We start from the raw sequence: 225368 nt of genomic DNA, 5'->3' as shown, positions 1-225368 counted from the left end.
CACCGGCCTCGGAGGTGTCGAAGTGCGCGCCGGTGGCGATCAGCCGGCGTACGGCGTCGGGACCCTCGGTGACCAGGGTGCGGACCGCGTCCTCGTCGCACAGGCCCGCGCCCGCGACCAGGGTGTCGTCCAGATGCTGCTCCGGGGTGTCGCCGTCGCCCAGCGCGGCGGCGATGCCGCCCTGCGCCCAGCGCGTGGAGCCGTCGTCCAGGCGGGCCTTGGTGACCACGACCGTGCTCAGCCCGGCGGCCGTGCAGCGCAGCGCGGCGGTCAGACCCGCGACTCCGGAGCCGACCACGACGACGTCGGCCTCGATGGCCCAGCCGGGGGCGGGGGCGCTCAGCCGTATTCCGGTCATGCTGGGGCTCCGAAGGTCAGGGGGATGTTGTCGATCAGGCGCGTCGCACCGACCCGCGCGGCGACCGCGAGGATCGCCTCGCCGGTGTGGTCGTCCGGGACCTCGGTGAAGGTCGCCGGGTCGACGAGGGCCAGATAGTCGAGGACGAGAGGCGGTTGGGCGCGCGCGGCCTCGTCGAGGACGGCGCGGGCCGCGGCGCGGACGGCGGGGACGCCGCCCGGTCCTGCCTGGGCCACCGCGTGCGCGTCGGCCGCCGCTCGGGCCTCACCTATCGCGGAGAGCGCGGCGGCACGTGCGACGGTGCCGTGGGTGGCCTCGGCGCGCGCGTGCAGGGCGTGTTCGGCGGCGAGGCGGTCGTGCGCCGCGAAGAGGGACCTGGACAGGGCGAGGGCGGTACGGCGCCCGTCGGCCGACAGGTAGCGGTTGCGGCTGGAGAGCGCGAGGCCGTCGGCCTCACGGACGGTCGGTACGCCGGCGATCTCGACCGGGAAGTTCAGATCGAGGACCATCCGGCGGATCAGCGCGAGCTGTTGCGCGTCCTTCTGGCCGAAGAAGGCCGCATCGGGGCGGGTGAGGTGCAGGAGCTTGGCGACGACGGTGAGCATGCCGTCGAAGTGACCGGGACGACAGGCCCCTTCGAGCCGCTCGCCCATCGGGCCCGCGGTGATGCGGACCTGTGGTTGGCCCCCCGGGTAGACCTCGTCGGCCGAGGGCGCGAACACGACGTCTGCGCCTGCCTGTTCGGCCGTCTTGAGGTCGGCGTCGAGAGTACGGGGGTAACGGTCGAGGTCCTCGCCCGCACCGAACTGGAGCGGGTTGACGAAGACGGTGACGACGACGAAGCCCGTGCTGCCGACGTGCTCGCGGGCGGCGCGGATCAGGGTGGCGTGGCCCTCGTGGAGAGCGCCCATGGTCATGACGACGGCGGTGCGGCCGGGGACGGCGCGGTGGCCGAGGACGTCGTCCAAGTCCTGAAGAGTCGGCACGAGTTCGAAATCGCGGCTCATCGGGTGTCCCCCTCGGCGAGAACGCCCAGCAGGTCCTCGGCGAGCTCCGGTTTGAGCAGACCATGAGCGAGCGCCCGGTCGGCGGTGGTACGGGCCATCGCCAGGTACCCGGCGACCGTCGCGGGCGCGTGCTTGCGCAGCTCCGCGACATGCGCCGCGACGGTGCCCGCGTCGCCGCGCGCGACCGGTCCGGTGAGCGCGGCGTCGCCGGAGCGCAGGGCGTTGTCGAGGGCGGCGCCGAGCAGCGGGCCGAGCATCCGGTCAGGGGCGGTGACCCCCGCCGTACGCAACAGCTCCATCGACTGGGCGACCAGGGTGACGAGGTGGTTCGCGCCGAGGGCGAGGGCCGCGTGGTAGAGCGGGCGGGCCTCCTCCTCGATCCACTCGGGCTCGCCGCCCATCTCGATGACGAGCGCCTCGGCGGCCAGCCGCAGCTCCTCGGGGGCGGTCACTCCGAAGGAGCAGCCGGCCAGCCGCTGGACGTCGACGCCGGTCCCGGTGAACGTCATCGCGGGGTGCAGCGCCAGCGGCAGCGCGCCGGCCCTGGTGGCGGGGTCGAGCACCTTCGCGCCGTACCGCCCGGAGGTGTGCACAAGCAGCTGTCCGGGTCGTACGGCGCCGGTCCCGACGAGCCCGTCGACCAGCGCGGGCAGCGCGTCGTCCGGGACGGTCAGCAGCACCAGCTCGGCGCGGGCGAGGACCTCCGCGGGGGTCACCAGCGGTACGTCGGGGAGCAGTGCGGCAGCGCGTCGTACGGAGGCGTCGGAAACGCCGGAGACGGCGACCGGGCGGTGGCCGGCGAGCTGGAGCGATGCGGCGAGGGCCGGGCCGACGCGGCCTGCTCCGACGACGCCGACAGTGAGTCGGGCGGGGCGGTCCCGCGGGTCGAGCGGTTCCTGTGGTGCTGTGGCATTCACGCGGCGGGGCCTTCCGTTCCAGTCCGCGGGGGGTACCGGACGATTTCACGTCATGCTACGCCAGCGTTTCCCGAGGCCTTCGAGTTGTCCACAGGCTGTGGGCGGCGATCGGCCGCCGGTGGATGATCGGTGCATGACTGAGGAGATCGAGAAGGACGAGCGGCACCGCAGGCTCGCCGCCTGGCGGGCGTCGGACCGGGTGCTGTGGCGGGCCTCCGCGGACTACCGGGTCGGCGACCGGCTCGCGGCGCTGGCGGCGGACGCGGGCGAGGTGTACGACCTGGACGAGTGGACGGATGTATACGGCAACGGGGTCGTCGCCGAGCTGGAGGAGCGGGCGGCGCGGCTGCTCGGGTTCCCGGCCGGGGCGTTCTTTCCGACCGGGACGATGGCGCAGCAGGTGGCGCTGCGGTGCTGGGCGGGGCGTACCGGGAATCCGACGGTCGCGCTGCATCCGACGGCGCATCCGGAGAGGCACGAGCGGGGCGCGTTCGGTGCGGTGAGCGGGTTGCGGACGGTGCACCCGACGCACGAGCCGCGGCTGCCGACAGCGGCGGAGGTACGCGACTTGGACGAGCCCTTCGGCTCGCTGATGCTGGAACTGCCGCTGCGGGACGCGGGTTTCGTACTGCCGTCGTGGGACGGACTGGTCGAGGTCGTGGAGGCGGCGCGGGAACGCGATGCAGTGGTGCACTTCGACGGCGCGCGCCTGTGGGAGTGCGCCCCGCACTTCGGCCGCCCGCTGGATGAGATCGCGTCCCTCGCGGACAGCGTCTACGTGTCCTTCTACAAGTCCCTGGATGCGCTCTCCGGCGCGTTGCTGGCGGGCCCGGAGGACATGGTGGCCGAGGCCAGGACCTGGCGGCACCGGTACGGCGGCCAGGTCTTCCAGCAGTACCCGGCGGCCCTGTCCGCGCTGCTGGGCCTGGAGCGGGAGCTGCCTCGGCTCCCGTCGTACGTGTCCCACGCGAAGGTGGTCGCGGCGGCGCTGCGCGAGGCTTTCACGGAGGCGGACGTCCCGTGGTTCCGGGTCCACCCTCAGGAGCCGCACACGCACCAGTTCCAGGTCTGGCTCGGGTACGAGGCGGACGCCCTGAACGAGGCGGCGGTGCGCCAGGCGGAGGAGACGGGCGTGACGCTCTTCAGGAGGTGGTTCACCGAGGGCTGCCCGCCTGGGGTGTCGGTGACGGAGCTGACGGTGGCGGCGGAGGGGCTGGAGTGGACGGGTGAGGACGTGAGAGCGGCGGTGGCGGAGTTCCTGCGGAGGGTCGGGTAGTCGGCCGCTCCCGACCGGGGCTCGGCCGGACGCCCTCGGCCGGGTCCGGGCCGGGCCCCTCTGCCGGGGCTCGGCCAGGGCTCGGCCGGGGCTCAGCCGCAGTTCGCCGCGCGCGGGTGCAGCAGGCGGGTCAGCGCCGCCCGGATGCGGCCGTGGGAGCGGTGACCGGCGAGCACCGCGTGGAAGCGGCGGTAGTCGCGGAACTCCCGGACCATCTGCCAGTCGTTCAGGCCCGGCTGCGGCGGAGCCTGCTCGCCCCGCTGCGCCGCGCGGTAATTGTCGATCATGTACTGATGCATGGCGTTCATGCATGTACGCTGCGCCCGCCCCGCGTATTCCGTCGCGTCGATTGACGAGCCCCGTCAAATGGCGCGAGAGGCGCCCCGTGCACCCGCACCATGGAGGCGTGAGCGTGTCCATAGATATCGCGGGGCTGCCCCCCGAGCGCATCGTCTTCGAGATTTCCCCCCTCGCCGAGCTGGGTGTGGCGCTGCACGCGCTCGCCGAACCCGGGCACCATCCAGGGCTGCACGGCTGGGCCACGGCGACCGCCGCCGGGCTCAAGCCGGACCTTGCGGACCGGCTGCACGAGGCCGACTTCCTCTGGCGGTCCACCTTCTCGGACGTCTTCATGCCGTTCGCCGGGCTGCCCGCGGCCCTCAGCACAGCCTGCGGCCCGACCGGCGCCTGCTTCGCCGAGGAGCTGGACATGCTCGACCGGCTCGACGACGAGCGCTTCGTCGCCGCGGCCCTGGAGTTCACCTGCGCCAGTACGTACGGGACCCCCAGCCCGTCCGCCCTCACCGACCCCGCCCGGCGCGAGCGCGCACTCGAACTCGCCGCCACCCGCGGCCCCAAGCAGCTCGACTTCACCCGTCGGCTGCTGGACGACCCCGCCTCCGTACGCACCTGGGTGCGGCGCCTCTTCGAAGACTGCAACCAGTCCTTCTTCGCCGACACCTGGCGACGCGTCCGCCCCCAGCTCGCCGCCGACGCCCGCCACAAGACCGAGCTGCTGCGCCGCAAGGGCCTCGCCGAGGCGCTGCACGCGGTCTCCCCCGCGCTCGCGGTGGACGAGGACCGGACACGTATCAGTGCCGACAAACTCGCGGACGGGCGGACGACCGCCGTCGACCCCGCCGTCGGCGCCGGACTCTCCCTCATACCGTCCAGCTTCGGCTGGCCGCATCTCATGGTGCTGCACGCGCCCGGCTGGCGGCCGGTGATCCACTACCCCGTCGGCTCACCCGAACTCCCGGGCCCCGCCCCCGTGGAGCTGTTGAAGCTGCGGATGGAAGCGCTGGCGCACCCCATGCGCATGCGGCTGTGCCGCAACCTCGCCCGTGCCCCGTACACGACCGGCGAACTGGCGGACGAGTACGCGATCACCGCGCCCGAGGTCTCCCGCCATCTGGCCGTGCTGAAGAAGGCCGGGCTGATCTCCACGCGGCGGCGCGGTCGCTACGTCCTGCACCAGCTGGACGTCTCCGCCGTCGCCCGGCTCGGCAGCGACTTCCTGGAAACGGTGCTGCGTTAGGAGCCGCTCCGTGCGGACGGGCGCCGTGCCCCGCGTCAGGAAGAACTCGCTCCGCCGCCCGCACGCACCAGCCCGGTCTCGTACGCGAGCACCACCACCTGCACCCGGTCCCGCAGGCCCAGCTTGGTGAGGATGCGGCCCACATGGGTCTTGACCGTGGCCTCGGAGAGGACGAGGCGCGCGGCGATCTCTCCGTTCGACAGGCCCTGCGCGACCAGGAGCATCACTTCGCGCTCCCGCCCGGTGAGTCGCTGAAGCTCCTTGCGCTGCGGCTCGGGGGAGCTGCTCGGCAGCATCGGCGAGAAGCGGTCCAGCAGCCGACGCGTCGTGGACGGCGCGACAACCGCGTCGCCGCTGTGCACCGACCGGATCGCGCCGAGCAGCTCGGCGGGCGGCACATCCTTGAGCATGAAGCCGCTGGCGCCTGCCTTCAGGCCGGAGAACGCGTACTCGTCCAGGTCGAACGTCGTCAGTATCAGCACCTTCGGGGCGTCCGGCTCGGCACAGATCCGCCGCGTCGCCTCCACGCCGTCCAGCCTCGGCATGCGTACATCCATCAGCACCACGTCCACGGCGGTGGAGCGGAGGTTCTCGATCGCCTCCGCCCCGTCGCCCGCCTCCGCGACGACCTCCATGTCCGGCTGGGCGGCGAGCACCATCCGGAACCCGGTCCGGAGCAGCACCTGATCGTCGACGAGCATCACGCGGATGGACATGTCAGTGAGGCCTCGATCTCTGCTGGGATCCGGTGGGATCGCTAGTGGGCGGGCTTGAGGGGGAGCAGTGCGCTGATCCGGAAGCCGCCGCCGGGCCGCGGCCCCGCGTCGAGCGTGCCGCCGACCATACCGACGCGCTCCCGCATGCCGATGAGCCCGTGGCCCCGGCCGTCGGCACCGCCGTCCTCGTACAGCTCGTGCGACGAACCGCGGCCGTCGTCCTCCACCAGCAGTCCGAGGCCGTCGTCGAAGTAGACGAGCCGCACGCTGGCGCCGGCCTCGGGCCCGCCGTGCTTGCGGGTGTTGGTCAGCGCCTCCTGGACGATGCGGTAGGCGGTGAGCTCGACGCCGCTCGGCAGCGGCCGCGACGTTCCCTCGATCTTGAAGTCCACGGTCAGGCCCGCGACGCGCACCTGCTCGACCAGGTCCTCGATCTGCTGGACATCGGGCTGCGGGACATACTCACCGCTCTCCGGGGCGTCTCCCGTACGCAGTACGCCGAGCAGCCTGCGCATCTCCGCGAGCGCCTGGCGGCCGGTGCTCGAGATGGTCTCCAGCGCCTGCTTGGCCTGGTCGGGGGCGGCGTCCAGGACATACGCGGCACCGTCGGCCTGCACCACCATCACCGAGACGTTGTGCGCGACGACGTCATGCAGCTCGCGGGCGATCCGCGCGCGTTCGGCCGCGACCGCGACCTTCGCCTGTGCCTCGCGCTCCCGCTCCAGCCGGGTTGCCCGCTCCTCGAGCTGCGCGAAGTACGCCCGCCGGGTGCGTATCGAGTCGCCGAGCACCCAGGCCAGGGCGAACGGCACACTCATGACGATGGTGAAGAAGATCTTGCCGCCGGCGCCGGTGTTCTCCACCGGCCAGCGCAGCTGCGCCAGCGTGGCCGCGGACAGCCCGCCGGCGAGCGCCAGCCGGGAGGCCCAGCGCGCCCCGTCGTGCGCGGTGACGGTGTAGATGATCACCAGCATCGCGAAGTCGGCCGGGTTGACCTCGACGTCCAGCGCGAGCTGGGCGACTCCCAGCGCCGCGGCGAGTACCAGCATCTGCTCCGGCATCCGGCGGCGCAGCGCCACGACCAGACTCAGCAGCAGAACGATCAGAGCCGCGGAGATACGGGGCTCGATACCGACGGGTACCTGTATCACCCACAGCATGGAGAACCCGAAGAGCATGACAGCCCAGAAGCTGTCGACGCCCGTCGGGTGTCTGCGGATGAAGTCGTAGAGGCGCTGCACGTAACCCAGCGTAGGGAAAGGAGATAGGTGCAAGTGTCAACCGGAGGGGCGATCCGGTCGGCGGAAGCGTACTCCGCAAGGTGGAGACTTGTGCGCGTGACGGATGAGACGTGTCAGTGGCGGGGATGGCGGGAAGCGACGGAGGCAGCGCTGTACGGGCCCGGCGGCTTCTATCTGCGGCCCGAGGGACCGGGCGGACACTTCCGTACGTCGGTGCACGCGTCGCCGCTGTTCGCCTCGGCGGTCGCCCGGCTGCTGGTCACCACGGCGGAGCCGCTCGATCTCGACGAGGTGGCACTGGTCGACGTCGGCGCGGGCCGCGGCGAGCTTCTCACCGGGGTGCTGGCCGCGTTGCCGTCCGGTTTCCCGGTACGGGCGTACGCCGTGGAGCGTGCGGCCCGTCCCGCGGGCCTGGACCCCCGCATCGAATGGACCGCCGAGCCCCCGGCCGGTGTGAGCGGGCTGCTCTTCGCCAACGAATGGCTGGACAACGTCCCGGTGGATGTCGCCGAGACCGACCCGGACGGCGTCGCACGGTATGTCCTCGTCCGCGCGGACGGCACCGAACGGCTCGGCTCCCCGGTCTCCGGAGCGGACGCCGAGTGGCTGGCCCGCTGGTGGCCGCTGCCCGAGCCGGGGATGCGGGCGGAGATCGGCCGTCCGCGGGACGAGGCATGGGCGCGGGTGGTGGGCACGCTCAAGGCGGGCCTCGCGGTCGCCGTCGACTACACACACGCCCTGGAGACGCGGCCGCCGTTCGGCACCCTGACGGGTTTCCGGGCGGGCCGCGAGGTACGTCCCTTCCCGGACGGCAGTTGCGACATCACCGCACATGTGGCCCTGGACGCGTGCGCGCTGCCCGGCGCCCGGCTGCGCACCCAGCGCGAGGTGCTGCGGGACCTGGGCATCACCGGCGAACGCCCCCCGCTGTCGCTGGCCACCTCCGACCCCGCGGCGTACGTCCGCGCACTCGCCGGTGCCGGGGAGGCGGCCGAACTGACGGCGCGGGGCGGCCTCGGCGACTTCGGCTGGCTGGTGCAGCGACAACCCGGCCCGTCCGGCGTCCGGGGAGCGGGGTCCGGGGCGGCGCCCCAGGAGTGACACGTACGGGGGATACTGTCGCCATGACGGAGACGACGGTCGGCATCGGCGGCGCGGCGGAGAGCACCGACATGGTGCTCAACATCGGTCCCCAGCATCCCTCCACGCACGGCGTGCTCCGCCTCCGGCTCGTACTGGACGGGGAGCGCATCCGGCACGCCGAGCCGGTCATCGGCTATATGCACCGCGGCGCCGAGAAGCTCTTCGAGGCGCGCGACTACCGGCAGATCGTGATGCTGGCCAACCGCCACGACTGGCTCTCCGCGTTCTCCAACGAGCTCGGCGTCGTCATGGCCGTCGAGCGGATGCTCGGTATGGAGGTCCCGGAGCGCGCGGTCTGGACCCGTACGCTCCTCGCCGAGCTCAACCGGGTCCTCAACCACCTCATGTTCCTCGGGTCGTACCCGCTCGAACTGGGCGGCATCACGCCGATCTTCCACGCGTTCCGCGAGCGCGAGGATCTCCAGCACGTGATGGAGGAGGTCTCCGGCGGCCGGATGCACTACATGTTCAACAGGGTCGGCGGGCTCAAGGAGGACCTTCCGGCGGGCTGGCTCGGCCGCGCCCGCGAGGCCGTCGACGCCCTCCGCTCCCGGATGGACATCTACGACCGGCTGGTACTCGGCAACGAGATCTTCCGCGGCCGTACCCGCGATGTGGGTGTGCTCACGGCCGGGACGGTCCACGCGTACGGAGTGAGCGGCCCGATCGCCCGCGCCTCGGGTGTCGACTTCGATCTCCGGCGCGACGAGCCGTATCTGGCGTACGGGGAGCTGCAGGACACGCTGAAGGTCGTGACCCGCACGGAGGGCGACTGTCTGGCCCGCTTCGAGGTTCTCCTCGACCAGACGCACAACGCGCTGGACCTGGCGCAGGCGTGCCTGGACCGGATCTCCGAGCTGCCGCCGGGCCCGATCAACCAGCGTCTGCCGAAGGTCCTCAAGGCACCCGAGGGCCATACGTACGCCTGGACCGAGAACCCGCTCGGCATCAACGGCTACTACCTGGTCTCCAAGGGAGAGAAGACGCCCTACCGGCTGAAGCTGCGCTCGGCGTCGTACAACAACATCCAGGCGCTGACGGAGCTGCTGCCGGGCACACTGGTGGCCGACATGGTGGCGATCCTGGGCTCGCTGTTCTTCGTCGTCGGCGACATCGACAAGTAATCGACTGATCGACAAGTAGCGGACGGGACGACAGGCCGGCAAGCAGCGTCCGCGACGTCGTCGGTCAGGAAATCGCGGTGCGCAGCTCGGCGACGTCCAACTGCTCCGTCTCGTCGTGCGCCGTCAGGTCGATCACCTTGCCGACCGCGCGGTCGTCCGTCGTGTCCTGTGCGGCCAGGGCCTCCTCGCCCACCACATCGGCGAGGTCCTCGTTCTGCGCGGCCTCGATCGCCTTCTGCGCACCCGCGCCCTCGGCCGTGCCGAAGAAGTCGAAGCCGCCCTCGGGGCGTGCGGGGCGGCGCTTGGGACCGTACGGAACGATCGCTGTCGCGGCGGGGACGCGACGACGGGCGGGGACGGCGGACGTCGGGCGGGTGTGCTGCTCTCCCCCGGCGGCCGCCGCGTGCTTCCCCTGCGGTTCGTCCGCCTCCCGGGCCCGCTCGGCCAGATCGCGTTGACGGGCTTCTTCGACGGTGCGCTTCGCCTCCTGCGCGGCGGCGTTGCGCGACAGATCGTCCAGCGCCTTGGAAGCGCGGAGGAACGTGGACAGGGTGGGCGTGGACCCGGCCGGGGGCAGCGCCCTGACCGGTGCGGCCGCTTCGAGCGCGAGCTGCCTGCGGCCCTCGAGCGCGCTGGCCCGCTCGGTCTCCGCCGTCGCGTACCGCCGCAGCAGCGCGGCGTGCTCGTTGCGCAGCGCGGCGAGCTCGACCCGCTTGGCGCGCAGCCTCGCGTCGAGCTTGGTACGCAGCTCGCGCGATTCCTCGATATCCGTCTCGAGTTCGGCTATGCGCTCCTCGGTCTTCCACTCGTCGCTCGCGCGGGCGCGCGTGAGTTCCGCGACGCGGCGGCCGGCGTTCCGGTCCCAACTCCGCATGAGGACCGCGCCGGTGACAGCCGCCGCTGCGGCGGCTCCGACCAGGGAGCGGAGCATGATTGGCTCCGCCAGAAACCACGCGCCGGCGGCACACAAAACCGACGCTCCGGCTACCGCCGAAGGCGGCAGCATCCTGTGCAGGGGCGGGGAATGGCGATGGCGTCCACGTGGCATGGCCTGAAATTTACCGTGCGCAGTCGCCGAATGGGGTGTCGGCCCGGCAAATCTCTGGATGAAGAACGCCGGGCCGACCCGTCTCTACTTCTTGAGCAAGCCCTTGGACTCCAGATAGGCCTTCGCCGCGTCCTCGGGCTTCGCGCGCTCGGCGTCGACCTTGCGGTTCAACTCGGCAAGATCCTCGGTCGTCAGCGCCTTGGTGAGCTTGTCGAGCGCGTCGGCTATCTCCTTGGCGCCCGCGTCCTTGGCATTGACCACCGGAAGGACGTTGTCGGCGTTCTGGAGCTTCTTGTCGTCCTCCAGGAAGACCAGGCCGTCGAGCACCGCGTCCGTGGTGGTGGTCAGCACAAGCTGGTCGTCACCGTCCTTGACCGCCTGCTTCGACTGCGGGGTGCCGACTCCCTTGGGGTCGATACCCGAGACGTCGATGCCGTACGTCTTCTTCAGACCCGGTGCGCAGAACGGCCGCACCTCGCACTCGTCGCCTGCCGCGATCTTCACCTTCAGCTTCGACTTCCCAAGATCGGAAAGCGTCTTGAGCTTGTTCTTCCCGGCGAATTCCTTGCTCACCGCGAAGGCGTTCTGGTCGACGGCCGCACCGGCGGGAAGCACCTTCAGTCCGCGCGGCCCGGCGAGCTTCGTAAGCGCCGCCACGGTGGCGGTGACATCGCTGGATGCCACCGGCTTCTCGTCGGGCGCCTTCGGCCCGTTCACCTTCGCGTTGAGGAATTCGGCGGCCGTCGCGGCGTATTCCGGTACGACGTCGATCTCGCCCTTCTCCAGCGAGGGCTCGTACAACTCACGGTTCTTCACCGTGGTGACGGACGTCTTGTAGCCGGCGTCGGCCAGGATCTGCGCATACAGCTCGGCGAGCACCTTGGACTCGGTGAAGGACGCAGCGCCGACGACGAGCCTGCCTTTCGTGCCCGCCCCACCGGCCGATGCGGAGCCACCCTTGCCCTTCTCCAGGCTGTCGCCACCGCATGCGGCGAGAGAACCCGTCAGGGCCACCACACCGAGTACCGCGCCCGCGATGCGCGAGGTCTTGATCATCAGGTTCTCCGTCCACAGCAAAGGGTTGAGCGTCGTCACACGGACGACGCGGTCTTACGCAGGGGGTTCAGCAGCCGGTCGGCCGCCACCAGCACGCCTTCCACCAGCAGCGCGAGAAGCGCCGCGAGGAGCGCGCCCGCGACGACCTGCGGGGTGTTGTACGTGTTGAAGCCGGCGGTGATGATCCGGCCCAGGCCGCCCTGGCCCACCATCGAGGCGATGGTGGCCGTGGCCACCACCTGGACCGCGGCGGACCTCAGCCCGGTCATGAGCAGCGGGTAGGCGAGGGGAAGCTCGACCCGCAGGAAGAGCTGGCCGCCGGACATCCCCATCCCGCGAGCTGCCTCCACCACCGCCCGGTCGACTTCCCGCATACCGACATAGGCGTTGGTCAGCAGCGGAGGCACGGCGAAGAGCACCAGGGCGATGATCGTCGGCAGATAGCCGGCGCTGCGCAGCGGTGTGAGCATGAAGAGGGCGAGGACCGCGAAGACCGGGATCGCCCGGCCGGCGTTGGAGATGTTGACCGCGAGTGCGCCTCCCTTGCCGAGGTGCCCCAGCCACAGCGCGACAGGCAGGGCGATCGCGCAGGCCAGTAGGAGAGCCACCCCGCTGACGTACACATGCTCGCCCAGGCGGTGCCAGGCGCCGCTCTCCCCCGACCAGTTGGAGCCGGTGGTGAGCCAGGTCCACGCGTCGGCCACTACCCCCATCAGTTCGTGCCCTTCGCCGTGCGTATTCGGTTCGCCGGGCGTATGCGGGTCCAGGGCGTCAGCAACCGCTGCGCGCCGAGCAGCAGCACATCGGCTACGGCCGCCAGCAGCACGCAGAGCACGGATGCGGTCAGCACCTGCGCCTTGAAGGTGGTCTGCACGCCGTCGTCTATGAGATTGCCGAGACCGCCCTTGCCGACCAGCGCGCCGACCGTCGTCAGCGCGACCGTCGAGACGGTCGCGATGCGCAGGCCCGCCATCAACGCGGGCAACGCGAGGGGAAGTTCAACCTCCCAGAGCAGCCGGCCCGATCCGTACCCCATCCCGCGCGCGGCCTCCCGCGCCTCGTCGGGCACCGCGTCGAGTCCGGCCATGATGTTCCGTACGACGATGGTGAGCGAGTACAGCACCAGGCCGGTCACCACCAGCGCCGCCGAGAGCCCGAATACCGGCAGCAGCAGAGAGAACATCGCCAGCGACGGGATGGTGTAGAGCAGCGTCGTGAGTCCGAGGACCGGGCCCGCGAACCGCGGTGCGGCGCGGGCGAGCAGCGCCAGCGGAAACGCGACGGCAAGACCGATCAGAACCGACACCACGGTGATCCAGACATGCTGAATCGTGGCATCGGTCAATTCCTGGCTGCGGGTGCGGAGGTACTCCCCGCAGATCCAGTCATTGGCCGCCAGACAGCTCTGCGCAGCCTGCTGCGTACTCATGCCCCCCACCTCCCCGGCGGTGCCGAACGTATGTCTGGCGACCATATCCCCGACCACTGACAATCGCCGAGGGCCGCCACATTGCAGCAATATGGCTTTCACACAACACCCGTCACAATGGGGAACCATGATCCGTTTCGAGCAGGTCACCAAGCGGTACCCGGACGGGACGACGGCGGTCGACGACCTGTCGTTCGAGGTCGCCGAGGGCGAACTGGTCACGCTCGTCGGACCGTCCGGCTGCGGGAAGACCACGACCATGAAGATGGTCAATCGCCTTATCGAGCCGAGCAGCGGCCGGATATTCCTGGACGGGAACGACATATCCGCCATCGATCCGGTCCAACTGCGGCGCCGTATCGGCTATGTGATCCAGCAGGTCGGTCTTTTCCCGCACAAAACGGTCCTGGAGAACACCGCGACCGTCCCCCATCTCCTCGGCTGGAAGCGCGGCAAGGGCCGTGAGCGCGCCGCCGAACTCCTCGACCTGGTCGGCCTCGACCCGTCCGTCTACGGCGACCGCTACCCCGAGCAGCTCTCCGGCGGTCAGCGCCAGCGCGTCGGTGTGGCCCGGGCGCTGGCGGCCGACCCGCCCGTGCTGCTGATGGACGAGCCGTTCGGGGCGGTGGACCCGGTGGTGCGCGAGCATCTGCAGAACGAGTTCCTGAGACTTCAGTCCCAGGTCCGCAAGACCGTGCTCTTCGTCACCCACGACATCGAGGAGGCCGTCCGCCTCGGCGACCGTATCGCCGTCTACGGCCAGGGGCGGATCGAGCAGTTCGACGTACCGGCGGCGGTGCTCGGCACCCCCGCCACCCCGTACGTCGCGGACTTCGTCGGCGCCGACCGCGGTCTCAAGCGCCTCTCGGTCACCCCTATCGAGAAGGGTGATCTGGAGCAGCCGCCGGTCGTCCATCTCGACGACCCGCTGCCCCACAAGCTCGGCTCCCGCTGGGCCGTCGTCCTGGACGCCGAGGACAATCTGCACGGCTGGATCTCGGCCGAGCAGACCGGCGCGACGGGATCCGTACGCGAACACGCCCGCCGGATGGAGGCGTGGCTGCCGGTCGGCGCCTCGCTCAAGCAGGCGTTCTCCACCATGCTCCAGCACGACGCGGGCTGGATCGCGGTCATCGACGAGGAGGAGACCGGGCGCTTCCTCGGCGTCCTCACACCGGCGCGGCTGCACGAGGCCCTGCGCCGCTCCATCGACGCGGACGCGCAGGACATCCCGCGCACCGAAGTCGCGCTGGAGACGATCGAAACGGTCAAGACGACCTGAGACCGACGACGCTCCGAGCCTTGCGAAGCCCTGAGCCCAACGACGCTCCGGGCCTTGCGAAGCCCTGAGACCGACGACGCTCCGGGCCTTGCGAGGCGCTGAGGTCAACGACACTCCGAGCCTTGCGAGGCGCTGAGACCTGGCAGCTCTCAGCTCTGCGAAGCGCTCAGGCCTACGAAGCACTGAGCCTGCCGCTGATCCAGGTCAGCGCCGGCGGAATCTCGCGCCGCCAGGTGTTGAAGTTGTGCCCGCCGCTGTCGAGCGTGATCGACGAGACGCGCGCGGGCGACTTCACCTTCTTGATGAAGGCCAGCGTCGCCTTGAGGTTCGCCTCGCCCGCCTTCGAGGTCGTGACCAGGAAGGACGACTTCCCCTGCGGCAGGTGGTCCAGGCTCCACAGCAGATTGGCCCGGCTCTTCTCCTTCTTCCTGCCGTGGAAGAGATCACCGGTCGTCGGGTCGTCGGCGGCCTTGTAGTACGCGGAGAGGCCCGCGCTCGCCCCGAACTGCTCCGGGTGGTGCATCGCGATCTTCAGTGCGCAGTAACCACCGGTGGAATTCCCGATGAAGCCCCAGTTCCGCGGCTTGGTCCCGACCCGGTACGTCTCCGAGATCGCCTTCGGCAGATCCTTGGCGAAGAAGGTCTCCGTCTGCGGCCCGTCCGGTACGTCCACGCACTCGGTGTCCCGCGGCGGCGCGACGGTCGGCCGCAGCATCACCAGGATCATCGGCCGCATCTTGCCTTCCTTGGCCTGCATGAAGGCCGTCCTCGGGTACTTCAGGCCCTTGAGCAGGTTCTCCGCGGTTCCCGGGTATCCGGTCAGCACGACGGATGCCGGAAATGTGCTCTTCTCGTATTTCGCCTGGAAATACTCCGGCGGCAGATAGACGTACGCAGGGCTGTCGATCTTCGACTTTTCGCCCACCACGACGACCTTTTGTATCTGACCGCCCGTCGCGGGCCGCGAGCCGCCCGGAACATCCAGCTTCTGCGTGCCGACAACCTTGACGCGCTTGCCGTCGGCCGAGTGGTCCACCACCACACCCATGTCCTGTTCCTGACCGAAGAGGTCGGACCAAGAGCCGTAGAAGAGGAAGGAGTTGTTGGCCGCGAGGCCGACGGCACTGAAGAGCGCGAGCTGGGTCGCCAGCAGCAGCCCGACCCTGCCCGTCACGGCACGCCAGCTGCGGCGCGAGAGCCGCGGCCAGAGCCAGACGGTGGTCGCAAACAGCAGCACGGCCACGATGATCGCCAAGGCCAGGACTTTGTTACTGGTCAGACCCATGAGTCGCGTGAGCTTTCTTCCTTGAGAATTTCCTGTGAATGAGTGAACCCGCCCCCCGGAAGTCCCGTCCTAGAGAGAGCAAATCGTCCGCAGCCACTCACATGAGGCTCACGGACACAGGATCTCTCGCGGAATCACGGGAAGCGATGTCTGCAACGGTAGATGGGGACAAATCAGGATTGGTTCCGGATCGGGTACGTCGCGTGTTGCGCGGCCCCCGACCGGAGGCGGTCCCTGCGCTGGTCGGCACGGCCTGCACGCTCGTCGGCCTGATCGACGTTGCCGCCGGGGTCTTTCCCCGTTTCCGGCACAGTCGGATGCACACACTCGCCGAGGTGCTGCCGGGGTCCACCGGCCCGTTCGCCGCGGCGCTCTCACTCTGCGCCGGCGTACTTCTGCTCCTGCTCGCCCACGGGCTCAAGCGCCACAAGCGCCGCGCCTGGCGGGCCGCGGTGATTCTGCTGCCCGCCGGGGCCGTGGGGCAGTTCGTCTACCGCCACTCGGTGATCGGCGCGCTGGTCTCGCTGGTGCTGCTGACGCTGCTGCTGCGCCACCGGGGCGAATTCGCAGCGCTGCCCGACCCACGCAGCCGCTGGAAGGCGCTCGCCAACTTCATCCTCATGGGCGCCGGTTCGCTGGGCCTCGGCCTGGTCATCGTCAGCGTGCACCCCGGCAACGAGGTCGGCAGCCCCAGCCTCACCGACCGCCTCGAGCACGTCCTGTACGGACTCTTCGGCTTCGAGGGTCCCGTCGACTACGGCGACGGGGTGTCCTGGACGGTCGGCTACTCTCTCGGCGCGCTCGGTCTGCTGACCGCCGTCACCACCATCTATCTCGCCTTCCGCCCGGAGCACCCGGCCGCGCGCCTCACCGAGGACGACGAGAACCGTCTGCGTGACCTGCTCACCAGGCACGGTGGCCGGGACTCACTGGGCCACTTCGCGCTCCGCCGCGACAAGGCCGTCGTCTTCTCCCCGAGCGGCAAGGCCGCCGTCACCTACCGCGTGGTCTCCGGCGTGATGCTCGCCAGCGGCGACCCGATCGGCGACGTCGAGGCCTGGCCCGGCGCCATCGAGCGCTTCATGGACGAGGCCAAGGCGCACTCCTGGACCCCGGCGGTGATGGGCTGCTCGGAGACCGGCGGCGAGGTCTGGACCCGGGAGACCGGTCTGGACGCGCTGGAGCTGGGTGACGAGGCGGTGGTGGACGTCGCGGATTTCTCCCTCACCGGGCGCGCGATGCGAAACGTGCGTCAGATGGTGAAGCGCATCGAGCGCAATGGCTACGAAACCCGGGTACGGCGCGCTCGTGACCTCTCCGACCAGGAGCTCGAGCAGATCCGGCAGGCCGCGGCGGCCTGGCGCGGCACCGACACCGAGCGCGGCTTCTCGATGGCGCTGGGCCGGATAGGCGACCCGGCCGACGGCGACGCCGTGATCGCCACCGCGCACAAGGAAGACGCCGACTCTCCGTACGGCGACCTGAAGGCGATCATCCACTTCGTTCCGTGGGGCGCGGACGGTATGTCCCTGGAGCTGATGCGCCGCGACCGCTCCGCCGACCCCGGCATGAACGAACTGCTGATCGTCGCAGCGCTGCAGGCCTCTCCCGGGCTGAAGATCGAGCGGGTCTCACTAAACTTCGCGATGTTCCGGTCGGCGCTCGCCCGTGGCGAGAAGATCGGCGCGGGCCCGGTGCTGCGGATGTGGCGCGGCCTGCTCGTCTTCCTGTCCCGCTGGTTCCAGATCGAGTCGCTGTACAAGTTCAACGCGAAGTTCCAGCCACGCTGGGAGCCGCGCTTCGTGGTCTTCCGCAACACGCGTGACCTGCCCCGGATAGGTTTCGCCGCGATGCAGGCGGAGGGCTTCGTGAACGTCGCGCTCCCCCGCCTCTTCCCGCGCCACCGCCCGGCCCGCCAGCCGCGCCCCTGCGCGCACACCACCATCCACAAGGCAGAACACGAGGTCCGCGCGGCGTGAGACCCGAGCCGTTGGCTGTGGGCGTATCCCGTACCCCACAGCCGGGGGCCGGCGGATGCGGCCGACCCCTCCCCGGCCCACCGGCGTGACTTCCGCCCCGCCCGGCGGGCCTAGGCTGGGCGTATGAGTACGTTGCGTGAACGGGGCAGGGCAGACGGCCTGCCGGAGTGGGATCGCTGTGCGGTCATGGGAGTCGTCAATGTGACGCCCGATTCCTTCTCCGACGGCGGCCGCTGGTTCAACACCACCGCCGCGGTCAAGCGCGGCCTCGATCTCGTCACCGAGGGCGCCGACCTCGTCGACGTCGGCGGCGAGTCCACCAGGCCGGGTGCCAGCCGGGTGGACGAGGACGAGGAGCTGCGGCGGGTCCTACCCGTCGTACGCGGCCTGTCGGCCGAAGGCGTCACCGTCTCCGTGGACACCATGCGCGCCACCGTCGCCGAGCAGGCCGTCGCGGCCGGCGCGGTGCTCGTCAACGACGTGAGCGGCGGCCTCGCCGACCCCCGCATGGTCCCGGCGGTCGCCGCGGCCGGAGTCCCCTTCGTGGTCATGCACTGGCGCGGCTTCAGCCAGGACATGAACAGCCGCGCCGTGTACGCGGACGTGGTCACCGAGGTCGTCGCCGAACTGCGCGAGCGTATGGACGCCGTCATCGCCGGCGGCATCCCGCCCGAACGCCTCGTCATCGACCCGGGCCTCGGCTTCGCCAAGCAGGCCGAGCACGACCTCGCCCTCGTCGCCCACCTCCGCGAACTGCGCGCCCTGGGCCGCCCCGTACTGGTCGCCGCCTCCCGCAAACGGTTCCTCGGCCGCGTACTGGCGAGGGAGGGCGCACCGCCGCCGGCCCGGGAGCGCGACGCCGCCACGGCCGCGGTCTCCGCGATCGCGGCGCACGAGGGCGCGTGGGCGGTGCGGGTCCATGAAGTACGGGCGACGGCCGACGCCGTCCGCGTCGCGCGGGCCGTCGAGGCCGCCCGGTGAGCCGCACCGACGTAGAGCTGGTCGAAGAGGCCAACACCACGTTCTACGAGACGATGGAGCGCGGAGACTTCGAGGAACTCTCCGGTCTCTGGCTCGAGGACGACATCTCGTGCATCCACCCCGGCTGGCCGGTGCTCTCGGGCCGCGGCGAGGTGCTCCGCTCGTACGCGCTGATCATGGCGAACACCGAGTACATCCAGTTCTTCCTCACCGATGTGACGGTGAGCCTGGCCGGCGACACCGCGCTGGTGACCTGCACCGAGAACATCCTCAGCGGCGGCCCGGCCGAGGAGAGCGGCGCGCTCGGACCGCTCGTCGGGCAACTCGTCGTAGCCACCAATGTGTTTCGCCGCACATCGGACGGATGGAAGATCTGGTCACATCACGGTTCACCCGTCCTGACGGAAAGCGACGACGAAGAGGACGACGAGACCCCTTCTTGAGTAGGTGAGCGGACTCTTGGGGATTGGAAATCCGGGTCCCGGGTAGGGCGGCTACCAGCCTCGCGACATGCCTTTCCACAACCCCCGTGGGCTAGCACTGTCGGTGCCCGCAGGTAGATTCGAATGGGGACACCGAGCCACCCGCACGTGGCTGTGTGCCCGCAACCAACGACAGCAGGAGTGATTCGCGTGGATCGTGTCGCGCTGCGCGGCCTCAAAGCCCGCGGGCACCATGGCGTCTTCCCCCGGGAGCGCGAGGAAGGGCAGACCTTCATCGTGGACCTGGTGCTGGGCCTCGACACCCGCCCCGCCGCGGCCGGCGACGACCTGGCGAAGACCGTGCACTACGGCATTGTGGCCGAGGAGGTCGTCGCCGTCGTCGAGGGCGAGCCCGTCGACCTCATCGAGACCCTGGCCGAGCGGATCGCCCAGCAGTGCCTCAAGCACGACGGCGTGGAAGAGGTCGAGGTGGTCGTGCACAAGCCGGACGCCCCGATCACCGTGCCCTTTGACGACGTGACCATCACGATCACCCGGAGCCGAGTATGACCGTTTCTTCGTCGTTCCCCTCGGACTGGACGCAGAGCGACCCGACCGTGCAGCCGGTGCCCGCCTCCGTGGTGGAACAGGTCGACGCGGCCGACGTCACGCTGTCCAATCCGAAACGGGCCGTGATCTCTCTCGGCTCCAACCTGGGCAACCGCCTGGAGACGCTCCAGGGCGCGATCGACGCACTCGAGGACACGCCGGGCCTCCGGGTCAAGGCGGTCTCTCCGGTGTACGAGACGGAGCCGTGGGGCGTCGCTCCCGGCAGCCAGCCCTCGTACTTCAACGCGGTGGTCGTGATCAAGACCACACTGCCCCCGTCCTCCCTGCTGGAGCGCGGACAGGCCATCGAAGAAGCCTTCGAGCGGGTCCGGGAGGAGCGCTGGGGTCCGCGCACGATCGACGTCGACATCGTGGCGTACGCGGATGTCGTCTCGGACGACCCGCTGCTCACCCTTCCCCATCCGCGGGCACATCAGCGCGCCTTCGTACTCGCCCCGTGGTACGACGTGGAGCCGGAGGCACAGCTGCCGGGCCGCGGCCCGGTCGTCGAACTGCTGGCCGGCGTCGGCCAGGACGGTGTGCTTCCCCGAGCCGACCTGGAACTCCGTCTGCCCGACTAGTCGTTAGGCTCTTCGGGCCCTTATGGCACACGACACACGACACACAGAATGCGGGGCGCTGGGTGAAGCAACTGCGGCTCGGAGTACTGGCCGGTCTCTTCATCGTGGCGGGAGTACTGAGCTGGGGCGGCGCACGGCTCTGGGAATCGTTCGGCACACTGCCGAGCGTGCCGCTGGCCGCGCCGATCGTGCTGGCGGTGATCGCGGTGATCCTCACCGCGACCGCGCTCTCGCTCCGCGCCCGCCTGAAGGCACAGCGCGAGCGGCGCCCCGGTGCGAAGGGCGTGGAGCCGCTGATGGCGGCGCGCGCGGTGGTCTTCGGCCAGGCGAGCGCTCTCGTGGCGGCGCTGGTCTGCGGGTTGTACGGCGGGACGGGCGTGTTCCTGCTGGGCTCCCTGGACATCCCGGCGCGCCGGGACCAGGCGATCTACGCGGGCTTCTCGGTGGTCGCGGGCATCGCAGTGATCGCGGCGGCGTTCTTCCTGGAGCGGGTCTGCAAACTCCCTGAGGACGACGACGAAAACAGGGCACCGGCGTCGTGAGCGGCGCGCAACCGGCCCTGGGGGCCGGTCCGCGCCCGCCGGCCACGTTCACCCTCTGCTTGCCCGGAAGCCTGCACCCCGTCGCTATCCGCCTGGATCATCGATCAACTCACTGATCCAGGACGGTATCGGGCCACTGACCCACCGGCTATCGCGCCAGTATCAGGCTCATCGCCTCGGCGCGCGTGGTGGCGTCACGCAGCTGACCGCGCACCGCCGACGTGGTCGTCTTGGCGCCGGGCTTGCGGATGCCCCGGACCGACATGCACATGTGCTCCGCCTCGATGACCACGATCGCGCCGCGCGCCTCGAGGATGCGCATCAGCGAGTCCGCGATCTGCGTGGTGAGTCGTTCCTGCACCTGCGGCCGACGGGCAAACACATCGACGAGGCGGGCCAGCTTCGACAGGCCCGTGATCTTGCCCGTGTCGGCCGGGATGTAGCCGACGTGGGCAACTCCATGGAACGGCAGCAGATGGTGCTCGCACAGAGACACGATTTCGATGTCCTTCACCAGGACCATCTCGTCGTGCCCCAGATCGAACGTCGTCGTCAGGACGTCCTCGGGCTCCTGCCGCAGCCCGGCCAGGAGCTCCCTGTACGCGCGCGCCACACGGCCCGGCGTCTCGCGCAGACCCTCGCGGTCCGGGTCCTCCCCGACCGCGATGAGGAGCTCGCGTACGGCGTTCTCGGCCCGCTTCTCGTCGAACTCGCCGATCGTGCCTTCGCCGTCCAGCGTCACCGGGTCGGTCATCTGTGCCTCGTTCCTGTGCTTTCGCGTGCGTGCATACGAGAATGCCGCGCCCCCCAGGCTAAAACCTGGGGGGCGCGGCATTCATTCCGGGCCCCGTGTGACCGGAGCGCCGGCTGGGTCAGGCTTCCGGACGCTCCTCCGGGACCGCCTCCACAGCGGGAGCGGCATCCGTCGGCACCGCGCCGTTGGCGCCATTGGAGCCGGCGGCGCCGTTGGTCAGCGCCAGCTCCTTCGGCGAGAGCACCGGCGGCCGCGTGGACGGCGTACGCCTCGAGGAGCCGGTCCACGCGGGGCGGGCCGGGCGCCGTACGAGGGGCGCGAAGATCTCGGCGATCTGCTCCTTGCCGAGGGTCTCCTTCTCCAGCAGCTGGAGGACCAGGTTGTCGAGAACGTCGCGGTTCTCGACGAGGATCTCCCAGGCCTCGTTGTGCGCCGTCTCGATGAGCTTCTTGACCTCTTCGTCGACGAGCGCGGCAACCTCTTCCGAGTAGTCGCGCTGGTGACCCATCTCACGGCCCAGGAACGGCTCGGTGTTGTCGCCACCGAACTTGATCGCGCCGAGCCGCTCGGTCATGCCGTACTGCGTGACCATCGCGCGGGCCGTGGTCGTGGCCTTCTCGATGTCGTTGGCCGCACCGGTGGTCGGGTCGTGGAAGACGAGCTCCTCGGCCGCGCGCCCGCCCAGCATGTACGCCAGCTGGTCGAGCATTTCGTTGCGCGTGGTCGAGTACCTGTCCTCATCCGGCAGGACCATGGTGTAGCCGAGCGCACGGCCACGGGACAGGATCGTGATCTTGTGGACCGGGTCGGAGTTCGGCGAAGCCGCCGCGACCAGGGCGTGACCGCCCTCGTGGTACGCGGTGATCTTCTTTTCCTTGTCCGACATGATCCGGGTCCGCTTCTGCGGGCCCGCCACGACGCGGTCGATCGCCTCGTCCAGGGCGTGGTTGTCGACCAGCTTCTTGTCGCCGCGTGCGGTGAGCAGCGCGGCTTCGTTCAGCACGTTCGACAGGTCCGCGCCGGTGAAGCCAGGCGTACGACGGGCAACGGCGCCCAGGTCGACGTCCGGGGCGACCGGCTTGCCCTTCTGGTGGACCTTGAGGATCTCCAGACGGCCCTGCATATCGGGACGGTCGACGGCGATCTGCCGGTCGAACCGGCCCGGGCGCAGCAGCGCCGGGTCGAGGATGTCCGGCCGGTTGGTGGCGGCGATCAGGATGACGCCGCCCTTCACGTCGAAGCCGTCCATCTCGACGAGCAGCTGGTTCAGCGTCTGCTCGCGCTCGTCGTGGCCACCGCCGAGACCCGCACCGCGGTGCCGGCCGACGGCGTCGATCTCGTCGACGAAGACGATCGCCGGGGCGTTCGCCTTGGCCTGCTCGAAGAGGTCACGCACTCGGGAGGCACCGACGCCGACGAACATCTCGACGAAGTCGGAACCCGAGATCGAGTAGAAGGGGACGCCCGCCTCGCCCGCGACGGCGCGAGCGAGCAGCGTCTTGCCCGTACCGGGCGGGCCGTACAGCAGCACACCCTTCGGGATCTTGGCACCGACCGCCTGGAACTTGGCCGGCTCCTGCAGGAACTCCTTGATCTCGTGGAGTTCCTCGACGGCCTCGTCGGCCCCCGCCACATCGGAGAAGGTCGTCTTCGGAGTGTCCTTGGTGATCAGCTTGGCCTTGGACTTCCCGAAGTTCATGACTCGGGAGCCGCCGCCCTGCATCTGATTCATCAGGAACAGGAAGACCACGACGATGAGGACGAAGGGCAGCAGCGAGAGCAGCACCGAGACGAACGGGCTCTGCTTCGACGGCGAGACGGTGTAACCCTTCTCGATGTCACCCGCTTCGTACTTCTTTTGCAGAGTGGCCGCAAGATCAGCACCCTGGGTGCCGATATAGCTGGCCTGGATCTTGTCGCCGCCCTTGACCTTCTGGCCGTCCTTCAGATCGACCTTGATGATCTGTTCGTCGCCGGTGGTCAGCTTGACCTGGTCGACCTGGTTCTTGTCGATCGCCTGGACGACCTCGCCAGTGTCCACCGTCTTGTAGCCGCCGGACGAGCCGACGACCTGCATCAACACGACCACGGCGAGGACGGCCAGCACGATCCACATGACCGGCCCACGGAAGTATCGCTTCACGTCCATCCATACGGAGCGAAATCGCCCCGTCCCTCCTGCCCGTAGGTAAATGCTGCTGTGAGAAAAGACTGTTCTTCGGACGGTACCCCAGCATCGTCACCGCGACCGCACGGTACGGCTGACAAACCCGCCCTCCCATCCTCCAACGGCGAGAAGGGGGCTGAGGTTCCCGACGGCGTCAGCCGCCGTAGACGTGCGGCGCGAGTGTGCCGACAAATGGCAGATTGCGGTACTTCTCCGCATAGTCCAGCCCGTACCCGATGACGAACTCATTCGGGATGTCGAAGCCGATCCACTTCACGTCGATCGCCACCTTTGCGGCATCCGGCTTACGCAGCAGAGTGCAGACCTCGAGGGAGGCCGGCTCGCGCGAACCGAGGTTCGACAGCAGCCACGAGAGCGTGAGGCCGGAGTCGATGATGTCCTCGACGATCAGGACGTGCTTGCCCTTGATGTCGGTGTCCAGGTCCTTGAGGATCCGGACCACGCCCGAGGACTGGGTGCCCGCGCCGTAGGACGACACCGCCATCCAGTCCATCGTGACGGGGGTGGACAGCGCACGCGCCAGGTCCGCCATCACCATCACGGCGCCCTTGAGGACACCGACGATGAGCAGGTCCTTGTCCGCGTATTCCGCGTCGATCTTCGCAGCCAGTTCAGCCAGCTTCGCGTCGATCTCTTCCTTGGTGATAAGCACCGACTGGAGGTCGGTGCCCATGTCCTTCTCGTTCACCCGGGTCACTTTCGTTGTGCATTCGCTGCAGCTGCGTCAGCCTTGCCGGATGACCAGTCTGCCACCCTGCCGCCGTGCCTCGACGCGCCCAGGCAAATTGATGGCCCCCTGACCGCGCCAGCTCGTGATCAGCCGGTCGACTTCCTCGACGTGCCGCGCGAAGAGCGAGCCGGCGGGCGCACCGGCCTCGATGGCGGCCCGGCGCAGCACCCGGCGGCGGACGGCGGGCGGCAGCGCATAGAGCTTCGCGCACTCGAGCCGCCCGGCGTCGTCACGTACGGAGGAGTCCACGTCGGCGGCCCAGGTGTCCAGGGCGTCCGCGTCGTCGCGGGACAGCTGCGCGGTACGGGCGAGGGCCTCGACGACGCCCTTGCCGAGCGCCTTCTCCAGGGCGGGCAGGCCCTCATGGCGCAGCCGGGACCGGGTGTAGGCGGGGTCGGCGTTGTGCGGGTCGTCCCAGACGGGCAGCGACTGGACCATGCAGGCCTTGCGGGCGGTCTGCCGGTCGAGCTGGAGGAAGGGACGGCGGTAACGGCCGGCCGCCCCCGAGACGGCCGCCATTCCGGAGAGCGAGCGGATGCCGGAGCCGCGGGCGAGTCCCAGCAGGACGGTTTCAGCTTGATCATCGCGCGTGTGGCCGAGCAGCACGGCCGCGGCTCCATGGCGCTCTGCGGCGTCGTCGAGGGCGGCGTAGCGGGCATCGCGGGCCGCGGCCTCGGGGCCGCCCTCGCGGCCGACCCGTACGGCGATGGCATCGACGGGGTCGAGCTGCAGCGCGGTGAGCCGTGCGGCGACTTCGGCGGCGCGGAGGTCGGAACCGTCCTGGAGGCCGTGGTCGACAGTGATGCCCCCGGCCCGGACGGAGAGTTTGCGGGCCTCGAAGGCGAGGGCGGAGGCGAGGGCCATGGAGTCGGCGCCGCCGGAGCACGCCACGAGGACGAGCGGCTGCTCGCCTGAGGGCGCGTGGTGGAGGGGGGAGGTCGCGGAGGAGCGCGCGGGAGCCGCGTGGCCCACGGAGCGTGCGACACGTTCGCAGTGTTCGGTGAGTACGTCGTGGAGTACGCGGCGGACCGCCAGGCGTATCGCCGCGACCGCAGGATGGGGACCCATGTCCGGTGCCCTTCGTGAAAGTTGGGGGGTGCCTCGGTCGGAGTCGGGACGGAAGTTCAGTCACTCAGAGTGCGTCGATGGTGACAGAACCGGGCCGATACCCGAGCATTGCACGCCTACCCATTGCCTACGGTCCCTCGGATGGGTGATTAGGGGGGCGTCCTTCTGCCGTCGGACGCCGCCCGATCACGACTCTGCTTTACGGTGCACCCTCGCGACCCAGTCCGCCGGTTTGGCGATCTCCGCCTTGGTGGGGAGGGTGTTCGGAGACGTCCAGACCCGGTTGAATCCCTCCATACCGACCTCCTCGACCACGGAGCGCACGAAGCGCTCGCCGTCGCGGTACTGACGCAGCTTGGCGTCGAGCCCCAGGAGCTTGCGCAGCGCCTGGTCGAGACGGCTCGCGCCACGTGCCCTGCGCTGCTGGAACTTCTCCCGGATCTCGGCGACGGACGGCACGACATCGGGTCCGACACCGTCCATCACGAAGTCCGCATGGCCTTCCAGCAGCGACATCACGGCGGTCAGCCGACTGAGGATCTCGCGCTGGGCCGGGGTCTGCACCAGCTCGACGATGGAGCGGCCCTCGTCCTCCTCGCCCTCGGGACGGGCGCCGGAGAGGGACTGGGCGGCCTCCCGGAGCCGCTCCAGAACGGTCATGGGGTCGACCTCGGTCTCGCCGAGAAATGACTGGATCTCGCCTTCGAGATGGTCCCGAAGCCACGGCACACCGGTGAACTGGGTGCGGTGGGTCTCCTCGTGCAGGCAGACCCAGAGCCTGAAGTCGTGCGGGTCGACCTCGAGTTCACGCTCGACATGGACGATGTTCGGGGCGACGAGGAGCAGCCGTCCGCCGCCGTTCTGACCGGCGGGCAGCTCGCGGGTGGCGGGTGCGAAGGTCTCGTACTGTCCGAGGACCCTCGAGGCCAGGAACGACAGCAGCATGCCCAGCTCGACGCCGGTCACCTTGCCGCCGACCGCGCCGACCAGCGCACCGCCCGGGCTGCCGGAGCGGCGCTCCTGCATCTTGTCCAGCAGCGGCTTGAGCAGCTCGCGGAAGCCCGCGACATTCGCCTTGACCCAGCCCGCCCGGTCCACGACGAGGACAGGGGTGTCCTGCGGCTCATGGCCTTCGGGGATCATCCGGGTGAAGGACCGCACATGCTCTTCGGAGGATTTGGCATGCCTGCGCAGTTCGGCGACGACGGCACGCGCCTCGTCCCGGCTCACGTCGGGGCCCGGCCGCACGAAGCGGGTTGCGGTCGCCACGGCGAGGTTCCAGTCGACCATCTCGACACCACCGATGCTCGTCATGCGTCAACCGTACGTTGTCGGCTCCGGCGGCGGTGAGGTGTTGGGACCGGCCGATTCGCCGGGTACGTCACGAGGCCAGTGCGGCGGCCAGCCGGTCCAGGGCGGGCTGGGCGGCCTCCGCGGAGGGGGTGCTCCCCGCCAGGAAAGCGAAGGCGAGGAGGCGTCCGTCCGGGGCGACGACCGTGCCTGCCAGGGCGTTGACGCCGCTCAGGGTGCCGGTCTTGGCGCGCACTAGGCCGGTACCCGGCGAGGTGGCGCCGTAGCGGGTCTGCAGTGTGCCGCTGAAGCCTGCGACCGGGAGGCCGGTCAGGACCGGGCGCAGTTCGGGGTGGGCCGGGTCGGCGGCGCGGGTCAGCAGCGCGGTCAGCAGGCTCGCGGAGATTCTGTCGGCGCGGCTCAGACCGCTGCCGTCGGCGAAGTGCGCGCCGGTCAACGGCAGCTTCAGTTTGCCGAGTTGCCTGGTGACGGCACGCGCCGCGCCGTCGAAACTCGCCTCTTCGCCCGCCGCGATCGCGGTCTGCCGGGCAAGTGATTCGGCGATGTCGTTGTCGCTGGTGGTGAGCGCCCGCTCGACCAGTGCCGAGAGCGGTGGGGAGAGGACCTTGGCGAGAGGGACCGAACCGGCCGAGGGCCGGCCGGAGGCGGGTGCCGCGGAGCTGTCGATGCCGCGCTCGGACAGCAGGCGCCCGAAGGCGCGGGCCGCGTCGCCGGCCGGGTCCCCGGTGCGCGCGGCGTTGCCGGTGGTCCTGTCGTCGATCCGCCCCTGGCCGACCATCAGCGCGCTGACCCGGGCGATGTTGCCGTTGGGGCCGATGGGGTGCTGCCCCGGGCCCGCGTAGAGCGAAGTGTCGTACATGAGACGGACCGTGGTGGTCCCTCGGTCGCGCAAGGCGCGTGCCGTCCGGTCGGCGAGCCTGCCCAGACCTGCCTTGTCGAGGGTCGCGTCGCCGCCGCCGACCAGGGTGAGCGTCCTGCCGTCCTTGGACGCGACGACCGTGGTGGGCATGCGGTGGTCGGGGCCGAGCGCCGCCAGCGCCGCGACCGAGGTGGCGATCTTGATGGTGGAGGCCGGTGTCATCGGGTCCGCGGCCCCCTTCCCGTACAACTGCCTGCCGGTCGCGACATCGACGACCGAGGCCGTGCGGACAGCTCCGAGCCCCGGGTCGCCCAGGAGCGGCGCGAGCAGCTTCGCGAGCTCGGCGGGCGTGGTCGCCGGAGCGGTGGCGGGCGCGGTCGCGGGGGCGCCGAGCCCGGCGAGCACACCGGGGGCGCTGGGCGCAGGCACCGGCCGCTTCGCCCCGCCGACCTCGTGATGTGCGCCACCCACGTCGCTCTGGGCATCCACCCGCTCCCTCTCGGCCTTACGCTGGCCGGAGTCCCAAGGACCGGCCGCGGCCACCGCCCCGGCAGCGAGGGCGAGGCCGACCACGGCGGCGCCCGCAGCGAGCTGCCACGTCCTGACCTCTGGCACCTCGCACCAGCCCCTTTCGCGATCACACACCTGCGTGAGGGACACTTAACCACCAGACGTATGTGTTGATCATGGAGGAGCCACCCGTGGAGTTCGACGTCACCATCGAGATCCCGAAGGGTTCGCGGAACAAGTACGAGGTGGACCACGAGACCGGTCGGATCCGCCTGGACCGTCGACTCTTCACCTCGACCAGCTACCCGGCCGACTACGGCTTCGTCGAGAACACCCTCGGCGAGGACGGCGACCCGCTGGACGCGCTGGTCATCCTTGACGAGCCGACCTTCCCCGGCTGCCTGATCAAGTGCCGCGCCATCGGAATGTTCCGGATGACGGACGAGGCGGGCGGCGACGACAAGCTGCTGTGCGTGCCGGCCTCCGACCCGCGGGTGGAGCACCTGCGCGACATCCACCACGTGTCCGAGTTCGACCGGCTGGAGATCCAGCACTTCTTCGAGGTCTACAAGGACCTGGAGCCGGGCAAGTCCGTAGAGGGCGCGAACTGGGTCGGCCGCACCGAGGCCGAGGCGGAGATCGAGGCCTCCTACAAGCGCCTCGAGGCGCAGGGCGGGGCTCACTGAGCTGGCGCTGAGCGCGTACTGATACGCCGCTGAGCTGCTCGTACGGGCGGTGCACCCTCGGGGTGCACCGCCCGTCGTTCGTGTGCCCGGGTGTCCATGCCCATACTGAGCTGACACGGCGACACGAGAGGGAGCGAGGACAGCACGTGGTGGCGGAACCGGAGGGTCCGGAAGACCGGAAGCCTCAGTCCGACGAGGCGCACAGCGCCTTCACCCCGCCATCCGGTGTGGGCCAGCCGGAAGCGCCCGAGGAGGACCATCCATCCTCGGAGTTCGCCGTTCCGGCAGGGATCGGCACCGAGGCTCCGGCCGAGCCGGAGGGTTCCGCTTTCGCAGCGCCCCGCACCTACAGCGCCAAGAACTCACCGCCCGCCTTCACCCCGGCGCACGGCATCCCCGTGGTCCGGCTCACCAAGGACGCGCCCTGGCAGGACCGGATGCGGGCGATGCTGCGGATGCCGGTGGGCGAACGGCCGGTTCCCGAGGCGGTGCAGAAGCAGGACGAGGGCGGTCCCGCCGTTCCCCGCGTGCTTGACCTGACGCTCCGTATCGGCGAACTGCTGCTCGCGGGAGGCGAGGGAGCGGAGGACGTCGAGGCGGCCATGTTCGCCATCTCGCGTTCGTACGGACTCGACCGCTGCGAGCCGACCGTCACCTTCACCCTGCTGTCGATCACGTACCAGCCCTCGCTGGTCGACGATCCGGTCACGGCGAACCGGACGGTTCGGCGACGTGGCACCGACTACACCCGACTGGCGGCCGTCTACCGCCTCGTCCACGACATCAGCTCCGAGGAGGCGGAGATCTCGCTGGAGGAGGCCTACCGGCGACTCGCGGAGATACGCCGTAACCGGCACCCGTATCCGGGCTGGGCCCTCACCTCGGCCGGCGGTCTGCTGGCCGGCTCGGCGTCCGTGCTGGTCGGCGGCAATCTGCTGGTGTTCCTGGCGGCTGCGGTCGGCGCGATGCTCGGTGACCGGCTGGCCTGGCTGTGCGCGGGCCGCGGGCTGCCGGAGTTCTACCAGTTCGTGGCGGCGGCCATGCCGCCGGCCGCGATGGGTGTCGCCCTGACGCTGTCACCGCTGGAGGTGCGCGCCTCCGCAGTGATCACCGGTGGACTCTTCGCGCTGATCCCGGGACGGGCGCTGGTCGCCGGTGTGCAGGACGGCCTGACGGGCTTCTACATCACGGCGGCCGCCCGCCTGCTCGAGGTGGGCTATCTCGTCGTGGGCATCGTCGTCGGCGTGCTGATGGTGCTCTATCTGGGCGTCGCGCTGGACGCGGGCCTCAACCCGGAGACCGCCATCCACAGTGTGGAGCGGCCGGTGATCCAGACGCTGGCGGCGATGGCGCTGTCGCTCTGCTTCGCCGTACTGCTGCAGCAGGAGCGCAACACGGTGCCGCTGGCTGCGCTCAACGGCGGAGTGGCCTGGGTGGTGTACGCGGCGCTCGCGGACACCGCGAATGTGCCGCCGGTCGCCGCGACGGCCGTCGCGGCCGGTCTGGTGGGCATCTTCGGGCACATGTTCTCGCGCTACCGGTTCGCGTCCGCGCTGCCGTATGTCACCGCCGCGATCGGGCCGCTGCTGCCGGGTAGCGCGACGTACTTCGGACTGCTGGAGATCGCCAGGAACGATCTCAACGCGGGCCTCGCCTCACTGTCCAAGGCGGCGGCGCTGGCGCTGGCCATCGCGATCGGGGTGAACCTGGGCGGGGAGATCTCCCGGCTGTTCCTGCGGTTGCCGGTCACCGAGGGGCCGGCCGGGCGCCGCGCGGCCAAGCGGACGCGCGGCTTCTAGACCCCCGGCGGGAAGGGGTCAGCGCTTGGCGTGGCGGCCGCGCTGGGCCTGCGGCGCATCGGCCGCCGGTCCGGCAGCGGCGGCTTCCTTCTTGTTCTTGGAGCGGGCCCGCAGGAACTCGATTCCGATGGGGACGACCGAGATCAGCACGATCAGGATCAGGATCGCTTCGATGTTCTTGTTGACGAACTCGATCTTGCCGAGCGCGGCGCCGAGCAGCGTGACTCCCGCGCCCCAGAGCGTGCCGCCGATGACGTTGAAGGTGATGAACGAGCGGTAGTTCATCCGGCTCACACCGGCGATGATCGGCGTGAAGGTACGCACGATGGGCACGAAGCGGGCCAGGACAAGCGACTTGGGGCCGTACTTCTCGAAGAACTCGTGCGCCTTCTCCACGTTCTCCTGCTTGAAGAGCCTGGAGTCGGGGCGTTTGAAGAGCGAGGGTCCGACCTTTCGGCCGAAGAGATAGCCGACTTGGTCGCCGGCGATCGCGGCAAGCACCACCAGGGCGCACACCGCCCACAGCGGCAGGTCGTCCAGGCTCCCGGTCGTCACCAGCAGGCCGGTGGTGAACAGCAGCGAGTCACCCGGCAGGAAGAAGCCGATGAGCAGGCCGGACTCGGCGAAGACGATGACCAGGACACCGATGAGGCCGAACGTCCCGATCAGATAGTCCGGGTCCAGCCAGCTCGGTCCGAGCGCAAGGGTGGTCACGAGGTCCGGGCTCCTGAGTCGATAGTCGGTCGATCGGCGATCGACCTGGTCGGCCGCACAAAGGTACCAACGCCTTCGAGCACCTCCACGTTCCATCCGCCCGTTCAGGATGCACTGTGCGCGGACTGGGACAAAGCTGTGCGTCAGAAGCGTCAGAAGCATCGAACGGCAGCGGACGGCAGAGGTACGGAAGGTGGACGCACATGGGCATCGATGATTACGGCGGCGGACAGGGCAAGCAGTCCGACGTGCTGGTCGTCACCACGAACGACGTACCCGGATTCCAGGTGCAGGAAGTCATCGGCGAGGTCTTCGGTCTGACGGTGCGCTCGCGGCATCTGGGCAGCCAGATCGGGGCGGGCCTCAAGTCGATGATCGGCGGCGAGCTGAAGGGTCTGACCAAGACCCTGGTCGAGACCCGCAACCAGGCGATGGACCGGCTCGTCGAGCAGGCGCGGTCGCGCGGCGCGAACGCGGTGCTGATGTTCCGCTTCGATGTGACGGAAGCGGCGGATGTGGGCACGGAGGTCTGTGCCTACGGCACCGCGGTGGTCCTGGCCCGGACCTGAGCCCTGGACGAGCCCCGTATCCGGACCAGGAATCACTCAGCTGTTGAGCGCGGCGTTGGCGAGGATCGCGTCACGCAGATGGACGGCGAGCCCCGGCCGGGTGGAGTCGTAGAACGCGCGGAACCGTTCGTCCGACACATACATCTCGCCGAGCCCCGTGTGGATCTCGTAGGAGCACTCGTAGAACCACTGGGTGATGTGCCGCCGGTGCTCCTCGGCCAGGTCCATGGCCCGCTCACCGGTCGGCGGCTCACCGGCCGCCATCAGGGCGTCGTAGCGCGCGCTCCAGTCGGCGACCTCGGCCTGCATGCGCTTCCAGTCCTCCTTGGTGTAGGCCGCGGCCCTTCGCTGCGACTCGGCGTAGGTCTCGGTGCCGCCCCAGCGCCGCTCCGCCTCCTGTGCGTACTGCTCGGGGTCCTTGTCCCCGAAGACCTCGAACTTCTCCTCGGGCGTGAGGTTGATGCCCATCTTCTTCGCCTCCATGGCTTGTTCGACGGCGGCGGCCATCTCCTGCAGCTTGGTGATCCGGGCGGACAGCAGCGCGTGCTGCCGGCGCAGGTGTTCCCGCGGGTCCGCGTCCGGGTCGTCGAGCAGTGCCGCGACCTCGTCGAGCGGGAATCCGAGCTCCCGGTAGAACAGGATCTGCTGCAGCCGGTCGAGGTCGGCATCGTCGTAACGCCGGTGGCCCGCACGGCTGCGACCGCTCGGGGCGAGCAGTCCGATCTCGTCGTAGTGATGCAGTGTGCGCACCGTCACTCCGGCGAAACCGGCGACCTCTCCCACGGAGTAGCTCATCGCTTTCCGCTCCCTTCGTTTCCCGGTACGCACCTCAGCCTGAGTCCTCACCTCACGTGAGGTGCAAGCCCGAAGGTGAGGCGCAGCCCCGTCGCCGCCCGACGAGCCGATGTTCTGTTTTATCCGTATCGTCGCGCTTGGACTCATACGGACCGAGGAAGGCAGAGCGACGGATGCCACTCCACAAGGGCGCAAGTGACTCCCCCGGCGAGCAGGAGCGCCGGCTCTCCCTCAACCCCTTCATCGGGGAGGCCGACCCGGTCAGCGGAATGACCACCGCCCCGCCCAAGCACCGGCTTCCCGACGGTCCGATGCCGCCGTCGACCGCGTACCGGCTGGTCCATGACGAGCTGATGCTCGACGGCAACTCCCGGCTCAACCTCGCCACCTTCGTCACCACCTGGATGGAGGAGCAGGCCGGGGTGCTGATGGCGGAGTGCAGGGACAAGAACATGATCGACAAGGACGAGTACCCCCGCACGGCAGAACTGGAGCGGCGCTGCGTGGCCATGCTCGCCGACCTCTGGCGCGCCCCGGAGCCCGGCGCCGTGGTCGGCTGCTCGACCACCGGCTCCAGCGAGGCCTGCATGCTCGCCGGGATGGCCCTCAAGCGCCGCTGGATGCTGCGCAACAGCGACCGCTACCCCGCCACCGCCCGGCCGAATCTCGTCATGGGCATCAACGTCCAGGTCTGCTGGGACAAATTCTGCACCTTCTGGGAGGTCGAACCGCGGCTCGTGCCCATGGAGGGCGACCGCTTCCACCTCGACCCGCAGGCCGCCGCCGATCTCTGCGACGAGAACACCATCGGCGTCGTGACCGTGCTCGGCTCGACCTTCGACGGGTCGTACGAACCGGTCGCCGAGGTCTGCGCGGCCCTGGACGCCCTCCAGGAGCGCACCGGCCTGGACATCCCCGTCCATGTCGACGGCGCGTCCGGCGCGATGGTCGCGCCCTTCATCGACGAGGAGCTTGTCTGGGACTTCCGGCTGCCGCGCGTCTCCTCCATCAATACCTCCGGGCACAAATACGGCCTGGTCTATCCCGGCGTCGGCTGGGCGCTGTGGCGCTCGTCCGCCGAGCTGCCCGAGGAGCTGGTCTTCCGGGTCAACTATCTGGGCGGCGACATGCCCACCTTCGCCCTCAACTTCTCCCGGCCCGGCGCGCAGGTCGTGGCGCAGTACTACACGTTCCTGCGGCTGGGGCGGGACGGGTACCGGGCCGTCCAGCAGACGACCCGCGATGTCGCCGTCGGGCTCGCGGACAAGATCGCCGCCCTGGGTGATTTCCAACTCCTCACCCATGGCGACCAGTTGCCCGTGTTCGCCCTCACCACCGCACCGGGCGTGCAGAACTTCGACGTCTTCGACGTCTCGCGACGCCTGCGCGAGCAGGGCTGGACGGTGCCCGCGTACACCTTCCCGGCGAATCGCGAGGATCTCTCGGTGCTGCGTGTGGTCTGCCGCAACGGTTTCTCGGAGGACCTCGGCGAGCTACTGCTCGAAGACCTGCGGGCGCTGCTGCCGGAACTGCGCCGCCAGCCCCACCCCTTGAGCAAGGACACGGCCGCGGCGACAGCCTTCCACCACTGAGGGCCGCCCGTTCCGGCGCCGGCGGCCGATCCGGCCGGGCGCCGCGCCCAGATCCACGATCGGGCACATCAGCTCCGGTCCTCCTCATGTGGCTCGCCCCTCTCGTACGGGTTCTCCCCGGCCTCGGGGAGCACCCCCACAAACGGCTCACCCTCCCCCGCGAAGGTGTACGCCCCGCCCTCGATCCGCCGGATCAGGCCCTGCGTCCACTCCGCACCCGAATCCGCCGAGGAGACCCACATGTTCATGATCTCGCCGATGTGCCCGATCGACTCGGGCCCGCCCTCGGGCGTGTAGTAGTCCGTCACCGAAGACCGCCACTCCTGGAGTCCGCGCACCCGCTCCTTGAGCAGCGCCACGGCCTCCTCACGCTTCAGGTCGACGATGAAGCCGATCCCCGCCGAGAGCACGTCCGTCTTCTGGTCGTAGGACGTCAGCGACTCGCGCAGCAGCCCGAAGTACTCCTCGGTGCCCTTCCCGGTGATCTCGTACTCGGTACGGGGCGGCCCGCCGGCCGTGGACGGAGCGATCTCATGAGCGTGCAGGAGTCCTTGTTTCGCCATCTGCTTCAGCGCGTGATAGATCGAGCCGGGCTTGGCGTTGGACCACTCATGCGCGCCCCAGTACTCCAGGTCGTTGCGGACCTGGTAACCGTGCGCCCGCCCGTGCTGGCGTACGGCCCCGAGGACGAGCAGCCGGATCGCAGACATCCGCATACCTTTCTATTCAACTTTGACTAGAGTACCTGGCGCGGCCGGGAAGACGTTTTTCACGGACGTGGTGGACGCGCTGTACGAGTCCTTCCTGACCGGCCTGAAGGCAGCGTACGGAAGGATCCCGACGCGCGGTCTGCCGCGGATCGGGACGCTCACTGACACCGGCCACGGGGTTCGCCAGGTCCTGATGACCGACCCCGGCGGCAACCGCATCCGCGTCGGGAAGCGGATCAGCGAGGACCGGCACCACCGGCAGGCTCCACGACGACGACGCGGCGGCCCGTCCGCGTGCAACGGGCCGCCGCGATGGAAGCCGGGAACCCCTAGCCCCAGCTCTGGCCGCTCTCCAGGGCCACCAGCTCGAAGGCGGTCTTGCCGTCCAGCGACTCGCGGACGATGTCCGCGTGGCCCGCGTGCCGGCCGATCTCCTCCACCAGGTGCAGCAGCAGCCAGCGCATCGACACCGCACCGTCCTTGGGGTACCAGGGCTGCGGGGGCAGCGGGAAGGTGTCGTTCAGGCTGGGCACGGAGTGAATGAACTCGGCGGTCTCCTTGGCCACTTCGTCCCAGAAGGCCAGCACGCCGGGGATCGTCTCGTCCCCGGCGAGACGGAAGCTGTCGGTCCAGGTCTCCTCGGTGCGCTGCTTCTCGTTCGGCTTCTGCTGCGCCAGCCGCAGCCAGCCGAGCTCCGTCTCCGCGACATGCTTGAGCAGTCCGGAGAGGGAGAGCTCGCTGGCGCTCGGGCGGCTCGCGGCCTGCCCTTCGGTCAGTCCGAGTACGGAGCGGCGGAGCGCGCCGCGCTGCGCCTCGACGAAGGAGAGGAGCGCGCCGCGCTCGTCGCCCTGGGCCTCCGCGGGAACGTGAGTGACCATGATGTCCGCCCTTCCGGGTGCTTCACGGAGAGGCTGTCCGCCCTCCTTCTGACACCTCTCACGCTACGGACCCTTGCGGTCAGTTTCTGTCCGCAAGGGTCCGTGGGTGCAGAGTTTCCAGAAGGCCGGAACGGGAACTGCGAACGAGGTCAGAACGGGAACTGCGAACGGCCGTGCTGCACCGAGATCCACTTCTGAGTCGTGAAGGCCTCGATCATCGACTCACCGTTCAGGCGCCCGCTGCCGGAGTGCTTCTCGCCGCCGAAGGGGACGATCGGCTCGTCGTGGACCGTGCTGTCATTGATGTGGATCATGCCGGTGTTGATCCGGTGCGCGATCCGCACACCGCGCTCGATGTCACCGGTGTGCACGGCCCCGCTCAAGCCGTACGGAGTGTCGTTGGCGATCCTGACCGCCTCGTCCTCCCCGTCGAACGGCACGACGAGCGCCACCGGGCCGAAGATCTCCTGCGACAGGATCGGCGAGTCGTCCGCCAGGCCGGTCAGCACCGAAGGACCCACCAGATTGCCCTCGGCGCTCCCGCGCAGCAGGGCGGTCGCGCCGCCCTCCACCGTCTGCTCGACCAGCGATGTCACCGCGTCGGCCTGCGTGGAGTTGATGAGCGGGCCGATATGGGTCTGCGGGTCCGACGGGTCGCCGACCTTCAGGGTCCTGACCTTGGCGACGAACTTCTCGGTGAACTCCTTCTCCACCTTCCGGTCCACCAGGATGCGGTTGGCCGCCATGCAGACCTGGCCCTGGTGCACGAAGCGGCTGAAGACCGCCGCGTCCACCGCGTAGTCGACATCGGCGTCGTCGAGCACGATCAGCGCGCTGTTGCCGCCCAGTTCGAGGATGGCCCGCTTGAAGTTCGCCGCGCAGACAGTGGCGACATGCTGTCCCACCTTGTCGGAGCCGGTGAAGGAGATCGCCTTCGGCACCGGGTGCGCGATCAGCGCGTCGCCTATCTCCGCTATGTCGGTGATGACGACATTCAGCAGACCGGCCGACAGACCCGCCTCCTCGAACACCTTGGCCACCAGGGATCCGCCGCAGATCGGAGTGTTCTGGTGCGGCTTGAGCACCACGGCGTTGCCGAGCGCCAGCGCCGGCGCGACCGACTTGATCGACAGCAGGAAGGGGAAGTTGAAGGGGCTGATGACGCCCACGACGCCGACCGGCAGGCGGTAGACGCGGTTCTCCTTGCCGTCGGTCGGCGAAGGAAGGATCCGGCCCTCGGGCCGCAGTGCCAGCTGCACCGCCTCGCGCAGGAACTCCTTGGCGAGGTGCAGCTCGAAGGCCGCCTTCAGATGGGTGCCGCCGAGCTCCGCGATGATCGTCTCGGTGATCTCCTGCTCGCGGTCCTCTATGACCCGCAGAGCCCGCTCGAAGACCAGCCGGCGGGTATACGGATTGGTCGCGGCCCAGCCCTCCTGCGCGCGCTCGGCGGCGCGGTAGGCCTGGTCCACCTCCACAGCGGTGGCGACCGGGATCGAGGCCAGCTTCTCGCCGTCGTACGGGTTGAAATCGATGATGTCCCAGGAGCCGCTTCCCGGCCTCCACTCGCCATCGATGTACTGGTGGGCCAGCTCGGTGAACAAGGACATGTGATCCGATTCCTAACCTCGGAAGGCTGCAGAGGCAGATGCCTGATGTCGCGTCATCGTACTTGCGTTTCAGATGAGTTGAAGAAGACCGCGGAGAAGATCCCGGCTCTCGGCCGGATCCGGGCTGTCCTCCTGGAGCCGCCGCATGACCCGTTCGTACTGAGCGACCTCCTCGCGCTTGTCGAGGTACAGGGCGCTGGTGAGCTGCTCCAGATAGACGAGATCGGAGAGGTCCGACTCGGGGAAGCGCAGCATGGTGAAGGCGCCGCTCTCGCCGGCGTGCCCGCCGAAGCTGAAGGGCATCACCTGCAGTGTGATGTTCGGCTGCTCGGAGATCTCGATGAGATGCCTCAACTGGCCCTGCATCACGGCCCGGTCCCCGTACGGACGGCGCAGCGCGGCCTCGTCGAGCACGGCGTGGAAGCGTGGCGCGCGCTCGGAGACGAGGGCCTTCTGGCGCTCGAGGCGGAGCGCGACCCGGCGGTCGATCTCGGCCCGGGGAGCGTCCGGGATGCCGCGGGTGACCACGGCATGGGCGTATGCCTCGGTCTGCAACAGGCCGTGCACGAACTGCACTTCATAGATGCGGATGAGTGAGGCGGCACCTTCCAGCCCCACATATGTCTGAAACCAGCCGGGCAGCACATCGCCGTAGCTGTGCCACCACCCGGCGACATTGGCCTCCTTCGCGAGGCCGAGCAGGGATCCGCGTTCCGCTTCGTCGGCGACTCCATAGAGCGTCAGCAGATCCTCGACGTCCCTCGCCTTGAAGCTCACCCGTCCCAACTCCATGCGGCTGATCTTGGATTCGGACGCGCGGATGGAGTACCCGGCCGCCTCACGGGTGATGCCACGCGATTCGCGCAGCCGCCTCAACTGTGAGCCCAACAGGATGCGCCGTACCACGGAACCGCTCGACTCGCCTGCGGTCACGACTCCAACCCTCCCCATCGCCTCATAGGTATGCCTGGCGGAGCACCCCCGAACCCCGAGACCCGGGATTCTGCCACCAAAACGCTTCAGCCCGTACTCATTCGATTACGGAAATGAGAAGGCTTCGGGAAGGGGGCGAAAGAGATTGGCGGAAGAAATGAGCAAGAACCGGCACGGGGCCGGACAGGTCCGGCGCGTGCACGTGCATCTGCCCTTGCATCTGCCCTACGCATTCGGAACCATGGTCCTCGCGCACCTGCGTGCTCGTTCGTGTTGTAGCGTCACAGCCGCGATTCCCGGGAGTGCCTCGCATGGGGATGAATGGATCGACCATGCTCGAGCCGTTACGGCAGGGGCTTCCCCCCATCGATCCCGCAGCGGTTTCCAGCTCGGCCTCGTGCGCACTGCCCGCCCGCTATGAAGCGGTGCGCGGAGCACGGCAGTTCACCAAGGCAACGCTCGGCCAGTGGGATCTGAGCGACAGATTCGACGATGTCGCGCTGGTCGTCTCCGAACTCGTCACCAACGCCCTGCGGCACGCGCTGCCCAAGGATCCTCCGCGGGAGGTTCAGGAGCCGCCCGTACGGCTCCACTTGATGCGCTGGACGAGCCGTCTGGTGTGCGCGGTGCGCGACCCCAGCCAGGTCAGTCCCGGGGCCGGCGAGAGCGGCGACATCCCTTTTCCCGACCCCAGTGGTGCGGCCGAGTCGGGCCGTGGTCTGTTCCTGGTGGACTCCTTCAGCGACAGCTGGGGCTGGCACCCGCTCGCCGGGTCGCTGCACGGAAAGGTCGTCTGGGCACTGTTCCTGCTGGGCTAGCCGTACCCCCAGGGGCCGGGTCGGGCCCCTGGGCCGGGCAGGCCAGGCCTCCTGTGCCGAGCAGGACCTCGGGGTTGAGCAGCGCCTCGGGGTTGAGCAGGGTCCGCTTCCGTGCGGGCTACCTCCCCACGATCAGGTGATCGAATTCCCCGTCCTTGACGCCCAGAAGCAACGCTTCGATCTCCGCAGGCGTATATACGAGTGCGGGGCCGTCCGGGTGCCGTGAGTTGCGCATCGCCACGTCCCCGCCCGGCAGCTTGGCGAACTCCACGCACGAGCCCTGGGAGTTGCTGTGTCTGCTCTTCTGCCAGACGACCCCGTGGAGCTCCGTGGCCGCGATGCCGTTGTACGCGTGGTGCACGAGTCGCTCCCGGGGGACAAGGTGCATTAGGTCAACTGTCCCGGATCATAGCTCTGTTCATATGCCAATGCATGAGCAGATGCACGTGCACGCGGGGTGGTCCCTCGGTTACAGCTTCTCGGGCGTCTCCTCCACAAGGAAGCGCCTCCCACACAAGGAAGAGACGCGTGCCGCGCCTTTCCGGATCCCATGTCCGGGTGACCGTCCGGTCGGCGGCGGTCCGGACACCCGTGACACCGGCCCGGCGGACCCGGAGCGCGGGCCCGCCTGCCTGGCGCGTCAGCGGGCGGAGGCGTACGGCAGCAGCGCCATCTCCCGCGCGTTCTTGATCGCCAGCGCCAGCCGGCGCTGCTGCTGGGCGCTCACCCGCGTCACCCGGCGGCTGCGGATCTTGCCGCGGTCCGAGATGAACCTCCTGAGCAGATCGGTGTCCTTGTAGTCGATGTAGATGATCCCCGCCCTGTCCAGCGGATTGGGGCGGGACTTGACAGGCTTGCGCGGGTCGGTGCGGCGCGGGGACATCAGACCTCCAGGAGGGAATCGAAGGCGGGCGGCAGCCGCTTCCAGGCCTCGCGGCCCGCGGCGTACTCGGCATCGGTCAACAGACAGGATTCGAGGAACAACATCTCCCACTCGCACCGGCGCACGTCCCGTCGCTTCGACCCCAACATCCGGCGCAAGCGCTACTGGCTGCCGAGCGAGGGCCGCCGTGTCCGGCTGACGCTGAGCGCCCGCGCGATCAAGACCGTCGACACCATCGGCATCGAAGCGGCCGTGGCCCGGGTCCGTGCCCGCGGGGTGAAGGTCTGATGGCGAAGAAGAGCAAGATCGTCCGTAATGAGCGGCGCAAGGTGATCGTGGAGCGATATACCGCTCGGCGGGCGGAGTTGAAGGAGATCATCCGCCGCCCGGGCACGAGCGAGACCGAAAGGATCGCCGCGCAGGCGGAGTTGCGGCGACAGCCGCGCGACGCGAGCGCCACGCGGGTACGGAACCGGGACAGCGTGGACGGCCGGCCCCGCGGGCATCTGCGGAAGTTCGGGCTTTCCCGGGTGGGGCTTCGTGAACAGGCGCACGCCGGGTTCCTGCCGGGGGTGCGGAAGTCCTCCTGGTAGCTTGGCGCGGTCTTGGATCCAACAAGGCGGTCTTGGAACCAACAAGGGGGACAGAGAAGTGCACAAGCGCGTACGTACGTCAGTCGCCGCGGCGGGTCTTGTCGCGGCCGCCGCTCTCGTACTGTCCGGCTGCGGCAGCGACGGCGGTGACGACGCGGGCAAGGAGAAGGCGTCCACGGCACCGACGGAAGCGGGCGGCGACGCCGGCGCGGGCAGCGGGAACATCGAGGGCGCCTGGGCAGGCGTGACCGAGGGCAAGGCCGTGTCCCTGGCAGTCACCGGCACCAAGGCGGTACTGCTGGCCGACGGGCACGCGTGCACCGGCGAGGTGTCCGACATGGGCAAGCAGATGCTGTCGCTGAAGTGCGCGGACGGGAACACCGACCGCACGATGGGTTCGATCGAGTCCAACGACGGCAAGACGCTGGTCATCTCGTGGGACGCCGGCGCGAAGGACACGCTCATCAAGTCGGCGGCGGGCAAGCTGCCGACGGGGCTGCCGACCGGCATTCCGACTCCCTGACGTAAGGGGCCGGTTACGGGCCACGGACCCTCCCCGGGTCCGTGGCCCGTCGTCGTTCGTGGCCCGTCGTCGTTGCGCCGCCCTGGCGTGTCGGGCTCGTTGTCAGGACAATCGCAGACGCACCAGGCGGTGATCGCCAACGGACACGGGGTGCATCAACTCACGCAGCCCGCAGGCGGATTCACCGACCCCCCAGCACATGCGAAAGGCATCAGGATGACGAACAACCGCGCCATGCGGTACGGCAGCCGTTTACTGGTCACGACCGTGGCCGCGTGCGGGATAGCGGCGGCGGCCGCCCCGAACGCGGCCGCCGATGAGCAGCCGACACTGCCGCAGCTCACGGCGGACTGCGCCTCGGGCGAGGGCAAGTGCACCTTCAACTCCCCCCAGCTGGGCGAGGCGTACCTGGGTGAGTTCCGCCAGGTCTCCGACTCGCTCTTCAACTGCAGTACGTCGGACGCCACTCAGTCCATGACCTGGAACGACACCGTGGGCTCGACCGACTCGGCCGGCGTCTCGGTCACCGCGGGCGGCAAGATCGCGGGCATCATCGACCTGAGTGTGACGGCGACGTACAGCCACACCTGGTCGAGCACGCACTCGGAGAGCAGTTCCCTCGGCATGACGGTCAAGCCCGGTGAAGTGGGCTGGATCTCCCGCGCCCAGGTGATGCAGAAGGTCTCCGGCACCTGGCAGACCCACTACGACAGCCCCAAGTGGGGTCACTACTACTGGTTCTGGCAGGACACCATCACCGGCCCGGCCCCGAACGGCACGGACGGCACGAGCAACGCGGTGGTCGTCAAGAGCCGCAAGATGACCGCTGCGGAGAAGAAGTCCTGCTCCGCCGATGCCCGTGCGGGCAGGGCGCTCGTCCAGCAGCGCTGACCCACGGGCCCCTGCCCCGCCCCAGGGCGGGGCAGGGGATCCGCCGTCGAAGTACGCGTCCCTCGACCCCGCCCTCATCCGGGCGGTTCGCATTGCGGTCCTCAGGGGAGCGGAGGGTGCGCCTTCGGCATACGCGCGGTGTCCGCCGCAGTCGTGCCGTGCTCCCAGCCCGCCAGGTCCGTCACCCCGCGCACCCGGGTGCTCGTCGTACGCGGGAACATCCGGTCCGCGTGATCCGTGACCGCCACGTCCCGGGACGCCAGCACTGGCAGCAGGCCCTCGTCGGCGGTCACACTCTCGGTCGCCGCCGCCAGCCGCTCCCCCAGCCGGCTCGCGTACGCCATCAGGAAGGACTGCCGGAAAGTCTTCGTCCTCTTGCGGCCACCGGCGCGCTGGCCCGCCTCAGCGCGTGTCATCGCCGAGGTCCCCTGCACCAGCAGCGAGGTGTACAGCAGCTCGACCCCTTCCAGATCTGCCTCGAAGCCGACGACCGTCGAGAAGCCGAATCCGCTGTTCCACACCGCGCGGCAGCGGTTCGCAGAGGCGACCGCGTCGAGCAGGATCGCCTTGGCCGTCTCGTACGGCGCGTCCACGCCGATCCGGCAGGCCGCGGGCACATCGGGCCGATGGGTCTGCGCCGCGAGCGCCGCCTCGTCGATACTGTGCCGTGCCATCAGCTCCTGCGCCTTGGCGGTGAGCGCCTCCGCCTCCTGCGGAAAGCCGGTCGCCTCCGCCTTGGCGAGCAACGCGCGGACGCGAGTGAGCATGCGCGGCTCCCCGGCCGACGGAGCCATGTGCAGGGCGGAAGCGCCCGGCACCGGGCCGACGGGCTCGATCGACGGGAGGCGGACCAGCAGCCGGTACAGCTCGAGCACCGCCGTCGCGTACGAGAAGCGGTCGGCGCGCCACTCCCCTGCCTCGAGATCGGCGAGCTGCCCGGACCAGCGGGGTGGCAGCCGCTCCCCGTAGCGCTTCGTCTCCGCGGCGATCAGGCCGCAGACGAGCCGCGCATGGTGTTCGTCCAGGTCGCGCCGGACGATCCGTACGACATCGGCCGGCTGCCAGCCCCGCTCCCACGCCCGGCGCACGAACTCCTCGCCGCGCGTCCGCAGTTCAGCGTCGGCGGCCCGGTCAGCCGCGAGCCTCGAGGCCGCGGTGTCAAGCGCCGAGTCGTCCTCCACATACAGCGCACCTGCCAGCGCCTTCTCGACCGTACTCACGTATCGATGATCCCAGGCGGTACGGCCGGCCCTGCCCCGAGGCCCGAGTCACCCGGCCCCCGGCTCCCGGCAGTCATCCGGCCGTGGTGCCCAGCGGCACGGCATGGGCCGCGAGCACGGCCCGGCACATTCGGCGGAGCGCTCATCTTCGGCAGGCGTTCATGCTGTGGCCGGGGGCCGGCGCATCGGTCACGTCCGCGTACGGGAGCGTCCCGCTCCGCCGTGCGGCGGAGCGGGACGCAGACCTAGCTGTCCCCGCCCTCGTCGATCAGCCGCCGGACCTCCCGGTCGATCAGCCCGAGGCGCGCCTCCGCCACCAGCGGCACGGCCCGCCGCTGGCGGCGCGCCTCGTGGATGTCGATGTCGACGGTGACCAGGCCGGGCTCCCACTTGGGGGCCTGGGCCACCACGGCTCCGCGCGGGTCCACGACACGGGACCCGCCCCAGAACGACGCGCCGTTCTCGCTCCCCACACGGTTCACGAAGACGACCCAGCACTGCAGCATCCGTGCCGTGTAGGACAGCAGGCTGTCCCAGTACAGGCCGGTGTCCATCGCCTCGGGGTCCAGGCTGGCCGCGCTGTTCGCCGGTACGATCACGACCTCCGCACCGTCCTGCACGGCGAGCCAGGGCAGCACAGGCTGCCAGGCGTCGTTGCAGACGAGGGTCGCGCCCCGGCCCTGGTTCCGCGGCAGGTCGTACGCGCGCACCGACTGGCCGGGGCTGACGTGCTTGCGCTCCTCCCACGCCAGATAGTTGGGGAGGTACAACTTCCGGTGCGCGTGCAACAGTTCACCGCCGCTGTAGTAGGCGCTGGTGTTGTGCGCCCGCAACCGGGTGTGCTCGTGGAACCCGACCAGCACATCCGTTCCGAGCGTCCCCAGCTCCAGCAGCCGCGGGTCGCGCGCCTCCACCGAGGTGTCCCGCTTCAGCGCGCCCAGGTGGTAGCCGTGCAGGCTCAGCTCGGGGAAGACGACGAGGTCCGCACCCTGAGCCACGGCCTGCTCGATCTGCTCGCGGGCCGTCCGGAGATTCTGGTCCACCTCGCCCAGCGCGCAGTCGGTCTGTGCCAGCGCCACTCGCATGGACCAAGCCTCGCAGCGCCGCGACGATCGGGCACCTCGGGCGGGCCCGTACGGATGCGGGGCCCGTCAGGCGCCGCGCACGCTCTTCTTCGCCAGCTCGTACGCCGGGAGCATCTCCTCGTGCTCCTGCGAGTCGAATCCGCCGAGGTGCAGGACAACCACACCGCGCGGGGTCGTGAAGGCGAGCGCCCGCTCCTTCTTGGGCGCGTCCAGGAACTCGCTGGTGTTCAGGTAGGTCACCTCGGCGGCGGCGTACTCGCCCGCCTTCGTCGCGCTGTACGCGACCTTGTCGCGGCTCTTCGCCTCCGCCGCGACAAACGCTTCGAGCGCCTTTCGCGCGTCGTCGCCGCTGCCGCCGCCGGTCCAGACGCGGAGAAAGCCGATGTTCCCGGCGGGCTTGGCGTCGATCTCGCAGACGAGAGTGACGAGGCCCTGCTTCGGCAGCCCGAACGCCGGGTCGTTCTTGACGGCCTCCGGCTTCCAGTCCGCCGCGAGGTCGAACGAGACGGGCAGTGCGCATGCCGAACCCGCGGCTCCGACCGTGCCGCCCTTCGTGACACTCTTCGCGGCACTCTTCGCGGCCTTCGCCCCGCCCGCCGGCCTGTCCGGCTCCGGCTCGGCCGAACAGCCGGTCAGCACCGCCATCGCCAGCACCGCCGGGACCAGTCCCGCACCTGCGCCGCGCAGCAGACCTCGTACCACGATTACCCCACCCCTGGGTCAGTTCGAACACACTTGATCGATCCCGTGGTCGATCCTAGAGACGTCGACCGCCGTGGAGGGACGTGGGATGGGCGAGAACAAGGACCGCATGCTGGCAGGCGAGTGGTACCTCCCGGACGATCCCGAGCTGGACGCGGACACCGAGCGGCGCTCCGCCCTCTGCGCCGCGTACAACGCGAACGGCGGCGCGGCCCCCGGCCGGCGCGCCGAGATCCTCGCCGGGCTGCTCGGCTCGGTGGGCGAGGACGTTCGCATCCGGCCGCCGTTCCAGTGCGACTACGGCCGCTACATCTTCATCGGCGACCGTACGTTCATCAATTTCAACGCGGTCTTTCTGGATGCCGCTCCGATCACGGTCGGCGCGGACGTACAGATCGGCCCGAACGTCCAACTCCTCACCCCTGCCCACGAGCTGGACACCGAACGCCGCCGGGCAGGCTGGGAGAGGGCCTCCCCGATCATCATCGGGGACAACGTCTGGCTGGGCGGAGGGGTGATCGTCTGCCCCGGCGTGACCATCGGCGAGAACACCGTGGTCGGCGCCGGCTCCGTGGTCACCAAGGACCTGCCGGCCGGGGTGCTCGCGGTGGGCAACCCGGCCCGCGTCGTCCGCGCGCTCACCACCACGCTCATCCCTGGAACGGAGTGATGACCAGCTTTCCGCGCACATGGCCCGTCTCGCTCAGCGCGTGCGCCCTGGCCGCGTCCGCCAACGGGAAGACCTCCACGACCGGAATCCGGATCCTGCCGTCGGCCGCCAGCCGGACGTGCTCCGCCAGGCCGATCTCCGGCCTCTCGGTGCCGCCCGCCGAGAAGCGGACCCCGTGCGCGGCCGCGGCCGGGTCCGCGATGGTGATGATCCGGTCCGTGGTGCCGCCGCGCAGTTCGACCGAGGCCGGCAGGGCGTCCTTGCCCGCCGCGTCGAAGACGGCGTCCACACCCCGGGGAGCGGCCGCGCGGACGCGCTCGACAAGGCCGTCGCCGTACGCGACCGGAGTCGCGCCCAGCTCGCGCAGATAGTCGTGGTTGGCCGTGGAGGCCGTGCCGATGACCGTGACCCCGGCCGCCACGGCGAGCTGGACGGCCGCAGCGCCGACCACTCCGGCGGCCCCGTGCAGCAGCAGCGTCTCGCCGCTGCGCACGCCGAGCAGATCGAGCACCCGCCGGGCGGTCTCGGTCGCGACCGGCAGGGCCGCCGCCTCGGTCCAGTCCAGTCCGGCCGGCTTGAGTACAAAGGACTCGGCCAGGGCGTACTGCGCGTACGCACCGGTAGTGGTCCAGCCCAGCACCTCGTCGCCGACCGATGCGGCGGTCACATCTTCGCCGACCTCGTCGACGATCCCGGCGAACTCCAGGCCCGGGACCGAGGGAAGCGTCGTCGGGGACGCCTGCTCCATCCAGCCGTAACGGATCTTGTAGTCGAGCGGGTTGACCCCCGCCGCCATGACCTTCACCCGCACCTGGCCGGGGCCGGCGTGCGGCTCCTCGGCCTGCGCCAGCCCCAGTACCCCGGGTCCGCCGAACTCTTCGAAGACGATCGCTTCCATGTCTGGCTCCTTCCGCCAGGAACAACCTTCGGTCTACGGCCGGCCAGGACCGGCCAGTCTTTCGGACGGTTCGACCTGGCCGAAGGGACAGCCTCCCGCGCCGCCCGCGGTCGTACGCTGGCCACCATGGAACTCACCGGATCCGTGCCCGCCGCGCCCGCCCTGGCCGCCGCCTACGAGGTGATCCGGCAGCCGCTGGGCGAGATCCTCCCGCGACTGTCCGCGACCCTGGGCACGCTCGTCCCGCATCTGGCCGCCGCCGAGCTGTCGACGAACTGCGCGCACTCGCCGTTCAAGACGTACGGCGACAGCGGTTCGCCGGCCGGACGGATCACCGCCGCCGAACTGCACCCGCTGGTCGCCTCGGTGCCCGCCGGCAGCCCTGGCAGGGCACGGCCGGCATCGCCGGGGCCGAGCACCCGGTGCTCGCGGTGGTCAGTGACGCGACGCCGCGAGGGGCGCTGCTGGTACTCGTGCGGAGCGCGGACAGCGTCATCGCCGCGCCCGACACCGCCGTCGTACAGGCCCTGTGGGACCTGGTGACCAGCCATCGCGACCGGCTCGCCACCGAGGCCGCACCGGGCACACTCGCCCAGTCGCGGGCCGCCGCCGGGGAGCGGGCGAGGGTGATCGCCGAGCTGACCGAGACACATGCGACGGCGCTGTCCGGCCTGCTCGGGGTGTTGCGCAGCCGGAATCTGGACGACGCGGCCGCCCGCACCACGGCCGTCGAGCTGGCCGTCACCGCGCTGGTCGAACTGCGCGCCGAGACAGAACGGGATCGGGCGGTCGCCGAGGAGCCCGCAGGTCAGGCCTTCGCCCGGCTCGCGGACTCACTGCGGCCGATGCTGCGCTACTGCCCGGTGCGGCTGGAGCTGGGCCCGCCCGACTCCGGCCGGCCGCTGGCCGCCGATGTGGCGCACGCGGCGCGCGCGGTCGTACGGGCAGTGCTGCTGACCGTCCTTGAGCAGGACGACGTGAGCCGGATCCATGTCGGTTGGTATCTCGCCGGGAACGAGCTGCGCGCGACGGTACGGGACGACGGCCCTGGCGAGCTCTCCATCTGCGCGCTCGGCCCGCACAGGGTCGGCGAGCGGCTCGAGGTGCTGGGCGGGCGGCTGGACGTGGACGCGGTGCCGGGGTGGGGCACCACGGTCACGGCGACGATCCCGCTCGGAGCGCCGGAGACGGCCCGCGTCCAACCGCTCGGCTCGCTGGGGGCCCGGGAGCTGGAGGTGCTGACACATCTGGCCCGCGGGCACCGCAATCGCCTGATCGCGCAGGAGCTGCACATCAGCGAGTCGACGGTGAAGTTCCACGTCGCGAACATCCTGACCAAGCTGGGGGTGGCGTCGCGCGGCGAGGCGTCGGCGCTCTTCCACGCGGTGGCCTGACACTCCTCGCTCCGACGCTCCGGCGGCTCCGTTGTCAGACCCGGCTGCCACACTCGCGTCCATGAGCGAACGATGGGCTCTGGCGGCGGCGGAGGGCAGCGGGGCGCGGCTCGTCCCCCTCGGCCCCGGCGGCCTGCCCACCGGGCCTGTCCAGGAGGAGCCCGACCTGGCCGAGGCGGTCCGCTCCCGGCCGGAGGTCGGCAGGTGGGTCTGGCGCTCCACCGCCGAGATCTATCCGCGGCTCCTGGCGGCCGGGGTCCGCGTCGAGCGGTGTTACGACATCGAGGACGCGGAGCTGCTGCTGCTCGGCCACGAAGGCCGGCTCGGGGAGCCCCGCTCGGCGGCGGCAGCCTGGGCGCGGCTGCGCAATGCTCCCGTACCGGCCGATCCGCCGCAGCGCGCGGCCGAACCGGGCTCGCAGTCCTCGCTCTTCGAGCCGCTGCCCATGTCCGTACCGCTGGAGGCTCTCCTCGAGGTCTACGCCGATCAGCAGCGAAGACACGACGCGGCCGAGCATCCGGGGCGGATGCGGCTGCTGACCGCGGCCGAGTCGGCCGGGATGCTGGTGGCCGCGGAGATGAACCGCTCGGGGCTGCCGTGGCGGGCGGATGTGCACCGGGCGCTGCTGCACGAGCTGCTGGGCGAGCGGTACGCGGGCGGCGGCGAGCCGCGCCGGCTGGCGGAGCTCGCGGACGAAGTGTCGGCCGCGTTCGGCCGCAGGGTGCGGCCCGATCTGCCGGCGGATGTGGTGAAGGCGTTCGCCGGGGCCGGGATCAGGCTGAAGTCCACCCGGCGCTGGGAGCTGGAGGAGCTCGACCATCCCGCCGTGAAGCCGCTGATCGAGTACAAGAAGCTGTACCGGATCTGGACGGCGCACGGCTGGGGCTGGCTCCAGGACTGGGTCCGCGACGGACGGTTCCGGCCCGAGTATCTGCCCGGTGGCACGGTCTCGGGGCGCTGGACGACCAATGGCGGCGGGGCACTTCAGATCCCGAAGGTCATCCGGCGGGCGGTGGTTGCCGACGAGGGCTGGCGGCTGGTGGTCGCCGACGCCGACCAGATGGAGCCGCGCGTGCTGGCCGCGATCTCCCGCGACCCGGGCCTGATGGATGTGGCGGGACACGAGGGCGATCTGTACTCGGCCCTGTCCGACCGGGCGTTCTCCGGCGACCGCGACCACGCCAAGGTCGCGCTGCTGGGCGCGATCTACGGCCAGACATCGGGCGACGGCCTGAAGAACCTGGCGATGCTGCGGCGCAGATTCCCCAAGGCCGTGGCATACGTCGACGAGGCGGCGCGGGCCGGCGAGGAGGGCCGGCTGGTACGGACCTGGCTGGGCCGGACAAGCCCGCGGGCGGCGGGCTCGGGGGACGACGACGAGGCGGGGATCCCGCAGGCGAGCGAGGAACACCCCTCCCCAGAGAGCGAGTTCACCCCCGGGTACGCCTCTTCGAACGCGCGGGCGCGGGGCCGCTTCACCCGGAACTTCGTGGTGCAGGGCAGCGCGGCGGACTGGGCGCTGCTGATGCTGGCGGCGCTGCGGCAGGCGACCGCGAGTATGCGGGCCGAGCTGGTGTTCTTCCAGCACGACGAGGTGATCGTGCACTGCCCGGCACAGGAGGCGGAGGACGTGGCGAAGGCGATCCGCGCGGCCGGTGAGCTGGCCGGGCGGATCGCCTTCGGGGAGACGCCGGTGCGGTTTCCGTTCACGACGGCGGTGGTGGAGTGTTATGCCGACGCGAAGTGAAGGTCTTGCGTTCGAGGGACCCTTGGCTTGAGGCACCTAGAGGCTACTGGGCCGTGAGCCACACCGGGTCCGTGGCGATGGCCTTCAGCTCCGCCATCGTGATCAGGGGTTTCTTGCCGCTCTTGAGCGAGTTGGGGGTCGGGGCGTTGTAGGCGGAGACCTGGATCGTCAGACCGTTCGGCCGGAAGGTGTCGACCTGCCGGTGCAGGACGCCCGGATGCGCGCCCGCCTTCTCCACGGCGGCCAGCTTCAAGCCGTCCGGGCGAGTCTCCGTCCAGACGGCCTCCCCGCCGGCCGTACGCACCGCCTCGATGTAGGTGCGGTCCCCGGTGTTCTCGTCGACCACGACGACGCGCCCGTCGGCGCCGGTGGCGCCCTCGGAGTACACCTTGAGGCGCTTGGGCAGCAGGGACTTGAGGATGGGCAGCATGTCGCCCGGTTCAGCCCGGGAACCCGGCTTCACGTCACCGAACGGGTTCGGCTCACCGGCTGTGGTGAACGAGCCTTCCACGAACAGCGCGAGATGGCGCAACTTGCCAGGGGCCATCCGTGGATTGCGGCCGCCGGGCGACTCCCCGTTCTCCCCCTTCACATTGTTGGTGGCGAGCTCGATGAGGTACCCGTTGGACGAGACCATCGTGACCGCCCACTTCTTGATGCCGCCCGCCTTGCCCGCATCGGTGTAGCCCTTCACCGCCCTGTTGCCGGGCTGCGTGGTGCACTCCTCGTAGGGGGATCCCTTCTGGGGCGGGCACGTGATCAGCTTCTTGAGCTTCGGGTCCCCCGGTTCGACACGGCGGACCGACAGCGCCACGGCCGCACCGCCCCAGCCGTCCTCGAAGACGATGGACGATGTCGCGGCCTTGGCCGGGTCGGAGCTTCCGTTGCCCTGCAGCTTCGGACGGACGACGCCGATCCCCGCCCTTTCCATACCGTTCTGCAGGATGTTCTTCATCTCGTCGGCCGTGACCTTGAAGTGCCCCGAGCCCGCCGGCGGCACCGGGTCAGCGGCCCGGTCCGCCGTGTCACCGCCGAACGATCCCCCCAGGTACAGCGCAGTCGAGGCCACAACAGCCACGGTCAGCGCGCTTCCGGCCACCGCTGAGACACGGCGGCGGGCGAGCCTGCGGCGGCCGCGGGCCAGGCCGCCGTCCACCAGAGCGCTGCCGCCCGCCGGCCGGAAGGCCTCTCCGGTACGGCGCAGCGCATCGCCCAGTTCGTCTTCAAAGGGCATGATGAACCACCACTTCTGGGTCGATAGAAGAACAGAGAGCCTTAGTGGGCGGCGAACTCGGCAAGACTTCCGCCCAGTTGCTCCCGGAGCTTCGCGAGCGCGCGCGTCGTTCTGGTGCGTACGGCGGCAGAGCTGACCTTCATGGCGTCGGCGGTCTCCTCGACGCTGCGGTCCTCCCAGTACCGCAGCACCACCACCGCCCGGTCCTTGGGCGCGAGGTGCCCGAGCGCACCGAGCAGCGCGAGGCGCAGCACCGGGTCGTCGCCGGATTGCAGAGCGCTGTCGGGGACTTCACCGATGGGGCGTTCTGTGGCGGAGCGCCGCCGCTGATGGGTAAGGAAGGTGCGTACAAGAACGGTCTGGGCGTAGCCGGCCGGATTGTCTATCCGCGACACACGACCCCACAGCGCGTACATCCGGCCCAGCGTCTCCTGCACAAGGTCCTCGGCGAGATGAGTGTCACCACTGGTGAGGAGGCACGCTGAGCGGAAGAGGTGACTGGCGCGCCCGGCCGCGAACTCCCTGAAGTCGTCCGTGCGGGACCGTCTCATGTCTCTCCGTTCTCGTGACCGACCTTCACCCCTTTGACGCGATGGCACGGAGACTATGTTTCATCCGCTCACAGATCCGCCCAGCAGCGCTCGCAGCTCCTCCAGGAGCTGCGCATGCTCCCCGTCCAGCGCCTGAAGTGCGGTGAAGGCGCGGCGCCACCGCTCTTGTGCCTCGCTCTCGCGGCCCTCCGCGCGCAGCAGCAGTCCACGCTGATGGTGGACGAGCGCCTGCATATGCGTGTCCGCCCGTGACTCGGCCCGCTCCAGCAGCAGCCCGCACTCCCGGTGGGCGTCCTCGGCGCGGCCCAGTTCGCGCAGGGCACGGACCCGGCCGATGCGGGACTGGGACTGGGCGTGCCAGTCGCCGTCGTCGCCGAGGATGGCCAGCGACTCGTCGAAGTGCCGCGCGGCTTCGGCCGGTTCGCCGAGGGTGAGATGGGCGAAGCCGATATTGCAGTGGGCGGTCTGCCGGAGGATCTCGCTGTCCAGCCGTACGCCGGCGGCGAGGCTTCGCTCGTGGTAGCCGATCGCCGCGCGGGCGTCGGTGTGCTCGTGCAGATTGCCCAGATGGCTGAGGACGACCGCTTCACCGTGCGCGTCGCCGAGCCTGCGGGCGTATCCGATGGCGGACTCCAGCGCACCGGCCGCCTCCTCGTACCTGCCGAGGCCCTCCAGCAGCATGCCGCGGTTGCCGAGGCCGCGCTGGATGCGGCGGTCGTCGCCGAGGGTGCGCCAGATCGTGACGGCCTGCTCGTTCAGGGAGAGGGCGCGCTCGGGTCTGCCGCTGAGGAAGTTCCGGCCGGCGAGGTCGGTGAGGGCGTGTGCCTCGGCCTCGTCGTCGCCTGCCGCGCGGGCGGCGGTCAGGGCCAGTTCGCCGAGGACGGCCAGTTCCTGGAGCCTGCCGCGGCGCTGGAGGTAGGTGAAGCAGGCCCGTACGAGCAGCAGCGCTGTCGGGGACACGGCCGCGTACCGCTCGGTCAGCGCCACCAGATTGGCCAGTTCGAGGTCGCCCCAGGCCAGGGCCTGTTCGGCGGTGTCGAACGGCGCGGCGTCGCCGATCGGCGGCGGCAGCCGCAGCTCGGCCTCCTGGCTGGACGGGAGCAGCGCGACACCGGTCTGACGGGCGGACTCGGCGTACCAGCGCAGCACGCGCTCGGCGGCCTGCGGCCGGCCGCAGTCCCGCTCGGCGAGTTCGCGGGCGAAGTCCCGTACCAGATCGTGCGGGACGAACCTGCCGTACGAGAGCTCCTCGAGGAACGCCACATCGACGAGCCTGTCGAGGGCGGCCGCCGCGCGCCGTTCATCGGTGTCCATCAGCCGGGCGACGGCGGGCGCGCCGTACTCCGGCAGGTCCACCGCCCCGAGGCGGCGCAGCGCGAGCGCCGCGTCCGGGTCGAGGCCGTCGTGCGCGACGGCGAGCGAGCCGCGCACGCTCAGGTCGTCGTACTCGAGATGGTCGAGCCGTCCGGCCTCGGCGTCCAGCAGCCCGGCGAGTACGTCGGCGGTGAGCGCGCGGCGGGCGGCGAGGCGGGCGGCGACGACGCGTAGTGCGAGCGGCAGCCGGCCGCACCGTTCGACGAGCCTCTCCAGTCCCTCGTCGAGGCCACGTCCCGAGACGGACCGCAGCAGCGTCCCGCTGTCCTCGGCCGACAGCGGCGCGAGCGAGAAGCGGGCAGCGCCGTCGAGCGCGGTCAGCGGGGAACGGCTGGTGACGACGACCGCGCAGCCCGGCCCCGCGGGCAGCAGCGGCCGCACCTGCGCGGCGGACGCCGCGTCGTCGAGCACGAGCAGGGTCCGGGTCGGCGCGAGGGAGGAGCGCAGCAGGGCCGATGCCGCGTCCATGTCGTCAAGAATCCGCCGCGGGTCGACGCCGAGATCGCGCAGCAGCGCGGCGAGTGCGTGACCGGGGTCGAGCGGGGTCACGCCCGGGGTGGCGCCGTGCAGATTGAGGTACAGCTGCCCGTCGGGGAATTCGTCGCGCAGCGCGTGGGCGACGTGCACGGCGAGGGCGGACTTGCCGACTCCGGCCATCCCGGAGACGACGACGGGGCTGCCGGCGCGCTGCGCGAGGACGGCGCACAGCTCGTCGACGAGCGCGTCGCGACCGGTGAAGTGGCCTGGCGCGGGCGGCAGTTGGGCGGGTCTCGGCGGCCGTGGTCCGGGCGCGGCCACTGGTGTGCGGAGCACCTCCTGGTGGGCCTCCTGCACAGTCGGCCCCGGTTCGACGCCCAGCTCCTCCACGAGCGTGCTGCGCAGCGACCGGTACGCGGCCAGCGCCTCCGCCTGGCGTCCCGTACGGTGCAGGACCAGCATCAGCTGCCGGTGGAAGGCCTCCCGCATCGGGAACTCCGCCACCAGTGCGGCCAGTTCGGGCACGAGCCCGTCGTAGCGGCGCAGCTCCAGCTCCGCGTCGTACCGCCACTCCAGCATCAGCAGCCGGGACTCCCGCAGCCGCTGGACGAGCGCCGGGGTGCCCTCATCCGGATCGTAGAGACCGGCCAGCGGGCTCCCGCGCCACAGCGCGAGCCCCGCGCCGGCGGCCTCGGTCACTGCGGTCCAGTCGCCCTCGGCGTACGCGGCGCGGGCGGTGCGCATCCGCATCGCGAAAACATCGGTGTCGAGCTCGCCCGGCTCGACCCGCAGCAGATAGCCGGGCGGTACGGCCCGCAGCCGGTCCGCCTCGGCGAGCAGCCGGCGCAGCCGCGTCACATGGTTGTGCAGGGAGGCATGGGCGGAGGCAGGCGGCTCGTCGCCCCACAGGGCCGCCTTCAACTCGTCCACCGGGACTACCCGGTTGGGCCGCAGCAGGAGTGCGGCGAGCAGGGCGCGGATCTTGGTGCTGCCGAGGGGGTGCGGCTCGCCCGCGGCATCGTGCACTGCCGGCGGACCGAGCAGGCCGAACCGCATCAGCGTCCTCCACTTTTCAGCCACCGGTATGAGTGTTGGCCATATGTTAGCGATCTGTTGGAGACGACTGTTTGGATCGGTGTATCGGATCCGGCCCGCCGGCGCTCGGCGTGGACAGCCACACTCGGGGGAGTGTCGCCGCCGTGGCCGGATCCGCTGATCCCCCGGTACTCCACGGACCTGGTACCACCTGGGACTCCTGCGGACGTACCGGTGGTTTCTCCGCCCGGACGACGCGGTCGCACCCCGTCCGGGCGGATGCTTCCCTCATGACCACCGCGGACCTCAGGCACCGGTTCCGGGATCAGCTCCCGCTCGAGCAGCGCCACGAGCCGCGCGGGGCCCCACCTCGATCCCGGCTGCACGACCACCATGAACGCCCGCCGGGCCATCCTCGAGGCGCTGACCGGGATCGCCATGCGTCGCAAGGGCCTGCCCGCCCTGCCTACCTCGACCCGGCGGTCTCCGGCCCGCCGCCCGGGCAGCGGACATGGCCCCGGCCTCCTGGACAACGCGAACGATGCACACCCGTGTTCATGTGCCCCGACGCCCGGCGAGCCACCGGCGGGCGAAAGAGTGCCCACGAAGGGCGCTCCCGCCAGGTTCGACCACGATCCGCAGCGCTTCGACGGCGGGCTCTCGGACAGAGCGGCACCCGGATCACGCGCGGCAGCACGCCGAGGCCTTGGGGTAGTTGCTCTGCTCGATCTCGGTTGGACCTGACGCTAGCCGGTTCCGAGGGCGTCGCGCAGGAGAGAGACGGCCTGGTCGACGGCTGCTCGTGTGGCTTTGGACTGGCTGAGCGAGTTGATCATCATGAAGTCGTGCACCGTGCCGTCGTAGCGCACCGTGGTGACCGGGACGCCAGCGGCGCGCAGCTTGGCGGCGTACGCCTCGCCCTCGTCGCGCAGCACGTCGGCCTCGTCGACGAGCAGCAGGGCGGGCGGCAGGTCGCTGAGCTGCTCGGTGGTGGCGTGGTTGGGAGAGGCGGTGATCTCCGCGCGCTGCTTCGGGTCGGTGATGTAGGCGTCCCAGAACCACTCCATCGCCTTGCGGCTGAGGTAGTAGCCGGTGCCGAACTGGTCGTAGGACTTGGTGTCCATGGCCGCGTCCGTGACCGGGTAGTACATCGACTGCTGCACGAACGTGACGTCACCGCGTTCCTTGGCCATCAGGGCGAGCGCGGCGGTCATGTTCCCGCCGACCGAGTCGCCGGCCACCGCCATGCGCCGGGCGTCCAGGCTCTTGGACGCTCCCTCGCGCGTGATCCACTGTGCGGTGGCGTAGCCCTGCTCGATGGCCACGGGGTATTGGGCCTCCGGTGAGCGGGTGTACTCCACGAAGGCCACCGCCGCGCGGGCGCCGACCGCCAACTCCCGCACCAGGCGATCATGGGTGGCGGCGTTGCCCAGCACCCAGCCGCCGCCGTGCATGTACAGCACGACGGGCAGCGTTCCGGTGGCGCCCTTCGGTTTGACGATGCGCACCCGCACGTCGCCCACGGAGGCCGGCACGGTGATCCACTCCTCGTCGACCGGCAACTTGTCGATCGGCGCGACTTGCAGGTCGTCGAGGACCTTGCGCGCTTCGGTCGGCTTCAGCTCGTACAGGAACGGATGGTTCGAGGTCGCGTCGGCCAGTTCCTGCGCCGGGCGCTCCAGGATGATCGAGGCAGATTGAGCAGCCATGACAATGCTCCCTGGCAGTGCTGAGATGCATGCTGAAGAGAGGTGGGCGAGTGTTGCACGCCCTGGGGCGTCGGCGCCACCGCAAACCCGGGCTCTGGGCCGAGCCCCTGGTCAAGCCCTCGATGGGGCGATACGCCCATCGTAGTCGCGCGCCTTGCGCCCCTCGACTGGGGACGCCGGCCGGCGAGGTTCGGAATACCGGCCGGCGACGCCGCCGTGGTGTGCAGCCGCTTTTCCGCGTGACGCGGACCTCGGGCTGCTGCCGGGCCGGCACGCTCACCCCCGGCAGCAGCACCCGGCGCCGGCGCAGCCGGCCCACCGAGTGACCGAACAACGCCTTCACCCCGTCGGCGTGCGCCGTCCACGCCCGGCCGTGCAGGAACGCCCGAACCCCCGCAACAGGCCGATCACCTGTGCTGAGCGAGGGCCGTCGGTTCGACCCCGACAGGCGGCTCGCGGATCAGGGTGTGGAGACGCGCCCCGGACCGATCACGGTCCGGGGCGTTCGTACGCGGGGGGCTGGTCACTGGCACTTTGTGCCGTTGACCGGGGTTTTTCCGTGCAGGAGGTAAGTGTTGACTGCCTTCTGGATGCAAGGGTTGCCGGTCGTGTAGGAGCCGTGGCCTTCGCCGTTCAGGGTCAGGAGGACGCCGGAGCCCAGTTGTTCGGCCAGGGCGGGGGCCCAGGCGTAGGGGGTGGCGGGGTCGCCCGTGTTGCCGATCACCACGATGGGCGGGGCGCCGGGGGCGTCGATGTGGTGGGTGGGAGTGCCCTTGACCGGCCAGCCGGTGCAGCCCATCTGGCGCCAGGCCAGGGTCGGGCCGAAGACCGGGGAGGCCTTGGTGAACGCGGGCAGTGCTTTCGCCACGTCCCGCTCGGTGTAGCGCTGGGGAGTGCTGGCGCAGTAGATGCTGCCCGCGGCGTCTTGGTAGTTGGTGTAGTGCCCGTCGGGACTGCGCTGGAAGAGGACGTCGGACAGGGCCAGCAGGATGGTGCCGTCACCGGACTCCGCCTGCTGGATGGCCTGCCAGAGCGCCGGCCACATGGCCTTGGAGTAGAGCCCTGTGAGGACCCCCGCTTCGCCGAGGCTCTGGGTGAGTTCGCGCCTGGTGTCGGTGGGGACGGGTTTGGTGTCCAGGCCGTGCAGCAAGGTGGCGACCCGGGTGACCACCGCGTCCTTGGCGGAGCCCTTGGCCTTCGCGTTCGCCTTCGCTTGCGGCTGCTGGGCCGCCCATCTGCCGAAGTGGCCGAGCGCCCGTTGGAAGCCCGCCGCCTGCTCGCGGAAGAACCGTATGGGGTTCAGTTCGGTGTTCACGGCGCCGTCAAGGACCGTGCGGCCGACCTTCTTGGGGAACCGGTGGGCGTATTCGGCGCCCAGCCAGGTGCCGTACGAGAAGCCGAAGTAGTTCAGCTTCCGGTCGCCCAGCGCGATCCGCATCACGTCCAGGTCCCGGGCGGCGGCGACCGTGCCGACGTGCGGCAGGGTCTCACCGGACCGGTTTGCGCAACCCTTGACGAAGGCCCTTCCTCTGGAGAGGAGGGCGGCCTTCTCACGGGCGTTGTCGGGGCTGGTGTCCATCGCCAGCCACTCGTCCTTGCGCTTGTCGCCCACGCAGTGCACCGGGCGGCTCCGGCCGACCCCGCGGGGATCGAAGCTGACCAGGTCGTAGCGGGTGCCCAGCTTCTTGAACTGGGCCGCGGAGCCCCCGGCGAGGGCGTCGATCCCGGATCCGCCGGGGCCGCCGAAGTTGAACACGAGTGAGCCGATGCGGTGGGCCCGGTCGGTCGCCCTGAGGCGGATCAGGGCCACCTCCATGGTCTTCCCGCGAGGCTTGAAGTAGTCGAGCGGCACCGTCAGCTCGGCGCACTCGAGGCTTCGCGGCGCCGGCCCGCCGGGCGGGGCGGGCGGGAGGTCGTGGCACGCGCCCCAGGCGAGCGGCGCCGGGCGATAGGGCTCGCCCGCCCGGGCGCCCGTCGCGGCCGCGGCTTCGTCGGCCGGTCCGTACTGCCCGATCACGCCGAGCGCGAGGAGGGCCGCTCCGGCCACGAGAAGGGGCTTGCCGCCCCTCCCGCCGAGTGCGGATCGTCCGCGAGCCCTGATCGATTTGCCGGTGAACAGCATGAGCTGTTCTCCTTTCCCATGGAGGCACGTACGCGTAAGGACACGCCCGTGGGCGTGGTTGTGCGTCTTCCGTCCGTGGGCTGCCGAGTGACCGCTCGGCAGCCCACTTCATGACGTCGGTGAAGTGTGCGAGGCCCTAGTCCTGGACGGGTTCCTGGATGGATTCCTCGGAGAAGTTCCTCAAGCGCTCCAACTGGTCCCAGTGATGGGCGATGCGCTCTCTCCCGACCGCCGTCAGCGTGACGCTCGTCTTCGGCTTCTTGTGCACGAAGGTCTTCTCGATCTCGACCAGGCCCGCCTCCTCCAGCTTCGACAGGTGGCTGGAGAGGTTCCCCTTGGTGAGCCGTGTCGCGCGCTGGAGGAAGACGAAGTCGGCGGCTTTCACGGAGGACAGCACCGTCAGGATCGCCAACCGGCCCGGTTCGTGGATCAGGCGATCGAGGATCAGCTCCTCGTTCCCAGACCCCGGCATGACAGACCTGGAGATTTCAGACCCTGACATTTCAGACCCCGGCATTGCTGTTCCCGGCGGTCAGCTCCTCGGAGGGCCCGAAGGCGCGATTGAGGGCGCGATGGTCGAAGATCCCCGTCGCGATGGTGGCCGCCCCCGTCAGGATCAGGCCCAGATTGACCTTGCTGTCCGCTCCCGCACCACCCCAGACGGGTACGAGGCCGGCTGCCAGGAGAGCGCCGCAGATGATCGTGTGGTGCGCCCTCAGCCCTACGCCGACGGCGTAGTAGACCACCATGATCAGGGCGAACGAGGCCGCGGTGAGGCTGAGCGGCAGATCGAGGGACCAGTCCGCCTGCACGCCTCCGGCGACCACCACCGCGCTGACGACGGTGGCGACGGCGCCCTTGGTCTGGGCCCTTGTGGGCAGGGCGACCCGCCCGTAGTTCTCGTTGTAGTAGCGGGTGATGAGCAGATACGCCGCCGCTGCCACCAGCAGGCAGCCCATGAAGACCCAGGCGTGGCGCAGCGGGCCCCAGGCCAGGTTGCCGAGCCCCGCGAAGATGATCATGGCGCCTACCGGGATCGAGAGAAGGCCTCTCAGGTAGTAGTAGATCGCCGCCGCTGACTCCAGACTCCTGCGCTCCATTGCCGCCCCTCCCAAACTAGTCTGTGTTGCAAACCATACGTTCGAGGCGGCGTCTGGTCAACTGGTTTGCGCGGCAAACCTCAGTAGCGGGCGGTCACAGTTCCGTCGGGAGTTCGTCGTGGCCCGCGACGCCCGGGCGGGCGGTGGCCAGGGCTGACACGACGGTGGGGTGCGGGGACGCGTGCACGGTCATCGGCATCGCGGTGAAGGTGCCGCACCAGCAGCCCAGCCGCCGTCACTTGAGCCTGGGCAGCTCGCGGGAGAGCAAAGCCTGGTGCGCGTCGAGCCACTTCCGGTGCCGGCTCCAGCGTCATCCCGCCGTACAGCGGCGCGGTGCGCGGGTCGGGGACCTGCTCGCCCGCGAGCACCAGATCACCGCCCCGTACATCACATCGCCAACGTCGGACTCGGCGAGCAGCTGCAGCATCTCGTCGTTGTACGGGCCGACGGTGCGCGGCGCCGGGTGCCGCATCTATATCGAGGTCCTGGCCGACATCACTGACGGCGTACGGAACCTGCTCGACACCCCGACTGAGGAGCCGATCCAGCTCGCGCGGCCTTCAGGCGCGCGGCCATCCGGGGCGCGGCCCACTCGGGGTGGTCGCCGTAGGCGTAAGCGGTCTCGGCCGGCGGAAGGCTCCGCTGGCGTACATCCGCACCCGGGACTCGTCCGGGCCTGGACCCTTCTTCGCGCGCGTACGCGTGGGTGCATAGAGGCCCGGCGGCGTGTGCTCATAGCGGTAGACCATGGCCCACAGGCCCCCAGAGAGACGGTCGACGAAGGCTTGGCGCACGATCTGACACGAATGTTCCTGCGCCAAGTCCATGATCAAGTCCTTAGCGCCAACGGCTGTAACGCTGGTCCCCATGGCCGGGGTGCGTGCACGCCACGACGCCCCTCACACAGGAGGCCGTGCGCCGGATGGGGAACGCTCTCTGGCCACAGACTGGGACCAGGACTGAGACTGCGAGCACCAAGAACGCTCGCGGACGTCGCCGTAGGCGCATCCGATAACGCAAAAGCCCCAGGTCACGGCGAGTGAGTCCTGAGGCTTTCACGGAGCCGCCTTCGGGATTCGAACCCGAGACCTACGCATTACGAGTTGTCCGATCTTGATCCGGGGGCGTCCACAGGCGTCCGTCGTGGGGCTCGCGTGCCTGGTCAGAGGGCACACCGGACCTCGACAAACGCCAGCGGACCACGCCGGAATCTGCGGCAAATGAGACCACAGTTGAGACCACGACCTCTTCGTCCCGAATAAGGCCCGACCAGCGGCGAGGCCAGACCCCCGAGCCACCTTTGCTGGTCAGAGCTTCAGTCTCGAAAAGGGCCAGGGCAAGATCGAGACCTGATGTGGTTCTACCTTGTCCCCCGGACGGAACCAGGCGGGCCCGGCCCTTCCCGGTATCGGCACGGGCAAATCCGGCTTCGCGTGCTGACACGCCCGCCCCAGCAGGCCGAGCTCGAACAGCCGCGCCCCCTGCCCGAGACCCGCGCGTCGGCCGAGCCGCTGAGCGGCCCGGCCCTTCAGCGGATCAGGCGTGGACCGGGGCCCAGGAGGTGCACTTGCGCTCGCTGCCCTTCACGATGCACCCACGCAGCTTGTACGGGTGCCCCTCGGGCAGGTTGCCGGAAGCGACCGCGATGTAGATCGCCTTGTGGCCGCGCGTGGAGGCGATGCGGCCGGTGCTCAGCTCGGCCTCGACCGCCCAGCCGTCGGGGCTGATGTCCTTGGCGACGAGGGAGTCGCCCGGGATGTCGGGCGCGGGCTGCGGGTCGGCGTTCCACCGGGCGAAGCCCATCTCGTGGCCGTCCCTGGGGCTGGTGATGTGGATCGTGAACGACCCGTCCGCCGACATCGCGGTGAGGCCCGAGACCCCGGTCGTGGACACAGAGACATCGATGTCGGGCGCGAGGTCGCCCGTCTCGTCGGCGCTGGCGGTTGCAGCCCCGGCCGTGAGCGCCACGCCGACGAACAGGGCGGCCGTACTGAGGACCGCGCCGACGCGCTTGTGTATCGAACCCATGCTTTCCCTCGTTCCCGCGTGCGACGGCATGCCGCCGCACGCACGTTCTCCCGCCGGCTTCGAACATCGCTGGCGGTTAGTCAAGACAACTGTAACCAGGCCCTGTTGGAAACCTACTGGCGGGTCCCGCCTCCACCGCTTCGAGCCGTGCCCGAAGGACTGCACGACACACAAGGGCTACAAGCGCGGCTGCCCCAAGCCGTGCACGAAGGGCTGCGTGAAGCACGCCAGCACGTGCCCGGAGCGCAAGGGCGGTGGTCTCGCCTTCACCCGCCCCAAGACGAAGAAGAGCCAGAACCCCGTGCCCATCCCGCCGCCGTTCATCCCCTACCTGCGCAACCACAAGGTGCAACAGGACGCCATGCGCGCCGCCGCAGGAGAGGAGTGGCAGGAGCACGACGCGGTGTTCACGCGGCCGGACGGCCGGCCGCTGGACACCCGGGCCGACTGGGAGGAATTCAAGGAGCTGCTCGAAGAGGCTGGTATCAGCGACCGCCGCCTGTACGACGGGAGCAGGCACACCGCGGGCACGATCCTGAACGAATTGGGCGTGGACATGCCGACCATCATGGAGATCCTTCGCCACACCCAGATCAGTCAGACCCGCCGGTACGTCTAGGGAAGATCTCACCTCTCCAAGGACGCCATGCGCCGCATGGGAGACCACTTCATGCCCCGCGCTGAACCTGCAATTGAGACCACAATTGAGACCATGGACAGCCAAGCGGCACGCGCGCGGCGACGCCGACGCATCCGATAAGGCAAAAGTCCCAGGCCACGGCGAGTGAGTCCTGGGGCTTTCACGGAGCCGCCTTCGGGATTCGAACCCGAGACCTACGCATTACGAGTCAGCACGTGATCATCCCGCTCTTGATCAACTTTGCTCGGATCTGGGGAAAGCGGCAGGTCAGAGCGGCTGCCGGTTGTAGATCCTACCCGGTCTTGCTACATCGTGCGTGATCCTTCCGTTCCCATGAGGTTCCCATCCGTTCCCGTGCTGCTGCCTCAGAGCGTGCCGAACGGCAGTGTCGCTGGTGGAAGTAGGGAGCCGAACCGGGGAGCTTCGCACCAGCATTGGGATGAGAAGGACGTTCTGCCCCCTTCACCCGGGGCGGAGTCCATGACCGTTATCGCAGGCCAGCCGCGCGACGAAAGCATAGCGCGACAGGCATGAGGGTTTGGGCGGTGAGCCCTTCTTGGCCTTTCCGTATCGGACAGAACTGCCGCACGGAGCCTTGGTAGTTGCGCAGGGTGGAGCGGACGCAGCCGTGCACGGCCCGCAGATCGGCCGACCATTCGTCGACGTGCTGCGGCGTCCACTGCCACGGCATCGCATCGGCATGCCGGGTGAAGGCCCGGACCGTGCGTTCCTGGTCATCGACGTACCCCAACGAGGGATTTCGGGCGAGCTGCTGGTGCGCCAGCCCTTGATCATCGCCTCGAAGACCTGCTCGTTCGGCCGCAGCAACGGCAGACCGTCAATCAGGTGCAGCCGAGCAGACCCTGGAACGAGACCATCCCCGCCCATCCGCCATCGCACAACGTGTGGGTTTCGAGAGGACTTTTGGGAATGGCGACCTGCGAAAACGTGATCACTCCGGGGCTTCTCGCAGAACTCTCACAGATGAACATTTATGAGAGTGACTCTCCGTGCGTAGGTCGCTCTCGGCCCCGGGGCCATAGAAGACGAAGTTGCCCGGAACGCTTTGCGTCCCGGGCAGCATGCGTGGGCGGCAGCCGCGAAGCTCCTGGGGAAGTTGCAGGTCTCCGCCGTCTCAGGCCGCGGCCGTTGGGTTCGCTGATTCGGCGGCGCGGCGGTATTCGGCGTTGATGCGCTGTGCTTCTTCGAGCTGGTCTTCGAGGATGACGATGCGGCAGGCGGCCTCGATGGGGGTGCCCTGGTCGACGAGTTCACGGGCGCGGGCGGCGATGCGCAGCTGGTAGCGGGAGTAGCGGCGGTGCCCGCCCTCGGAGCGCAGCGGGGTGATCAGGCGGGCTTCTCCGACGGCGCGGAGGAAGCCCTGGGTGGTGCCGAGCATCTCGGCAGCCCGGCCCATCGTGTAGGCGGGGTAGTCGTCGTCATCGAGACGGCCGAACGAGTCGTCTGCTGTCATTGCACCTCTCTGTGGAACGCGTGGAGGGGCCCTGGTGCCGTATGGCACCAGGGCCCCGAAGGAACTGCTACACCATCTGCCGGCCCTGGTACTGCGCCGGCCTTCTGTGTCCGCACGTCCACCCGGGAGAGGGCGGGGAATGCGGGGATCGCGGTTGCTTGACCGAAGACCACCTCACTATCGATGTCCTGCGGTACCCGGGCTCAAGACTTCCGCCCGGGCGATCCTGATGGCGCGGGGCTCCTCCGTTCTTCCCTCGGTGATCAACTACTTACCAAGCGGGGGACTGCGTACTGCTGGTACTGCTCTACTGCGAACTGCTGGTGATGCGAACTACCCAGTGGCCTGCGACAGCGCCACTCTTCGGCAGCCAGCCCCGTCGCCCGTCCTGCGTCTGCTCTGGCTTAGAACCCCACTGCCGAACTTCCCGGTACGCGCGCCCGCAGCCGACGCCTTTACCGAGGTGCTGCTCACTGACTTCACTGCTGGGTACTGCGAACTGCACTTACTGGACTGCTACTGCGTGAACTGCGGTACTGCTCACGGCGGCCCCTGATCACTGCGGGCCACCCGGTCCGGTCGTCAGTCCCGTCGCCGTCCTGCAACAACCCTGGCTTCGGAACTCCACCACCGCACCGTCCTGCGAACTACAACTGCGGGTACTGCTGCCCGGCAGTTCGTCTCTGCCAGGCCCTGCTGTCTCTCTGGGCTACGAGAGAAACCATAACCACACCACAACCCAATGTCTACTCCGGCCGACATAGATTTCCGCGTGTTCGACGGTGAGGTAATCGACCTCAAACAGCGACGAGGGCAGGCGCAAGGCCGTCACTGCCGACGGGTTAACGGGCCGCAGGCCGGGGCACAAGCCCGGGCAGACAGGACCGGGCATTGACGACAGAGACCAGGGTGACCTGATGGACACGATGAGCGTCAACGTCGCAACCGTCCGCTCCGCGACATCCGTCGCCGGCGCACGCGAGAGCGCCCGGGACTTCCTCGAAGGTCTCGTACATCCGATCGCAGCCGAGGCTGCCGACACCGTGGTCCTGGTCGTCTCGGAGCTCGTCACCAACGCCCTGCGCCATGGCGGCGGCACCTGCACCCTGGACCTGACCGCGCACCCGGACAGAATCGAGGTGGCCGTGCATGACCGCAGCCCGCAGGCGCCGCGCATGCGCACCCCCGACCTGAACGACGGCACCGGAGGCTTCGGCTGGCCCATGGTCAACCGCCTCGCCCGCGCCACCGCGGTGACCCGTCGGCCGTCCGGCGGCAAGACCGTAAGTGCCCTCCTCGCCCGATAGCGCCAAGGCGCCGGCGCCGACCGGGGTGATCTGTGGCCTCCCCAAGGTCAATCTCACCGATGACCGCTGTACCGACAGCCGTGACGGCTGCCTGTAGCGCCGGTTTTCGTTCCGATGTTCCCATCCACTCCGCAGGGGTGACGGCCACTGTTCCGGGACCGGGCGCGGTGGGAAACTGCGGCGGTGTCGGGATTCACGACGGATAGGAAGTACTACGGCGACCGTCTCGTGTACGAGCCGCTGGAGAGCAAGTGGGGCCGCTACCACGCGACCCACTGCGGGTGCGGGCAGGACTGGCTCACCGTCCACGCCGTGCCCGCGGGCTTCACCGTGATCCCCCGGGGCAAGACCGGCTACTACGGCCTGGTGGGCCCCGGGCTGACGGCCAACGCGCTGTGGGAGGCGGTCACCGGCAAGCCCGGCACCCAGACCTGGCACGAGGGCGTGCACATCACCTGCCGCAGTCCGGAATCGGAGGCGAAGCGCAAGGCGGCCAACGACGAGTACTACGGGCGGATTCGTGAGGAGAGCGCGAAGCGGAAGGCCGCGGCGAAGAAGGAGCCGATCACGCCCGCTCAGCTGAAGTACCTCACCAGCTCGCGGAGACGATGGGCAAGGAGCGGTTCGACGCCGAGTTCGTCAAGGCGGTCAAGGGCACCGACATCAAGCCGCGTACTCACAGGGAGAAGACCACCACGGCCGCGAAGCGGCTGACCAAGGCGGCGGCCCACAAGCTGATCGGCGCCCTGGTCGGTTCCTGACGCCGTCAGTTCGGGCAACCGACGGAATGCGCTGGCCTGCGCAAACACGATTCTCGCAACGTGGCGTCCCGTGTTGAGGGATGAGGATTCCCCGTGGATCTCCACGCCAGCGTTGCTGTCTGGGTCGTTCGAACCGGTTAGCGGACTGGGAACCGGCTGAGGGTGGCACGCCTCCGGGACCGCGACGAGGAGCACGGCCGACGACCTGGCCACCCGGCGTCCGTCTGCCCTCAATAGCCGGCTGGATCCGCATCGGGTAGCTGCTGGTCTTGGCTGTTGTGAGTGTCGGCGTCATGGGCCTGGGCCTGCTCTGTGGCCCTGCGCCGCAGTTCACCCTCTATGCGCTCTCGCCACAGACTCAGCGGCTCCGGTACGGAGACACCCTCGAGTGGCGTACCGAGAGGGGGCCAGACCCCCTCATGACCGCGCCCAGCCGCCTGGTTCTTCTCGTACAAGGTCACGAGGTGCGCGTGCTGAGGCATGTCCCGGCGAAGGTGTTCGGCCCATTCAGGTGTCAGGAACCCGCGGTTGGCGACGAACCGGCCGTCATCACGTGCCGTCGTGACGTACAACAGGTGGCCATCCTGGGACCAGAAGTACCTGATGTCGGGGTCCGGGCTCCAGTTCGCCGGCGACGGGTAACGGCACAAAGCCCTGTGCCTGGCTATTGCCTGCTCATGGGTCATCCACGACCGCAATCGCACCGCGGACTTGTATTCGTCCTCGGTGAGCTGGACCCCGAACTCCCAGAGCCTGGGCAGCATCTCCAGCTGGGCGGCCTCCTGGAGGTACTGAGCCTGGTCCCTCGCGTCCCCTCGGCGGCCGGCCGCACCCGCGTCGTGCCGACAGCCCTCGAGTCCCCTCTCCTGATCGAACTTCAGAAGGGCCCCGAAGTCGAGGTCTCTCTCGCTGGTCATGCCCGCCTCCCCCGGCCCGGTCGAACCGAGCCCCTCACCAACCTCGGTGCCGCCACCTTGCGGCCCTGATTTACGGATGATCCTCGCCCCGAAGGGCCAGCACCAGACGGGCTCTGGTGCTGCCACCACCGGCCACCGCCAATCCGGCTGACTGCTCCGCCTGGTGGAGAGAGCCCGGACCCACACAGAACAGGTCAGTCTTGCCGCGCAGGTCATTGATGCCGTTGCGGAGATCGACGAACTCTCTGCTCAACTCCATCGGCCGCCGGCCTCCACGGAGGCGGGGCTGCGAGTTCTGGATGCCGTCCGCCATTCCGTGATCGTAGGCGAGCATCGATCCCCGCCCCCAGGGGCGTCTGCAAGTTGCTGGGGCCCCAGCCTGAACAGCGGACTGGGAAACGATCACCACGAGCGTGGGAAGCGATCACTGCCAGGCACTCCCAGCCAGCACCGCAGCCGCGCCCCCAGCAGATACGCCAATCAGTACAACCCACGGCAGCAGTGATCGCCAGAACATAAAGCCCCCGGATGCCGCCACAGCACCACGTATGCGCCGCCAGTTGCTGCCGGGCACCTCCGGAGCCAACACGGTGCGCCGGATGATGAGGCCAGAACAAGGCGTCAAGTACCCCGCGACACACCACTCGGAGACCGAGGAAATGACATGCCTTGTGAGACAGAAGGCCCCTGACGGCTCGTGAGACTGCCAGAGAAGCTGCTGGGCACCGCGCTGCCCTCAGGACGCGAAGCTCGAGAACTACAAACGGCATGACTGGCCTCGCGGGCTACCCCGACGGCACCCGGGATTATCGGGCGGCGCAAACGTGCCACTTTAGGGAACGACACGTCGTCGACCACCCACACCTCAGGCGGGATCGCCTCGGCCAGAGGCTCGGCGATCCGCCGCCGCACTGGCATGGGATCCCACGGCGACTGGTTCACGACCTGCTGCAGGGCCTGCCTGTTCCCGTCCGGCAGCCGCTCGGCCATCGGCTGGATCGACTTGCGCCCGCCATCCAGCATCAGGCCCCGCAGACAGCACCTGCCCCACCGACGCTGATCCCGCCGCGGGAGCGAGGCAAACACATCCGCAACGAACTCCGATAACTCACCCCGGAGCCGTTCCACCTACCCGAGCTTCATACCGACCACCATGCCCCCGACCAGGCAAGATCGCCAGAGGAAACGAAGCACTAGGCCAGGTGCCCGCTGAACCAGTCCGTGGCCAGCTCGGTGACCGATTCCAGGGTGCCGGGTTCCTCGAAGAGATGAGTGGCACCGGGGACGATGGCCAGCTGATGCTCGCAGCTCAGGCGCGCCGCGGCCTGCCGGTTGAGGTCCAGCACCAGGTGGTCGCGGCCCCCGACGATGAGCAGCGTCGGAGCCTTCACCTCCGGCAGCCTGGGGCCGGCCAGGTCCGGCCTGCCTCCGCGGGAGACGACTGCCGTGACGTCCGCTGCGGGCTCCGCCGCGGCCCACAGCGCGGCGGCGGCGCCTGTGCTGGCACCGAAGTAGCCGAACTCCATGCCCTGGGTGTCGGGCTGCTCACGCAGCCATTCGGTCGCCTGGGTCAGGCGGCGGGCGAGCAGCGCCGTGTCGAACACGTTGTCCCGGTTCACCGCCTCGGCCTCGGTGAGCAGATCGAACAGAAGGGTGCCCAGACCGGCGCGGTTCAGCCCGGTGGCGACGAAGCGGTTGCGCGGGCTCTTCCTGCTGCTGCCGCTGCCGTGGGCGAAGAGGACGACCCCGGGAGCACCGCGGGGCACTGTGAGCCGCCCGTCGAGCGCAGCGCCTCCGGCCGGTATCCGGACCGACCTGTCATAGGGCACCGACCTGTCATAGGGCAGGGAATCGTGCTCCGAAGAGGCGCTTCCCGCGGCCGGCGGCGCGTCGGACGTGGCGTGCGCCACGCGGTTGTGCTCCAGGCAGGCGATGACCTCCTCGTCGCTCGTCTGCCCGAAGTCCGCGTAGAACTCACCGATCGCGTGGAACTGCCGGGGGGTGTGCAGACAGACGCCTTCGTCCGCCTCGCCTCCGAGGCGGGCCGACCAGTCGTGCGGCGCCACGGGAACCGCCAGCACGATCCGCGACGCGCCGCGGGCGCGCGCAATCCGGCAGGCCGCCAGTGCCGTGGAGCCGGTCGCCAGACCGTCGTCCACCACCAGAACCGTCCGTCCCTCGTACCGGGCCGGCTGCCGCTCGCCCCGATAGCGGCGGGCGCGCTGCTCCAGGACGCCGCGCTCGTGTTCCTCCACCGCCGCCAGATCACGGTCCGTCACACCCATGCCCCGCACCACCGGTTCATTGACGACGCGCACGCCTTCCTCGCCGATGGCGCCCATGGCCAGCTCCGGCTGGAAGGGCACCCCCAGCTTGCGTACGAGGCAGACGTCGAGCGGAGCGCCCAGGGCCTCTGCGATCTGCGCAGCGACCGGGACGCCGCCGCGGGGAAGTCCCACGACCACCAGGTCTTGGCCCTTGAGGTGGTTCAGCCGGGCGGCGAGTCGCCGGCCCGCGTCGGTTCGGTCTGTGAAGTACATGGTCGCCTCCCGGGTGAGGTGAGGTGAGGTGAGGTGAGGTGAGGCCCTCGAGTCCCGACTGCCCGTTGTGCGCGCCGGGCGGCCGTTGCTGACAGATCTCGCCGATGCCACCGGGCTTAACGGCGCCTTCACCGCTGCGCTGCGTCGGCTTCGGCCTCGCGAAACCCAGATCATCGGCCAGCGCAAACGTGCCACTCAGAGCGAAACGGCACATAAACGGATACACATCGCATCCAATGTTCCCAGAGTGTTCCCATCAGGCACACAAAAGGCCCTCCGCGATCTCTCACGAAGGGCCTTGGAGCCTCTGACCTGGGCTTTTATGAGCCGCCTTCGGGATTCGAACCCGAGACCTACGCATTACGAGTGCGTTGCTCTGGCCAACTGAGCTAAGGCGGCAAGCTACAGATAAACGTGTCTCCTTGCGAAGACACGTTCGCATCAGCAGCGGCGCCAAGTCTACAGGGTTGATTTGGGTGCCCCGAACCAGGTCCGGGGCACCCTCGGCCCCGCCGTCAGCGGCAGCGCTTGTTGTCCGGCGGGGCCGTGCCGTCCAGCAGGTACGTGTTGATCGCCGTGTCGATGCAGTCGCTGCCCCGCCCGTACGCCGTGTGGCCGTCGCCGTCGTACGTGAGCAGGCGCCCGGAGGAGAGCTGCCCGGCCAGCCCCTGCGCCCACCTGTAGGGCGTGGCGGGGTCCCGGGTGGTGCCGACGACCACGATCGGAGCGGCGCCCTTCGCCTCGATGCGGTGCGGCGCGCCGGTGGCGGGGGTGGGCCAGTACGCGCAGTTCAGGGAAGCCCAGGCAAAGTTCTTGCCGAAGACCGGGGAGGCCTTCTCGAACTCGGGCAGGGCCGACTGCACCGCCTTGGGGGCGGTGAAGGCCGGCGGCAGGTCCAGGCAGTTCACGGCCGCGTTGGCGTACATCAGGTTCGCGTACGAGCCGTCGCCCGCGCGCTCGTAGTAGCTGTCGGCCAGCGAGAGCAGCGGCGCGCCGTCGCCGTCCATGGCGCGGGTCAGGGCCTGGCGGAGCTGCGGCCAGGCGGCCTCGTCGTACATCGCGGCGATCACCGCGGTGGTGGCCAGGGACTCGCCGAGCTCGCGGCTCTCACCCGTCGGGACGGGCTTGGCGTCGAGCTCTGCGAAGAAGGCCTTGAGACGATTGGAGGCGTCGGCGACCGACTCTGTGCCGAGCGGGCAGTCCTTCTCCTTGATGCAGTCGGCCGCGAAGGACTGGAACGCGGTCTCGAAGCCCGCGGTCTGGTCGCGGTTCATCTGCCGGGACGCCAGCGACGGGTCCATCGCGCCGTCGAGGACGAGGCGGCCGACACGGTCGGGGAAGAGCTCGGCGTATGTCGCGCCGAGGAAGGTTCCGTACGAAGCCCCGACGTACGACAGCTTCTCGTCGCCCAGCGCAGCACGCAGAATGTCCATGTCACGGGCCGCCTCGACGGTGGAGACATGGGACAGGATCGTGCCGGAGCGCTTCTCGCAGCCTGCCGCGAAGCCCTTGAGCGACGTGGCGAGACGGGTCGTCTCGGCTGCGTCGTCCGGTGTCTGGTCGACCTGGGTGTACGCGTCCATCTCCTTGCCACTGAGGCATTCGACGGGCTCGCTGCGGGCGACGCCGCGCGGGTCGAAGGACACCATGTCGTAGCGGGCGCGGACGGGCGGGGGGTAGCCGATGCCCGCGTACCCCTGGAGATAGCTGACGCCCGAGCCGCCGGGGCCGCCAGGATTGACGAGCAGGGAGCCGAGGCGCTTGCCGGGGCCGGTGGCCTTCTTCCGGGCGACGGCGAGCTTGACCGAGTCGCCGTCGGGCTTGGCGTAGTCGAGCGGTGCCTTCATCGTGGCGCATTCGAAACCGGGGACGCCGCAGGGGCGCCACTTCAGCTGCTGTGCGTAGTACGGCTTGAGGGCGGCGGTCGGGGCGGCTCCGCCGCCACCGCCGGAGGAGGCGGACTCGGAGGCGCTCGGTGACGAACTCCCACCGGTGCAGCCGGAGATGAGCAGGCCGGCGGTGGCCAGCACGAGTGCGGAGGTACGGAGCAGGCGCCTGGTGTCCATCTATGGAGCCTAATAGCAGGTTGTCCGCTGCCGCCTTTCCGCGCTCTTACGGGTGAGCCGGTCAACCGGTCGGCGGCAGGCCGGTCGGCCTGGCGGAGGGTGCGGATCGCTCGGTCGTCGGGCGGTGCGGAGCGATGGTCACGAGGCAGCTGCGCCCCGGCCGGCGCGGGGAGCCGCAAGCCGGACGTCAGCCGGGCGAGGAGAGCCGCAGGCCGGACGTCAGCCGGCGCGGAGGGTGACCGCCATCGCCTCCACCGCCAGCAGCGGCGCGACATTACGGTCCAGCGCCTGACGGCACGCGACCACCGCCTCTATCCGGCGCAGGGTGCCTTCCGGGGTCGAACCACGGGCGATCCGGTCGAGGGAGTCTCGTACGTCGTGATTGGCGAGCGCGACCTCCGAGCCCATCTGGAGGGCCAGCACATCGCGGTAGAAGCCGGTCAGATCGGTGAGCGCGAGGTCGAGGCTGTCGCGCTGGCTACGGGTCTTGCGACGTTTCTGCTTGTCCTCCAGCTCCTTCATCGCCCCTGCCGTGCCACGCGGCATCCGGCCGCCGGCGGACGCGCCGAGCGCCGTCTTGAGGTCTTCGGTCTCCTTGACGTCGATCTCCTCGGCCACCTGCTTGGCGTCCTCGGCCGCGGCGTCAACCAGTTCCTGGGCGGCCTTGAGACAGCCGCCGATGTCCCCGACGCGCAGCGGCAGCTTGAGAACGGTGGCCCGGCGGGCGCGGGCCCGCTCGTCGGTGGCCAGCCGACGGGCACGGCCGATGTGCCCCTGAGTGGCGCGGGCGGCAAAGACGGCGGCCTCCGGCTCGATGCCGTCCCGCCGGATCAGGACGTCGGCGACGGCGGCGACCGGCGGCGTACGGAGGGTGAGGTGGCGGCATCGGGAGCGGATGGTGGGGAGCACGTCCTCGAGGGAGGGCGCGCAGAGCAGCCAGACGGTGCGGGAAGCGGGCTCTTCGACGGCCTTCAGCAGGACATTGCCCGCGCCTTCGGTCAGCCGGTCGGCGTCTTCCAGGATGATCACCTGCCAGCGGCCCCCGGCCGGGGAGAGCTGGGCGCGGCGGACGAGCTCGCGGGTCTCCTTGACGCCGATGGAGAGCAGGTCCGTACGGATCACATCGACGTCCGCGTGCGTACCGACGAGGGTGGTGTGACAGCCGTCGCAGAATCCGCAACCGGGCTCACCGCCCAGGGCGCGGTCGGGGCTGGTGCACTGCAGCGCGGCGGCGAAGGCCCGGGCGGCGGTGGACCGTCCGGAGCCGGGTGGGCCGGTGAACAGCCAGGCGTGCGTCATCTTGGACGCATCGGGTGCGGGGTCGCCGACGGCCTGGGCGGTGACGCGGGTGTCGGCGTCCCGGGCGGCGGCGGAGAGCTGCGCCTGGACGCGCTCCTGGCCGACCACGTCGTCCCATACGGTCATGGGCCGTCACCGCCTTTCGTGCTGGGGGTTCCATTGTGGGGCAGGGGTCTGACAGTGCGGACGCGGTGGCAAGGACGCGCCACCCGAACCAGCACCAGGACGAACCCCTGCGCCGCGAACGGCCCCGAAGCGCCGAACCCGTCAGCGCCCGCCCCGTCGGCCGTTCTCGTCCTCGTCGTGCGGGCCGAGCAGTTCGTCCGCCAAGGTCGGAAGGTCGTCCAACGGGGTCTCCTCCGCCCAGTCCGAACGGCGGCGGGGACGGCCCGAGTCCGGGTCGACCTGCGGGAGCTCGCGGGTGCGCTCGTTCGTACCCTCGCTTCTGGTCTCCTCGCGGAAGATGCCCGGCGGGACCCGGTCAGCCGGATCGCTGTCCCGTACCGGCCCGCGTGCGGAGTCCCGTACCGGCGGAAGCACCGTCGTCTCGTCCACGTCCCTCGACACCGGCGGAAGCACCGTCGTCTCATCCGCATCCCTCGACACCGGCGGAAGCACCGTCGTCTCGTCCGCATCCGGAACCGCGGGCACCTCCCGCGTCACCGCGTCCGGCGTGACCACCGGGGTCGGCACGGTCACATCATGAGCCGAAGCCGAAGCCGCAGAAGCGGCGGCCGCCGCCTCCGCCACCCGCCGCGCTTCCTCCGCCCGCAGCAGTGCCTCCTCCGCCTTGCGCTGCTTCTCCAGGCGACGCTCCTCCGCCTCGGCACGGAGCCGCGCCTCCTCCTCGGCCTGCTTGCGGCGCCGTTCCTGCTCCGCCGCGGCCGCCCTCTCCTCGGCGAGCCGCCGCGCCCGCTCCTCGTCCGCCCGTCGCCGCGCGTCCTCGGCCCGCAGCCGGGCCTCCTCCGCCTGCCGCTCCGCCTCGCGCTGCCGCGCTTCCTCCAGCTCGCGGAGCTTGCGCTCCTCCTCCTCGGCCCGGAGCTTGGCCAGCTGTTCCTGCCGCTCGCGCTCGACCCGCTCCTCCTCCGCCTTGCGCGCGGCTTCCGCCTCCGCGCGCCGACGGGCTTCCTCCTCGGCCGCCTTCCGCGCTTCCTCCTGCGCCTTCACCTCGGCTTCGGAAAGCGGAAGCAGCCGGTCGAGCCGGTGCCGTACGACGGTGGTGACCGACTCCGGCTCCTGGCCCGCGTCCACCACCAGATACCGGCCCGGGTCCGCCGCGGCAAGCGTCAGGAAACCGGAACGCACCCGCTGGTGGAACTCCGCCGGCTCCGACTCCAGCCGGTCCGGCGCCTCCGTGAAGCGTTCGCGCGCGGTCTCCGGCGAGACATCGAGCAGCACCGTCAGGTGCGGTACGAGGCCGTCCGTCGCCCACCGCGAGATACGGGCGATCTCAGTCGGCGACAGATCGCGCCCGGCACCCTGATAGGCGACCGAAGAGTCGATGTAGCGGTCGGAGATGACGATCGCGCCGCGCTCCAGTGCGGGCCGTACGACCGAATCGACGTGCTCGGCCCGGTCAGCGGCGTACAACAGCGCCTCCGCCCGGTTCGAGAGCCCGTCCGACGACACATCCAGCAGGATCGAACGCAGCCGCTTGCCAATCGGCGTCGCACCCGGCTCACGCGTCACCACAACCTCGTGGCCCTTCGCCCGGATCCACTCCGCGAGCGCCTCGACCTGCGTGGACTTCCCGGCCCCATCGCCGCCCTCAATGGCGATGAAGAAACCGTTCGTCGCCGACGCCTGTGCCGGATCGGCCCCGCCGCGCAGCGCGTCGCCAAGATCGCGACGCAGCGGTACGCCCGACCTGTCGTCCGTCTTGGCGAGGACGACGGCCGCGACAGGCAGGAGGAGCGCGCCGACCAGCATCAGCGTGAACGCCGCGCCGCCGTGCGCGAAGACGAAGTCGCCACTCGCGAGCCGGTGCGGCCCGATCGCGGCGGCGAGCAGCGGGGCCGCGACCGCGCCGAGGGCGATGGCGACCCGCACGACCGCCTGGAGGTGCTCGGTGATCCGGGCCCGCCGGAAGTCCTCGGCCTCCTGGTCGATGAGCGCGTGCCCGGTGCTCGCGGCGACACCGGCGGCGAGTCCGGCGAGCAGCGCGATGAACAGCACGGTCGCCGTGTCCGGCACCAGCCCCATGGCCAGCAGTGCGACACCGGTGACCGCGAGCGCGATCGCGAGCAGCCGCCGGCGGGAGAGCGTGGGCAGTACGGCGCCGGCACTGCGGATACCGATACCGGTACCGCCCGTCAGCGCCAGCACCAGCAGCGCGAAGGCCGCGGGCCCGCCGCCCAGGTCGAAGGCGTGCAGTACGGAGACGGCGACGGCGGACGAGATCGCGCCCGCAACCGCCGCGCAGCCGAGAACGAACAGCGGGATGGCGCCCGTACGCCCCTTGTCCAGCCCATTGCCGGTGGCCGGACGGCGCAGGCCCTCCAGCGGCGAGCGCGGCCGCGGGGTCAGCGAGCCGGGCAGCTCCAGAAAGTACAGCGTCGATACGGACGCGGCGAAGAGACCAGCTGCGATGTACGAACCGAGTGCCGCCTGGTGCAGCGAGAACCACTCGATGCCCGAGCCGAGCAGATTGCCGATCAGCGTGCCGAGGAGCAGCGCCGCGGCGCCGACGGGAATGGTGGCGAAGCCCGTACGCAGCCAGAGTCGGCGCAGTGCGTCGAGGTGGTCCGGCAGCGGACGGACCGCTGCCCCTTCCAGCGGCGGGGCGGGCAGCAGAGCGGGGGCGGCGCCGTCGCGGGCGACCGTCCAGAAGCGCTCGGCCACGCCGGTGACGAACACGGTGATCAGCAGGATCGCCGTCGCGTTGTCGGGGGTCCAGTCGATCCACAGTGGCGCCACGATCAGCAGCGCAAGACGCAGGACGTCCGCGCCGATCATGGTCCAGCGGCGGTCGAGCGGGCCGTTCGGCGAGGTGAGCGTCGTCAGCGGGCCCAGCAGTACGGCGCCGAAGAGCAACGTGGCAAGGACACGGGTGCCGAGCACCATGGCGACGGCGAAGGCCGCCCCGCGGTAGCCGGCCCCGAACGAGCCCTCGAGAACCGCCGCTTGCAGCGTCAGCAGCAGAAGCACGAAAACGGCGACGGCATCCCCGACGCCGCCGACGGCCTGAGCGCTCCACAGCCGCCTCAGCGGCGGGAAGCGCAGCAGGGCCCGCACCGCGCGCTCACGTGAGTCCTCGGCAAGTGCTCCGGATGCGTCGGCGTCTGAGGCAGTCTCTGAGACGGTGCTCATGACCGCCTGCTGCTCGGCTGGCTGCTCGGCTCGCGTCATCCGCCCAGCCTATCCGGAGCGCGCCACTCCCCGGAGGCCCGGCCGAACATACGGGCGCTTTGTACGGAGGGCGGGAAACCTCCCCGTACAAAACTCTCCGTACAGAACGCCCGTGATGATCTCGCTACTCGTCCGTCGACGCCTTCGCCGACGCGGCCGACTTCTTCGCCGCGGCCACAGTCGTCTTCTTCGCCACGGTCGTCTTCTTCGCGGCGGTCTTCTTCGCCGCTGTCTTCTTGGCCGCCGTCTTCTTGGCGGCTGTCTTCTTCGCCGGTGCCTTCTTGGCCGCGGCCTTCTTCGCCGTCTTCTTGGCGGGGCCCTTGGCGCGCTTCTCGGCGAGCAGCTCGTAACCGCGCTCCGGCGTGATGTCCTCGACGCTGTCGTCCGTGCGCAGGGTCGCGTTCGTCTCGCCGTCCGTGACGTACGGACCGAAGCGGCCGTCCTTGACGACCACCGGACGCTCGCTCACCGGGTCCGTGCCCAGCTCCTTCAGCGGCGGTTTGGCGGCTGCCCGGCCCCGCTGCTTCGGCTGCGCGTAGATCGCCAGGGCCTCTTCGAGCGTGATGTTGAAGAGCTGGTCCTCGGTCTCGAGCGAACGCGAGTCCGTGCCCTTCTTCAGATACGGGCCGTACCGGCCGTTCTGCGCGGTGATCTCGACGTCATCCGCGTCGACGCCGACCACCCGCGGCAGCGACATCAGTTTCATCGCGTCCTCGAGCGTGACCGTGTCGAGCGACATCGACTTGAAGAGCGAGGCGGTGCGCGGCTTGACCGCGTTCTTGCCGGTCTTCGGCGTGCCCTCGGGCAGCACCTCCGTGACGTACGGGCCGTAACGACCGTCCCGCGCGATGATCTGGTGCCCGGTGACCGGGTCGGTGCCCAGCTCGAAGTCGCCGCTCGGCTTGGCCAGCAGCTCCTCCGCGTACTCCACGGTCAGCTCGTCCGGCGGGAGGTCCTCGGGAACGTCGGCGCGCTGGTGGCCCTCCGCGTCCTTCTCACCACGCTCGATGTACGGGCCGTAGCGGCCGACGCGCAGCACGATGCCCTCGCCGACCGGGAAGCTGGAGATCTCCCGGGCGTCGATCGCGCCGAGGTCGGTCACCAGCTCCTTCAGACCGCCGAGGTGGTCGCCGTCGCCGTTGCCGACCGCGGCGGCCGCACCGGCGGCGGCGTCGCCCCCGCCGAAGTAGAACCGCTTCAGCCACGGCACGGCCTGCGCCTCGCCCCGCGCGATGCGGTCGAGGTCGTCCTCCATGCGTGCGGTGAAGTCATAGTCGACGAGCCGGCCGAAGTGCTTCTCCAGCAGGTTGACCACGGCGAAGGAGAGGAAGGACGGGACGAGTGCCGTCCCCTTCTTGAAGACATAGCCGCGGTCGAGGATGGTGCCGATGATCGAGGCGTAGGTCGACGGACGGCCGATCTCGCGCTCTTCCAGCTCCTTGACCAGCGAGGCCTCGGTGTAGCGGGCCGGCGGCTTGGTCGCGTGGCCGTCGACCGAGATCTCCTCGGAGGACAGCGCGTCGCCCTCGGCGACCTGCGGCAGGCGCCGCTCACGGTCGTCGAGCTCGGCGTTGGGGTCGTCAGCACCCTCCACGTAGGCCTTCATGAAGCCGTGGAAGGTGATCGTCTTGCCGGACGCGGTGAACTCCGCGTCCCGGCCGTCGCTCGCCCGGCCGCCGATCCTGACGGTGACGCTGTTGCCGACCGCGTCCTTCATCTGGGAGGCGACGGTCCGCTTCCAGATCAGCTCGTAGAGGCGGAACTGGTCACCGCTCAGACCCGTCTCGGCCGGAGTGCGGAAACGATCACCCGAAGGGCGAATCGCCTCGTGCGCCTCCTGCGCGTTCTTGACCTTGCCGGCATAGACGCGCGGCTTCTCCGGCAGGTAGTTGGCGCCGTACAACTGCGTGACCTGCGCCCGCGCCGCCGAGATTGCGGTGTCGGAGAGCGTGGTGGAGTCGGTACGCATATAGGTGATGAAGCCGTTCTCGTACAGCTTCTGCGCGACCTGCATGGTGGCCTTGGCCCCGAAGCCCAGCTTGCGGGAGGCCTCCTGCTGCAGCGTCGTCGTACGGAAAGGTGCGTACGGAGAGCGACGGTACGGCTTCGACTCGACCCCGCGGACGGCGAACGAGGCGTCCTGGAGCGCGGCGGCGAGCGCGCGTGCGTTCGCCTCGTCCAGGTGGAGAACCTGGCCGGACTTGAGCTGCCCGTCCGAGCCGAAGTCACGGCCCTGCGCGACGCGCCGTCCATCGACGGTGTTCAGGCGGGCCGTGAGGGTCGAGGGGTCGGAGGCGTCCCCGGCCCGGCCGGTCGAGAAGGTGCCGGTCAGATCCCAGTACTCGGCGGAGCGGAAGGCGATTCGCTCGCGCTCACGCTCGACGACGAGGCGGGTCGCGACGGACTGGACACGGCCGGCGGACAGCCGCGGCATGACCTTCTTCCACAGGACCGGCGAGACCTCGTAGCCGTAGAGGCGGTCGAGGATTCGGCGGGTCTCCTGGGCGTCGACCATGCGCTGGTTGAGCTCGCGCGGGTTGGCGACGGCGTCGCGGATCGCGTCCTTGGTGATCTCGTGGAAGACCATCCGGTGGACGGGGACCTTGGGCTTGAGGACCTCGAGGAGGTGCCAGGCGATGGCCTCGCCCTCGCGGTCCTCATCGGTTGCGAGGTAGAGCTCGTCGGATTCGGCGAGCTGCTCCTTCAGCCTTCTGACCTGCGCCTTCTTGTCGGCATTGACGACATAGATGGGCTGGAAGTCATGTTCGACGTCGACTCCGAGGCGGCGCACCTCGCCGGTGTACTTCTCGGGCACCTCGGCGGCGCCGTTCGGGAGGTCGCGGATGTGCCCGACGCTCGCCTCGACGACGTATCCAGGGCCGAGATAGCCCTTGATCGTCTTAGCCTTGGCAGGAGACTCGACGATCACGAGTCGGCGGCCGCCCTTTGCGGTCTCGCTGGTCGGGGACAACTTCGCTCTTCTCTCCGGTCGACGCTCGATGGGCACAAACGGCACTGAGACCGCGTGGTCACGGTCCTGCCGCTGCTGTCGCTGCGGAGTGTGACGGTACAACCCGCCCTCATGTCAAACGGCAAAAGCCCGCAACGGCCACTCGAACGGTAACCCGAGTCCGGCCATTCCTGCCGCCCGGACCGGCACGTCTCCGCTCCTGCCCCAGATCAGACGCGGCCGAAGCACCACACCCCGAGGGCGAGGGACGCCGCGCCGAAGATGGCCGCGAGGGCGAGAGCCGTGGCGGGGCTCACTCCGTGGGCAACAGGGGAACGGTGCGCCACGCGTCCTCCTGTCCACAACAGCAGCCCGGCCCCGAACAGCGCGAATACCGTCCCCGCGAAGATCGCCGGCCCGCTCTCCATGCCCATACCCCGCTCTTCCCTGGTGTCCGGACGTCCCCGGCGGTCCGAGGCTGACAGCTCGGGGCGTCAGGGGCACGAATTCCTGGTGAACGCCGGGCTGGTTCACCCGCCCGGTCGCGGTGACGATCGAGAGACAGGTGGAGTGCCGGTTCCGGAGCGGGCGAGAGGCGGGCCGAGAAGGTCGAGGAGGGCGCAGCGGAGGCGGCAGCTCCCCTTCCTCTTGTTCTTCCTGCTCTCACCGATCTTCTTGTTTGCTCTTCTTGCCTGTTCTTCTTGTGGATGTTGGCCGGTTTCACCTCATGGACGGACCGGTTCCAGGAAGCCTTCCTCGACCAGCAGCCGTACGGCCTGCGGCGTGCGGTCGCGGAGCACCACCGGGTCCTCGTCGATGAGCTGGGCGATCGCGTCCAGGATCCGCCCGGCGCTCAGCGTCCCGTCGCACACCCCGGCGAAGCCCGCGCCGACCGTGTCCACCTTGGTGGCGCGCCGCATACCGCGGTTCTGACGGAGCACCACATGCTCGGGATCCTCCGCGCCCGGCAGCCCGACCTGCTCCTGCACGACCTCCGCCGCCAGCCTGAAGTGACCTGCGAGCAGGGCCGCGTCGTCGTGCGTACGCAGATAGTCCTGCCGCGCGAAATGCGCCTGCACGCTCTCGCCGAGCGGCTGCTCGACGGGGTGCGGCCACTCCTCGGCGACGATCGACGGACGCTCGGAACCGGACTTCCTCAGTGTGATCCAGCCAAAGCCGACTGCCTTGGTCTTACGCGCCTCGAACTCGTCCAGCCACGCGCCGTACCGCGCCGCGTACTCGGCCGGGTCGCTGCGGTGGTCGCCGCTGTCGCGCAGCCACAGCTCGGCGTACTGCGTCACGTCCTGCACCTCGCGCTGCACGATCCACGCGTCACAGCCGCGCGGCACCCAGGAACGCAGCCGCTCCTGCCACTCCTGCCCCTCCACGTGCTGCCAGTTGGCGAGGAACTGCGCGTATCCCCCGTCGTTCAGCCTGGCTCCCGCCTGCTGAACGAGCGTGCGGCACAGATCGTCCCCGCCCATCCCGCCGTCCCGGTAGGTCAGCCGGGCACCGGGCGAGATCACGAACGGCGGGTTCGACACGATCAGGTCGTATGTGTCCTGCCCGACCGGCTCGAAGAGCGAGCCCTCGCGCAGATCGGCCTCCGGCGCCCCGGAGAGAGCGAGGGTCAGCCGTGCGAAGTGCAGGGCGCGCGGGTTCAGATCGGTCGCCGTGACACGCGTCGCGTGCTGTGCGGCATGCAGCGCCTGGATACCGGAACCGGTGCCCAGGTCGAGTGCGGAGGAGACCGGCGTGCGGACGGTGATCCCCGCGAGCGTGGTGGACGCCCCACCGACGCCGAGCACCACGCCCTCGCCATGGCCGCTCGCGCCGCCCGCACCACCGACCGCGCACCCCAGGTCGGAGACGATGAACCAGTCCTGTCCCTCGGGTCCGCCGTACGGCCGCACATCCACCGTGGCCCGTACCTCTCCGCCGTCATGCAGCAGCCAGCCGTCGGCCAGGCACTCCTCGAGGGGCAGTGCGGCCCGCGCGCGCTCGTACGCGACGGGACGCTGCAGCAGGAACAGCTGTACGAGCGTGTCCAGGGCGCTGTCACCGCGGGTGGCCCGCAGGGCGGGCACGGTCTCGCTGCGGGCGAGCGCGGCATACGCGGGCGCGCCGAGCAGCTCGAGCAGCCCGTCGGCGGTGAAAGCGGCGGCGAGGAGAGCTTCACGCAGCCGGGTCGAGTGGTCGGGCGAAGGAAGGCCTGCGGTAAGGCTGGTCGTACTCACCCGCCCATTGTGGCCGCCGCCACTGACAAACGCCGCACGGCCCGGTCCCCCGTGGCGCGGGGGACCGGGCCGTGCGGCGTGCCGAGCCGTACAGCGGGGCTGACAGGCCGCGCGCGGGCGGAGGCAGGACGCCACCACCACGGGGGCAGGGGCACCGCCACCGTCGAGCAGGAGCACCGCCACCGCCGGCCGGGGGCCTCGGCGCGCGGACGGATGCGGGCAGCGGCGGGTTACGCCTTGCTGGATGCCTTGACCGAGGGGGTCGCTCCGGCCTTCGCGGGCGCGGAGGCCGACGAGTCGGCCGGTCCGGACGGGGCGTCGGGAGCGGACGCGGGGCTCGACTTCTTCGCCGCCTGGCAGCCGGGCTGTTTCCCCATCGCCTTGCCCAGCTCGCCGGACTGCAGCTTCTTCAGCGCGTCCTGATCCATCGTCTCGATCTTCTTCAGACCGTCGGCGACACCCTGCAGGCCGTCCGCGAACTTCTGCTGGTCCTTCGCGTCGAGACTGTCGACCTGCTCCTTCAGGGCGAGGTACGCCTTGGACGTGGCATTGAGTTCGTTGACCGCGTCCGTCTGAAGCTTCTCGCCGTTTTCGACGGGCGGCGTACCGGCCTCCTTCACGGCGGTGGCGAGCGCACTGTCCGCGGCGGCGATGTCCTGGAAGGCCTTCGAGTCCGCTGCCCGGATGTCGGCCGGCTTGCCGTCGGCCGCGGTCGAGATGATGGTCTGCTGGGCGTTGGCCCTCTTCTGGATCTGGGGCTGTGCCTGGTCGCAGACCTTCTTGGCCCAGGCATTCACCTTGCCGTCACCGTTGTCGTCGCTGCAGCCCGACAGTGCCAGTACCAGTACCGCACCGCCGGACAGCGCGGCCGCAAGCTTCTTGTTCACCGGATTGGTCCCTTCCAAGGCTCTCGGCCCCGGAACATACACGCCATGTGGGCGACAACCGCGTGTCGTGCGCCCCATTTATTGCCTATTGAAGCCATTTGCACCAAGGGAGACAAGGCTCACCCGCGGCACGCAAACGGGCGGACGACGCGTCAAAGTGCGCCGTCCGCCCGCCTTTTGAGCAGGTGCTACGAAACCACCGCAGGATCAGGTGACTTCGCGCTCCGCTCCGCGGAATTGCCGTCGTCGCCGACAGCGATGCCTCGCCGCTTGGAGATGTACACCGCGCCGGTGATGACGAGGATGGCGAGTACCGCCACCACCGCCCGGACTCCGGCGTTGGAGTCGTCTCCGTAGCTGAACTGCACCACCGCGGGCGCGATGAGCAGTGCCACCAGGTTCATCACCTTCAGCAGCGGGTTGATGGCGGGTCCGGCGGTGTCCTTGAAAGGGTCACCGACGGTGTCGCCGATGACGGTCGCGGCATGGGCCTCGCTGCCCTTGCCGCCGTGATGGCCGTCCTCGACGAGCTTCTTGGCGTTGTCCCACGCACCACCGGAGTTGGCCAGGAAGACGGCCATCAGGGTGCCGGTGCCGATGGCGCCCGCGAGGAAGGACCCGAGGGCTCCCACACCGAGCGAGAAGCCAACCGCGATCGGGGTCAGTACGGCGAGCAGACCCGGTGTGGCCAGCTCGCGCAGCGCGTCCTTGGTGCAGATGTCGACGACGCGCCCGTACTCCGGCGTCTCGGTGTAGTCCATGATCCCGGGGTGCTCGCGGAACTGCCGCCGCACCTCGTAGACCACCGCGCCCGCCGACCGGGACACGGCGTTGATCGCCAGCCCCGAGAAGAGGAAGACGACCGCGGCGCCGAGGATGAGACCCACCAGATTGTTGGGCTGCGAGATATCCATCACCAGGTTCATCGGGGCGCCGTCGCCGACCTTCTCACCGACGTCCCGTGCGGCATTCGCGATGGCTTCGCGGTACGAGCCGAAGAGCGCCGCCGCCGCCAGTACAGCCGTGGCGATGGCGATGCCCTTGGTGATGGCCTTGGTGGTGTTGCCGACGGCGTCGAGGTCGGTGAGGACCTGCGCGCCCGCGCCCGTGACGTCCCCGGACATCTCGGCGATGCCCTGAGCGTTGTCGGAGACGGGGCCGAAGGTGTCCATGGCGACGATGACGCCGACGGTGGTGAGCAGGCCGGTGCCGGCCAGCGCCACCGCGAAGAGCGCGAGCATGATCGACGTACCGCCGAGCAGGAACGCCCCGTACACGCCGAGGCCGATCAACAGCGCGGTGTAGACGGCGGATTCCAGTCCGATGGAGATACCGGCCAGTACGACCGTCGCGGGTCCGGTCAGCGAGGACTTGCCGATGTCCCTGACGGGACGCCGGGTGGTCTCGGTGAAGTAACCCGTCAACTGCTGGATCAGGGCCGCCAGCACAATGCCGATGGCCACGGCGACGACCGCCAGGATCCGCGGGTCCCCACCGTGCGTGGTGATGGTGGCCTCGGTGACGCCGTCCAACTTGGCGTACGAGGACGGCAGATAGATGTAGACCGCCAGAGTCACCAGGGCGAGCGAGATCAGTGCGGAGATGAAGAATCCGCGGTTGATGGCAGTCATCCCGCTGCGGTCGGCGCGCCGCGGGGCGACCGCGAAGATGCCGATCATCGCGGTGACCACGCCGATCGCCGGGACGATCAGCGGAAAGGCGAGTCCGGCGTCGCCGAATGCCGCCTTGCCGAGGATGAGCGCCGCCACGAGCGTGACGGCGTACGACTCGAAGAGGTCGGCAGCCATACCCGCGCAGTCACCGACGTTGTCGCCCACGTTGTCGGCGATGGTGGCGGCGTTGCGCGGGTCATCCTCCGGGATGCCCTGCTCGACCTTGCCGACAAGGTCGGCGCCGACGTCGGCCGCCTTGGTGAAGATGCCGCCGCCGACACGCATGAACATGGCGATCAGCGCGGCGCCGAGGCCGAAGCCCTCGAGCACCTTGGGGGCGTCGGCCGCGTAGACGAGAACCACGCAGGAGGCACCGAGCAGGCCGAGGCCCACCGTGAACATGCCGACCACGCCTCCCGTACGGAAAGCGATCTTCATGGCCTTGTGCGAAACGGCCGTCAGATCCTTTTCCGGCTCGCCCTCCGCCGGCGTGGCTTCACGCGCGGCCGCGGCCACGCGCACATTTGCTCGTACGGCAAGACGCATGCCGATGTATCCGGTGGTTGCCGAGAAGATCGCACCCACCAGGAAGAACACCGAGCGTCCGGCGCGCTGTGACCAGTCGTCGGCCGGCAACAGCAGCAGTAGGAAGAACACCACTACGGCGAAGACGCCGAGGGTGCGCAACTGCCGTGTCAGATAGGCATTCGCGCCTTCCTGAACGGCCGCCGCGATCTTCTTCATGGAATCGGTGCCCTCGCCGGCGGCCAGCACCTGGCGCACCAGCAGCTGGGCGACGACCAGTGCCGCCAGGGCGACTGCCGCGATGACGATCACGATCAGTCGGTTGTTGTCGGTGAGTACCGCAGCTGCGAGAGAAGTGGGTTGATCGGACAGTTCTGAGTTGACGAGCCCCGCCATTCGTCCTCCTTGACGCTCAGAGCTCAAGATGTGGACGGATTGTAGGGAGCGGAACCTGATCAAAACAGAGCGCGACAAGTGTAATTGACCTTCACTTGCTACTCAGCAAATGATCGCGTTCCCAAAAGACCCCCGAAAGAGGTAATGGGGCAAAGGCATTGACGCTTGATCGATGATCTAGGGAAAAGGAAAAAGGCCCTGCTCAAGCAGGGCCTCTTCACTTCCCGACACTAAAACACGATCAACGGACTGTCCGCGCGGTCGGGACCGCGCGATCAGGGCGCTATGGTGGCCGGCGTCGTGGGCCAGCTCATCCGGATCACGCCACCGTCCTCGGTGGAGGTGACCTCCACGTCGTCGACGAGACCGCTGATGACCGCAAGGCCCATCATCTCGTCCTCGGCGTCGGAGTCCAGGTCCGCGTCCCCGGCCTCACGGGCGCCCGGGGCCGCATGGGACCCACCGCCGCCCGCAGCCGGGATCTCGTCCCCGACCTCGATGGAGAAGGTCTTTTCCTCCTCGGACAACATCACCCGAACGGGGGCGGTGATGCCATGGCTGCGGTGCAGCCCGACGGCACGGCTGCATGCCTCGCCGACCGCGAGCCGGACCTCATCCAGCACGGCCTCGTCGACCCCGGCCCGGCGAGCCACGGCAGCGGCCACCAGACGGGCGGTCCTGACATGCTCGGGCTGGGCGCTGAAGCGGAGTTCAACGGTGGCCATGCATTCCCCCTCAGACGTACGGGCGTGCATCTCAGAGGCCCGGGCTGGATGCCCGGTGCCCCTCTTTCCTCCGGCAGTCTGCGCCGACCGTCAGTCGGTCGCCGCGACAGCTTCGTCGACCGTGGTGTGGATGGGAAACACCTTGGTCAGACCTGTGATCCGGAAGATTTTGAGAATGCGTTCCTGGTTGCAGACCAGGCGTAGCGAGCCCTCATGCGCACGCACACGCTTCAGGCCGCCCACGAGCACGCCGAGGCCGGTGGAGTCGAGGAAGTCCACGCCCTCCATGTCGACAACCAGGTGGTAGTTGCCGTCGTTCACCAACTCGACCAACTGCTCGCGCAGCTTTGGCGCGGTATACACATCAATCTCGCCACCGACCTCGACGACCGTACGGTCGCCACCAGGGCCGGACACATTGCGAGTCGACAGGGACAGGTCCACGGATCCTCCAGCACCTTGCTATCGAGCGGCCGCCCATCAGGTCTCCCCGGCGGAGCCGGAGGACGGTCGCCAGCCGCGATGGCATTCAATCACTTACCAGCAGCCATGCACGACGCCTTGGGACCATTGTCCGTCACTCCGGTGACACACTCGGTGCCGATGGCCAAGAATCACCGTCCCAGACGACCTCCCGAGAGCGGGGAAACCCGCCCCTCCCCCGGTACGGTCCTCGACCGGCTCACCGCAGGGGGGAACCGAGCTGCGCGCATCACTCATACGGAGCACTTGCCCCCCAGGCCCGGCCGCCATGCCGTCTGGCCCCACCGCATCCGCCCGGAAGTGATCAACGCCATTCAGCAGGCCGGCATCGAGCACCCCTGGATCCACCAGGCGGCCGCCGCTGAGTACGCCCTGGACGGCGAATCCGTCGTCATCGCCACCGGCACCGCCTCGGGCAAGTCGCTGGCCTACCTCGCGCCCGTGCTCACCGCCCTGCTCGACGGCTCCGAGGCCGCCAACGGTCGCGGTACGACCGCCCTCTACCTCGCCCCCACCAAGGCCCTGGCCGCCGACCAGCGCCGCGCGGTGAAGGAGCTCAGCGCGCCGCTGGGCAACCGCATCCGCCCCGCGGTCTACGACGGCGACACGCCGGTCGAGGAACGCGAGTGGGTCCGGCAGTACGCCAATTACGTCCTCACCAACCCCGACATGCTGCACCGCGGGATACTTCCCTCACATCCTCGCTGGTCGTCCTTCCTGCGCTCGCTGCGCTACGTGGTGATCGATGAGTGCCACACCTATCGGGGCGTCTTCGGCTCGCACGTCGCCCAGGTGCTGCGCCGTCTTCGCCGTGTATGCGCCCGCTACGGTGCGAACCCCGTCTTTCTCCTCGCCTCCGCCACCGCCGCGGAACCCGCCCTGGCCGCCGGCCGACTCACGGGCCTGCCCGTCCAGGAGGTAGCCGACGACGCCTCGCCGCGTGGCGAACTCGTGTTCGCCCTCTGGGAGCCCCCGCTCACCGAGCTCCACGGCGAGAAAGGCGCTCCGGTGCGTCGCACCGCCACCGCCGAGACCGCCGACCTCCTGACCGATCTGACCGTCCAGGGCATCCGTACGGTCGCCTTCGTACGCTCCCGTCGTGGGGCCGAGCTCATCTCCGTGATCGCCAAGGAACGCCTCGCGGAGATCGACCGCTCCCTGCCGCCGCGGGTCGCCGCCTACCGCGGCGGCTACCTCCCCGAGGAGCGCCGCGCCCTGGAGCGGGCCCTGCACTCCGGCGAGCTCCTCGGCCTCGCCGCCACCACGGCCCTGGAGCTGGGTGTCGACGTCTCGGGCCTCGATGCCGTCGTCATCGCCGGCTACCCCGGGACACGGGCGTCACTGTGGCAGCAGGCGGGCCGCGCGGGCCGCTCCGGCCAGGGCGCCCTGGCCATCCTCGTCGCCCGCGACGACCCGCTGGACACCTTCCTCGTCCACCACCCCGAGGCGCTGTTCCAGCAGCCTGTGGAGTCCACGGTCCTCGACCCGGACAATCCGTACGTCCTCGCCCCCCATCTGTGCGCCGCCGCCGCCGAGCTCCCGCTCACAGAAGAAGATCTTGAGCTGTTCGGCCCGGCGACGGCCGAACTCATGCCCCAGCTGGAAGCCGCCAAGCTGCTCCGCCGCCGGGCCACCGCCTGGCACTGGACGCGCCGCGAGCGGGCCGCCGACCTCACCGACATCCGGGGCGAGGGCGGCCGACCCGTCCAGATCGTCGAGGCGGCGACCGGCCGGCTGCTGGGCACGGTCGACGAGTCGGCCGCCCACACCGCCGTCCACGACGGGGCCGTCCACCTCCACCAGGGCCGTACGTATCTGGTGAAGCACCTGGACCTGGAGGACTCCGCCGCCCTGGTCGAGGAGGCCAGCCCGCCGTACTCCACCACCGCCCGCGACACCACCACCATCTCCGTACTCGAGACCGACACCGAGATCCAGTGGGGCGACGGACGACTCTGCTTCGGCTCCGTCGAGGTCACCAACCAGGTCGTCTCCTTCCTCCGCCGCAAACTCATCACCGGCGAGGTACTCGGCGAGACCAAGCTCGATCTGCCGCCCCGCACCCTGCGCACCCGGGCCGTGTGGTGGACGGTCACCGAGGACCAGCTGGACGCCGCCCGGGTCAATCCGGAGCAGCTCGGCGGGGCCCTGCACGCCGCGGAGCACGCCTCGATCGGGATGCTGCCGCTCTTCGCCACCTGCGACCGCTGGGACATCGGCGGGGTCTCCGTGCCGCTCCACCCGGACACGCTGCTGCCGACGGTCTTCGTGTACGACGGCCATCCGGGTGGCGCGGGCTTCGCCGAGCGGGCCTTCCACACCGCCCGCGAGTGGCTCACTGCCACCCGTGAGGCGATCGCCTCCTGCGAGTGCGAGGCGGGCTGCCCGTCCTGCATCCAGTCCCCCAAATGCGGCAACGGCAATGATCCGCTGCACAAGCGCGGCGCGGTCCGCCTCCTCACGGAACTGCTCCGGGTGGCCCCGTCGGGCCAGGAGGTCCCGGCGGTCCCGCCCGCGACCTGACCGTGGGGGCGTACGGGCCGAAGCGGGCCTGCGCCGTCACTTCGGCGATCTCGCCGCGCACCGCGCACCGGACTACCGTCGCACCCTGCGCCCGGGCCACATCGGCAGCCTTCGCACAGGCTGCGGCAGTGCCGCTCAGGGCGTGGTCCGCCGCGGCGAGTACCGCCAAGTCCGCGGCGGAGCCCGCCCTGTGGCGGGCGACCACCGCCTGGCCCATGGCCAGCACGGCCGCGAACACCGCACACAGCACGGTCGTCGCCATGGCGGCCCAGACGGTCGCCGACCCACGCTCGCGGTTCACTGGGCCACCTCCGCAGCGTCGTCCAGGCCTGCGACTGCTCGGCCGACGACTCCCGGGCCCCGGGTGGTGTCCTGGGCCGCAGGGTCTTGGCCCACCGTGTCCTCGGCGAGGGCAGCCGCCTCCGCGCTCAGCGTCAGGGCAAGCCCGCCCGGCCCCGGAGCCTTCGCCTCTACCCGCACCCGCCACAGGTCCCCGGAGCGCCCCAGCGTGACCCGGGCACCACCCGGGGCCGCCGAGCGGGCGGCGGCCAGCGCGGCCGCCGGCGGCTCCGACCTGGCCGCGGCCCGGGCACCGGCCCGGGCCGCGTCGACGCACTGGATCTGCTCGGAGGCCGCCATCAGCGCCCACACCAGAGCCATGGCGAAGACCACCAGGGCGGGCACCGCGACGGCCGCCTCCGCCGTCACGGAGCCCCTGTCGCGCACCTGGCCGCACATCTCAGAACCGGGCACTTCAGAACCGGGCACTTCAGAACCGCGCATCGCAGAGCTGAGCGCCTCGGAACCGGCCACCTCAGAACTGCGCATCGAGCGCCTTCCCGATCACCGACTGCAGCGCCGCCGAGACGGTTCCGCTGGTCACGACCTTGTACAGGACGGCCGCGAAGGCACACGCGGCAATCGTCCCCATCGCGTACTCGGACGTGGTCATTCCCGCGTCCCTGCGCGTCCCGCGCGACAGCCCGCGCACCCATCCCCGCAACGAATTCCACATATCAACCCCCAAGAAATTTCGTTCAGTTGCCGTTCAGCAATCCATCCGCCAGGCCGATCACCACGGGGGCCACCCCGACCGCCAGGAAGGCGGGCAGGAAGCACAGCCCCACCGGAGCGGTAATCAGCACCTGAGCCTTTTGGCCCCGCGCCGCGGCCGCCCGCGCCCGGTCCGCCCGGAAGCGCTCGGCCAGTCGGGACACGGGCTCCGCCGCCGGAGCCCCGGTTGAGTCGGCCCGCTCCAGACAGCGGGCCAGCGCCGCCGCGCCCGCTATCTGTCCGAACCAACCCCAGGCCTGTGCCGGTTCACAGCCGAGGCGTAGTTCGGCGGCCGTCCGCGCCAGTCCGTCGCCGACCGGCCCGCCGAGCGACTCCCCGACCGCCTCCGCCGCCTCGCGTGGACCGGCCCCGGCGGAGATGCAGGCCGCCAGCAGATCGGCGGCCAGAGGCAGTTGACGACCCGACGCGTGGTCCACAGCGTCCGCGGCGGGCTTGCGGCTCCGCTGCCAACGCCACACGCCGTACGCCCCGACGAGCCCGACGACGCCGCCGATCACTCCGCCGACCAGGACATGGCCTGTGATCACCGCGCCCAGCGGAGCCACCCAGCGCCTCGCCCACACGCCGTACTCGGGCCGCCACTGCCGCCGTTCGTACTGCACCGCCAGCAGCGCCTCGGTCCGCCTGCGCACTCTGCGCTCGCGCCGTCGTCCCGCGACCATCAAGCCCAGGCAGGCCGCCGCGGCCAGAACACAGACCACTGCCCCCAGCCTGTGGACGACGTCCCCGGTCATGTCTCCTCCCCGCCCCGTACGATCCGCACGGCCCAGCAGAGCCCGGCCGCCTCCAGCAGCCCGCCGACCACCAGGCACACCAGCCCCCCAGCGGTGTGCAGCAGCACCCCGAAGGGATCGGCGCCCAGTGCCCAGCCCATCGCCAGGCCGGCCAGCGGAAGCACCGACAGCAGGACGACGGTCGACCACGCACCCGCCAACCGGGCCCGCAGATCCTGACGTTGGTCCCACTCGGCTCGCAGGGCCGTCTCCAGCCGGTCGAGCCCCGCGGCCAGACCTGCCCCGCTGTCCACGGCCACCCGCCAGCAGACCGCGACCCCGGCGAGACCGTCCGCGCCCGGCTGCCCGGCCGCCGCCCGAAGCGCCTCAGGCACATCGCCTCCGAACCGCGCCGCCGCCAGCACCGCGGCCTCCGCTCCACCCAGCGCCTCTGTGGATCTGGCGGCCAACAGCAGCGCCTGTCCCGGCTGCAATCCCGCGCGCAGCTCCGCCGCGACCGCACCGCAGAACGCGATGACGCCCTCGGCCCGCCGCTCCTGCTCCCGCCTCCGCTCCCGGTCCCGCAACCGCCTCCTCACGAGCGGCACCGCCACCGCTCCCGCTGCCAACGGCAGCACCGACTTCCCCAGCACCGCGAGGACCAGCGCCGCCGGCAGGCACAACCACTCCTGCCGCAGCCGCACCACGGGCAGCAGCCGCTCCCAGGACCACCGCGGCGGCGAATCCACCGGAGCGCCACCCGCGAGGAGCAGCCGCGCCCGCCGCAGCCCCCGCTCCCTGCCGACCGTCAGCCACGCCGCCGCACCCGCACACACCGCTGCCGCGTACACCGGCTCACCCGCCGCCGTCACAGCGCGCCCCCGATCAGCGACCGGAGCCGCTCCCAGCCCCGCTCGTACACGAACGCCTCCTTGCCCCACCGCAGCGCGGGCACCGTCACCACCAGCCCCGCCGCGTCCCGCTCCAGCACATGCACCTCGGCGATCCGCCGCTGCCCGCCCCTGTCCCGTACGAGATGGACCACCACCGAGAGTGCCGCCGCCAACTGGCTGTGCAGCGCCGCCCGGTCGAGCCCCGCAGCCGTCCCCAGCGCCTCCAGCCGGGCCGGCACATCCGCCGCCGCATTGGCGTGCACGGTCCCGCAGCCGCCCTCGTGCCCGGTGTTCAAAGCGGCCAGGAGCTCAGTGACCTCGGCTCCTCGCACCTCCCCCACCACCAGCCGGTCGGGCCGCATCCGCAACGCCTGCCGCACCAGATCCCGCAGCGTCACCCGGCCGGCGCCCTCCTGGTTCGCCGTACGCGACTCCAGCCGCACCACATGCGGGTGGTCCGGTCTGAGCTCTGCCGAGTCCTCGGCCAGCACGATCCGCTCGCGCTCCCCCACCAGCCCCAGCAGGCTCGAGAGCAAGGTCGTCTTGCCTGATCCCGTGCCACCGCTGATGAGGAAAGACAGCCGGGCCTCGATCAGCGCCCGCAGCACCAGGTCCCCGCCCGGTGGCACCGTCCCCGCCGTGACCAGTTCCCCCACCGAAAACGCCCTGGGCCTCACCACCCGCAGCGAGAGACACGTCGAGCCGACGGCCACCGGCGGGATCACGGCATGCATCCGTGTGCCGTCCGGCAGCCTGGCGTCCACCCACGGCCTGGCGTCATCCAGCCGCCGCTCGGCCACCGCCGCGAGCCGCTGTGCCAGCCTGCGCACCGACGCCGCATCCGCGAACGTCACCTCGGTGAGCTCGAGCCCGCGGCCCCGGTCCACCCACACCCGGTCGGGCGCGGACACCAGCACATCCGTCACCGACGGATCGGTCAGCAGCGGCTCCAGCGGCCCCGTTCCCACCAACTCGCACCGCAACTTCTCGGTGCCTCCGAGCACTTCGGCATCGCCCAGCAACCGCCCCTGTGCCCGCAGGGCAGCCGCCACCCTGGCCGGCGTCGGCTCGGCCCCGCTCTCCGCGAGCCACTGTCGTACCGCGTCCAGCAGCCCGGCGCTCATGAGACCCCGTGCCCGGCCAGTGCCCGCTCCCAGAAGGCGGTACAGAACTTCGCCAGCGGCCCGCTCCCACTGCCTCCCGGCGGAGCGCCTCCGTCCTGCGCCGCCAACAGTCCAGCTTCCACCGGCAGTTCACCCGCCAGCGGCAGCCCGAGGGCGTCCGCCACCCACTGCTCGTCCAGCCCGGCGGCGTACGGCCCACGCACGACCGCCCGCAGGTCCTGGAGCACCATGCCCACCGTCGACGCCACCCGGTTCGCCGCGGCAACGGCTCGTAGCTCGCCCGGCACCACCAGCAGCCCGAGATCCAGCTGGGCCAGTGCCTCCGCCACGCCTTCGTCGACCCGCCGCGGCAGATCCACGACCACCACGCCGCCGCGCCTGCGCGCCGCGGCCAGCACCGACCGCATCGCCTCCGGCGGGATCACCACCGAATCGCCACGGTCCCAGCTGAGCACCCGCAGCGCGTGCAGCTCGGGCAGCGAATCCTCGAGCGCCCCGCCGGCGACCCGTCCCTTGGAAGAGGCGAAATCCGGCCATCGTCTGCCGTCCGCTTGCTCTCCGCCGAGCAGCACGTCGAGCCCTCCGCCCAGCGGGTCGCCGTCGACGAGCATCGTGCGAAGGCCGACCCGGCCCGCGGTCACCGCCAGCGCGCAGGCCAGCGTCGATGCACCGGCTCCGCCGCGTCCGCCGATCACTCCGACAGTCAGCGCCGGCCGCCCGACCCCTTCGACCACGTCGGCGATCCGGTCGACGAGCCAGCTCTCGGCATCGGGCAGCCGCAGCACGCAGTCCGCCCCGATCTCGACCGCCCGCCGCCAGACGTCCGGGTCGTCCTGGTCGTGCCCGACGAGCAGCACACCGCGTCTGCGGGTCGCTCCTCGGCAGCGCGCGGCCGCGTCGTCGCCAACCAGGACCAGTGGCGCGCCCTCCCAGCTCCCCCGTCGCTCCGGCATCGAATGGTGGACGTCGGGCTCGGCCCCGGCCGCGGCGCACAGCCGCAGCAGATCGTCGAGCAGTTCCACGTCTTCGGTGACGATCAGCGGCCCGTCCCGGCGCCCTTCGGCGACCGGCGGCCGTTGCGATGTGATAGATCCAGCCACGATCTCCACGCCCCTCTTACTTCGATCTCACTTCAAGGCGAGATCTGCGATTCCTTCGGTCCGCGAACTACGCGGGTGGAATCACCGTGCAGCGCACCGGAAAATCGTGTGGATCTTGCTGAAAAACTGTGGACAACTAGCCACTTGTGAATAACTCCGTAGCCCATACCGGTGACTCCCGGAGAGCAGCAAAATCGCTACGCACAGTAACGATTTGGGCTATGCGGAACCCGACGGCGGACACGGCACGCAGATGGGAAGGATGATCGGAGTCGATCGCAGAAGGCGGACGAAAGGCGTCCGGACATGCGACGACCCCCGCCGGGGGGGAGAGCGGGGGTCGTCTCTCCGGCCGACTCGGGGGGGGAGGAGCCGGACCGGGTTAGCACGGTCGCGAACGATCCGTGACTTCCATGGTGTACCCGAGAGCCTTCTCAGGCAAACCCACGCGCCCCAGCGTACGCCGAATGGCGGGCACATATGCTCAGGCTCGTGGAAAACCACTCCTTGCCTCGCGCAGCTGCCTTCTTTGACCTGGACAAGACGGTCATTGCGAAGTCATCGACTCTGACCTTCAGCAAGTCCTTCTACCAAGGGGGGCTGATCAACCGGCGCGCCGTACTACGCACCGCATATGCCCAGTTCGTTTTTCTCGCGGGCGGCGCCGACCACGACCAGATGGAGCGGATGCGCCAGTACCTCTCCGCGCTCTGCAAGGGCTGGAACGTCCAGCAGGTCAAGGAGATCGTCGCCGAGACCCTCCACGACCTGATCGACCCGATCATCTACGACGAGGCCGCGTCGCTCATCGAGGAGCATCACACGGCCGGCCGCGACGTCGTCATCGTCTCCACTTCCGGCGCGGAGGTCGTCGAGCCGATCGGCGAGCTCCTCGGCGCCGACCGGGTGGTCGCCACCCGCATGGTGGTCGGCGACGACGGCTGCTTCACGGGCGAAGTGGAGTATTACGCGTACGGGCCGACCAAAGCGGAAGCGATCAAGGAGCTGGCCGCGTCGGAGGGATACGACCTGGCCCGCTGCTATGCATACAGCGACTCGGCCACCGATGTCCCGATGCTGGCGTCTGTCGGCCATCCGTACGCCGTAAATCCGGATCGCGCACTGCGCCGCGAGGCGACCTCGCGCGGCTGGCCGATTCTCGTTTTCAATCGCCCGGTGCGGCTGAAGCAGCGGCTGCCCGCGTTCTCCATGCCGCCGCGACCCGCCCTGATCGCCATGGCCGCGGTGGGTGCGGCCGCCGCGACCGCCGGCCTGGCCTGGTACACGAGCCGTCGGCGCACGGCGGCCGCGCAGGCCACCTCCGTATATTAATTCGCCCGTATTTGAACCTAAAAGTAAAGATGTGCAGCCAGGGCTTCCGCTTCACCGTGAGCAGGAGTAGAAAGGACTCAACGGCCCGCGAGACCAAGGACATCCGAAAGGATCACCTGTAACGCATGAAGGCCCACGGACCGCGCATGAAAACTGAGCACCCACGCGACGTCGACCCGTCGATTACGGGCCAGCCGCACCAGGTTACGGGCAGAAGTTCCCGACCTGATGGGCAATATATCGAGGACGCTTGGTAACTCGGCGGACGTGCCAGCGGCGGTACCACCCATTGGTACCGCCGCAACCCTGTTCAGGGCGTTTTTCAGAGGCAGTTCAGGCAGCGCCGCGCTGCAACGCCTCACACACCGCCGTCGACTCCCGGACCCCCAGCTCCACCGCGCGCCCGCAGTGCGCGATCCAGCCGGCCATGCCTTCCGGCTTTCCGGAGAGATAGCCCTCAAAGGCCGCGACGTACGCCGCCCGGCCCTGCTCCGCGTGGCCGACCTCTGCCGGACAGATCGACTTGGGGTCGAGTCCGCTGCCGATCAGCACGATGCGCTCGGCCGCCCGCGCGACCAGACCGTTGTACGAACCGAAGGGGCGCAGCGCCAGCAGCTCGCCGTGCACCACGGCTGCCGTCACCAGCGCCGGCGCGGAACTTCCCACGATGATCAGCTCCGCCAGGCCGTCCAGCCGGCCGGCGACCTCGCCCGCGTCCGGCAGCGGCGCGTCGATCAGCGGCTCGTCGACCGCCTCGCCCGCCAGGCGCGGACGGCCCACCGTCTCGTCAACGCCGGCGCCGCCGGCCGCGACCAGATGCAGCCGGGCCAGCACCCGGAGCGGCGACTGCCGCCAGATGGAGAGCAGTTGACCGGCCTCGGCAGTCAGCCGCAGTGCCGCACCGACCGTACGCGCCTCGGCCTCGGTACCGAAATCTGTGCGCCTGCGTACTTCCTCCAGGGCCCAGTCCGCTCCGGACAGCGCGGCGGAACCGCGTGCTCCACGCAGTGCCGCTTCCGAGGTGACCTCATTGCTGCGGCGCCGCATGACCCGGTGTCCGTAGACACCGTCGACGGCTTTGCGTACGGAGTCCACGGAGTCGGCGACGCCCGGCAAGGATCCGAGAGTGGCGAGGGGGTCGACCGACGAGGCATTCGTACTCATAGGTAGCGAGGCTACGCGCCCGTGGCGCGCGCCCCACATTGGAGTGGTCTTGTTCACGCACTCCGACCACACTGCGCGTACATGCCGCTACCCTAGGTGAACATGAAGATCGCTTTCGTAGGGAAGGGCGGCAGCGGCAAGACCACGCTGTCCTCGCTCTTCATCCGCCACCTGGCCGCCAATGAGGCCCCCGTCGTCGCGGTGGACGCCGACATCAACCAGCACCTGGGGGCCGCACTGGGTCTCGACGAGTCCGAAGCCGCCGCGCTGCCCGCGATGGGCGCGCATCTGCCGCTCATCAAGGACTACCTGCGCGGCTCCAACCCCCGGATCGCCTCCACCGAGACAATGATCAAGACCACGCCGCCCGGCGAGGGCTCGCGGCTGCTGCGCGTCAATGAGGACAACCCGGTCTACGAGGTCTGCGCCCGCACCGTCCGCCTCGACGACGGGGACATCCGGCTGATGGCGACGGGCCCCTTCACCGATTCCGATCTGGGGGTGTCCTGCTACCACTCCAAGGTCGGCGCGGTCGAGCTCTGCCTCAACCATCTGGTCGACGGCCCGGACGACTATGTGGTCGTCGACATGACCGCGGGCTCGGACTCCTTCGCCTCCGGGATGTTCACGCGTTTCGACATGACGTTCATGGTGGCCGAGCCGACCCGCAAGGGCGTCTCCGTCTACCGCCAGTACAAGGAGTACGCACGGGACTTCGGCATTGCGCTGAAGGTCGTCGGCAACAAGGTGCAGGGCCAGGACGACGTGGACTTCCTGCGCGAGGAGGCGGGCGACGACCTGCTCGTCACGGTCGGCCACTCCGACTGGGTCAGGGCGATGGAGAAGGGCCGGCCGCCGCGCTTCGAGCTGTTGGAGGCGGAGAACCGCATGTCACTGCAGGCCCTGCAGAACGCCGCGGAGGACTCGTACGAGGACCGCGACTGGGAGCGCTACACGCGCCAGATGGTGCACTTCCACCTGAAGAACGCGGAGAGCTGGGGGAACGCGAAGACCGGCGCCGACCTGGCTGCGCAGGTCGACCCCGGCTTCGTGCTCGGCGAGCATTCGGCAGTACCCCAGCCCAGCTGAGGAAGTGACGCCCCGGGCCGACGGGGGGAGACCCGGCGCGACGACTCGAGGCCCGGGAGGCGCCGCGGCGCCTCTGGCGCCCGGGCCCACTGAGGAAACGACGCCCCCGGGCCGTCAGGCTCCGGGCGCGCATGGCGAATGTCAGTAGTCCTCAGCCTGCTCCGCCGTGGGCTCGGCGGCGAGGAAGGCCGTCCAGCCACCCGGCGGGGCCTCGCCGCCCCCCAGTCCGCGCATCTTCTCGAGGACCGTGGGGTCCTGCGCGTCCAGCCAGTCGGCGAGCTGCCGGAAGGACACGCACTTCACATCGCGCTCCACGCAGACCGTCGCGATCGTCTCCTCGATGGCGCGTCCCTCTTTCGGTGTCGGTATGCCTATACGCCTGTATGACGACCTACGTGCGGCGTCGACAAACTCGCATCGCGATGGCGGGAGGTGGGCACGACGGGCCGCATTCAGATGATTAGTCACTGGATCGGGTGAAAGCCTGCCCTATTTGCCCTGGAATTAATGCCAGACTCTTTACTCTGCATTACGATCCATTTACCGAGAGTTGAGTATCCCGCCGCTGCACGCCGTGACCCACGGCCGCGTCCCCCCATTCCGCGACCGCGCTGCCCCGGAGGAGACGGGAACCATGTCTTCCTGCGTCCCCACTCGCACAGACGACCCTTCACGCAAGACCAAGGACAACAAGCCCCGCACGTCTCTCATCTCGCGCTTCCAGCGCCCCCACGGTCCGCCGCCACCCGGCGGCGGCGGCAAAGGCGGTGGCCGTCGGTTCCCCATCGCGGGCGCCGACTTCTCCGCCTCGATCTCCGTCTTTCTGATCGCGCTGCCGCTCTCCCTCGGCATCGCACTCGCCACCGGCGCACCACTCCAGGCCGGGCTGGTGGCGGCAGCAGTCGGCGGTATCGTCGCCGGCCGACTCGGCGGGTCACCGCTGCAAGTCAGCGGCCCGGCGGCCGGACTGACCGTGGTCACCGCCGATCTGATCCACCGGTACGGATGGCGCACCACCTGCGCCATCACCGTTCTCGCCGGACTCACCCAACTCGTGCTGTCCGCCCTGCGGGTGGCCCGATCGGCTCTCGCCGTCAGCCCGGCGATCGTGCACGGCATGCTGGCCGGCATCGGCGTCACGATCGCCCTCGCCCAGCTCCATATCGTTCTCGGCGGCACCCCGCAGAGCTCGGCGGTCGACAACGTCCGTGCTCTGCCGGCCCAGTTGGCCGGTCTCCACCCGGCCGCAGTGTCGGCCAGCATCCTGACCGTCGCCGTACTGCTGCTGTGGCCGCGCATTCCGGGGCGCGCGGGCCGGATCGTACGGAAGCTCCCGGCCGCACTCGCCGCAGTGGCCGGTACGACCGCCTTCGCCACGGTCGCCGGGCTGAACCTGACGCGCGTCGACCTTCCGTCCTGGAGCAGTCACGCCCTGCCCGAGCCGCCAGAGGGCCCGGTGCTCGGCCTACTCGCCGCCGTGCTCACCATCACCTTGGTGGGCAGCGTGGAGTCGCTGCTGTCTGCGGTCGCCGTCGACAAGCTGGTGGCCGGCCGCAAGAAGCCGGCAGTCCGCATTCCGCGCGCTCATCTCGACCGGGAGCTGGCCGGCCAGGGAGCGGCGAATATCGTCTCCGGCGCGCTCGGCGGGCTCCCCGTCACCGGGGTCGCCGTACGCAGCGCCGCCAATGTGTCCGCGGGCGGTGTGAGCCGTAACTCCACGATGCTGCACGGCCTGTGGGTCGCGGTCGCCGCGCTGCTGCTGGTGCCCGTGCTTGATCTGATCCCGCTGGCGTCCCTCGCAGCGCTGGTGATGGTCGTGGGCGTCCAGATGGTCAACCTCACCCATCTGCGCAGCGTGAAGCGGAACCGCGAAATGATGGTGTACGCGGTGACACTGGCGTCGGTCGTCATCACCGGCGTGCTGGAAGGCGTGATGATCGGGATCGCGATGGCGGTCGCCGTCGCACTGCACAGGCTGACCAGGACCCGGATCACCTCCGATGAGCAGGCGGGGGTCCACCGGGTGCGGGCACGCGGCCAGTTGACGTTCCTCGCCGTGCCCCGGCTGAGCCGGACACTGGCCCAGATCCCCCCGGAGGCCGACTGCGTCGTCGAACTGGACGGTTCGTTCATGGACCATGCCGCGTACGAAGCGCTGCACGACTGGCAGACCTCGCATATCGCGCAGGGCGGGACGGTGGAGTTCACCGGCCGGGCAGGGGGCCGGATCAGCGAGCCCGCCTCGGAGACGCACGGCTGCTGTCGCCCCTGGACGCCCTGGCGCAACCACCACTGCGGCGAGCGCCCGCCACGTGCCAAGCCGCATCAACTGGCCAATGGGCTCAGCTCGTTCCAGCGCAATACCGCTCCGCTGGTGCGCGACGAGCTGGCGCGGCTGGCCCGCGAGGGACAGCAGCCCTCGCAGCTCTTCCTCACCTGCGCCGACTCCCGCCTGGTCACCAGCATGATCACGGCCAGCGGCCCCGGCGATCTGTTCACCGTGCGGAATGTGGGCAATCTGGTGCCCCTGCCCGGCGCGGAGAGTGGCGACGACTCGGTGGCGGCCGCGATCGAGTACGCCGTCGATGTGCTGGAGGTGGACTCGATCACCATCTGCGGGCACTCGGGGTGCGGGGCGATGCAGGCCCTGCTGAGCACTCCGCCCACGGGCGCACAGACCCCGCTGCGTCGCTGGCTGCGGCATGGGCTGCCGAGTCTGGAGCGGATGAAGAGCCGGCACCGCTCCTGGGCCAGGATCTCGGGGCGGCTGCCGACCGACGCGGTCGAGCAGCTGTGTCTGACCAATGTGGTCCAGCAGTTGGAGCATCTGCGCGCCCATGAGGCGGTAGCCCGGCGGCTCGCCGAGGGCACGCTGGAGCTGCACGGCATGTACTTCCATGTCGGCGAGGCCCAGGCGTATCTGCTCGCGAGCAGCGATGAGCACGAGATCGACGAAGTCTTCGACCGGGTCGCCCCCACGCCCTCGGCCCTCGAGAAGTCGCAGGCCTGAACCGCCCACCTGAAACCACGCCCCGGACACGCGCCTGAACCGCCCACCTGAAACCACGCCCTGGACACGCGCCTGAATCGCCCCCTGAAACACCGCGCCTGAACCGCTCACCCCTCCTGTCCGTGAGAACGTATGGCCCCTCTTTCCCGCCGCCCGGGGAGGAGGGGCCACCTACAGGTCTAAACCAATTTTCGGCAGGCCCTTGTGTCTGGGCCCGTCGGCTGATGAGCTATGGCCCGGGACACATAGGCATATAGGACGCCCTGGGAAAGGGAGATGTCGTGAGCAACGAAAGCCTGGCCAACCTGCTCAAGGAGGAGCGGCGGTTCGCGCCTCCGGCCGAGCTGGCCGCACACGCCAACGTGACGGCGGAGGCGTACGAGCAGGCCGAGGCGGACAGGCTTGGCTTCTGGGCCGAGCAGGCGCGCCGGCTCACCTGGGCCACCGAACCGACCGAGACCCTCGACTGGACCAACCCGCCGTTCGCGAAGTGGTTCGCCGACGGCAAGCTCAACGTTGCGTACAACTGCGTGGACCGCCATGTCGAAGCGGGCAACGGCGACCGGGTCGCCATCCACTTCGAGGGTGAGCCCGGCGACAGCCGGGCCGTCACCTACGCCGAACTCAAGGACGAGGTCTCGCGCGCCGCGAACGCCCTCACGGAGCTGGGAGTCGTCAAGGGCGACCGGGTCGCCGTCTACCTCCCGATGATCCCCGAGGCCGTGGTGGCGATGCTGGCCTGCGCCCGTATCGGCGCCGCCCACTCGGTGGTCTTCGGCGGCTTCTCGGCCGACGCCGTCGCCTCCCGTATCCAGGACGCCGACGCCAAGCTGGTCATCACCGCGGACGGCGGCTACCGCCGCGGCAAGCCGAGCGCGCTCAAGCCCGCGATCGACGAGGCCGTCGCCAAGTGCCCTCAGGTGGAGCATGTCCTGGTGATCCGGCGTACCGGCCAGGACACAGCGATCACCGAGGGCCGCGATGTGTGGTGGCACGAGATCGTCGCCCGCCAGTCCGCGGAGCACACCCCGGAGGCCTTCGAGGCGGAACACCCGCTCTTCATCCTCTACACCTCCGGCACAACGGGTAAGCCGAAGGGCATCCTGCACACTTCCGGCGGCTATCTCACCCAGGCGGCCTACACCCACAACGCCGTCTTCGACCTCAAGCCGGAGTCGGACGTCTTCTGGTGCACCGCCGACATCGGCTGGGTGACCGGCCACTCGTACATCGTGTACGGGCCGCTGGCCAACGGCGCGACACAGGTGATGTACGAGGGCACGCCCGACACCCCGCACCAGGGCCGCTTCTGGGAGATCATCCAGAAGTACGGCGTCACGATCCTCTACACGGCGCCGACCGCGATCCGCACGTTCATGAAGTGGGGTGACGACATCCCCGCCAAATTCGACCTGAGCAGTCTGCGCATCCTCGGATCGGTCGGTGAGCCGATCAACCCCGAGGCGTGGATCTGGTACCGGGAGAACATCGGCGCCGGCAAGACGCCGATCGTGGACACCTGGTGGCAGACCGAGACCGGCGCGATGATGATCTCGCCGCTGCCCGGTGTGACCGAGACCAAGCCCGGATCCGCGCAGCGCGCGCTGCCCGGCATCTCGGCGACCGTGGTGGACGACGAGGCGCACGAGGTGCCCAACGGTGGCGGCGGCTATCTCGTCCTCACCGAGCCGTGGCCGTCGATGCTGCGCACCATCTGGGGCGACGACCAGCGCTTCATCGACACGTACTGGTCGCGCTTCCAGGGCAAGTACTTTGCGGGCGACGGCGCCAAGAAGGACGACGACGGCGATATCTGGCTGCTGGGCCGGGTCGACGACGTGATGCTGGTGTCCGGCCACAACATCTCGACCACCGAGGTGGAGTCGGCCCTGGTCTCGCACCCGAAGGTCGCCGAGGCGGCGGTCGTGGGCGCGACGGACGAGACGACCGGTCAGGCGATCGTTGCCTTCGTGATCCTGCGCGGTACGGCGAGCGAGGACGAGAACCTCGTGAACGACCTGCGCAATCACGTGGGCGCGACGCTCGGCCCGATCGCGAAGCCGAAGCGGGTGCTGCCGGTGGCGGAGCTGCCGAAGACCCGCTCCGGCAAGATCATGCGCCGGTTGCTGCGTGACGTTGCCGAGAACCGTCAGCTGGGCGATGTCACCACGCTCACCGACTCGTCGGTGATGGACCTGATCCAGTCGAGGCTGCCGGGCGCGGCCAGCGAGGACTGAGACCCGGCGCAGAGGGAAGGGGCCCGGCTCGGCCGCGCGGACGGGCCCCTTCCCTCTGGGCGGGTTCGGGGCCATGTACATGCGGACCCGATGCGGCGGTTCGCGCCGCGGGCATACGCAGGGCGGTATCGCGCCATACACCCCTTATGCACCTAAAGTGAAGGTCACCGGATACGCCCTTGCGCTCTTGGGTAAAGTGACAACCGCGTCAATAGCGCGACAGCGAAACCAGGTGCGCCGGGAAGTCTGGTCGGCATGTGCTCTGCCCTGCCTACCCGACCGGAGGTCCCACGACGTGGCCGCGCCCACCCCCACCAACCGCAAGTTCCTCGGACGCCTTTCGCTGCCCGAGCGGACGTATGTGGCGGACGCGCTGCGCGCCGAGACCGTTGGCGGCGTACTCCTCCTGGTGGCCGCGATCGCCGCGCTGGTGTGGGTGAACAGCCCGCTGAGCGAGAGCTACGAAGCCGTAAGCGACTACCACATCGGCCCGGCCTCCCTCGGCCTCGACCTCTCCGTCCAGCACTGGGCCGCCGACGGGCTGCTCGCCATCTTCTTCTTCGTCGCGGGCATCGAGCTCAAGCGCGAGCTGGTCGCCGGTGAACTGCGCGACCCCAAGGCGGCCGCCCTCCCCGTGGTCGCCGCGATCTGCGGCATGGCGCTGCCCGCACTCGTCTACACCCTCACCGCCGCCATCGGCGGCGGATCCACCGCCGGCTGGGCCGTCCCGACCGCCACCGACATCGCCTTCGCGCTCGCCGTCCTCGCCGTCATCGGCACCTCGCTGCCGTCCGCGCTGCGCGCGTTCCTGCTGACGCTCGCCGTCGTCGACGACCTCTTCGCGATCCTGATCATCGCGGTCTTCTTCACCGACTCACTGAACTTCGCCGCGCTCGGCGGGGCCGTGATCGGGCTCGCCGTGTTCTGGCTACTGCTGCGCAGGGAAGTGCGCGGCTGGTACGTATACGTGCCGCTGGCCCTGGTCATCTGGGGGCTGATGTACAACAGCGGCGTCCACGCCACCATCGCCGGTGTCGCGATGGGCCTGATGCTGCGCTGCACCAAGCGGGACGGCGAGGAGTACTCCCCCGGCGAGCACATCGAGCACCTCGTACGGCCCCTCTCCGCGGGACTCGCCGTGCCGCTCTTCGCGCTCTTCGCGGCGGGCGTCACGGTTTCCGGCAGCGCGCTCACCGATGTCTTCACCAAGCCGGAGACCCTGGGTGTCGTCCTCGGTCTGGTGGTGGGCAAGGCCGTCGGAGTCTTCGGCGGCACCTGGCTGGCGGCACGCTTCACCAGGGCCGAGCTCAATGACGACCTCGCCTGGCCGGACGTCCTCGCCGTCGCCTCACTCGCCGGCATCGGCTTCACCGTCTCCCTGCTCATCGGCGAACTCGCCTTCGCCGGCGACGCGGCACTGACCGACGAGGTCAAGGCCGCGGTCCTGATGGGCTCGCTGATCGCCGCCGTGCTGTCCGGGATTCTGCTCAAGCTGCGGGTGCGCAAGTACCGGACGCTGTGTGAGGACGAGGAGCGCGACGAGGACCAGGACGGCATCCCCGACATCTACGAGCAGGACAATCCCGAGTACCACCTGCGGATGGCGGCGATCCACGAGGAGAAGGCCGCGGAACACCGTCGCAAGGCAGAAGTGGCGAGGACGGCGCGCGGCGGAGTCGACAGTCCGGCCCGATCCTAAGCATCCGGCCATGAGCCGGACCAGCACCGGCTCATCCAGCACCACGCCCGAATGTGTCCCGGCGTGCACCGCGTTCGGCGGACGAGCTGTCGCAGGTCCACCGACTGAGCGAGGACGGCCGACGTCCACTTCCCGGCGGCGCACGAGAAATCGACAGCCCCACAAGACCCCTGACGGGGCACAATGCTCGGCAGTCCGGCATGATCTGACATCGGATCCGTAGATGATGGAGAGGGAGTCAGCGATGAGCGACCCCGGCAACAGCACGGTGAACGCCGTCGGCGCCGACCGCAGTCTCGGCCAGTTGGTCGCCTCGGCGACCGCCGAGATGTCCGCGCTTGTGCACGACGAGATCGCCCTGGCCAAGGCGGAACTGCGACAGGACGTCAAGCGCGGCGCCATCGGCGGAACGGCCATCACGATCGCGGGAGTGTTCGCGCTCTTCTCGCTGCCGGTGCTGAGCTTCGCCGCGGCGTACGGGATCCACAATCTGGGTCTCGGCCTCGCCTGGTCGTTCCTGATCGTGGGCGGCGCGTTCCTGGTGCTGGCCGGGCTGGCGGCGCTGCTCGCCGTCACCAAGTTCAAGAAGGTCAAGCCGCCGGAGAGGTCCATCGCTTCGGCCAAGCAGACAGCGGCCGTACTGCAGAACGTCAAGCCGCACCCCCGGTCGGCGCAGGACAGGGTCTCCGTCTGAGCCCGGGCCCGGCGGGCCCGCGGGAGGCCGGTGAGCACCGGCGGCGCCGGCGGCCGCGGCCGGCTGTTGTCCGCATCCGGGCCGCCCTGGCAAACGCCGGGTGTCCAGTTGTGGCACGCTCGTCTGCATGACGGCCCCTGATACCAACCCCGGCGGCTTCGGCAGCCTTGGCAGCCCCGTACGCCTCGACGGTCCCTGGACCCACCGCGACGTGGCGGCCAATGGTGCGCGCTTCCACATCGCCGAGATGGGCGACGGACCGCTGGTGCTGCTGCTCCACGGCTTTCCGCAGTTCTGGTGGACGTGGCGGCACCAGCTGACCGCGCTTGCCGACGCGGGGTTCCGGGCGGTGGCGATGGACCTGCGGGGCATGGGCGGCAGCGACCGTACGCCGCGGGGCTACGACCCCGCGAACCTGGCGCTCGACATCACGGGCGTGGTGCGCTCGCTGGGCGAGCCGGACGCGGCGCTGGTCGGGCACGACCTGGGCGGGTATCTGGCGTGGACCGCGGCGGTGATGCGGCCGAAGCTGGTGCGCCGGCTCGCGGTCTCCTCGATGCCGCATCCGCGGCGTTGGCGCTCGGCGATGCTCTCCGACTTCTCGCAGAGCCGCGCGGGTTCATACATCTGGGGCTTCCAGCGACCGTGGCTTCCGGAGCGTCAGCTCGTCGCGGACGACGCGGCCTTGGTGGGCAAGCTGATCCAGGAGTGGTCCGGGCCACAGCTGCCGGACGAGAAGGCGGTCGAGGTCTACCGTCGGGCGATGAGCATCCCGTCGACGGCGCACTGCTCGATTGAGCCGTACCGGTGGATGGTGCGGTCGATGGCACGGCCGGACGGCATCCAGTTCAACCGCCGGATGAAGCGCCCGGTCCGGGTGCCGACGCTGCATCTGCACGGCTCCTTGGACCCGGCGATCCGTACGCGCAGCGCGGCGGGGTCGGGCGAGTACGTGGAAGCGCCGTACCGCTGGCGGCTGTTCGACGGCCTGGGTCACTTCCCCCATGAGGAGGATCCGGTGGCGTTCTCGACGGAGCTCATCAACTGGCTGAAGGACCCGGAGCCGGACCGGTAGACCCGAGCCCGAACGCTGGGCCCGGCCGGGGGGTTCGAACGCTGGTCTCGAACGATGGACCCCGCCGACGGGACCCCGACCGGGACATTCCATAAAGCCAATGGAACGCTTGTACTACACGCAGCCAAATGCCTGGCGCATAGGCCAATTGGCCGCCCCTGACGCGGTTACCGACCATGGGGCACGGGCAAACGTCGGTGTATGGGCTGGACGCACGACTACGGTGACGCAGCACGCAACCGCCGCTCGGCCGCTGGGCCGATCACCCACGAGAGGGGTGGCCCTCAAGCCGAGGGCCACGAGCATCCGGGGCAGGGAATCGGCATTCCCCGCATCCTGAGGCGCCGGGCCCGCTGGGTCTCGGCGCGATTGCGGCATACCCGCGGCTGACGCCCGGCTCCTCCTCCACCGCCGCTACAGCGCGCATCCCTGGCTGTCGACCTGCTGGTTGGCGCTCAGGCCACGTGTGATGTCGTCGCGGATCTCGTCGGCCGTCAGGGCGTAACCGGTGTTCGGGTCGTCCAGTGACCTGGCGAAGATGACGCCGTACACCTTGCCGTCCGGCGTGAGCAGCGGGCCGCCGGAGTTGCCCTGCCGGACCGTCGTGAAGAGCGAGTAGACATCGCGGCGCACGGTGCTGCGGCGGTAGATGTCGGGGCCGTTGGCGTTGATCCGGCCGCGGACACGGGCCGAGCGCACGTCGTACGAGCCGTTCTCCGGGAAGCCGGCGACGATCGCGCCGTTGCCGCTGCGCGCGTCCGCTTCGCTGAACATGAGCGGCCGTGCCTTGAGGTCGGGGACGTCCAGTACGGCGATGTCGCGCTGCCAGTCGTAGAGCACGACCTTCGCGTCGTACAGCCTGCCCTCGCCGCCGATCTGCACGGTCGGCTCGTCGACGCCGCCGACGACATGGGCATTGGTCATCACCCGGCGGTCGGAGAAGACGAACCCGGTGCCCTCGAGGACCTTGCCGCAGCTCGGGGCCGTACCGACGACCTTGACGATGGACCGCTGGGCGCGGGCGGCGACCGGGCTGCCCGCCAGCGCCGGGTCCGGGGCCTGGACCTCGGTGATGGGCTCGTTGGCGAACGGGCTGAAGACCTGCGGGAGGCCGTTCTGCGCGAGGACGGAGGAGAAGTCCGCGAACCAGGTGTTGGCCTGACTGGGCATCACCCTGGAGACGCCGAGCAGCACCTTGGAGTTACGGACCTCCTTGCCGAGCGTGGGCAGGGACGTGCCGGCCAGCGCGGAGCCGATCAGCCAGGCGACCAGCAGCATCGCGACCACGTTGACCACCGCGCCACCGGTCGCGTCCAGCGCGCGGGCGGGCGACCACGTGATGAACCGGCGCAGTCTGTTGCCGAGGTGGGTGGTGAAGGCCTGGCCCACCGAGGCACAGACGATCACGATCACCACGGCGACGACCGCGGCCGTCGTCGACACATCGGAGTCGTTGGTCAGCTGGCCCCAGATGACGGGGAGCAGATAGACCGCGACAAGGCCACCGCCGAGGAAACCGATCACCGACAGGATGCCCACGACGAAGCCCTGGCGATAGCCGACGATCGCGAACCACACGGCTGCGACCAGCAGCAGGATGTCCAGCACGTTCACCGTCAATAGCCTCGCAGTTCGTCGCCGTATGCTCCGTCCGGCTGGAGCGGCTGGGGGTCAGACTTTCATGAGCGCCAGTCCAAGGGGACCTGCTTGGCGCGGTCCCATGGTCTCTCCCATCCGGCGAAATGCAGGATCCGGTCGATGACACCGGCGGTGAAACCCCAGACCAGAGCCCCTTCGACCATAAATGCGGGCCCGCTGTGACCGCTCGGGTGCACGGCGGTCGCCCGGTTGGAAGGGTCCGTGAGATCCGCCACGGGCACCGTGAAGACCCTCGCGGTCTCCGCGGGATCGACAGCTCCGACGGGGCTCGGGATGCGCCACCAACCCAATACGGGTGTGACGACGAAACTGCTCACCGGGATGTAGAGCCTCGGCAGAACGCCGAAGATCTGGACACCGGCCGGGTCGAGGCCGGTCTCCTCCTCGGCCTCGCGGAGCGCGGCGCGCAGCGGGCCCGTGGTGGCCGGGTCGCCGTCCTCCGGGTCGAGGGCGCCGCCCGGGAAGGAGGGCTGCCCCGGGTGCGAGCGCAGGCTGCTCGCACGCTCCATGAGGAGCAGCTCGGGGCCCTTGGCGCCGTCGCCGAGGAGGATCAGGACAGCGGACTGCCTGCCCCGGCCGCTCTCGGGCGGCAGGAAGCGGCTGAGCTGCTCCGGCTCGACGGTGCGGGCGGCGCGCACGACGGGGTCGAGCCACTCGGGCAGGCCCTCGGTCGTGACGGCCACATCGCCGGCGTATCGCCCGTCGTAGCTCTTCTCGTACGTCTCGTCGTGCGTCTTGTTGTACGTCTCTTCTCCAGCGCGCATCATCGGCATCCCCTCGTGCACAACGCCTCGAGGCGCGTGGATCGTTCCGTGAATCGTCCGGCGTGCGGTTCGGGGCGTGGCGTCACCCGGCGGCCCCCAGGGGCGGCGCGGATGCGCCCGGGTAGTCCGGCGGCGGGCTCAGCCGCTGGCCCGGCTGACCGCCCAGCTCGTACTTGAGCAGCTTCTTCGCCTTCTCGGGGTCCGTCTCGCCCTCCCCGTACGACGGGCAGAGGTGCGAGATGGGGCAGGCGCCGCAGGCGGGCTTGCGGGCGTGGCAGATACGTCGGCCGTGGAAGATGATCCGGTGCGAGAGCATGGTCCACTCGGACTTCGGGAAGATCGCCGCGATCTCCGCCTCGACCTTCTCCGGGTCCTCCTGCTCGGTCCACTTCCAGCGGCGCACCAGGCGGCCGAAGTGCGTGTCGACAGTCAGCCCCGGGACGCCGAATGCATTTCCCAGGACCACGTTCGCCGTCTTGCGGCCGACTCCGGGCAGCGTCACCAGATCCTTCAGCCGGCCCGGAACCTCGCCGCCGAAGTTGTCCCTGAGGGCGGCGGACAGGCCGATGAGGGATTTCGCCTTGGCCCGGAAGAAGCCCGTCGGGCGGATGATCTCCTCCAGCTCCTCGGGCGCGGCGGCGGCCATGTCCTCGGGCGTGGGGTACTTGGCGAAGAGCGCAGGCGTGGTCTGATTCACCCTCAGGTCGGTCGTCTGGGCGGACAGGACCGTGGCGACGAGCAGCTGGAAGGGATTGACGAAGTCCAGCTCCGGGTGGGCGTACGGATAGAGCTCGGCGAGCTCCCGGTTGATCCGGCGCGCACGGCGGACCATCGCCAGCCTTGATTCCGTTTTGGGAATATTTGTCGGTTTCTTAAGGCTGGACGACGACTGTTCGCCCACAGCGGAATTTTGCTTTCCGGACACTCTTCCGGCCCCCTTGGCCTGCGCTCTCACCGGCGAATTGGACACCCGGCCAGCCTAAGGGGCCCCACTGACATCCGCCCCGGTCACCGGCAATCAGGACCCAATCGGGCCCCCGCCGCACGAACAGGCACTCCAGTGCGTCAAACTTGTTGTGATTGATCGCACGAATATTTACTTGCCTGGGGTCCGGGGGTTGCCTCCGGGCTAGCACTGCGCGGTCCGGCATCATGGGGCCACGGTCCCTGAGCAGGTCGACAAGGAGAGAACTCGTGGACGACGTTCTGCGGCGCGCCCCGCTCTTCGCGGCGCTCGATGATGAGCAGGCCGCGGAGCTCCGCGCCTCGATGAGTGAAGTGACGCTCGCCCGTAGCGATGCGCTCTTCCACGAGGGCGACCCTGGCGACCGCCTCTACGTGGTCACCGAAGGCAAGGTCAAGCTCCACCGCACGTCCCCCGACGGCCGCGAGAACATGCTCGCCGTCCTCGGCCCGGGCGAGCTGATCGGTGAGCTGTCCCTCTTCGACCCGGGCCCGCGTACCGCGACCGCCACCGCGCTGACCGAGGTCAAGCTCCTCGGCCTCGGCCACGGCGATCTGCAGCCCTGGCTGAACGTCCGGCCCGAGGTGGCCACGGCCCTGCTGCGCGCTGTCGCCCGCCGGCTGCGCAAGACCAACGACCAGATGTCCGACCTGGTCTTCTCCGATGTCCCGGGCCGCGTGGCCCGCGCGCTCCTCGACCTGTCGCGCCGCTTCGGTGTGCAGTCGGAAGAGGGCATCCACGTCGTGCACGACCTGACGCAGGAAGAGCTGGCCCAGCTGGTCGGCGCCTCCCGCGAGACCGTGAACAAGGCCCTCGCGGACTTCGCGCAGCGCGGCTGGCTGCGGCTGGAGGCGCGTGCGGTGATCCTCCTGGACGTGGAGCGCCTCGCGAAGCGCTCGCGCTAGTCACCGGACGGCGCCCAGTCATCAGACATACGGCAAGGGCCGCCCCGGTCGACTCCGGGGCAGCCCTTCTCGTAGGAGTTCCGGCCGGCCGTGGCGGCGGCGAGCGAGCGGATCGCGGCCGCCAAGGCCACGACTGACGCGGATACGAGCCGACACGGACTGAGCCGACACGGCATGGGCGGCCGTGGGCCGGGGCGGCTGCGCGCCGGGGCGTCCGTGGGCCGGAGCCGGGGTACGCGGCCCGTCCACGGCCGAAGCCCCCTCGCCCGTCCCTGCGCGGGGCGCGCCGCTCCTAGCCCTGTTCGATCAGGCCGTGCTCGCGGAGGTACTCCAGCTGCGCCCGCACCGACAGCTCTGCCGCCGGCCAGAGCGACCTGTCCACGTCCGCGTAGACGTCCGCGACCACCTCGGCCGCGGTGAGGTGACCACTCTCGACGGCCGTCTCCACCTGGGCGAGGCGATGCGCGCGGTGTGCCAGATAGAACTCCACCGCGCCCTGGGCGTCGTCGAGCACGGGACCGTGACCCGGCAGCACCGTATGCACCCCGTCGTCCACCGTGAGTGAACGCAGCCGGCGGAGGGAGTCGAGGTAGTCGCCGAGCCTCCCGTCCGGGTGCGCGACAAGAGTCGTGCCGCGCCCGAGGACCGTGTCACCGGTCAGTACGGCCCGGTCCGCGGGGAGGTAGAAGCAGAGCGAGTCGGAGGTGTGCCCGGGTGTGGGGACGACGCGCATCTCGAGCCCGCCGGTGGTGATCACGTCCCCGGCGGCAAGCCCCTCGTCACCGAGCCGCAGCGCGGGGTCGAGGGCGCGCACCTTCGTACGCGTCAGCTCGGCGAAGCGCGCGGCACCCTCGGCGTGGTCGGGATGGCCGTGGGTGAGCAGGGTCAGGGCGACCCGCTTGCCCGCCTTCTCGGCGGTGGCGATGACGGCCTGGAGATGTATGTCGTCCAGAGGTCCGGGGTCGATGACGAGGGCGAGCTCGGAGTCGGGCTCGGAGACGATCCAGGTGTTGGTGCCGTCGAGGGTCATCGCGGACGCATTGGGCGCGAGGACATTGACGGCACGGGCGGTGGCGGGCCCGGAGAGCGCACCACCACGGGGCTGCCCGGGCAGCGCGGCGGCGTCGGTCATCGCGCACCTCCGGGGTGGCCGACGATTACGGTGAGCGGCTTCGCCGCGTGGCGCTGCGACAGGAGCGACTGCCACGCCCGCCCGGCGCGGCCCGCGGCCGACGCACGCGGACGCGCGCCACCGCGCCGCGGGATCAGCGACACCGCCGCACACGCGGTGCGGCGAACAGCAGCCCCGGGCCCGGTCGGCGGCTGGATTCCCGCCAGGGCAGAGGTCGGTGTCAGCGGCGGCACAGCGCCACGCCGCGCCCCCGACGCGCACCCGGCACGGCCGCAGGCCACCACGGGCGGCCGCGGAACCGGCCGGACGCCCGCCGCGCACCCGGCGCGAGCCGCCTGCCTCTCGCGCACCGTCAGCCGTGCCGTATCGCGCCGTGTCACTGCGCGCCGCCCCCCGTCGGGATGTGCTTCGTGAATTCGTCGTGGCCCGGCCAGCTCAGCACCAGTTCGCCCTCCTCCAGCCGCGCCTGGGCCAGGACCGGGGTCAGCTCCTGCTCCCCCGCCGCTGCCAGCGCCGACGCCGCCGTGGCGTACTGCTGCAACGCCCGCAAGGTGGAGACCGTCGGCGGCATCATCAGCAGGTCGCCCTTGTCGTAGCCCGCCGTCGCCTCCTGGGGGCGGATCCAGACCGCGCGGTCCGCCTCCGTCGAGGCGTTCCGTGTCCGCTGGCCCTCGGGGAGTGCCGCCACGAAGAACCATGTGTCGTACCGGCGCGGCTCGAACTCCGGAGTGATCCACCGCGCCCACGCGCCCAGCAGGTCCGAGCGCAGCACCAGACCCCGGCGGTCCAGGAAGTCCGCGAAGGACAGGTCGCGGTCGACCAGCGCCTGGCGGTCCGCCTCCCAGTCGTCGCCCGTCGTGTCGCCGACGACGGTGTCGGGCGTCGGGCCCGCGAGCAGGACGCCCGCCTCCTCGTACGTCTCCCGCACCGCCGCGCACACGATGGCCTGGGCCTCGGCAGGGCCGGTGCCCAGACGGGTCGACCAGGCGGTCAGCGACGGGCCCGCCCACCGGACCAGGTGATCGTCGTCGCGTTCGTCCACGCCGCCGCCCGGATACACATACGCGCCCGAGGCGAAGGCCATGGAGGCGCGTCGGCGCAGCATGTGCACGGCGGGGCCGTCCGCCGTGTCGCGCAGCAGCATCACGGTTGCCGCCCGCTTCGGCGTCACCGCGGTGATCTCACCGCTCGCGAGCGCGCGAATACGGTCCGGCCACTCCGGCGGGTACCACTGACCATTGGACATGGGCGGATGCTATGCGCATCCGACGTGATGTTCGAGGGGCGGCCGGTGAAACGAGCCGCCCCCCGATCACTCACATACCGGCGTTCGACACTTACGTACCGGCGTTGGAGCTACCGCGCAGCTTCACATTCGCGGTGCTCGCGTTCTTGATCGCCGTCTCGATCTGGGCCATCGTCGAGCCGGAGGTCAGCCCCGGCACGGTCGCCGCGTTCACCGCGTACAGCGTGAAGGTGTACGGGTGCGTGGAGCCGCCCGGACACGGGCCGAAGAACTGCTGCGCGTTCGCCCCGCTGCCCATCGCCTTCTGCTTCGCGCCGTCCTGGCCAGGGACATTGAAACCGGACCCCAGCGCCTCCGGAAGCGAGAGCTTCGACGCCGGTACGTCCCAGATCGCCCAGTGCAGCTTGTTGCCGTTGTTGGCGATATCCGCGAAGACGATCGCGTAGCTCTTCGCCGCGGAATCTCCAGCGCCCCACGCCAGCGGCGGCGACGGATCCCGGCCCGCGGTGCCGTCCCCGGCGCAGGTGTACTTCGCCGGGATGCCGGCGTTGTCGCTGAAAGCGCCGCTGGTGAGTTTGAAATCGCCGGGCTGCGGATTGCCGCCCGAGTAGACGATGTCGATCAGCAGTACCCGGTCGTTGCCGTTGGTGCCGTCCTTGTCCGTCGATGTGGTGAGCCAGATGTCGCCGTCATGGTCGACCTCGACCGTACGAAGCCGGTCGTACGTCCCCTGGAAGTACGCCTTCTGCTCGACCAGGTTGCTGCTCGCGTCGATGCGCAGCCGGTAGACGCGCTGGCCGACGGTGGTGGCGACAAAGACGTAATCGTTGATGATCGTCAGGCCACTGGGTGAGGCCTGGCTGGTCGGCCAGGTCTTCTTGGGCGCAATGTAGCCGGAACAACTTCCGCTTGTGCCCTCGCAGTTGGGCCAGCCGTAGTTGCCGCCCTTCTGGATGAGATTGACCTCGTCCATATTGCTGTTGCCGAACTCCGCCTGCCAGAGCCGGCCCTGGGAGTCGAAGTCGAGGCCCTGCGGGTTGCGGTGGCCGAGGCTCCAGACGGCGTTGCCGAAGGGGTTGTCCGACGGAATGGTGCCGTCCGCGTTGATGCGCAGGATCTTGCCGTTGAGCGAGTTCTTGTCCTGCGCCCGGCTGCCGCTCTGCGCGTCGCCCATGGAGGCGTACAGCTTGCCGTCGGGGCCGAAGCGCAGCCGGCCGCCGTTGTGGAAGCGGCTCTTCTCCATGCCCTGGAGCAGGATCTTGTAGTCGCTCAGCGCGTTGTTCTCGTACTTCATCCGCCCGATGCGGTTGCCCTCGGAGGCGGTGTGGGTGAAGTAGAGGTAGTGGTCGGTGTTGAAACTGGGGCTGATCTCGATTCCCAGCAGACCGCCCTCGCCGCCCGTGGTCACGGCGTTGGGGACCTTGCCGATCAGCGTCTTCTGGCCGGACTTCGTCAGCCTGTAGACGTTGAAGGTGTTCCGCTCGGTGTAGACGCCGGAGCCGTCGGGCAGGAAGCCCAGGCCCCAGGCGACATCCACACCGCCGGCGAGGGTGGAGACGGTGCCCGGGTCGGGGACCCCGCCGGGCCGGCTGCCGCCGGTGGTGACGGTGATCTCCGGGCTGAACTCCGACTTGTTGCCCTTGAGATCGAAAGCCCTGACCTTGAACCTGTAGGCGGTGTCGGCCTTCAGGCCCGCGACGGTCGTCGAGGCGGAGTCGGAGGTTGCGGCGGGCGCGCCGTCGCGCTGGATCTCGTACCCGGTGACCTTCACGTTGTCCGTGGAGGCGTTCCAGGCGAGGTCGACACTGGTCGCGGTCCTGCCGGTGGAGCGCAGACTGCCCGGAATGCTCGGCGCCTCGTTGTCCGGTGGCGCGGGCAGCGTGGCGATGGTGACGGCGTTGCTCGCGGCCGAGACATTGGCGGCGGCGTCACGGGCGAAGACGGTCCAGTCGTACGAGGTCTCGGGGTTGAGGTTCTCCACCGTGGCGGCCAGGGTGCCGCCGTCGACCTGCTTCATCAGCTGGCCGTGCTGATAGATGTCGTAGCCGACGACCTTGACGTTGTCGGTGGACACGTCCCAGGCCAGCGAGACTGTGCTCGCCGTCGGCTCCTCGTCCTTGCGCAGGTTCGCGGGCGGTGTGGGCTTCTCGGTGTCGGCCGGGCCGCTCGCGGCGACGGTGAGCTTGTCCAGGTTGGGGCCGTCGCCCGCGACCGTGGTGGCGCGGATCCTGTTGCTGCCCGCCTTGAGCGCCGCGTTGACGGTGGCGGTCTTCCAGGTGGTCCAGGCGCCGGTGCCGGGGAAGGCGAGGTCGTCGGCGACGTTGGTGCCGTTCACGGTGATGTCCAGCGGACGGCTTGCCACGGTGCCGTTGGCGTAGCTGAAGTCCAGTTCGGCGTTGGCTGCCTGCGCGGAGTCGACGGTGAACTCCACGTACGCGCCTGTCACGGCGTTGTAGTTGACGAAGCCGGTGCCGGAGTGGCCGGCGTGGTTGGACTCGACAACGCCCTGCGAGATCGTCCCGGCTTCCGCCTCGTAGTCCGTGCCGGCCTGTCCGTCGGTGGGGGTGACGTCGATGAAGTCCAGGTTGGGGCCGCCCTCGGCGGCTGCGGCGGTGGCACGGATGGTGTTCGCGCCGGCCTTGAGTGCGACGGTGGTGGTCACCGTGGACCAGGTGGTCCAGGCGCCGGTGGGCTGGAAGGCCTGATCGGCGGCGGTGACGGCTCCGTTCACGGAGATGTCCAGCGGACGGTTGCCGTTGGTGCCGTTGGCGAAGCCGAGCGCCAGGGTGGCGCTGCCCGCCGCCGGGGCGTCCACGGTGAACTCCGCATAGCCACCGGCGACATTGGTGTAGTTGACGAAACCGGTGCCGGAGAAGCCGGCGTGGTTGGACTCGACAACGCCCTGCGAGATCGTCGCCGTTTCGGCTTCGTACCGGACCGGCGCGGCCTTGACGACCGCTGCCCCGGCGGCGGTTGGCCGGGCATTGCTCACGGTCGGCAGGGCCACGGTTAACGCTGCTGTGGCTGCGGCCACGAGAGCGCCGATCGCTCTGCGCGACCGGCGGGGGGTTGGTGCCACGGATCCCTCCCACTTTCGTTGGGGACGACGGGATGGAGGAGGTGCACGATGCGCGGTGCGTGTAGGTGACGTTCAGATGGTTAGGAAACATTCCTAACCATGGACAGACCACACCCGTCGACGCGTCCACGTCAAGAGAGTTGCAAGGGATTGCCGAAGACAAGTGGGGCCCCGTGCCCACCGGAAACCGGCGGGCACGGGGCCCCACACATCACTCGAGCAGGCACTTCAGCCGTGGACAAGCTCCACCGAAGGCCTGACCCGGCACCATCGAGACCTGAACGAGCAGTCAGCGCCTGACCGGGAGCGTCCTGAACGAGCAGTCAGTCCCGGGCGGGAAAGTCAGCCCTGAACGAGCTCCACCTGGATCTCGACCTCGACCGGAGCGTCCAGCGGCAGCACCGCGACACCCACCGCGCTGCGCGCGTGCACACCCTTGTCGCCGAACACCGCGCCCAGCAGCTCGCTCGCGCCGTTCAGCACACCGGGCTGGCCGGTGAAGTCCGATGCCGACGCGACAAAGCCGACAACCTTCACCACTCGCGCGACCCGGTCCAGATCACCGACAACCGACTTCACGGCGGCCAGGGCGTTCAGCGCACAGGTTCGCGCCAGCTCCTTGGCCTCCTCGGCGGTGACTTCGCCACCCACCTTGCCGGTAACCGGAAGCTTGCCCTCCACCATCGGGAGCTGTCCCGCGGTGTAGACGTACACACCGGACACCACAGCCGGCTGATACGCGGCCAGCGGCGGTACGACCTCCGGCAGCGTCAGCCCGAGCTCGGCGAGCTTCGCGTCGACAACGCCGCTCATGCCTTCTCCCGCTTCAGATAGGCCACCAGCTGCTCGGGGTTGTTCGGCCCGGGAACGACCTGGACGAGCTCCCAGCCGTCCTCGCCCCAGGTGTCCAGAATCTGCTTGGTCGCGTGCACGAGAAGGGGCACGGTCGCGTATTCCCACTTGGTCATGGAGCCGACTGTAGTCGCACCGACGGGCAGCCTCGTGCGTAGCCCGCCGCCCGACTGGTTAGGCTCGAATACGTGAGCAGGCTCCAGGTCGTCAGCGGCAAGGGTGGTACCGGTAAGACGACGGTCGCCGCCGCCCTCGCGCTCGCCCTCGCCACCGAGGGAAAGCGGACTCTCCTCGTCGAAGTGGAGGGGAGACAGGGCATCGCACAGCTCTTCGAGACAGAGGCGCTGCCGTACGAGGAGCGGAAAATCGCCGTCTCCTCCGGCGGTGGCGAGGTGTTCGCGCTGGCCATCGACGCCGAGCGGGCGCTCCTCGACTACCTCCACATGTTCTACAAACTGGGCTCGGCGGGCCGCGCGCTGCAGAAGCTCGGCGCGATCGACTTCGCGACGACCGTCGCGCCGGGCGTACGGGACGTACTGCTGACCGGCAAGGCATGCGAAGCCGTACGCCGCAAGACGAAGCAGGGCACCTACACGTACGACTACGTGGTGATGGACGCGCCGCCCACCGGCCGCATCACCCGCTTCCTGAACGTCAACGACGAAGTGGCGGGGCTGGCCAGGTTCGGCCCGATACACAATCAGGCCCAGGCCGTGATGCGTGTCCTCAAGTCACCGGAGACGGCCGTCCATCTGGTGACGCTGCTGGAGGAGATGCCGGTCCAGGAGACCGCGGACGGCGTCGCCGAACTCCGCGCCGCGGGCCTCCCGGTCGGCAAGGTGATCGTGAACATGGTCCGGCCGCACATCCTCGACGAGGAGGCGGTGCGCAGCGCCGCCGGGGACCGCCGTGCGGAGATCGCCAAGGCGCTCACGGCGGCCGGCGTCAGCGGCTCCGCGAAGCTCGTCACGCCGCTCCTGGAGCAGGCCAGGGACCACGCCCAGCGCGTCGAGCTGGAGCGCGAGCAGCGCGCCGCGCTGGACGGCCTGGGGCTGCCGTCGTACGAACTCCCCCTGCTGAGCGAGGGAGTCCACCTGGCCGGGCTCTACCAACTGGCGAAGGAACTCCGGAATCAAGAGGCTGCCTCATGACCCTGGACGTGTCGGCCCCGCTCGAGATCGACCCTCTCATCGACAACCCGGCCACCCGCATCATCGTGTGCTGCGGCGCCGGCGGTGTCGGCAAGACGACGACCGCTGCGGCTCTCGGCGTACGGGCGGCCGAGCGCGGCCGCAAGGTGGTCGTCCTGACCATCGACCCGGCCCGCAGGCTCGCCCAGTCCATGGGCATCGACTCCCTCGACAACATCCCGCGCCGGGTGAAGGGCATCGAGGGCGAGGGTGAACTGCACGCCATGATGCTGGACATGAAGCGGACCTTCGACGAGATCGTCGAGGCGCACGCGGACGGCGAGCGGTCCCGCGCGATCCTGGAGAACCCCTTCTACCAGTCCCTGTCGGCCGGTTTCGCGGGCACGCAGGAGTACATGGCGATGGAGAAACTGGGGCAGCTGCGCGCCCGCGACGAATGGGACCTGATCGTCGTCGACACCCCTCCGTCGCGCTCGGCGCTGGACTTCCTGGACGCGCCCAAGCGCCTCGGGTCGTTCCTGGACGGGAAGTTCATCAAGCTGCTGATGGCTCCGGCGAAGATGGGCGGCCGGGCCGGAATGAAGTTCCTGAATGTCGGCATGTCGATGATGACGGGGACGCTCGGCAAGCTGCTGGGCGGGCAACTCCTGCGTGACGTGCAGACCTTCGTGGCCGCGATGGACAGCATGTTCGGCGGCTTCCGCACCCGCGCGGACGCGACCTACCGGCTGCTGCAGGCTCCCGGCACGGCGTTCTTGGTGGTCGCGGCGCCCGAGCGGGACGCGCTGCGCGAGGCGGCGTACTTCGTGGAGCGGCTGGCGGCGGAGGAGATGCCGCTCGCCGGTCTGGTGCTGAACCGGGTCCACGGCAGCGGCGCCGCCCGGCTGTCGGCCGAGCGGGCACTTGCCGCCGCAGAAAATCTTGACGAGGGCCGCATTGTGGATCAGGAGCCCGGGAAGACTGGTGTTCGTGACGCCCCGGGCGCCTCTCCCGAATCCCCGCCCGTGCCGAAAATCACCGTGCAGCACACCCCCATGCAGAAAACCACCGTGCAGAAAACCACCGTGCAGAAAACCACCGTGCAGAAAACCACCGTGGAGCACAGTCCCGAGGACCATGAAGCTGCCCTTGACCATGACGGTCAAGGGGACCACACCACAGAGCTGCTGACCGCAGGGCTGCTGCGCCTGCACGCCGAACGGATGCAGGTGCTCGCGCGTGAACAGCGAACGCGCGACCGCTTCACCGCGCTCCACCCCGAGGTGGCGGTGGCCCAAGTGCCCGCTCTGCCCGGCGACGTACATGATCTCGCGGGGCTTCGGGCCATCGGCGACCGACTCGCGACCGACGGTCGTACCCCGGCCGGAGCTGCTTAACGCTTGTACGAGCTCTCCTACGAGCTAGCGCGGGTGGCTACCCAGCCGCCGCATATGTCTCGTATGTCTCGTCGTCATCGAGGCCCACGGGCAGAATGCCCGCGCTGCGCTCGTATTCCGTACGCGCGGTCTCCAGCAGTCTGCGCCAGGAGGTGACCGTGGGACGCCTGCGCAACAGTGCACGTCGTTCCCGCTCGGTCATTCCGCCCCACACGCCGAACTCGACGTGGTTGTCGAGCGCGTCGGCCAGGCATTCGGTCCGCACCGGGCATCCGGTGCACACCGCCTTGGCCCTGTTCTGCGCTGCCCCTTGTACGAACAGTTCATCCGGATCGGTAGTGCGGCAGGCTGCCTGCGCACTCCAGTCGGTTACCCAGCCCATGCCGGCGCCGTCCTCTCCCGAATCGAGGCTCCCCCACGGCGGTAGCGGCATATTCACCGCTACCAGTTGAGGACGTTACGGAAGGTGGGCACAGCGCAACACCCCCTTCGGGCCCAATCTTGAATGGCCCGAACGGACTATGCGTACGCGGCAGATCACCCAGGGGAGTGAGCCGAGGGCATACGTGACTATTCCGGCAATCCGGGACAGTTCAGTTGAGTCACAACGGACTTCGGATGACGCATGAGGCGGATTCGGACAGGGCTCTGCCGCGTTCGGATACAGCCGAAGTTCGGGGAGGCCTTGATACGAAACCGCACTGCTGTGACAGTTGAGAGCAGCTTAGGCCAAGGCCTATACGCGTGTCCGGCGAATGAGAACGTAGGCTGCCCCCATGCCAAAGAACCGCTCGGGCGGAGGTCTGACCGGGACCCAGCAGGCCGCCAAGTTCCTCGGTGTCAGCGTCCTCTCCGGAGCGGTGCTGGCAGGCATCGCCCTGCCCGCCGCCGGAGCGCTGGGACTCGCGGCCAAGGGAACGGTCCAGGGATTCGACGAAATCCCGGCCAACCTCAAGACTCCGCCGCTGAGTCAGCGCACCAGCATCCTTGACTCCAAGGGCGGCCAGATCGCCACGGTCTACTCGCGCGACCGCACGGTCGTCCCGCTCAAGGACATCTCGCCCTACATGCAGAAGGCGATCGTCGCGATCGAGGACTCGCGCTTCTACGAGCACGGGGCGATCGACCTCAAGGGTGTGCTGCGCGCGCTCAACCGCAACGCCCAGTCGGGTGGCGTATCGCAGGGCGCGTCCACCCTCACCCAGCAGTACGTGAAGAACGTCTTCGTCGAGGAGGCCGGCGACGACCCCGACAAGGTCGCCCAGGCCACCCAGCAGACGCTCGGCCGGAAGATCCAGGAACTCAAGTACGCGATCCAGGTCGAGGAAGAGCTCGGGAAGAAGAAGATCCTCGAGAACTACCTCAACATCACCTTCTTCGGCGAGCAGGCGTACGGCGTCGAGGCGGCGTCCCAGCGCTACTTCTCCAAGTCCGCCAAGAACCTGAAGGTGGAGGAGGCGGCGATGCTCGCCGGCATCGTCCAGTCCCCGAGCCGCTACGACCCGGTCAATGACAAGCAGGAGGCGACCAAGCGTCGCAACACCGTGCTGCAGCGCATGGCCGAGGTCCGCGATATCTCGCAGGCGGAGGCGGACCGGGCGAAAGCCACCCCGATCACCCTGAAGGTCAGCAAGCCCAAGAACGGCTGCATCACGGCCGTCAACGGCGCGGGCTTCTTCTGCGACTACGTACGCGAGGTGTTCCTCTCCAACCCGGTCTTCGGCAAGAACAAGGAGGACCGGGCCAAGGTCTGGAACCAGGGCGGTCTGACGATCAAGACGACGCTCGACCCGCAGGCGCAGAAGTCGGCACAGGAGTCGATCAAGAATCACGTCTACCAGACGGACAGCGTCGCCACCGCCGTAACGATGGTCCAGCCGGGCAGCGGCAAGATCATGGCCATGGGCCAGTCCCGGCCGTACGGCTTCGGCAAGACCGAGACCCAGATCAACTACTCGGTCAACAAGCAGCTGGGCGGCTCGAACTACGGCTTCCCGACGGGTTCGACATTCAAGCCGTTCGTGGCCGCGGCCGCCATAGAGCAGGGCAGGCCGCCGACACAGGTCTACCCGGCGCCGTACAAGATGCCCTATCCGGGGGTGCAGACCTGCAGCGGAAAGCCGTGGGTCAACACGGAGAACGCCGAAGTGCCGAACGAGAACAAGTCCGAGGTCGGCCCGTACGCGCTCAAGGAGGCGATGGCGAAGTCGGTCAACACCTACTTCGTGCAGATGATCGCCGACATCGGCATGTGCCCGGTCATGGAGATGACGAGCAAGATGGGCGTCGTGCAGGGCAACGGCGAGAAGCTGCCCGAGGTGCCCGCGATCTCCCTGGGATCCAAGGGCGTGTCGCCGCTGACCATGGCCAACGCGTACGCGACGTTCGCCAACCGCGGCACGTACTGCACCCCGACCGCCATCGAGTCCATCGCGACGGCCGACGGACAGAGCCTGCAGGTGCCGAAGAGCAGCTGCAACAAGGTCATGTCCGAGCGGACGGCCGACACGATAAACACGTTGCTGCGCGGAGTGATCGACTCCGGTACGGGTCAGCAGGCCGGTCTGCAGAGCCGCGACAACGCGGGCAAGACCGGCACCACGGACGCACGGAGGAACGCCTGGTTCGTCGGCTACACCCCGAACCTCTCCGGTGCGGTCTGGGTCGGCAGCCCCACGCAGCAGGTGAAGATGGAGAACATCACCATCGGCGGCGTGTGGCAGCAGAAGGTCTTCGGCGGTCAGGTCCCCGGACCGATCTGGCGGGACGCGATGCGAGGGGCTCTGGACGGGCAGTCCGCTCCGTCGTTCATCAGCGTGCCGATCCCGGACCAGCCGAAGGAGAACGGCAAGCCCGGCGGCAAGCCCGGCAACAAGCCCGGTGACAACCGCGGCCAGGGCAACGGCGGGCAGCAGCCGTGGCCCGGGATCTCGATCCCGCCGGACCTGCTCGGCGGGAACGACCGCGGCAAGGGGAACGGCGGCGCGAACGGCGGCTGGCCGAATCCCGGGTAGCCGGCGAATGTGAAGAGGGGCCCTGGTCGGATGCGACCGGGGCCCCTCCTTCGCGTAGGTGCGCGATCAGGCACTCGATCAGGCACTCGATCACTTACGCGATCATGAACTCCCTACGCACGCAATCAGTACGTGCGTGAGCGCGCTCAGCCCGCGAGGCGCTGCTTCACCGCTGCGGCCACCCGGCCGCCCTCGGCTCGGCCCGCCACCTTCGGGTTCACAATCTTCATGACGGCACCCATGGCACGCGGCCCCTCGGCGCCCGCGCCCTTCGCCTCCTCTACGGCTTGGGCGACGATCGCGCCCAGCTCGTCGTCGGTTAGCTGCTTCGGCAGGTACGCGTCGAGCAGCACGCCCTCCGCCTGCTCCCGCTCGGCCGACTCGGTCCGCCCGCCCTGGGCGAAGGCCTCGGCGGCCTCACGGCGCTTCTTCGCCTCCTTGGCGATCACCTTCTGCACCTCGTCGTCGGAGAGCTCGCGCGCCGTCTTGCCCGCGACCTCCTCCTTGGTGATCGCGGCGAGGGTCAGCCGGAGAGTGGAGGAGCGCAGTTCGTCGCGCGCCCTGATCGCCGCGGTGAGGTCTTCGTGCAGCTTGGACTTGAGCGTAGTCATAGCTTCTTCATAGCCTTTTCTCATGGAGGCGGTCAACGAAGATTCGCAGGTCAACAATGACTCGGAACGGCTCCGCGGGCTGGCCCGGACAGCCGGTTCACAGCGAGACAAGCGCAGTCGTACCGACTGGACAGGGAAACGGGCGGCGATCTACTGCCGGATTTCGCACATCAACGACGACGAATGATCACTCGCGCCAGAGCAGCTCCCGGCAAAAGTCGTTCCGCCGACCTTGAGTCCGGGGGCAAACGGGGGAACCGGATCAGCGATCAGATGATCCGATCGGAGCGGCCTACCATCACCTCTCATGGCCACAGTGATCTTGACCGTCGGGCTGGCGTTCATCGGCTACCTGGCGACCTGTCTCAACGGACTGCGACTGGCGCAGAGGCAGGCCCGACTGACGCGGGTCAGCTCATACCGTTCCCCGGCCGGGCGCTAAGGGAGTACACCCGCGACCGGTTCACCCAGCTGAAGAGCGAGCAGGCGAGGCTGCTGGGGCGCCGACGCGGGCGCTCAAACCGTCGACGCTGAAGCCGTCAGCTGCTTCGCGACCCGCGTCGAAGACGCTCATCAGCTTTGCGGCGACTCCGGGGCCGGCGGCTCAACCGGCGCCGGTGGTTAGTTCTGGTTGGGCTGGTCCTTGGGCTCGTTCTTCGTGTGGTCCTTGGGCTCGTTCTTGGGTTCGTTCTTGGGCTGGTCCTTGGGCTCGTTCTTCGGCTGCTCCTTCGGCTCGTCCTTGGGTTCGTCCTTGGGTTCGTTCTGCGGGTGGTCCTTCGGGTGGTCCTTGGGCTCGTCCTTCGGCTGCTCCTTGGGCTCGCTCTTCGATTGGTCCTTCGGCTGGTCCTTGGGCTCGTCCTTCGGCTGCTCCTTGGGCTCGCTCTTCGATTGGTCCTTCGGCTGGCCCTTGGGCTCGTCCTTCGGCTGCTCCTTGGGCTCGTTCTTGGGTTCGTTCTTCGGCTCGTCCTTGGGCTGCTCCTTCGGGTGGTCCTTGGGCTCGTCCTTCGGCTGCTCCTTGGGCTCGCTCTTCGATTGGTCCTTCGGCTGGCCCTTGGGCTCGTCCTTCGGCTCGTCCTTCGGGTGATCCTTCGGCTGGTCCTTCTTGCTGTCCTCGTCCTTCTTCTTGCCCTTCTCCGGGTACTCCTCTTCCTTCTTGTCCTGGTGCTCCTCTGTCGATTCAGGAGGAGGCAGGACAGGGAACGGCGTTCCGGCAGGCTGGCCCTTCGGGGCGGGAACCCTTGCGTCGCTCTTGCCCAGGAGGTCGCCGCTCGGACGCTGGAACCAGCCCTTGCGCTCCTCGTCGAACATCGTCACGGCCTTCATGGGCTTTTCGGCGGGTGTGACCGCAACGAGGTTGGAGGGCTGGAACGACGACCACTGCCTGCCGGTGTACTTCTGGTTGCTCTCGCCGGCAACGGGCGGAGTCAGGGGGTTGCCGCAGGCGCAGCGGACGCGCGGAACGCCGCGGTCGTCGACGAGGACGGCCGTGCCGGCCTGCAGGATGGCCTGATAGCTGGTCGCCGCGCCGCTCTTGTACCCGTGGTTCGTGACGCGTGTGTCCCAGACCAGCCGAGTCGGCGTCAGGGACCGCAGGTACTGGGGGATTTCGGACTGCCGGAGGTTGAGGGCTCCGGCGAAGGCCTGCCCTTCGTCGCCGTTCTCCGTGAGGAACTTGACCTGCTTCTCGACGTCACAGCTCGCGAGGTTCTGCGTACCGCCGTACAGCCCCGGGTGGGAACCATCGACGACGAGGGCGCCTGTGCCGCCGTCCGCGCCGGCCGATGACGTACCAGGGCTTGCGGACGAGGCTGCGGTGTCCTTGTCCTGGGTGACGGTCGACGGGGTGAACGGATCAGGGCCGGCCGCGGAGGGGGTCTGGAGGAAGACCTCCCCACCGCCCCTTTTCCCGCCGGGGATGGCGACCGTGAGGATCACCGCCATCGCGGCACCCACCACCATGGTGCCGACACCCATCAAGGTTCTCCGCGTCTGCCACCGGGCCGACAGTCCTCCACGGCGCCGACCTGGCTCATCCGGTCCGCCGGGCGGACCCGTGGACCCCGGTGGGGGCGGTGGCCCGGGTGGGGGCGATGGCCCGGGTGGGGGCGGAGGTACCGGCGTCTGCTCACCTGAGGGCAGGCCGGACAGCGGACCCGAGGGAGGGCCGGTGGGGCGCTCGGACGAAGGAGGCAGGGAACTCACGGCACTCTCCTCAACTGCATAGATGTCGCGGAAATAGAATTCTCATTCGCCTCCCTAAGGCACTGTCGCTCCATGTCCGGGAGGCGCTGATCATGCACCGGCTTTGTCAGAGCCCGCCTCTCGAGTAAGCCCCGGGCCCTGCCGTCGCGACACGTCACTACTTTTCGGGACTTGACAGAGAACAGCGTTCCCCATGGGTGGCCGTCACCGGACTGCGCGCATCGGCTGCGCATCACGAGCCAGGCCGATCAGCCGCGAGCAGGCACTCGCGGCCCTCGCCGCGCACGTCGAACCCTGCACGATCTGCCGCCCCGACCGAGACCTCGGCATGCTGTGACCCGCCACCCGCAGGTGCGGCGAAGTACACGCCCGCGCATTTCACGGCGGTGGGCCGCCGGACCCCGCATCCGTCATGCGGCCGACATACGGCTGCCGCTCGATGGCGATGACGGCGTCGCCTCCCGGCCATCGCCCGTTGACAGTCTGCCCACGTGCCGTCCATCCGCGTCCCCGTCGTCGACACCCGCCGCTGCCAATTGCTGGGGCTGGTGGGCTCGGCAGCCCTTGCCGCGGGCGGTGCGACCGCCGGAGCGCTGCCCGTACGGGAGGCTCTCGCGCCGGAGTCCGGCCGGGCGGCGGTCGGCCTGGCCGGCGCGTACTTCGGGCTCGTACTGCTGATCGCGGCCTGGGCCCTGCTGGGGCGTGCGGTCCGCGGTCCTGAACCACCGGACCGCCGCACGCTGCTGCTCACACTCGGACTGTGGGCGGCACCCCTGGTCGTGGCGCCACCGCTGTTCAGCAGGGATGTCTACAGCTATCTCGCCCAGGGCGCGATGGTCGACGCGCGGATCGATGTGTACGCGTACGGTCCCTCCCGGCTCGGCGGACCGCTGACCGACGAGGTGGCGCCGGTGTGGCGGCACACCCCGACCCCGTACGGCCCGGTCTTTCTCGCCTGCGCCAAGGCGATAGCCGACTTCTCCCGTACGGAGGTGTCCACCGGCGTGTTCGGCATGCGGCTGGTAGCGCTGCTCGGGGTCGCCGCGATGGTCGTCTGCCTGCCCGCGCTGGCCCGGCACTGCGGGGCGGAGCCGGCCGCCGCGCTCTGGCTCGGGGCGCTCAACCCGCTGGTGCTGCTGCATCTCGTCGGTGGCGCCCACAACGACGCGATCATGCTCGGCCTGCTGGGCGCCGGTCTGGTGGCCGCGCTGGGCCGCTGGCCGGTACTCGCCGTCGTACTGGTCACCCTCGCGGCCCTGGTAAAGGCGCCCGCCGCGCTGGGGCTGCTGGCCGTGGCCCTGCTCTGGGGCCGGCATCTCGGCGGCCGGGCGCGGAGGCTGAAAGCGGCGCTCGGGGTGCTCGGCGTGGCAGCGGTCACCACAGCCGCGGCGACGGCGCTGGCCGGCACGGGTTATGGGTGGATAGCCGCCCTGCACACCCCGGTATCGCCGCAGAACTGGTCACTCACCTCGTCACTGGGCCGGATGACCGGCGCCGTGCTGGAGAACGCCGGTAGCGGACTGGCCCAATTCGCCACTCCGGCGTGGCACTTGCTCGGCCTCGCCGCGACCGCAACCGCCGTACTGATCGCCTGGCGGCGCCATCTGCCGCGCCCGGTTTACGCACTCGGGCTGAGCCTGACGGCGGTGGCCGTTCTCGGGCCGGCGATCCGGCCCTGGTACGTGCTGTGGGGGCTGTTCCTGATAGCCGCCGGGCCCGACCGGCCGATGCGCCGGGCGGTCGCCGTTGCCAGCGCGGTATTGGCCCTCGCCGTACTGCCCAGTGGATTCGCGCCGGACCGGGCGCAGCTCGCGCTGGCGGCCGGCGGCGGGGTGCTGGCGGTGCTGATGCTGTGGTGCGCGTACCGGATCACGGAACGCACGGGGGCCGGGACCGGACCAGTGGGGAGTACGGCATGACGGGGGCGGGACCTGTGGGGAGTACGGCATGACGTGGCCGACGAGCACACGCGGACGGCTGCTGCTGGTGGTGGCGCTGGCGGCCGCGGCCGGACTCTTCCTCGCGACGGTCCCGCTGCACCGGGACTGGTTCGATCTCGGCGTCTACTACGGAGCCGTCGACAGCTGGCGCCATGGCGGGCGGATCTACGACTATCTGGTGCCGGGGACGCACTACGGCTTCACCTATCCGCCGTTCGCGGCGGTGTGCATGCTGCCGATGACGCTGGTCGACTGGCCGAGCGCGGTGGCGATCAGCGTGCTGCTCAATCTCGCCGCGGCGGCCGTCATCCTGTGCTGGTCGGCCGTGGCCGTCGTCCGCCGGCAGGGCTGGAGCCGCTGGTTCGCCTTCGCCGTCGCGGGCTGTCTGTTCGCGCTGCTGGAACCGGTCCGCGACACGTTCAGCTTCGGGCAGGTCAATCTTCTGCTGCTGGCGCTGGTGCTCTCGGACGCCTGGCTGCTGTCGGTGGCCGGAGAGCGGTTCACGGAACACGGTGACGGCGGGCGACTCACGGGCTACGGCAGAAGCGGGCGATTCACGGGCGTTGGCAGGCTCGCGGGCGTCGGTATCGGGCTCGCCGCCGCGATCAAGCTCACTCCGGCGGTCTTCATCGGCTATCTGCTGGTCACCCGGCGCTGGCGGGCCGCCGGCACCGCGGCAGCTGTCGCGACCGGCGCCACACTGCTCGCCGTGTGGGCGGCGCCCGGCGCGTCGCGGGTGTACTGGACCGAGGCGATGTGGGACACGGACCGTGTCGGTTCGCTGGCCTATGTCTCCAACCAGTCGTGGCAGGGAGTCCTGGCGCGGCTCTCGGAACCCGCGGCCCCCAGCCGTACGGTGTGGGCGCTCGGCGTGATCGTGCTCCTGTGCGTCTGGGCATGGCGGGCGCGCCAGGCTGTCGCGGCCGGCGACGAGCGGGCGGGCTTCGCGCTGACCGGCCTCGTAGCCTGTCTCATCAGCCCGGTCACCTGGGTCCACCATCTGGTCTGGCTGCTCCCGGCCCTCGCCGTGCTGATCGACTCCGGACTCCGCGCGGAGCCGGGCGATCCGAGACGCCGCCGGCTGCTGACATGGGCCGTCGCGATCTACGTCGTGCTGTGCAGCAGCGTCGTTTGGCTGTGGAGCTGGGACGCCACGGGTGTCGACGGCTTCCTGGGCAGCAACACGTACACCTGGATCTCGCTCGGCCTGCTGCTCGCCCTCCCCGTACGGGAAGCTGCGACGGAAGCGGCCGCCCGCCAACCGCTTCTCCTTGAAGGGTCTGCGACGATGGGCGCATGCGCGCACGCTTCGGAGTACCCCTGGGAATCACGGCAGTCGGCGCGGCCGGCCTCGCCTACGCCGCCGGCTTCGAGGCCCGCTCCTTCCGGCTCCGACGGCTGACGGTGCCGGTGCTGCCGCCGGGAATGCGGCCGCTGCGCGTACTCCAGCTCTCGGACATCCACATGGTGAGCGGTCAGCGCAAGAAACGTGCCTGGCTGCAGTCCCTCGCGGGCCTGCGCCCGGACTTCGTCGTCAACACCGGCGACAACCTCTCCGACCCTGACGGTGTGCCCGAGGTCGTGGACGCGCTCGGCCCGCTGATGGAATTCCCGGGCATCTATGTCTTCGGCTCCAACGACTACTACGGCCCCACGCTCCGCAATCCCGCCCGTTACCTTTTGGAGAAGGCCCAGGGCCGCCACGGCCTGAACGGCAACGCCCCGGCGGTCGGCGTGGTCCACAATCCGTGGGAGGACCTACGCGACGCGTTCGACGCGGCGGGCTGGGTGGGCCTGAGCAACACCCGCGGCCGGCTGAAGCTGGACGGCTACGAGCTGGCTTTCACCGGCCTCGACGACCCGCACATCAAGCGCGACCGCTACGAAGAGGTCGCGGGCGGCCCCGAGACCGGCGCCGATCTGTCGCTGGCCGTGGTCCACGCCCCGTATCTGCGCACGCTCGACGCTTTCGCAGCCGACGGCTACCCCCTGATCCTGGCGGGCCACACGCACGGCGGGCAGCTGTGCATCCCCTTCTACGGGGCGCTGGTCACCAACTGCGACCTCGACACGGACCGGGTGAAGGGCCTCTCCACGCACCGGGCCGACGGAAAGGTCTCGTACCTGCATGTCTCGGCGGGCTGCGGCACCAGTCGCTACACGCCGGTGCGGTTCGCGTGCCCACCGGAAGCGACGTTGCTGACGCTGACGGCGCGGGACTGAGGGTGCGCGGTTCGGGTGCGCGGTTCGGGTGCGCGGTTCGGGGGCGCCGGCAGGGGCACCGCCGGAGACGGCCGCAGAGCCTCGGCGGGACGTCGGCAGGGGCGTGAAAACCGGATTTCGCCTCCAGGCGCGGGTGGGCTAAAGTAATCGATGTCGCCGCGACAGCGGTGACATCGGGGTGTAGCGCAGCTTGGCAGCGCGCTTCGTTCGGGACGAAGAGGTCGTGGGTTCAAATCCCGCCACCCCGACAGAGAAACACCAGGTCAGGCCCAGTGCTTATACATCAGCACTGGGCCTGCCTCGTTCTCCAAGGGCTCTCTGGAGAAATCTTGGAGAAGATCTTGGAATCTGTCTCCAGATCAGCGTGCTGCTAGGGAGCTTTCAGCAACGCATCCAGAGCAGCCACGGGCGAGCCGAGACTCATCGCCCGGCGCGCGTCCAACGCCTCTTCCCACATCCCGGTGAGCGCGGTCATCAGCGCCTGCCGCATCCCCGGCGTGATGTGGTCATAGCGCGACTGGACGGAGCCGTCCTCATGGCCCATGCGTTCGTCCATGAGCTTTGGCGGGGTCCCCACTTCCCTCATCAGAGTCTTGTGCGTGTGGCGCAACCCATGCGGGGTCAGCCCCGGGGCGATCGGCACCCAGCACACCTCAGCCCGCTTGGAGGCTCCTCGCCCGCGTGCCGGGATGCCAGGCCACGGCTCAGCAACGACAGGCACCGGCCGCTCCTCCTGACTGCCCCGCCCGGGGTATCGCCCCGTCGCGGCCGGCCGAAAGAGCCATGTGGCGAAACCGGAGCGCCGCCAGTGAGCAGCCAACTCCCCCGATGCGGCGTTGCGGATGTACCCGAGATCGGCGATGGCCTCCAGCACCTTCAGGCGAGTCGGCTCCGCCACAGCGTCCGGGCGGTTGAGGACATTGGAGACGGTCCCGGTCGATACGCCGCAGCGGCGGGCCACGTCGACCAGCTTCGCCCCGGGCCGGCTCACGGACCCGTTGGCCGTTCCATGGCCCCGGAAGACGTATGCCAGTCCGTGGCACTCGCAAAACTTCGGTCTCGTCCGGGCGATGTGCCTGGCAAGCAGCGAGGCGAGGAAATCCGGAGTGTCGATGTCGCGGTAGGAGTCGTCCTTGGGCGGGCAGCGGTGCAGTTCGCCGGTGTCCAGTTCGTAGAGCTGCCACTCCACGCGGATGCTCTTCGGCCGGACGAACTCGGGCTCAAGGCCCACGATTTCGCCCCAGCGCATGCCGGTGTAGCCCTTGATGATGCCAGCAACGAACTCGTCGTCGCGGCCCGACAACAGCGCCATCCGCTCGACCAGCAGCAGGATGCCGAGTGCTGTCGTGACCGCCTTTTCCGGGCCACGGTTGCGTGAGCGACCAGCGCGCTTGCCTCGCCCACGGCGCTTGGTTGCCGGATTGGAGTCGCGCAACCCCTCGTCAACGGCGTCGGCGAGGATCAGGTGCAATGTCGCCCGCCATGTCTTGACGCTGGTTGCCGCGTAAGGGACAGCGCGTTCGTGCTTCTCCCAAGCAGCGATGTCGGTGCTCAGGATGTCGGCGACGGCGAAACCCTCGAACGCGGGGAGCAAGTGCTCTTCGATGTGCCGGCGGTAGTTCTGCATGGTGGACGCCGCCAAGTCCTGTGCGGCGTACCAACGGTTGACGTAGGCACCGAACGTGATCCGCTCAGGCGGCGCCTTCTTCGTTCCTGCCAGCAGCTTTGCTTCCTCGGCGTCTGCCGCCTTCTTCGCCGCTGCCTTGGTCCGGAAGCGGATGGCCTCGCCGTCGGCATCGCGGACAGTGGCGTACTTGCCGGGTGCGAGCTTGTACCGCCCGCGCCAGTAACTGCCGAGGTTCTCGGCGTAACCCACCTTGTTCTCCTATGAACGGACGTGCCGCCCGGCCGAAGGGCCGGGCGGCACACGGAATCAGGCTGCGCTGGACTGCGGTTGGCCGCCTCGCGCCCTGCGTGGGGTGCGTGCCTTCAGGGAGGTGACGGACGCCGCCGTTGTGGTCGCCCTGCGCCGTGGAGCTTGTTTTGCCGGCGCAGGAGCGACATGGCTTTCAGCGGGGCGGCTCTCGAAGATGCGCATGATCTCGGCGAAGTGCTCGGCCGTGAACCGGTAGCTCCCTGCGGGCTTGGTGAAGGGGATGCGTCCCCGGCGAGCTTGTTCCTTCACCCACCACTCCGAGCAGTGGAGGGCCTTGGCGATGTCGCTCGGGAGGTAGACAGGGGGGAGTGCCGGGGGTTCCAGTCGCGGAGCGGTGCTCATGTAGCGGTGACTCCTCACGAGGAAGCGGGATCCCGTGACAGAATTGACAGAACCTCGCCTGCAAGCCGTTGACCTGCGGTTTTTATGCTTTCTGGATCTTTGACAGAACTGAATTAATTGCTGACAGAACCTCGTCAGGGGAGGTTCTGTCACAGGACGCCCGGCGGTGCTGCCGGAGGTTCTGTCGAGTTTTAATTGAGTTCTGTCAAAACCGCGATCACGGTCGTTCGTGCAGGTCAACGGCTTGCGCGGGGGTTGTGTCAGTTCTGTCAGCGGTCTGGGGGTTCTGTCAGGCTCCGCGCGCGATGCGCGGGTGGGTCTCGTAGCGGGGCGACGGCGGCCGGCCGCCGCGACCGGTGCGCGGGGGCGGCGGCTGCTGGCGGATCCAGCCGTGCTCTTCGAGCAGGGCAAGGGCGGGGTCCAGGTCGCCGATGGCGGGGAAGTCGGCCCGGCGCAGCATCCGGAACAGCGCGCGCTTGGTGAACTGTGCGGGGTTGCTGGAGACGAGCTGTGCGAGGACGGTCACCGCGGATTCGTGGGCGGGGTCGGCGCTCATGACGCTGAACACGTCCAGCGCGTGCGCGGTGAAGTAGACGCCCAGTTCGGTAGCCGCGGCCATGGTGGACGCGTCGATGGGCTTGTGCCACCCGTCCTCTGGGTGAGCCGCGAGGTGCAGGAGTCCGGCGATGCGGGCCACGGCGCCGTCCCGCTTGGACGCCCATTTCACGATCGGCGCGAAACTCCCGTCCGGACCCAGCCGCGACTCGGTGACCTTCTGAAAGGCCAGAAGGACCGCGTCAGCTTCCGGGGTGAGCTGAATGAGGGCCGGGTCGGTCCAGTCCGCCAGGGCGAGCGTCAGGCCCGCCAGGTGCTTGGCGTAGGTGGCGGCCACAGGCTCGTCCAGCAGGGCGGGCGTCAGGCTGCGGGAGCCGACCAGGGACAGGGGCTTGGAGTAGAGGAACCGGGCGAGAAGCCCGCGCCCGTCAGCCCCGTCGATGCGGCTGAGAGCGTCCAGAACTTCCGGCTGCACCGCCATACCGATCGTGACCGCCGGCGAGTCGACGTGCTGAGCACTACGGCCCTGCCGGTTGACCCTGAGCATGTCCCCCGCGTGGCCCTTGAGGAACATGCCCATGTTGGGCTTGCCGGTGTAGCGGCCGGCGATGATGTCGAACAGCTCGCCCTCGGCGCTCAGGCAGGAGATGCGCCCGCCCTGCTCGTCCAGAAGCGTGCCGACGTTCTCCGGCGTCACGTCGTCCGCAACGAGCTGCGGTTCGGCGGGAACCGTCAACTTGTCCGCGTCCTGGGCCAGTTGGACGGCTTCAGCGGTCAGGGAGTCGCGGTGCTCGGGCTCCGCGTTTGACGCCTTCGCAGCGGCCTTCTCGGCTGCCGACTTGGCCAGCCTCGCCAAGGTCTCCGCCTCCGCCCTCACCGGCCCAGAGAGTTCAATCAGGGCCTTCTCCGCATCGAGCAGCGGCTTCACCATGAGATCGAACACGGCCGACTTACGGTTGCCAGGGGGCAGGGCGACGGCGGTGTAGATGTTCACGGGCTCACGCCAGTGACCGCGTACGCACACCTTGACCCGTCCGCCGGATGCCGTGGCGAGGACCGCCAGGGCCAGGCAACCGGCGAGGTCCGCCGGGGTCTGGGTCTCCTCGGCGACACCACGCACCATGCTGCCCAACCAGGCGGGCAAGACGTTCACGGGGAAGTCCGGGAGCGGCGGGCGGCTCCGGAGGGGTACAGGTTCATCCCAGGCGGGGCCGGTGATCTGCTCGGGTTCGATGTGCTCGAACCCTTCCCACAGATCCGCGTTCGTGTCGTTGCTCGTCATGCAGCGGCCCTGCCTTCCGACGTGGTGTTCAACAGCGGGCATGCGGTGCGGTGTTCGCCATGAGCGGCGACCAGTTGCAGGACAGCGGCACGGCCGATGGCCTGTCGCTCGTAGCCGCAGGTGCACCAAGAGCGGGCAGACGGGGTGACGCCCCAGGACGCCGGCGCGACGATGTGGAGCCAAGCCACGGGGCGACGCCCGTCGTCCCTGTGCGGGTCAGGGCCAACAGCAATGGGGACGCCTTCGGCGACGCCCTTCCGCTCGCCCACGGCCGGCCGTAGCGGGCCCTTTGCGGCGCCCTGAGGGAATTTCAGGATGGTTCGGGATGCTTTGTTCATGCCGTGCGCTCCACAGCCGTCTCAAAGCCGTTGGCGACCGCACGTCGGGCGTAGGCCTCCGGGACACCGACGGAGACGGCGGCGGCCACGATCCGCTCCCCCAGGTTCGCCAGTCCGCACGGCCCAGGGCATCCCGTGTGCTGTGCAGCCAGGAACCGGGCGACCCCGAACGCCTGCGAACTGGCGCCGGATTCGGTCCGTGCCTGCACGAGGGCGAGGCCGCGTTCAAGGCCGGTGAGGACGTAGCGCTCGTTGTGGCGGCAGCCGGTCGCAACCGTCCGGTCCCAGGTGGCCCGCTCGGGGGCAGAAGAGGCCACCTCCCCGCGGGCGGGGGTGGTGTCTTCCTTCACCGCGAGGGCGCGCACGGCCGACGGCAGGTCGACCATGCGACCGGCGCCGGATCCGAGCCAGCGGGCGTAGGCCATGGTGGACTTGATGTCGACGCCGGGGCGGACGGCGTTGGCGGACGACATGGCCCCGAGGTAGAGCCAGTGTTCGCCCCGGGTGGTGGGCACGGTCTGGGTGGCGGGCAGGTTCTCGCGGGCCCACGTGATCGCGTCGGCGTTGTCGAGGTCCACGACCGTCAGCCCGGCTCCGCCCGGGTAGTAGGCGACCGCGCTCGCGGCCGGCCATGCGCGGCGCCAGGGGGCGGAGTTGATGACTTCGGGGTCGGTGGTCGCGGCGGCCCACGCGTGGCAGGGCCCGGGGCAGGCGCACGGCCCCGGGGTCTTCATGTTGGGTCGGCCGCCACAGACGTTGTCGGCGCAGCGGCGGCAGTTGCCGAACGGCACCTTCCCTGCCCGCAGGGGCAGGACCGGGATGCCAGAGGCTGCGAGCCTCAGCGCGGTGCGGAGGTGCTCACTCATGCCGCCACCCGCGATGCGGCACGGGAGACGCGGAAGGCCCGGCCGATGTACTCGCTGTAGGCGGGCGGGATGGCCTCGGTCAGTTCCTCGCGCACGTTCGTCCACGTGATGCCCATCGCCTCTTGCAGCTCTGGGACGGTCGGTTTGCCGCCGCCGTTGCCGTACGGGGCGACGTAGGGGCCCTCGTGGAACTCGCCGTGGCGGTAGCCGCGCACCCGCCCCCGGTGGCGGAGGTGGTCAGGCTGATTGGCCGTGCAGCCGCCCAACTTAAAGTTGCGATGCCGAATGACGCCCAGGCCCCACATCTCGCCGCACAGCCAGAGGTCCTTGCGGATCTCAGCACGCCCGTTGGGCTGCTCGATGACGTACGGCAGACCGGTCTTGTCGAGCAGTTCGCGGGTGGGGGCCAGGAGGTCTTCGTGTGCGCCACCCCAACCCTTGGACTGGTTGGTGCCGATAGTCAGCGAGCACTTGGCCTGGCAGGGCGGGGACGCGTGCACGAACGCATACCGCTGGATCTCACCGGATGCGAGGCGCTCGAGGGCGTCGCCCTGGTGATAAGGGAAGGGGTAGTTGGGCCGGTGGGCGATGTCGATGCCGTCGACGTCGAATCCGGCCCGGTGGTAGCCCATGCCGGCGCCACCGGAGCACGAGTAGACATCGAGCAGTAACGGCCGCGGGCCGCCCGCTCGCCGGATGTCGGTGGGTTGGGTCATGCTGGATGTCTCCAGTTCTGTGATTGGTGCTGGATGCCGGGGTGACCGCGCTTCTTTGGCGAGATGGAGCGGTCACCCCGGGCGTCATTTCTTGGGGCGGGTGAGCTTGAACGTCAAGCCACCGACGCCGATGGGGCCTGCGGCGCTGGCGATGAGGGTCGCGGTGTGGATGGCGAACTCGAAGAGCGCGAGGATCGCGGCGACCGTGCCCGCAACCCCGATGGCGGTCGCGAGTCCGAGGCCGAGCGGCACCAGGTAGGTGTGCGCGTGCCGGGCAGCCGGGGCCGCGTGGACGACGATGACGATCGGCCTGCCTTCGCGTTCGGCCTGCCGGTAGATGTGGGCGGGTATGTGCGGGGCGATGGTTCCGGGCTCGGGTCCGGGCGGGTGATGGGTCACTGGTGGTGCCTCCGTTCATCTCGCGGTGTGGTGGTGCGGGAACGGGCAGGCCGGTCTCCACAGGTGTGGAAACCGGCCCGGAGTAGAGCCACTAGGGTCACGGGGCGTGACCGTAGTGGGGTGCGTCTAGTGGGTAGTGGGGCCCAATAGAGAAAACCGCTGCTGGCGCGTCTAGTGGGGTCTACTGGGGTGTTCTAGTGGGTAGTGGGGTGGTCTCCACTACCCACTAGCCAGTAGCTGTGCGTGAGCTCTCAGAAGTGGTCGGGGTGGACGTAGACGGAGTGGGGTCCGTTGTCCCGGTAGTTCAACTCACCGCGCTCCGCAGCCGCTTTGAGGGCATCGCGCACGGTCTTGCGATCACGGCCCACGAGCTCCGCGATGGCGGAGGGCTTCATGCCCATGGGGCCCGCGGACTTGATGGCGTCGATCGCTTCCGCGAGCCATGCCGGGCCCGCGTCGCTGTCCTTGTCTCCGCGCAGTGCGGACAGGTTCAGGCCCTGCGTGGGTGCCGTGGGCGTCTCGTCCGCGGCAGCTGGCGCGGTGGGTTCGGCGATGGTGCCGAACTGTTCGTCGATCTCTGCCATGAACTGTGCTGCCAGAGTGTCCGCGTCCGGCTGGTCGCCTTCGCTGCGGAGGGCCGACAGGTTCAGCCCGCCAGCCTTCACGGGCGTCGTCGTAATGTCAGCCCCGGTGTCGGTGCTGGGGGTGTCGTGCATCCAAGCGACGCGGTCGCTGTACCAGCGGTGGGCGTAGCCGGGTCCGGCCGCACTCGCGGACGGCTGGTCGAGTGCGGGGTGGCGCTCGGAGGTGGCGGCGACGATGTCGCGGATCTGGTTGGGCAGGATGCGCCAGTTCTTGAACAGCGCCACCGGTGACTCGGGGGTGCCCATGAACCCGGCGCCTTTGTAGGGGGCTTGGTCGGTCTTGAGTCCGCGGCTGCTGGGGAACATCTTGCCCAGGTCCATGCCCTCGGTCTCACCGCCGGTCAGTGCCACCCGTACCTTGGCCTCGCGCCGGATCATCAGGTTCCCGAGCACCGATCCTGTCGCCCCGAGCGCGGTCAGCACGGTGCGTACACCCATGGCGCGGGCGATGCGGATGACTTCCAGGATCTTCTTTGCCAGCTCCCGCATGTTCTTGTCGTTGCTGGTCAGGATCTCCGCGCCCTCGTCGATGACCAGCATGATCTGCGGAATCTTCGCGCTCACCGGCAACAGGTCAGTGTTCGCGCGGGACATCAGGTCCTGGTAGGCCATCTTCCGGTGCTTCGCGACCCTGACCGCCGTGTCGAGCATCAGGAGTGCCTCCTCGTAGGAGGCGGCCAGCCAGTCCACCCCGGGCCGCAACGGGGCCTGTCCTGCTTCCGGCTGGTGGTTGAGGGCGGGCAGGACCCACGGGAGTCCGGCCGATCCGGCGTTCAGGTCGATCACCCAGGTGAGCACGTCAGTAGCGCGGGCCAACCCGGCGAGGATGACGTGCACCATGTTGGTCTTGCCCGAGCCGGTCGGGCCGACCACCAGCGCGCACTGTTCGCGCAGGTAGGTCAGGATCTCTTCCGCGTTGGTGCGATACCCCCACGGGAGCCCGGTGTGGATGGACAGCGGCCCGTAGTCGCTCGGATAGGGCGTCTCGGTGACCAGGACGTTGACGGTGGTCACGTCGATCAGCACCCGGCCCTGGTCGATGCCGGGCCCGGCCGCGGCGGTGCAGCCGTGCGGCAGCCGCGCGTCCGACGAGAGCCGTCCGGACTCTTTCGCGATCCTGTCGTAGGTAGCTCCGCCTGCCGGGAGTTCGGCATCGATGCTGAAGCCGGTGCCGGTGGGCCACATCTCGACAGCCAGCACGCGCAGCGTGATGCCGCACACCCGCTGGATACGGTCCACCCACTCCGCAGCGATCGCCCGCCGCTCCGCGGAGAGTTCGGCGGCGACCTGGCGTTCGGCTGCGGCGATTGCCTCCTCCTCGCGCGCCTCCTCATACAGGCTCATGGAGTGTGCGGCGGCGCCGATGCCGATGCCGATGGTGGCGAGCGAGCCGAGGGCGGCCCAGGTCAGCGGCCCTGTGGCCATGGCCCAGGTGGTCCAGCTCGCGCCCACGAGCCAAGAGGCGGCGCGGGTGGCGATGGTGCGGCCGGCGTTGCGGGCGCGCAGGCCTGCGATGGCATGGCCCACGGCGCCGGCGGTTCCTGCGGCGAGGGCCCAGCCGGGGGGCATGGAGGTGGCTGCTCCGGTGGTGGCCAGGGCGAATGCTCCGGTGGTGGCGGACAGGGCGCCGGTCACGGGTCCGTGACCGGCGCTCCAGTCCCACACCGGACCGCTGGTGGCGGCCTTGGTGTTGGTGGCCATGATCAGACGTTCCAGCCCTTCTCTGCCTCGGGACCGTTGCGGGGGTCTTCGTGGCGTGCGATGTCCTGCTCGTGCACCTGCCTAAACAGCGGGCCCAGGTCCTCCGCGGCGGACACGGCGTACATCAGGGCGTTGTAGATGTCGGTCAGACCGCCCGCGACTTCCTTCTCCATCGGGAATTCGGAGTCGGAACGCTCCGCGAGGATCTGCATCGTGCGGGCGACGCTCAGCAGGGCTGCGGGCAGGCCTTCGACCATGGCCAGGATCTCCATGCAGCCGTCCGGCTCGTAGGAGTGGGCCGCGGACTCCATCTCGGCTGCGGTCTCTTCGAAGTTGAACCCAGACACGTGCGTCGCCTCCTCAGCGAACGTCGGGGATGGTGCGGTGGGTACCAGTTGAGCGGGCCGCTCCACCTGGTCCTTGATCTCGTTGGGGTCCTGCTCGGCTTCCGCATCCGCGGCAGCCTCTTCGACGTCCTGGGTCTGCCGGATCGCCGCGTCACGCTCGGCTCGCTCCAGCCGGGCCTGACCGAGCAACCTGCGGTACAGGCGACGCCCGGGGTACTGGAGCCAGCGAATGCCGAGCTTGCGCCCCAACGGCGTGGTGAACATTCCGACGATGCCCAGCGCCCCGCCCAGCAGCGCGGCAACCAGCCGTCGGCCCTGCATCCGTGCTGCCGAGCGCCACAGCGCCCGGCGGGCCCGCTTACGCGCGGGTGCCTTGCGCACCGCGGACCGCTTACCCGCGATCTCCTGCCCCGTGCGCTCATCCTTGGCCGCACGCGCCTTGTTGACCAGCGCATTGCGGCCCGACGCCACCTTGCCCACACCTCGAGCAAGGGCCCGGCCCACACGGCCCTTGGCGGGTGCGTGGGCGCTGCGGGCCGTGGCTTTCGCTGCGCGGCGGGCATCGGCGAAACCGCGGCGTGCCGCGGTGGTCTGTGCCCGGTTCGCGGCCCGCGTCGGGGCCGCATTCTGTTTGTCGGTGCGCAGTGCACGCACCTGCCCCACCCTGCCCGTGCCCCCGGGGCGGGCAGTCCCGTGCCGCCTCCCAGGGCGGGCACCGTGTGTGGCCTGCCGGTGTTTACTGCCGCTGGTAGCGGCACCGGCATGCACGCCCGTTGCGGTGCGGGGCTTGCTCCGGCCGCGGCCCGTACTTGTGCCGGCGTTCCGGTTGCGGGACTGCGACGGCACCCCGCCGCGGCGTGATCGCGTTCCGCCCGCGGTCGACGCAGAGCGCGCCCCTGTCCGTGCCGCGGCCTTGCGCGCTGAGCGCCTGTCGCCACGGCGCTTCGTGCGGGCTGCGGCTGCGGTGCCGAGGACGACCGCACCGGTCATGGCGATCGCCGCGGCGACCGGCCCACCGGCCAGGGCTACGGTGGCGACCATGCCGATGGTGCTGTTGGCTCCGGTCGTTGCCAGCGGCACGACGGGCCAACCGCCCGGCGTGTGGTCCAACTCGGCAGCCTCGGGGGCCTGGGAGCGGGGTGTGGGTGGCGGGGTGGCCGGTTCTACCGCTACCGGCTCGGTACTGACTTCGGTCATGCTGCGATCACTCCTCGGTGGAGTAGGGGTCCGGCCGGATCTGTGGAAGGTGAGGGCCGGACCCTGCCGACAGGGGCAGCAAACGGGCGCGCTGGCCTTCGGGAGTCGTGCGAGGTCAGAGCTGGTTGGGTGCGATCTCGAAGAACTGCACCGCGAGCTGGTCGATGCTCAGGCCCATGTCCCGCGCGACGACGGCACGGATCTCCTCGAACGCCTTGGCCCGGGTGCTGCCCTGCGGGCCGGTGGGTAGGTCGGCCGTGCCGCTAAAGGTGGCGAAGCGGCCTTCGCTCGCATGGACGGTCATGACGTAGTGGAAGGTCGTGCTCGTGGCGGCCGTACTCACAGCAGATCTCCTTGCGAGTAGTCGAGTTCAGACGGCTTGCTGCCCGGCGAGATAGGCGCAGGTCACGCACATTCCCAGCGAGGTGGGGATGCAGTAGCCCGCATCGATGCGGCAGTTGGGGCAGGTGCGGCGGGCAAGCATCGCCAGGGCGAGCGCGCCCCACTTGCGTGACGTCATCGGCCGTACCGGCTTGGCCCGGCAGATCTCGTAGAGGTAGGCGACCTGAACCCCGCCGCAACGGCGGCGGGCCCGGCGCATCACCTGCGCGGCAACGGGCTGCCCGCCGGGCCGCAGCCCGAGGGCCCGTAACTGCCGGCGCGTCGCGTATCCGTCCGGCGCGAACCGCCACGGAAACGTAGGGACCCCATACGTGTTGCCGGTGGGGTCGTAGCACTTGCCGAAAGCAGCGGACATCAGCCCTCACCGCCCACGGCCGTCAGGTGCGGACGGCCCGTGTCCTGCTCGCCCTCAAGTCGCTTGTAGACCTTGTGGACGTAGGTGGTGGACCGGGTGGACTTCACCGCGGCCTGAGCGATCGTGTCGCCCATGACCCAGCACGTCCGGATGACATTCAGCGCCTCGTCTGCGGGCAGCTTCTCCCCCGCAGTGGCCCCTTCCTCGTCCCGGGTGGACGACGGGGGGACAGCGAGGGGATACACCTGCTGTCCACCACAGATGACCAGCCGCTTTACCGCCGGATCCGACTCCTGCGGCGCGACCGGCTGCGCGTCTGGGACCGGGGTGAATGCCGGGGTGGCCGCGGAGTGAACGGGGACGCCGTCCCCCTCATTCACCAGGGGACGCAGTTCCGCGATCCTCGCGAGGATCGCCCGCCGGTAATGGGTGATCGCCTCGGCCAGAACGATCAACAGCACCGGGGGAATCGAGTGCAAAACCAGCCCCGCCGGGTCCACCTCCCGCGGCACCCCGAACGGGGAGCCGTCCGGCCACAGAGAGGCCCAGCAGTTCATCAACCACGTGCCCAGACCGGCGAACCAGCGCAGCCCCGACGCCCACCCGGACGGGTTGACCCCGTGCTCCGACAACCTGCCATCCACGATCAGCACCGCCCCGAGCGCGACGGCAACCATGGGATCGAGCAGCCACGCGATCCACGGGGAGATGTGATGCTCGATCCCGAACAGCGTCACATTCGTCGCGGTGAACGCGAGCGCCACCACCGCGACCGCCACCAGCACCTTGGTAAGCCCCGACTGGAGCGACTGCAACGCCGCGATCTGCTGGCGGGGCGAGGTTGGCCGCTTCATGGCGACACCCCGACCGGCACCGCTTCCGCGACGCCCGGACGTTCCGTCGCGGACGAGGGCAGCGTCACCGGTGCGTAGCCCACGAGATAGACCATGGCGCCCGCGTACTCGATCGCCGCTTCCAGGCACAAGGTCGTACCGTCGCCCTGCACGTGACCAGTCACTGCGTCCGGGCTGATCGCAAGCGCCGCACGCCAAGCCTCGAACCCGGCAATGTCGTGGTGGAGCGCGAGTTCCAGCCGGTCCGGGTAGATCGGCGACACATGCACGTGCACGGCCGGCAGATCCGGGAAGTCGACCGCCAGCATGCGCAGCACGCGCAGCGGGGCGGTCAGGTAGTTCAGGGTCAGGTCGTTCATGCCGCAGCCCTCTTGCCCGCACGCGGACGACGGCCCACGGGACGCGTCAGCGGGACGACGTTGAACAGCTCCGGGGCAAACGCCTCGATCGCCTCCGCGGCAACCGCGCTCACTCGGTCCGCAAGCTCCGGACTGTCCGCGAGGATGTCCCGAGCCGCATCTTCGCGAGCCGCCCGCTCCACCTCGCTCTCACCCTCGACGCCCAGCCACAAATCCAGCGGGGTACCCAGAGCAAGTTCTACGAACTCAGCCGCCGTAACAGCCACATGACCAGCAACGATGTACTTCATGGGTCGTACTCCTCTCACAGTGGAACGGCCCGAACAGCGGCCCCGGTGTTCGAGCACCGGGGCCGCACGCCGTTGTGAACCGGGGAAATTCCGGCTCCCCTCAACCCCGCCCGTACGAGACGGACGGAGGAGGCAACCGGCCACAGCGCGCGGAGCGCGGTGGAAGAGTTGAGAACGTGCAGAGCGCGCACCCTTGGGTCGCGCTTAGACCGCCTTTTCTGAGGAGACGGTGGCCTCATCACGCTGTTGAGTTTTCAAAAAGCAGCCGCTGTCTTCGGACCCTTCTCACGGGGTTCTCCGAGCGGTCTTCAGATTGACCCGTGTCAATCTGAAGGTCAAGCGGTTCGGTCGTCAGAGCTGAGATTGACCTAGGTCCGGTTACGCTCGGGGCTATGGATTCGAGCCCCGCCATCAAGGCGACTGCCAAGGAGATCGCCGCGCACTACCGCAAGGAGATCGCAGATGGGAAGCGTGCTCCTGGCTCCCAATTGCCCCCAGCGCGTGATCTGGCCAAGAAGCTGAGCGTTCAGCTCATGACCGTGCAGAACGCCTACGGCCAACTTCGCGATGAAGGCTTGGTTCTCACGCAGCAGGGGCGAGGGACCTTCATTCGAGACCCATCGGTCCCCCTTGGCTCCGAACCAGGCAGTAGCCCGGCCTTCGCCGCCCTGGCGCAAGAGCTCAGCTCGATTCATGAGGCCCTCCGTCAGGTCGGTGAGCGCCTGGACCGCCTTGAGCAGGCAGTTGGTGGCGACTCCCCAACCTCGCGTTGAGCTCAGTGAGATGCAGAGCTTCCCGTTTGGCCTTTTCTCATTGATCGCTGACATGCCAATGAGCATGCAGCTGCGAACGACTGAGGACCCGGACAGTTTGTCCGGGTCCTATTTCCTTGCAGGTCAATGGGGTTGAGGATGCGTCATTTCATGGCTTCATCCACAGCGTCCAGGACAGCATCCCAGGGCAGAACGCGTCCCGCCGACGCCTCGCGAGGCTCATAGAGCGGCCACACGTCTGGCCCGTACACGAGCCGCACGCCCCCATCCCGGAGGGTGTCGATGTGTCGTTGCCACGCAGGATGTCGGGCGTGCGCCGCATTCACCCGAGGGAAGACGACAACGGGAAGCCCGAGCGTCCCTATGGCTTCTCCTACCTGCGTCAGCGCCTGATTGTCGGCAATCCCTGTTGCAAGCTTGGCCACCATGTTGGCGCTGGTCGGTGCCACTACGTAACAGTCGACAGCCGGATGGGGTCGTGTGTCTGCGGGAAGCCGCGGCACATCCCTCACCGGTAGACCAGTCAGCTCTTCCAGTCGGTCCAGTTCGCCACTCGTCCGCAGCCAGTCCCCAGCCGTAGGGGTCAACGTCACGGCAACCCGCCAACCGCGGTCCATTGCGGGCTCAACCAGCCCGGTACGGAGCACTTCCACCCCGCCGGCCGCCGAACCTACGACACCCAGAACCCCACGCTTCCCCGTGCTCACTGCACCGCCCTGCATCGTTGAGCCATCACGAACACCTCGGATGAGCGCGAGCCCGCAGTTACAGGCGATTGCTTGGTCAGATCCCGGAGCGTCTCGCGCACGCGAGGATTGTTGCGTACGAGCTGAGGGGATGTGCGTTCCGCCTTGCGTAGCTCCGCAAAGGCCTGGTCGCCGTTCCCGGCCAACGACAGCGCACGGGCGAAGTCGATCCGGTGGGACACACTCCGCTCCTGCGGCATGTGGTCGACGTTGATGTCGCCGTTCTCGACTACGTACCCGACGTTGTCCAGGTCCAGCTCAATAGACAACCGATGCAGCTGGACATTCGTGGGGCCGAATCCCGTCTGCCAGTAGTTCTCATCGGAGCCGAGATCGTCCGCGAGTTCTTCAGCGCTGTCCAGGAGGCGTGTTGCAGTCGGCCGGTCCTGGTGCCGCGCAGCCGCGACTGCGGCTCGCAGGTGAATCATGCCGAGCAGGCTCAAGGCGTTCGGATCGCCCTCCGCTACCCGAGGAGCCAACCAGGTTGCCGTAGCGTCGCCCAGCTGCATCGCAGCTTCGTACCTACCGTTCGCGAGCAGTGCATGCGTGCCTGACCGCGCAGCTGAGGCCAGTACCAAGGGGTCATCGGACGCATCCGCCGCTTGCATTGCGCGTTCAGCCGCCAGCCAGGAGATGTCCGACTCCCCGATCTTCGCGAGAGTCGTGGCCGCGAGGTGGTGCGTCCGGGCCGATACTGCCCAGCAGTCGTGCTGGTCCTCTTCGCGACGTGCCGCGCGATCCTCCAGCTCTTGAGCGGTCTCGAGTAGCGCCGGTAGGGCAGCAATCACGCTGCCCACACGACCGCCCTGGTAGTCGTTCCATGCCTTCTCGACGCGTACGGCTGCTGGGGCGGGGGTCGGGAGTTGCGCGTCCACCTCCGGTCCGAAGAGGAGGCGTGAAAGCCGCCGCGGGCTCATGAGCGCGTCGCGCACGGCCGGCACGTCATCCTGCTGCTTCTCGTCCTCAACCAGCATGGTCTGGCCCACCAGATCCCCGAGGGGAACCCGGAGGATGCGCGCGAGCTCCGCGAGCATGTCGATGCGGGGCGGCTTGCGACGTCCAGTCTCGGCCTTCGCCAGCCAGTCTGTGCTCCTGCCGACCAGTCCGGCCAGCACCTCCTGCGTGTATCCGCGCCGCTTCCGGTAGAACGCGATTCGTTCGCCGATGCTGAGGTGATCTCCGAGACCACGCATGGGGTGTTGCCTCCCGTTGCTTCGTAGGGGCACGCATCCATCACGGTACCGAGCGGCGTTCGTGACAGGTCTGGGCGTGCGTTAGAAATCGAACACATGATTGAATCTTGCTCATGGCCCACACGCCACCGGTGCCGACCTGTTGTGGCGGGTGCAGGCCGGGCGTCTGCTGCCGGTCATGCAGCCGCTGCCGGACGGCACTCATCTGACCCTGATCGCCGACCGCCGCTCCGGGGACCGGCTGGCCAACTGGCTACACCGCGGGCGCAGCGCCCCACTGCCACAGCTGACCGCCATGACCATGCGCGTGATCAGCTACCAGATCAGCGTCACCGCCGCCGACGGCACCTCGCGCTGCAGCACCGTCCGCCTGGTCACCACCCTGCTGGACCCCGACCGGCACCCGGCGGCTGAGCCAGCCGCCCTCTACCACCAGCGCTGGGAGATCGAGACCGCCTACTACGGGCTGAAAGTCACCCTGCGCGGCGCGGACCGTGTCCTGCGTTCCCGCACCGTCGACGGCGTCGAGCAGGAGCTGTACGCACTGCTGGCCGTCTTCCAGATCTCCCGCATCGCCATGGCCCAGGCCGCCACCGCCACCGGCATCGACCCCGACCGGCTGTCGTTCACCATCGCATTGCGCACCGCACGGCACACAGTGATCACCGCGGACACCTCCGGCCCGGCCCGACTGGCAGCCGTCCTGCTCGACGCACGCAACCTCACCACCCCACGACGCCGGCAGCGCACCAGCCCCCGCTGTGTGAAACGGACCCTGTCGCCCTACGCCTACAACAAGACCAGCGGCAGCGTCGGACACAAGACAAACGTGACCATCACCGTCACCCTCTTGACTGGCCCCGCCAGACCCAAACTTCCCGGTCTTGGGCTTTAGGCAGCCACCATGGGGCGAGCCTCGAAGATCGGGGCCCACATCGGGCTATTGCGGGCAGATCCAGAGACTGCCCGAGTCGCGGGAAGCTTACGGGCCCCGATCTCTCGCCCCATGGCAGCTCCCGCCCAAAGCCGCTCCACCGACCTCTACCGCATTACTCCGCCCGGCGAGATCATCAGCCCTTACGCCTCTTACTGCGGTCGAATCCGTTCAACTCGCTGCTAACGTTATTTATCTCGACGTAGGCAGAATATAGGCGCGGGATCACGAAGATGAAAACGATCAACACATAGGAACTGAGCCCTGCCGCCAAGGCCGCCCAGAATCCCTGCAATTGACCGGCCTTGGTAGCTCCCACGTTCATCCCGATGACGAGCGCAGCAGCATCAAACGCGCACACAAGCGATCCCGTTAGGAGATGCGCGGCTGTTTCGTCCAGCATCCCCCTCTCGACTTCAAATCTGCTTGCGCCACCGGAACTATCCCATTCGGTGATCTTCAATCGCAGCGTCGATAGATGCGTAAACGCGCTGAGCATGCCTCCCGCCATCAATGCGACTCCTGTGAGTAGAGCGGCGGGGGCTGCGAGACGACCGCCCCTGCCCAGCATCAGAGCGAATACAGCTACGGGAAGGAGCAGTGATAGCCGGGCGACAATATCTGCACGCGGCCGCGTCGTGTCCCGGCCATCCGTGAGTCCCTTCCAGTGCCCACGAAGCACCGGCAGGACGTTGAACCTTTCGGACACGACACGCCTCCCCCAGAGTCAGGAGACGGGCCACTCGATGGCTACCTTTGCAGCAGGCTGCAGCGTGAGCGCCGTCTCTCTTACTGCAGCATAGAAGCTGGGTGTGACAACGGGCTGATGCTCCGACAGGCGGTAGGTGAAGACCTCTGCCATCTGATCAGGCTTGACTCGCTTGATCTGGCCGTCGGGATCTTCGATCTCGACCCATCCATCGTCAAGGTCCATGTTTTCGATCTGAGGTCCCACGATGGCCGCCAGCTGCTGGACGCCCTGGGCCGTGGTCACGGCATTTCCGTGCTCGCCGTTGGCCTTCTTGTTGCGCCGATACCAATCCCTGACTACTTGAAGAGTTTGGTCCATTCGTCCGGTTACGGCGAGGGATGCCGTAATCTCAACATCCCTGACGTCACGGGTTCTACCAGCGGTCACGGAATGCTTGACGAGAACCAGCTTCTGAGCTTGTCCCTCGCGGATCATCTCAGCGAGTCGATCTTCATCCGCTAGCGCATCTACGGTGATCCGCCACCAGGCACCTTCGCGAGCCCCCTCCGTGGCTTCATCCCGCGACTTCTTCTTCATCCAACCCGTGAGTGAAGAAACGGGACATGCGCGCCCGATTGTCTCGACGGCCATGATGCCTGTGTCGCCATCGTCAGGGAAAGCGAGAACTACGCGATGCAGATTACTCGCCGCTTTGTCTGAGATGTCAGAGTCACTCTCTGCGTCATCTCCGATTGCTTTCCCGTGGCTTCCAATCTTTCCAGCCCACACCGTGGCACGAATGGTGTTGTCGACGACACGTACTTCTTCAACTCGTATCGCGGGCTGACCGACGGAACCTGACTCCTCAAGTTTCGCCTGTCCCGGCTCCGTTGGGTCCCCGATAGCCGTGCCTATTGAAAGTGACTTGAGGAGACGCTCGGCTATCTCCGCGTAGGGATCACCGCCACAGTCCTTGAGGTTCACGGGAGTTCGCTTGCTCCCTCGAAACACCTGGAAGCCGAAGAGCCGATACCCGTAGGTTGCCATGGGCGGTCCTGACGTTCGTAGTTCCCTGACTGCATAGAGTAAGGAAGGGGTGACGCTCTCGTCCATCCCTGTCCGGAATTCTCTGACGGTACTGAGCGCCTCGACTCCAGGTTGTGCGTGAGCTCGCATCTTGGTGACTGGGGGCGGGCGCGAGTGCGGTCTACTTCCCTTGCGGCTTCCTCGGGTCAAGCAGCAGCACGTGCACGACTGTCGTGATGATGAAGGCCCAGACAACGACTGCGAACCATCCGTTCACCTGGGGTTGCACGATGGCGAAGCCGAGGACGGTCGCGCTCAGGACGGTGTACACGGCCGTGATCCGCCACCCGACAACGCGCCGGTACGAGGCGACGATGAACGGGAGGCAAGCGAGGACCGACATGCTGAGGAGGGGGACGACGGCCCAGGCGTACCGGTGCCATGGCCGGCTGAACATCCGCGGCCGAGTCGTCTGCGTCAGGTACGGGCTGGGATGGTCTCGTGGCGTTCCCATGCAGCACAGCATGGCCGCTCTTGGGTTGCTTGGTCAGGGGTTGACAAGCATTGATGTGAATTGGCCGCGCCCAGCAGTGACCTGGAGCGCCGGCCGCCGAGGACGTTCTCCGAAGCTGGGCGGCGACTGTCTTGTCTGCCAGTGCCGTTGCGGGGGCGCAGCTCGTAGCCGTCTGGCTCAGGCTCTACAACGGTCGCGCGCCGATGCGACCCGAACGCGCCCTTTCGACCCTAAACATCCGTGCTCACTCTCGAAACCATGGGGGCGACTGGGGGCAACCACGGGATCGTTTGCCAACGCTGTCATGACGACGGCCCGACGGTAGGTGAACGCGGCCGCATCAGTCTCATGGCCCTGCTCTGCGGACGCTGTTGGAACGCGCACGCCAACGAGATTGCCATCCACGAGGGCGCCACAGACACGCCCAGGCCCGACCCCGATCCTGATGACGTGTCTCCGTACGAGCCACCGTGCTGCCCTCAGTGCAAGGCTGAGGTTAGGCCCTACCCCACCAACTATGACCGGTGGGTCCATCTCGCTACCAGGGACTACCCGGCGAAGGACGTGCCTCCTCGCTATCGCTGGCGGCTTGTGTCCATCCGGGCTCGTTACTCCAGCGTCCCCATGGATGTTGTGGCCGTGCGGGTCCGCGGAATCGAACCGCTTCCCAGCGACCTCGTACGCCCTGCCCATCGGGCGGTGTGCCTCAGCCCGGATGCCATGGATGAAGTCGAGCAGGAGCAAGTCTCGGGCCCGTAGGGCAGCGGTAGGCGAGGTGGAAAACATCGGAGGCGCGGCCCAAAGTCGCGGACGGCTCCGAGCAGGGATCTCGCCAGACTCGGGTCCGGCACGTACCCTCAACCCTTCTTGTGGAATTGACGGAGCATATAAAGCACGGCACCTTCGGTGACATCTTCGGTGGTGCAGGCGCGCCGGAGTGACGTCGGCGAGGACACCGCGGCTGCCGGATGGAGGCACTTGCCCCGATGTGTGGGTCAGCGGTGCTTCTCTAGGGATTGAAACACCGTCTGGCCAGGGCGTTTAACCCTGTGTTCTTGACCCTCTCCAAGACCGGTCCGACCGCTCGATTGCCCCTAAGTAGAACCGCTGCCGGCTGGCCCGTTGGATGATGGCTGGGACAATGTCGATGCATCTTGGGGAGGGGGTCCGAAAGAGCCTCTAAGCGAGCCCATAAAGTCTCTGGGCCCCATACCCAGACGCCTACCACCCCAGAGGGTTGCTGGCCCCAAGAGAAATATCAATGCCGCAGGCACGGAGGCGGCAGGTGGCACACCCACAGCAGTGGCCAAACCAATAACAAGAGCCGCAACCGCAGCACCCAGAATGACAATCCAAGCGTCGCGACGGTCGCGCTGTGTATTCGTCGAATTAATGAAGGCGGAGTTTGCTTCGGTGGCGTCGGGAATGTCCAGTAGAGACATCCATCTCTCATCAATTAGCCGCTCTAGCACATCCCTATGGAGGCGAGCGAATTCCGGCAATTTGTCCGTGCCGTGTCTGAGAACCCCCTGTGTAGCTATCCTGAGTTCGTTTTGTACTGCGGTGATGTGCAGGGAGACTCGCTCATATTGCTCCGGGGTGGCCGAACTCCATCTCACCTTGGCAAAGCTTGACAATTCATCGCTAAATTTCTTCGCCAGATCATCGAGGGTCAGAATACTCCCCGACCCTTTGATGATCCAGTAAACCTCCTCCAGTACGAGGAAGCATCTTCGCACAGCGCCAAGGTCTGCCGCCAAGTAGGAAAGGTGGAGCATCATGCGATGAAAGGCGATGAGCGCCACAACGGAAATTACTATTCCTCCGCAGAAGGAGACGAACTCATTCAGGTCGCCCCACGAGTAGGTTCGATCCGTTAGGCCCGGAGATTTTCCGCCGCCGATGATTCTGTCGGAGAATGCAAGGAACGCCGCCACAGAGACGAAGAGTAGAAGTATGTTTCTCCGGAACCAGGTAAAGGCGGAGTCCGCCTTCGCATATTTCTCGGAGTATGACTTCATGCTTTTCGTTGGGGCGTTGCCGACAGCGCGAAGAGCCGTCACTGCGTGACGCACTAGAATTCTACCGTGGCGTTTCCTCTGAGGTATCGGTACGGGAATCAAGGGGAATAGGCTGGGACTCTTCCATGGCCTTAGATAAGACCCAAGGAATCTCAAGTACGCGAAAAAAGCGTACGTGAGTACGGGGATCACAATCCAGGTAAGTGCAAAACTCCCTACGGCTAGTTGCCAATCATGGAGTTTCAATTAGTCCCCCCGCTTAAGTCGATGCCGAGATATCCACGTTTGATGCGACTCCTGTGGCATCGGATAGGCTACCTTGTCGTCCAATTCTTGGTATGCAACTTTCAGGAACTCGATGGACTCATTGGTCGGTGCGGTTATCGACTCTGTGCGAGTCGGCCCCGCCGAGGGTTCCGAGAAGCGGACGCGTGATCGCCCCAGCGCGTTCGCTGTACCAGAACCGTGCCCTGCCAAGGCTCAAGGTTCGGGTGCGGCCGGAGTATCGGCCGCCCTGGTGGGAGATCTGCAATTGACGGCCAGGTAGCCGCTCCAGCCCGCTCGGGGCGAGCCAGAGCGTTTGCTGCACTGATGCATGCACCTACCGTGTCCCAGACAGCGGGCCCGTCCATCTCAGCCGGGTGAGGCAGGGGTGCGTGGGCCATGTGTGGGCCAACATGCTGGAAGAAATGGTCGGCTAGCGCATAGGCGCAGGTCACACTGCGGTGCGGCCGTGACATCACGACGCTCTTGAAAGCCGTCTCCCTCCCGTGGCACTCACGGGAGGGAGACGGTTGGGTGCTAGCGAAGCGCTTCGGTGTGCAGGCGTCGGGCGGTGGCAGCGAGGAGCCGGCGAAGCTTGTCCTTGTTGACGCCGTAGGTCTTGAGGGCGTGGCAGTTGGGACACAGGGCGATCATGTTTGAGGGGATGTCAGGTCCGCCCTTGGCCAGGTCTTGTACGTGGTCGACCTGCAAGATTGGCTCGCCCGCTGTAGTGCGTTCCTTGGGGTGGCCGGCGCACTCGGGGCTCTCGCAGTTGTCCTTGCTGCGTCGGATGACTGCCGCTCTTGCGCTGGGGTCGCGGACGAAGCGGTCAGCGAGTGAAGGCTTCTTCAGCTGCCCTCGCTGCTCGGCTTTGGCTTCCGCGTTCTGCGTCAATCGCCGGTAGGCGTCCTCGTCACTCTCCGAGGTGTCGCGCACTTCTGGGTCTAGGTCGCTTGGGCGGTAGGCGTTTGTGTCGTCGTGCAAGGCGCCCGTGTCAGCATCGAGCGCATCGAGGACATCCGCCGGCCACGTCTCGCGCTCCGGCGAGGGCACGGGGGCCAGTACCCATAGAAACTCCCGGCGCCACTGCTTGTCCTCTCCGACGCCCCATCGCAACCGGCGTTGCACGATGACGGTCCACGTTTCGAAGCTGAACTGCTTCTGGAAGGGCTTGTGCCAGTAGCGCAGAGGGCGGCCGGCAGACTGGTACTCGGCCATGAGCTCATTGCCGTCTGTGATCTTCTGGTCGCCCGAGAGCCCGTCTCCGACGTAGGCGATCCAGTCCGTATCCGGCATGCGGCCGTCGGCGTACGGCCCCTTGTCGTCCGAGAAGGCGCTCAGGATGCCGTCGGCGGTACAGCCGATGCCTGCCATCTTCTGGCCGCCATAGGTGCGCCAGATGGCGTCTCGGTCCTTGAAGCTTTCACCGAGCTGGGGGCGTAGAGCGTCGGCCCACCTGCCGGCGAGCAGGTCGTGCAGCCCGAAGTCCTTCAGTAGGTCGGGAGGCAGCGGGAAGAAGTAGCGCAGGATGAGTCCGGCCGCGGCTGACGCTGCGGCTTCAGGGTGCGATTGCAGCAGAACGTAGTCGTCCTCACGGAGCCCGCCGGCGGGGTCTACCTGGTTCAAGGACTCCGGGGTAGGGCGCCGCCCGCGGCTGGTGAGGACGAGATCCTCTGCACGGTCCAACACCCACAAGTCATCGCGCACGAGTGCCCAAAACGGGTATCGCACGCCGTCCATGCCGTCATCGACCTGGGCGTACTTCTCCAACAGCGGGGCCACAGCATCGCGCGTAGCCGACCACGATCGCATACGTGGGGCGCCGGCCACAGCCTGGCCGATGGCCCACAGGAGAAGCACGGGCCGGTGCAACGCCGGGCCGGCCGCGCGCCGTGCTGGCCGCACGTCTCCCACACGTCGGTGAAAGGTTTTGGGCGGCTCCACGACGGTGAAGCCCTCCCGCCTCAACCAAGCCACCGCATGCTTGAGACCACCACTGAGCCCGGGGGACGAGGGCTTGAGCGCTACGCCGAAGTCGTACAGGTGGGCAACGCCAGCTATGGCCTTCGAGTCGTACTGCCTCCCCTCGTGCACGATTAGGTAGGTTGCAGCCGCGCGGAAGCCGTACTCAGCACGGAAGGCCTCCGTCCCAAGTCGGTCGTGCTCAGCAATCGCTCGCAGGATCCCCGCGCGCGTGATCTCGGAAGGTGCCATGGGTGACACCGTAGATCAGAGCACTGACAACGGACTGGGGTCCTTCCCTACGAGGGCGTTAGGCGCGACGCATGGTCGTAGCTGTATCCGCAGAGGACACTCCGGTCTCAGTTGCAGTCTCAGTTGGTGCTGATTCCGGTTTGGTTCGCCACGGGCATCGCATCCTCGATTAGGCGTAGGCGAAGCAGAGCTGGGCCCTCTAGTCGCGACCCGGAGCTCTCAGTTCAGGTCATCGAGGCCCGTACAGGCGGCGTGGGTCGGCTGCGATGGCGGGTGTTCGCCTGATTAACGGCGTGAGCGCCTGCGACGATGTCGGCATGCCGACGCCTGGAACCCCTCTCCCCGCTGCACTCATCCCGGACTGCACCAAACCGGAAGCTCACCACGCGGCCTACAAAAGCGCCAAGACCGCCGACGCGATCTTTGTGTGCATCGCTCGCCAGGGATCGCGCTGGAAGGTGGAGCTTGACGCTTTTTCCAGCAGTGGGCCCACCATCCCGGACGAGGCAGTGGCTGTCCTGCGGTCTGCGGTTGAAGTATTGGTATCTGCTGGCACGGTGACGCAGGCCAACATTGCACCTGACTACATCTCCATATGGGCGATCGAGAGTGAGCAGAAGGCACGCGAAATCGCGGCCGCGTTCCATGCCGCCATGCACGGACTCCGGCAGCTGTATATCGCCGTTCCAATCCCGCGTAGAAGGGTCTAGCCTCCGAGGCTCGCGGTGCCTCACGCCGAGGCGGGCGGTACGGCCAGCGGACCACGGATCTGCGGACCACACGCCGGCTCCTGCGTCGCGCGCAGTGAGCTAAGCAAGCCTTGGAGAATTCCTGGAGATGATCTTGCGTCGGGATCCCTGATGCACCAACGGAGACCGATACTCTCCAACGCCCTGACCTGCACATTTGGCTTAGAGCACAGATAGGCGATCTTCCAGGGCCTAATTCGGGACGAAGAGGTCGTGGGTTCAAATCCCGCCACCCCGACGCTGCAGTACGAGGTCAGGGCCGGTTTCCTTCAGTGGAAACCGGCCCTGCTTCGTTGTGCGTGACCAACTGCGTGACTACCCCCGCAGAGCACCATGGCTTCGGCCACGCTTTGGGAACTCAGCCGTGACGACGCCGCCGCCTCCGCTGAAGCCAACTCGCGCTCAGGAACGTGACAGCGATGACGGATATAACGACGGCGCCCAGAATCGCCGTCGCCCCCGCTGAGATCACGACAATGGCCCACCAAGGCGGATCACCTTGCATGCTCACCCCTCCTGATCGTCTCCCAATGACGCCAGGGAGCAGGGGGCGGTTCCCGGAAGCGAAGCCAGGCGAAGTCGCGGTACAGCACGGAAGTACAGCAACCGCAGCAACGACCATGCCGTGAGCCGCGATGGGCGGGTGGGTAGCGGTTCACGAGCCCTCCTTCGGCCGAGCCGAAGCACTTCCGGCGACTCGGACGCGGCCGTCCCTGACCAGTGCGACACGCTTGCGGCACACCTAAAGGTCGTGCGCCCCTCCGGTCCGCTCGAACCGGCTGAGGGCCGCCGTGAGCTGGAAGGCACGTGGGTCAGTGTCGCCACCCACGCTCATAGCGTGAGCCCCTCTGCGTCGGAGCGCATTCCGGAGCCGGACTCTCAGGTGGAAGCGTGACGCCGGTCGTGACGACACTGGAAGCATGAGAGGCCGGACTTCATCGGAAGGTCCACCGCCGCGGACTGCAACCGCGAAACGGGTCGACTACACGGGAGCCGTGTACGGCTCACTGCTTGCCGCCTCGGTGGTGGTCGGCGCCGGATCGCTCGGTTCGTTCCCGCGCTTGGAACTTGTTCTGTTGCTGCTCTGCACTGGTGTGGTGTTTTGGGCGGCGCATGTCTTCGCCCGCCTCTTCGGGGAGAGGATCGCGTACGTGCCAATGAGCGGCCAGGAGATCCGGCGGGTGTGTGCAGCCGAGTGGCCGATCGTCAAGGCAGCGGTCCCACCGGCCGCCGCGGTCGCCGTCAGTCCGCTGCTGGGGCTCGGACCGGAAGGGACCGTGTGGCTAGGCCTCGGCGTCGCGATCGCCGGCCAGGTCGGCTGGGCGGCGATGGCGGCGCTCCGCGCGGGCGCGACCGGCCGTCTGGTACTGGCCGCCGGGGCGGTCAACCTGGCCCTCGGCCTCCTCATAGTGGTCCTCAAAGTCGCCCTGAAGCACTGAGTGCGCGTACCTAATTACCCATCGCGGGTGAGGGCTGGTTCCCGGCTCGCGCCGGGCATGGAAGGGCTCGGCCGACGTGCCGGATCCGTGCCGGATCGAGCGGTCACGCACGGTCAGCCGGGGCGTGTGGAGGTGCACGGCCGGCAAGCAGGCGCAGCGTCGCTGTAGATCCGCTGACCTGCGACGTTCGGTTGGAGGGTGGGACCAGGCTTATAAGGCAGTGGCCGGACTTCCCGCCTACCCGCAATCCAAAAGGGCGCTGTCAACGTAGTGTGAATGGAGAGCCGCAACCCGGGGAAACGCCCCGTTCAGCCGGTTCCCGTACAGCGGGGATCTTGGCTGCAAGGCATGCTCCTCGTCTGTGCGAGGCGACGCCTGCGACCACGCCGCTCCTCCCCTTCGGCTGCGGCTACGCATCTCGTGCCGCTGAGAGTTGCGCGAGACGATGGAGGAAAGGGTGCATCCATCATGCGAGCACAACGCGCGAGGCGTCTCGCCGCGGTGTCCACGGCCGGCATTCTGATGGCCGGCGGCGCTGCGATCGGCGCAGCAGGCACGGCCGAAGCAGCCCCTGCCGTGCACACTCATGTGACCACCAACTGGTGCGGCGACCTCGATAACTGGGGCGGAAACTGCTTCGACCACCGCTTCGACCACCGTTCCGATCACCGCTTCGACCACCAACGCTTCCTCATCACCCCCGGAGGTTTCGTGATCATCGTGCTCTAGTACGCCCTTGGACATATCGTCGAGTCGGTGCGCGCCGCAGTGTCGCGATCGGTTCGCCGGGGGTCCGTTTCACGGCTGGCGCGCGCCGGCACAATCGTGCGGGACAGAGACCTCCTCCGCGGCACGTGCAGTGTGAGTTCCGGCCGACGATGTCCTCTGCCCGGGCCCGGCGGGCGGCCGAGGACGCGGAAGGGCGGCGTACCCCGACGCGGTGTCGGAGTATGCCGCCCTCGGGCGGGACGAGCTGCGGGAGGCGGCCCGCGCGGTCGTCTCGGCTACTTCGGATCGCGGTTGAAAGCCGCTTTCGACCAGTAGTAGCCGAGCGCGGAGAGAGCCAGGCACCAGGCGATGGCGATCCATCCGTTGTTGCCGACCTCGCTGCCGAGCAGCAGCCCACGCAGGGTCTCGATGGCCGGGGTGAATGGCTGGTACTCGGCGATCGGCTGGAACCAGCCCGGCATCGCGTCGACCGGGACGAAGGCACTGGAGAGGAGCGGCAGCAGGATCATCGGCATCGCGTTGTTGCTGGCCGCCTCGGCGTTCGGGCTGACCATGCCCATCCCGACGGCGATCCAGGTGAGCGCCAGGGCGACGAGCGCGAGCAGCCCGAATGCCGCCAGCCACTCCGGGGCCGTGGCGTCCGTGGACCGGAAGCCGATGGCCACGGCGACGGCGCCCACGAGGACCACGCTCATGACCGACTGCAGCACGCTGCCGACGACGTGCCCGATGAGCACGGACTGGCGGTGGATCGCCATCGTGCGGAACCGGGCGATGATGCCCTCGGTCATGTCGTTGGAGACGGACACCGCGGTTCCGACCACGGTGCCGCCGATGGTCATCAGCAGGATGCCCGGCACGACGTAGGCGATGTACTCGGAGCGATCGGCGCCGCCGCCGCCAATGCCCGCGCTCATCACGTCGCCGAAGACGTAGACGAAGAGCAGCAGGAGGACGATCGGCGTGAGCAGGAGGTTCAGGGTGAGGGACGGGTAGCGCCGCGCGTGCAGCAGGTTGCGGCGCAGCATCGTGGTCGAGTCACGCACGGCGAGGGAGAGGGAGCTCATCGGAGAGCCTCCTTGCGCTGGTCGGTGTCGCCGGTCAGGGCGAAGAACACGTCGTCGAGGTCAGGGGTGTGCACGGTCAGCTCGTCGGCCTCGATGCCGGTGGAGTCCAGCCAGTCGAGGATGGAGCGGAGCTCGCGCTGGGTGCCGTCGCTGGGGATCTGCAGCGTGAGGGAGTCGTCGTCCCGGGTGACCTCGCGCAGCACGAGGGCGGCGCCCTGATAGGCGGTCGGGTCGGAGAAGCGGAGCCGGACATGCCCGCCGGGGATCAGCCGCTTCAGCTCTTCTGCGGTGCCCTCGGCTGCGATCTTGCCGTCGTTGAGCACGGCGATACGGTCGGCGAGCTGGTCGGCCTCCTCCAGGTACTGGGTGGTGAGGAAGACGGTGACGCCGTCGGAGACCAGCTCGCGGATGATCTGCCACATGTTGTGGCGGCTGCGCGGGTCGAGGCCGGTGGTGGGCTCGTCGAGGAAGATGATCCGCGGGTTGCCGACCAGGGTCATGGCGATGTCGAGGCGGCGCTTCATTCCGCCGGAGTAGGTGGAGGCGGGCTTCTTCGCGGCCTCGGTGAGGTCGAAGCGCTCCAGCAGCTCGGCGGCGGTGCGGCGGCCCTCGCGCTTGGACAGGTGGTGCAGGTCCGCCATGAGGAGCATGTTCTCCTCGCCGGTGATCAGGCCGTCGACGGCGGAGAACTGCCCGGTGACGCCGATCGCTGTGCGCACCCCGTCCGGTGACGTGGCGACGTCGTGGCCCGCTACCTGGGCCTGCCCGCCGTCGGCGGCGATGAGCGTGGAAAGGATCTGCACGGTGGTGGTCTTGCCGGCGCCGTTGGGCCCGAGCAGTGCGAACACGGACCCGGCCGGGATGTGCAGATCGATGCCGTTGAGGACGGTCTTGTCGCCGTACGACTTGCGCAGACCGTGGGTGGAGACGGCGGCGGGCGACTGCGGACCGCCGCCCCGCCTGGACGTGGGCATGACAGATGAAGGCATGGAGCCCTCCCGTTCGAAGGCTGAAGGAACTGGGGGAAGTGGGCGAGTTGGCGGGGCCGGTGCTCAGGCCCGGGCGCGGCGCACGTCGATGTTGCCGTAGCGGGTCCGGGCGCGGACCTCGACAGTGTCCTCGCTCTTCTCCGGGGTCTCGGAGGCGGTGAGCGTGTTGCTCACCTGCCCGCGGCCGGAGCTGACGTCGAGCCAGGCGGCGGTGCCCTCGCGGATGCCGATCTCGATGGCGCCGTAGGAGGTCTCCAACTGGACGGTGCCGCGGGCGACTTCGGCGACGCGCAGGGTGCCGTGGGCGGTGGTGGCGGCGACCGAGCCCTCGGCGCGCGCGATGTCGATGTCGCCGTTGGCGCCGTTCACCCGCAGGTCGCCGGTCGCGGCGCCGACGGTCGTGGTGCCGTGCGAGTTCTTCAGGACGGCAGGGCCGTCGACGGTGCCGACGCGCAGGCTGCCGGAGCTGGTGGTGATCTCGGCCATGCCCTCGATCCGGTCGACCGTGATCGAGCCGTGGGAGGCGGTCAGCTGGAGGGGTCCGGTCGTGTCGAGGCGGACGTCACCGGACGAGGTCTTCACCCGGACCTCGCCGAGCCGGCCCTCGCCGAGCACCTGGGCCCAGGCGCCGGTCATGTCGACGCGCGAGCCCGTGGGCAGTTCGACCGTCACGTCGACGGTGCCGGTGCGCCCGACGAGATTGCTGCGCTTGGGTGTCCTGACGGTCAGGACACCGCTCGCGTACGTGACCTCGGTCTGGTTGGCCGACCGCACGTCCTGGTCCCGCTTCGGGTCGCGGGGCCGTACCTCGACGACGGTGTCGAGGCGGTCGCCCGCGGTGAACCGGATGGAACCGGCGTACACGTGGGCGGTGGCGGAAATCGGTTCGGGAGTGTCGAAAGAAGGCATGGCTGTACCGTCCTTATGAGTCCTTGGGTCGTCCCCGCTGGTGGGACGTGGTGTGGGTGAAGTGGGGCTTGCGCGGGCGCGGCTAGCGCACCCAGCCCGTGAAGCTCTGTCCGATGGTGCGGGTCCTCTCCGTCGTACGCGGCGTGCCACCGCCGTCGACCGCGGCCGAAACGGCCCGCACCAGCCACGCGTTGACCGACAGGCCCTCGCGGCTCGCGGCCTCCTCGGCGCGCGCCTTGAGGTGGGCCGGCAGACGCAGATTGACGCGGGCGGTGCCGCCCTCGTCGCCCTCTGCGGGCGCCTGCGCCTTGAGCGGTTCGACGGGCGCGGCCGGCTCCGTGGGGCCGCCGTCGGCGGGCGGCAGCGTCACCACGAAGTCGGGGTCGAGCCCGCGCAGCCGTACGTCGACCGAGCCGGGGGCGAGCTCGCGGGTGATCTCGTCCATCGCTGCGGAGAGCACGTTGAGCATGGTCAGACGGGTCGCCGACTCCAGCGGAGCAGTGAGTCGCTCGGCCAGTTCGCGGGCATCTTCCCCGCCGGCTTCGGCGGCCACCGCGAGTTCGCGGCGGAGGGTGTCGACATACGGCGTGAGGTCCATGACGTCATCATGGCACCACTATGGCGCCACACGCAAGTCCGAGTGGCACCTTGCGAGGAGCAGGCTTGGGGGCGACTACTCTGACCTGGGGAAACGCGAAGACGGCAACCTGAGCCATTGTGGCACCATGCGTGCTCATGCGCTTTTTGGAGCGCGGAAAGGCACCGAGTGGCACCGGACGGCACGGAATGGCGCCACTCGGTGCCATGTGATGCCACGTGATGCCACGTGATGCCACAAGGGGTGGACAACGCGTCCATGCCGGCGCGTCTGATCACGACCTCACACATGCCCTGGCCGGGCGGGGCGAGCGCGATCGTGCCGCCTCGGGTGGGCTCGGCCCACTGCTTGGGACGCAGAGTGGAGAGGCCGCGGCGATCTGTCAGCACGTGGATTTGAGTGGCAGCAGGACGGTGCAGGCGGGCTGGACGAGCCCGGCGGAAGGGCGCCGACGGGCCTGGTGGCGGCCGTACGCCCTCCTGGGCGGACGGCCGCCGGGCGGCCTGCCGGGGCCGGAGCCCTGCCGGACCTACTTGGCCGGCCAGTCCGTGAGGGTCACGGGACGGTCGGTGAGCACGCGGAGGTTCCCTCCGTCGGCGGCGTCGACGACGTAGACGCCGCCTGTGCCGGTGGAGTCGTCGACGGCGGTGAAGGCGATCCGGGTTCCGTCGGGGGAGAAGACCGGGTTCTGGATGCCGGAGAGAGGCATCGGCCACTGCGGCTCGGTGGAGGCGCCGGTCGCTACGTCCGTGATGCGCAGACCGCGTCCGGTGGAGTGGACGACACGCTGCCCGTCGGGGGACCAATCGGCGGGCGTCGACCAGGCCTGGTGGTCGGTTGAGACGGCGCGGACCCCGCGGGTGGCCAGGTCCAGGATGTAGACGTCCGAGCCGTACTCCCAGCCGGTCGGCGTCTCGTACGAGGTGGCCTTCAGGAAGGAGACGCTGCGGCCGTCCGGGGAGAACGTGCCGCGGCTGCCGGAGGTGAGCACCTCGGCACCGGTGCCGTCCGTGGCGATCCACTCCAGCCCGCGTGGGCTGTCGTAGACGATCCGCTTGCCGCTCGGGGACCAGTCAGGGCGTCCGACGTACGGCGCAGTGGCGTCCTCGGGCTGGACCCCGTCGGCCAGGACGCGCCGGTCGCTGCCGTCGGCCTCGGCAATCACCAGGTCGCGGGCATACATACAGCCCTCGTCCTGCGGTACGCATGTGTCCCGCCGCTGGATGTACGCCACCTGGGAGCCCTTGGGCGACAGGACACCGTCCTCCGCCGCCTGGGCGAACGTGGCGGTGACGGATCCGGTCGCCGGGTCCAGCGCAACGCTCGCGGGGGATGCCGCCGAGTAGTCCGTGGCGGTGATCCGGCCGGCTTCCACCGTTCCGCCCGCCGTGGCGGTCCCTGCCAGTGGCAGGCTCGTCACAACAACGAGCCCGACGGTGAACGCGGCGTGTGTGAAGCGCATTTGCGCTCCTTCCTTGATTCCGTGGACCGCGTCGCGGTCCCGCTGAACCAAGCGCAAACCGATCAAGAAATGTCACGTCCGGGCCAGTCGGCACAGGGCAGTGCGGTGATGAGAGGACGCGCCGTGCCGACGGCCCGCGGCGGATCGATTCGCCGCTCGCGGCCCTCCTAGGGTCGGCCCCGCAGTGACCTCTTGATCATCTTCGGAAGGCCACACGGTCCCGGCCGGGCAGCGCCGGCGCGTCGCCCCGGACGGCACCGCCGTCAAGCTCGGGTCGGCCTCACCGACGGACACCTGCCGGATCAGCCACTTCTCCGTCTGCCCGGGACACGGCACCTGAGCCGGGCCCGAACCCCCTGACGATCAGCCACCCGGCCAGCCCAAGCTCCCAGGCGAACACCGGGAGCGCGGCGGCCGACCCCGCCACGGAGAGCTGCGCGTAGGCCCCGAACATCACGGCGACGGCCGAGGCGCAGATCAGCGGCCCGCCGACCAGCCCGAGCACGGCGATGAAACGCGGCACGAGGCGTGCGCGGTACACCAGGTACGCAAGCAGGACGGTGTTCAGGCCGAGGGCGATGTTGGGCCCGAGCAGGAACGTCCAGTCGTGCACGGCCGCCAGCGCGACGTCGGCGCCGGCCGCCGCCCCCGCGTCCCGCCGCAGGGTGACGAGCGCCAGGACGGCGACGATCCCGAGGGCGATGACGGCCGCCTCCAGCAGCCGCCCGAAGGCGTACCCGAGCGCGAGCCCCTCGCCGTGGCGCCGCAGGACGGGGAACAGCGCCGCCCCGGTACCGGCCACCGCCACCACCAGCACCACCTCGCAGAGCACCCCGAGCAGCGCCCGCGTGTCGGCGCCCTGCGCGAGCCGACCGTCCGCCGCGCCCAGCAGGGGGCTGTACAGAACCGCCCCGGCTATCGCGGCGGCCTCGGTCAGCAGGAACAGCGACCCGGCGGCCACCGCGGTTCTCCGGTCCGGACTCATCTTCTCGGTACCCCTCGCTCGGTGGTGGTGTACGCCGTACACCTGACAGCACCATAGGTGTACGGCGTACACTCGTCAAGGAGAGGGCGCCGTCGAGGAGGGAAGGGACCGAACCGGAATGACCCGGCAGGAAGCCACGCACACGCAACGGATCCCCCTGAACAGGGACCGCGTCCTGCGCGCCGCCGTCGCGCTCGCCGACGCCACCGGCATCGACGCGCTCAGCATGCGCAGGCTCGCGCAGGAGCTGGACGTCGTACCGATGGCCCTCTACAAGCACGTGGCCAACAAGGAGGAGCTGCTCGACGGCATGGCCGACGCCGTCGTCGGCGAGATCGACCCGCCGGCCGCGGGCCCCGACTGGCAGCGCGTGGTCCGCGGGCGGATCCTCTCGGCCCGGCGGGTCCTGCTGCGCCACCCCTGGGCGGACCGGGTCATCGAGTCGCGGACCGGCCCCACCCCGGCCGTGCTGGCGTACCTGGACTCGATGGCCGGGAGCTTCCGGGACGGCGGCCTCTCCGCCGACCTCACGCACCACGTCATGCACGCGATGGGCAGCCGCCTGCTCGGCTTCAGCCAGGAACTGTTCGACACCTCGGGCCCCTCCGGCCCGCCGGACCCCGGGCTGGCGGCGCGCTACCCGCACATCGCGGAACTGGCCGCGACGGCCGCACACGACGGGGGCTCCACGGTCGGTGGCGGCTGCGACGACCAGTTCGAGTTCGAATTCGCCCTGGACCTCCTCCTGGACGGCTTCGAAAGCCTCCGCCGCCAGGGCTGGACGTCCGCGCGGAAGGCGTAGCGGGTGCGGGGGGCGGGGGCTGATCCAGCGTCGAGGGGGGAGGGAAACCCAGCCGGGCCGGGGCCAGTGGTTGCGCGCGGGCCCGCGTGCGCTCGGCGCCGTTCCCACGCGGATCCGGCAACACTCAGCTGCCGGGCCGCGCGACGATCCCACTCCCGCAGCAACCGTTCCTACCTGCGCAGGCGCGGGATCAAGGCCACGATTCCGGTCCCCGCGGACCGTGTCCGCAACCGGCTGGGGCGCGGCTCGCGCGGCGGACGGCCGCCGAAGTTCGACAGAGACGACTACAAGCAGCGGCACGCTGTCGGGTGCGGGATCAACCGACTCAAACGACACCGGGCCGTCGCCATCAGGTACGACAAACCCGCCGTCCGCTACGAAGCGCCCGTGCTGATCGCAGCCATCAACGAATGGCTGTGACCAGCACTTTCCAACACGCCCTAGTCGATGGTCACCGGCCCGTCGGTCGGCTTGCCGTCCTTCTTCTCCGTGCCCTTCTCAGGAGCAGCCGGGCGGCCCGGAAGGCCCAGCGGACCGTTGTCCTTCTCGTGCCGGTGGTCGGCTCCGCTCAGGTTCTGCCTGACCGAGTCAAGGATCGTCAGTCCCTGGCCGACCAGGCCCGCCGCGATCTCGCCGAGGCCGTCGGCGCCGTTCAGCACATTGACATTGGCGCCGGCGAGGCCGCCCGCGGCCTCCTTCACGATCTGCGGGAGCTGGTCGATCAGCATCCTGTCCAGCGCCACCCGGTCGTGCGAGGCGGCGGCCGCGGCCTGGATCTTCATCCGCTCCGCCTCGGCAACGGCCAGCACCCTGATCCGTTCGGCCTCGGCCTCCGCCGGCTTCACGATCTCGGCGACCAGCTGCTGCTGGCGGAGCTGGGCCGCGCGCTGGGCCAGCTCGGTCTGCGCGGCAAGCACCTCCTGCTGGGCGTGCGCCTGGGCCAGCGGCCCGGCCTGCGCCGCGTGGGCCTGTGCCCGGTCCACCTCCGCCGAGTACTCCGCCTTCACCACCGCGGTCTGCCGCGCGTATTCCGCCTGGTTCCGCGCGGCCACCTGCTCCGCCTCGACCGACGCCTGGGTGGCCTGAGCCTGTGCGATCAGGGCCTGTCGCTGGATGGCCGCCTTGTGCGGGGCCGACATCGCGTCGATATAGCCGACATCACCGTCGTCGATCGACTGGATCTGCAGCGAGTCCACGATCAGCCCGATCTTGGCCATCTCGGTCTTCGAGGTCTCCAGCACCTCGGCGGCGAGCTTCTGCCGCTCGGTGACGATCTCCTCGACCGTCATCGAGCCGATGATGGAGCGCAGGTGGCCGGCGAAGATCCGGCCGGTCAGCACCGACATCTGGTCCTGGTCGGAGAGGAATCGCTGACCGGCGTTGACGATGCTCTCGGTGTCATTGCCGACCTTGAAGGCGATAACGGCGCGAACGTGAAGTGCGATGCCCTGCCTGGTGACACAGGTCTCGGTGACCTCGGACTCGCACATCGACAGGGTGAGGAAGCGGGTCTTGCGGAAGATCGGGAGCACGAACTTGCCGTGGCCCGTGACCACTCGGAACGGCGCACCGCCCAGTCCACGCCTGCCGCCCGAGATCAACATCGCCTCGTCGGGAGCGGGAACCCGGTAACCGAACATGCTTCGTCTCCTTAACCGGCGCCGGCGGCACTGCCGCCCAGCGCATCCAACGGATCGGCCCACTCGATGACGTCCACTTGGCGAGTGCCGCGGGATCCGATCACGAGCACGGTCGCCCCCCTCGGCAGGGGGTCTTCGGACCAGGCGAGGAAGGTCTCGGATCCGCCTCGGACCCGCACCAGGATCTCACCGGGACCGGCGGATCCACGTGTGCCGATGAGCAGCTCTCCGGAACAGCCGATCACGGCCTCGTCCTGTGACACTGTCCGCCGCCCTCCATCGTTCTGGTCCTGAATTCGACCTTAGACCCGGCGGAATCAGCGGCCTATCCTCGGGGTGCCTCTGTTGAACCGCGGTAGATGGCCCGGCCCGGCCGGGGGACCGGTGCGGGTGGCCAACTGCGGGTGGGGCAACGGCGCCGGCCGCAGTTGCTGCTGTCCTGACGAAGACAAACCGAATGCCCCCGACCAGGCGGTTGGGGGCACACGGGTCACGGTTTCATCGGGCCTGCGGTGCGGCTCTTACGTCAACTGCCGTGCCGGTACAGGTAGATGCACAGCAGAGGCATGAGCGGCGAGAGCGGCGAGAATATTCGGGGCCAAGCTGGAGGGAGTACGCCGGGTACGAGGGATGCCGCCATGCTCGTGGCACCCGCCCGGCGGCACGTATCCAGGCTGCCCGGTTGGGCCCGCGGCCTGCGGATACCGACCGGACGGCGCTGGGCACAAGCCCCGGCGGCGAAGACACCGCCCCCGGCCGCGTGCAGGGTCGGCTCAGGCGTTGGGACGCTTGCCGTGGTTGGCCTTCTTCTTCTTACGGGCGCGTCGCTTGTTGCCTCGTTTGGCCATGGCGCATATCTCCCTGATTCAGGACTTCACATGCCTTCGTCAGTCTAGATTCGGCCCCCGGTGTCCGCATCAGCGGTGACGCGGCCGCACGAGGGGTCGTCGCGTGGCCCGATCAGCCGTGTGAACAACGCCGCGGGGTCACTACGGCTAGCGCGTGCCCGCGTATACGCGGGCGGCGAACTCCGCGATCTGTTCGTCGTTCAGGTTCTTGGCGAGGTTGGCCTCAGTGATCATTCCGACCAGGCTGTGGCCCTTCCTGACATCGATCACCGGCAGCCGCTTGATCTGGTGCGTCTCCATGATTTCCAGCGCTTCGGTGGCGCCCGCATCGGCATCGATCCAGTGCAGGGTCCCAGCCAGGGATCCCGCCTGCACCTCGGCGGGGTCGACGCCTTCGGCACAGCACTTCACCACGATGTCCCGGTCGGTGATCAAGCCCGTGAGTCTGTTGTCGTCACCGCAGATGGGCAGGCATCCGACGTTCAAGTCGCGCATCATCTTCGCCGCGTCGAACAGCGACTGGTGTGCACCGACGCATTGCACCCCGCTGGACATGATGTCGCGGGCCGTGAGCTGCTTGTTGCTGGCCATGTTTCCTTCTGCCTTCGGCGCGTTGGTCCTCCTCCCACGATCACACGGCCGGGTCGATACCGCCCCCGCTGCGCGACCGGCGGCCGGGCGCAGTTCGTGTACCGGCCCTGCGGCAGTCTCGGGGTGCTGTGAGCCGCTGGTCGTCGCAGCCTGGATGTATGTCCCGACATCCGCCGATCGTCGTGCACCGGATCGCAGCGTCGGGCGGGCGGCGGGTCACGGTGCGGCATCGGATCATGGGCCTCGCAGACTCCGACCGGGACGTGCTGGAGTTCCTGCGCCTTGCGGGGCTGCCCGATACGGAGGAGCTCCTCGACGACCCGACGTGGGTGGAGTGGATCGCTGACCGGCCGCACGAGTACCGCCACCTGGAGATCATGCCGTGACGGCTCGCTGTCCGATCGCCCTCAGACGGACACCTTCGGCGTGAGCCTGAGCAGATCCAGGGCTTCCTCCCAGCGGAAGCAGCCGGAGCCGCCCGCCTCGGGCTGAGGTTCGGATCCGCTGATCACCACGCCCATCTCACGCAGCCGGCCCAGGCTCTGCCGGTACGCGGGATGAGCGGCCAGGTCCGCGTTCACGCTGGGCAGCACGGCGGTGGGGACGCCGGCACCGTAGGCCTCGCACAGCGTGGCCAGGGCCAGGGTGTCGGCAATGCCGACGGCCCATTTGTTGATGGTGTTGAAGGTGGCCGGGGCCACCGCGATGGCGTCCGGCGGGGGGAAGGGACGCGGGTCGCCGGGGCCGCGCCAGGCAGAGCGGATCGGATTGCCGGTCTGTTCCGCCACGGCCTCGGCGTCGATGAAGCCGAGGCCGTGCGGGGTCGCGATGACGCCGACGTCCCAGTGCTGCTCCTGTGCGGCGGTGATCAGTTCGCCGACATCGCCGGCTATTCCGGCCGCGCAGACGATGATGTACAGGAACGGCTTCTTCGGCCGCTCGCTCACGCAAGGGCTCCCGTGGACAACTGAGTTGGTGGCGTCCTGGCAGCCTAAGGTCGGCGACGGCCCGTGGGAGTCATCGGCCGAGCCTCCGTCCGGACGCGATTCGCGGCGGTACCGGCAGGAGCGTCGGCAAGGGTGTACGCCGGAGGAGGCCGCCGGCCGCGCTGTCGGGGCAGGCGGCGCTCCGGCGCCTTTCCTTCAGGCGGAGGCCGGCCTTGGTTCGGTACTGCGGTACACCGCCAGGGTCCAGATGATGAACAGGTCGATCGCGATCATGATCACCGACCAGACCGGCGCGTACGGAAGGAAGAGGAACTGGGCGACAAGGCTGATCGAGGCCAGGAAGATACCGGTGAACCGTGCCCAGGTGGCGGCCTTGAACAGACCTGCGCCGGTGATGGCGACACAGATGCCGAGGATCAGGTGGATCCAGCCCCAGCCGCTGAGGCTGATGCGGTACACGTAGTTGCCGAGTCGGCCGTACACATCGTCCTCGGCTATCGCGGCTATGCCCTGGAGCGCGGCGAGCACACCGCTGCACAGCATCAGTACGGCGGCGAAGACGACGCCGCCGGTCACCCAGCCGCTGTTCGGTTCATCGGGCGGCGGCCCCTTGTACATGGGTGTTCCCATGTCCATCGGGGGTTCCGTGTTCATCGGTGTTCCCACCGGCCGGTCCTGGCTCATGAGTGGTCCCTCTCTCGTCCCGCACGCCGGTCGCGTACCTGGCTTCGAGCGTCGGCCGGGCCACAGCCCACCGCCATACGGGTACACCCGTACGAGTGACGCGGACGCGCACCGGCGGAGGCGGTGCCCATCGGGCCGTGGCATTCGTGCGCACTTCCTCCGCGATGAGTGCGCCGTTCGGCCGTGCCGGGTGGCGACGGATCGCCGGGGCGGACGATCGTGGGTGCGACAGCGGCTTCGACGGGACGCGGCACCGGGCGCGGCCCTGGGCGGGAGGCTCACGTGGTGCACCGCACAACAAATGCTGTGCCGCTACGGCTCTGGGGTACAGCCCTCTGTCTTGTAGTCGCCATGACCGTCGCGTACTTCGTGCTTCCGCTCGACGGCTTCGGAGCGCGCCGGCCGGAGGTCAGCTGGACGGTCTTCATCGCGGTGCTCGCCGTCCTCGCGTGCCTGCTTCTGCTGCAGATCAGGAACATTCTCATCGACAAGCCGGGCACCCACCCCGTCGTCACCATTCTGCTGCTGATGTTCCTGTCGCTACTGATCTTCTCGGCCACGTACTACGCCCTCGCCCGGCATCAGGGCGCGTTCGTCGGGCTGCAGACGAGACTCGACGCCCTGTACTTCACCGTGGTCACGCTGGCGACCGTCGGCTACGGGGACGTCGTACCGCAGAGCCAGACCGCCCGACTGGTGACCATGGTCCAAATCCTCTACAGCTTCGTCTTCCTGACTGCCGCCGCGACCGCGGTGACACGTCGGCTGCGCACCCAAGTCGGTGATCGGCTGGGGCACAACGAACCGCGGTGACGAGCCGCCGCGACTGCCCCGGGGGCTGTGGGGGGCGCCGGGAGCGGCGAAGCGTGGTGACGACATTTGGATGTCAGGGGAACCACGGGCGGTGACCGCTCGTTGCCCCCGTGGGCAAAGGAATCGTCAAGAGGCGCGGCCCGCGCCGGATTGCGCAGGGGATTTCCATGGGTGTCAGCCTTTCCAAGGGCGGCAATGTCTCGCTCAGCAAGGAGGCCCCGGGCCTGACCGCGGTCGTCGTGGGCCTGGGCTGGGATGTACGCAGCACCACCGGGACCGACTTCGACCTCGACGCCAGCGCCCTGCTGGTGGATGCGAACGGCAAGGTCGTGTCCGACCAGCACTTCGTGTTCTTCAACAACCTCAAGAGCCCGGAAGGCTCCGTCGAGCACACCGGTGACAACCTCACGGGTGAGGGCGAGGGCGACGACGAGCAGATCAAGGTGAACCTGGCGGGCGTTCCCGCCGAGGTCGACAAGATCGTGTTCCCGGTCTCGATCCACGAGGGCGAGAGCCGTCAGCAGTCCTTCGGCCAGGTGCGCAACGCGTTCATCCGCGTCGTCAACCAGGCCGGCGGCGCCGAGCTCGCGCGTTACGACCTGAGCGAGGACGCCTCGACCGAGACCGCGATGGTCTTCGGTGAGCTGTACCGCAATGCCGCGGAGTGGAAGTTCCGCGCGGTCGGCCAGGGGTACGCCTCCGGGCTGCGCGGTATCGCGCAGGACTTCGGCGTCAACATCTGAGCCGTGTAAGCCTGTTCAAGGGCCTGATCCTCTGCGGGTCAGGCCCTTGTCTCCCTTGTCTCCCCTGCCGCCCTCGTCCCCTGCCGGCCTGCCGCGCTTCAGACGGTGTACGCGCCTGCCCGCGCCGCGGACTCGGCGGCCGCGGCCGCACGGTCCGCGGCCGCCTCGTCGAGCGGGTCGCCGCCGGTCAGGGCCCGCCAGTAGAGCGGGGCGGAGACCGCCCTGATCACTTCCCGGGCGTCGGTACCCGCGGGCAGCTCACCGCGGGCGACGGCTCCCTCGACACACGGCGCCCATTCCCCGATCCGGGTGGCATAGAAGCGGTGCAGCGCCTGCGCGGTGCGTTCGTCGCAGGTGGCGGCGGCGATCATGGCCTTGAGGAGCGGGCCCTGGCGGGGGTCGGTCAGGGTGGCCACGACGAGGCGGGCATGGGCCCCGAGGTCTTCGCCGAGGGAGCCGGAGTCGGTACGCGGTACGGACTGCTCGGACATGTCGGCCAGCAGATCGGCGATCACACCGGTGGTCGTGCCCCAGCGGCGGTAGACGGTCGTCTTGCCCACCTCGGCGCGGCGGGCCACATCGGCGAGGTCGAGGCTGTGGAAACCGTGCTCGACCAGGGCGTCGCCCGCCGCGCGCAGTACGGACGCCCGGACGCGGGCGGTCCGTCCGCCGGGCCGGACGGTGCCCGGGTCTGCCGCATGCGCGGATGCGGCCCGAGAATTCATCACGGGGACTCCGGATTCCTTCCATCGTCGGCGCCTACGGACCCCTATATTAACGGAACCACAGATCCGTTAAATGCGGACCGGTACATAATGCCGACCGGTACATATGGTCGGATCGGGGCAGGTACATGTGGAGGCAGAGGTGACCAGGAAGATGCAGGAAGACACGCCGATCGACGTATCCGCCGCCGGTACCGACCGCCCGGCGACGCCGCCGCTGACGGGCCTGGAGCTGCTGTGGTCCGGCCGGGTTTCCTCCCATGCCGAGGACGCCGCGGCCCACCGGCACCTCCTCGATGCCGACGAGTCGGCGCGCGTCGCGGCCTTCCGCCGATCGGTGGACCGTGACGCGTACACGGTCGCGCATGTGGCCCTGCGCCGGCTGCTCGGCGAACGGCTCGGCCGGCCCCCGGAAGCGATCACGCTCTCGCGCGAACCGTGCACCCACTGCGGCGGACCGCACGGCCGGCCCGTCGTCCCCGGCAATGACGTGCACTTCTCGCTCTCGCACAGCGGCGGCCTGGTGATGATCGCCCTGGCCGTACTGCCCGTCGGGGTCGACGTCGAGGGCGTCCCGGCCCTCGACACGGTCACCGAGGTCGCGGCCCAGCTGCACCCGGCAGAGCGCAAGGAACTGGCAGCGCTGCCCGCCGAGCAGCGCCCCGCCGCCTTCGCCGGCTGCTGGACCCGCAAGGAAGCCCTGCTGAAGGCAACCGGCGTCGGCCTGAACGAGGAACTGTCCCTCACCTATGTGGGAGCCGGGGCCCAACCGGCCACAAGCGCCGACTGGTTGCTCGCCGACCTGCCCACGGACCCCGGGTTCGCGGCCGCGATCGCCGTACATCTCACCGGGCCCGGCGCTCGGCCGCCGCATGCCACCAGCGTGGCGGTGAAGGCCCGCTGACCTTCGCCGTGGGCCGGTCGGAAGGCGGACCCGGCGGGCGTACGGCGTCGGCCCGAACGCGAACGTCGAACCACCCGTTCCGACCGCACGCGTTACGTACGGCCAGGCGGTCTCAGTAACGTTCGACCAGGTGCTCACGGCCGGGCGGGGGTTCGTACGCTTCGGGCCAGAAGTCGGTGACGGTTGCTATCCGGCCCTCCTCATCACCGGTGAAGAAGGTCACCGCGTACATCTCCTCGAGGCCGACGGTGCAGTGGATCCACGTCACCACCTGGCCGGATCCGGCCACTATCCGCTGTATGCGCAGGTGCCAGTCGCCCGGATACTCGCGGTTGAACCTGACATACGCCTCCTTGCCCCGGACCCGCTCACAGGTCTGCGGCAGGTCGTAGACCACGCCGTCGGCCAGGACGGCCGCGAAGCCGGTCCAGTCGCGGGCCTCGGCCGAGGCCCAGTACGTCTCAACTGCCTTGCTCAGCTCGGTCGGTGCCGTCATACGGCGAGTGTGCACCCCGCCACTGACAATCATCCGCGGGCAGCCTCCGGCGAGGGGTTATCCACAGGCTGCGGATGACGCGAACGGATTGTCGGGGGTCCGGCGCAGAATGGGGTCATGACTGAGATCACCGACTCCACGCCGGACCGGCCCGGCACGCCGGACCAGCCCAGCATCCCGGACCTGCCGTCGATGCCCGCCTGGGAGAAGCGCTTCCGGGCCCCGCGCGTCTCGCTGCCCGACTGGGCGGAGGACGCGCCGGACCGCTCGCTCTTCGTGTCGAACGCCACGGGGACGTACGAGCTGTACGCCTGGGACCGGTCGACCGGCGAGCAGCGGCAGGCGACGGACCGGCCGAACGGAACGACAGACGGTGTGCTGTCGCCCGACGGCGCGTCGATCTGGTGGTTCTCGGACAGCGACGGGGACGAGTTCGGGATCTGGATGCGGCAGCCCTTCGGCGGCGGCGACGACGAGCCCGCGGCACCCGGACTCGGGCCTTCGTACCCGGCGGGGCTGGCGATCGGCCGGGACGGTACCGCGGTGGTGGGCCGGTCGACCGACGAGGACGGCACCACGATCCATGTCGTACGGGCGGGTGCGGAGCCGACCGAGATCTACCGGCACCGGGAGTCGGCCGGGGTCGGCGATCTGTCGCACGACGGGACGCTGATCGCCATCGAGCACACCGAACACGGGGACGCGATGCACTCGGCGCTGCGGGTGGTGCGCATTGGGGGCACCTCCCACGCCGAAGGCTGTGGGGGAGCCACCACGGTCGCCGAGCTGGACGACACGAAGGGGGGCACGGAGGAACTGGGGCTCGAGGTCCTCGGTTTCGCTCCGGTGGACGGGGACACCCGGCTGCTCATCGGGCATCAGCGGCGCGGCCGCTGGGAGCCGATGATCTGGGACGTCGCGTCGGGCACGGAGACCGATCTCGCGATCGACCTGCCGGGTGATGTGAACGCCGAGTGGTATCCGGACGGCTCCGGGCTGCTGGTGGCGCACAGCTTCGAGGCGCGCGGCGAACTGTTCCGCTACGACCTGGCGGCGCGGGAGCTGGTGCGGATCGAGACTCCGACCGGTTCGGTCTCGGGCGCGACGGCCCGGCCCGACGGACAGGTGGAGTATCTGTGGTCGTCCGCGGCGCTGCCGCCGCAGGTGCGCTCGACGGCGGGCGGAGTCGTGCTCGATCCGCCGGGGATGAAGGCGCCGGAGTCGGTGCCGGTTGAGGACGCCTGGGTGGAGGGACCCGGGGGCCGTATCCATGCGCTGGTGCAGAAGCCAGCGGGGGCAACAGGACCGCTGCCGACCGTCTTCGAGATCCACGGCGGCCCGACCTGGCACGACAGCGACGCCTTCGCGGCGGGCCCGGCGGCCTGGATCGACCATGGCTACGCGGTCGTGCGGGTCAACTACCGGGGTTCGACGGGTTACGGCAGGGAGTGGACGGACGCACTCAAGCACCGGGTCGGGCTGATCGAGCTCGAGGACATCGCGGCGGTACGGGAGTGGGCGGTGACGTCGGGGCTCGCGGACCCGGCGAAGCTGGTCCTCGCGGGCGGCTCGTGGGGCGGGTATCTGACCCTGCTCGGCCTCGGCACCCAGCCCGAGGCGTGGACGCTGGGGCTGGCGGCGGTGCCGGTCGCGGACTACGTCACGGCGTACCACGACGAGATGGAGGCCCTGAAGGCGATGGACCGCACGCTGCTCGGCGGGACGCCGGAGGAGGTCCCGGAGCGGTTCGAGGCCTCGTCCCCGCTGACGTACGTCGACGCCGTCAAGGCTCCCGTCTACATCTCGGCGGGCGTGAACGACCCACGCTGCCCGATCCGCCAGGTCGAGAACTATGTGGACCGGCTGGCGGCGCGCGGCGCGGTCCACGAGGTGTATCGGTACGACGCGGGGCACGGCTCGCTGGTGGTGGAGGAGCGGATCAAGCAGGTGCGGCTGGAGATCGCCTTCGCCACCGGTCACCTGGGGCAGGCGGCGATCCTGGGATAGAGATCGTGTCCGGCAGGGGGGCGGGCCGAGAGATCGCGGGCCCGTTCCGTACCGTGGAGGGGTGTACCGGTTCCTGCTGACGCCCCGCTGGTGGGGGATCAATCTCTTCGTCGTGCTGGCGATCCCCTTCTGCGTCTTCATGGGCTCCTGGCAGCTCGGCAAGTTCGAGGACCGCGTCAACACGCACCAGGAGGCCCAGCAGAAGCCCGGCCCCGGTGAGCAGAAGGCCGCGCCCCTCGACGAGCTGCTGCCCGTCGACCAAGCGACGTCGGGGCGGCAGGCGACGGCCACCGGGCGGTACGGGAAGCAATTCATCGTGCCGGAGCGGGAGTTGGACGGCAGGCGCGGCTCGTATGTGCTGACGATGCTGAAGACCGACGGCGGCCGGATGCTGCCCGTGGTCCGCGGCTGGCTGGCCGAGGGCGGGCGGATCCCCCCGGCACCGGCCGGCGAGGTCACCGTGACCGGCGCGCTGCAGGCCTCCGAGTCCCCGAGCACCGACGGGGTGCACGCGGCTGGCGGGCTGCCCAGCGGTCAGCTCGGCATGATCAGCGCGGCCTCGCTGGTGAACCTGGTGCCCGACGATGTGTACGACGCATGGGTCACGCTCGCCGAGGCGGACAGCGGACTGAAGGCCGTGCCCGCTGTCGCCCCGGAGGGCAGTGGGCTCGATCTCAAGGCGTTCCAGAACCTCGGCTACACCGGCGAGTGGTTCGTCTTCGCCGGTTTTGTGCTCTTCATGTGGTTCCGGCTGCTGCGGCGCGAGGCAGAAACGGCCAGGGACCGGGAACTGGGCCTGGAGCCCGAGCCGGTGTGACGCATGCGAGGACCGTGACAGGACGCATGAGGGAGGGGCGGGAACGCCGCAGCGTTCCCGCCCCTCCCTCATGACCGCACTCGCGTTCCTGGCCGCACTCGCGGTAATCGCGGTACTCGCCGTACCGCGGTACTCGCCGTACCGCGGTACTCGCCGTACTCATTGCCGCACGTCTTATCGTTACTGTCGGCCGTTACTGCCGCCCGTCACTGCGGGTTCAGGACGCCCGTGCGGTAGATCGTGCCCGAGCATGCGTTGGGGATGGTCGTCTCCGCGCTCGGCGCGCCCGGCTCCGGAATGTGGGTCACCGCGACACTGCCGTCCGACGTCCCGCCGTCCTCGCTGACGAACTGGGGCTGGGTGTTGTCCGATGTCATGCCCGGCCCGTTGCTCGCGCCCGAAGGGCCGCCCGTCGAGGGCGAGGGCTCGGGTGAGCCGCCGGAGGTCGGGCAGCTGTCCGTCGGCACCCAGGCGAACTTCACCTCGTACGCCGTGTCCGGCTTCAGCAGCAGCGCTCCGGCCTCCTGCGAGGGGTCGGGCAGTCCGCTCGCCGGGTCGCCCGTGGTGTGCCCGACCACCGTGATCTTCGCGGGGTCCGCGGCACCCATCGCCTGGAAGGCGACCGTGCCGGCCCCGCTGACCGCGCAGTCGGCCTTGGAGACGTTGGCGATACGGAAGGTGCCGTACACCTTGCCGTCGGCGTCGGGCTTGGCCGCCTGGGCCGCACTGACGCCGAGCTGGCTCGCGTCGCAGGGCGGCGAGGTCGCGGCCACGGTGCCCGACGGGTTGGCGCTACCGCCGATGGTGCCGTTCGAGTTGCCGTTGCCGGGCTTCTCCCCCGGAGTCCGGCTGGCACCGCCTTCGTTCTGCTCGGTGCCCCGGCCGTCGGCGGAAGGATTGTCCCTGCCGTTCTCGCCGCTGCCGTCGCCCGCCTCGGACCCGGTGCCGCCCTGCGCCTGTTCGCCGTGTCCGGCGTTGACGGAGCGGGCGCCGTCGCTGTCACTGGAGTTCGCCACATGGACGAAGGCGGGGACGGCGGTGCCGATCAGCAGCGCCGCGGCCGCCACACCGACGAGCGCCTGCCTCTTCCGGGCGCGCCGCGCGGGAACCGCACTGCGCAGATGGTCGAGGGCGCCGTCCGAGGGCTCGAGGTCCTGTACCGCTCCCTGCAGCATCCGGCGCAGGGCCATTTCGTCCCCGCCAAGACCCTCAGCGGGTCCTTGACCGAGGCCGCCCAGCTCATTTTCCGGCCCGTTGTTCACAATTTCGTTTCCAGTCCGGTCGTCAAACGGCCCGTCCGGCCCGTACCGCTCAAACCTGTGCCTGTGCCCGCTCATGCCGTGGCCTCCATGGCGACGCGCAGCGCCGCGATGCCCCGCGAGCCGTACGCCTTCACGGAGCCGAGCGATATACCCAGCGTTTCGGCGACCTGAGCCTCGGTCATGTCGGCGAAGTACCGCAGCACCAGCACTTCGCGCTGGCGTCGTTGCAGTCCGCGCATCGCCTTGATCAGCGCGTCCCGCTCCAGCTGGTCGTAGGCCCCCTCCTCGGCGCTCGCCATGTCCGGCATCGGCTTGGAGAGCAGCTTCAGCCCGAGGATCCGGCGGCGCAGTGCGGAGCGGGAGAGGTTCACCACGGTCTGGCGCAGATACGCCAGAGTCTTCTCCGGCTCCCGCACCCGGTTGCGCGCCGAGTGGACGCGGATGAAGGCCTCCTGGACGACGTCCTCGCAGGAGGCCGTGTCGTCCAGCAGGAGAGCCGCGAGGCCGAGCAGCGACCGGTAGTGGGCGCGGTAGGTCTCGGTGAGGTGATCGACAGTGGTGCCCGCAGCCATGGTGTCTTCAGCCATGGTTCCTTCAGCGCCCTCGCGCTGGGACGGCATGCGGGTGGTACGGGGTGCGGGCATAGGAGCGATCACCGGCATGCCGCCGGACGGGCGGGGTCTGCGGAGCGGGCGCACTGCAGCGCCGCGGACCGGGACCACCCTTGTGATGTCGAGAACCTCTGCCACGCCTGTTGGACACACTTCCCCCCGTCAGGGTTGTACGCGTACGCCACCGTTTTTGGCGGTGCTCCAAATGCACTCATGCGTACCCGCTCTTCCCCAATGCCCCATATTTCGCGGCACCGTGAGGGGCAACCGCAAAGACGCTTCCCGCCCAACTGCCGGTTGCAGCAAGGGGGGAAGCGAATCGTCGAACATCCTTGCACCCCAGTTCAAGTGGTACAGACCTTCGACTTGCTCACAGGGCGTACACAGATCTTACAAAGGCCTCCGGTTCCATCGCCCCCCATTAGGCAGAGCGGGATCCAGAGCCGGTGCCGTCGCCGGAGCCGGCATCAGAGCGGGAGCCGGAGCCGGTGTCGGAGCCGGCTGCGAGCCGCGGCCCGATTTCGGCGGCGACCGCCTCAGCGATCTGCGCGGAATTCAGCGCCGCCCCCTTGCGGAGGTTGTCGCCGCAGACGAAGAGTTCCAGCGCACAGACGTCGTCCGGCGCCCGCCGCACCCGGCCCACCCAGGTCGGATCCGTTCCCACCACATCCGCAGGCGTGGGGAAGTCGCCCGCCGCCGGATCGTCGTAGAGCACCACACCGGGCGAGGTCGCCAGAATCTCGTGCGCCCGCTCCACCGTGACCTCGCTCTCGAAGCGCGCGTGCACCGCGAGGGAGTGCGTGGTGATGACCGGTACGCGTACGAACGTCGCCGCCACCCGCAGCCCCGGAAGATCAAGGATCTTGCGCGTCTCGGCCCGCAGCCCCAGCTCCTCCGAGGACCAGCCGCCGTCCTCGAGCGTGCCGGACCAGGGCACCACATTGAGCGCGATCGGTGCCGCGAAGGGTTCGAGTTCGTCGCCCACGGCACGGCGTACGTCTCCGGGACCGGTGCCCAGCTCCGTACCGGCGACCATCGACAGCTGCGACCGCAGCGCACCGACGGCGTCCCGTCCCGCGCCGCTGACGGCCTGGTACGAGGAGACCACCAGTTCGCGGAGCCCGAACTCCGCGTGCAGCGCGCCCACCGCAGGAAGCATGGCGAGCGTGGTGTCGTGCGGGCTCGCGACAATGCCACGCGGCCGGGTCCGTACGGCATGCGGATTGACCTCGGGGACGACCAGCGGCACATCCGGGTCCATCCGGAAGGCCGCCGAGTTGTCCACGACCACCGCGCCCTTGGCAGCGGCGACCGGCGCCCACCGCTCGGACACCTCTGCCGGTACGAGGAAGAGCGCGACGTCGACGCCCTCGAGGGCGTCTTCGCTCAGCGCGACGACCTCGGTCTCCTCGCCGCGCACGGCCAGCTTGCGGCCGGCGGAGCGCGGCGAGGCGAGGAGTCGTATATCGCCCCAGATATCGGCGTGCTGCGACAGGATCTGGAGCATCACAGCGCCGACGGCTCCGGTCGCTCCGAGGACCGCGAGCGTCGGCTTGCGGGTCATCGCCCGGTGCCTCCGTAGACGACCGCCTCGTCGGAGTCGCTGTCGAGACCGAAGGCGGAGTGCACGGCGCGCACGGCCTCGTTGACGTCGTCGGCGCGGGTGACCACCGAGATACGGATCTCCGAGGTGGAGATCAGCTCGATGTTCACGCCCGCGTCGGACAGCGCCTCGAAGAAGGAGGCGGTGACGCCGGGGTTGGTCTTCATACCGGCGCCCACGAGCGAGATCTTGCCGATCTGGTCGTCGTAGCGCAGCGATTCGAAGCCGATCCCGGCCTTCGCCTTCTCCAGGGCGTCGATGGCCTTGCGGCCCTCGGTCTTGGGGAGGGTGAAGGAGATGTCGGTCAGCGCGGTGGCGGCCGCCGAGACGTTCTGGACGACCATGTCGATGTTGATCTCGGCGTTCGCGATCGTACGGAAGATGGCCGCGGCCTCGCCCGGCTTGTCCGGCACTCCGACGACCGTGACCTTGGCCTCGGAGACGTCGTGGGCGACTCCGGAGATGATGGCGTGCTCCACCTGCTGGTCCCCTTGCGGCTCGTTGCTGACCCAGGTTCCGCGCAGCCCGGAGAAGGACGAGCGGACGTGGATCGGGATGTTGTATCGGCGTGCGTACTCGACGCAGCGGTGCAGTAGCACCTTGGAGCCGGAGGCGGCGAGCTCCAGCATGTCCTCGAAGGAGATCCAGTCGATCTTCTGCGCCTTCTTCACGACCCGCGGGTCGGCGGTGAAGACGCCGTCGACGTCGGTGTAGATCTCACAGACCTCGGCGTCCAGCGCGGCGGCGAGGGCGACGGCGGTGGTGTCGGAGCCGCCCCGGCCGAGGGTGGTGATGTCCTTCTTGTCCTGGGACACACCCTGGAAGCCGGCGACAATGGCGATATTGCCCTCGTCGAGCGCCGTACGGATCCGGCCCGGCGTCACATCGATGATGCGCGCTTTGTTGTGGACCGAGTCCGTGATGACGCCTGCCTGACTGCCGGTGAACGACTGGGCCTCGTGGCCCAGGTTTTTGATCGCCATGGCCAGCAGGGCCATGGAGATCCGCTCTCCCGCGGTCAGCAGCATGTCGAATTCGCGCCCGGCAGGGATCGGGGATACCTGCTCGGCGAGATCGATCAGCTCGTCCGTCGTGTCGCCCATCGCGGATACCACGACGACCACCTGGTGGCCGTTCTTCTTGGCATCGACGATTCGCTTGGCGACGCGCTTGATGCCCTCGGCATCGGCAACGGAGGAACCTCCGTACTTCTGCACGACAAGGCCCACGTGCGCTCCTCGCTCGGTTCAGTACTGCAGTCGTTGCTGCAGTCACTACTGCGGTCGGCTCAGTCTAACGAGCGGCCGCCCTCCGCCCCGGTGGTATCACATCGTGAGATGTCCCGCTCACTCTGTGATCATGGGACGGAGGCCACGGCCGCTCGGACCGACTCCTGCCCGGGGTCAGGCGCAGTACGCGGAGTGTGGGGCGGCTCACATGCCGATCGCGAACGGGTCACATACCGATCGGACACGTGCGCACCTTCGCCTGTCGTGACGCTGCCGATGTCATCGCAGGGTCCGGCCGGGCGGCGGCGACGCCAACTCCCGTCCTTGCGAGCGTTTTGGCAGCTCTGCGATCAGGTGACCGTGCGCAGGCCGAGCGGGCCCGCCAGCTCCTCCGCCATGACCTTGCCGGCCTCCTCGGCCAGCGCCTCCTCGGCCAGGTCCTCGTCCGTGTCCAGGCCGTCCAGCTCGTCCAGCGGCTGGTCGAGGCGGACATGGGCGACCAGCGACTGCAGGGCGCGCAGCGTCGCGGATGCGGTCGGGCCCCAGTTGGAGAAGTACGAGAACTGCCACCACCACAGCGCCTCGCTGACACGGCCCGCGCGGTAATGGGCCAGGCCGTGGCGCAGGTCGGTGACGATGTCCGCGAGGTTGTCGGAGATCCGGCAGGCGACCGGGGCCTTGCGCGGCTCGTACGGGTCGAAGACCTCGGAGAAGATGTCCACCGGGTCCAGCAGCACCGCGAACCGCTCGCGCAGGTCGGTGACGTCCAGGTCCGGGCCGGTGTCCGGTTCGTACCGCTCGTCCGGGACGATGTCCTCGTGCGCGCCCAGCCGGCCGCCCGTCAGCAGGAGTTGCGAGATCTCCAGCAGCATGAACGGCACCGCGCTGTCGGGCTCGTCACCCTTCGCGACTTCCGTGGTCGCGACGATGAAGGATTCGATCGAGTCGGCGATCTGGACCGCGAAGGAGTCCGGGTCCTGGCTAGTGGCGTGCAGCATGGCGTCAGACATCGAGAAGTCGTCTCCCCTCGAAGGCACGCCCGAGCGTGACCTCGTCGGCGTATTCCAAGTCTCCCCCCACAGGGAGACCGCTGGCCAGCCGCGTGACCCTCAGTCCCATCGGCTTGACCATGCGTGCCAGGTAGGTGGCGGTGGCCTCGCCCTCCAGATTGGGGTCCGTGGCCAGGATCAGTTCGGTGATCGTTCCGTCGGCGAGACGGGCAAGCAACTCGCGAATCCGCAGGTCGTCGGGGCCCACGCCCTCAATGGGGCTGATGGCCCCGCCGAGCACGTGGTAGCGGCCCCGGAACTCGCGGGTCCGCTCGACCGCGACGACATCCTTCGGCTCCTCCACCACGCAGATGACCGACTGGTCGCGGCGCGGGTCGCGGCAGATGTTGCACTGCTCCTGCTGCGCGACATTGCCGCACACCGAGCAGAAGCGGACCTTGTCCTTCACCTCGAGGAGGGCGTGTGCGAGGCGTCGGACGTCGGTCGGCTCGGCCTGCAGGATGTGGAAGGCGATCCGCTGCGCGCTCTTGGGACCGACGCCGGGCAGCCTGCCCAGTTCGTCGATGAGGTCCTGAACCACGCCTTCGTACAACGGAACGCCTCTCCTGGACTGCTTTGACGCTTACGGTAGTTGGTGGGCCGCGCTGTTAGAAGGGCAGGCCCGGCATGCCGCCCAGACCCTGGGCGAGCGGGCCGAGTTTCTGCTGCTGCAGCTGCTGTGCGTTCTCGTTCGCGGCCTGGACGGCGGCGACGACGAGGTCAGCGAGGGTCTCGGTGTCCTCGGGGTCGACGGCCTTGGGGTCGATGACGAGGCTGCGCAGCTCGCCGGAGCCGGTGACGGTGGCCTTCACCAGGCCGCCGCCCGCCTGACCGTCTACCTCGGTCTGTGCCAGCTCCTCCTGGGCCTGTGCGAGATCCTGCTGCATTTTCTGGGCCTGCTGGAGGAGCTGCTGCATATTGGGCTGGCCACCACCGGGAATCACGGTCACTCCTGGCATTTCGACGACGATTGTTCGGTAAGCCGAGCCTACGTGGTCACCGGGCAGCCCGCCCCACCCTGCAATGACCAACTCTTTCGAGTGATCTTCGAGCCGGGGGGGCGGATCGCCCCTACCGATCGAGACCCTCTTGCGGGCGGAAATACGGGGCTTTCCGGACCACAGCCCACCATTCGGCGGTAGGAAGGGCATACACATCAGGATGCGCGCGCGCACCGTACGTCACGCAGTGTTACTTCAGTCGTCGCGTCTGTTGTCGCGTCTGTTGTCAGTCGTAGAGGAGTGCAAGGGTGAGCCAGCCGGAGATGCAGCCCGGGGGGCCGGCCCGGGAGGAGCGTGGCGAAGCGCCGCGCGGTGATCTGACTGGAATGCCGTTTCCGCTCGGCGACTGGGGAGAGCCGGCGGAGCGCCTCGACGAGCTCTACAGATGGGTCGAGGCGGCGGGGCTGCGCACGGCGGAGTGGTACCTGGCGGACCGCGTGTGGAAGCGGCGTACGGCGCGTGTGCTGCGGATCGGTACGGCTCTGGGGGTGATCGCCGGGACGGCGCTCCTCCTTCTCGATCTGACGGCCGCGCTGGACGGCGCTTCGGGCTGGGGGTACCTGTCCCTGCTGCTGGGTGCGGCGTGCCTGGCCTGCGACCGGTATTTCGGGCTGACTTCGGGCTGGATAAGGAATGTCGCGACGGCGCAGAGGGTGCAGCGCAGACTGCAGGCGCTGCAGTTCGACTGGGCGTCGGAGTGCGTACGCGAGGTGCTGGGCCCGACGGAGGGCACGGCGAGCGAGGCGTCGGAGCGGTGCCTCGGGGTACTGCGCAGGTTCTCGGAGGACGTCACGGAGCTGGTGCGTTCGGAGACCGCCGACTGGATGGCGGAGTTCCGTCCGGGCGGGCCCGCGCCGCTGGTGATGCAGTCGATGAGCCCGGGCGCGGGACGGCCGGACACGGGGCCGGCACCGGGACGGGTGCCGTTGCCGCCGGGTACGCGGCCGAACATGCCGCGCCAGCGCCCGCCGGAGACGCCGCGCTGAGGTGGGGTGGGGCCCCGGGTGCGGGGCCCCTGCGGTGCGGGTGTGTCCTCCGTCGCCGGTCGGGCCGAAATCGCGGCCGGGCTGGTTTTCGGACAGTCAGGTTCGGACAGTCAGGTTCGGACAGTCAGGCTTTCCGTCGGCGCACGATCGCCCGGGTCAGGATCGGCGGGAGCAGGTCCCTGACCAGGCGGCGGATGCGGGAGCGGGGCGGGCGCGGAGGTGTGGCCGCCGCGGGCACACGCGGCGCGGAGGCGCCCACGCGCGGCTCAGGGGCCGGCTCGGGCGCCGAATCCGGCTCCGGCTCATGGCGGGACCGCGGCTGCGCAGGCACCTTCGCCTTCTTGCCCTTGATCCGGACCAGCGGGCGGCCCGCAACCTCCTCCACCCCGTGCCAGAGGTCCTCACGCGTACCCAGCCACGCCAGCAGCGCCTCCCGCACCGGCGCGGGGTCGCCCCATGTGCCGTACAGCTTTGTGCCCGTGATGCAGATCGGTTTCAGGCCCGTCGTGGGCACCGCGCCCCACACCGCCGCCGAGACGCCCGGACAGTGCTCGGCGCGGAAGTCGTCGAAGGCCACGATGCCCTCGGGCTGCAGCAGCTCCCGCGCCGCCTCGATGTCGCCGTGGACATGCTCGTAAAGATGCGAGGCGTCGACGTGTACGAAGCGGCAGCTGCCGGGGCCGACCCTGGAGGTGATCACCGAGGTCGGCGCCTGCACCAGCGTGGGCAGCGTGTCGTGGAACGACAGGTAGTTCGCCTCGAAGGCACGGCGCGTGAGCGTCGAGTACGACCGGCCCATCTCCGCGCTGTTGGGGTCGTCCGGCGCCGGGGAGTCCCAGAGGTCGCAGACCGTGAACTCCTCCCCGTCCCGCAGATACCCACCCACGAAGATCGCGCTCTTGCCCAGATACGCGCCGAGCTCGAGCAGATCCCCACGGCCCTGCGGATCCGTGTCCCGCTGATGGGTCAGGAACCAGTCGAAGAGCAGTTGGTCGGCCGGCCAGAACCAGCCCTTGACGTCCGCGAAACGCCTCGGCCTGGGAAGTTCTTCCACAGTTTCCTTCACGGTCGGGTCCGCGGTCGGGTCCGCAGTCCGGTCCGCGGTCTCGTCCACGCGCTCCCCCGCGGTCGCCACCGCGGGGGACTGTGCCGGAGTACTCGTCTGTGACATGCCCCGGTCCTACCGGGCCGAGATGACCCGGAGCTTAAGGCCGCGCGTTCAACGGATGGCGTCAGCTGAAAATGATCATTGAGCCCTGGCCGAGGCTCCGCGTAGCCGCCGCGTGCAGTCCCAGCCACACATGCCGTTCCCGGGCGAACGGACTCTCGTCGTACGGAATCGGTCCCGCCGGCTCCTCCAGCGAGGTGGGACGGTCCGGCGGCTGCGGCGCGTCCGGCGGGTTCGCCGGGTCGATGCCGATCGACGGCGCGACATACTCCAGTTCCCGCAGCAGACCCTGCGTGGAGCCCAGCGGGCCGCCGCCCGCCAGCAGTTCGTCGTTGGACAGCGGGGAGCCGAAGTCCACGGGGACGTACGCGCCCGCATGGTCGTAGTGCCAGACCAGATGCGACTGCTGGGCCGTCGACTCGAACATCTCCAGCAATTGCTCGTAGTCACCGCCCAGTTCGTCCACCGGCGTCACCGCGAGACCGCACAGCTGCAGCAGATACGCGCGGCGCAGGAAGTGCAGCGCGTCGTAGTCGAAGCCCGCGACCGGCGCCACATCGCCCGAGAGGCCCGGCATATAGGCGAATACGGGGACCGTGGGCAGGCCGGCATCGGTGAGGGCTTTGTCGTAGGACGCGATCTCTTCGGCGAAGGGATTGTCGGGGCTGTGGCACAGCACATCGACAAGGGGGACCAACCACAGGTCACAGGCCAAGGGAAAGCTCGCTCTCCAATGGGATCGGGCACGGTGTCGGGCGAGGTCGTGCGATGGTCGGGACAGCGTAATGCCACGGACACATTCGGCGAAGGGTGCCGGTCAACTGCCTGTCCGAACGGAATCCTTCGGGTCCCGCACATCCCATACCCACACTCCGCCCACCCGCTTCCCCGGCTGCCCGAGCAGTTTCTCCACGGTCGCATACAGCGCCCCGTCGTTGTACTGCGGCTCCAGCACCACCACGCCCGCCTTCCATGCCGCCAGATCGCCGCGCGCCTGCGCCTGCCAGTTGCGGCCGATCACCGGGACGCGCCCGTTGTTGCGGACGTCGTTGAGGAGGTTGGAGGTGTGGCGGGGCGTCGCGCCGTAGATACCGATACGGTCCGGTCCCCACGGCCCGTTGAAGTAGCCGCCGGCGACCGGGAACCCGAGCCCGGTGGCCGACTGCCAGTGCAGCGCCTCCGCGCTGCCGGGATTCGGCAGCGGAACGGTCACCACCGACTGGCCCTCGGAGACGTAGGCGCGGTACATCCCTTCCGTGATGAACGCCGGGATCTCGGACCGCTCCCGCACCGGATACGGCGTCGGCAGCACCGGCAGCAGGGCGGCGGCCACCGCCGCGAGTCCCACCACCTGGTTCACGCGGTCCCGCGTGGCCAGCAGCCGGTCCGCGGCCAGTGCGAGCAGCACTCCGAGGACCGGCGCGCAGATCATCGCGACCCGCGACTCGATGACCGACTCGAAGAGCGGCTGATGCGCGAGCGCCCGCCACGGACCCGTGAGCACGGTGTCCGTGTACGGGATACGGAACGTGGGTCCGAGCGACAGGAACGCCGCGGCGAGGCCGGTGAAAGCCAGCGCCTTGACCGCCGCGAGCCGCCACAGCCGCACCACGATCGCCGCCGCCAGCGCGATCAGCGGCCAGCCGAAGAAGGCGTTCTGCTCGGTGCGGTTCATCGCGAGCGGGTCCGCGCCCTCGTCGGAGCCCAGCAGCGAACGGCCCGCGAACTCCAGGAAGGCGAGCGGGCTGTTTCCCGCGTTGTCGCCGTGCAGCACGCTCTTGTAGCTCTGCGGGCCGAAGAACTGCCAGCCCAGCGGGACGGCGACCAGCGGCAGACAGACGACGGCCGCGACACCGAGGCCGCGCAAGAGCGGCCGCAGGGCCGCCCGTGCCACATCGCGGCGCAGAAGTGCGTACGAGAGCGCGAAGAGCAGCATGCCGATCGACGCGAGCAGCAGCGGCTCCTCGCCGAGGAGGATCTGGTACGTCGCGAACAGCCCGAGCAGGACCCCGTCGCGGACGACATTGCGGCCCTCGCACAGCCGCAGCGCCCGGTCGATGATCACCGGGATCATGAAGAGCACAAGGAAGTTGGGATGCGCGTTGCCGTGCGAGATCATCGGCGGCGCGAAGGCCGCGAAACCACCGCCGACGGCCGCCGCCCACCGGTTCTTCACCAGCCGCCGGGCGATCAGCCAGTACCAGGCGACGGCGGTCGCGGCGAGCCCGAGCGTGAGCACCAGCGCCCAGGTGACCGTCGGCCCGAGCAGCAGAGTCACCGGCGTGAGCGGGACGGAGAGCCCGAGCATGACGGTGTTCGCCATCAGGTTCACACCGTCGGGATAGCCCTGCAGCGTCGTGAACAGCGGGTTCCGCAGATGCGCGACATTGTCGGCGGTGACCGCGAAGAACCACTCCCACTGGTTCTGGTCCTGCCCCGAGTCGGCGAGGTAGCCGCGGTCGAGGTCGGTCCACAGCCCCTTGTAGAGCAGTACGGAGGCGAGGAGGAAGAACCCGGCGACGGCGAGGTCCGCCCGCCGCAGGGCACGCGCGCGCAGCCGCAGCAGCTCCAGCAGCACCTTGCCGTAGTCCAGTGGTCTGACCTTGGAGCCCGCCTGGTGCGACCAGCGCACCGGGACCTCCGTGACCGGCCAGCCCGCGCGCCGGAAGAACCGGAGAATCTCGACGTCGATGCCCCATCCGTCGAGCCGTGAATCGGCGAAGGCCGCCCGCGCCTTGTCTCCGTCGAAGAGCTTGAAGCCGCACTGGGTGTCGTGGATGCCGGAGACGGCGACGGCACGTATGAGCCGGTTGCCCATCCGGCCGAGCCATTCGCGCATCCGCCGCTGGTGCACCTCGATCTGGGAGTCGGGGTGCGCGCGCGAGCCGATCGCCGCCGCGCTGTCCTCCGCGGCGAGCTGTTTGTCGAGCCGGTCCAGCTCCTCGATGGGGGTCGCGAGGTCCGCGTCGGTGATCAGGACGCGCCGGCCGTACGAGGCGAGCACCCCGAGGCGCAGTGCGCTGCCCTTGCCGCGGTTGCCGTTGCTGGAGACCAGGTGGATGCGCGGCTCCTCGGCCGCGGCCTCCTGGGCGATCTTCGCGGTGGCGTCGCTCGAGCCGTCGTCGACGACGATCAGCTCCCAGTCGCCCCAGCGGCCCGGTTCCGCGCGTAGATGCGCGCAGATCGCGTCCAGGGTGGGCCGCAGCCGGCCCTCCTCGTTGTACGCCGGAACGACGACGCTCAGGTCCACGCCGGCACCCGCGTTCGCCCCCGCCCTCAGATCCACGCCCACGTCCGCGCTCACCGTTCCAGCCGATCCGCCCACGCGAGCGCATGGTCGTTGTACGCGCGGATGACCGCGCGCACGGGCTCGGCCTCGCCGGAGGTGACGGCGTCCACCAGGTCCTCGTGCCCGCTCCACAGCCAGTCCCGCAGCTCCGTGTCGCTCCGCAGATACGGGACGGCGAACACCCAGGCCTGGACCCGCAGCCGGTGCAGGAAGTCGGATATGTAGCGGTTGGCGACGACCGAGCTGAGCTCGTGCCAGAAGCGCAGGTCATATCCGATGAGGATGTTCAGATCCCCGACGCGCGCCGCGCGGGCGGCCTCCTCGGCCCGGCGGCGTACGGACTCCAGCGCCCGGCCGTGCACTCCGGTCGAGCCGCGCAGGTCGACACGGCGGAAGATGCCGTCCACGATCAGCGAACGCGCCTCGACCATGCCGCGGTAGTCGTCGACCGTGAACCGGTGCACTTTGAAGCCCCGGTGCTGGTCGGAGTCGAGCAGTCCCTGGGCGGAGAGGTCGACGAGGGCTTCCCTGACGGGGGTCGCGGAAACGCCGTACTGCTCGGCGATCTGCTTGACAGTGAATTCCTGCCCGGGCCGCAAACGCCCGGCGAGCACCTCGTCACGCAGCGCATCCGCGATCTGCTGCCGCAGGGTGTTGCGGGTGACAGCGGTACTGCTGCCGGTACCGCGCATCGTGGCCTTCTCCTTCACCAGGGGTCCCGGACACGATAGGCCAGGGCGGGATGCACCGGGCGCGGGCGTACGGTCCTGACGGTGTCCGGAAGGGGAGGTATGCGTGGCTGACGTCTTCGAGGTGGCCACCGGCGACGGGCTTCTGTCCGCCCTGCCAGAGCGGGAAAGGACGGCGGAGGTACAGGTCGCCTTTCAAGGCCTGCTGCAGATCCGCCGCGTGACGGACACCGCACCGGCGGCCTGGGAGCTCAAGCAGATGGTGCGTGCGGTCGCCCTGGCCCTGGAGGCGGCGGGCGTCCCGGCCTCCGCACTCGATGCCTCGGGCGCGCGGACGGCGACGGGCTACCGCGTACGCGCTTCGGAGCGCCCGCGCATGGTCTGCGTGGACTGGCTGGGCCCGCCGGGCAGCGGGGCGCCCCAGGAGGAGGAGAGCAGGCTGACCGCATGCGCGGCGGCACTGGGCCGGATGGGGTGGGAGGCGCTGCTGTACCGAGGGCCGCGGCGCCGCCGGTTCCTGGAGGTGGAGCCGGCGGGGCCGGATTACGGCCCCGCCGGCGGTTGAGGCGCGGGATGGCGCGGGGTTCCGGACCGGGGCCCGGCCTACGCCACGTGCTCGTCGGCAACCGACAGCGCGGCGTCCAGCGCCGCCAGGCCCTCCTTCGCGTCCGCCTCGGTGACGTTGCACGGCGGGACCGCGTGCGTCCGGTTCATGTTCACGAAGGGCCACAGGCCGTTCTTCTTGCACGCGGCGGCGAAGGCGGCCATCGGCGCGTTCGCCGCGCCCGTGGCGTTGTACGGCACCAGCGGCTCGCGCGTCTCCCTGTCCTTGACCAGGTCCAGCGCCCAGAACACGCCCGTGCCGCGCACCTCGCCCACGCTCGGGTGGCGCTCGGCGAGCTCCCGGAGCCCCGGGCCGAGGACCGTCTCTCCGATGCGAGCCGCGTGCTCGACGACCTTCTCCTCCTCCATCACCCCGATCGTGGCGATCGCGGCGGCGCAGGCCAGCGGGTGGCCGGAGTACGTGAGCCCGCCGGGGTACGGACGCGTCTCGAAGGTCTCCGCGATCGCACCGGAGATCGCGACGCCGCCGAGCGGTACGTACCCGGAGTTGACGCCCTTCGCGAAGGTCAGCAGGTCGGGCACGACGTCGAAGTGGTCGGCGGCGAACCACTCACCGGTACGGCCGAAGCCCGCCATGACCTCGTCGAGGATGAAGACGATGCCGTACCGGTCGCAGATCTCGCGCACGCCCGCGAGGTAGCCGGGCGGCGGGGTCATGATCCCGGCGGTCCCGGGGATCGTCTCCAGGATGATCGCGGCGATCGTCGCCGGACCCTCGAAGGCGATCGTGTCCTGAAGGTGCTGGAGCGCGCGGGCGCACTCCTGCTCCTCGGTCTCCGCGTAGAACGGCGACCGGTAGAGGAACGGCCCCCAGAAGTGGACGACACCCGACGTGCCGTTGTCGGAGGCCCAGCGGCGCGGGTCTCCGGTGACGTTGACCGCGGTCGCGGTGCCGCCGTGGTACGAGCGGTAGGTGCTCAGGACCTTCGGACGGCCCGTGTGCAGCCGGGCCATCCTGATGGCGTTCTCGACGGCCTCGGCGCCGCCGTTGGTGAAGAAGATCTTGTCGAGGTCGCCGGGGGTGCGCTCGGCTATGAGGCGTGCGGCCTCGGAGCGGGCCTCGACGGCGAACGCGGGAGCGAAGGTGGTGAGCTTGCCGGCCTGCTCCTGGATCGCGGCGACGACCTTGGGGTGCTGGTACCCGATGTTGGTGTAGACGAGGCCGCTGGTGAAGTCGAGGTAGCGGTTCCCGTCGTAGTCCCAGAAGTACGAGCCCTCGGCACCGGCGACGGCGAGCGGGTCGATCAGGCCCTGGGCGGACCAGGAGTGGAACACATGCGCGCGGTCTGCGGCCTTGACGGCCGCGCCGGCCTGAGGGTCGGGATGAGGGGTCATGCGGCCAAGGGTAGAGACGCTCGGGTGAGGGCGGACATGGCCACGGTGTATGGCCTGAGCCGGGTTCCTGGGCAGTGTGTCGCCCCCGGGACGAAGCGCCTGGTCACGGACCCGTCCCCGCGGTGCGGGCACAGGTTGGGTACGGGGGTGCGCCTGTGGCGCGCCTGTTCCCCTACCCGCCCCTTATCGAACCGGGGGCAGCCCCCAGCCCGTATGCGGCATTCGGCCGCATGTCCTCAAAACGCCGGACGGGCTTGATTCGCGCCAATCACCGGACGGGCTTGAAACGCACCCCAAGCATTGACAGCAGACTGTCGACATGACAGCCTGCTGTCATCGGTCATCGGGCTCAGGAGGACGCCATGAACACCCGCACCGTTCATCTCGCCGTGTACGACACCTACGCCGACTGGGAGACGGGCCACACGACCGCCCATCTCACCCAGAACGGCTTCACCGTGCAGACCGTCGGGCCCACCACCGACACCGTCACCACCATGGGCGGCGTCCGTATCCAGCCCGATCTCGCTCTCGCCGACCTCCGGCCCGAGGACAGCGCCCTGCTCATCCTCACCGGCGCGCGGCTCTGGGACACCGGTGACGATCTCGCCCCCTTCGCCGCCAAGGCCCGCGCGTTTCTCGAGGCCTCCGTGCCCGTCGCCGGCATCTGCGGTGCCACCGCCGGGCTCGCCCGTGAAGGGCTGCTCGACGATCGCGAGCACACAAGTGCCGCCTCCTTCTACCTCGAGGCCACCGGATACAAGGGCGGTGAGCACTACCGCGACACCGACGCCGTCACCGACGGCGATCTGATCACCGCGGGGCCGACCGAGCCCGTCGCATTCGCCCGCGAGGTATTCGCACGGCTCGGCGTGTACGAGGGCGAGAAGCTGGACGCCTGGTACCGCCTGTTCCACGACTCGGACGCCTCCGCATTCGGGGTCCTTCACTCATGAGCCGCGAACAGCAGGACCTGCTCAGCCGGACGGCGCTCGGCGTCTTCCGGCTGAACGGCCAATTCCTCGCCGTCTCGGAGGAGTTGGCGAAGCCGGCCGGACTGACCGCCGCCTGGTGGCAGGTCCTTGGAGCCGTACTGCGCGATCCGCTGCCCGTCGCCGGGATCGCCCGCGACATGGGCATCACCCGTCAGAGCGTGCAGCGCATCGCCGATCTGCTCGTCGAGCGTGGCCTCGCAGCGTACGAACCCAACCCCGCCCACCGACGCGCCAAACTGCTCCGCCCCACCGACGAGGGCCGCGCCGCGATCGCGAAGATCGGCCCCGGTCACGCGGAACTGGCGGCCCGCCTCGCCGAGGCCCTCGGCCCCGAGCAGTTCGCCGAAACGGCCCGGGTGCTCGACCGGCTCTCCGAAGCCCTCGACAGCCTCAGTCCCGCGCCCCAGGAAAAAAGTCCGCGTTCCTGACGTAGTCCAGCGCCTCGGTGAACGCCGGATCCGCCAGGCGCCGCCCCATCTCCGCCTCGCTCACATCCTCGACGTGCGTCTGGATCCACCACAGGTTCCCGAACGGGTCCCGCACCCGGCCGACCCGGTCCCCGAAGAAGAGGTGCGTCACCTCGGTCACCGATTCGCCGCCGCATTCAACCGCCCGCCGGTGCACGGCGTCCGCGTCCTCGACGTACAGCCGCAGGAACGCCGGTGTCGGCGGCCAGTCGGCGCCCCCCGCGTCGAACAGCATCACCAGCGCGTCCCCGATCCGTACCTCCGCATGCCCGATCCGACCGTCCTCGCCGGTCATCCGGCCCAACTCCACCGCCCCGAAAGCGGCCTTCAGGTAGTCGATGACACCCGCCGTGTCCTGCGAAATGATCCAGGGTGTGACGCTGGTGCAGCCCCCGGGAACCGGCTTGACGGCCATGACAGTCTCCTCGCGTACGGGGTTGCGTTCGTGAGTCCGACGGTATGGGCCAATGAGGTCGGATCCTGACCTATAAGGGTCACCTCGACGCCCACTATTCTCGGTCTGTCGGAAACGGAAGCACGTCCGGCACGAAGCAGGTCCGGCACGGGGGAAGGGCGCGCGGCGATGGAGCCACTGGCACCGGCAGATCCACGGCACATCGGCGAGTACCGTCTGCTGGCCCGGCTCGGCGCGGGCGGCATGGGCCAGGTCTACCTCGCGCGCAACGACCGCGGCCGCACCGTCGCCGTCAAGCTCGTACGCCAGGAACTCGCCGTGCAGGAGGAGTTCCGCAACCGATTCCGCCAGGAAGTGCGCGCGGCCCTGCGCGTCGGCGGCGAGTGGACCGCACCCGTACTCGATGCCGACACCGAGGCCCCCGTCCCGTGGGTCGCCACCGGCTACATCGCGGGACCCGCGCTCCACACCGTCGTCTCCGGCGGTCACGGCCCCCTCCCGGAGCGTTCCGTCCGCATCCTCGCCGCCGGCCTCGCGCACGCGCTCGAGAACATCCACGGCGCCGAACTCATCCACCGCGACCTCAAGCCGTCCAACATCCTGATCACGATCGACGGCCCCCGGGTCATCGACTTCGGCATAGCCCGTGCCCTGGAAACGGTCACCGACGGCGGTCTCACCCGCACCGGCGCGCTCGTCGGTTCGCCCGGTTTCATGGCTCCCGAGCAGGTACGCGGCGACCGCGTCACCACCGCCTGCGACATCTTCTGCCTCGGCTCCGTCCTCGCCTACGCGGCGACGGGCCGCCTCCCGTTCGGCTCGGCCGACAGTGGTGTGCACGCGCTGATGTTCCGTATCGCGCAGGAGGAGCCGGACCTGGCCGGCCTTCCGGAATCTCTGCTCGAGCTCGTACGCGACTGCCTCAACAAGGACCCCGGGTCCCGTCCGACGCTCGCGCGGATCCTGGAGCGTACGACCTCCGACGCGGACGGCGAGCCCTGGCTGCCCGGCGCGCTGATCGCCCAACTGGGCCGCCATGCTGTGCAGTTGCTGGAGGTGGAGCAACCGGCGGCCCCCGCACCGGCAAGGGCCCCGGCCCCGGAACAGCCGCCGACGATGACCGCGGTCGCCGCCCCGAAGCCCCCCATGCCGCAGTCCACGCCCCCGCCGACCCCGCCCCCCGCGTACGGGTACGGCTACCCGTACAGCGGCCCGTCACCGGTTCCCAACGCCCCCGCACCGGCTCCGTACGCCCCCAACACCCTCCCGTACGGCCCCGCGCCACGGAGGAAGGGCGGCACCATCGCCCTCGTCGCGGTGGCCCTGGTCGTAGCGGTCGGGGCCGGCGGCTCGGTGTACGCGTTCATGGGGGACGACGGCAAGCGGCCCGCGTCCACCGACTCCAAGTCGCCGGCCTCGAAGGCCCCCTCGCCGCTGACCTCATCGCCGGCGGCCCCCGCCACCACGCCGCCGACCGATCCCGGCACGGCGGCCGGCGGCGTCCCGCAGGAGTACGTCGGCACCTGGCAGGCATCCTTCGACACCGCCGACGGCACCAACGTCCGCACCATGACGATCACCCAGGGCACGGCCGGCACCCAGGTCATGACCCTGTCGGGCACCGGACCGAACTACGACTGCCGCTGGTCGGCCACCCTCCGCGCCCCGGGCCCACCCCTCGAACTCGGCCCGACCCAGGTCACCTTCGGCGATCCGAAGCAGTGCTCACCGGGTCAGTGGAGCCGCCTGGACATGCCCGACAGAACGACGATCGTGCGCGAGCTGGTGGGCTCGGGCGGTGCGCCGCTCACGTACACGAAGACGAGCTGATCAGGGGCTCGGCCGGAGCACCGCCCGAACCGTTCCTCCGTGCCGGGGACGGTAGTGGCCGGCGCTGACCATGCGGTTCAGAGTCTGATGGCGTACACGTAGCGGCTGTTGTAGCGGGACCGCGGCTCGCCCGGGTCCTGGTCGCCGACCGCATACTCGCCGAGCGACCACAGGAGTCCTTGCCCGCCGGTTCGTGCGTAGGACAGATCCTCCGGCCCCCGCACCACCCTGCCGCTCGTCCGCACGGTCAGATCGGTGGCGGCCGCCCGGCCCGTCCGCAGGTAGCCGTACTCGGACGGGCCGTCACTGCGGGAGACGTAGAACCTCTCGTTCACGCTGACCGCGCCCTGGATCTGCTTCCCATTGGTGATCCGGTACGTCTTCTGCGAGAGCACCGACTGTGTCGCGGGATCGACATGCCGCAGCGCCCCATGGTCGCGCTCGACCTCGAACCGCACCGCCCGCGCCTGCGCCGATGCCGAGCCCTTGTCGACGAACTCGCTCACCAGCAGCGTGTGGTACGGCCCGGTCGTACGGTCGACGGACACCTGGGAATAGCGCATCCTGTCGATCTCGGCCTCGATGTCGTCGTACCCGCGGCTCTGCGGCAGGACGTACTTGCAGCCGTAGCCGTAGTAGCGATTGTCGCTGTGGAGCCCGCAGTGGCTCATCGCAGGGCCGCCGGTCGACACCTGGAACATCTGGTCCAGGTTGAACACCCGCAGACCGTACTTGGTGTCCACGACGTACAGCCGGTCCTTGTACCAGGCGATTCCCCCGACATGCTTTGTCACGGGCCGGAAGCTGTACCGTCCGCTCCCGGTCCGGTACGGCTCGACCAGCAGCACATGCCGGTACATCGGACGGGACGTGCCGCTCACATCCACAAAGCTGATGCGCGCGGCCTGATGAGCGGCCCTGTTCATCGTGTACCAGGAGACCAGCACCACATTTCCGCCGGTTCCGTGGCCGTCGTAGTCGGTGGTGATGCCTTGGGGCCGCCAGTCCCGGGTGGTGAAGTCGTCACGCCGCCAGGTGAACGTGCGCGCCACGTCGGGTGAATTCCGCCGTGGCCAGTCCGGCCTTCGCCGGTATGTGCCCGACCTGTTGAGATCCTCCATTACCTGGCTGACAGGGGCATGGGGAAGCCTTTCCACATCGAGCAGCCCCTTGATGGCGTCGGGGTAGGAAGCGCCGCCACCCTCCGGGTCCTTTCCCGTGCGTATCCAGAGCCTGACTCCTGGCAATTCGGCCGCGACGGCCGCGTGCGCCGTCGCGGGTACCAGAAGCCCGCCGGCCGTCGCCACGAGTGGGGCCGCGGCCATGCCCCGAAGAATTGTCCTCCGTGTTGTGTCCATGGGGATGGACGCTAGAGATGGTGGCGGCTGGCTGTCCCGGTTCCGCGCGTCCGGGACACGTCCCGGACGCCGATGGGGTCAACCGAGCAGCACGGACGCGGCGTTGCAGAGCAGAAGAGGGTGCACGAATCGACCGGCACCAGTGGGCGGGAACCGCCAGGACAGCGGCCAGGTGCGGCCTTTGAGGGCAGGCACCGGGATATAACTCACGTGAGCGTGACCCGAGTTGAGCCGGGTCACACCTCGCGGCCAGGCTCGGTGCGACGTCGTCCCGGCCGGTACGAGGAAGTACACGGACCGCCTCCCGTGCGCCTCGATGACGACGGGCCCGGGGTCACCCCCGGTCATCCTCTCCAGGAGATCGGCGAGGCGGCGGCCGTCTTCGTCGTCGACGCGGATGGCGTCGAATTGCACGCCCGCCTTACGGAGCTGGAATCCCGAAGCCGGAATCCAATCGAGGTTTACTTCGCGACTTTGCGTATCCACAAGGACAGTCTGGGTGACCTTGGCTAGCGTTTTCCAGGACCGGGACGAGGGGTCCGGCATACGTTGACCTGCTCGAGCTCCCTTTGAGGCGGGTCGAATTCGGCGGGGACTGGTTGAGACCGGTTGAGTCCGGTTGAGTCGAAGCGGTGATCGTAAATGGCACGTGCGGAAAACAAGGAAACGGCGGGTCCCGCGACGCGTCTGGTGGCGAATGTCGCGCGCAATATGCGCGTCCAGAAAGGACTGACGCAGGAGCAGCTGGGAAACGAGATGGGCTTCACGGGCGCGGCGGTGAGCGCGATGGAGACCTGCGCGCAGCCCGCGAGCGACCAGATGCTGGTGGAGCTGGAGAGGGTGCTCGGGGGCGGGACGGGGATCTTCGAGGAGGCGAGGACATACGTACGGCTGGACAAGTACCCGGCGCAGTTCAAGGACTACGCGCTGCTGGAGCAGAAGGCGGTGGGGCTTTGTCTGTACGCGACGCTGGTCGTGCACGGGCTGTTCCAGACGGAGGAGTATGCGCGGGCGCTGATCGGCGGGGGTTATCCGCCGTTGTCCGAGGAGCGGGTGGAGGAGCTGGTCGAGGCGCGGATGGCGCGCAGGGCGCTGTTCGAGCGGGAGCCGGTGGCGCTGATCGAGCTGATCCTGGAGGAGTCGGTGTTACGGCGGACGATCGGCAGCGAGGAGGTCATGCGGGGCCAGCTGCGGCACCTTGCGGAGTGCGCGCGGCGGCGTAACGTGACGCTTCAGGTGTTGCCGCTGGACGCTGGGCTCAGCGGAGAATACGCAGGCGACCGCGGTGGGATGGAGCTGGTGGAGAGCCCGGAGCATGACCGCTTGGTCTTCCTGGAAATCCAGGGCGAGAGCCTGCTGATCAAGGAGCCGGGAAAGGTGAGTACGTTGACCCAGCGGTATGCGAGGATCCGGGCACAGGCCCTGGATCCCCGTGAATCGCTGGGCCTCATCGAGCGGTTGGCAGGAGAGCAGAGATGAGCAACAGCCTGCGCTGGTTCAAGTCCAGCTACAGCGACAGCGGTGGCGGCAGCTGCATCGAAGTCGCCTTCGACTGGCGCAAGTCCTCGTACAGCAGCGACGGAACCGGCGACTGCGTCGAGGTCGCCGCCTGCCCCCGCACCATCCACATCCGCGACTCCAAGCGGGCCGACGGACCCACCTTCGCCGTCGCTCCCACCACCTGGACGAACTTCCTCGACTGGGCAAGCTGAACCCGTACGTAGGAGAAGCCATGACGAAGACGGGCACAGCAGTACCGGGTCCGGCGGGTCTGCCGTTACTTGGCTCGATGTTCGAGCTCAAGCGCGACTCGCTCGGCACCTACCTCAGCGCACAGCGCGAGCACGGAGACGTCGTCAGGTTCACCGCGGGCCCGCCCGGGCTGCGAATCGAGCTGTACGCGGTGTTCTCCGCGGAGGGCGCCCAGCAGGTGCTGGCGACGGAATCGGCCAACTTCCGCAAGGACAACGCCTTTTACCAGGAGGTCCGGGAGTCGTTCGGCAACGGCCTGCTGACCAGCCAGGACGACGACTACCTCCGGCAGCGGCGGCTCGTACAGCCGCTGTTCACCCGACGACGGGTCGACGGCTACGCCGACGCCGTAACCGCCGAAACCGCCGCGCTGCTCTCCACCTGGCGCAGCGCCCCCGACGCCACGGTGGACGTCGTCGCCGAGACGACCCGGCTCACGCTGCGGGCGGTCGCCCGCATTCTGTTCGGCACGGACGTCGAGGCGGCGGTCGACGTCGTGGAGCGATGCTTCCCGATCATCGGGGAGTACACGCTCGCCCGCGGCTACTCCCCCGCCAACTTCCCGCGCAGCTGGCCGACTCCGGCCAACCGGCGGGCCACGGCCACGATGGGCGATCTGTACGCGGTGTGCGACGGGATCATCGAGAAGCGGCGCGCGGAGGGGAAGGCGGCACAGGGCGAGGACCTGCTGACGCTCCTCTCCCAGGCCGAGAGCGCGGAGGACGGGACCCTCGACGCGTCCGAGATCCGCGACCAGGTGCTGGTGTTCCTGCTCGCGGGGCATGACACAACGGCCACGTCGCTCGCGTTCGCACTGCACCTGCTGGCCCGCCACCCCGAGCAGCAGGCGCGGGCGCGGGAGGAGGTGGTACGCGTACTGAGCGGACGAACCCCGGGGGCCGCGGATCTCGAGGCACTCCCGTATCTGACACAGGTGCTGAAGGAGGCGCTGCGCCTCTACCCGCCGGGTCCTGTCATCGGCCGCCGGGCGGTCGCGGCGACGGAGATCGGGGGGCACACGATCCCGGCCGGCGCGGATGTGATCGTCGCGCCGTGGGTGACGCACCGGCATCCCCGGTACTGGGACGAGCCGGAGCGCTTCGACCCGGAACGGTTCACGCCGGAGCGGGAGAACGGGCGGCCGCGGTATGCGTGGTTCCCGTTCGGCGGCGGGCCGCGGGCGTGCTTCGGTCAGCACTTCTCGATGCTGGAGTCGGTGCTGGCGCTGGCGATGATCCTGCGGGAGTTCGAGCTGGACGCCATCGACGTCGATGTCCCGGTGGATACCGGGATCACCCTGCGCGCGACGGGCCCGGCACGGTGCGTGCTGCGCCACGTGGGCGGCGCGCACTGATCTGACGCGAAGGCGCGGGGCCCGGACGCGATCCGGGCCCCGCGCCGCGTACTACCGGACGATCCGGATCGTCCGGATGCCTGTGCCGCGGTACCGCGAGGGCGCTCGCGTCAGCACGGGCCGGCCGCGCGGCCACTCGACGGAAGGCCGCCCGCCGCGTGCCGCAACGGAACGAGCCCGCCAACTCCTCCCGCGACTGCGAGCGGAAGGATGACCCCGGGGCCCCGGTCGTACGCTGCGAACTCGACTCCACGGAACAGGTGCTGGCCACGGTCGCCCGGCTGCCGGGCGCCATCGGCTACAGCGAACTGCGCTCCGGGACTCCGCTCAAGGGTGTGCACCGCCTCTCCATCGCGGGCGACGCCCCGTCCGTCGACGACATCGGCAAGAGCGCGTACCCGTACCGGGAGATCGAGTACGCGTACACCTACGGCCAGCCGCCCGCCGACTCACTCGCCTCCAGCTTCCTCAGCTATATGAGCCGGGGCAGCGGCCAGGACGTCATCCGTACACACGGACATCTGCCGTGCGCGACGCCGAGGGGGCTGCGGATCTGTGGCGAGGACTGACCGTCGTCACCGGTGCGTGAATCCCGAACGCGGGCTCGCCACGCCGACTGCGTAATCTTCGGCGCATGGAACACCTCGCGCCCCAGGATCCGCCCTCCATAGGTGAATACCGTCTGCTCGGCCGCCTCGGCGAGGGCGGTATGGGCCGGGTCTACCTGGCCCGTTCCGCGGGCGGCCGTACGGTCGCGGTCAAGCTGATCAAGGCCGAGCTCGCCGGGAAGCCGGAGTTCCGCGGCCGGTTCCGGCAGGAGGTGGCCGCCGCGCGCCGGGTCGGCGGGGAGTGGACCGCACCCGTACTGGACGCGGACACCGAGGCGGCGGAGCCGTGGGTGGCGACCGGGTACATCGCCGGGCCCTCGTTGCTGCACATCGTGCGGGAGCGGCCGCTGCCCCAGGAGTCGGTGCGGACACTGGCGTACGGTCTGGCCGGCGCGCTGCGGAGCGTGCACGGGGCCGGTCTCGTCCACCGGGACCTGAAGCCGTCCAACGTACTGGTCACGATCGCCGGTCCTCGGGTCATCGACTTCGGCATCGCACGCGCGCTGGAGTACGCGTCCGAGGAACTGACCCAGACCGGCGTGGTGGTGGGGTCGCCGGGCTATATGTCGCCCGAGCAGATCCAGGGCGAGCGGGTCGGTCCTGCCTGTGATGTGTTCTCGCTGGGCTCGGTGCTGGCGTACGCGGCGACCGGGCGGCTGCCTTTCGGGCGTTCCGACACCGGGATCCACTCCATCATGTTCCGTATCGTGAGCGCGGAGCCCGATCTGAACGGCGTGGACGGGGAGTTGCGGCAGCTGATCGCGGACTGTCTGGCCAAGGATCCGGCAGGGCGGCCGACGCCGGAGCAGATCGTGGAGCGCACCCGCCCTGCCGATCCGGCCGCACCCTGGCTGCCCGCGGCGCTGATCGCCGAACTCGGGCAGCACGCAGTGTCGCTGCTGGACGCCGATACGCCGACGAGGGGCGCCGTGCCGACCCCGCCGTCACCGGATGCCGGCCGGGTGGCGTACGGCACCCCGCCGTCTCCGGGCACGCCCGGAACCTCTGGAACTCCCGGCATCCCGGGCGCCCCTGGCACTCCCGGCACTCCCGGCACTCCCAACACCCCCGGCACTCCGCGGTCGGATGCCACGCCCCCGTGGCCCCAGGCCTCCGGCGACCCCGCGCCCGCGGCTCCTGGCGGCGTGCCCGGAAGCCCCTCGGCCGCCGCCCCCTACGGCTCCTGGGTACAGGGCCACCTCGCGGCCCCCGACGCATCCGACACCGTCGGTACCGGCCCCGAGGCGCGGAAGCGCTCCTGGCGGACAGTAGTGATCGCCGGTGTGGCCGTGGCAGCACTGCTGGGCTCGGCCTTCACCGCCGTCGCTCTGCTGCGCGGGGACGGCGACACGGTCGCCGGCCGGCCGGGAGGCGGCGTCGGGTCGTCCAACGGAGCGCCTGACGCGGCCGGACGGGGCAAGGACAAGGAGTGGCTGTCGTCGCCCGGGCCCGGGAGCGGCGCGAGCGACGACGCGAAGGAACCTTCGTCCAAGAACCCGGCGGGCAAGAAGCCGGGAAAGCCTGGGAAAGCCGGTGGACCGGCCGCGCTGCCCGCCGCGTACGCCGGGGCATGGATCGGCAGCGTCGACCGCGACGGCGCGGACACCGGCTCGCAGCGCCGGATCACCCTCTCCCCCGGCAAGGTCGGCGACACTGTCGTCGCGAGCATCAGCGTGGGCGAGAGCTATCTGTGCAAGGGCACCGGCAAACTGCTTGCGGCAAGCGGTGGTTCGATCCGCGTCGACACCGGTGTCACCGTCAGCACTCCCGCCGGGAAGTGTTCAGCGATCGGCGAGCAGACCCTGACAGCGCGCTCCGACGGCACGCTCGCGTGGACCGCGAGCGGCGGCCGTAGCGCAACGCTGCACAAGGCCGGCTCCGACCGGATACGGGACGGCTTCCTGGGCTCCTGGGAGCGACAACTGACCGGATCCGCCGGTGTGCAGCGGTTGACCGTCTCGCAGGGTGCCGTGGGCAGCCAGGTCGTCACCTTCACCACCACACAGGACGGCGGCACGTGTCTGTCGAAGTCCGAGCTGTTCTCGGCGGCGGACCGCGTCGTGATCGGTCCTTCCCTGGTGGTGAGCGGCGACTGCGCGGCGGCCGGATCGTCGGTCCTGACGGTGAGCGGCAGCACGCTGAACCGGTCCTTCCTCGACACGGGCAACTCGCCGCGCGAGTACCGGCGTCCGTAAGAAAGGGTCTGCAAGAACGGGTCTGCAAGAACGCAGAGCGCCCCGGTCGGCCGCCGGCCCGCGCGTCAGCTTCCGGCCGGCATGACCCGGGTCACCTTGCCCTTGGGGTCGGCGTCCAGGTAGCCGCTGTCGTAGTCGTCGCCCAGGTAGACGCCAATACCGGCCGGGGTGTCGAACAGGTCGTTGGGCTGCCGGATCACGAGGTAGCGCGTGGTCGGGTTCTTCACGTTCAGTTCCTTCTCCGCCTTGCGCATCAGGGCGGGGAGGACGTCCCAGTCGAATGCGTCCATGCTGACCGGGAGATCGCCTCCCGACAGCGTGCCCTTCATCGAGTCCTGCGTGACGCCTTCGCCGGCCCGGTAGCTGTAGCTGTCGTACTTGGTCCTGCTGCCCTTGACCATCGCTTCGACGGAAATGTACTCCGGGTACACGACGAAGCGGCCCACCTGGTCGGTGCCCGTCTCCGCCTTCAGTTCCTTGATGGCCGCGCGAATGCCGTCCGGTGTCAGCAGGTCCGTCCTGACTGCGGCCCTCGACGGCTTGGACGTGGGAGTGGGGGTGGGAGTGGGAGTCGGCGTCCGTGAGCTGTTGGCAGAGGAGCCGGCGGAGGACTGCGACCCCGTGTCGCTGCCGAACAGCTCGTCGGCGTGCGGCACCAGGGACCACACCAGGACCCCGGTCAGCACGGGCCCGACGACGGCCGACGCGATCGCGAGTGCAGTCCGGCGCTTCGCACGGGCGCCCGTCCGGTGCAGCGTCCGACGTGTAGGGCCCGCCGGGTAGGGGGTCGGCGGCCCCATGGGGCCCGGCACGCCACCATGCGGAGTCGCGGGTCCGAAGCCCATCGGCGGCCCGAATCCGGGCGATGCCGGCGGCGGGGTCGCCGGTCCCGGCGGGGGCGTCAGCCGGTACGACGTGGTCGCGCCTGTCCCGCTCGGAATGCTTACCTCACCCTGAGCCGCCTCCGCGAGCATCCGGTCGACGGTCTCCGGGTCGGGCCGCGCGGCCGGGTCCTTGACGAGAACGGCGGCCAGTACCCCTGCCAGCGCACCCGCCCGGCGCGGAGGCGGAAGCTCCTCTTTGAGCACGGCGGCCAAGGTCGCCAGCGTCGACCCCCTGCGCAGCGGATGGTTCCCCTCGACGGCGACGTACAGCATCATCGCCAGGGACCACAGGTCCGAGCCCGGGCCGCCGTCGTCGCCGGAGATACGCTCGGGCGCCATGTAGTCGGGCGTGCCGATGATCGAGCCGGTCATGGTCAGCGAGGTCGACTCACGGATCGCCGCGATGCCGAAGTCGGTGAGGACGGGGCGCCCGTCGGGCCGCATCAGGACATTGGCGGGCTTCACGTCACGGTGCTGGATGCCGACGTCGTGCGCGGCCCGCAGTGCGGCCAGCACGTCGCGCCCCATCCTGGCCGCCTCGACCGGCGTCATCGGCCCCTTGTCCAGCCGGTCCTGGAGCGATCCGCCGGTCACCAGCTCCATGACGAGCCACGGGTAGGCGTGCTGGGCACCGTCCACCACGTGGTGGATGGTCACCACATGGGGATGGTTGACCCGGGCGAGTGCCCGCGCCTCCCGCAGCACCCTCTCCCGCAGAATCGCCGCGGCCTCGGGGTCGTGCTCGGCGAGCCCGGGATCGGGCGGCCGCACCTCCTTGAGGGCCACGGCCCGGTCCAGCGCCAGATCGCGCGCTCGCCACACCATGCCCATACCGCCGCCACCGAGCCGTGCCTCCAGCTCGAAGCGCCCGTCGATGACCCGTCTGCCGGATTCCCCGTCGCTCATGGGCGGGAGCCTATGAGGTGCCGGTGACACGACCCCGCGCAGGTGCCTCCATCGTTACCCGGCCGACGCGCCCGACGCCGGCGTGCGTGGGCCGCACCGGGGACCCGCCGAAGGCGCCGGGCCGTTCATTACCGAGCTGACCTGGCGCAACGCCGACGCGACAGGGGTGCCCCGCACCATGCGGGGCACCCCTGTCCGTAAGCCGTACTAGAGGAACGAGTTGATCTCGATCGTCTCGGTCCGGCCGGGGCCGACACCGATCGCCGAGATCGGCGCGCCCGACATCTCCTCCAGCGCCTTCACATAGGCCTGCGCGTTCTTCGGCAGGTCGGCGAAGGTCTTCGCCTTGGTGATGTCCTCGGACCAGCCCGGCAGCATCTCGTAAATCGGCTTCGCGTGGTGGAAGTCGGTCTGGGAGTACGGGAGCTCCTCGACGCGCTTGCCGTCGATCTCGTACGCCACACACACCGGGATCTGCTCCCAGCCGGTCAGCACGTCCAGCTTGGTGAGGAAGAAGTCGGTCAGGCCGTTGACCCGGGTCGCGTACCGCGCGATGACCGCGTCGAACCAGCCGCAGCGACGGTCACGGCCGGTGGTCACGCCACGCTCGCCGCCGATGCGGCGCAGCGCCTCGCCGTCCTCGTCGAGGAGCTCCGTCGGGAACGGGCCCGCGCCGACGCGGGTCGTGTACGCCTTGAGGATGCCGATGACCCTGCTGATCTTCGTCGGGCCCACGCCTGCGCCCGTGCAGGCGCCGCCCGCGGTCGGGTTGGAGGAGGTGACGAAGGGGTACGTGCCGTGGTCGACGTCGAGGAGCGTGCCCTGGCCGCCCTCGAAGAGGACGACCTTGCCCTCGTCGATGGCATCGTTCAGGATCAGCGTCGTGTCCGCGACGTACGGCTTGAGCTGCTCCGCGTACTGGAGCATCTCCTCGACGATCTTGTCGGCCTCGATCGCGCGGCGGTTGTAGACCTTTGCGAGGAGCTGGTTCTTGGACTCCAGCGCCGCCTCGACCTTCTGCTCCAGGATCGACTCGTCGTAGAGGTCCTGGACGCGGATGCCGACGCGGTTGATCTTGTCCGCGTACGTCGGGCCGATTCCGCGGCCGGTCGTGCCGATCTTCCGCTTCCCGAGGAACCGTTCCGTCACCTTGTCGACAATGACGTTGTACGGAGTGATCAGGTGGGCATTTCCGCTGATCAGCAGCTTGCTCGTGTCGATGCCGCGGTCGTTCAGCCCGCTCAGCTCGGAGAGCAGGACGGCCGGGTCGACAACGACGCCGTTGCCGATGACCGGAGTACATCCCGGCGAGAGGATTCCGGAAGGGAGCAGATGGAGCGCATACTTCTGGTCGCCCACGACAACCGTGTGGCCGGCATTGTTGCCGCCCTGATAGCGCACTACATAATCCACTGATCCACCGAGCAGGTCGGTGGCCTTTCCCTTGCCCTCGTCACCCCACTGAGCACCGAGCAGCACAAGTGCGGGCACAGGCGTACACCCCTTCCGGGCGGGGCAAGACCAAGGTCAGGGGGCCTGAGCCGTGCCTGAGTCTTCGGACCGGTTGCCCCGGAATAGACGAAGCCCCTGGCGCAATAGCGCAAGGGGCTCTTGCACAAAGATGCTACCCGAGGAAGGACCGAGGTGTCGGCTCACGACCAGCTACTGGTGGTCATCGACCCGGTCGCCCGCCGAAGTGACGGCGAGTCCGTGCGGATCGCGAAAGATGTGCTGTGTGGCGGCGCGGAGGCGAAGATCTGCCTTCCCGAGGGTCCGGAGGAATTCGCGCGGGCGCTGGCCCGCAGGGGCTCGCGGCGGCCTGTGGTGATCGGTGACGACCGTGCCCTGCTGCGGGCGGTGGCCCTGCTGCACCGGGACCGCTGGCTGGGCGACGGGGCGCTGGCGCTGATCCCGGTGGGCACTTCCGTAGAACTCGCGCACGCGCTGGGCGTGCCGCGGGGCCCGGTGGCGGCGGCGCGGGCGGTGCTGGACGGGACCGTACGGCGTCTTGATCTGCTGGTGGACGAGAGCGACGGAGTGGTGCTGGGGGATCTGTCGATCCCGGCGGCGCGGGCGGCGTCGGGCGCCTCGGCGAACGGCGCTTCGGTGTGGCACACCTGCCGCTCACTGGTCCGCACCCTGGTCCACCCGGCGCCGCCGGTGCCGGTGGTCCGTACGCACCGGCTGCGGGTGGAGGCGGACGGAGTGCTGCTGACGGATCTCGACCGGCTGGTGGAGGACGTGACGGTGCGCGCGGGCGGCGGCCGGGCGGAGGTGGTCGTCCGGCACGGCACGGACACGGAGCCGGTCACGGCGCGGGCTCTGACGGTGACCGTGTCCGGGGCGGACTTCCGCTACCGGGCGGACGCGCTGATCACGGGCCCGGTCCGGACGCGGACATGGACGCTGCGGCCAGGGGCGTGGGGGTTGACGCTGCCGTCGACGGCGGTGGCTTCGGGAGGGTAGTGCGGTGACGGGGGCGGGCCGCTGAGGGCCGGCCCGGCCCGCCGGTGCGTCCTCAACTGCCGGGACGGGCTTGATCTCAGGCCCGTCCCCGCACTGCGAGGGGACAGCTCTCAGGCCATACCCCGCGCCTCGCGATACACGCGCCAGCGTTCCATCAGGCCCGACATCTCGCCCTGCAGGAACTCGAAGAACTCCGCCGTCTCCGCCACCCGCCTGCCCGCCGCCGTCTGGGGGCCCAGCGTCTCCGCGCCGTCGCGCAGGGCCTTCTCCCAGCGGGTCAGCAACTGGTCGCGGCGGGTGAAGGTCTCGTACCAGAGCTCGTTGTGCAGGACGTAGCGGTCACGGCGCGAGCCCGGGTCGCGTTCGCGGCTGACCATGTTGACCTGGTTGAGGTACCTGATCGCACCCGAGACCGCGGCCGGACTGATCCGGAGCTGTTCCGCCAGCTCCGCGGAGGTCATGCTGCCCTTCTCCGACGACAGCAGCGCCGCGAAGACCCGCGAGGCCATCCGCTGCATACCCGCTTCGGTCAGCTCCGCCGCGAATCGCTCCACAAAGCGCGAGACGGCCTCGTCACCGGCCCGCCCCGTCGAGCCGTTTTCGCCGCTCATGGCCTCATCGTCTCCCCTGGTCCCCTCGTCCACCGTGGCTCGTCGACTTTATACGCTTCCTTAACTTCACAAGTTCGTGAAAGTACTGTACGTTCTGAAACATGACCAAGGCAAACCTCGCCATTGAAGTAGCCGGACTGCACAAGGCGTTCGGGCGGACGCAGGCACTGGACGGCCTCGACCTCGCCGTCGAGACCGGTGAGGTCCACGGCTTCCTCGGCCCCAACGGCGCCGGGAAGTCCACCACCATCCGGGTCCTCCTCGGACTGCTGCGCGCCGACTCCGGCGCGGCCCGGCTGCTCGGCGGGGATCCGTGGAACGACGCGGTCGAGCTCCACCGCCGCGTCGCCTACGTACCGGGGGACGTGACCCTGTGGCGGAACCTCTCCGGCGGAGAGGTCATCGACCTCTACGGCCGGCTGCGCGGCGGCCTCGACAAGGCGCGACGCGCGGACCTCATCGGGCGGTTCGAACTCGACCCCACCAAGAAGGGGCGTACGTACTCCAAAGGCAACCGCCAGAAGGTCGCCCTGGTCGCCGCCTTCGCGTCCGACGTGGATCTGCTGATCCTCGACGAGCCGACCTCCGGACTCGACCCGCTGATGGAAGAGGTCTTCCAGGGCTGCGTCGAGGACGAACGGGACCGCGGCCGGACCATCCTGCTCTCCTCGCACCTCCTCAGCGAGGTCGAGACCCTCTGCGACCGGGTCAGCATCATCCGCAAGGGCCGGACCGTCGAGACCGGTTCGCTCGCGGAGCTTCGGCATCTGACGCGTACGAGCGTCACGGCGGAGCTCGCCGGGGCGCCGAACGGCCTTGCCCGGCTGCCCGGCGTGCACGACCTCGACGTACAGGGCAGACGCGTCAGACTCCAGGTCGACACCGACAAGCTGGACGCGGTGCTGCGCTCGCTCACCGAGTCCGGGATCCGCTCGCTGATCAGCACACCGCCCACGCTCGAAGAGCTCTTCCTCCGTCACTACGCGCCCGAAGAGGCGATGTCGCGATGACCGCCGTGGCCCATGCCACCGGGTTCGCCCCGCGCACCGGCGGAACGCGTCAACTCGCTGGTACAGGCACGCTGTTGAGACTCGCCCTGCGCCGCGACCGGCTGATGATGCCGGTCTGGGTCCTGGCGCTCGGGGCCGTCATCACCAGCGGCTCCGGCTCGCTGGAGAGCCTGTACGACACCGCCGCGAAGCGCGCCGACCTGGCCGAGTCCCTGTCCACCAACGGCTCGTTGCGCGCGATGTACGGACCGGTCTTCAGCGACTCCCTCGGCGGCCTTGTCGCCTGGCGCTTCGCCGGCTTCGTGGCCGTACTGGCGGCAGTGATGAGCCTGGTCATCGTCGTCCGGCACACCAGGGAAGAGGAGGAGACCGGCCGTCAGGAACTGCTGTCCTCCGCGATGGTGGGCCGGCGGGCCCCGCTGACCTCGGCGCTGCTGACGGCGTTCGTCGCCAATGCGGTGCTGACGCTGATCATCACCGCCGGGCTCTCCGGACCGACCGGCTCCGGTTCCGGCGCGCTCGCGGTCGGGCTCACCATCGGCGCGATCGGCATGCTCTTCGCGGGCATGGCGGCGATCATGGCGCAGCTCACCGAGAGCGCCCGGCTCGCCAAGGGCCTCACGGCCGCCGTGCTCGGCGTCGCGTTCGTCCTGCGGGCTGCGGGCGACGCCTCCGGAGACGACGGCTCGTCCGTACTGACCTGGCTCTCGCCGCTCGGCTGGGCGGAGAACGTGCGGCCGTACGCGAACGAGCGCTGGTGGGTCCTGCCGCTCCTCGCGGCCGCGGTCGTCGCCCAGGGTGCCGTCGCCTATGTACTGGCCGGACGGCGCGATCTCGGCATGAGCTTCCTGCCGACCCGCCCCGGGCCCGCGGAAGGCAGGATCGCCACCGCGGCCGGGCTCGCACGGCGGCTCCAGCGCGGCAGCGTTCTCGGCTGGGTCGTCGGGTTCTTCCTGGCCGGGATCGTCTTCGGCGGGATGGCCGAGGGCGCGGCGGACCTGGTCGGCGACAACGAGGGTGCGCGGGAGATCTTCGAGCGGATGGGCGGGCAGACCGGTATGACCGAGGCCTTCCTTGCGGCGATGATCGGCATGTTCGGCATGATCGCCGCGCTGTACACGGTCGCGTCCGTGCTGCGGCTGCACGGCGAGGAGACTTCACAGCGCGCCGAGCCGGTCCTGGCGAACGCGGTCGGCCGGCTCGCCTGGGCGGCGGGCCACCTGGTCATCGCCTTCGGCGGCGCGGTCGTGATCATGGTCATGGCCGGTCTGGGGCTGACGATCGGCCACGGCGAGGAGTTCGGCCCGATCATGGGCGCGGTCCTGGTCGAACTGCCGGCGGTCTGGCTGCTGGGCGGGCTCGCGGTGGCGCTGTACGGGCTCTTCCCGAAGGCGGCCCCGGCTTCTTGGGCGGTGGTCGGGATCTGCCTCGCACTGGGCTGGATCGGCCCGGCGCTGGACCTGCCCGGGGCGGTGATGAACCTGTCGCCGTTCAGCCACCTGCCGAAGCTGCCGGGCCAAGAGATGGCCTGGACACCGGTGCTGCTGCTGACCGTCGCGGCGGCGGCACTGGTGGCGGCGGGACTCGGAGGTCTGCGCAGGAGGGACATGCAGACCTGACCCTGCCCACCCCGGGGGGCGGGCATCAAAGCTCGACCAGCAGTTCCTTGACACCGCGGATGACATAGCCCGGCTTCCACTCCGGCTCGGCGGCGAGCCGCATCGTCGGTACCCGGCGGAGCAACTCTCCGAAGGACGCGGCCAGTTCGATACGGGCGAGCGGTGCGCCGAGGCAGTAGTGGATGCCGCCGCCGAAGCTGACATGAGGGTTGTCGGCGCGGGCGAGGTCAAGAGTGTCCGGGTGGGCGAACCTCTCCGGGTCGCGGTTGGCCGAGCCGAAGAGCAGGGCGAGTTCGGAGCCGCGCGGGATGACCGTTCCGTCGATCTCGATGTCGTCGAGCACCCAGCGCTCGAACATCTGGAGCGGGGTGTCGTACCGCATCAGCTCCTCCACAGCTGTGGACAGGAGCGTGTGGTCGGCGTGGAGAGCGGCGAGCTGCGCTGGGTGGCGAAAGAGCGTCCACCAGCCGTTGGCGGTGGTGTTGACCGTCGCCTCGTGACCCGCGTTCAGCAGTAGCACACAGGTCGAGATCATCTCCTGCTCACTGAGCCGGTCGCCCTCCTCGTACGCGGCGATGAGCGCGGAGATCAGGTCGCTGCCGGGCGAGCTGCGCCTCTCGGTGATCAACTTCCGTAGATACGCGCTGAATTCGAGCGAGGCCGTGACGGCGCGGTCGGCGGTCTCCTCGGACGGATTCAGCTCGTACATCCCGCAGATGCCGGCCGACCAGGGCCGCAGCAGTGCGCGGTCGGCAGCCGGGATACCGAGCATCTCCGCGATGACGGCGACGGGCAGCGGCTCGGCGACCTCGGCGAGCAGATCGCCTCCGCCGGCGTCCTTGAGCCCCGCGACGAGCTCGTCCGCGAGTCTGCGCACGGTGGGCACGAGCGATTCGACGGTACGCGGTGTGAAGGCCTTGGAGACCAGCCGCCGGATCCGGGTGTGGTCGGGCGCCTCGAGATCGAGCATCCCGCTGTCGTTGAGCGTGTGGAACGGCTCGTGCGCGGCCGGAGGTGCCGTACGGCCGAACTCCTCGTGCGTGAAACGGTGCAGATAGGTCCGCCCGAGCCGCCGGTCGCGCAGCAGCGCGGAGACGTCGGCATGGTGCGGGACGAGCCACTGGCGGGTGGGCTCGTAGTAGTGCACCCGGCCGCGGGAGCGGAGCTCGGCATAGGCCGGGTAGGGGTCGGCGACGAATGCGGGTGACCAGGGGTCGAAGGCGGCCATGGACCGACGCTACCGGTCGCCTCCCGTGCCCGGGGCTCCACCCCGGACACCGCGCCTCAATCTCCCCCAGTCCGGGGGACCCCCACGAGGCCCTTGTCGGGGCTCCGCCCCAAGCCCCGCTCCTCAAACGCCGGAGGGGCTTGATCAGCTCGGGGTCACCAGTCGCGCCTCGTACGCGAACACCGCCGCCTGCGTGCGGTCCCGCAGCCCCAGCTTCACCAGCACCCGGCTCACATGCGTCTTGATCGTGGACTCCGCCACCACCAGATGCGAGGCGATCTCCGCGTTCGACAGACCCTGCGCGATCAGCACCAGCACCTCCGTCTCGCGCTCCGTCAGATCGCCGACCTGCGCCAGCGCCGGCGGCCGCGGGTTCTGCGAGAGCTTCGAGAACTCCGTGATCAGGCGGCGCGTCACTGTCGGGGCCAGCAGCGCCTCGCCCGCCGCCACCACCCTTACCCCGTCTGCCAGTTGGCGGGCGGAGGCGTCCTTCAGCAGGAAGCCGGAGGCTCCCGCGCGCAGCGCCTGGTACACGTACTCGTCGAGGTCGAAGGTCGTCAGCACCAGGACCTTGGACTCGCTGTGCGCCGCGACGATCTCGCGGGTCGCCTCGATACCGTTCAGCTCCGGCATACGGATGTCCATCAGCACGACATCGGGCGCGAGCTCGGCGACCTTGGTGACCGCCTCGCGGCCGTTCACGGCCTCGCCGATCACCTCGATGTCGGGCATCGCGTTCAGCAGGACCGAGAAACCCTCCCGGACCATCATCTGGTCGTCGACGATAAGGACGCGGATCGTCATGAGGTCTCCTCGGAGGCGGTCTCGGTCGCGGTGACGGGAATGAAGGCGATCACCTCGTAGCCGCCCTCCTCCGTGGACTCCGCGGTCATCTCGCCGCCCAGCATCGTCACACGTTCCCGCATGCCCGTGATGCCGTGGCCGGCGCCCGGCGAGGGCTTGACCAGGCTCCGTGCGGCGGTGTTGGCAATCCGCAGACCGAGGCCGCCGAGGACGTAGGAGATCTCGACCTTCGCCGTCGAACCCGGCGCGTGGCGCAGCGCGTTGCTGAGCGCCTCCTGGACGATCCTGTACGCCGACAGCTCGACGCCCTGCGGCAGAGCGCGGACCGCGCCCGTGACCGTCTTCTCCACGTCCAGACCCGCCTCGCGGACGTTGGAGAGCAGGTTCTCGATATCGGCGAGCACCGGCTGCGGCGCGTCGGGGGCCTGGTAGTCCTCCGCCCGTACGACACCGAGGACCCGGCGCAGTTCGGTCAGCGCGGCCACCGCGTTCTCGCGGATGGTGGCGAAGGCCTTCTCCAGCTCGGGCGGCGGATTCTCCACGCGGTACGGCGCGGCCTCCGCCTGGATCGCGACCACCGACATGTGGTGGGCGACGACATCGTGCAGTTCGCGGGCAATGGTGGTGCGCTCCTCCAGCAGCGTGCGCTTGTCGCGCTCGACGGCTGTCACGGTCTGCTGCGCCGCGACCTCCTGCCTCGCCTCGCGGCGGACGTGCAGCACGGTCACCACCAGCAGCGCGAGGGCGGCGACGAAGAGCATCTGAGGAGTGTCGGAGCCGCCGTACCGACCGCTGAGACCGACCTCGGCGAAGAAGCCGTATGCCGCCGTCAGCGCCCACATCCAGCCTGCGGCACGCGGACGGGTCCGCATCGCGACCACCGTCAGCACCGTCAGATGCGAGAGGAAGCCGCTGGGCGTCCACGGCCAGCCGTCCCAGTAGCCGGCGAGGACGGCGACCACGGGGGTGCTGAGCAGCGAGAGCCACCATGCGCCGACCGGCCTGACCAGGGTCATCAGCACTGCGGCCGCCGGGATGAATCCTGTCAGTACAAACTCCGCCCCGGCCCCCCCGCTGTCACCGGAGAAGTACGCCATGGACAGCACGAACATCGCCAGGACGACCACGGCGGCGTGCGGTATCCAGGCGGCGCCGTCGCGTATCCGGCCGGGGAGACGGCGGGTGAGCGGCCCGTCCGTCCGCATCGGGTACAACGGGCGGTAGGCGAGGGCGTCATGGAACAGGTCCTGGCGGAGGCCGCTCAGCGCGCCCAAGGCCAGGCGGTACTCGGGGCTGCGGGTCTTCTCGGTCACGTACAGAACGGTAAGCGGAAGGACGGACGCGGTCGTCAGCATCGCTACGGATTCTGCCGCGTCCGTCCTGAGTACTACCTGCTCACCGCGTGTGACGAGGAACGGAAGGTGTCCGCGTGATCGGCCGTCCGCTCGGCGAAGCTCCGCGCCGGCGCCCCGGCCCTCTCCACGGTGTCGACGGCGGTACGGCCGGATGCTCAACGGGCCGCCCTCAAGACCTCAGTAGCCGGTGGGGCGTATGAGACCCGTCTCGTACGCGAAGACCGCCGCCTGCGTACGGTCCCGCAGCCCCAGCTTCACCAGGATCCGGCTCACATGCGTCTTCGTCGTCTGCTCCGCCACCACCAGCCGCACGGCGATCTCCGCGTTCGACAGGCCCTGGGCGATCAGCGTGAGCACCTCGGTCTCGCGCTCCGTGAGATCACCGACGCGCTCCTTGAGCGGGGCCCGCGGTGCGCCCAGCGTCCGGGAGAACTCAAGGATCAGCCGCTTGGTGATGTTCGGTGAGAGCAGCGCGTCGCCCGCGGCCACCACCCGTACCGCTTCGGCCAGTTGAGCGGCCGATGCGTCCTTCAGCAGAAAGCCGGACGCACCCGCGCGCAGCGCCTCGTAGACGTACTCGTCGAGGTCGAAGGTGGTCAGCACAAGGACCTTGACGGTGGCGTCCGGGACCTGAGTGATCCGGCGGGTGGCTTCGATGCCGCCGAGTTCGGGCATGCGTATGTCCATCAGCACGACATCGGGGCCGAGTTCGGCGACCTTGGCGACGGCGTCGAGGCCGTCCACGGCCTGGCCGACCACCTCGATACCGGGCTCGGCGTTGAGCAGCACCGTAAAGCCCTGCCGGACCATCGCCTGGTCGTCGGCGATCATCACGCGGATCGTCATGCGTTGTCCTTCATAGGGGTCCCGTTCAGCGGGAGCGTGGCGGTCACTTCGTACCCACCGTCGGCCGTAGGGCCGGTCGTCACTTCGCCGCCCAGCATCGCGGCGCGCTCGCGCATGCCGAGCAGACCGTGGCCGGCGCCCGGGGAGGCCGGGACCGGCCCGGCCGGCGCGGTGTTGGTGACCCGGACCGTCAGCCCGGCCGGGTCGTACGCGATCCGCACCCGCACCATCGAGCCCGGCGCATGCCGCATCGCATTGCTGAGCGCTTCCTGGACTATGCGGAATGCCGACAGTTCGATGCCGGGCGACAGCGGGCGCGTACCGTTGTCGACCTCGGTGGTGACGGTCAGGCCCGCGCTGCGGACGTTGTCGACGAGGGCGCCGAGCCGTGCCAGCGTGGGCTGCGGGGTCTGGGACTCGTCGTTCGGCTCGGGGTTCTCGGACCGCAGTACGCCGAGCACCCGGCGCAGTTCGGTCAGCGCGTCGACGGCGTTCTCGCGGATGCCCGCGAGGTTTTCCTTCAGCTCATCGGACGGATCCTCGACCAGGTGCGGCGCGACCTGCGCCTGGATGGAGATCACCGACATATGGTGGGCGACCACGTCGTGCAGCTCACGTGCGATACGGCTCCGCTCCTCCAGCAGCGTGCGCCTGGCCCGTTCCTCCGCGGTCAGCACCTCCTGCTCGACCAGCCTGGTGCGGGCCTCGCGGCGGCCGCGCAGCGATCCGCCCACGATCACGACGACGGTGAAAACGAGCGCCGCAACCGGGGCCGTCGTGTCGTGGGGGCGGTCGCCGATCCCCTCGAGGACCAGGCCCGCCAGACAGCTGAGCAGCAGCGCCTCGACCGCAACCCGGGGGCGTACCCGCAGCGACAGCAGGAGCAGTACGCCGGCGTGCGCGAGGACCCCGGTCACGGGCCACGGCCACGGATCGTCCGGCCTTGGCTCGCCGACCGCGACAACGAGAGTGGGGACCAGGGACAGCCACCAGGCGGGCACCGGACGGAACATCGCGAGGATGAGCGCGCCCGACTGGAACGCCGCGAGCAGCAACCCGTATTGCGCGCCGAGGCCGGAGCGGTTTTCCAGCTCATCGCTGTTGGCCAGGAAGAGAGGAATCGACAGCCACACCACAATGACATGCGGCAACCAGGCCAGCCATCGCACCTTGGTGATGCGCGGCAGCGGGTCGGCGGCGAGGGTGCACAGGTCCTCACGGAGGGTGCGCGGAAACGACCGCAGGGCCGTCCTGGCCGCCGGGGCCAGGCGCGCCTTGTCGTCGTTGTCCACGGCGTCAACCCTAAACACGGCCCATCTCCCGTTCCCGGGCGGGCTCGTGGGCCCGTACGACCCGGCTGCCTTTCCGGGGCCGCCGCTGTTCGTAGGTACGGAACGCTCCCCAGCACACCAGCAGCGCCGCCGCGAACACCGGCAGCCAGGCGATCCGGGCGAGCACCCAGCCGGAGCCGTCGGGCACCGTGTGCAGTCCGGGCAGCGCCGTTCCCGCGAGCAGGCCGGTCGCGGTGACCGCCATGAGCGCGGTCTGGTGCCAGAGGAAGACCGTCATCGCGGAGAGGTTGACCAGCGCCACGGCCGCCCAGGCCATGGGCCTTTGAAGCACCCGGCGCAGCGGGCCGAGCAGCAACAGGGCCGCCCCGCACTGGGCGAGGCCGAAGGCGACGGCGGCGAGGGTCGGCGGATTGAGGTTGGAGACGGGGGCACCGGGCACGCCGACCATGGCCGCGGGGTAGCCGGCGAACAGGACGAGCCCGGCGGTGGCGGCGATGCCGATGGTGAGCAGCACCCAGCCGCTGGTACGGGACCGGAACTCGCCGCGTGCCCACGCCGCGCCCAGGCAGTACGGGACCAGCCAGCCCGCGGCCACATTCGTCCAGCCCAGCCAGGCAGGCCCGCCGAGGCCGAAGCGGAACAGGTCGATGTGGAGGACGACGGCGAGCGGCCACAGCGGATGCAGCCGGGCGACGAGCGGCGTCGCGGCGGTCAGCGCGGCGAACACGAGCAGGAACCAGAGAGGTGAGAGGACCAGGTCGAGAAGGGTGGTCACGGTGTCCAGGCCGGTACCGGAGGCAAGCATGCACACGGCCGCCACGGTCCACAGCGTCAGTACGGCGGCGACCGGCCGGAAGAGACGGGACAGCCGGGCACCGAGCCACTTACCGTAGGTCGTTCCGTGGGCGCGGGCAGCGGCGTGGCTCGACGTACCCACCTGCCCGCCGACCAGGAAGAACACGGCGAGGGTCTGGAAGAGCCAGGAGATCGGGGCGAGCCGGGGCAGATGCTGCAGCGGACTCGCGCCGCGCAGCGCGCCCCCGTCGATGACGAGGGCGGTGACGAGCCAGTGCCCGAGCACCACGCCGAGGATGGCGAGGGCGCGCAGGGCGTCGACGGCGCGATCGCGGTCGGGCGGGGTGGCCGCGTCGATACGGCGTGCCAGGTCGCGCAGGGGCGCCCCACTCGCGGACGCCCCATGCACGGGCAGCACCTCACGTATGGACGCCCCGCTCACAGGCACTTCACGCACGGGCACCTCAGACATGGGTGACCTCCTTCGCGCGGCCGAGGGCGATCCGGGCGAGGTTCTTCAGGGATACGGAGCCGGGCTTCAGGTAGTCGCTGTGCCCGCCGTCACCGGCGGCGAAGGTGCGGGCGCCGAAGCCGTCAGACACGGGGTCGGCGCCGAGGCCGACGGTGGTGCCGAGGATGTCGAGCCGGACGTGCGGGACGTCGGCGATCCAGTCGTCGGAGCCGCGTCCGGCCCAGACCGTGGCGGGGGTGTGGAGGTCGGCGACGTTGTCGGCACCGGCGCCGGGGCTGCCGTAGAGGGCGATGTCGGCGACGTCGAGGGAGGGGGCGGCGCGTCCGCAGACGACGGAACCGTACGAATGGCAGAGCAGCGACACGCGAGAGCCGGGCTTGGCCCCCTTCAACTCCCTTACAAATTCTTGCAGTTGTGCGGCGGCGTCGTCCGCCCTCCCTTCGGTCAGGACCTCGGGGCTTATGGTTCCCGGTGTCGCGTAGCCGAGCCAGGCGACGACCGCGGCGCGGTCGCCGAGCTCGTCGTGAAGGGCGACGGCGCCGGCCCGGAAGCGTTCGTACGTATCGAGGTTGGTGTCCGAGCCCGGCACCAGCACGGCGATCCGCTCGGCCCGCGCCAGATCGCCGAAGACCTCGGCGGTGCGGCCGCCGTCCCGGCCGTCGAAGGAGAGGAAGTGCCGCGCCGGGTCCGCCATGACGCGCAGCCGGGCGGCCCGTCCCTGATCGCCATGGCCGGCGGCCGTCTCTGCGGCCGCGCGGATGTCGGCGCGGCCGGCCGCGAACCTGTCGCCGAGGAGCGGGAGTCCGGCGGCGGTGAGCGGCGCGATGGTGGCCGGTGCCGGCGCGGGGACGGCGGCAGGCCGCGCCGCCGCCGACACCGGCAGGGTCACCGCGGCCGTGACAAGGGCGGCGAGCAAGGTACGACGCAGGCGGGACGCCATGGCTTTCCTTCAGTTCCGAGAGCTGAGCGCTCCCTCTCGGAACTGAAGTTATGAATCACGGCGCGTGGTCGGCGTCCCGCCCGGGAGCGCATCCGCGGCGTAGCTCCGAAGTACTACGGGTATGAGCGGGGCCCTGCGACTACCAGGCCAGCTGGGCGATCTCCTCCGCGACGACGGCACACGCGTCCGCGGCCGGGTCGATCAGCGGGAAGTGTCCGACGTCCTCGAGGAGCGTCAGCCCGACGGTCTCACCGGCCTTCGCGGCGGCGTCGACATACGCCTCCGGGACGGCGTACGGCACGACGATGTCGGTACGGCCCTGTACGACGGTGGTGGCGATGCCGGTGGGCAGGAGTACGGCCGGATCCGCGTGCGCCCTGCGGGCGTCGAACTGCGCATCGCCGCCGAGGAATTGCTTCACGGCCCCGCCGCACACATCGAGCGCGACGGCCTGCGTGAAGTCCGCGACCGGCGCGAGCGCGACCACGCCGCGCAGCGCGGGCGGCGCGGCGAGCCGCCACGGCGAGCCGGCCGGCAGAAGGTGCCGGGCAGCCGCCCACAGCGCCAGCTGCCCGCCGGCGGAGTGCCCGGTGACGACGGTGCGCCGGGCGTCGGCCTGCGGCAGGACGTCCTTCACCAGGCCGGGCAGTGCGTCCATCGCGGCGGCGACATCGTCGAAGGTCTCCGGCCACCGCCCGGCGACGGCCTCGCTCCCGCGCTGCTGCGGGAGTTCGCTCCCGCGCCGGTACTCCACATTGGCGACGGCGAGCCCGCGCCTGGCCAGAAAGTCCACGAAGGGCGTGACGTGCTGCCGGTCGTAGGCCGACCGCCAGGCTCCGCCGTGCAGCATCACGACGAGGGGCACACCGGCAAGCCCGCCGCGGGGCGCGTAGAAGTCGACGACCTGGTCGGGGTGCTCGCCGTACGCGACGGAGGCATCCGGTGCGACGACGGGATGCGAGAGCAGCGAGTCGCTCTCGGCGGCGTCACGGGCGGCGGGGTCCATCGCAGCTCCAACCTTCCGACAGTGTGGCGGAATTGACCTGACCAGCGGGGACGGTACCAGTCCCCGCTGATCAGATCGTCACAGCGTCAGGCGGCCACTACTTCCGCCAGTACCGACGCCGCTCGTTCGGCGTCCGCGAAGCCCACGTACAGCGGTGTGAACCCGAACCGCAGCACATCCGGGCGGCGCAGGTCGCCGACCACGCCGCGTGCGATCAGCTTCTCCATCACCGCGGGCGCCTCCTCGCACCGCAGCGCGATCTGGCTGCCGCGCGACGCGTGCTCCAGCGGGGTCAGGGAGGTGACGCGGCCCGCCGGGACGTACGACTCGACGCACTCCAGGAAGAAGTCCGTCAGCGCCAGACTCTTCGCCCGTACGGAGTCGACCGAGACGCCGTCCCACACCTCCAGCGCCGCCTCCAGCGCCAGCATGGACAGGATGTCGGGTGTCCCGACCCGGCCCCGTACCGCGCCCGGTGCCGCCTCGTAGGCGGGCGTCATCGCGAACGGGTCCGTGTGCGAGTTCCACCCCGGCAGCGGGGAGTCGAAGGCAGCCTGGTGGCGTTCGGCGACGTACAGATACGCCGGTGAACCCGGGCCGCCGTTCAGGTACTTGTATGTGCAGCCGATCGCCAGGTCCACACCGTGCGCGTCCAGACCGACCGGCAGCGCGCCCGCGCTGTGGCAGAGGTCCCAGACCGCCAGCGCGCCCACCTCGTGGATCGCCGCCGTCAGCGACGGCAGGTCGTGGAGGCGGCCGGTGCGGTAGTCGACGTGGTTGACCAGCGCCACCGCCGTGTTCGGGCCGAGCGCCGCGGGGAGGTCCGCAGGCGCGACCGGGACCAGCCGCTTGCCCGTCATCCGGGCCGCCGACTCGGCGATATAGCCGTCCGTCGGAAACGTCGTCGCGTCGACCACGATGTCCGTACGGGAGAGGTTCCCGGAGCGCTCGGCGAGCCGGACCGCGCCCACGACCGCCTTGAAGACGTTGACACTCGTGGAGTCGCCGACCACGATCTGCCCCGGCCCCGCACCCACCAGCGGCGCGATCCGGTCGCCGATCCGCTCCGGCGCCGTCCACCAGCCGCTCTCGTCCCACGAGCGGATCCGCAGCTCGCCCCACTGCCGGGTCACCACGTCGGCGACCCGCGCCGGGACATGGGCCGGCAGCGCGCCCAGTGAGTTGCCGTCCAGGTACACGGCCTCGTCGAGCGCGAACAGCTTGCGCACACCGGCCAGTTCATCTGCGGCGTCCAGCGCCGCGGCCTTCCCGGCCAGTGACTCAGACATGGCTGCGCGCCGTCCACAACTCGGGGAAGACGTTCTTGCGGGCGCGCTTCTCCAGCCAGGCCACGCCCGCCGAACCGCCCGTGCCCGACTTCGAGCCCATGGCCCGCCGTGTCGCCACCAGATGGTCGTTGCGCCAGCGCCAGACCAGCTCGCCGACATCGGTCAGCGCCTCGCCGAGCCGCACCAGCTCGGTGTCCTGGTCCGCGGCGCCGTACACGGCGGCCCAGACCTCCTCGATCTCCGCCGACGGCTCGTACTTCTGCGACAGATCCCGGTCGAGGACGGCGGACGGAACCGCCATCCCGCGCCGCGCGAGCAGGCGCAGCACCTCGTCATACAGGCTCGGCTCCTGCAACGCCTTCTCCAGCTCCGCGTACACCCGCGGCGCGCCCCGGTGCGGCACCAGCATCGACGCCGATTTCTCGCCGAGGAGGAACTCGAGCCTCCGGTACATCGCCGACTGGAAGCCGGAGCCTTCGCCCAGAGCGCTGCGGTACGAGTTGAACTGAGCGGGGGTGAGATGCGCGAGCGGCTCCCAGGAGGCGTTGAGCGACTCCAGCTCGTACGTGCTGCGCTTCAGCGCGGCGAGAGCGACGGGCAGATTGTCCTCCCGCAGCGCGCCGGCCGCCGTCTCCCACTCGTGGACGATGACGGTGAACCACAGCTCCATCACCTGGGTGGTGACCAGGAAGACCATCTCTCCCGGGTCGTCCGAGAGCGGATGCTGAAGGTGGGTGAGAACGTCCGCCTGGACATAGTCCTCGTACGGAGTGGTACCCGCGAAATCCAGGTTCGGGGTCGCGTCATGTGACATCGCTGTCTCCTCGACGTGTCCGGGTAGCGGTCCGCCCCTTCCTGTTGGCTCGGGAGCCCCGGTCCCCACCGGCATCATAAGCCGGGGGTCATTTCGCGGGTCAGAGCGCCGGGCCTGTGATGTACGTCCCGTTCTCGTCGTACGGCCAGGCATTGGAGCGGCAGCCGTCCAGCCCCTTGATCTGCTGCATCATCACCGGCGCGGGCTTGCCCGGGCCCGCGCAGCCCAGGTGCTTGCGGATGCCGATCTCGTGCCCGATCTCGTGGTTGATGATCAGATGCCGGTACTCGGCGGCAGGCCCGGCGAACGTCGGGGAGCCCAGCATCCAGCGGCGCAGATTCACCACGACACCGTCGGCGGTCTCGCAGTTCAGCTCGCCGCGGGTGTCGAAGCCCTGCGCGAGGCAGAGCCGGTCCGCGGTGGCCGGGGTGGCGATCCGGATCACGAAGTCGGCATCCGATGTGACCAGCTGGAACGAGCCCTTGCCGTGCGCTGCCCAGCCGCGCGGGTGGGCGAGGATCCGCTGGATCTCGGCGGCGGCTTCCTTCGCGGAGATGTCGACGCCGTCCTCGACCTGTACGCGGTAGCGGCGCAGCGGGCCCGAGCCGGCCGCGCTGCCGGAGGCCCGCGCGGTGGTGAAGGTGCCCTTGCCCGAGGCGGGGACCCTGACGGGCGGCTTTTCCTTCCGCGTCGGAGGCTCGGCGGCCGGCGGGCGGTTCCGCGAGGGCGTCGACGCGGTCGTACGCGGCTCGGGCTCGGCGGCTACCGGGGGCTCGGACGGCGGTATGAGCGGGCGGACGGTGTCGTCAGCCCCGGTTACCGGCTCCGCGGTTCCGCGCCAGTGCGCGAGGGCGGCGCCGCCGCCGAGGGAGAGGACGACGAGGGCCGCGCAGAGCAGGAGTAAGCGGGCGAGGGGGCGGCGGGCCGCCGGTTTTCGACGGCCACTGCCGGCGCCACTGCTGCTACTGCCGCTGCTACTGCCGCTGCTACTGCTACTGCTACTACGACCGCGGCTACGACTGCGACTGCCCATCAGAACGCCCCCCACTGTAATCGCCGGCGCGTGCGAATCTTCGGGGTGCGCGAACGGAACGGCCGAAGGCCCGCACCCCCTGTACAGATGGGGAATACGGGCCTTCGGTTCGTTTTGATCAGCCCAGCGTGTCGGCCGCGGTCTGCGAGGAGTCGCGCAGGAACGTCGTACAGCGCTCGTACTCCTCCTGCTCGCCGATCGACTGCGCGGCGCGCGCGAGCGCGTGCAGCGCGCGCAGGAAGCCGCGGTTCGGCTCGTGCTCCCACGGCACCGGGCCGTGGCCCTTCCAGCCGCTGCGCCGCAGCGAGTCGAGGCCGCGGTGGTAGCCGGTGCGCGCGTAGGCGTACGACTCGACGACGCGGCCGTTCTCGAACGCGTCGTCGGCGAGCTGTGCCCAGGCCAGCGACGAGGTCGGGTACTTGGCGGCGACATCGGCGGGAGCCGCCCCGGTCGCGAGGAGCTCGCGCGGCCCTGGGTCGTCGGGCAGGTGGGTCGGGGCAGGTCCCCCGAGGAGGTTTTCATGGATGGACATGGGCTCCAGTGTCACAGGTCGGTGGGGAATCCGTGGAAGCGGTGCGGGTGGTGTGCGACGGCGGCGAACATCGTTGTCATGGGCAGGGTCACGGGCGGGTGCAAGGCCACGGCGCTGGGAGCGGTCGTCGTCCTGGGCCTGGCGACGGGGTGCGGCGAACCGGGCGCCAAAGGCGGACGCGACGAGGCCTGGCGCTCGCCGTCACCCCCACCCTCGCTGTCTCCGTCCACAACGTCCGCACGATCCTCGGCGCCCGCCACCTCCTCGCCCTCGGTGTCCGCCAAGCCCTCCGGAAGCGCTCCGGCGGGCTCAACGGCACCGGGTCCGTCCACGACCGCCGGTGCGGGCACGGGCGGTCCGGCCACGGGCGGCTCGGGCGGCTCAGACGGTTCCGGCGACGGCGGCTCGGGCGGCGGCGGAGGCGGTACGAGCGGGAACGGCGGCGCCGGCGAACCCGGCCCGCCCACCGCGCCCCCGCCCCCGTCCCAGCAGGCCCCGGCGGGCGGCACGGACGGTTTCCCGTACGACGGCGACCTCTGTGGGGGCCACCACGGCCCGTACGTCCAGGTCCACAGCGGGTCCGGGACGGGTCGGACCGGTCGGCTCGTCATTCGCGAGGGGCACTTCACCTGCCACGGCAAGGACAGGGCGACCTGGACCACCTCCGGCGGGACGGCACGCCCGTTCCCGCTGAACGAGAACGCGCACATCACCGTCACCACGCCATTCGTCGCCGCCGGGCAGCGCAAGGCGATCACCGCGAGCGAGTTCCTCACCAGGATCAATGCGTACGGGAAGAAGCAGACCCTGGTCTTCCACTACCAGACCGACCCTGAGCTCATCGTGATCCTCAACCAGATCGACCCGGCTCAGTACTGACCACGGCAGCCGCCTCCAGCGGCGGCGCCGACACCCCGCAGTTCATCCTGCACTCGGGGCGGGCAGGCGCCGCCTCGGGCAGCGGCTTCCGCACGGTCCACCAGGCGATCAGCGAGCCCACGACCAGCACCCCGGCACACATCGGCATCGCCCGCCGGAACGTCGCACCGAACTCCGCCGCCGAGCGGTACGCCTCCGGCCCCATCCCGGCCAGCAGCGGTAGCGCGGCCACCGCGAGCAGACCGGCCGCGCGGGCCGCCGCGTTGTTGATGCCGCTCGCGAGCCCCGCCCGCGCGGTCTCGACGGAGGCCAGGACGGTCGCGGTCAGCGGCGCGACCAGGGTCACCATGCCCATGCCCATCACCACCATCGCGGGCAGCACATCACGTACGAACGAAGCGTTCTCGCCGACGCGCAGCATCAGCATCATGCCCGTCGCGCAGAGCAGCGGGCCGACGGTGAGCGGGATACGCGGGCCGATCCGCTCCCCCAGCTCGCCTGATTTCGCCGAAAGCAGCAGCATCAGCACCGTGGTGGGCAGCAGTGCCAGACCGGCGCCAAGTGCCGAATAGCCGGCCACCACCTGGAGCTGCAGGGCGGTGAGGAAGAAGAATCCGCTGAAGGCTGCGTACACGCAGAGCGTGACGATATTGACCGCGGTGAACTGCCGGTTCGCGAAGATCGACAGTGGCAGCATCGGAGCGGGCCGCCGCCGCTCGACGAGTACGAAGGCCACCCCGACCAGAACGCCCGCGAGGCCCGCCCACACCGACGGCGCGATGAGCGCGTACGTCACCAGCGCCAGCGCCGCGGCTCCGAGCACCGCGCCCAGCACATCGAAGCGGCCGTGGGCCTGCGGGTCGCGCGATTCCGGTACGTGCTTCAGCGCGACCGGCACACACAGCGCGGCCAGCGGCACATTGATCAGGAACACCCAGCGCCAGCCGGGCCCGTCGACCAGCCAGCCGCCCAGAAACGGACCGACCGCCGCGCCGACGCCACCGAACCCCGACCACAGCCCCACCGCGCGGGCCCGGTCGTCCGGGTGGAAGCTCGCCTGGATCAGGGACAGCGACCCCGGCGTGAGCAGCGCCGCGCCGACACCCTGCAGAGCGCGGGCGCCCACCAGCACAAGGTCATTGGGCGCGAGGCCGCAGAGCAGCGAGCCGGCCGCGAACCAGACCACGCCGAACACGAAGATCTTCCGCCGCCCGAAGCGGTCGCCGAGCGCACCGCCGAGCAGGATCAGCCCGGCCAGCGTGAGCATGTAGGCGTTGATCGTCCACTGGAGGACCGCCATGTCGGCGTTGAGATCCTCCCCGATGCGAGGCAGCGCGACATTGACGACGGTTGAGTCCAACAGGGCCATGCTGGAGCCCAACACCGTCGTCAGAACCACCCAGCGGCCGGTGGCCGTGGACAGCCTGATCCGGCCCGGAGCCTTCTTTCCCGGGCCGATCCCTTCCGGGCTCTTCTTCCCCGGGCCCATCCCCGCCGGGCCCTTCTGCCCCGAGTTCTTCCCTCCCGGACTTGACTCCCCCGGCCTGTTGTCCATACCCGGATCATCCCCGGGCCCGGCGCCTCAGGCCAGCCGGTGGAGGGCACGGATCAGAGCGTCCACGCCCTGCTCCGCCTTGGCGCGGGGACAGCCGACGTTGAACCGCAGGAAACCGTCGGAGCCGTACGTCGTGCCCGGCATGATCGCGACCCTCTCGCGCTCGATCAGCTCCCGCTGCAGCGCCGCGTCGTCGACGCCGAGCGGCCGCAGATCGATCCAGGCCAGATAGCCCGCCTGCGGCGGCTGCCATTGAAGTTCCGGAAACGCGGAGTTGAGCCGCTCGGCGACGAGGCGAAGATTCCCCGCCACATAGGCGTTGAGCCGGTCCAGCCACGGCCCGCCGTCCCGGTACGCGGCGATGTGCGCGGTCAGCGACAGTACGGCGGGCGAGGCGAGCCCCTCACCCGTCTGCATCCGGCGCAGGAACGCCGCATGGTCGTCCGGGTCGCCGATGATCCCGTACGAACCACTGAGCGCCGGGAAGTTGAAGGCCTTGGTGGCTGAAGTCACCAGCGCCCAGCGGCCCGTCCCGAACCGCGTCCACGGCAGATGCCGCCGCCCTTCGGGCACAAAGTCGGTGTGTACGAAGTCGGCATGGATCTCGTCGCTGATGACCGCGACGTCGTACGCCTCCGCGAGCCGCGCGAACTCCTTCAGCTCGGCCTCCGTCCACACGGTGCCGGTCGGGTTGTGGGGCGAGCAGAGCACGAGCACCTTGCTGTCCGGGCGCGCGAGCTGACGCTCCAGGGCCACCGGGTCGCCGATCGGCGCACCGCGCAGCTCCCGCCCGAGGCCCGATATCGCCTTCAGGAAACCGTCGTAGGTCGGGGTGTGGACGACCACGCCGTCGCCCGGTCCGGTCCACATCCGCAGCAGCTGCGAGAGCTGGTTGAGCACGGAGGGCCCGTACACGATCCGGTCGGTGTCGATGTCGGTGCCGTAGCGGCCGGCGAACCAGTCACGTATCGCGGACAGGAAGTCCTCGTGACGCCAGTCGGTGTAGCCGAAGATCCCGTGTTCGATACGCCGCTTCAGCGCGTCGAGCACCTCGGGCGGGGACGCGAAGTCCATGTCGGAGATGGTGAAGGGCAGCAGCCCGTCCCTGCCGAACCGGTCCGCGACGCCGTCCCACTGCACGGACCAGGTGCCGCGCCGGTCGACGGGGGTGTCGAAGTCATAGCTCACGGTGAGTTCTCCCCGGACATGCCGCAGGCCCGGCACCCCGGGAAGGGGTGCCGGGCCCGGCGTACGGATGGCGCTTTATGGGCTGTCGGCCGTGGCCGCTCGCCCGAGCCGCTTACTTGAGCTTGCTGCCCGCGGAGCGCAGGGCGGCACAGGCCTCGCCGACACGCTTGGCCATACCGGCCTCGGCCGCCTTGCCCCAGGTGCGCGGGTCGTAGGTCTTCTTGGAGCCGACCTCGCCGTCGACCTTCAGCACACCGTCGTAGTTCTTGAACATGTGGTCCGCGACGGGGCGGGTGAAGGCGTACTGGGTGTCGGTGTCGAGGTTCATCTTCACGACGCCGTTCTCCAGCGCGGTGGCGATCTCCTCGGCCGTCGAGCCGGAGCCGCCGTGGAAGACGAAGTCGAACGGCTGGCTTCCGGGCTTCAGGCCGTACTTCTCGCTGACACCCTGCTGCAGGTCCTTCAGCAGCTCGGGGCGCAGGACGACGTTGCCCGGCTTGTAGACGCCGTGGACGTTGCCGAACGAGGCGGCCAGCAGGTAGCGGCCCTTCTCGGCCAGACCGAGCGCCTCCGCGGTGCGCAGCGCGTCCTCGACCGTGGTGTACAGCTCATCGTTGATCTCGTGGGTGACGCCGTCCTCCTCACCACCGGTCGGGGTGATCTCGACCTCGAGGATGATCTTGGCAGCGGCAGCCTGTACGAGCAGCTCCTGGGCGATGGCCAGGTTGTCGGCGAGGGTCTCGGCCGAGCCGTCCCACATGTGGGACTGGAACAGCGGGTTGCCGCCTGCCTTGACGCGCTCGGCGGAGATCGCCAGCAGCGGACGGACATAGCCGTCCAGCTTGTCCTTCGGGCAGTGGTCGGTGTGCAGGGCGACGTTGATGTCGTACTTCTCGGCGACGATGTGCGCGAACTCGGCCAGCGCGACCGCGCCGGTGACCATGTCCTTCTTGTACTGGCCGCCCAGGAACTCGGCCCCACCGGTGGAGATCTGGACGATGCCGTCGCTCTCGGCCTCCGCGAAGCCGCGCAGCGCAGCGTGCAGGGTCTGGGACGAGGTCACGTTGATGGCCGGGTAGGCGAACTTGCCTGCCTTCGCCCGGTCGAGCATCTCGTTGTAGACCTCGGGAGTCGCGATGGGCATATGTCCGCTCCTTGTGATGTGCGGGTATGTGGTGCTTGGCCCTGACCTGGGGGCGACGTCATCGTCGGCGCCCATCTTTCCAGACTCTGGGCGCAGCTCCACCCTGCGCGGGTCACCGACCTGCGCGAGGCGCGTCCCGTTTCACGTGAAACAGCACGCACCTCGACGTCATCGCAGGTCAGAGCCTGTCTCGGGACCTAGGTCACGAGTCGGCGAAGGAGGTCAGGCGAGACCGAGTTCGTCGAGGGAGAACGCGTTGACATAGGGAAGCCCTGCCCCGGCGATGGCCGGAGCCGCGCCGCGCTCCACGATGACGGCGACCGCGACGACCTCGCCGCCGGCCTCCCGTACCGCCTCGACGGCGGTCAGCGGGGAACCGCCGGTGGTCGAGACATCCTCGACGACCAGGCAGCGACGGCCCTTGACGTCAGTGCCCTCGATCCGGCGCTGCATACCGTGCGCCTTGCCCGTCTTGCGTACGACAAAGGCGTCGAGCCGCTGCCCGCGCGCCGCCGATGCATGCAGCATCGATGTCGCCACCGGGTCGGCCCCGAGCGTCAGACCGCCCACGCAGTCGTAGTCCAGCTCGGCGGTGGCATCGAGCATCACCTGGCCGACCAGCGGCGCGGCCTCACCGTCCAGCGTGATGCGGCGCAGGTCGATGTACCAGTCGGCCTCAAGACCCGAGGAGAGGGTCACTTTGCCGTGCACCACGGCCTTGTCCTTGATCTGCTGGAGCAGCTCAGCACGTACGTCAGTCATGCCCATGAGCTTAAAGGCGGCGCCAGGTCCAGGTGGTCGCGATCTCCAGCGGTTCGATCGGGGTGACCAGCTGCGGGTGGGTGTTGAGACCGTTCGGCGGGCCCGACTGCGGTTCCACGCAGATGGCCTCGTCCTGCTCGTCGTAGACGACGACCCACTCGGCGCGACTGGTGACCGTGAGCTCCAGCTGCTCCGGCCAGGTGAGCGTGACCGAGACACCGTCGGGCGTCCCGAAGCAGTCGTCCCACGGGCCGGGCAGCGGCGCGATGCGCCGACCGGTCGGCAGATGGTCGGAGCCACGCTCCTCCTGCCACCCGGGCGTGAAGTCGATCCGTGCGTCCTCACCGGTGCCGAGGTTGCGCAGGAACCACGGGTGCCAGCCGGCCTGGGCCGGGAACGACGTCCCGTACGTCTCGACGCCCATGGTGAGGGTCAGCCAGTCCTCGGCCAGCTCGAAGGCCTGAGTGACACGTCCGGTGTACGGCCAGGGGTCGGCGAGGTCGTAGGTGAAGGCCGCCCCGCTCTTGTTCGCGCGGGCGGTGTGCCAGGCGGCGTCGCGGCCCGTGCCGTGGATGGCGTGCGGCGGTGAGTTGAGCGGCAGTTGATGGCGTACATCTCCATTGCTGAACCGGCCGTTCCCGACGCGGCCGCACCAGGGGACCATCGGGAACGAGCCGTACCGCTCACCCTGGCGCAGCACCTCGGTGCCGCCGATGCGCAGGCTCGCGACGCGGCAGCCGTTCTGCGGATGCACGGTCAACTCGACGTCTCCGGCGGCCAGCCGGATGTTCTCTTCGCTGCTACTCACACGACGACAGTACCGGCGACCGGTGGCTACTTGCGGCGCCGCAGCACTCGTCCGACGACGACCGCGGAGGCGAGCGCGAGGGCCGCGGCGGGCGCGAGCCAGCGAAGCGTGGCACCGGCGGTGCCAGCGTCGGGCGCCGGCGTAGGTGCGTAGCGGCCGCGCGGCGGGGCGTGGTCGACCTCTTCGGCGCTGCGCCCGATCATGGTGCGGCGGGCGTGCGCGGCCTCGGCGGGCGGCTCGTCGGGGACGGCGGAGAGCTCCTGCCGCTCCGGCGCTCCGGATGCGCCCGGCACCTCCGATACGTCGGGGACCTCCGACACACCGGAGACCTCTGGCACATCGGGCACGTCGGGCACGTCCGGCGCATCGGGCACGTCCGGCGCATCCGTTGCGCCGAACTGCTCCTCGGCGACCGGGTCGAGCGACGGCGGCGGCACCGGTGCGTCGAACACGGACGGCTTCGCGGTGTCCGCGGAGGCTTCGGTCTCCGCGGAGGCTTCGCCGCCGTCGACCGGCTGTTCCAGCTCTTCCGGTGTCGGCTCCGCCGTCAGTGCGATCCGGTCGGCGAACCGGTCCAGCAGCCGGTGCGCGGCCGATGCCGTCGCCGAGTCGGCCAGCTCCGCCAGCCGTCCCTCCGCGCTGGACGTACCGGTGAAGCTGAGCCTCGTACCGCCGTCGGTAGGTTCGGTACGGATCGTCAGGGTCACCTTGGCCGAGCCGGTGCCGCGTACCTCCACGCCCTCGCCCTCGACCGCGAAGGTGTCGCCCTGCTCGACGATGCGCAGGGTGCCGCGGTAAGTGATCGTGTGCCCGCCGATCCGGATCTTCAGCCGCCCGGAGAGCGGGCCTGCCGACTCGGCCGCGGCCTGCTGGAGCCCGGGGACGCAGCGGGCTACCCGCGCGGGGTCCCGCAGCGCCTGTCGGAGGGTCTCTGCCGGAAGCGGAACGAACACCTCATGCTCCATGGAAGCCGAGCCTACCCAGGCGGGAGCGCCACGTCAGCGTTTCGGTCCGTGTACCGCGCAGTCCGTACTCAGTCTGTGT

Annotated in this window: 213 protein-coding genes, 2 tRNA genes and 6 pseudogenes (2 of these 221 cut by a window edge); 75 read left to right on the top strand and 146 right to left on the bottom strand. The window is 69.5% G+C overall.

Features of this window, described 5'->3' with window-relative positions; all coding sequences use genetic code 11:
* The 3 genes in view from OG966_RS23070 to OG966_RS23060 are tightly spaced (each overlapping or abutting the next) and all read right to left on the bottom strand, a layout consistent with a single transcriptional unit that may run on beyond the window.
* On the bottom strand, positions 1-358 hold the start of the coding sequence (locus OG966_RS23070; protein WP_326651684.1) for an L-aspartate oxidase. The gene continues 1340 nt to the left of window position 1, outside the view; the window shows 358 of its 1698 coding nt (coding positions 1-358); it begins with the start codon at positions 356-358; its stop codon lies beyond the left edge, outside the window.
* On the bottom strand, positions 355-1365 hold the full coding sequence (gene panC, locus OG966_RS23065) for a pantoate--beta-alanine ligase (RefSeq protein WP_326651682.1): 1011 nt from the start codon (positions 1363-1365) through the stop codon (positions 355-357). The genes OG966_RS23070 and panC overlap by 4 nt, the downstream gene beginning before the upstream one ends.
* A complete protein-coding gene (locus OG966_RS23060) occupies positions 1362-2282 on the bottom strand; it encodes a Rossmann-like and DUF2520 domain-containing protein (protein ID WP_326651681.1) in 921 nt (306 codons plus the stop codon). Before OG966_RS23060 ends, panC begins: the two co-directional genes overlap by 4 nt.
* Positions 2283-2415: 133 nt before the next feature.
* On the opposite strand from OG966_RS23060, the gene OG966_RS23055 reads away from it, so the two are divergent.
* Positions 2416-3558 (top strand): threonine aldolase family protein, encoded by a 1143-nt coding sequence (locus tag OG966_RS23055; RefSeq protein ID WP_326651680.1) that lies wholly within the window; start codon positions 2416-2418, stop codon positions 3556-3558.
* Positions 3559-3650: 92 nt separating this feature from the next.
* On the opposite strand, the gene OG966_RS23050 is transcribed toward OG966_RS23055, so the two are convergent.
* The gene (locus tag OG966_RS23050) at positions 3651-3866 is read right to left on the bottom strand and encodes a hypothetical protein (protein WP_326651679.1); all 216 of its coding nucleotides are present in this window, start codon (positions 3864-3866) and stop codon (positions 3651-3653) included.
* A gap of 104 nt (positions 3867-3970) precedes the next feature.
* Here OG966_RS23050 and OG966_RS23045 point away from each other — a divergent pair, with 104 nt between their 5' ends.
* On the top strand, positions 3971-5095 hold the full coding sequence (locus OG966_RS23045; protein WP_326655331.1) for a DUF5937 family protein: 1125 nt from the start codon (positions 3971-3973) through the stop codon (positions 5093-5095).
* Positions 5096-5130: 35 nt separating this feature from the next.
* Here OG966_RS23045 and OG966_RS23040 read toward each other — a convergent pair whose 3' ends face one another.
* Together OG966_RS23040 and OG966_RS23035 are read right to left on the bottom strand one after the other, a co-directional pair.
* On the bottom strand, positions 5131-5811 hold the full coding sequence (locus OG966_RS23040) for a response regulator transcription factor (protein ID WP_326651678.1): 681 nt from the start codon (positions 5809-5811) through the stop codon (positions 5131-5133).
* Positions 5812-5852: 41 nt separating this feature from the next.
* Positions 5853-7052 carry a sensor histidine kinase gene (locus OG966_RS23035; RefSeq protein WP_326651676.1) on the bottom strand — a complete coding sequence of 400 codons (1200 nt, stop codon included), beginning with the start codon at positions 7050-7052 and terminating at the stop codon, positions 5853-5855.
* Positions 7053-7148: 96 nt separating this feature from the next.
* Between OG966_RS23035 and OG966_RS23030 the strand changes: the two genes are divergently transcribed.
* Positions 7149-8153 carry an SAM-dependent methyltransferase gene (locus tag OG966_RS23030; protein ID WP_326651675.1) on the top strand — a complete coding sequence of 335 codons (1005 nt, stop codon included), beginning with the start codon at positions 7149-7151 and terminating at the stop codon, positions 8151-8153.
* A gap of 23 nt (positions 8154-8176) precedes the next feature.
* On the top strand, positions 8177-9319 hold the full coding sequence (locus tag OG966_RS23025; RefSeq protein WP_326651674.1) for an NADH-quinone oxidoreductase subunit D: 1143 nt from the start codon (positions 8177-8179) through the stop codon (positions 9317-9319).
* Positions 9320-9383: 64 nt separating this feature from the next.
* Here the strand turns inward: OG966_RS23025 and OG966_RS23020 are convergent, their stop codons facing one another.
* The 4 genes from OG966_RS23020 to OG966_RS23005 form a co-directional block, all read right to left on the bottom strand.
* On the bottom strand, positions 9384-10367 hold the full coding sequence (locus tag OG966_RS23020) for a hypothetical protein (RefSeq protein ID WP_326651673.1): 984 nt from the start codon (positions 10365-10367) through the stop codon (positions 9384-9386).
* An 84-nt stretch (positions 10368-10451) separates the two neighbouring features.
* Positions 10452-11423 carry an ABC transporter substrate-binding protein gene (locus tag OG966_RS23015; protein ID WP_326651672.1) on the bottom strand — a complete coding sequence of 324 codons (972 nt, stop codon included), beginning with the start codon at positions 11421-11423 and terminating at the stop codon, positions 10452-10454.
* A gap of 35 nt (positions 11424-11458) precedes the next feature.
* Positions 11459-12136, bottom strand: coding sequence for an ABC transporter permease (locus OG966_RS23010; RefSeq protein ID WP_326651671.1), 678 nt, complete (start codon positions 12134-12136; stop codon positions 11459-11461).
* Entirely contained in the window at positions 12136-12852 is a 717-nt protein-coding gene (locus OG966_RS23005; protein ID WP_326651670.1) for an ABC transporter permease, read from the bottom strand. Before OG966_RS23005 ends, OG966_RS23010 begins: the two co-directional genes overlap by 1 nt.
* 127 nt (positions 12853-12979) lie before the next feature.
* Between OG966_RS23005 and OG966_RS23000 the strand changes: the two genes are divergently transcribed.
* Positions 12980-14134 carry an ABC transporter ATP-binding protein gene (locus OG966_RS23000; RefSeq protein WP_326651669.1) on the top strand — a complete coding sequence of 385 codons (1155 nt, stop codon included), beginning with the start codon at positions 12980-12982 and terminating at the stop codon, positions 14132-14134.
* Between the two features lie 172 nt (positions 14135-14306).
* Here the strand turns inward: OG966_RS23000 and OG966_RS22995 are convergent, their stop codons facing one another.
* Entirely contained in the window at positions 14307-15419 is a 1113-nt protein-coding gene (locus OG966_RS22995; RefSeq protein WP_326651668.1) for an alpha/beta hydrolase, read from the bottom strand.
* A 146-nt stretch (positions 15420-15565) separates the two neighbouring features.
* Between OG966_RS22995 and OG966_RS22990 the strand changes: the two genes are divergently transcribed.
* The 6 genes from OG966_RS22990 to OG966_RS22965 all read left to right on the top strand — a co-directional run bounded on the left by OG966_RS22990 (position 15566) and on the right by OG966_RS22965 (position 20533).
* Positions 15566-17398, top strand: a complete 1833-nt coding sequence (locus OG966_RS22990; protein ID WP_326651667.1) for a phosphatidylglycerol lysyltransferase domain-containing protein — start codon at positions 15566-15568, stop codon at positions 17396-17398.
* 123 nt (positions 17399-17521) lie between these two features.
* A complete protein-coding gene (gene folP / locus OG966_RS22985) occupies positions 17522-18379 on the top strand; it encodes a dihydropteroate synthase (RefSeq protein WP_326651666.1) in 858 nt (285 codons plus the stop codon).
* Positions 18376-18822, top strand: a complete 447-nt coding sequence (locus OG966_RS22980; RefSeq protein WP_326651665.1) for a nuclear transport factor 2 family protein — start codon at positions 18376-18378, stop codon at positions 18820-18822. Before folP ends, OG966_RS22980 begins: the two co-directional genes overlap by 4 nt.
* Positions 18823-19011: 189 nt before the next feature.
* Positions 19012-19371: a dihydroneopterin aldolase gene (gene folB, locus OG966_RS22975; protein WP_326651664.1), complete on the top strand. Its 360-nt coding sequence runs from the start codon at positions 19012-19014 to the stop codon at positions 19369-19371.
* Complete coding sequence (gene folK, locus OG966_RS22970) at positions 19368-19991, top strand: 2-amino-4-hydroxy-6-hydroxymethyldihydropteridine diphosphokinase (RefSeq protein WP_326651663.1); 624 nt, start codon at positions 19368-19370, stop codon at positions 19989-19991. The genes folB and folK overlap by 4 nt, the downstream gene beginning before the upstream one ends.
* A 62-nt stretch (positions 19992-20053) precedes the next feature.
* On the top strand, positions 20054-20533 hold the full coding sequence (locus OG966_RS22965; RefSeq protein WP_326651662.1) for a DUF3180 domain-containing protein: 480 nt from the start codon (positions 20054-20056) through the stop codon (positions 20531-20533).
* Positions 20534-20681: 148 nt separating this feature from the next.
* On the opposite strand, the gene folE is transcribed toward OG966_RS22965, so the two are convergent.
* The 6 genes from folE to dacB all read right to left on the bottom strand — a co-directional run bounded on the left by folE (position 20682) and on the right by dacB (position 28058).
* Complete coding sequence (folE, locus tag OG966_RS22960) at positions 20682-21287, bottom strand: GTP cyclohydrolase I FolE (protein WP_326651661.1); 606 nt, start codon at positions 21285-21287, stop codon at positions 20682-20684.
* A 118-nt stretch (positions 21288-21405) separates the two neighbouring features.
* Positions 21406-23436, bottom strand: coding sequence for an ATP-dependent zinc metalloprotease FtsH (gene ftsH, locus OG966_RS22955; RefSeq protein WP_326651660.1), 2031 nt, complete (start codon positions 23434-23436; stop codon positions 21406-21408).
* Between the two features lie 172 nt (positions 23437-23608).
* Entirely contained in the window at positions 23609-24148 is a 540-nt protein-coding gene (gene hpt, locus OG966_RS22950; RefSeq protein WP_326655330.1) for a hypoxanthine phosphoribosyltransferase, read from the bottom strand.
* A 51-nt stretch (positions 24149-24199) separates the two neighbouring features.
* Positions 24200-25273 (bottom strand): tRNA lysidine(34) synthetase TilS, encoded by a 1074-nt coding sequence (tilS, locus tag OG966_RS22945; protein ID WP_326651659.1) that lies wholly within the window; start codon positions 25271-25273, stop codon positions 24200-24202.
* Positions 25274-25459: 186 nt separating this feature from the next.
* A complete protein-coding gene (locus OG966_RS22940; protein WP_326651658.1) occupies positions 25460-26587 on the bottom strand; it encodes a zinc-dependent metalloprotease in 1128 nt (375 codons plus the stop codon).
* A gap of 67 nt (positions 26588-26654) precedes the next feature.
* Complete coding sequence (dacB, locus tag OG966_RS22935; RefSeq protein ID WP_326651657.1) at positions 26655-28058, bottom strand: D-alanyl-D-alanine carboxypeptidase/D-alanyl-D-alanine endopeptidase; 1404 nt, start codon at positions 28056-28058, stop codon at positions 26655-26657.
* An 86-nt stretch (positions 28059-28144) separates the two neighbouring features.
* Here dacB and OG966_RS22930 point away from each other — a divergent pair, with 86 nt between their 5' ends.
* Both OG966_RS22930 and OG966_RS22925 read left to right on the top strand, forming a co-directional pair.
* The gene (locus tag OG966_RS22930; RefSeq protein WP_108151010.1) at positions 28145-28639 is read left to right on the top strand and encodes an inorganic diphosphatase; all 495 of its coding nucleotides are present in this window, start codon (positions 28145-28147) and stop codon (positions 28637-28639) included.
* A 146-nt stretch (positions 28640-28785) separates the two neighbouring features.
* Positions 28786-30438: a threonine/serine ThrE exporter family protein gene (locus OG966_RS22925; protein WP_326651656.1), complete on the top strand. Its 1653-nt coding sequence runs from the start codon at positions 28786-28788 to the stop codon at positions 30436-30438.
* Between the two features lie 18 nt (positions 30439-30456).
* Here the strand turns inward: OG966_RS22925 and OG966_RS22920 are convergent, their stop codons facing one another.
* Positions 30457-31152, bottom strand: coding sequence for a DedA family protein (locus tag OG966_RS22920; RefSeq protein ID WP_326651655.1), 696 nt, complete (start codon positions 31150-31152; stop codon positions 30457-30459).
* Positions 31153-31355: 203 nt separating this feature from the next.
* Here OG966_RS22920 and OG966_RS22915 point away from each other — a divergent pair, with 203 nt between their 5' ends.
* Positions 31356-31721: a YbjQ family protein gene (locus OG966_RS22915; RefSeq protein ID WP_326651654.1), complete on the top strand. Its 366-nt coding sequence runs from the start codon at positions 31356-31358 to the stop codon at positions 31719-31721.
* A 36-nt stretch (positions 31722-31757) separates the two neighbouring features.
* Here OG966_RS22915 and OG966_RS22910 read toward each other — a convergent pair whose 3' ends face one another.
* Positions 31758-32516 (bottom strand): MerR family transcriptional regulator, encoded by a 759-nt coding sequence (locus OG966_RS22910; RefSeq protein ID WP_326651653.1) that lies wholly within the window; start codon positions 32514-32516, stop codon positions 31758-31760.
* A gap of 173 nt (positions 32517-32689) precedes the next feature.
* On the opposite strand from OG966_RS22910, the gene OG966_RS22905 reads away from it, so the two are divergent.
* Positions 32690-34108: a glutamate decarboxylase gene (locus OG966_RS22905; protein WP_326651652.1), complete on the top strand. Its 1419-nt coding sequence runs from the start codon at positions 32690-32692 to the stop codon at positions 34106-34108.
* A 68-nt stretch (positions 34109-34176) separates the two neighbouring features.
* On the opposite strand, the gene OG966_RS22900 is transcribed toward OG966_RS22905, so the two are convergent.
* The 4 genes from OG966_RS22900 to OG966_RS22880 all read right to left on the bottom strand — a co-directional run bounded on the left by OG966_RS22900 (position 34177) and on the right by OG966_RS22880 (position 38236).
* On the bottom strand, positions 34177-34818 hold the full coding sequence (locus tag OG966_RS22900; protein ID WP_326651651.1) for a PadR family transcriptional regulator: 642 nt from the start codon (positions 34816-34818) through the stop codon (positions 34177-34179).
* Between the two features lie 329 nt (positions 34819-35147).
* Entirely contained in the window at positions 35148-35696 is a 549-nt protein-coding gene (locus OG966_RS22890; protein ID WP_326651650.1) for a DinB family protein, read from the bottom strand.
* Positions 35697-35845: 149 nt separating this feature from the next.
* A complete protein-coding gene (locus OG966_RS22885; RefSeq protein WP_326651649.1) occupies positions 35846-37303 on the bottom strand; it encodes an aldehyde dehydrogenase family protein in 1458 nt (485 codons plus the stop codon).
* Positions 37304-37372: 69 nt separating this feature from the next.
* A complete protein-coding gene (locus OG966_RS22880; RefSeq protein ID WP_326651648.1) occupies positions 37373-38236 on the bottom strand; it encodes a helix-turn-helix domain-containing protein in 864 nt (287 codons plus the stop codon).
* A 311-nt stretch (positions 38237-38547) separates the two neighbouring features.
* Between OG966_RS22880 and OG966_RS22875 the strand changes: the two genes are divergently transcribed.
* Positions 38548-39054, top strand: coding sequence for an ATP-binding protein (locus tag OG966_RS22875; RefSeq protein ID WP_326651647.1), 507 nt, complete (start codon positions 38548-38550; stop codon positions 39052-39054).
* Positions 39055-39172: 118 nt separating this feature from the next.
* Here OG966_RS22875 and OG966_RS22870 read toward each other — a convergent pair whose 3' ends face one another.
* Positions 39173-39415 carry a DUF397 domain-containing protein gene (locus OG966_RS22870; RefSeq protein WP_326655329.1) on the bottom strand — a complete coding sequence of 81 codons (243 nt, stop codon included), beginning with the start codon at positions 39413-39415 and terminating at the stop codon, positions 39173-39175.
* 279 nt (positions 39416-39694) lie between these two features.
* Complete coding sequence (gene rpsR / locus OG966_RS22865) at positions 39695-39937, bottom strand: 30S ribosomal protein S18 (RefSeq protein WP_326651646.1); 243 nt, start codon at positions 39935-39937, stop codon at positions 39695-39697.
* Between the two features lie 102 nt (positions 39938-40039).
* Between rpsR and rpmB the strand changes: the two genes are divergently transcribed.
* From rpmB to OG966_RS22845, 4 genes are all read left to right on the top strand, one after another.
* Complete coding sequence (gene rpmB, locus OG966_RS22860) at positions 40040-40225, top strand: 50S ribosomal protein L28 (protein ID WP_326655327.1); 186 nt, start codon at positions 40040-40042, stop codon at positions 40223-40225.
* Positions 40225-40530, top strand: a complete 306-nt coding sequence (gene rpsN, locus OG966_RS22855; protein ID WP_326651645.1) for a 30S ribosomal protein S14 — start codon at positions 40225-40227, stop codon at positions 40528-40530. The genes rpmB and rpsN overlap by 1 nt, the downstream gene beginning before the upstream one ends.
* A gap of 58 nt (positions 40531-40588) precedes the next feature.
* Complete coding sequence (locus OG966_RS22850; protein WP_326651644.1) at positions 40589-41053, top strand: hypothetical protein; 465 nt, start codon at positions 40589-40591, stop codon at positions 41051-41053.
* Between the two features lie 216 nt (positions 41054-41269).
* Entirely contained in the window at positions 41270-41944 is a 675-nt protein-coding gene (locus tag OG966_RS22845) for a hypothetical protein (protein WP_326651643.1), read from the top strand.
* Between the two features lie 101 nt (positions 41945-42045).
* Here OG966_RS22845 and OG966_RS22840 read toward each other — a convergent pair whose 3' ends face one another.
* The 3 genes from OG966_RS22840 to OG966_RS22830 all read right to left on the bottom strand — a co-directional run bounded on the left by OG966_RS22840 (position 42046) and on the right by OG966_RS22830 (position 44951).
* Complete coding sequence (locus OG966_RS22840; RefSeq protein ID WP_326651642.1) at positions 42046-43164, bottom strand: DUF2786 domain-containing protein; 1119 nt, start codon at positions 43162-43164, stop codon at positions 42046-42048.
* Positions 43165-43409: 245 nt separating this feature from the next.
* The gene (locus tag OG966_RS22835) at positions 43410-44249 is read right to left on the bottom strand and encodes a nitrilase-related carbon-nitrogen hydrolase (RefSeq protein WP_326651641.1); all 840 of its coding nucleotides are present in this window, start codon (positions 44247-44249) and stop codon (positions 43410-43412) included.
* 66 nt (positions 44250-44315) lie between these two features.
* Positions 44316-44951 (bottom strand): lipoprotein, encoded by a 636-nt coding sequence (locus OG966_RS22830; RefSeq protein WP_326651640.1) that lies wholly within the window; start codon positions 44949-44951, stop codon positions 44316-44318.
* An 88-nt stretch (positions 44952-45039) separates the two neighbouring features.
* On the opposite strand from OG966_RS22830, the gene OG966_RS22825 reads away from it, so the two are divergent.
* The gene (locus tag OG966_RS22825) at positions 45040-45621 is read left to right on the top strand and encodes a sugar O-acetyltransferase (RefSeq protein ID WP_326651639.1); all 582 of its coding nucleotides are present in this window, start codon (positions 45040-45042) and stop codon (positions 45619-45621) included.
* Here OG966_RS22825 and OG966_RS22820 read toward each other — a convergent pair.
* On the bottom strand, positions 45602-46519 hold the full coding sequence (locus OG966_RS22820) for an NADP-dependent oxidoreductase (protein ID WP_326651638.1): 918 nt from the start codon (positions 46517-46519) through the stop codon (positions 45602-45604). The two genes, OG966_RS22825 and OG966_RS22820, sit on opposite strands and share 20 nt — an antisense overlap.
* A 126-nt stretch (positions 46520-46645) precedes the next feature.
* Between OG966_RS22820 and OG966_RS22815 the strand changes: the two genes are divergently transcribed.
* The 3 genes from OG966_RS22815 to OG966_RS22805 all read left to right on the top strand — a co-directional run bounded on the left by OG966_RS22815 (position 46646) and on the right by OG966_RS22805 (position 49660).
* On the top strand, positions 46646-47062 hold the full coding sequence (locus tag OG966_RS22815) for a hypothetical protein (RefSeq protein WP_326651637.1): 417 nt from the start codon (positions 46646-46648) through the stop codon (positions 47060-47062).
* Entirely contained in the window at positions 46993-47913 is a 921-nt protein-coding gene (locus OG966_RS22810) for a helix-turn-helix transcriptional regulator (RefSeq protein WP_326651636.1), read from the top strand. The genes OG966_RS22815 and OG966_RS22810 overlap by 70 nt, the downstream gene beginning before the upstream one ends.
* A 61-nt stretch (positions 47914-47974) precedes the next feature.
* A complete protein-coding gene (locus tag OG966_RS22805; protein WP_326651635.1) occupies positions 47975-49660 on the top strand; it encodes a bifunctional 3'-5' exonuclease/DNA polymerase in 1686 nt (561 codons plus the stop codon).
* Positions 49661-49703: 43 nt separating this feature from the next.
* On the opposite strand, the gene OG966_RS22800 is transcribed toward OG966_RS22805, so the two are convergent.
* The 10 genes and pseudogenes from OG966_RS22800 to OG966_RS22760 form a co-directional block, all read right to left on the bottom strand.
* Entirely contained in the window at positions 49704-50894 is a 1191-nt protein-coding gene (locus OG966_RS22800; RefSeq protein ID WP_326651634.1) for a hypothetical protein, read from the bottom strand.
* A 41-nt stretch (positions 50895-50935) separates the two neighbouring features.
* Positions 50936-51445: a SigE family RNA polymerase sigma factor gene (locus tag OG966_RS22795; RefSeq protein ID WP_326651633.1), complete on the bottom strand. Its 510-nt coding sequence runs from the start codon at positions 51443-51445 to the stop codon at positions 50936-50938.
* A gap of 60 nt (positions 51446-51505) precedes the next feature.
* The gene (locus tag OG966_RS22790) at positions 51506-54352 is read right to left on the bottom strand and encodes an AfsR/SARP family transcriptional regulator (RefSeq protein WP_326655326.1); all 2847 of its coding nucleotides are present in this window, start codon (positions 54350-54352) and stop codon (positions 51506-51508) included.
* Positions 54353-55077: 725 nt separating this feature from the next.
* Positions 55078-56040 (bottom strand): alpha/beta hydrolase, encoded by a 963-nt coding sequence (locus OG966_RS22785; protein WP_326651632.1) that lies wholly within the window; start codon positions 56038-56040, stop codon positions 55078-55080.
* Positions 56041-56240: 200 nt separating this feature from the next.
* Positions 56241-56428: pseudogene (locus OG966_RS40875) on the bottom strand (hypothetical protein); the annotation flags it as partial.
* A gap of 135 nt (positions 56429-56563) precedes the next feature.
* On the bottom strand, positions 56564-58162 hold the full coding sequence (locus tag OG966_RS22780; protein ID WP_326651631.1) for an alpha/beta hydrolase: 1599 nt from the start codon (positions 58160-58162) through the stop codon (positions 56564-56566).
* Positions 58163-58298: 136 nt separating this feature from the next.
* Positions 58299-58634 (bottom strand): winged helix-turn-helix domain-containing protein, encoded by a 336-nt coding sequence (locus tag OG966_RS22775; protein ID WP_326651630.1) that lies wholly within the window; start codon positions 58632-58634, stop codon positions 58299-58301.
* Between the two features lie 31 nt (positions 58635-58665).
* The gene (locus OG966_RS22770) at positions 58666-59262 is read right to left on the bottom strand and encodes a hypothetical protein (RefSeq protein WP_326651629.1); all 597 of its coding nucleotides are present in this window, start codon (positions 59260-59262) and stop codon (positions 58666-58668) included.
* Between the two features lie 310 nt (positions 59263-59572).
* A complete protein-coding gene (locus tag OG966_RS22765; RefSeq protein ID WP_326651628.1) occupies positions 59573-59734 on the bottom strand; it encodes a hypothetical protein in 162 nt (53 codons plus the stop codon).
* Positions 59735-60798: 1064 nt separating this feature from the next.
* Positions 60799-61290, bottom strand: a complete 492-nt coding sequence (locus tag OG966_RS22760; RefSeq protein WP_326651627.1) for a hypothetical protein — start codon at positions 61288-61290, stop codon at positions 60799-60801.
* A gap of 109 nt (positions 61291-61399) precedes the next feature.
* Here OG966_RS22760 and OG966_RS22755 point away from each other — a divergent pair.
* Positions 61400-62050 (top strand): annotated as a pseudogene (locus OG966_RS22755) (tyrosine-type recombinase/integrase); the annotation flags it as partial.
* A 1015-nt stretch (positions 62051-63065) separates the two neighbouring features.
* Here the strand turns inward: OG966_RS22755 and OG966_RS22750 are convergent.
* Entirely contained in the window at positions 63066-63404 is a 339-nt protein-coding gene (locus OG966_RS22750; RefSeq protein WP_326651626.1) for a MerR family transcriptional regulator, read from the bottom strand.
* A gap of 917 nt (positions 63405-64321) precedes the next feature.
* Here OG966_RS22750 and OG966_RS22745 point away from each other — a divergent pair.
* Both OG966_RS22745 and OG966_RS22740 read left to right on the top strand, forming a co-directional pair.
* Positions 64322-64711: an ATP-binding protein gene (locus tag OG966_RS22745; RefSeq protein WP_326651625.1), complete on the top strand. Its 390-nt coding sequence runs from the start codon at positions 64322-64324 to the stop codon at positions 64709-64711.
* A gap of 183 nt (positions 64712-64894) precedes the next feature.
* The gene (locus OG966_RS22740) at positions 64895-65425 is read left to right on the top strand and encodes a hypothetical protein (protein WP_326651624.1); all 531 of its coding nucleotides are present in this window, start codon (positions 64895-64897) and stop codon (positions 65423-65425) included.
* Between the two features lie 277 nt (positions 65426-65702).
* On the opposite strand, the gene OG966_RS22735 is transcribed toward OG966_RS22740, so the two are convergent.
* The 15 genes and pseudogenes from OG966_RS22735 to OG966_RS22665 all read right to left on the bottom strand — a co-directional run bounded on the left by OG966_RS22735 (position 65703) and on the right by OG966_RS22665 (position 85479).
* Positions 65703-66389 (bottom strand): hypothetical protein, encoded by a 687-nt coding sequence (locus OG966_RS22735; RefSeq protein ID WP_326651623.1) that lies wholly within the window; start codon positions 66387-66389, stop codon positions 65703-65705.
* Positions 66390-66459: 70 nt separating this feature from the next.
* Positions 66460-66702, bottom strand: coding sequence for a hypothetical protein (locus tag OG966_RS22730; RefSeq protein ID WP_326651622.1), 243 nt, complete (start codon positions 66700-66702; stop codon positions 66460-66462).
* 506 nt (positions 66703-67208) lie between these two features.
* A pseudogene (locus OG966_RS22725) lies at positions 67209-67517 on the bottom strand (transposase); the annotation flags it as partial.
* A 65-nt stretch (positions 67518-67582) separates the two neighbouring features.
* A complete protein-coding gene (locus tag OG966_RS22720) occupies positions 67583-68929 on the bottom strand; it encodes a phosphoribosyltransferase family protein (protein ID WP_326651621.1) in 1347 nt (448 codons plus the stop codon).
* A gap of 325 nt (positions 68930-69254) precedes the next feature.
* A tRNA-Thr gene (locus OG966_RS22715) sits at positions 69255-69328 on the bottom strand.
* Between the two features lie 116 nt (positions 69329-69444).
* Positions 69445-70995 carry an alpha/beta hydrolase gene (locus OG966_RS22710; protein WP_326651620.1) on the bottom strand — a complete coding sequence of 517 codons (1551 nt, stop codon included), beginning with the start codon at positions 70993-70995 and terminating at the stop codon, positions 69445-69447.
* A 219-nt stretch (positions 70996-71214) separates the two neighbouring features.
* Entirely contained in the window at positions 71215-72420 is a 1206-nt protein-coding gene (locus tag OG966_RS22705) for a DNA polymerase III subunit delta' (RefSeq protein WP_326651619.1), read from the bottom strand.
* A gap of 141 nt (positions 72421-72561) precedes the next feature.
* Positions 72562-75642: a dTMP kinase gene (gene tmk, locus OG966_RS22700; RefSeq protein WP_326651618.1), complete on the bottom strand. Its 3081-nt coding sequence runs from the start codon at positions 75640-75642 to the stop codon at positions 72562-72564.
* Positions 75643-75766: 124 nt separating this feature from the next.
* On the bottom strand, positions 75767-78613 hold the full coding sequence (topA, locus tag OG966_RS22695) for a type I DNA topoisomerase (RefSeq protein WP_326651617.1): 2847 nt from the start codon (positions 78611-78613) through the stop codon (positions 75767-75769).
* Between the two features lie 209 nt (positions 78614-78822).
* Entirely contained in the window at positions 78823-79020 is a 198-nt protein-coding gene (locus tag OG966_RS22690) for a hypothetical protein (protein ID WP_326655325.1), read from the bottom strand.
* Between the two features lie 297 nt (positions 79021-79317).
* Positions 79318-80829 (bottom strand): class I SAM-dependent methyltransferase, encoded by a 1512-nt coding sequence (locus OG966_RS22685; RefSeq protein ID WP_326651616.1) that lies wholly within the window; start codon positions 80827-80829, stop codon positions 79318-79320.
* Between the two features lie 230 nt (positions 80830-81059).
* Complete coding sequence (locus OG966_RS22680; protein ID WP_326651615.1) at positions 81060-81716, bottom strand: small secreted protein; 657 nt, start codon at positions 81714-81716, stop codon at positions 81060-81062.
* Positions 81717-81904: 188 nt separating this feature from the next.
* Positions 81905-84310: a sodium-translocating pyrophosphatase gene (locus OG966_RS22675; RefSeq protein WP_326651614.1), complete on the bottom strand. Its 2406-nt coding sequence runs from the start codon at positions 84308-84310 to the stop codon at positions 81905-81907.
* A gap of 275 nt (positions 84311-84585) precedes the next feature.
* Complete coding sequence (locus tag OG966_RS22670) at positions 84586-85035, bottom strand: ATP-binding protein (protein ID WP_326651613.1); 450 nt, start codon at positions 85033-85035, stop codon at positions 84586-84588.
* A gap of 90 nt (positions 85036-85125) precedes the next feature.
* Positions 85126-85479 carry an STAS domain-containing protein gene (locus OG966_RS22665; RefSeq protein ID WP_266533145.1) on the bottom strand — a complete coding sequence of 118 codons (354 nt, stop codon included), beginning with the start codon at positions 85477-85479 and terminating at the stop codon, positions 85126-85128.
* Positions 85480-85557: 78 nt separating this feature from the next.
* Between OG966_RS22665 and OG966_RS22660 the strand changes: the two genes are divergently transcribed.
* The gene (locus OG966_RS22660; RefSeq protein WP_326651612.1) at positions 85558-88041 is read left to right on the top strand and encodes a DEAD/DEAH box helicase; all 2484 of its coding nucleotides are present in this window, start codon (positions 85558-85560) and stop codon (positions 88039-88041) included.
* Here OG966_RS22660 and OG966_RS22655 read toward each other — a convergent pair.
* The 7 genes from OG966_RS22655 to ssd are packed head-to-tail and all read right to left on the bottom strand — an operon-like array spanning position 87977 to position 92945.
* On the bottom strand, positions 87977-88342 hold the full coding sequence (locus OG966_RS22655) for an Rv3654c family TadE-like protein (protein WP_326651611.1): 366 nt from the start codon (positions 88340-88342) through the stop codon (positions 87977-87979). The two genes, OG966_RS22660 and OG966_RS22655, sit on opposite strands and share 65 nt — an antisense overlap.
* Positions 88339-88824 (bottom strand): TadE family type IV pilus minor pilin, encoded by a 486-nt coding sequence (locus tag OG966_RS22650; protein WP_406733788.1) that lies wholly within the window; start codon positions 88822-88824, stop codon positions 88339-88341. The genes OG966_RS22655 and OG966_RS22650 overlap by 4 nt, the downstream gene beginning before the upstream one ends.
* A 31-nt stretch (positions 88825-88855) precedes the next feature.
* Positions 88856-89056 (bottom strand): DUF4244 domain-containing protein, encoded by a 201-nt coding sequence (locus OG966_RS22645; RefSeq protein WP_326651610.1) that lies wholly within the window; start codon positions 89054-89056, stop codon positions 88856-88858.
* Positions 89057-89078: 22 nt separating this feature from the next.
* Positions 89079-89849 (bottom strand): type II secretion system F family protein, encoded by a 771-nt coding sequence (locus OG966_RS22640; RefSeq protein ID WP_326651609.1) that lies wholly within the window; start codon positions 89847-89849, stop codon positions 89079-89081.
* Positions 89846-90700, bottom strand: coding sequence for a type II secretion system F family protein (locus OG966_RS22635; RefSeq protein ID WP_326651608.1), 855 nt, complete (start codon positions 90698-90700; stop codon positions 89846-89848). The genes OG966_RS22640 and OG966_RS22635 overlap by 4 nt, the downstream gene beginning before the upstream one ends.
* Entirely contained in the window at positions 90697-91845 is a 1149-nt protein-coding gene (locus tag OG966_RS22630; protein WP_326651607.1) for a TadA family conjugal transfer-associated ATPase, read from the bottom strand. The genes OG966_RS22635 and OG966_RS22630 overlap by 4 nt, the downstream gene beginning before the upstream one ends.
* Positions 91842-92945, bottom strand: coding sequence for a septum site-determining protein Ssd (ssd, locus tag OG966_RS22625; protein WP_326651606.1), 1104 nt, complete (start codon positions 92943-92945; stop codon positions 91842-91844). The genes OG966_RS22630 and ssd overlap by 4 nt, the downstream gene beginning before the upstream one ends.
* A gap of 480 nt (positions 92946-93425) precedes the next feature.
* Between ssd and OG966_RS22620 the strand changes: the two genes are divergently transcribed.
* On the top strand, positions 93426-94277 hold the full coding sequence (locus OG966_RS22620) for an HAD family hydrolase (RefSeq protein ID WP_326651605.1): 852 nt from the start codon (positions 93426-93428) through the stop codon (positions 94275-94277).
* 333 nt (positions 94278-94610) lie between these two features.
* On the opposite strand, the gene OG966_RS22615 is transcribed toward OG966_RS22620, so the two are convergent.
* Positions 94611-95441, bottom strand: coding sequence for an oxidoreductase (locus tag OG966_RS22615; protein WP_326651604.1), 831 nt, complete (start codon positions 95439-95441; stop codon positions 94611-94613).
* Positions 95442-95543: 102 nt separating this feature from the next.
* Between OG966_RS22615 and OG966_RS22610 the strand changes: the two genes are divergently transcribed.
* Positions 95544-96530: an ATP-binding protein gene (locus tag OG966_RS22610; protein ID WP_326651603.1), complete on the top strand. Its 987-nt coding sequence runs from the start codon at positions 95544-95546 to the stop codon at positions 96528-96530.
* A 141-nt stretch (positions 96531-96671) separates the two neighbouring features.
* Here OG966_RS22610 and OG966_RS22605 read toward each other — a convergent pair.
* A pseudogene (locus OG966_RS22605) lies at positions 96672-96878 on the bottom strand (hypothetical protein); the annotation flags it as partial.
* Between the two features lie 286 nt (positions 96879-97164).
* On the opposite strand from OG966_RS22605, the gene OG966_RS22600 reads away from it, so the two are divergent.
* The 6 genes from OG966_RS22600 (at position 97165) to OG966_RS22575 (ending at position 105635) form a co-directional block, all read left to right on the top strand.
* On the top strand, positions 97165-99540 hold the full coding sequence (locus tag OG966_RS22600) for a bifunctional SulP family inorganic anion transporter/carbonic anhydrase (protein ID WP_326651602.1): 2376 nt from the start codon (positions 97165-97167) through the stop codon (positions 99538-99540).
* A gap of 281 nt (positions 99541-99821) precedes the next feature.
* Positions 99822-101777: an acetate--CoA ligase gene (gene acs, locus OG966_RS22595; RefSeq protein ID WP_326651601.1), complete on the top strand. Its 1956-nt coding sequence runs from the start codon at positions 99822-99824 to the stop codon at positions 101775-101777.
* A gap of 295 nt (positions 101778-102072) precedes the next feature.
* The gene (gene nhaA, locus OG966_RS22590; protein WP_326651600.1) at positions 102073-103476 is read left to right on the top strand and encodes a Na+/H+ antiporter NhaA; all 1404 of its coding nucleotides are present in this window, start codon (positions 102073-102075) and stop codon (positions 103474-103476) included.
* A 244-nt stretch (positions 103477-103720) separates the two neighbouring features.
* Positions 103721-104170 (top strand): phage holin family protein, encoded by a 450-nt coding sequence (locus OG966_RS22585; RefSeq protein WP_326651599.1) that lies wholly within the window; start codon positions 103721-103723, stop codon positions 104168-104170.
* A 127-nt stretch (positions 104171-104297) separates the two neighbouring features.
* Positions 104298-105245, top strand: a complete 948-nt coding sequence (locus OG966_RS22580; protein WP_326651598.1) for an alpha/beta fold hydrolase — start codon at positions 104298-104300, stop codon at positions 105243-105245.
* A 201-nt stretch (positions 105246-105446) separates the two neighbouring features.
* Positions 105447-105635, top strand: coding sequence for a hypothetical protein (locus OG966_RS22575; RefSeq protein WP_326651597.1), 189 nt, complete (start codon positions 105447-105449; stop codon positions 105633-105635).
* A 24-nt stretch (positions 105636-105659) separates the two neighbouring features.
* Here the strand turns inward: OG966_RS22575 and OG966_RS22570 are convergent, their stop codons facing one another.
* The 3 genes from OG966_RS22570 to nth all read right to left on the bottom strand — a co-directional run bounded on the left by OG966_RS22570 (position 105660) and on the right by nth (position 108569).
* Positions 105660-106859 carry a MarP family serine protease gene (locus tag OG966_RS22570; protein WP_326651596.1) on the bottom strand — a complete coding sequence of 400 codons (1200 nt, stop codon included), beginning with the start codon at positions 106857-106859 and terminating at the stop codon, positions 105660-105662.
* 65 nt (positions 106860-106924) lie between these two features.
* Positions 106925-107668, bottom strand: coding sequence for an NUDIX hydrolase (locus OG966_RS22565; protein WP_406733790.1), 744 nt, complete (start codon positions 107666-107668; stop codon positions 106925-106927).
* Between the two features lie 82 nt (positions 107669-107750).
* On the bottom strand, positions 107751-108569 hold the full coding sequence (gene nth, locus OG966_RS22560; RefSeq protein ID WP_326651594.1) for an endonuclease III: 819 nt from the start codon (positions 108567-108569) through the stop codon (positions 107751-107753).
* A gap of 293 nt (positions 108570-108862) precedes the next feature.
* Between nth and OG966_RS22555 the strand changes: the two genes are divergently transcribed.
* On the top strand, positions 108863-109537 hold the full coding sequence (locus OG966_RS22555) for a Crp/Fnr family transcriptional regulator (RefSeq protein ID WP_326651593.1): 675 nt from the start codon (positions 108863-108865) through the stop codon (positions 109535-109537).
* Positions 109538-109829: 292 nt separating this feature from the next.
* Here OG966_RS22555 and OG966_RS22550 read toward each other — a convergent pair whose 3' ends face one another.
* The 5 genes from OG966_RS22550 to OG966_RS22530 form a co-directional block, all read right to left on the bottom strand.
* On the bottom strand, positions 109830-110669 hold the full coding sequence (locus OG966_RS22550) for an MBL fold metallo-hydrolase (RefSeq protein WP_326651592.1): 840 nt from the start codon (positions 110667-110669) through the stop codon (positions 109830-109832).
* A 376-nt stretch (positions 110670-111045) separates the two neighbouring features.
* Positions 111046-111915, bottom strand: a complete 870-nt coding sequence (locus OG966_RS22545; protein WP_326651591.1) for an NUDIX hydrolase — start codon at positions 111913-111915, stop codon at positions 111046-111048.
* Between the two features lie 91 nt (positions 111916-112006).
* Entirely contained in the window at positions 112007-114922 is a 2916-nt protein-coding gene (locus OG966_RS22540; RefSeq protein WP_326651590.1) for a PQQ-dependent sugar dehydrogenase, read from the bottom strand.
* Positions 114923-115336: 414 nt separating this feature from the next.
* Positions 115337-115807, bottom strand: a complete 471-nt coding sequence (locus OG966_RS22535) for a RidA family protein (RefSeq protein WP_326651589.1) — start codon at positions 115805-115807, stop codon at positions 115337-115339.
* On the bottom strand, positions 115804-115962 hold the full coding sequence (locus tag OG966_RS22530) for a DUF4177 domain-containing protein (protein WP_003967454.1): 159 nt from the start codon (positions 115960-115962) through the stop codon (positions 115804-115806). The genes OG966_RS22535 and OG966_RS22530 overlap by 4 nt, the downstream gene beginning before the upstream one ends.
* Before the next feature lie 72 nt (positions 115963-116034).
* Between OG966_RS22530 and OG966_RS22525 the strand changes: the two genes are divergently transcribed.
* Positions 116035-116997: an ArsA family ATPase gene (locus tag OG966_RS22525; RefSeq protein WP_326651588.1), complete on the top strand. Its 963-nt coding sequence runs from the start codon at positions 116035-116037 to the stop codon at positions 116995-116997.
* Complete coding sequence (locus OG966_RS22520; protein ID WP_326651587.1) at positions 116994-118373, top strand: ArsA family ATPase; 1380 nt, start codon at positions 116994-116996, stop codon at positions 118371-118373. Before OG966_RS22525 ends, OG966_RS22520 begins: the two co-directional genes overlap by 4 nt.
* A 37-nt stretch (positions 118374-118410) precedes the next feature.
* Here OG966_RS22520 and OG966_RS22515 read toward each other — a convergent pair whose 3' ends face one another.
* Positions 118411-118755, bottom strand: coding sequence for a WhiB family transcriptional regulator (locus OG966_RS22515; RefSeq protein ID WP_326651586.1), 345 nt, complete (start codon positions 118753-118755; stop codon positions 118411-118413).
* 394 nt (positions 118756-119149) lie between these two features.
* Between OG966_RS22515 and OG966_RS22510 the strand changes: the two genes are divergently transcribed.
* Positions 119150-121387, top strand: coding sequence for a transglycosylase domain-containing protein (locus OG966_RS22510; protein ID WP_326651585.1), 2238 nt, complete (start codon positions 119150-119152; stop codon positions 121385-121387).
* Positions 121388-121533: 146 nt separating this feature from the next.
* Here OG966_RS22510 and OG966_RS22505 read toward each other — a convergent pair whose 3' ends face one another.
* Positions 121534-121998: a GatB/YqeY domain-containing protein gene (locus tag OG966_RS22505; RefSeq protein WP_326651584.1), complete on the bottom strand. Its 465-nt coding sequence runs from the start codon at positions 121996-121998 to the stop codon at positions 121534-121536.
* 22 nt (positions 121999-122020) lie between these two features.
* Here OG966_RS22505 and OG966_RS22500 point away from each other — a divergent pair, with 22 nt between their 5' ends.
* Positions 122021-122185: a hypothetical protein gene (locus OG966_RS22500; protein WP_326651583.1), complete on the top strand. Its 165-nt coding sequence runs from the start codon at positions 122021-122023 to the stop codon at positions 122183-122185.
* Between the two features lie 120 nt (positions 122186-122305).
* The gene (locus OG966_RS22495) at positions 122306-122440 is read left to right on the top strand and encodes a hypothetical protein (protein ID WP_326651582.1); all 135 of its coding nucleotides are present in this window, start codon (positions 122306-122308) and stop codon (positions 122438-122440) included.
* 179 nt (positions 122441-122619) lie between these two features.
* On the opposite strand, the gene OG966_RS22490 is transcribed toward OG966_RS22495, so the two are convergent.
* Positions 122620-123972 carry a DUF6777 domain-containing protein gene (locus tag OG966_RS22490; RefSeq protein ID WP_326651581.1) on the bottom strand — a complete coding sequence of 451 codons (1353 nt, stop codon included), beginning with the start codon at positions 123970-123972 and terminating at the stop codon, positions 122620-122622.
* A gap of 421 nt (positions 123973-124393) precedes the next feature.
* Here OG966_RS22490 and OG966_RS22485 point away from each other — a divergent pair, with 421 nt between their 5' ends.
* From OG966_RS22485 to OG966_RS22465, 5 genes are all read left to right on the top strand, one after another.
* Positions 124394-124537 carry a DUF6233 domain-containing protein gene (locus OG966_RS22485; protein WP_326651580.1) on the top strand — a complete coding sequence of 48 codons (144 nt, stop codon included), beginning with the start codon at positions 124394-124396 and terminating at the stop codon, positions 124535-124537.
* Positions 124538-124691: 154 nt separating this feature from the next.
* Positions 124692-126119 carry a polyprenol phosphomannose-dependent alpha 1,6 mannosyltransferase MptB gene (mptB, locus tag OG966_RS22480; protein ID WP_442806742.1) on the top strand — a complete coding sequence of 476 codons (1428 nt, stop codon included), beginning with the start codon at positions 124692-124694 and terminating at the stop codon, positions 126117-126119.
* A gap of 28 nt (positions 126120-126147) precedes the next feature.
* Entirely contained in the window at positions 126148-127542 is a 1395-nt protein-coding gene (locus OG966_RS22475; RefSeq protein WP_326651579.1) for a glycosyltransferase 87 family protein, read from the top strand.
* Positions 127437-128363, top strand: a complete 927-nt coding sequence (locus OG966_RS22470; RefSeq protein WP_326651578.1) for a metallophosphoesterase — start codon at positions 127437-127439, stop codon at positions 128361-128363. Before OG966_RS22475 ends, OG966_RS22470 begins: the two co-directional genes overlap by 106 nt.
* Before the next feature lie 174 nt (positions 128364-128537).
* A tRNA-Pro gene (locus tag OG966_RS22465) sits at positions 128538-128611 on the top strand.
* A gap of 122 nt (positions 128612-128733) precedes the next feature.
* Here the strand turns inward: OG966_RS22465 and OG966_RS22460 are convergent.
* The 13 genes from OG966_RS22460 to OG966_RS22400 form a co-directional block, all read right to left on the bottom strand.
* Positions 128734-130239, bottom strand: a complete 1506-nt coding sequence (locus tag OG966_RS22460) for a tyrosine-type recombinase/integrase (RefSeq protein ID WP_326651577.1) — start codon at positions 130237-130239, stop codon at positions 128734-128736.
* Between the two features lie 57 nt (positions 130240-130296).
* Positions 130297-130641 carry a DNA-binding protein gene (locus tag OG966_RS22455; RefSeq protein WP_326651576.1) on the bottom strand — a complete coding sequence of 115 codons (345 nt, stop codon included), beginning with the start codon at positions 130639-130641 and terminating at the stop codon, positions 130297-130299.
* Positions 130642-130930: 289 nt separating this feature from the next.
* Complete coding sequence (locus tag OG966_RS22450; RefSeq protein WP_326651575.1) at positions 130931-132478, bottom strand: YfjI family protein; 1548 nt, start codon at positions 132476-132478, stop codon at positions 130931-130933.
* 334 nt (positions 132479-132812) lie between these two features.
* Positions 132813-133682, bottom strand: a complete 870-nt coding sequence (locus tag OG966_RS22445) for a bifunctional DNA primase/polymerase (RefSeq protein ID WP_326651574.1) — start codon at positions 133680-133682, stop codon at positions 132813-132815.
* Complete coding sequence (locus OG966_RS22440) at positions 133679-134398, bottom strand: DNA methylase (protein ID WP_326651572.1); 720 nt, start codon at positions 134396-134398, stop codon at positions 133679-133681. The genes OG966_RS22445 and OG966_RS22440 overlap by 4 nt, the downstream gene beginning before the upstream one ends.
* 84 nt (positions 134399-134482) lie before the next feature.
* The gene (locus OG966_RS22435; RefSeq protein ID WP_326651571.1) at positions 134483-134797 is read right to left on the bottom strand and encodes a hypothetical protein; all 315 of its coding nucleotides are present in this window, start codon (positions 134795-134797) and stop codon (positions 134483-134485) included.
* A 251-nt stretch (positions 134798-135048) separates the two neighbouring features.
* Complete coding sequence (locus OG966_RS22430) at positions 135049-137142, bottom strand: hypothetical protein (protein ID WP_326651570.1); 2094 nt, start codon at positions 137140-137142, stop codon at positions 135049-135051.
* A 2-nt stretch (positions 137143-137144) separates the two neighbouring features.
* Positions 137145-138686, bottom strand: coding sequence for a hypothetical protein (locus OG966_RS22425; RefSeq protein ID WP_326651569.1), 1542 nt, complete (start codon positions 138684-138686; stop codon positions 137145-137147).
* Between the two features lie 115 nt (positions 138687-138801).
* Positions 138802-139029 carry a hypothetical protein gene (locus OG966_RS22420; protein ID WP_326651568.1) on the bottom strand — a complete coding sequence of 76 codons (228 nt, stop codon included), beginning with the start codon at positions 139027-139029 and terminating at the stop codon, positions 138802-138804.
* 27 nt (positions 139030-139056) lie between these two features.
* Complete coding sequence (locus tag OG966_RS22415) at positions 139057-139443, bottom strand: RRQRL motif-containing zinc-binding protein (RefSeq protein ID WP_326651567.1); 387 nt, start codon at positions 139441-139443, stop codon at positions 139057-139059.
* A complete protein-coding gene (locus OG966_RS22410) occupies positions 139443-140297 on the bottom strand; it encodes a hypothetical protein (protein ID WP_326651566.1) in 855 nt (284 codons plus the stop codon). The genes OG966_RS22415 and OG966_RS22410 overlap by 1 nt, the downstream gene beginning before the upstream one ends.
* Entirely contained in the window at positions 140294-140656 is a 363-nt protein-coding gene (locus OG966_RS22405; protein WP_326651565.1) for a hypothetical protein, read from the bottom strand. Before OG966_RS22405 ends, OG966_RS22410 begins: the two co-directional genes overlap by 4 nt.
* Positions 140653-140946 carry a hypothetical protein gene (locus tag OG966_RS22400; protein WP_326651564.1) on the bottom strand — a complete coding sequence of 98 codons (294 nt, stop codon included), beginning with the start codon at positions 140944-140946 and terminating at the stop codon, positions 140653-140655. The genes OG966_RS22405 and OG966_RS22400 overlap by 4 nt, the downstream gene beginning before the upstream one ends.
* A gap of 392 nt (positions 140947-141338) precedes the next feature.
* On the opposite strand from OG966_RS22400, the gene OG966_RS22395 reads away from it, so the two are divergent.
* Positions 141339-141719 (top strand): GntR family transcriptional regulator, encoded by a 381-nt coding sequence (locus OG966_RS22395; RefSeq protein ID WP_326651563.1) that lies wholly within the window; start codon positions 141339-141341, stop codon positions 141717-141719.
* 143 nt (positions 141720-141862) lie between these two features.
* On the opposite strand, the gene OG966_RS22390 is transcribed toward OG966_RS22395, so the two are convergent.
* Positions 141863-142441: a flavoprotein gene (locus OG966_RS22390; RefSeq protein ID WP_326651561.1), complete on the bottom strand. Its 579-nt coding sequence runs from the start codon at positions 142439-142441 to the stop codon at positions 141863-141865.
* A complete protein-coding gene (locus OG966_RS22385) occupies positions 142423-143658 on the bottom strand; it encodes a helix-turn-helix domain-containing protein (protein WP_326651560.1) in 1236 nt (411 codons plus the stop codon). The genes OG966_RS22390 and OG966_RS22385 overlap by 19 nt, the downstream gene beginning before the upstream one ends.
* A 178-nt stretch (positions 143659-143836) precedes the next feature.
* On the opposite strand from OG966_RS22385, the gene OG966_RS22380 reads away from it, so the two are divergent.
* Positions 143837-144553: a hypothetical protein gene (locus tag OG966_RS22380; RefSeq protein ID WP_326651559.1), complete on the top strand. Its 717-nt coding sequence runs from the start codon at positions 143837-143839 to the stop codon at positions 144551-144553.
* A 175-nt stretch (positions 144554-144728) separates the two neighbouring features.
* On the opposite strand, the gene OG966_RS22375 is transcribed toward OG966_RS22380, so the two are convergent.
* The 3 genes from OG966_RS22375 to OG966_RS22365 all read right to left on the bottom strand — a co-directional run bounded on the left by OG966_RS22375 (position 144729) and on the right by OG966_RS22365 (position 146823).
* Entirely contained in the window at positions 144729-145301 is a 573-nt protein-coding gene (locus OG966_RS22375) for a hypothetical protein (protein WP_326651558.1), read from the bottom strand.
* 18 nt (positions 145302-145319) lie between these two features.
* Complete coding sequence (locus OG966_RS22370; protein ID WP_326651557.1) at positions 145320-146330, bottom strand: hypothetical protein; 1011 nt, start codon at positions 146328-146330, stop codon at positions 145320-145322.
* Positions 146331-146490: 160 nt separating this feature from the next.
* The gene (locus OG966_RS22365; RefSeq protein WP_326651556.1) at positions 146491-146823 is read right to left on the bottom strand and encodes a hypothetical protein; all 333 of its coding nucleotides are present in this window, start codon (positions 146821-146823) and stop codon (positions 146491-146493) included.
* Between the two features lie 258 nt (positions 146824-147081).
* Here OG966_RS22365 and OG966_RS22360 point away from each other — a divergent pair, with 258 nt between their 5' ends.
* On the top strand, positions 147082-147582 hold the full coding sequence (locus tag OG966_RS22360) for a DUF6083 domain-containing protein (protein ID WP_326655322.1): 501 nt from the start codon (positions 147082-147084) through the stop codon (positions 147580-147582).
* A 335-nt stretch (positions 147583-147917) separates the two neighbouring features.
* Here the strand turns inward: OG966_RS22360 and OG966_RS22355 are convergent, their stop codons facing one another.
* Positions 147918-148844 (bottom strand): hypothetical protein, encoded by a 927-nt coding sequence (locus tag OG966_RS22355; protein ID WP_326651555.1) that lies wholly within the window; start codon positions 148842-148844, stop codon positions 147918-147920.
* An 801-nt stretch (positions 148845-149645) separates the two neighbouring features.
* A complete protein-coding gene (locus OG966_RS22350; protein ID WP_326651554.1) occupies positions 149646-151322 on the bottom strand; it encodes an HNH endonuclease signature motif containing protein in 1677 nt (558 codons plus the stop codon).
* Between the two features lie 293 nt (positions 151323-151615).
* Here OG966_RS22350 and OG966_RS22345 point away from each other — a divergent pair, with 293 nt between their 5' ends.
* The 3 genes from OG966_RS22345 (at position 151616) to OG966_RS22335 (ending at position 154239) form a co-directional block, all read left to right on the top strand.
* Positions 151616-152032 (top strand): hypothetical protein, encoded by a 417-nt coding sequence (locus OG966_RS22345; protein ID WP_326651553.1) that lies wholly within the window; start codon positions 151616-151618, stop codon positions 152030-152032.
* 959 nt (positions 152033-152991) lie between these two features.
* On the top strand, positions 152992-153510 hold the full coding sequence (locus OG966_RS22340; RefSeq protein ID WP_326651551.1) for a hypothetical protein: 519 nt from the start codon (positions 152992-152994) through the stop codon (positions 153508-153510).
* A gap of 468 nt (positions 153511-153978) precedes the next feature.
* Complete coding sequence (locus OG966_RS22335) at positions 153979-154239, top strand: hypothetical protein (protein WP_326651549.1); 261 nt, start codon at positions 153979-153981, stop codon at positions 154237-154239.
* Positions 154240-154514: 275 nt separating this feature from the next.
* Here OG966_RS22335 and OG966_RS22330 read toward each other — a convergent pair whose 3' ends face one another.
* From OG966_RS22330 to OG966_RS22305, 6 genes are all read right to left on the bottom strand, one after another.
* Positions 154515-155306, bottom strand: coding sequence for an ABC transporter permease (locus tag OG966_RS22330; RefSeq protein WP_326651548.1), 792 nt, complete (start codon positions 155304-155306; stop codon positions 154515-154517).
* Positions 155303-156295, bottom strand: a complete 993-nt coding sequence (locus OG966_RS22325) for an ATP-binding cassette domain-containing protein (protein WP_326651547.1) — start codon at positions 156293-156295, stop codon at positions 155303-155305. The genes OG966_RS22330 and OG966_RS22325 overlap by 4 nt, the downstream gene beginning before the upstream one ends.
* Before the next feature lie 63 nt (positions 156296-156358).
* The gene (locus OG966_RS22320) at positions 156359-157204 is read right to left on the bottom strand and encodes a DUF4097 family beta strand repeat-containing protein (RefSeq protein ID WP_326651545.1); all 846 of its coding nucleotides are present in this window, start codon (positions 157202-157204) and stop codon (positions 156359-156361) included.
* Between the two features lie 82 nt (positions 157205-157286).
* Complete coding sequence (locus OG966_RS22315) at positions 157287-157802, bottom strand: toxin-antitoxin system HicB family antitoxin (protein ID WP_326651544.1); 516 nt, start codon at positions 157800-157802, stop codon at positions 157287-157289.
* A gap of 529 nt (positions 157803-158331) precedes the next feature.
* The gene (locus OG966_RS22310) at positions 158332-159264 is read right to left on the bottom strand and encodes a hypothetical protein (protein WP_326651543.1); all 933 of its coding nucleotides are present in this window, start codon (positions 159262-159264) and stop codon (positions 158332-158334) included.
* A gap of 280 nt (positions 159265-159544) precedes the next feature.
* Positions 159545-160249: a DUF4386 domain-containing protein gene (locus tag OG966_RS22305; protein ID WP_326651542.1), complete on the bottom strand. Its 705-nt coding sequence runs from the start codon at positions 160247-160249 to the stop codon at positions 159545-159547.
* Positions 160250-160367: 118 nt separating this feature from the next.
* Here OG966_RS22305 and OG966_RS22300 point away from each other — a divergent pair, with 118 nt between their 5' ends.
* Together OG966_RS22300 and OG966_RS22295 are read left to right on the top strand one after the other, a co-directional pair.
* Positions 160368-161051 carry a TetR/AcrR family transcriptional regulator C-terminal domain-containing protein gene (locus tag OG966_RS22300; protein ID WP_326651541.1) on the top strand — a complete coding sequence of 228 codons (684 nt, stop codon included), beginning with the start codon at positions 160368-160370 and terminating at the stop codon, positions 161049-161051.
* Between the two features lie 153 nt (positions 161052-161204).
* Positions 161205-161471, top strand: a pseudogene (locus OG966_RS22295) (IS5 family transposase); the annotation flags it as partial.
* A gap of 20 nt (positions 161472-161491) precedes the next feature.
* On the opposite strand, the gene OG966_RS22290 reads toward OG966_RS22295, so the two are convergent.
* The 4 genes from OG966_RS22290 to OG966_RS22280 all read right to left on the bottom strand — a co-directional run bounded on the left by OG966_RS22290 (position 161492) and on the right by OG966_RS22280 (position 164130).
* A complete protein-coding gene (locus OG966_RS22290; RefSeq protein WP_326651540.1) occupies positions 161492-162691 on the bottom strand; it encodes a flotillin family protein in 1200 nt (399 codons plus the stop codon).
* A gap of 11 nt (positions 162692-162702) precedes the next feature.
* Positions 162703-162954 carry a hypothetical protein gene (locus OG966_RS22285; RefSeq protein WP_326651539.1) on the bottom strand — a complete coding sequence of 84 codons (252 nt, stop codon included), beginning with the start codon at positions 162952-162954 and terminating at the stop codon, positions 162703-162705.
* A 510-nt stretch (positions 162955-163464) separates the two neighbouring features.
* Positions 163465-163539: a 50S ribosomal protein bL37 gene (locus tag OG966_RS40870; RefSeq protein WP_100661309.1), complete on the bottom strand. Its 75-nt coding sequence runs from the start codon at positions 163537-163539 to the stop codon at positions 163465-163467.
* Positions 163540-163686: 147 nt separating this feature from the next.
* Entirely contained in the window at positions 163687-164130 is a 444-nt protein-coding gene (locus tag OG966_RS22280) for a CBS domain-containing protein (protein WP_326651538.1), read from the bottom strand.
* A 158-nt stretch (positions 164131-164288) separates the two neighbouring features.
* Here OG966_RS22280 and OG966_RS22275 point away from each other — a divergent pair, with 158 nt between their 5' ends.
* Positions 164289-164516, top strand: a complete 228-nt coding sequence (locus OG966_RS22275; RefSeq protein ID WP_326651537.1) for a hypothetical protein — start codon at positions 164289-164291, stop codon at positions 164514-164516.
* 21 nt (positions 164517-164537) lie between these two features.
* On the opposite strand, the gene OG966_RS22270 is transcribed toward OG966_RS22275, so the two are convergent.
* A complete protein-coding gene (locus tag OG966_RS22270; protein WP_326651536.1) occupies positions 164538-165077 on the bottom strand; it encodes a flavoprotein in 540 nt (179 codons plus the stop codon).
* A 195-nt stretch (positions 165078-165272) separates the two neighbouring features.
* Positions 165273-165731: a DUF7144 family membrane protein gene (locus OG966_RS22265; protein WP_326651535.1), complete on the bottom strand. Its 459-nt coding sequence runs from the start codon at positions 165729-165731 to the stop codon at positions 165273-165275.
* A gap of 381 nt (positions 165732-166112) precedes the next feature.
* Here OG966_RS22265 and OG966_RS22260 point away from each other — a divergent pair, with 381 nt between their 5' ends.
* Both OG966_RS22260 and OG966_RS22255 read left to right on the top strand, forming a co-directional pair.
* The gene (locus OG966_RS22260) at positions 166113-166574 is read left to right on the top strand and encodes a potassium channel family protein (RefSeq protein ID WP_326651534.1); all 462 of its coding nucleotides are present in this window, start codon (positions 166113-166115) and stop codon (positions 166572-166574) included.
* Positions 166575-166741: 167 nt separating this feature from the next.
* Positions 166742-167317 (top strand): TerD family protein, encoded by a 576-nt coding sequence (locus tag OG966_RS22255; RefSeq protein ID WP_266548966.1) that lies wholly within the window; start codon positions 166742-166744, stop codon positions 167315-167317.
* Between the two features lie 98 nt (positions 167318-167415).
* On the opposite strand, the gene OG966_RS22250 is transcribed toward OG966_RS22255, so the two are convergent.
* Complete coding sequence (locus OG966_RS22250; protein WP_326655321.1) at positions 167416-168042, bottom strand: TetR/AcrR family transcriptional regulator; 627 nt, start codon at positions 168040-168042, stop codon at positions 167416-167418.
* Between the two features lie 142 nt (positions 168043-168184).
* On the opposite strand from OG966_RS22250, the gene OG966_RS22245 reads away from it, so the two are divergent.
* Complete coding sequence (locus OG966_RS22245) at positions 168185-168946, top strand: 4'-phosphopantetheinyl transferase family protein (RefSeq protein WP_326651532.1); 762 nt, start codon at positions 168185-168187, stop codon at positions 168944-168946.
* A gap of 112 nt (positions 168947-169058) precedes the next feature.
* Here the strand turns inward: OG966_RS22245 and OG966_RS22240 are convergent, their stop codons facing one another.
* Positions 169059-169442: a nuclear transport factor 2 family protein gene (locus OG966_RS22240; RefSeq protein ID WP_326651531.1), complete on the bottom strand. Its 384-nt coding sequence runs from the start codon at positions 169440-169442 to the stop codon at positions 169059-169061.
* 192 nt (positions 169443-169634) lie between these two features.
* Here OG966_RS22240 and OG966_RS22235 point away from each other — a divergent pair, with 192 nt between their 5' ends.
* Positions 169635-171449 carry a S9 family peptidase gene (locus tag OG966_RS22235; RefSeq protein WP_326655320.1) on the top strand — a complete coding sequence of 605 codons (1815 nt, stop codon included), beginning with the start codon at positions 169635-169637 and terminating at the stop codon, positions 171447-171449.
* Positions 171450-171510: 61 nt separating this feature from the next.
* A complete protein-coding gene (locus OG966_RS22230) occupies positions 171511-172266 on the top strand; it encodes an SURF1 family protein (protein WP_326651530.1) in 756 nt (251 codons plus the stop codon).
* Between the two features lie 206 nt (positions 172267-172472).
* Here the strand turns inward: OG966_RS22230 and OG966_RS22225 are convergent, their stop codons facing one another.
* The 7 genes from OG966_RS22225 to OG966_RS22195 all read right to left on the bottom strand — a co-directional run bounded on the left by OG966_RS22225 (position 172473) and on the right by OG966_RS22195 (position 178964).
* A complete protein-coding gene (locus tag OG966_RS22225; protein ID WP_326651528.1) occupies positions 172473-173456 on the bottom strand; it encodes a hypothetical protein in 984 nt (327 codons plus the stop codon).
* Positions 173457-173599: 143 nt separating this feature from the next.
* Entirely contained in the window at positions 173600-174190 is a 591-nt protein-coding gene (locus OG966_RS22220; protein ID WP_326651527.1) for a SigE family RNA polymerase sigma factor, read from the bottom strand.
* A 370-nt stretch (positions 174191-174560) separates the two neighbouring features.
* Positions 174561-175703 carry an aspartate-semialdehyde dehydrogenase gene (locus OG966_RS22215; RefSeq protein WP_326651526.1) on the bottom strand — a complete coding sequence of 381 codons (1143 nt, stop codon included), beginning with the start codon at positions 175701-175703 and terminating at the stop codon, positions 174561-174563.
* Positions 175700-176971, bottom strand: a complete 1272-nt coding sequence (locus OG966_RS22210; protein ID WP_326651525.1) for an aspartate kinase — start codon at positions 176969-176971, stop codon at positions 175700-175702. The genes OG966_RS22215 and OG966_RS22210 overlap by 4 nt, the downstream gene beginning before the upstream one ends.
* Before the next feature lie 350 nt (positions 176972-177321).
* On the bottom strand, positions 177322-177981 hold the full coding sequence (locus tag OG966_RS22205; RefSeq protein WP_326651524.1) for a DUF5063 domain-containing protein: 660 nt from the start codon (positions 177979-177981) through the stop codon (positions 177322-177324).
* A complete protein-coding gene (gene recR, locus OG966_RS22200; RefSeq protein ID WP_326651523.1) occupies positions 177974-178573 on the bottom strand; it encodes a recombination mediator RecR in 600 nt (199 codons plus the stop codon). Before recR ends, OG966_RS22205 begins: the two co-directional genes overlap by 8 nt.
* Positions 178574-178628: 55 nt before the next feature.
* Positions 178629-178964, bottom strand: a complete 336-nt coding sequence (locus tag OG966_RS22195) for a YbaB/EbfC family nucleoid-associated protein (protein WP_326655319.1) — start codon at positions 178962-178964, stop codon at positions 178629-178631.
* A 305-nt stretch (positions 178965-179269) separates the two neighbouring features.
* Here OG966_RS22195 and OG966_RS22190 point away from each other — a divergent pair, with 305 nt between their 5' ends.
* Positions 179270-180007 carry an SLATT domain-containing protein gene (locus OG966_RS22190; protein WP_326651522.1) on the top strand — a complete coding sequence of 246 codons (738 nt, stop codon included), beginning with the start codon at positions 179270-179272 and terminating at the stop codon, positions 180005-180007.
* A gap of 124 nt (positions 180008-180131) precedes the next feature.
* On the opposite strand, the gene OG966_RS22185 is transcribed toward OG966_RS22190, so the two are convergent.
* The 4 genes from OG966_RS22185 to OG966_RS22170 all read right to left on the bottom strand — a co-directional run bounded on the left by OG966_RS22185 (position 180132) and on the right by OG966_RS22170 (position 185156).
* Positions 180132-181178, bottom strand: a complete 1047-nt coding sequence (locus tag OG966_RS22185; RefSeq protein WP_326651521.1) for a class I SAM-dependent methyltransferase — start codon at positions 181176-181178, stop codon at positions 180132-180134.
* A gap of 61 nt (positions 181179-181239) precedes the next feature.
* Positions 181240-181890, bottom strand: coding sequence for a hypothetical protein (locus OG966_RS22180; protein WP_326651519.1), 651 nt, complete (start codon positions 181888-181890; stop codon positions 181240-181242).
* A gap of 102 nt (positions 181891-181992) precedes the next feature.
* A complete protein-coding gene (locus tag OG966_RS22175; protein WP_326651518.1) occupies positions 181993-184479 on the bottom strand; it encodes a dolichyl-phosphate beta-glucosyltransferase in 2487 nt (828 codons plus the stop codon).
* Complete coding sequence (locus OG966_RS22170; protein ID WP_326651517.1) at positions 184476-185156, bottom strand: GntR family transcriptional regulator; 681 nt, start codon at positions 185154-185156, stop codon at positions 184476-184478. The genes OG966_RS22175 and OG966_RS22170 overlap by 4 nt, the downstream gene beginning before the upstream one ends.
* Positions 185157-185259: 103 nt before the next feature.
* Here OG966_RS22170 and OG966_RS22165 point away from each other — a divergent pair, with 103 nt between their 5' ends.
* A complete protein-coding gene (locus OG966_RS22165) occupies positions 185260-185718 on the top strand; it encodes a hypothetical protein (RefSeq protein WP_326651516.1) in 459 nt (152 codons plus the stop codon).
* A gap of 38 nt (positions 185719-185756) precedes the next feature.
* Here the strand turns inward: OG966_RS22165 and OG966_RS22160 are convergent, their stop codons facing one another.
* On the bottom strand, positions 185757-187112 hold the full coding sequence (locus tag OG966_RS22160) for an aspartate aminotransferase family protein (RefSeq protein ID WP_326651515.1): 1356 nt from the start codon (positions 187110-187112) through the stop codon (positions 185757-185759).
* A gap of 362 nt (positions 187113-187474) precedes the next feature.
* Here OG966_RS22160 and OG966_RS22155 point away from each other — a divergent pair, with 362 nt between their 5' ends.
* Both OG966_RS22155 and OG966_RS22150 read left to right on the top strand, forming a co-directional pair.
* Complete coding sequence (locus tag OG966_RS22155; protein ID WP_326651514.1) at positions 187475-188068, top strand: type 1 glutamine amidotransferase family protein; 594 nt, start codon at positions 187475-187477, stop codon at positions 188066-188068.
* Positions 188065-188535, top strand: coding sequence for a MarR family winged helix-turn-helix transcriptional regulator (locus OG966_RS22150; RefSeq protein WP_326651513.1), 471 nt, complete (start codon positions 188065-188067; stop codon positions 188533-188535). The genes OG966_RS22155 and OG966_RS22150 overlap by 4 nt, the downstream gene beginning before the upstream one ends.
* On the opposite strand, the gene OG966_RS22145 is transcribed toward OG966_RS22150, so the two are convergent.
* Positions 188498-188989, bottom strand: a complete 492-nt coding sequence (locus OG966_RS22145; protein ID WP_326651512.1) for a VOC family protein — start codon at positions 188987-188989, stop codon at positions 188498-188500. The genes OG966_RS22150 and OG966_RS22145 overlap by 38 nt on opposite strands.
* Positions 188990-189157: 168 nt before the next feature.
* Between OG966_RS22145 and OG966_RS22140 the strand changes: the two genes are divergently transcribed.
* Entirely contained in the window at positions 189158-190819 is a 1662-nt protein-coding gene (locus OG966_RS22140) for a serine/threonine-protein kinase (protein WP_326651511.1), read from the top strand.
* A 77-nt stretch (positions 190820-190896) separates the two neighbouring features.
* Here OG966_RS22140 and OG966_RS22135 read toward each other — a convergent pair whose 3' ends face one another.
* Positions 190897-192144: a hypothetical protein gene (locus tag OG966_RS22135; RefSeq protein ID WP_326651510.1), complete on the bottom strand. Its 1248-nt coding sequence runs from the start codon at positions 192142-192144 to the stop codon at positions 190897-190899.
* A 111-nt stretch (positions 192145-192255) separates the two neighbouring features.
* The gene (locus tag OG966_RS22130) at positions 192256-192591 is read right to left on the bottom strand and encodes a hypothetical protein (protein WP_406731320.1); all 336 of its coding nucleotides are present in this window, start codon (positions 192589-192591) and stop codon (positions 192256-192258) included.
* Positions 192592-192819: 228 nt separating this feature from the next.
* Here OG966_RS22130 and OG966_RS22125 point away from each other — a divergent pair, with 228 nt between their 5' ends.
* From OG966_RS22125 to OG966_RS22105, 5 genes and pseudogenes are all read left to right on the top strand, one after another.
* Positions 192820-193656 carry a helix-turn-helix domain-containing protein gene (locus OG966_RS22125; RefSeq protein WP_326651508.1) on the top strand — a complete coding sequence of 279 codons (837 nt, stop codon included), beginning with the start codon at positions 192820-192822 and terminating at the stop codon, positions 193654-193656.
* The gene (locus OG966_RS22120; protein ID WP_326651507.1) at positions 193653-193889 is read left to right on the top strand and encodes a DUF397 domain-containing protein; all 237 of its coding nucleotides are present in this window, start codon (positions 193653-193655) and stop codon (positions 193887-193889) included. Before OG966_RS22125 ends, OG966_RS22120 begins: the two co-directional genes overlap by 4 nt.
* Positions 193890-193909: 20 nt before the next feature.
* Positions 193910-195283, top strand: a complete 1374-nt coding sequence (locus tag OG966_RS22115) for a cytochrome P450 (RefSeq protein WP_326651506.1) — start codon at positions 193910-193912, stop codon at positions 195281-195283.
* 113 nt (positions 195284-195396) lie between these two features.
* A pseudogene (locus tag OG966_RS22110) lies at positions 195397-195852 on the top strand (phosphate ABC transporter substrate-binding protein); the annotation flags it as partial.
* Between the two features lie 65 nt (positions 195853-195917).
* Positions 195918-198086 (top strand): serine/threonine protein kinase, encoded by a 2169-nt coding sequence (locus OG966_RS22105; protein WP_326651505.1) that lies wholly within the window; start codon positions 195918-195920, stop codon positions 198084-198086.
* 65 nt (positions 198087-198151) lie between these two features.
* Here OG966_RS22105 and OG966_RS22100 read toward each other — a convergent pair whose 3' ends face one another.
* Positions 198152-199876, bottom strand: coding sequence for a serine/threonine-protein kinase (locus OG966_RS22100; protein ID WP_326651504.1), 1725 nt, complete (start codon positions 199874-199876; stop codon positions 198152-198154).
* A 207-nt stretch (positions 199877-200083) separates the two neighbouring features.
* Positions 200084-201367 (bottom strand): adenylosuccinate synthase, encoded by a 1284-nt coding sequence (locus tag OG966_RS22095; protein ID WP_326651503.1) that lies wholly within the window; start codon positions 201365-201367, stop codon positions 200084-200086.
* Between the two features lie 153 nt (positions 201368-201520).
* On the opposite strand from OG966_RS22095, the gene OG966_RS22090 reads away from it, so the two are divergent.
* Positions 201521-202342, top strand: coding sequence for a diacylglycerol kinase family protein (locus OG966_RS22090; protein WP_326651502.1), 822 nt, complete (start codon positions 201521-201523; stop codon positions 202340-202342).
* 110 nt (positions 202343-202452) lie between these two features.
* On the opposite strand, the gene OG966_RS22085 is transcribed toward OG966_RS22090, so the two are convergent.
* A complete protein-coding gene (locus tag OG966_RS22085) occupies positions 202453-202953 on the bottom strand; it encodes a GbsR/MarR family transcriptional regulator (RefSeq protein ID WP_326651501.1) in 501 nt (166 codons plus the stop codon).
* Positions 202954-203054: 101 nt separating this feature from the next.
* Between OG966_RS22085 and OG966_RS22080 the strand changes: the two genes are divergently transcribed.
* Complete coding sequence (locus OG966_RS22080) at positions 203055-203963, top strand: ABC transporter ATP-binding protein (RefSeq protein ID WP_326651500.1); 909 nt, start codon at positions 203055-203057, stop codon at positions 203961-203963.
* Entirely contained in the window at positions 203960-205582 is a 1623-nt protein-coding gene (locus OG966_RS22075) for an ABC transporter permease (RefSeq protein ID WP_326651499.1), read from the top strand. Before OG966_RS22080 ends, OG966_RS22075 begins: the two co-directional genes overlap by 4 nt.
* Before the next feature lie 25 nt (positions 205583-205607).
* Here OG966_RS22075 and OG966_RS22070 read toward each other — a convergent pair whose 3' ends face one another.
* The 12 genes from OG966_RS22070 to OG966_RS22015 all read right to left on the bottom strand — a co-directional run bounded on the left by OG966_RS22070 (position 205608) and on the right by OG966_RS22015 (position 217988).
* A complete protein-coding gene (locus tag OG966_RS22070) occupies positions 205608-206810 on the bottom strand; it encodes a cytochrome P450 (RefSeq protein WP_326651498.1) in 1203 nt (400 codons plus the stop codon).
* Positions 206811-206954: 144 nt separating this feature from the next.
* Entirely contained in the window at positions 206955-207614 is a 660-nt protein-coding gene (locus tag OG966_RS22065; protein WP_326651497.1) for a response regulator transcription factor, read from the bottom strand.
* A complete protein-coding gene (locus tag OG966_RS22060) occupies positions 207611-208969 on the bottom strand; it encodes a sensor histidine kinase (protein ID WP_326651496.1) in 1359 nt (452 codons plus the stop codon). Before OG966_RS22060 ends, OG966_RS22065 begins: the two co-directional genes overlap by 4 nt.
* A 177-nt stretch (positions 208970-209146) precedes the next feature.
* Entirely contained in the window at positions 209147-209815 is a 669-nt protein-coding gene (locus tag OG966_RS22055; RefSeq protein ID WP_326651494.1) for a response regulator transcription factor, read from the bottom strand.
* Positions 209812-211107, bottom strand: coding sequence for a sensor histidine kinase (locus OG966_RS22050; RefSeq protein WP_326651492.1), 1296 nt, complete (start codon positions 211105-211107; stop codon positions 209812-209814). Before OG966_RS22050 ends, OG966_RS22055 begins: the two co-directional genes overlap by 4 nt.
* A 10-nt stretch (positions 211108-211117) precedes the next feature.
* A complete protein-coding gene (locus OG966_RS22045; protein WP_406731327.1) occupies positions 211118-212374 on the bottom strand; it encodes an acyltransferase family protein in 1257 nt (418 codons plus the stop codon).
* Positions 212367-213314 (bottom strand): alpha/beta hydrolase, encoded by a 948-nt coding sequence (locus tag OG966_RS22040; RefSeq protein WP_326651491.1) that lies wholly within the window; start codon positions 213312-213314, stop codon positions 212367-212369. The genes OG966_RS22045 and OG966_RS22040 overlap by 8 nt, the downstream gene beginning before the upstream one ends.
* A 139-nt stretch (positions 213315-213453) precedes the next feature.
* Positions 213454-214320: an alpha/beta hydrolase gene (locus tag OG966_RS22035; protein ID WP_326651489.1), complete on the bottom strand. Its 867-nt coding sequence runs from the start codon at positions 214318-214320 to the stop codon at positions 213454-213456.
* 86 nt (positions 214321-214406) lie between these two features.
* Positions 214407-215609 carry a kynureninase gene (gene kynU, locus OG966_RS22030; RefSeq protein WP_326651488.1) on the bottom strand — a complete coding sequence of 401 codons (1203 nt, stop codon included), beginning with the start codon at positions 215607-215609 and terminating at the stop codon, positions 214407-214409.
* Positions 215602-216423, bottom strand: a complete 822-nt coding sequence (locus OG966_RS22025) for a tryptophan 2,3-dioxygenase family protein (RefSeq protein WP_326651487.1) — start codon at positions 216421-216423, stop codon at positions 215602-215604. Before OG966_RS22025 ends, kynU begins: the two co-directional genes overlap by 8 nt.
* Before the next feature lie 100 nt (positions 216424-216523).
* On the bottom strand, positions 216524-217456 hold the full coding sequence (locus OG966_RS22020) for a DUF3152 domain-containing protein (RefSeq protein ID WP_326651485.1): 933 nt from the start codon (positions 217454-217456) through the stop codon (positions 216524-216526).
* Positions 217457-217574: 118 nt separating this feature from the next.
* Complete coding sequence (locus OG966_RS22015; protein ID WP_326651483.1) at positions 217575-217988, bottom strand: DUF3151 domain-containing protein; 414 nt, start codon at positions 217986-217988, stop codon at positions 217575-217577.
* 78 nt (positions 217989-218066) lie between these two features.
* Between OG966_RS22015 and OG966_RS22010 the strand changes: the two genes are divergently transcribed.
* Complete coding sequence (locus tag OG966_RS22010) at positions 218067-218867, top strand: hypothetical protein (RefSeq protein ID WP_326651481.1); 801 nt, start codon at positions 218067-218069, stop codon at positions 218865-218867.
* Here the strand turns inward: OG966_RS22010 and OG966_RS22005 are convergent.
* The 7 genes from OG966_RS22005 to OG966_RS21975 form a co-directional block, all read right to left on the bottom strand.
* Positions 218839-220356, bottom strand: a complete 1518-nt coding sequence (locus tag OG966_RS22005; RefSeq protein WP_326655317.1) for an MFS transporter — start codon at positions 220354-220356, stop codon at positions 218839-218841. The two genes, OG966_RS22010 and OG966_RS22005, sit on opposite strands and share 29 nt — an antisense overlap.
* Before the next feature lie 93 nt (positions 220357-220449).
* On the bottom strand, positions 220450-221610 hold the full coding sequence (locus OG966_RS22000) for a MalY/PatB family protein (RefSeq protein ID WP_326651480.1): 1161 nt from the start codon (positions 221608-221610) through the stop codon (positions 220450-220452).
* Positions 221611-221722: 112 nt separating this feature from the next.
* A complete protein-coding gene (gene fbaA / locus OG966_RS21995; RefSeq protein ID WP_326651479.1) occupies positions 221723-222754 on the bottom strand; it encodes a class II fructose-bisphosphate aldolase in 1032 nt (343 codons plus the stop codon).
* A gap of 222 nt (positions 222755-222976) precedes the next feature.
* Positions 222977-223516 carry an orotate phosphoribosyltransferase gene (gene pyrE / locus OG966_RS21990; RefSeq protein ID WP_326651477.1) on the bottom strand — a complete coding sequence of 180 codons (540 nt, stop codon included), beginning with the start codon at positions 223514-223516 and terminating at the stop codon, positions 222977-222979.
* Between the two features lie 10 nt (positions 223517-223526).
* Complete coding sequence (locus OG966_RS21985; protein ID WP_326651475.1) at positions 223527-224324, bottom strand: aldose epimerase family protein; 798 nt, start codon at positions 224322-224324, stop codon at positions 223527-223529.
* Positions 224325-224350: 26 nt separating this feature from the next.
* Positions 224351-225289, bottom strand: a complete 939-nt coding sequence (locus tag OG966_RS21980) for an SRPBCC domain-containing protein (protein ID WP_326651473.1) — start codon at positions 225287-225289, stop codon at positions 224351-224353.
* Positions 225290-225357: 68 nt separating this feature from the next.
* A protein-coding gene (locus tag OG966_RS21975) for a polyamine aminopropyltransferase (protein WP_326651472.1) crosses the window boundary here: on the bottom strand, positions 225358-225368 show its end. Its footprint extends 1585 nt past the window's final position; only the last 11 of its 1596 coding nucleotides appear in the window; its start codon lies off the right edge, out of view; the stop codon is at positions 225358-225360.

It is taken from the genome of Streptomyces sp. NBC_01750 (genome assembly GCF_035918095.1).
Classification (GTDB): Bacteria; Actinomycetota; Actinomycetes; order Streptomycetales; family Streptomycetaceae; genus Streptomyces.
This window is presented reverse-complemented; position numbering and strand designations above follow the sequence as displayed.

Coding starts and splice junctions, on each gene's coding strand:
- OG966_RS22550 (WP_326651592.1), bottom strand. CDS start 110,669: ATGACCGACGCCGCCGCGCTGCCCGGGCAGCCCCGTGGTGGTGCGCTC.
- tmk (WP_326651618.1), bottom strand. CDS start 75,642: ATGACGCGAGCCGAGCAGCCAGCCGAGCAGCAGGCGGTCATGAGCACC.
- OG966_RS23040 (WP_326651678.1), bottom strand. CDS start 5,811: ATGTCCATCCGCGTGATGCTCGTCGACGATCAGGTGCTGCTCCGGACC.
- OG966_RS22010 (WP_326651481.1), top strand. CDS start 218,067: ATGGGCAGGGTCACGGGCGGGTGCAAGGCCACGGCGCTGGGAGCGGTC.
- OG966_RS22600 (WP_326651602.1), top strand. CDS start 97,165: ATGTCTTCCTGCGTCCCCACTCGCACAGACGACCCTTCACGCAAGACC.
- OG966_RS22705 (WP_326651619.1), bottom strand. CDS start 72,420: ATGACCGTATGGGACGACGTGGTCGGCCAGGAGCGCGTCCAGGCGCAG.
- OG966_RS21980 (WP_326651473.1), bottom strand. CDS start 225,289: ATGGAGCATGAGGTGTTCGTTCCGCTTCCGGCAGAGACCCTCCGACAG.
- OG966_RS22760 (WP_326651627.1), bottom strand. CDS start 61,290: ATGGGTTCGATACACAAGCGCGTCGGCGCGGTCCTCAGTACGGCCGCC.
- OG966_RS22670 (WP_326651613.1), bottom strand. CDS start 85,035: ATGGCCACCGTTGAACTCCGCTTCAGCGCCCAGCCCGAGCATGTCAGG.
- folE (WP_326651661.1), bottom strand. CDS start 21,287: ATGACCGACCCGGTGACGCTGGACGGCGAAGGCACGATCGGCGAGTTC.
- OG966_RS22075 (WP_326651499.1), top strand. CDS start 203,960: ATGACCGCCGTGGCCCATGCCACCGGGTTCGCCCCGCGCACCGGCGGA.
- OG966_RS22940 (WP_326651658.1), bottom strand. CDS start 26,587: ATGACGAGCATCGGTGGTGTCGAGATGGTCGACTGGAACCTCGCCGTG.
- OG966_RS23050 (WP_326651679.1), bottom strand. CDS start 3,866: ATGAACGCCATGCATCAGTACATGATCGACAATTACCGCGCGGCGCAG.
- pyrE (WP_326651477.1), bottom strand. CDS start 223,516: ATGACTGACGTACGTGCTGAGCTGCTCCAGCAGATCAAGGACAAGGCC.
- OG966_RS22490 (WP_326651581.1), bottom strand. CDS start 123,972: ATGGGTGTCGGCACCATGGTGGTGGGTGCCGCGATGGCGGTGATCCTC.
- OG966_RS22250 (WP_326655321.1), bottom strand. CDS start 168,042: ATGAATTCTCGGGCCGCATCCGCGCATGCGGCAGACCCGGGCACCGTC.
- OG966_RS22260 (WP_326651534.1), top strand. CDS start 166,113: ATGACCGTCGCGTACTTCGTGCTTCCGCTCGACGGCTTCGGAGCGCGC.
- OG966_RS22255 (WP_266548966.1), top strand. CDS start 166,742: ATGGGTGTCAGCCTTTCCAAGGGCGGCAATGTCTCGCTCAGCAAGGAG.
- OG966_RS22275 (WP_326651537.1), top strand. CDS start 164,289: ATGTCCCGACATCCGCCGATCGTCGTGCACCGGATCGCAGCGTCGGGC.
- OG966_RS22750 (WP_326651626.1), bottom strand. CDS start 63,404: ATGACAGCAGACGACTCGTTCGGCCGTCTCGATGACGACGACTACCCC.
- OG966_RS22335 (WP_326651549.1), top strand. CDS start 153,979: ATGCGAGCACAACGCGCGAGGCGTCTCGCCGCGGTGTCCACGGCCGGC.
- OG966_RS22370 (WP_326651557.1), bottom strand. CDS start 146,330: ATGGCAACCTACGGGTATCGGCTCTTCGGCTTCCAGGTGTTTCGAGGG.
- OG966_RS22160 (WP_326651515.1), bottom strand. CDS start 187,112: ATGACCCCTCATCCCGACCCTCAGGCCGGCGCGGCCGTCAAGGCCGCA.
- OG966_RS22520 (WP_326651587.1), top strand. CDS start 116,994: ATGACCCTGGACGTGTCGGCCCCGCTCGAGATCGACCCTCTCATCGAC.
- OG966_RS22615 (WP_326651604.1), bottom strand. CDS start 95,441: ATGAGTACGAATGCCTCGTCGGTCGACCCCCTCGCCACTCTCGGATCC.
- OG966_RS22410 (WP_326651566.1), bottom strand. CDS start 140,297: ATGAAGCGGCCAACCTCGCCCCGCCAGCAGATCGCGGCGTTGCAGTCG.
- OG966_RS22430 (WP_326651570.1), bottom strand. CDS start 137,142: ATGGCCACCAACACCAAGGCCGCCACCAGCGGTCCGGTGTGGGACTGG.
- OG966_RS22170 (WP_326651517.1), bottom strand. CDS start 185,156: ATGCGCGGTACCGGCAGCAGTACCGCTGTCACCCGCAACACCCTGCGG.
- OG966_RS22845 (WP_326651643.1), top strand. CDS start 41,270: ATGACGAACAACCGCGCCATGCGGTACGGCAGCCGTTTACTGGTCACG.
- OG966_RS22350 (WP_326651554.1), bottom strand. CDS start 151,322: ATGGCACCTTCCGAGATCACGCGCGCGGGGATCCTGCGAGCGATTGCT.
- OG966_RS22340 (WP_326651551.1), top strand. CDS start 152,992: ATGAGAGGCCGGACTTCATCGGAAGGTCCACCGCCGCGGACTGCAACC.
- OG966_RS22890 (WP_326651650.1), bottom strand. CDS start 35,696: ATGGTCACTCACGTTCCCGCGGAGGCCCAGGGCGACGAGCGCGGCGCG.
- OG966_RS22450 (WP_326651575.1), bottom strand. CDS start 132,478: ATGACGAGCAACGACACGAACGCGGATCTGTGGGAAGGGTTCGAGCAC.
- OG966_RS22510 (WP_326651585.1), top strand. CDS start 119,150: ATGCCAAAGAACCGCTCGGGCGGAGGTCTGACCGGGACCCAGCAGGCC.
- OG966_RS22875 (WP_326651647.1), top strand. CDS start 38,548: ATGGGGATGAATGGATCGACCATGCTCGAGCCGTTACGGCAGGGGCTT.
- OG966_RS22085 (WP_326651501.1), bottom strand. CDS start 202,953: ATGAGCGGCGAAAACGGCTCGACGGGGCGGGCCGGTGACGAGGCCGTC.
- OG966_RS22800 (WP_326651634.1), bottom strand. CDS start 50,894: ATGCCCTTTGAAGACGAACTGGGCGATGCGCTGCGCCGTACCGGAGAG.
- OG966_RS22575 (WP_326651597.1), top strand. CDS start 105,447: ATGGGCTGGACGCACGACTACGGTGACGCAGCACGCAACCGCCGCTCG.
- OG966_RS22500 (WP_326651583.1), top strand. CDS start 122,021: ATGGAGGCGGTCAACGAAGATTCGCAGGTCAACAATGACTCGGAACGG.
- OG966_RS22045 (WP_406731327.1), bottom strand. CDS start 212,374: ATGTCTGAGGTGCCCGTGCGTGAAGTGCCTGTGAGCGGGGCGTCCATA.
- OG966_RS22820 (WP_326651638.1), bottom strand. CDS start 46,519: ATGGAAGCGATCGTCTTCGAAGAGTTCGGCGGACCCGGGGTACTGGGG.
- OG966_RS22040 (WP_326651491.1), bottom strand. CDS start 213,314: ATGGCGTCCCGCCTGCGTCGTACCTTGCTCGCCGCCCTTGTCACGGCC.
- OG966_RS22825 (WP_326651639.1), top strand. CDS start 45,040: ATGGGCGAGAACAAGGACCGCATGCTGGCAGGCGAGTGGTACCTCCCG.
- OG966_RS22545 (WP_326651591.1), bottom strand. CDS start 111,915: ATGTCCAATGGTCAGTGGTACCCGCCGGAGTGGCCGGACCGTATTCGC.
- OG966_RS22485 (WP_326651580.1), top strand. CDS start 124,394: ATGGGTGGCCGTCACCGGACTGCGCGCATCGGCTGCGCATCACGAGCC.
- OG966_RS23055 (WP_326651680.1), top strand. CDS start 2,416: ATGACTGAGGAGATCGAGAAGGACGAGCGGCACCGCAGGCTCGCCGCC.
- OG966_RS22240 (WP_326651531.1), bottom strand. CDS start 169,442: ATGACGGCACCGACCGAGCTGAGCAAGGCAGTTGAGACGTACTGGGCC.
- OG966_RS22225 (WP_326651528.1), bottom strand. CDS start 173,456: ATGGCCCTGCGCCGGATGCTGCAGGGAGCGGTACAGGACCTCGAGCCC.
- rpsR (WP_326651646.1), bottom strand. CDS start 39,937: ATGTCCCCGCGCCGCACCGACCCGCGCAAGCCTGTCAAGTCCCGCCCC.
- OG966_RS22630 (WP_326651607.1), bottom strand. CDS start 91,845: ATGAGCGCCGGGCTGCTGGACGCGGTACGACAGTGGCTCGCGGAGAGC.
- OG966_RS22650 (WP_406733788.1), bottom strand. CDS start 88,824: ATGCGCGGTTCTGAAGTGCCCGGTTCTGAAGTGCCCGGTTCTGAGATG.
- OG966_RS22515 (WP_326651586.1), bottom strand. CDS start 118,755: ATGGGCTGGGTAACCGACTGGAGTGCGCAGGCAGCCTGCCGCACTACC.
- OG966_RS22455 (WP_326651576.1), bottom strand. CDS start 130,641: ATGAGCACCGCTCCGCGACTGGAACCCCCGGCACTCCCCCCTGTCTAC.
- OG966_RS22785 (WP_326651632.1), bottom strand. CDS start 56,040: ATGGCTGCTCAATCTGCCTCGATCATCCTGGAGCGCCCGGCGCAGGAA.
- OG966_RS22775 (WP_326651630.1), bottom strand. CDS start 58,634: ATGCCGGGGTCTGGGAACGAGGAGCTGATCCTCGATCGCCTGATCCAC.
- OG966_RS22910 (WP_326651653.1), bottom strand. CDS start 32,516: ATGAGCTACTCCGTGGGAGAGGTCGCCGGTTTCGCCGGAGTGACGGTG.
- OG966_RS22385 (WP_326651560.1), bottom strand. CDS start 143,658: ATGCGTGGTCTCGGAGATCACCTCAGCATCGGCGAACGAATCGCGTTC.
- OG966_RS22120 (WP_326651507.1), top strand. CDS start 193,653: ATGAGCAACAGCCTGCGCTGGTTCAAGTCCAGCTACAGCGACAGCGGT.
- OG966_RS22440 (WP_326651572.1), bottom strand. CDS start 134,398: ATGACCCAACCCACCGACATCCGGCGAGCGGGCGGCCCGCGGCCGTTA.
- OG966_RS22505 (WP_326651584.1), bottom strand. CDS start 121,998: ATGACTACGCTCAAGTCCAAGCTGCACGAAGACCTCACCGCGGCGATC.
- OG966_RS22620 (WP_326651605.1), top strand. CDS start 93,426: ATGCTCAGGCTCGTGGAAAACCACTCCTTGCCTCGCGCAGCTGCCTTC.
- OG966_RS22790 (WP_326655326.1), bottom strand. CDS start 54,352: ATGCGGTTCGGCCTGCTCGGTCCGCCGGCAGTGCACGATGCCGCGGGC.
- OG966_RS22735 (WP_326651623.1), bottom strand. CDS start 66,389: ATGACCAGCGAGAGAGACCTCGACTTCGGGGCCCTTCTGAAGTTCGAT.
- OG966_RS22265 (WP_326651535.1), bottom strand. CDS start 165,731: ATGAACACGGAACCCCCGATGGACATGGGAACACCCATGTACAAGGGG.
- OG966_RS22675 (WP_326651614.1), bottom strand. CDS start 84,310: ATGGCGGGGCTCGTCAACTCAGAACTGTCCGATCAACCCACTTCTCTC.
- OG966_RS22745 (WP_326651625.1), top strand. CDS start 64,322: ATGGACACGATGAGCGTCAACGTCGCAACCGTCCGCTCCGCGACATCC.
- OG966_RS22710 (WP_326651620.1), bottom strand. CDS start 70,995: ATGGACACCAGGCGCCTGCTCCGTACCTCCGCACTCGTGCTGGCCACC.
- OG966_RS22070 (WP_326651498.1), bottom strand. CDS start 206,810: ATGGCCGCCTTCGACCCCTGGTCACCCGCATTCGTCGCCGACCCCTAC.
- OG966_RS22305 (WP_326651542.1), bottom strand. CDS start 160,249: ATGAGTCCGGACCGGAGAACCGCGGTGGCCGCCGGGTCGCTGTTCCTG.
- OG966_RS22640 (WP_326651609.1), bottom strand. CDS start 89,849: ATGACCGGGGACGTCGTCCACAGGCTGGGGGCAGTGGTCTGTGTTCTG.
- OG966_RS22355 (WP_326651555.1), bottom strand. CDS start 148,844: ATGAAGTCATACTCCGAGAAATATGCGAAGGCGGACTCCGCCTTTACC.
- OG966_RS22535 (WP_326651589.1), bottom strand. CDS start 115,807: ATGAGCGGCGTTGTCGACGCGAAGCTCGCCGAGCTCGGGCTGACGCTG.
- OG966_RS22020 (WP_326651485.1), bottom strand. CDS start 217,456: ATGGGCAGTCGCAGTCGTAGCCGCGGTCGTAGTAGCAGTAGCAGTAGC.
- OG966_RS22310 (WP_326651543.1), bottom strand. CDS start 159,264: ATGCGCTTCACACACGCCGCGTTCACCGTCGGGCTCGTTGTTGTGACG.
- OG966_RS22405 (WP_326651565.1), bottom strand. CDS start 140,656: ATGAACGACCTGACCCTGAACTACCTGACCGCCCCGCTGCGCGTGCTG.
- OG966_RS22055 (WP_326651494.1), bottom strand. CDS start 209,815: ATGACGATCCGCGTGATGATCGCCGACGACCAGGCGATGGTCCGGCAG.
- folK (WP_326651663.1), top strand. CDS start 19,368: ATGACCGTTTCTTCGTCGTTCCCCTCGGACTGGACGCAGAGCGACCCG.
- OG966_RS22805 (WP_326651635.1), top strand. CDS start 47,975: ATGAGCGAACGATGGGCTCTGGCGGCGGCGGAGGGCAGCGGGGCGCGG.
- OG966_RS22140 (WP_326651511.1), top strand. CDS start 189,158: ATGGAGCCACTGGCACCGGCAGATCCACGGCACATCGGCGAGTACCGT.
- OG966_RS22585 (WP_326651599.1), top strand. CDS start 103,721: ATGAGCGACCCCGGCAACAGCACGGTGAACGCCGTCGGCGCCGACCGC.
- OG966_RS22495 (WP_326651582.1), top strand. CDS start 122,306: ATGGCCACAGTGATCTTGACCGTCGGGCTGGCGTTCATCGGCTACCTG.
- hpt (WP_326655330.1), bottom strand. CDS start 24,148: ATGGGCACCGACCTCCAGTCGGTGCTTATCACCAAGGAAGAGATCGAC.
- OG966_RS22150 (WP_326651513.1), top strand. CDS start 188,065: ATGAGCCGCGAACAGCAGGACCTGCTCAGCCGGACGGCGCTCGGCGTC.
- OG966_RS22215 (WP_326651526.1), bottom strand. CDS start 175,703: ATGACCCGCAAGCCGACGCTCGCGGTCCTCGGAGCGACCGGAGCCGTC.
- OG966_RS22610 (WP_326651603.1), top strand. CDS start 95,544: ATGAAGATCGCTTTCGTAGGGAAGGGCGGCAGCGGCAAGACCACGCTG.
- OG966_RS22145 (WP_326651512.1), bottom strand. CDS start 188,989: ATGGCCGTCAAGCCGGTTCCCGGGGGCTGCACCAGCGTCACACCCTGG.
- OG966_RS22530 (WP_003967454.1), bottom strand. CDS start 115,962: ATGACCAAGTGGGAATACGCGACCGTGCCCCTTCTCGTGCACGCGACC.
- OG966_RS22330 (WP_326651548.1), bottom strand. CDS start 155,306: ATGAGCTCCCTCTCCCTCGCCGTGCGTGACTCGACCACGATGCTGCGC.
- OG966_RS22730 (WP_326651622.1), bottom strand. CDS start 66,702: ATGGCGGACGGCATCCAGAACTCGCAGCCCCGCCTCCGTGGAGGCCGG.
- OG966_RS22390 (WP_326651561.1), bottom strand. CDS start 142,441: ATGCAGGGCGGTGCAGTGAGCACGGGGAAGCGTGGGGTTCTGGGTGTC.
- OG966_RS22765 (WP_326651628.1), bottom strand. CDS start 59,734: ATGCGGCACCCGGCGCCGCGCACCGTCGGCCCGTACAACGACGAGATG.
- OG966_RS22005 (WP_326655317.1), bottom strand. CDS start 220,356: ATGGGCCCGGGGAAGAAGAGCCCGGAAGGGATCGGCCCGGGAAAGAAG.
- OG966_RS22220 (WP_326651527.1), bottom strand. CDS start 174,190: ATGCCGGTGATCGCTCCTATGCCCGCACCCCGTACCACCCGCATGCCG.
- OG966_RS22990 (WP_326651667.1), top strand. CDS start 15,566: ATGTCTGCAACGGTAGATGGGGACAAATCAGGATTGGTTCCGGATCGG.
- OG966_RS22425 (WP_326651569.1), bottom strand. CDS start 138,686: ATGACCGAAGTCAGTACCGAGCCGGTAGCGGTAGAACCGGCCACCCCG.
- OG966_RS22060 (WP_326651496.1), bottom strand. CDS start 208,969: ATGCTGACGACCGCGTCCGTCCTTCCGCTTACCGTTCTGTACGTGACC.
- OG966_RS22100 (WP_326651504.1), bottom strand. CDS start 199,876: ATGAGCGACGGGGAATCCGGCAGACGGGTCATCGACGGGCGCTTCGAG.
- OG966_RS22645 (WP_326651610.1), bottom strand. CDS start 89,056: ATGTGGAATTCGTTGCGGGGATGGGTGCGCGGGCTGTCGCGCGGGACG.
- OG966_RS22105 (WP_326651505.1), top strand. CDS start 195,918: ATGGAACACCTCGCGCCCCAGGATCCGCCCTCCATAGGTGAATACCGT.
- OG966_RS22475 (WP_326651579.1), top strand. CDS start 126,148: ATGACGTGGCCGACGAGCACACGCGGACGGCTGCTGCTGGTGGTGGCG.
- OG966_RS23010 (WP_326651671.1), bottom strand. CDS start 12,136: ATGGGGGTAGTGGCCGACGCGTGGACCTGGCTCACCACCGGCTCCAAC.
- OG966_RS22470 (WP_326651578.1), top strand. CDS start 127,437: ATGCGCGCACGCTTCGGAGTACCCCTGGGAATCACGGCAGTCGGCGCG.
- OG966_RS22235 (WP_326655320.1), top strand. CDS start 169,635: ATGCCCGCCTGGGAGAAGCGCTTCCGGGCCCCGCGCGTCTCGCTGCCC.
- OG966_RS22660 (WP_326651612.1), top strand. CDS start 85,558: ATGGCATTCAATCACTTACCAGCAGCCATGCACGACGCCTTGGGACCA.
- OG966_RS22905 (WP_326651652.1), top strand. CDS start 32,690: ATGCCACTCCACAAGGGCGCAAGTGACTCCCCCGGCGAGCAGGAGCGC.
- OG966_RS22035 (WP_326651489.1), bottom strand. CDS start 214,320: ATGGACCCCGCCGCCCGTGACGCCGCCGAGAGCGACTCGCTGCTCTCG.
- tilS (WP_326651659.1), bottom strand. CDS start 25,273: ATGGGTCCCCATCCTGCGGTCGCGGCGATACGCCTGGCGGTCCGCCGC.
- OG966_RS22380 (WP_326651559.1), top strand. CDS start 143,837: ATGCAGCCGCTGCCGGACGGCACTCATCTGACCCTGATCGCCGACCGC.
- OG966_RS22015 (WP_326651483.1), bottom strand. CDS start 217,988: ATGTCCATCCATGAAAACCTCCTCGGGGGACCTGCCCCGACCCACCTG.
- OG966_RS22205 (WP_326651524.1), bottom strand. CDS start 177,981: ATGTCTGACGCCATGCTGCACGCCACTAGCCAGGACCCGGACTCCTTC.
- OG966_RS22900 (WP_326651651.1), bottom strand. CDS start 34,818: ATGTCTGCGATCCGGCTGCTCGTCCTCGGGGCCGTACGCCAGCACGGG.
- OG966_RS22300 (WP_326651541.1), top strand. CDS start 160,368: ATGACCCGGCAGGAAGCCACGCACACGCAACGGATCCCCCTGAACAGG.
- OG966_RS23005 (WP_326651670.1), bottom strand. CDS start 12,852: ATGAGTACGCAGCAGGCTGCGCAGAGCTGTCTGGCGGCCAATGACTGG.
- OG966_RS22690 (WP_326655325.1), bottom strand. CDS start 79,020: ATGGAGAGCGGGCCGGCGATCTTCGCGGGGACGGTATTCGCGCTGTTC.
- OG966_RS22135 (WP_326651510.1), bottom strand. CDS start 192,144: ATGGCCGCGGCCCCACTCGTGGCGACGGCCGGCGGGCTTCTGGTACCC.
- ftsH (WP_326651660.1), bottom strand. CDS start 23,436: ATGGACGTGAAGCGATACTTCCGTGGGCCGGTCATGTGGATCGTGCTG.
- OG966_RS22280 (WP_326651538.1), bottom strand. CDS start 164,130: ATGGCCAGCAACAAGCAGCTCACGGCCCGCGACATCATGTCCAGCGGG.
- OG966_RS22580 (WP_326651598.1), top strand. CDS start 104,298: ATGACGGCCCCTGATACCAACCCCGGCGGCTTCGGCAGCCTTGGCAGC.
- OG966_RS22815 (WP_326651637.1), top strand. CDS start 46,646: ATGGAACTCACCGGATCCGTGCCCGCCGCGCCCGCCCTGGCCGCCGCC.
- OG966_RS22325 (WP_326651547.1), bottom strand. CDS start 156,295: ATGCCTTCATCTGTCATGCCCACGTCCAGGCGGGGCGGCGGTCCGCAG.
- OG966_RS22995 (WP_326651668.1), bottom strand. CDS start 15,419: ATGGGTCTGACCAGTAACAAAGTCCTGGCCTTGGCGATCATCGTGGCC.
- OG966_RS22835 (WP_326651641.1), bottom strand. CDS start 44,249: ATGCGAGTGGCGCTGGCACAGACCGACTGCGCGCTGGGCGAGGTGGAC.
- OG966_RS23000 (WP_326651669.1), top strand. CDS start 12,980: ATGATCCGTTTCGAGCAGGTCACCAAGCGGTACCCGGACGGGACGACG.
- OG966_RS22445 (WP_326651574.1), bottom strand. CDS start 133,682: ATGAGTGAGCACCTCCGCACCGCGCTGAGGCTCGCAGCCTCTGGCATC.
- OG966_RS22080 (WP_326651500.1), top strand. CDS start 203,055: ATGACCAAGGCAAACCTCGCCATTGAAGTAGCCGGACTGCACAAGGCG.
- OG966_RS22155 (WP_326651514.1), top strand. CDS start 187,475: ATGAACACCCGCACCGTTCATCTCGCCGTGTACGACACCTACGCCGAC.
- OG966_RS22770 (WP_326651629.1), bottom strand. CDS start 59,262: ATGGAGCGCAGGAGTCTGGAGTCAGCGGCGGCGATCTACTACTACCTG.
- OG966_RS23015 (WP_326651672.1), bottom strand. CDS start 11,423: ATGATCAAGACCTCGCGCATCGCGGGCGCGGTACTCGGTGTGGTGGCC.
- OG966_RS22780 (WP_326651631.1), bottom strand. CDS start 58,162: ATGCTGTTCACCGGCAAATCGATCAGGGCTCGCGGACGATCCGCACTC.
- OG966_RS22360 (WP_326655322.1), top strand. CDS start 147,082: ATGGGGGCGACTGGGGGCAACCACGGGATCGTTTGCCAACGCTGTCAT.
- OG966_RS22565 (WP_406733790.1), bottom strand. CDS start 107,668: ATGCGCGCTGGAGAAGAGACGTACAACAAGACGCACGACGAGACGTAC.
- kynU (WP_326651488.1), bottom strand. CDS start 215,609: ATGTCTGAGTCACTGGCCGGGAAGGCCGCGGCGCTGGACGCCGCAGAT.
- OG966_RS22115 (WP_326651506.1), top strand. CDS start 193,910: ATGACGAAGACGGGCACAGCAGTACCGGGTCCGGCGGGTCTGCCGTTA.
- OG966_RS22365 (WP_326651556.1), bottom strand. CDS start 146,823: ATGGGAACGCCACGAGACCATCCCAGCCCGTACCTGACGCAGACGACT.
- OG966_RS22915 (WP_326651654.1), top strand. CDS start 31,356: ATGGGCATCGATGATTACGGCGGCGGACAGGGCAAGCAGTCCGACGTG.
- OG966_RS22320 (WP_326651545.1), bottom strand. CDS start 157,204: ATGCCTTCTTTCGACACTCCCGAACCGATTTCCGCCACCGCCCACGTG.
- fbaA (WP_326651479.1), bottom strand. CDS start 222,754: ATGCCCATCGCGACTCCCGAGGTCTACAACGAGATGCTCGACCGGGCG.
- OG966_RS22885 (WP_326651649.1), bottom strand. CDS start 37,303: ATGTCCTTGTTCACCGAGCTGGCCCACCAGTACATCGATGGCGAGTGG.
- OG966_RS22125 (WP_326651508.1), top strand. CDS start 192,820: ATGGCACGTGCGGAAAACAAGGAAACGGCGGGTCCCGCGACGCGTCTG.
- OG966_RS22400 (WP_326651564.1), bottom strand. CDS start 140,946: ATGAAGTACATCGTTGCTGGTCATGTGGCTGTTACGGCGGCTGAGTTC.
- folP (WP_326651666.1), top strand. CDS start 17,522: ATGAGTACGTTGCGTGAACGGGGCAGGGCAGACGGCCTGCCGGAGTGG.
- OG966_RS22065 (WP_326651497.1), bottom strand. CDS start 207,614: ATGACGATCCGCGTCCTTATCGTCGACGACCAGATGATGGTCCGGGAG.
- rpsN (WP_326651645.1), top strand. CDS start 40,225: ATGGCGAAGAAGAGCAAGATCGTCCGTAATGAGCGGCGCAAGGTGATC.
- OG966_RS23020 (WP_326651673.1), bottom strand. CDS start 10,367: ATGCCACGTGGACGCCATCGCCATTCCCCGCCCCTGCACAGGATGCTG.
- OG966_RS22415 (WP_326651567.1), bottom strand. CDS start 139,443: ATGTCCGCTGCTTTCGGCAAGTGCTACGACCCCACCGGCAACACGTAT.
- OG966_RS22185 (WP_326651521.1), bottom strand. CDS start 181,178: ATGTCACAGACGAGTACTCCGGCACAGTCCCCCGCGGTGGCGACCGCG.
- OG966_RS22025 (WP_326651487.1), bottom strand. CDS start 216,423: ATGTCACATGACGCGACCCCGAACCTGGATTTCGCGGGTACCACTCCG.
- OG966_RS22290 (WP_326651540.1), bottom strand. CDS start 162,691: ATGTTCGGTTACCGGGTTCCCGCTCCCGACGAGGCGATGTTGATCTCG.
- OG966_RS22315 (WP_326651544.1), bottom strand. CDS start 157,802: ATGGACCTCACGCCGTATGTCGACACCCTCCGCCGCGAACTCGCGGTG.
- OG966_RS22795 (WP_326651633.1), bottom strand. CDS start 51,445: ATGAGACGGTCCCGCACGGACGACTTCAGGGAGTTCGCGGCCGGGCGC.
- OG966_RS22720 (WP_326651621.1), bottom strand. CDS start 68,929: ATGTACTTCACAGACCGAACCGACGCGGGCCGGCGACTCGCCGCCCGG.
- OG966_RS23025 (WP_326651674.1), top strand. CDS start 8,177: ATGACGGAGACGACGGTCGGCATCGGCGGCGCGGCGGAGAGCACCGAC.
- OG966_RS22395 (WP_326651563.1), top strand. CDS start 141,339: ATGGATTCGAGCCCCGCCATCAAGGCGACTGCCAAGGAGATCGCCGCG.
- panC (WP_326651682.1), bottom strand. CDS start 1,365: ATGAGCCGCGATTTCGAACTCGTGCCGACTCTTCAGGACTTGGACGAC.